Source organism: Fictibacillus barbaricus (genome assembly GCF_031457135.1).
In the GTDB taxonomy this organism is placed as follows: Bacteria; Bacillota; Bacilli; order Bacillales; family Fictibacillaceae; genus Fictibacillus; species Fictibacillus barbaricus_A.
The window spans coordinates 57,672-288,357 of the sequence record NZ_JAVDWA010000004.1; the positions used below are offsets into that span (position 1 = coordinate 57,672).

Below are 230,686 nucleotides of genomic sequence, written 5' to 3' on the forward strand. Positions count from 1 at the left end.
AAAAAAGAGCTCGGTCATTTTTGCAGGGTTTAATGCTGCTGCAATCGATTTTTCACCCGGTGAGGTTATAGGACCGATCGGGATTCCTTTATATCGATACGTATTATAAGGAGAATCGTATTGCAAATCTGTGTACAGAACTTTAACTTCAAAATCTTTTCTTGCATATTTCACGGTTGGATCTGAATCTAGTTTCATGTTTTGTGCAAGACGGTTATGAAATACACCAGAGATTTTTTTACGGTCCTGTTCCCTTTGTGACTCTTCTTCAATAAGAGAGGATAAGGTGATCACTTGAAATAAAGAGAAGCCGCTTTTATTTATTTCTTTTTCATGTTTTGAAATAACATGATTCGCTTGCTCCACCATTTTATCTATAATCTCTTTTACAGGTGGTTTCTTCTTATCGAATTCGTAGGTTGCAGGAAAAAGAAAACCTTCTAGCGGATAATATAATCCTTGTTTATTAATCTCATCAGGAAGAAAGCTGTATTTGTTTTGCAGTTCTTTTAAATAAGCTTTGTCAGACATCACTTTCAGAATATCAGCTTCTTTGTATCCTGTACTTACGCTGATTTCTTTGGCAGTCTGAGGAACATTAAAGCCTTCTGGGATGATAATGACAAGTTCCGGCTTCTTAAACAATTTTCCTTCTTTTAAAGCATTGATGATTTTATTCAGATTCATGGAAGGCGAAAGTTCATATATTCCGGCTTGAATATTGCTTTCTCCTTTAGCGCGTATGTAATATTTAAAAAACAATCCGCTATTGATGACACCTTTTTCTTCTAACTCTTTTCCGATTGCACCTGTAGATGCTCCAATCGGTATTTTTACCGTAACTTTACTGTTGTTACCGGCATCCATAGGCGCCGTATTCTTTTCATAGTAAAAATAAGCAGCTCCTGCAGCAAGAAGTATAATGACTAACAATATGGCCATTATGTTGAATAAGATTCGTTTACGTTTTCGTTTTTTATTTATGTATTCACCAGATGACTGGAGCTGAATCATTGTGGGTCCCCCTTCCATCTGCTTTATTATACTTTTGCTAACAGAAATTGTCGAGATTAGTAGTTAATTGGAATTAAAAAAAGGAACCATGACAAGTGCCCATACGAATAGCGACCGTCCTGGACGCAAGTCAAACCACATCTATTTGTGACAATGTTTACGAAAACAGCTCTTTCATTAACATTATTATAAAGCAATAAAAAACGGCTCAGAAGCGATGATTTATCACTTTTGAACCGTTTCGTTTTACTTTTGTTTATTCAGTTTCGAATTCATCATCTTGGAATGTATTTAACATTTCTTCAACGATGTCCCACTCTTCATCAGTTTCTAAAGGGAATAATGCTAAATCATCATCTTCTTCCCCTTTATCTTCATAACGGAATGGAAACACTTCAACTTCGTCATCATCTTCATCATCTTCAGAATCTGATACTGGAATAGTTACCATATAGGATTTTCCTGTTTGGTCCACATCAAATTTAAATAAAACTTCAAATAAATTTTCGTCACCGTTCTCATCTGGAATAATAATGCGTTCGCGTTCTTCTTTTGCCATGAGTGGCTCACCTCTTTAGTTTCGATTTTGCTGGCTGTCCATGTACCCTTGCAAAATGATCGATGCTGCCAGCTTATCGATCACTTGCTTACGCTTCTTCCTGCTCACATCAGCAGCTATCAGCGTACGTTCTGCTGCCATTGTTGTCAGTCTCTCATCCCATAGGATAACCGGAAGTCCCGTTTTACTTTCAATTTCTTTTGCGAAAGCTTGGCAAGCCTCCCCTGTCGGTCCGATTGAACCGTTCATGTTTTTCGGGAGACCAACAACAATCTTGCTGACTTCATAGTTTGAGATCAGTTCTTCTAGTCTTACAAAATCTTCTTCAGGACGGTTCGGACGTCTTCTGATCGTTTCAACGCCTTGTGCTGTCCATCCCAGACCATCAGAAACGGCAACACCTATCGTTTTTGAACCTACGTCCAATCCAAGTATTCTTGACATTAACGGCTTCCTTCTTTTTGATTTAACAGGTATGACTTAACCAGCTCTTCAATCAGCTCGTCCCGCTCGAGTTTTCGAATCATGCTTCTCGCATCATTATGGCGAGGAATATACGCCGGATCCCCTGAAAGTAAATAACCGACAATCTGATTAATCGGATTATATCCTTTATCCTGCAGGGCTTCATAAACAGAGAATAGGACTGTCTCTACATTCGTTTTATAAGCGTCATCCTCGTTGAAGTTAAACTTCATCGTTTTATCCATGGAACTCACTAGCGAACACCTCTTTCTGAAGATCTCCCATAAGGGACAAATTAGTTATTTACTCTATTGTACATGAAAGAGGAAAGCTTAGGAAACCGTTTTAATCAATTCAACTGCAGAATCTATCCCTTCCTGCAGTTTTTCAGGGTCTTTTCCGCCTGCTTGTGCCATGTCCGGACGGCCTCCGCCACCGCCGCCGCAGCGAACAGCAACTTCTTTAACTAGATTGCCCGCATGGTATCCTTTTGAAACTAAATCTTTTGTAACACCAGCAACAATATTCACTTTTCCTTGGCTTTCTGATCCTAAAATTACAATCCCGCTCTGAATTTTGTTCTTTAAGTCATCCACGATCGAACGCAGACCATTCATGTCAGATGCATTAATTTTCTTCGCAATCACAGATACCCCATTGATGAATTGGACTTCATCCACAAGACTTCCTGCTTCCATATTGCCAAGTTTTGAAGCAAGAGATTCTTTTTCTTTTTGAAGTTCTTTAATCTGATCATTTAATCCATCAATTCGTTGTGGAACATCTTTAATATTCGTTTTTAATTTTGAAGCTGTTTCTTTTAAAAGCTGAACTTGACCATTCATTAAACGATAAGCCGCTTCACCTGTTACTGCTTCAATACGGCGTGTTCCTGCACCAATTCCGGATTCGGACACTATCTTAAAGAGTCCAATCTCAGCTGTGTTGTTAACATGGCATCCGCCGCACAATTCAAGGCTATAATCACCGACTTTAACAACTCGAACCGTTTCTCCATATTTTTCGCCGAAAAGCGCCATTGCCCCCATTGCTTTTGCTTCTTGGAGATTTTTGACCATTTTTTCGACAGGGATATTTGCCCATACTTTTTCATTTACGATTTCTTCGATTCTCTCAAGTTCTTCTGAAGAGATGCTTCCGAAATGAGTAAAGTCAAAACGTAAGCGGCTGCCTTGTACAAGTGATCCCGCTTGGTTTACATGTGTTCCGAGTACATCTTTTAGCGCCTGATGAAGAAGGTGTGTAGCTGTATGGTTCTTAATTACTTTTGCACGGGTAGTTTCATTAACCTGAACTGTAACATTCATGTTATTTTCAAGGACACCGTGCTCTACAATTACAGTGTGCAAATTCTGCCCATTAGGAGCTTTTTGTACATCTTTCACCCGCAGTTGCAGCCCGCTTCCTGTAATCGTTCCTTCATCCGCAATTTGTCCGCCGCTCTCCGCATAAAATGGCGTTTGGTCTAAAATAATCTGTGCTTCCTCACCTGAAGGAACCATCGTGACTCTTTCTCCATTTTGCAGCACTTCAAGAATCTTTGCCTCGCCAGTAAGCTGGTCATATCCTGAAAACTCACTCTTAACGGTGATGTCAGAAAGAACTCCACCCTGAACTTGCATGCTGTCTACTTCTTGTCTTGCAGCACGAGCACGTTCACGCTGAGCTTTCATTTCGTTTTCAAAACCTCGCAGATCAACTTGCATACCATTCTCTTCTGCATATTCTTGTGTTAATTCAAATGGGAAACCAAATGTGTCATATAATTTGAACGCATCCTGTCCAGAAACAACAGTATTTCCTTGTGATTTTTCTTTAGAGATCACTTCTTCTAAAATAGCAAGACCTTCGTTAATCGTTTCATGAAATCTTTCTTCTTCCGTTTTAACGACTTTTTGAATAAAAGGGATTTTCTCTTTTACTTCTGGGTAAAAATCAACCATAATATCCGCAACCGTTGGAACTAATTCATACATAAACGGTTTGTTGATACCGATTTTTTTTGCAAAGCGGATTGCTCTTCGAATCAAACGTCTAAGAATATACCCTCGCCCTTCGTTTGAAGGAAGCGCACTGTCACCAATTGCAAAACTAACTGTGCGAATGTGGTCAGCAATTACCTTAAATGCAGTATCCGTTTCAGTACTCGTGCCATATGTTGAGTTCGCAATCTTTTCTGTTTCTTTAATGATCGGCAAAAATAGATCCGTCTCAAAATTCGTTTTTGTATCTTGGATAACGGAAACCATTCTTTCAAGACCCATTCCTGTATCAATATTTTTCTTAGGAAGCGGCGTATAAGTACCGTCCGGATTGTGATTAAATTGAGAAAATACAAGGTTCCATACTTCTAAATATCTGTCGTTCTCCCCGCCGGGATATAGTTCAGGGTCTGTTGGATCATTTCCATAAGTTTCTCCACGGTCATAGAAGATCTCCGTATTCGGGCCGCTTGGACCTTCGCCAATATCCCAGAAATTCCCCTCGAGGCGTATAATACGTTCTTCTGGCAGACCTACTTGCTTCGTCCAGATATCAAATGCTTCGTCATCTTCAGGATGAATGGTCACCGAAAGTTTGTCAGGATCAAATCCGATCCAGTCTTCGCTTGTTAAAAATTCCCAAGCCCAAATGATTGCTTCTACTTTAAAATAATCGCCGATTGAAAAGTTACCAAGCATTTCAAAAAACGTGTGGTGTCTAGCTGTTATTCCTACGTTCTCAATGTCATTTGTACGAATCGATTTTTGAGCATTCGTAATTCGGGGATTATCAGGAATTACTCGTCCGTCAAAATATTTTTTTAGCGTAGCTACACCGCTGTTTATCCAAAGTAAAGTTGGATCTTCATGAGGAACAAGTGATGCACTTGGCTCCACACGGTGTCCTTTTTCCTTAAAATAGTCTAAGAACATTTGTCTAACCTGAGCTGAAGTCAATGTTTTCATTTCATTGCATCTCCTTTAATTTTTTTCATTTTTTTGATAAATCAAAAGGCTGTTTTCGCATTCATTGTGGCTTTTGAAAGTGGTTGATTTCCGTTTCAGGTTGCTCGCTTTCCGCGGGGCAGGCGGTGAGCCCTGCAGGAGTCTCGCACCTTACACTCCAATCAGCCTGTCATCGAAGTAAACATTAGAAAAATCCAAACAAAAAACTCCCATCCCTAAATAAAACAGGGACGAGAGTTTGGCTTCACGCGGTACCACCCTGGTTACATGCAAATATACATGTCACCTCGAACGCCATAACGCGGCAGCACGACAGATTTTCCTTCTGCACTCCAGAGTAGCTTTCGGTTTTTCTTCTTCCTAAAACACCTTTCAGCCGGTGGGTGTTTCTCTCTTTCGGAAGGGCTAAAACGTACTGATCTCTATCAACGTTTTTAATCTTCTAGCGTTAGTATACGGTTTTTCAATCTGGCTTGTCAATCGGATCTCTTAAACGATGCTCGCGAATATGTACGATGATTACTTTTATGACCGCAAATACGGGAACCGCAAGTATCATCCCAGGAACACCAGCAAGCTCGCCGCCAAGAAGAAGCGAAAAAATAATAAATACAGGATGAATGTGAAGGTTTCTTCCTACGATGAATGGACCAAGTATATTTCCTTCAATAAATTGAAGTACAAGCATAATTCCAATTGTGATCCAAACCATTTTCCATGAAATCGTAAGCGCAATTAAAATAACAGGAATGGCTCCTAAAATCGGTCCAAAATATGGAATAATATCGGTTATCGCAATAACGATTCCTAATAGAATCGGATAAGGCATTCCAACGATCCAAAGCGCAATCATAGCCGCTGCACCTAGAATGGCTCCTACAAATAATTGTCCCCTTATGTATCCCCCTAAAGAACGATCGATATCCTCCACAAGATGCTTTCCTTCCATTCGAAACCTTCGGGGAGTTATATACCAGGCTGCCTTCTTAATTTTTTCAAAATCGTTTAAGAAATAAAAAACTAAAAAGGGTACAACAACGATAACCAATAAATAATCAAAAAGCTTTTTGATAGAAAAAATAGCATTTGTTAAGATGTTCTGAGCATTCATTTCCATTTTATCAATGTAGTGCTCAATTTTTAAATGGACGCCATATGGAAGAGCAGATGTCCCTTGATCTACTTTTGACAGCAGCGCTTTATAATCGGTCGCCAGTCCGGGTAAATTTGATAAGAGTTCTTTTAATTGTACGATAAAATACGGGAATCCCTTTATGATTCCGTACGCTAGTCCGCCAAAAAACAGAAAATAAATAACTAAAATAGCTACAAATCTAGGCATGCCCTTTTCATGAATGTACTCCACTACTGGATGAAGCAAATACGTTATGAGAGCCGCTAAAAAGAATGGCAAAAAAACTCCTTTAATTGCATTTAAAAAAGGGGTATAAAGAGGATTCAGTTTCATGAGCAGATACAAGCACAAAAAAAGCAAAACTAAGAATGTAAGCCTGTATACCCATTTCAGTCTTTTATCTTTTGTCAAACCATATCACCCTTTTCGAAAAAACCCCGTCTTTATATAGACGGGGAAGATATTAATATATGGCTTTAGCGATTCTTTTTCTGATTTTCTTCATTCTTCTAGATGTCCAAAGATCACCAAGATCCGAAAAATTCATGGACATTCTTTTATTTCCGTTGCTTCTCATCGCATATGTCGCTGCTCCAATACCAAGTGCGATCAAAGAACTCATCGTCCTGTTCATACTTTTCACCTCGACATCAGAGTATCGTGCTTACCATGTATTTTCCTTATAGGATAGATCCTGATCTTCAAACAAGTCATCGAGGGATGTTAATGAACCGTCTTCTTCCACTTGATGAAGGGACAGTCTTCCTTTAACAATGGAAAGTTCAATAAAACAATTCCAGCAATAATACTGGTTAACCCCGATTTTTCCAATATCTTTTCTGCTGCAGTTCGGACATTCCACTTGCTTTCTCTCCTTTAAATTTACTTTTACAAGGGTGTCCTAAAAGTGCTGGAAATATACGTACTATTGGATTGTTGAAGGTCATGCCTATAAAGAAAAAAAGAAATGTTCGATAAAGATGCGAATGTGCATCCTTCGAACATTTCTAGTTTGTTTCTTCAAACAAAGAATCATTCAATAAATCTTTTTCCAATAATGTTTCTTTTAAACGGTCCTGTAACCCAGAGTAACGTTCCGATTCATCCGAACGGCTGATTGCCCAGGAGAAGGCTTCTTGTTCTCCGCACAGTATTAAATATTCTTTGCTTCTTGTTATGGCCGTATAGATTAAATTACGCTTGAGCATCCGATAGTAGCTTTTCACAATAGGCAAAATGACAATGGGGTATTCACTTCCCTGTGATTTATGAATCGAACAGCAAAAAGCATGTGTAAAATGGTGAAATTCATTCCGTTTATACGTAACTTCAATTTCATCAAAGCTAATAACGATTAGATCTTCTTTATCTGTATTTTCTTTTGCGTAAATGATTGCTGCTATTTCACCTATGTCCCCATTAAAAACATGGTCTTCTGGCTGGTTAACAAGCTGAAGCACTTTATCACCTTTTCGGTAAAAAGCTTGTCCAACTTGTAATTGGCGCTGTTTCGCTTTTTCAGGGTTAAACAGTCGCTGCAGCTCCAAATTTAGCCTGTCAATCCCAAGCGGTCCCTTATACATAGGAGCCAGAACTTGTATATCGCGGGAAGTATAGCCTTTTTTTATGGCATTTTCACACACTTGCATAATGACTTGAAAAACGTTTTCTCCTGAGCATGGGAAAAAGCGTCTGTCAGCTTGCGGTTTCAACAGATCATCTGGCACGGTGCCTTTTTTCATGTCATGTGCCAAACGAACAATGGACGAACCCTCTGCTTGTCTATATATATCCGTCAATCTTGAATTTGGAATATGCGGAGAAGATAACAAGTCCTTTAAAACTTGCCCAGGTCCTACTGATGGAAGCTGGTCTTCGTCCCCCACAAAAATAATTTGAATATGTTCAGGGAGAGCTTTCCCTAAAGAAAATGCGAGCCATATATCCACCATCGACATTTCATCTACAATTAAAAGCTTTCCTTCAATAGGTTCCTCTTCATTTTTTTCAAAAGTTCCCGCACCTCTCCATCCTAATAAACGATGAATCGTATGAGCAGGTATACCTGTTGATTCCATCATCCGTTTAGCTGCTCTTCCTGTTGGAGCAACAAGCAAAACAGGGAATGGTTCTTTTTTTCCACGGTAATCATCCGGATTCAGACTTACACCATGAATTTCACCGTAAAGTTCCACGATCCCTTTAATTACGGTAGTCTTACCTGTTCCGGGTCCTCCAGTAAGAATCATTACCGAGGAGGTGAGTGCTTTTTTAATGGCCTCTTTTTGACTATTCGCATATGTAATATTGAGTCTTTTTTCTAAATTTATGATTTCAGCGTCAATTTGTTTTTCTGGAATGGCGTAATCTGTTTCTTGGGATTTGAGCAGATGAGTGATTTTCTCTGCAAACCCTTTTTCCGCATAAAAAAGTGAAGGTAAATACACAACATTTTCTTTTAATATCAGCCGTTTATCAATTTCCATATCTTGAATTTCTCTAAAAACACTCATCTCGTCTACGGTGTTTGTTCCGTCGGCTAATAGTGTTCTTACGCCAGAAAGCAATTCATCAACAGGCAAGTAGGAATGACCAAGATCGGTACCTTGCTCTTTTAAAATAAAATGACAAGCCGCTTGTATCCTCTCTGGATGGTTTACTTGCATGCCATTTCCTTTAGCGATTTCATCCGCTCTGTGAAACCCGATACCCGGAACATCTTCAATAAGCCGATATGGTTCGTTCTTAATTACAGTAACCGCTTCATCTTGATACGTTTGAAAAATCTTCATCGCAAGCTGCGGACCAATTCCATATGGCTGCACAGTCATCATGACCTGATCTAATCCTCTGTTTTCAAGCAATGCTTCATATAGATTCTTTGCCTGATCTTCTGTCAGTTTTGGTATCTCGCTAATATAATCGGGTGATTCAATCAGTTTTGTGATTGCATTATCCCCGAGGACATCAACGATATGTTCAGCTGTTTTTTTACCGATTCCTTTAAACAGATCACTCGATAAATATTGAATCATCGCTTCTTTAGATTGCGGCATCTCAATTTTGAAAAAATGGACTTCATACTGTTTACCGTATTTCGGATGATCTTTAAACTTCCCATATAGAACATACTGTTCATCTTCTCTTAGCGGAGGAAGAATACCTGTGATCATGACTTCTTTTTCATCATAATTTTCGTTCGTCTCTCTTACTCTAATCCTTGCAACCGTATATAAGCTTTCCGCCTGATGGTAGACAGTCGAAATCAACGTTCCTTTAATATATCCAGACGATTCATCCTGTAAGTGAAAGGAAGGCTGCTGTGCCATAACGCACCTCCTTTTTATTCATTTTTACCTTTATTTTCTATATTCCTTTTCCCATTCCCTGCTAGATAATGCTGTGGCTGAATAGTTAATGCTTTTTCAAATGCTTCTAAAGCATCATTGTCTTGATCAAAAAATCGATAAGAGACCCCTAGATTGTACCAGGCATCTGCATGATTTTGATTGAACTCAGTCACTTTCATAAATGTGTTTAGCGCTGCTTTTACATCACCCATTCTTCCTTGACACAGTCCAAATTGAAAAAGTGCCTCATCATCTTTTTCATTCAACTCAGTTGTCCGAAGCAAGTAAGGAAATGCCAGTCTGTTTTCTCCAAGTGAAACAAGGGACATACCTGCCATAAAATATGAATCAGCATCTCTTAAGCCGCCTTTAATTGCTTCTTGAAACAATTTTGCCGCTTTTGAAAATTGTTCGAGACGATAACATGCAATACCTGCACCATACAATGCGGCTGCAGCATTTTCATCGAGAGAAAGGGCTTTATCAAAAAAGAGGATCGCTTTCTCATGTTCATGTACAGCAGAAAGTAAATTACCGAAATTAATATAATGAACTGGATTTTGAGGATCTGCTTCTATCATGGCTTCAAGATTTTTAGCAGCCTCTTCAAATTTTCCTTTTTTTAAATATTCAAGACCCTTTGATGGCTCCATCTTCATTCCTCCATCCATATATCCAATCAAAGTATATCAAACCCCACTTAAAACCGCATAACGTTTTCTTTCGTTTGCATATATTCCGTATGGCGCGCATTCAGCGACTATAGATGTCGCTGAACACGCATGGCATAACTAATTATAATTACATTGTATTTTTGGAAAGGCTCTTTTCTAAAGGCTCTCTTCTAGAAGATTGTTGCTTTTAGGGCATTTTCGTAAAGAACCTTCATTGAAAAGTTAATTGAAGTGCAAGGTGCGAGACTCCTGGGGGATTAGTGGGACAAACGAAAAGCGGAAACGGTTTGTACAGACCCGACAAGCAAAAGGTGGATGGGCTAGGAAGGTGCTTTTTACCTTCAAGACCATTTAACTTTTGACCTCGAGGGGCTAACCGTTGTAGCTAGACAGGTGAGACTCCTGATAGTGCGAAGCGCTTAGGAGGCTCACCGCACACCCCCCCCGGAAAGCGAGTATCCTGGAGCGGAAATCAGCCACTTTCAAGAGCAACAAAGTTTGCAAAAACAGCCTTAGAAAAAACAAAAAACTGGCTACTTCAGACACTTTCACCTGAAAAAGCCAGTTTATGAATTGTACTTTTACAAATATGTGATCGCTTTGTCATCTTTATAGACGGTATCGATCGTCGCTCCACCTAAACATACATCACCATCATAAAACACTACCGCTTGTCCTGGTGTAATAGCTCTTTGCGGCTCATCAAAAACGACTTGCAGTGTTTGATCTTCCATCACATGTACTGTAACACCCATATCTGGCTGACGATAACGGAATTTTGCTGTGCATTTGAAAGTAGATGCTGGAGTTTGATTAGATATCCAGCTTGCTTTAACTGCAGTTAAACTTTCAGAATACAATTTTTCATGATGAAAGCCTTGTTCCACATATAATACATTGTCTTTTAAGTTTTTCCCGACAACAAACCAAGGATCTCCGCTTCCGCCGATGCCAAGACCATGACGCTGACCAATCGTGTAATACATCAAACCATCATGCTTTCCTTTAACTTCCCCTTGAAGAGTTTGCATTTGACCCGGTTTTGCTGGCAAATACTGACTCAGGAACGTTTTAAAGTCTTTTTCACCAATGAAACAAATACCCGTAGAATCCTTTTTCTTTGCAGTTGCGAGACCCGCTTTTTCAGCAATTTTCCGGATTTCTGGTTTTTTTAACTCTCCAATTGGGAACAAAACTCTTTTTAATTGCTCTTGTGAAAGCTGGTTAAGAAAATACGTTTGGTCTTTATTTTCATCGACACCGCGAAGCATTTTTACTTCGCCATCTATTTCAGCCACTCTTGCATAGTGGCCTGTTGCAACATAATCCGCACCTAGATTCATGGCATGATCCAAGAAGGCTTTGAACTTAATTTCCTTATTGCACATGACATCAGGATTAGGTGTTCTTCCTGCCTTATATTCATCCAAAAAGTACGTAAATACTTTATCCCAGTATTCTTTTTCAAAATTCACTGCGTAATATGGAATGCCAATTTGGTTGCAGACCGCAATGACATCATTATAATCTTCAGTTGCTGTACATACTCCGTTTTCATCGGTATCATCCCAGTTCTTCATAAAGATGCCGATTACGTCATAGCCTTGCTCTTTTAATAAAAGTGCGGCAACGGAAGAGTCAACTCCGCCACTCATTCCGATTACTACTCGTGTATCTTGAGGTGCCTTTTTGTTTAATTCTGTTTGCATAGCATTCACCTCATTTCTTTCATATGAAAATCATTTTAACTTATTTTGTTAAACGTTTCACTATTTTTGCTGTCTCTGTTGCTGCATACTCAATATCTTCAATCGTATTGCCTAATCCAAAGCTGAATCTGACGGATGATTTTGTTCGTTCATCTGTTCCGAACATAGCAGTCAGTACATGTGAAGGTTCAACTGATCCAGCCGTACATGCTGACCCGCTCGAAGCTGCAATTCCAGCAAGATCCAAGTTAACAAGCATCACTTCTGTACTGACTTCTGTAAAACTCACATTCAAAATATGAGGAAGAAAGAATTCCGCACTGCCGTTTTGAACATATGAGATTCCTTGTTCATCCCAGATTTGCTTCATCCTATTTCGATAATTTACATATTGATCATAGCGGTCTTTGCGTTCAGCCTGAGAAATCGTTACTGCTTTGTTCAGCGCAGCAATTCCAGCTACATTTTCTGTTCCTGCTCTGCGTTTCCGCTCTTGCTCTCCCCCAAATCCTTGAGGAAGAAATGGGACACTCTCTCTCACATATAGAAAGCCTGTTCCTTTAGGACTATTGATTTTATGGCCAGATGCACTAAGCAAATCTATTTTTAACTCGTCTACTTGAATGGGTATGAGACCGAAAGCTTGTACCGCATCCGTGTGGAAAAAAATATCCCTTTCATCCAGTACACTTCCGATTGTTTGAATATCCTGAAGGGTTCCTGTCTCGTTATTTCCGTACATGATTGAAACAAGAATCGTATCTTCTCTTAATTCGTTTTTCAACTGTTCAATCGAGATTCTGCCATATTGATCAACTGGCAGATACGTTACATCAAACCCTCTTTTCTCGAGCTCGTGAAACGTATGAAGTACAGCATGATGTTCAACTTGCGTCGTAATCACATGCTTTCCCTTCTCTTTTAAAGCAGATGCTGCACCTAATATCGCCATGTTATCGCTCTCGGTCCCCCCGCTCGTGAAAATGATGTCGTTGCGTGAGGCTCCGATTGATGAAGCAACTGTTTGGCGAGCGTCGTCTAGTACCTTTCTGGCACGTCTTCCATATTGATGGATACTTGAAGGATTACCAAAATGCTCCGTTAAATATGGAATCATCTCCTGCATTACTTCAGGATGTATGGGTGATGTTGCTGCATGATCCAAATAAACGTTTTTCATTATCAAATTCCTTCCTAAATATAAAACATGTAGGCATCCTGTGCGCCTTCGTCTTCATAATTTGCCAAGTCCTCTAGAGTCGTTGAGTCTAGTACATCTTTTACAGCATCTCGAATTTTTATCCAAAGATTCCGCTTTGCAGGCTCTTCATCATCCATCACTTCAACAGGCGATATCGGTCCCTCTAAGACACGAATAATATCTCCCGCTGTAATCGTTCCTGCTTCTTTTGCCAGAATGTATCCGCCGTATGCTCCTCTAATACTTTTTACTAATCCCGCATTTCGCAATGGAGCGATGAGCTGTTCCAAGTAATGTTCGGATAGGCTATGTTCTTTCGCTATCAATTTTAAGGCTATAGGACCTTCACCTGATTTCTTTGCTAACGCCATCATGATGGTTAATCCGTATCGGCCTTTTGTTGATATTTTCATATTGTTCACTCCGTTCTAAAACAATCTTAACTAGTTTTTGGCAATAAGGAAGTGTTCGACCTACTATACCGCCTATCGTTAAACAAAATAGAATCGTCCCAAAGGAGATCGGTCCTTTTAATACCCAGCCAAAAAACAAGACAAACAGTTCCATGTACAATCGGATCCTTGAAACCTTCATGCCTGATTTATCAGTTAAAGCTAACATTAAACTATCCCTCGGCCCTGCTCCACAGTTCGATGCGATATAAAGGCCAATACCAAAACCAAGAATTAAAATCCCTATTAAAAGATAAAGCCATTTCGTAAAGAGTGTGTCAGGATTATGAAAAAAGGGAAGCCATAAATAAAAATCTATAAACAAACCCATAAATAACATATTAAAAAAAGCACCTGGCTGCGGTAACTTTTTCGTCAACAATGCCGTTGTTAAAATAATAATAAAACCCATAATGATCGACCAAGTTCCAATCGTTAGACCGAACTGTTCGAAAAGACCAATATGAAGCACATCCCAAGGTGCACTTCCAAGCCTTGCCTTAATCATGAGGGCAATTCCGAAGGCCATGATGAATAGGCCGATAAAAAACACAGACCATTCAAACATAAATTTGTTCAATCGATAGTGTGTATGGTCTTTCACTGTGCAAAACCCTTCCCATATGAAATTGTCATTCCATCTTTAGTCTACAGATTATTATAGCATGAAATAGTTTCAACTTGCATGAACGACTATTGTATAGTATTGTCATATGACGATTAGAACAGGTGTACGGAAGGATGAAAAGAATGGATTTATTTTCTTTTAAGGAAGGCAGCTCAGATTCTTTGAGAAGACCGCTTGCCAACCGAATGAGACCGCGCAAAATTCAGGAATTTATCGGACAAGAACACATCGCTGGTGAAGGAAAGCTTCTCAGAAGAGCAATCGAAGCGGATCAACTGACACCGATGATTTTCTTTGGTCCGCCGGGAACAGGAAAAACAACCTTAGCAAGAATCATCGCAAACTCAACTTCAGCATGGTTTGAACAATTAAATGCCGTCACTTCAGGTGTTGCCGATCTAAAAGTTGTAATGGCCGCTGCTAAAGACCGTCTTCTATTAGAAGATAAAAAAACAGTCTTGTTTATCGATGAGATCCACCGCTTTAATAAGAACCAGCAAGATGCCCTCTTGCCCTATGTAGAAGACGGCACCGTTATTTTAATCGGGGCTACTACAGAAAGCCCCATGTTTGAAATCAATCCGGCACTTTTATCAAGATCCAGATTATTTCGATTCGAGCCACTAACTGACAAGCATGTTAAACAAGTTATCGAGCAGGCTTTAAAGGATCCAGAAAGAGGCTATGGCAAACATCCTATTCAGATGGATGAGGATGCACTTGCACACCTTGTTTCGATCTCGAACGGTGATGCACGGACAGCACTTAATGCCGTAGAGCTGGCAGTGCTCACAACGAAACCTGATAAGAACGGGAACATTGTTATCACACTCGAAATTGCCGAAGAATCCATTCAGCAGCGAGTTCTGCAATATGATAAAAAAGGAGATAACCATTATGATACGGTTTCTGCCTTTATAAAAAGCATTCGGGGATCCGATCCTGATGCTGCGCTATACTGGTTAGCCAAAATGATTTATGCCGGTGAAGAACCTAGATTTATCGCTAGACGATTAATGGTCCATGCTGCAGAAGATATTGGTCTTGCTGATCCGAATGCCCTTTTGGTAGCACATGCTGCCAGTTATGCGGCAGATTTTATCGGAATGCCAGAAGCCCGGATCCCGCTTGCCGAAGCTACCGTTTATTTGGCAACCGCCCCAAAAAGCAACAAAGTGATCATGGGAATTGATAAAGCGATGGACACTGTCAAAAAAGAAAAAACAGGTCTCGTACCAATCCATTTACGTGATGCGCATTATAAAGGTGCTAAAGAATTAAAGCATGGAGAGGATTACAAATACCCTCACAATTTTGAAGACGGATATATTCCACAAGAATACTTGCCAAAGCATTTACAAGGTAAAACATTCTATGAACCAACAGAGCGCGGCTATGAAAAAAATATTAAGCGAAGACTGGATTATTTTAATGAACGAAAGAAAAAAGGCATGTAAAACTATGAGACTTTTAACATCCTTCTTAATCTAGCAAAATTTTATTACGGCGTGTATAGAAATCTCTTTATTTGGTAAACATGAAAATATTAAATGAAAATTTTCAGTACCTTAAGGAGAGATTAACGTGTCAAAAATCAGACAGGACGCATGGTCAGAAGAAGATGATCTGTTGTTAGCCGAAACCGTTCTGCGCCATGTCCGTGAAGGAAGTACACAACTGCACGCCTTTGAAGAAGTTGGAGATAAATTAGAACGGACTAGTGCTGCTGTAGGGTTCAGATGGAATGCCATCGTCAGAAAAAAATATGAACAAGCTTTAAAGATTGCTAAAAAGCAAAGAAAAGAGCGTCAGCGTGCTTTGGCAAAAACGCAGCAGCAACAGCCGCAGCAGCCAAAGCCTGTATACCAGCAGCCTGTATCAAAACCTGCTGCAGCACCCCAGATACACGACGATGAAACCTATCATCCTGAAGAATTCTTTAAAACTTCTTACACATATGATAGACAAGAAACGAGAGCGGTAAATACCACCGAAAGTCAGCCTGCTGTCTCTTCAGCGGTTCCTGCAGCATCAGGAAATGCCGCATATCAGCAGCTGTCTCAAGCTAGTAAACAAGAAGACTTAACTATTGATGAAGTAATAGACTTCCTTAATGGTTTAAAAAGAAATGGAATGTCCAGCGGTAAATTAGTACAAGAAAATATGGAACTGCGCTTACAGATGAATGAGCTTCTTCAGCAAAACAAAGTAATGAAAGAACAGCTCGCTGTTTTAGAAAAAGAACATCAAACCGTTCAAGAAGATTACCAAGCTCTTATCCAAATCATGGATCGTGCTAGAAAAATGGTATTATTCCAAGATGATGCAAATAACCCAAATCAAAGCTTTCGAATGGATAAAAACGGAAATCTAGAGAAACTGGCCAAATAATAGTTAAAGACCGAGAAGATGATTTATCTTTTCGGTCTTTTTCTTTAGCTGTTTTTCGTATTCATTGTTGCTTTTGATGGTAGTTGATTTCCGTTTCAGGTTGCTTGCTTTCCGCGGGGCAGGCGGTGAGCCACATTCGGACGTTTCACTTTTAAGTGTCTCACCTGTCTAGCTGCAGCGGTTAGCCCCTCGAGGTCAAAAGTTTAATGGCCCCGAAGGCAAAAAGCGCCTTCTTAGCCCATTTCCCTTTTGCTTGTCGGGGCTGACCAAACCGCCTCCGCTTTTCGGACTGCCCGCCTGTACCGCAGGAGTCTCGCACCTTACACTCCAATCAACATGCCATTGGAGTCAAATAACAAAAATGCCCCAGAAGCGAAAATTTTTTAGAAAAAACACTAATAATTAGACTTAATTAAGGAATTCTTATAAAAAGATTCTTAGCTTTTTCTTTTTTTTTTTGATTTATTAAAGAATGATAGTTCAAAGGCAAGAATTCAGATATTTAGTTGAATTCTGCACACTGTAAGTCTCCTTAATCCAAGCAAAACTAGCGAATACAAACAAAAAACTGGATCAATCGTGTTATTCACACTTTTAATCCAGCTTCATTTATAAAAATATCATTTTATTAGCGTATTCTTTCAATCTTGATGTTGTTCGCTTCGATAATTTTATTAATCACAAACCCTGCCATGAAAAGACCTGAAACGGATGGAACAAAGGCATTGGATGATGGCGGCAATTTTGCTTTTCGAATGCCAGGTGCATTTTCAGGAACGATTTCTTTACGAATTTCTTCGCGAATTTGGATCGGTTTTTCATCTGAGAAGACAACTGGAATGCCTTTTGTGATTCCTTCTTTTCTCAAGCGCTGGCGAATCACTTTTGCGATCGGATCATAGCTTGTTTTCGAAATATCTGCAATCTGTAGTCTCGTTGGATCCAGTTTGTTTGCTACACCCATACTAGAGATGATTGGAATGTTACGATTTAAACATTCTTTCATTAAATGAATTTTATATGAAATCGTATCGGATGCATCCACCACGAAATCTAATCCATATTCAAAGATCTGCTCGTACGTCTCTTCCGTGTAGAACATTTTTAATGCGATTACTTCACATTCAGGATTAATGAGTGCTATTCTTTCTTTCATTAAATCTACTTTAGGTTGTCCAACAGTTGTTGTTAGTGCATGTATTTGGCGATTTACATTTGTAATATCAACGTCGTCTTTATCGATAAGAAGTAAGCGCCCTACACCAGAACGTGCAAGAGCTTCTGCAGAGAACGAACCAACCCCGCCGATTCCTAAAATCGCTACTGTCGTATTTTTAAGTACGTCTATTCCATCTTTGCCTATAGCTAGTTCATTTCTTGAAAATTGATAAAGCATAAATATTGAGATCTCCTTTCAAAGTGCTGCATGAATAAAGAAAATGTATCTTTAACAGCATATCCACTTTTTAATAGAAAATCAATATGCTTACTTGGTTTTATCATATCAATGTGAAAAAGTCTGTTTTCGCACATTAAACTTCTATCAACTTATCAATGATGAGATTGAAAAAAACAAGTTAAAAGCAACCCATCTTTAAGGAAAAGCCAAAAAAAAATGAGTCCCAAAGATGCCGTCTCGCCTTAGTTTTGAACCTGCTCTCGCAGGTGGGTGCCTTGTTCCCCATTTTATCCGTCCCCTAGCTTTCAGGGCGTGGATGCTGTGGGAAAACACAAGCTCCCGATAAAAAAATGTTGGCTCAAAACTTTCGGTTTATAACGGTCAACATAGGACTCATCGTTTAAATAAATACTATCATACGAAAATCTGAAATACAAGACAAAATGTGTCTTTGTAAAAAACAATTCAAATTTTTCTAAATTTTATATTATTTTGTTTCTTGTTTTATTTTTACAGCCAGATGCAGCTCATCCAACTGCTTTTCGTTTACAGGAGATGGTGCGTTCGTAAGCAAACACGATGCTGATGCTGTTTTAGGGAATGCAATCGTGTCTCTTAAGTTTGTTCTTCCAGCTAACAGCATGACAAGGCGGTCAAGCCCTAATGCAATTCCTCCGTGCGGCGGTGTACCGTATTCAAATGCATCTAGAAGGAAACCAAACTCCTCACGCGCTCCTTCTTCTGTAAAGCCTAATACTTTAAACATTTTTTCTTGAACATCTCGCTGATAAATACGCTGTGACCCTCCACCTAATTCATAACCGTTTAGCACTAAATCATACGCCTGTGCTCTAACTTCACTTGGGTTTGAATCCATTAAATGAAGATCTTCTGTCTTTGGCATAGTAAACGGATGGTGCAAGGCTACATATCGTCCTGCTTCTTCATCCTTTTCTACAAGCGGGAAGTCAACCACCCATAAGAAGTTAAACTTCGTTTGATCAATTAAATCAAGGTCTTTTCCTAATTTTTGACGAAGTGCTCCAAGACTGTCTGCTACAACAGAAGGTTTATCCGCCACAAATAATAAAAGATCGCCTTCTGCTGCCTGCAGTGTACTGATAAGTGCTGCTGACTCTTCTTCGTTAAAGAATTTGGATATCGGCCCTTTTAAACCTTCTGCCTCAACTTTCATCCATGCTAAACCTTTCGCACCATACACTGATGTAAATTCAGTCAGATTATCGATATCTTTTCTTGAGTAGTTTGCTGCTTGGCCTTTTACGTTGATCGCTTTTACTTCACCGCCGTTTGCAACAGCAGCTGCAAATACTTTAAATCCAGATTCCTTTACTAATTCAGAAACATTAATCAATTCAAGTCCAAAACGCGTATCTGGCTTATCTGAACCATAACGATCCATCGCTTCTTTATATGTCATTCTCGGGAAGGGTTTAGGAACTTCAACACCCTTCACTTTTTGAAGCAAGCCTGTCATCATTGTTTCCATCATGGAAAGAAGAGCTTCTTGACTCATAAAAGAAGTCTCGATATCCACTTGTGTAAATTCAGGCTGGCGGTCTGCACGCAAATCTTCATCACGGAAGCAGCGAACGATTTGATAATACTTTTCAAAACCTGAAACCATTAACAACTGTTTAAACAGCTGAGGTGATTGCGGAAGCGCATAAAACTCACCTGGGTGAACACGGCTAGGAACTAAGTAATCACGTGCTCCCTCTGGCGTACTTTTTGTAAGCATTGGTGTTTCCATTTCCATAAATTCATCATTTTCCAGGAAGTTGCGAATATAACGGGTTACTTCATGACGCATCTTCAGCGTTTGCTGCATCACAGGGCGGCGCAAATCTAAATAACGATATTTCAGGCGTGTATCTTCATTGATCTCATTATCTTCGCTGATTGAAAAAGGAGGTGTTTTGGCACTGTTGACAATTTTAAGGTCAGCACCAGAAATTTCGATTTTCCCTGTTTCCATTGCTGGATTTACTGTACTTGCGTCTCTTTCGATGACTGTTCCAGTTACAGTTAACACAAATTCACTGCGTACTTTTTCTGCTGTCTCAAGAGCAGATGAGGATGCTTCAGGTGAAAAGACAACCTGAACAATACCAGAGCGGTCTCTAAGATCGATAAAAATAAGCCCGCCTAAATCACGGCGTTTTTGAACCCAGCCCGTTAATGTAACTTTTTCCCCGATCTGTTTTTCTGTAATTTTTCCGCATTGATGTGTACGATATTCCATACGATGTGTCCTCCTTATAATCCTTGCTTAATAAAAGCGCTCAAATTCTCTATAGAAATTTCTTTTTGTTCACCGGTTTCCATATTTTTAACTGCTACGATTCCGTTTTGCAGTTCTTCTTCACCTAAAATAGCAACAAATTTTGATTTGAGGCGATCTGCTGCTTTAAATTGTGCTTTCATCTTTTTATCTAAATAGTCTTTATCGCTTCTAATCCCTGCACTCCGAAGCTGATTTAAAATTGAAACGGACTTTAGTTTTGCTTCGTCTCCCAAAGTAACTAGATAGCAGTCGAGGTCTTCTTCCGTATCTAACGAAATACCTTCTGCTTCGAGAGCAAGCAGCAGCCGTTCAAGGCTCATTGCAAACCCGATACTTGGTGTAGATGGTCCTCCAAGATCCTCGACAAGCCCGTTATATCTTCCGCCGCCGCTTAAAGTTGTAATTGCTCCAAATCCATCTGCCTCACTCATGATTTCGAATGCTGTGTGGTTGTAATAATCAAGCCCGCGTACTAAGGTTGGATCGATCACATACTCTATACCCATCTCTGTAAGTGAAGCTTTCACCTGTTCAAAGTATGCTTTTGATTCTTCGTTCAGGTGTTCTAAAATGGATGGTGCACTTTTCATAAGTTCGTGATTACGGTCTTTTTTACAATCCAGAATGCGTAATGGATTTTTCTTTAATCGATTTTGGCAATCTGAGCAAAACTCTTCAATTCTTGGTTCAAAGTGATTAATGAGCGCTTCTTTATGCGTTTTTCTGCTATCTGAGTCACCAAGTGTATTTAAAACAAGACGCAGTTTCTTTAAACCGAGTTCTTGATAAACAGTCATTGCCAGCCCCATTACCTCTGCATCAATCGTCGGATCAGAAGAACCCATTGCTTCTACACCAAATTGAACGAATTGACGGTATCGGCCAGCCTGCGGTCTTTCGTAACGGAACATCTGTCCGATGTAATATAGCTTTACAGGCTGCTGCGCAAAACCAAACATTTTATTTTCAACGTAAGAGCGTGCGACAGATGCTGTACCTTCAGGACGAAGAGTTAAGCTTCTGTCTCCTCTGTCTGTAAATGTGTACATTTCCTTTTGAACGATATCAGTAGAATCGCCTACACCTCTTTGGAACAAGTCAGTGTGTTCAAACATAGGTGTTCTGATTTCTTTATAGTTAAATCTTGCACAAACCTCTTTTGCTTTTTCTTCTATAATCTGCCACTTTTCAACTTCTCCTGGGAGAATGTCCTTCGTTCCCCTTGGAATATTGATATTCATACTTTTCATCCTCCCTTTAAAATATAAGGCTATTTTCGCTACTTTGTTGCTTTTGATAGTAGTTGATTTACGTTTCAGTTGCTCGCTTTCCGCGGGGCAGGCGGTGAGCCACATTCGTACGTGTCACTTATAAGTGTCTCACCTGTCTAGCTGCAGCGGTTAGCCCCTCGAGGTAAAAGTTTAATGGTCCCGAAGGCAAAAAGCGCCTTCTTAGCCCATTCCCTTTTGCTTGTCGGGGCTGACCAAACCGCTTCCGCTTTTCGGACTGCCCGCCTGTCCCGCAGGAGTCTCGCACCTTCTACTCCAATCAACTCTCAAAGAAGACAATAAAAAGATTAAAAAGTAACAATCTTTTAGAAAATAACATTTAGATAAGAGCCTTTAAATAACAGCAATTAGAAAACAGCTAAAATAAAAAAATCCCGTCCCTTATGAAATGTATACATTTCATAAGGGACGGGATTTCCCGCGGTGCCACCCTGCTTCGAAGCTTAAAAAGCTTCCTCGTTATAGCAAGTAACGTTTGCCCACGAATAACTCTACTGAGATTTATTCACCGTTCGAATTAAAAACCTGTGAAGTGTCTTTCGTTTTATCATCAGGCAGAAATGCTTCCAGCCAAGGCATTCCCTCTCTAATCCTGTGGGGTAAAACTACTTTTCTTCGTCATCGGTTATGTAATTATATAATTTGGATTGTAAATTATCATACTTTTGTTACCGCTATAATGTCAATAGTTTTCGCGTTTTATTTTTTTCTTTAAATGATTTACCTGGTAAAGATCCAGACCAAACTCTTCAGCCAGTTCCATATGGTTCGACGATTTCTCTAAGGAAAGAAAGTCATGAAAACTTAGGTTTTTCCAATGAGGAACGCCGTCAATTCCTTTTCGATTCTGTCTCATAAAAAAATCCTCCGCCTTTTTGGTTAGTCTATCAATTAAGACGAAGGTTTCATTCATTTAATAAGGTGTTTTTTGCATTGAGAAAGAAAGTTGGGTGGTTGATTTTCAAAAACCTATGAAAAATATTAACTTAAACTTTAGAATCCAAAATTAATGTTACCGGTCCGTCATTCGTAAAGGTAACATCCATCATAGCTCCGAAAACTCCCGTTTGTACGTTAACACCTAATGATTTAAGTTTATCGTTGAAGTAATCGTAAATTTCTTTTGCCTGTTCAGGCTTAGCTGCTTGCATAAAATTTGGTCTTCTGCCCTTTTTCGTATCACCATAAAGAGTGAATTGGGAAATAGACAAAATACTGCCTTCTGTATCTTTAAGCGATAAATTCAACTTTTGTTCTTCGTCTTCAAATATACGAAGATTGATAATTTTTTCTGCTAAATAATCAGCATCTTTTTCAGTATCATCATGGGTGACTCCGACAAGCAGCATCAGCCCTTTGTCAATCTCACCTGTAACTTCTGAATCAACCGTAACAGCTGCTCTTTTTGATCGTTGCAGGACTACTTTCATCTTCCAAATCACTTCCTAACACTTATTGCATAAGACGTCGAACAGCATAGATATCCGGAATCCGTTTGATCCGTTCTACTACTTTTTGCAAATGACTGACATTGTGAATGGAAATGGACATACTGATTGTTGCCATTTTGTTTTTGTCCGACTTGCCGCTTACGGCTGTAATGTTTGTTTTTGTTTCTGCAACTGCATGCAGTACTTCATTAAGAAGGCCACGTCTGTCAAATCCGTTGATTTCAATATCTACGTTGTAATTTTTAGGCTGTTCTAAATTGCCTTCCCATTCAACAGGCAGTAAACGCACTTGGGCATCTTCGTTGTGTACATTTACACAGTCCTCCCGGTGAACAGAAACACCGCGGCCTTTTGTGATATAACCCACAATGTCATCACCTGGTACAGGATTACAGCACTTCGATAAACGAATCAGCATGTTATCGATGCCTTTTACTACAATACCTGAATCTGTTCTCCGTTTTGCTGCGGGTTTTTCTGCAGAATCCCTTATTGCATCCAGCAGTTCTGAATTGTCTGGATCCTGCTCTTTTTTACGGCGTACTTTATCGGTTAAGCGAGTTGCGATTTGTGCCGCAGTGATGCCATTATAGCCCACAGCCGCATACATATCTTCTTCGCCCGCAAAGTTATATTTTTGAGCCACATATTGCAGATTTTCACTCGTGAAGATTTCTTTAAGTTCATATCCGCGATTTTTGATCTCTTTTTCAACGAGCTCTTTTCCTTTAGCCACATTCTCTTCTCTTCGCTCACGCTTAAACCATTGTCTGATCTTGTTCTTCGCATGAGAACTCTGCGTGATTTTCAGCCAATCCTGACTTGGACCATAAGAGTGTTTGCTCGTAAGAATCTCAATAATATCCCCTGTTTTAAGACGATAATCAAGTGTGACCATCTTTCCGTTCACTTTAGCTCCTATACAACGGTTCCCGATTTCAGTATGAATTCGGTAGGCAAAATCGATAGGAACCGATCCAGAAGGAAGTTCGTATACGTCTCCTTTTGGAGTGAAAACAAACACCATATCAGAGAACAAATCTACTTTTAAAGACTCCATAAATTCTTCAGCATCAGTAAGATCATTCTGCCATTCTAAAATCTCACGGAACCAGGTAAGTTTATTTTCAAATGTACTGACTGGAGCCTTTGTTGCGCCTTCTTTATACGCCCAGTGGGCAGCAATACCGTATTCAGCTACACGATGCATATCTGATGTACGTATTTGAACTTCTAAAGGATCTCCTTTTGGACCGATAACCGTTGTATGAAGTGACTGATACATATTTGCTTTAGGCATGGCGATATAGTCTTTGAATCGTCCTGGCATAGGCTTATAGCATGTGTGAATGATTCCTAGGGCTGCATAGCAGTCCTTAATATTCTGAACAATAATCCTAACCGCAAGCAAATCATAAATCTCATTAAATTGCTTGCCTTGTTTGGCCATTTTTCGATAAATACTATAAATATGTTTCGGTCTGCCTGAAATTTCTACTGTAATTTGAACTTCTTTTAATTTGTTTTTCATTTCGTCCATAACTTGCTGGACATATTCTTCCCGCTCTGCACGCTTTTGCTGCATCAAATTAACAATCCGATAATATTGCTGTGGATTTAGGTATCTCAAAGAAACATCTTCTAACTCCCACTTTATCGTCGAAATACCAAGACGATGGGCAAGTGGAGCAAAGATCTCTAATGTTTCGTTCGCTTTTTGAATCTGTTTTTCTTTTGGCATATGTTTTAGCGTACGCATGTTGTGAAGACGGTCTGCAAGCTTAATTAAGATACAGCGAATATCCTGTGCCATCGCAACAAACATTTTACGATGATTCTCAGCCTGCTGCTCTTCTTTAGACTTGAATTTAATCTTCTTAAGTTTCGTTACCCCATCCACCAGCATGGCAACTTCTTCGTTGAACTGCTGGGAGATATCTTTAAGAGTAATCGATGTGTCTTCAACAACATCATGAAGAAATCCTGCAGCTATTGTTACAGGATCCATTTGAAGGTTCACCAAAATAGCCGCCACCTCAACCGGGTGGTGGATATAGGGCTCTCCGGATTTACGGAACTGTCCTTCATGCGCATCTCTCGCATATTCATAAGCCTTTGTTATAAAAGCGATATCTTCCTTTGAAAGATAGCTTTCCGCTTTTTGCAACACTTGCTCAATCGTCATGGAATCACCTTACGTTGTCAAAAGTATATTGCTTCTATTATCGTTAAATTCACAGCTTATGTAAAGCAAAAAACGAAATTTGTCGAATGATTTGGCTAGTTTAATGATTGCAAATGAAAAAGAGCCCTGTTTAGAGCTCTTTTTTTCGATTCTTTTTAGTATTGGGTTAACGTGAAAATATCATAACCTGATAATTTTTTTCGTCCATCTAAGTATGTTAGTTCAATCATAAATGCAATTCCCACAATAACCCCGCCAAGTTCTTCTACGAGTTTTATTGTCGCTTCGATCGTGCCGCCAGTTGCGAGCAAATCATCAGTAATTAAAACTCTTTGACCAGGTTTAATCGCGTCTTTGTGCATCGTTAAAACATCTTTTCCGTATTCAAGACCATAATCTACTCGGATTACTTCACGCGGAAGCTTCCCTTCTTTACGGACAGGAACAAATCCAAGACCTAAAGAATAAGCAACAGGACAGCCTACGATAAATCCGCGAGCTTCGGGTCCGACAATAACATCGACTTGTTTTTCTTTTGCATAGACAGCAATATCGTCCATTGCTTGTTTGTATACAGCTCCATCAGACATAAGAGATGTAATATCTTTAAAACGTATCCCTTCAATCGGGAAGTTTTCTACTACTGAAATAAACGGCTTATAATCCATGAATCTTTGCCTCCTGAAAATTACAAACTCGCTTTTTGCCGAGTTTGCTGAGTAAACCAGCTTTTTAAAGCATGATAGGAAGAATAGACGAGCTGGTTTTCAATATCAACCTGCTCAAATTTCTTTTGATACGTTTTCGAGCTGTCTAAATCCCGTTTTCCTGGTTTACTATTAATTGTAATCACACCATCGTCTATTGTAACAAATTCGAGCTCAAAAAACACCTGTGACATAAAATCAATTGTGTCTTTTGACCACCCTTTCCATTTTGCTAGTTCATGACCATCTTTTTTCAAATTGAATGTTTTTCTTTTTGCGATAAATGCGTAAAACCATTTAAAGTGTTCCCTTGTTGGGAGTGTTGTAAAAAAATGATCCGAATTCTGATGGAAAACAGCATATATTCGATCGGGTTCCCCTTTCGTCTCTAGCCATACACTAAATTCAGAAAGAGAAGATGGTACATCTAAAAAAACGAGGAATTTATTTTCAAATGCTTGATCTGGCAGATTTTCCAGCTCGTCACCTGCTAATGTATGTGCTGAGAGAGACTCTAATCCGAGCTCTTTTAAAGTTTGCGTTTGAAACGTGATAAAGTGCGTTTTCGTATAAGGCAGATTTAAGAGCCTTTTCCCTGCATCCTTTATTCCACGGTAATCGAAGAGCTGAAAGGAAGGGACAGAAATGTCTTCCAGTAAAAGCTGGGGCTTTCTGTATCCGTTCCATTCATTTAATTGCAGCTGCCCAACGATTGATAATTGAGAATAAGGGGTCATTTCATCAATAAGGTCTCCCTTTTGAAAGCCGATACAATCCAAGACAGACAATGCACCACCGCCTACCTGCAGCTTGAGATGATTTGATTGGCTGCCGATGCGTTTCATTTCCTTAATCGGCACTTCCTCGATTAAAACTCTTGGTGATGGATTACCTACACCAAATGGCGCTATTGTGTTTAAAAGGTCAACCGTATCAAGCGATATTTCATCAAGCGTAGCTGTCAAATCGATTGTCGTTACCGGAACATAGTCTTCAGGCTTTAATAATCTTTTTGCTTGTGTAATCAGCCGCTTTCTTAGTTCATCTACATCATGAAGGTTAAGAGTCATACCTGCTGCCATCGGGTGTCCCCCAAAATGCGGAAGTATATCTCTAGATTCTGACAAATTCTCAAACATATCAAATCCCTCAATGCTGCGTGCAGATCCTTTTGCAGTACCTTTCTCAGGGTCCAGACACAGGCAAATCGTTGGACGATAATATTTTTCGACTAGCCGTGATGCAACAATTCCAATAACGCCCGGATTCCAGCCTTCCTTTGCGAGAACGAGAACTTCATTTTGTTCAGGTGGAAAAGATTCTTCCACCATCGCGATGGCTTCTTTCGTAATTTCGTTCACAATCGCTTGTCGTTCTTTGTTCACTGAATCTACTTCTTCCGCAAGGATCGCTGACTGTTCGCGGTCTGTTGATGTAAATAATTCAACGACAGGCATAGCTGACCCTAGCCTTCCTGCGGCATTTACCCGCGGTCCGACTGCGAAACCAACATCTTCAGCTGAAAGATCTTTATCACTGAGTCCTGCTACCTTTAATAATTCCTGAAGACCAATTTTATCTGTTTTGGATAAAGCTTCAATCCCAAGCTTGGCTATCATTCTATTTTCATCAACCAGCGGAACAAGGTCAGCTATCGTTCCAATAGCAGCATAATCCAGCAGATGGACGAGTGGTTTGCCATGAAGGGCATGTGCCACTTTAAATGCAACACCTACCCCTGCCAGACCTTTAAAAGGATACATACATCCAGGTTTTTTGGGATTGATGATGCTATAGGCATCAGGTAAAACCGGTGGAGCTTCGTGATGGTCCGTTATAATAAAATCCAGTCCGATTTCTTTAGCGACATTTGCTTCATGAACAGCTGAGATTCCGGTATCTACTGTTACTACGAGTGAATATCCATCTTCTTTCGCTTTTCTTAAAGCAGGCTCATTCGGCCCATAGCCCTCGGTAAAACGATTAGGAATATAATAATCAAAATCCGCGCCTAATTCTTTCAACGCATAATACATAACAGTTGTACTGCTCACACCATCTGCATCATAGTCACCGAATATCAGAATCTTTTCATTCGATTCAATCGCCTTATGTATACGGTCTGTGCTTTCCTTCATACCGTCCAATAAAAATGGATCATGAAATTCATTTTTATCTATGTTTAAGAACAGCTCAGCTTCTTCAACTGAGTCAATTCCTCTTACAAGTAAAAGATTCGCTATTAATAGCGGAAGATCGAGTTTATCAGCAAGCTGCTTCGCTTTTTCCTCTGAAGCGTCTTGTACCTTCCACCTTGTTCTGGATTCCAACATAAAAATCACCTCTTAACCTATTCATTATACAAAACAGGATAAGAGGTGACAATTTATCATTCGTATTTAAAAATTAAATTTGTGGTTCTGCTTCTGCAGTACGCGGTTTTTTCGTTTTTAATTGACGTGATTTTAAAATATACCAAAGCTGTGAAGCAATGAAAATCGAAGAATACGCACCAAAGATTAAACCTATTAATAAGGCAACTGAGAAATTGTGAATCGAATCAGCACCGAAAATCAATAGTGCTACAGCTCCAATGACTACAGTTAAAACCGTATTGATAGAACGGCTTAATGTTTCATGAATACTCCTGTTAACAATTTCAGCAAGCTTTTCTTTACTCTTAACTTTTTCAAGTCTCATATTTTCCCGTATGCGGTCAAAAGTAACGATCGTGTCGTTTATCGAATAACCTACAATCGTTAGTACAGCCGCAATAAACGGAAGATCTACTTCGATCTTAAACATGCTGAAAATAGCAACGATCATAAATGCATCGTGAAACAATGCTATAATCGCCGCGATTGACATTGACCATTCAAATCGAAAAGCGACGTAGATGATGATTCCAACCGAAGCAATCAATACGGCAATGATTGCATTTTTGGCAAGCTCGCGGCCAACGGTAGGAGTAACCGTACTCACACTAGGCGGTTCTCCGTATTTCTTATCAAAATGTGTGTTCAATTTTGCGATTTCGTCTTTAGACAATACACCTTTAAATGCCACATTGGCCTGCGTATTGTTTTTCCCTGCCAAAACAACAGATTCTGGATCAAATCCCAACGATTTGAATTCTGATTCCACTTTTTCATTTGTTAGAGGCTCATTGGCAGTAATGTTTACTCTTGATCCACTTTCAAAATCCACTCCGCGCGTCAAACCGATTGTCAATAAACAAACGATACCAGCAACCGTAAGAAGAGCAGAAATGATAAAGTAAAGGTTTCTGTTTTTTACAAAGTCGTATTTAAAGCTCACGGATGTCACGCTCCTTTACCCCAAACAATCCTGGCTTCTTATCCAATAAACGGGACTGTACTAATAATCCAAGGAACAGCCTTGTTCCGAATACAGCCGTAATAAAACTTGCCAGTACTGAAATAATTAACACTAACGCAAAACCCTTAACTGAGCTTGTTCCATAAGCGAACAATACAGCAGCAGCTAAAATGGTTGTAATATTTGCATCAAAAATCGTCGTAAATGATCGGCGGTTTCCTGCTTTAAAAGCACTTAAAACAGATTTCCCGCTTCTTAGTTCTTCTTTTATCCGCTCATACGTAATGATATTGGCATCTACCGCCATACCAACTCCTAATATGAGGGCAGCAATACCCGGAAGTGTCAGGACTCCGTTCATCAAGTAGAATATCGCTAAAATTAAGTAAATATAGATCGATAATGTTAATACTGCGACGATACCAGGTACACGATAGTATAAAAGCATAAATAAGAAGATTATCCCTACCGCGATGTATCCAGCTTTTACCGTCTGACTTAATGCTTTTTCACCAAACTTAGCACCTACAGATGTGGAATATACTTCTTTTAATTTAACAGGAAGTGCTCCAGCATTTAAGATCTTGGCAAGACTTTGGGCTTCTTCTACTTTAAAAGCACCTGAAATCATGACTTCCTTTTGAGATAAAACTTCGTTTACTGCAGGAGCAGAAATATACTTAGGCTTTTTCCCGGCTAATTCTTTTTGGCGCTCCTCTTTGTATGTATCACCTTTTTCGTGGTCCAGCCAAATAACTAAGTAGTTTTCTCCTTGAGGACGCTTCGCCAAAATTTCTTTTGTAACTTTCGCGAACTTGTCAGCATCCTTAAGTTTCAATGAAACGATCGGCTCGTTCGTTTGTGATTTAAAAGATTGTTTTGCACCATTGCCTTCTAAGTCAGAACCATCGAGCAAGACTTTATCATTTACATCCCGGAATGTCAGCTCGGCTTGAGTTGATAATAGTTCACGTGCTTTATTTTGATCTGTAACTCCTGCAAGCTGAACACGAATCCGATTGTTTCCTTCAATCGTAATCTCGGGTTCGGATACACCGAGAACGTTAATTCGGCTGTTTAACGCTTCAACAGCACTCTTAAGTGTTTCCTGTGTTATTTTTTGGCCTTTTTTAGCGGGCTTTACGTCATATAGCACTTCAAAACCGCCTTGGAGGTCCAGTCCAAGCTTCGTTCCTTTAACAATCTTTTCTGTCGTAGCTCCGATCAAAGCGGCGATCATGATAAGCACCACAAAAAAGATAACGATCTTACTTCTTTTTACCACTCAAGAAACCTCCCTCATGCTGTATAAAAAAACAACATAACTTGTATAAAACAACTGCAATCCTTCTCATTATAGCGATTGTTGTTTTTTTCTGTCAATTTGTCATTTCAATATTTCTAAAAACATTAAAATATAAACAAAGTGAATCAAATAATTGACTCGATTATTTCCTATCTTCTGTGTAAGCCTTTTTGGTGAGCCATGTCATGAAATCATTTAATGATAAAGACAAGATCATGTCAACTAAACTGTGCAAACGCGGCTCAATTTTCTTTTTTTTCATTTTCGCCAACACACATTCCCATATTTCCTCGTTTGTAACACTCTCATACCCCATAAAGTGAAACTCTTCTTTTTTGCTGTTTACTGCAGGCTGCACTTCCATTTTCCATTCGGTATGCTGTATATTTTCCACTTTTTATCTCTCCTCTCTATTCCTAATGAAACAAGCAGTCATGTCTGTTCACATATCTTGCATATAGTTAAAATATGAGATTGTCCCAGAAAGGACAGGTAAACATGACAAAACAAACACTTGTACAAGGTACATTACTTCTTATTTTGGCTGGACTTATTACCAGAATACTCGGCTTTGTAAACCGGATTGTGATGGCCAGGGTAATGGGACAAGAAGGCGTTGGTCTTTATATGATGGCAGTACCTACATTCTTGCTCGCTGTTACCTTAACTAGACTTGGTCTCCCGGTTGCCATATCAAAGCTCGTTGCTGAGGCAGATGCTTCCGGTGATCGTTCAAAGGTTAGAAAAATTTTAATCGTATCATTGGCGATCACAGGTGTACTAAGTTTAATTATAACAGTAGCTCTGTTTATTGCAGCTCCTCTATTATCACAGTATTTCTTTACAGATCACAGAACGGTATGGCCTTTATTAGCAATTGCGCCTGTAGTGCCTGTAATTGCAATCTCGTCTGTGCTGCGTGGATATTTTCAGGGCTTGCAGAACATGCGGCCATCTGCCTATTCACAAGTCATCGAACAAATTGTAAGAATTACACTTGTTGCTTTATTAACAGGTTTATTTTTGCCATACGGTGTTGAATTTGCTGCTGCAGGTGCTATGATTTCGGTCATACTTGGTGAACTGGCTTCCCTTTTATATATGTTGTCCATGTTCAAAATGAAGAAAAAAATGCGTATACGCAAAGGTTTTTTTAAACATCTTAAAGATGGACAAGAAACAGTGAAAAATTTATTGAATATTGCACTTCCTACAACAGGCAGTCAATTAATCGGCTCTGTTTCCTATTTTTTCGAACCGATTATTGTAGCGCGAAGCCTATTTATTGCTGGTGTTACTACGAGTGTTGCAACCGCTCAATACGGAGAGCTTGCTGGTTATGTAATCCCCTTGCTGTTTCTCCCAACGTTTATTACGTATTCGTTATCTGTTTCGTTGGTACCTGCCATTAGTGAAGCTAACGCACAAAAAAAATACCATCTTATCGAGCATAGGTTAAACCAAGCACTAAAGCTTGCAATGCTCTCTGGAGGTATTGCGGCGGTGATTACATTTGTTTTTGCAGTTCCTATCATGGAATTGATGTATAATTCTCCTGCTTCTGCTTCTTATGTAAAAATTATGACTCCATTTTTCTTTTTTCTTTATTTTCAAGGGCCGCTGCAAGCTGTGTTACAAGCCCTCGATTTAGCAAAAGCTGCGATGATCAACAGTTTAATCGGAGCTTTAGTAAAGTTAGCCGCTATATTCGCTCTCGCTACACGTCCTGAATTTGGAATAATGGGGGCGGCATTAGCTATCGTATTTGGTATAGTTGTTGTAACCATGCTCCATTTTGCTACTGTAATAAAAGCCATCAGCTATACGATCGTTGTGAAAGATTTTGTGAAATGCATGCTCTCGATTTTCATAACTGGAGCTGGAGCAATGTACCTTTTTCAATATATGATGCCCCAATTTACAAGTGTCAAAGGCCTTGTTATCTGTGTGACAGGAACTTGCGGATTGTATTTATTTACTTTGATCTTCTTCAGACTTTTAAATAAAGATGACCTCAAGCATCTCCCTTTCATAAAAAGATGGGTCTAATAACAGCCTTTTTCATCGGCTGTTTATTTTTTTTCGTTTTTTTGGTCGATATATAATGACCCATCTTTATTTAGTGTACAGAACGAAATGGCTTTTACATCTTTAAATCCCACTTCTTTCAGCTTCTGTCTAAGCCATAGTGGTGTTTTATCCATCTTTTCCAAATTATCTTCAAGTACTTTTCCATCCAAGATAAGCGGGAGAATTGTATGGATAGCAGATGGTTCGAGATCTTCGTCTTTTCTAATAACAGATAATTTGCCAGTCGTTTCTAATACTCCAAATTCTACCTCATTTAAATTCCGAATATTATTTTCGCGTAATTGCGTCAGTAAATCATCAAAATTGTATCGTTGCTTTTTCATTTCATATTCATCCACTTTACCTTCTTTAATAATCAAAGAAGGTTTCCCGTCAACAAATTCTCTCATTTTTCTGCTCTTCAAAGAAATAATCGCAAGAATAAGCTGAACCCCAAGCAAAACAAAAATAGACACAAGAGAGTTCAACATAGGAACTTCAGGATCTTCAATGGATATTACAGCCAGCTCAGCAATCATAATTGATACGACGAAATCAAGGACAGATAATTTTCCGATTTCCCTTTTACCCATCATTCTAAAAACGACAAGAATTAAAAAATAAATAAACAAAGTCCTAAAAACAATCGTATACAGTTCCATGTTTCCCCTCCTTTCAAATATTCTGCTTTGTTAGTGTTGCACGAGTTGGCAGAAATCATGAGACGAAGGTTTTGCCAATAAAATATTTTGAGCTGAAAATCCAATTGCTTGTACTTCTATTTCACATTCGGCATGAATACAGTATAAAGAAAGCTTGTATGGATAAAGGAGGGTCAAGATGGGATTAAAGCATATGTTCCATTCAATGGGACGGGGTCTGGCGGCCATTCTTCTTTTGATAATGGTAAGCAGTTTAGTATTATCTTTTCTTTTACGTTTCACTGAGGTAACAGAATCTTCCTTAAAATGGGTAACCATTGGATTATCTTTTTTGGCTTTATTTGTTGGGGGATTTATTTCTGGAAAAAAAGGCCAAAACAAAGGATGGATGCTTGGAGGCGGAACTAGTTTATTGTTTTCGTTCCTTGTTTTTCTAATTCAGTATTTAGGGTACCAAAGCACTTTTAATTCTACACAATACATGTATCATGGTATTTTTCTTGCTTTGTCTATGTTGGGCGGAATAATGGGAGTTAATTTAAGCAGCCATAATAACTATAAATAAGACCCGTCTATAGACGGGTCTTATCTGTTATTATGCTTCATTTCTAACTTCACGTATAGCGTTGCGATCAAATGTTAATTTAGCTCCATCATTCGAACGAATAACTACGATTAGATCATTAATGCTTTCAATCGTACCATGCAAACCGCCAATCGTAACTATTTTATCGCCTTTTTTCATGCTTGATTGCATTTCTCTTACTGATTTCTGTCTCTTTTGCTGTGGACGAATCAATAAAAAATAAAATATTGCAAACATTAACAAAATTGGGATTAAACTTTTTAGTCCTGCCATTTCTTCTTCACCCCTTTCTATAAAATAGGCTTTTTTCTCTGAAGTAGTTGATTTCCGCTCCAGGTTGCTCGCTTTCCGCAGGGCAGGCGGTGAGCCACATTCGTACGTTTCACTTTTAAGTGTCTCACCTGCCCGCCTGTCCCGCAGGAGTCTCGCACCTTGCTCTCCAATCAACAGTCAAAGCAGACAATAATAGAACTTTAAAAAGCAACAATCTTTTAGAAAATACCGTTTAGAAAAGATCTTCATTTAAATCTTTAAAGTATATACATTCTCGCATACTCCATAAATGTGTAAAATTAAAAATTACGGGCATTTGGTTTATTGAATCCGTACATTTCAAAAAACTCATTTCTAAAATCAAGCAGTCTGTCTTCTAGAATAGCTTGTCTCACCTGCTTCATTAAGTTTACCAAAAAATAAAGGTTATGGTAACTTGTCAGACGGAAACCAAACGTTTCATTCGCCTTTACAAGATGACGAATATACGCTCTCGAATAAGTTCGGCAAACATGACAATCACATTTTTCATCGATCGGACGGAAATCACGGGCATACTTAGCGTTGCGGACAACAAGTCTTCCTTCACTTGTCATGCATGTTCCATTTCTGGCAATTCGTGTTGGAAGTACGCAATCAAACATATCAATTCCACGGATAGCACCATCAATTAATGAATCCGGAGAACCGACACCCATTAAGTATCGAGGTTTGTTATCAGGCAGATGCGGTGTCGTGAAATCCAGTACTCTGTTCATGACATCTTTAGGTTCTCCAACCGATAAGCCTCCGACCGCATATCCAGGGAAATCTAAAGAAACGAGATCGCGGGCACTTTGTTTTCTCAGCTCTTCATATTCTCCCCCTTGAACGATACCGAATAACGCTTGATCTTCAGGACGGCCGTGCGCTTTCAAACAGCGTTCAGCCCAACGGCTTGTCCGTTCAACTGAAGCCTTCATATAATCGTATTCTGCTGGGTATGGCGGACATTCATCGAAAGCCATCATAATATCCGAACCGAGTGCATTTTGAATCTCCATCGCACCTTCTGGACTTAAGAATAGTTTTTCCCCGCTTAAATGGTTTCTAAAATGAACGCCTTCCTCTTCAATCTTTCTTAAGTCACTTAATGAAAATACTTGAAAGCCGCCAGAATCCGTAAGAATCGGCCGGTCCCAGTTCATAAATTTATGAAGACCGCCTGCCTCTTTTACGATATCGTGGCCGGGTCTTAACCATAAGTGATACGTGTTGCTTAAAATGATTTCAGCACCAAGTTCTTTTAATTCTTCAGGGCTCATCGTTTTAACTGTTGCTAATGTCCCGACTGGCATAAATATTGGGGTTTCAAACGACCCATGAGGTGTATGGACTTTCCCTAGTCTAGCACCAGACTGTTTACATGTTTTAATTAATTCATACGTTACTGCTGGCTTCATTTCTTTGTTGTCCCCCTTAAAGTATAAGCATCGCATCACCGAAACTGAAAAAACGATACTTTTCTTCAACGGCTTCGTTGTATGCTCTCATCACAAAATCTTTGTTGGCAAATGCACTAACCAGCATAATCAGTGTTGATTTTGGCAAATGAAAATTAGTTATTAAACCATCTATCCCTTTAAATTCATATCCAGGGTAGATAAAAATACTCGTCCAGCCTGAATCCTCTTGAAACGTTCCATCAAATTTAGTTGCAACCGTCTCCAGTGTACGTGTACTTGTCGTTCCCACTGTAATGATTCTTCCGCCCGAGTTTTTAACGTGGTTCAACAGGTCAGCCGTTCCTTTTGTGATTTGATAAAATTCCGAGTGCATATCATGTTCTAAAATATTATCAACACTTACAGGCCGAAATGTTCCAAGGCCAACATGCAAGGTAATAAACGTGACATGCACTCCGATCGCTTTAATTTCTTCCAGCATTTCAGGAGTAAAGTGTAAACCTGCAGTTGGTGCAGCTGCCGAACCTTGATGAACGGCATAAACAGTCTGGTAACGGTCTTTTTCTTGAAGCTGCTCTTTAATGTATGGAGGAAGAGGCATCTGGCCTAATTCATCAAGAAGCTCATAAAAAATACCTGAATACATAAATTTTAATTGTCTTCCGCCATGTTCGCTAATATTCGTGCAGACAGCTTTTAGTCTTCCGTCACCAAAACTAATTTCCGTCCCCGGTTTCACTCTTTTAGCCGGTTTAACAAGCGTTTCCCAAGTATCTTGTCCTTCTTCTTTTAAAAGCAAGATTTCAACTTTGGCACCCGTATCTGTTTTTTGTCCAAAAAGGCGTGCAGGAAGCACTCGCGTATCGTTTAAAACGAGACAGTCTCCCTCTTTTAAGTAATCCTTAAGATCATAAAAGTGATTATGTGATATTTCTTCTGTTTCTTTATTCATTACCATTAGCCTTGAAGATGATCGGTTCTCCAGCGGAGTTTGAGCAATCAGCTCTTCTGGCAAGTGGAAATCAAAATCATTTACATTCATTCCGATCCATTCCTGCTTTCTATTTAAATCGTCCAATAATCATGAAGATAAGGGAAAGTACGATGCTGATAACAATAGACGTCATCAATGGAAAATAAACGGTTGTATTTCCTTTTTTCCATATCATATCACCCGGCATCTTCCCGATAAACGTACCTACTAATCCTATAATAATCAGTACGATCCCTGCAATAATTAAAAGCCGGTTCATCTATTTGAAGCCTCCAGTCCGAAGTAATGATAGGCTTGCTCAGTTACCATCCGTCCTCTCGGTGTTCGCTGTAAAAAACCGATTTGAAGCAAGTATGGTTCATACACATCTTCAATCGTCATCGATTCTTCACCAATTGTTGCTGAAATGGTTTCCAGCCCAACAGGACCACCTTTGTAAGTATGGATGATCCCTAGTAATAATTTATGGTCAATATGGTCCAAACCTAAACGGTCTACTTGCAATAACTCAAGGGCTTGCTGGCAATTTGCTAATGAAATTGTATCTTTTCCTTCTACTTGTACAAAATCCCGTACCCTTCGTAATAAACGATTTGCAATACGCGGGGTTCCTCTTGATCTTCTTGCAATTTCTTCAGCAGAAAGATCATCAACTTTAATACCGAAAACATCCCCTGTTCTTTTCACAATTTCAGAGAGTTCTTCAGGCTTGTAATATTCCAGCCTGGCCATAACACCAAATCGGTCTCTTAAGGGAGCAGATAATGACCCTGCTCTCGTAGTAGCACCAATTAAAGTAAATGGCGGAAGGTCTAAACGGACAGACCTTGCTAATTCTCCTTTTCCAATTACAATATCTAAACAAAAGTCCTCCATTGCGGAGTATAGAATTTCTTCGATTGCCCGTGATAATCGATGCACTTCATCAATAAAAAGAACATCTCCAGGTTCTAGTGATGTAAGAATCGCGGCTAAATCTCCAGGTCGTTCGATCGCAGGACCGCTGGTCGTTCGTATATTAACTTCCATTTCGTTGGCAATTATCGATGCTAACGTGGTTTTCCCAAGCCCCGGTGGCCCATATAGGAGCACATGATCCAGTGGTTCATTTCTCATTTTTGCTGCTTTAATAAATATACGCAGGTTTTCTTTAACAGAGGATTGCCCAATGTATTCATTTAATGCTTCCGGCCGCAGACTTAATTCCATGGTTGTTTCATCTTTACTTTCTTCTGAAGAAACAATTCTTTCTTCCACGTATCCTCACGTCCTAACTATTCATTAACTTCTTTAAAGCCAACTTTATATACTCGTTTGCAGACATTTTTTCTTTCTTTAAATCCGGAAGAACTTTATTGATTTCTTTTCTTCCATATCCTAATACGGTAAGCGCTTCTATTGCCTCTTCCAATTCATCACCGCTTACGAGTTCTTCAGCAAACAATCCTTCCGTTATTTCAGCGTCCGCAAATAAAGCCAGCTTGCCCTTCAAATCTAAAATCATTTGTCTGGCTGTTTTTTTCCCGACACCAGGAAATTTCGTCAAAAACTTTTCATCTTCGTGTTCAACCGCTGCAATAACTTGTTCCGGCTGGCCAAAAGCGGTAATTGCCAATGCGCCTTTTGGACCGATTCCAGAGACATTTAAAAGTTTCAAAAATAAATCTCTTTCTTTTCTGTTTGAAAATCCATATAAGGCTAAAATATCTTCTCTCACGTGCTGGTATGTAAAAACTGTTCTCTCTTCATTTCTTTTATATATAAAAGGATTTGGACATAGAACTTTGTAGCCAATGCCGTTATTATTAAGAACGATATATTCTGCTGTTATATAATCAACCATTCCAGTTATACTTTCGATCAATGTTTTCTCCCCTATCCGATGAAAAACCGAGCGTATGTTTCTATCTCATTATTGTAACATAGGCAAGGCTTTAATTCCTTATAAAAAGTGAATTCGAATGTACGAATTAGGATTGAGAGCAGAAACCAAACGGATAAAAAAAGGCATAAAAAATGCCCAAAAGGATTCTTTTCCACCTTTTGGGTCATTTGTTTAACTGTTTTTTTCGAAAGGACGCTTAATATCATTACCAAGATTACTTCCTGTGGCGACAATGTCATTCATGATGCCCCTTACGTCAGTATCTACTTCTGAATAAGCTCGGCCATCACGCAAGTCATTTTCGACACTTTTAATTCGTGCATTCATTCGTTTATCTGCCGTTACTTTCACATTATGGTCTGGTGCGATCTTTTTTGCCGTATCGCTAACTTTATTTATAAGCTGATCTCTTTTTTTATCGCTGGTGTCTACACCGACAATGACGGTATTATCCTCAAGAATAACGTGAGCATCGTCAACACCTTTAATCTTATTTACTTTATTAGCAATACGTTCAGCTAGTGCCCCATTGTAATCTTCATGATAAGTGGCATTATGGTCTACAGTATTCCTGTCAGCCATATCCGTAATGGGACCTTTGCTTCTGTCAAGATCACCGCGATTGTCGCCTTCATTTGAATAATATCCAATTGGACGAGTATCGTTATCGTTCTTGTCTTGTGACTGATTTACACCATTACATGCTGCTAAGCCTGTACAGAGTAATGCGAAAGTAAATGTTTTCACGATTGTTTTCAATGGAAAAACCTCCTTTCACCTATTAGGTTGGCAAGAGGAGGCATGAATTAATCTGTTAAATGTAGGATTTTTTTTATTCATCTAGCTTCAATCTTCTTAATAATTCTATCCAAAAATTTTTTTCGATATGAATAGTCTCTGAGCGTAAATTTTGTCACTTGTTCAATCATTTCCGAATCATTATATCTCAATGCCCGATTCCATTCCCGATATAAATCGGTCGGGAAAACTAAACAAATAACAAACCATTTTTTATTAAACCACTTTAAAAAATCATCGTTGCCCATCTTTTCCATTTTTGAATAGGACCAATACCAAAAAGGAAGGATACGGTTCGCATACTGCAGCCAGTCGTAAGCTTGCGGCACTGCGGCAAATAAATCAAAGTCGATTAAATAAGCGGGGTGATTTGTTTCTCTATTTATTACAAAATTATGAGGAGCAACATCTCCGTGAGTAATTTCTCTGTTTTTACGAGCACTTCTTTCAAGTGAATCAATTGCATCATGATCAAAATGTTTTAAACTCCATTTTCCCCAAAACAGCATATCTGATAAAAGAGGCTGAATTTCTTTGCTCCATTTAGCCGTTTTGGCATAACTTTTAAATGTGTTATAACGCTCGTTCCATTTTTTATATAATGAATAAGATGAAAGATTCTCATAAATGGCTGATGGTATGCGGATTGAATGGTTATGAAAACGGCTAATTGCTTCAATTCCAGCAGACACATCTTTTTTATTGCCAAAATGCAGATCATCGCCTTCGTAAAAAGGCATGATCGCCCATTGGTTTTGCCCAAATTCAATATAAGGTTTCTTATTCGGGAACACTGTATACGTTCCCATAATCCGAGGGTTTAGCCCTTCATAAAGTTTAGATAGTTTCAACTGCTTTTCACACGTAGAATGCCTCTGAAATCCCTTTAATACAAAATCACCATCTGCTGTTTCGATCCAGATTACGTTGTCTCTAAAAAAACCATAATCGATTACATTAAGCCCGACTTCTTTCATTTTGTTTAAAAAAAGACGATCTCCAGAGAAACCGTCTCCCATTGTATTATTCATTTTCTTCTGATCCCTCTGTATCATCTGGCTGATATTCGCGTGATTGTGCTTCAGCATAGGGATTTGGAAGATTATCACTTTCTCGAGGCGGCATTCCTATCATTTGCGGCATCCCTGGCATTCCCATCATTCCTGGCATTCCTGGCATTCCTGGCATTCCTTGCATTCCCATCATTCCCGGCATTCCCATCTGGCCCATTTGAGGCATTCCCATCATTCCTGGCATTCCCATCTGGCCCATTTGAGGCATTCCCATCATTCCTGGCATACCCATCTGACCCATTTGAGGCATTCCCATCATTCCCGGCATTCCCATCTGACCCATTTGAGGCATTCCCATCATTCCTGGCATACCCATCTGGCCCATCTGCGGCATTCCGCCACCTTGCATTCCCATCTGGCCCATCTGCGGCATTCCGCCACCTTGCATTCCCATCTGGCCCATCTGCGGCATTCCGCCACCTTGCATTCCCATCTGACCCATATACGGCATTCCGCCACCTTGCATTCCCATCTGACCCATCTGCGGCATTCCGCCATCTTGCATACCCATCTGACCCATCTGCGGCATTCCTTGCCCTGCTTGCTGTCCTCCAGGTGTATATTCTCCAGCAGGCATTAAATCCATATCAGATTGAGGAAATTCACCGAACCCCATACCGCCTTGCTGTCCGCCCATACCCATTCCTTGAGGATAACCTCCCCCATACAACTGAGGCATACCACTAAACCCTTGTGGCGGCATCATACCTTGCCCTTGTGGCATTGGTGAATATGTTTGCGGTTTCGGAAACATAGGCGGCATCGAACCGTACATCGATTGCATCATCGCTGATGACTCTTCCATCAAAAATTGATGTTTTTGATTGGGATACATATCCTTACCCATTGGATTTAACCCTGGTTTTTTCATCATTTGAGGCTGATTTGCTATGTTTGGCTGATTTGCTATGTTCGGCTGATTCGCCATGTTTGGCATATTCGCCATGTTTGGCATATTTGCCATGTTCGGCTGATTTGCCATGTTCGGCTGATTTGCCATGTTCGGCTGATTTGCCATGTTCGGCTGATTTGCCATATTAGGCATATTCGCCACGTTAGGATTTCCCATTGGCATATATGGTCCGCCTAAATCGGAAGACTCCATCATCCCTGCAAAATCTTTGTCATGCATAGGAACCATTGGTTGTTTCATTGGTGCTTGATAGGAGTCCTTCTTCATCGGTACAACGTCTTTTTTCATTGGCATAACGTCTTTTTTCATTGGCATAATGTCTTTTTTCATTGGTACGACATCTTTTTTCATTGGTACTACGTCTTTCTTCATCGGTACATCTTTTTTCTCCATCTTTTGAGCAGGTTTCATTGGTGCAGGCTTCATCGGCGCTGGTTTCATCGGTGCCGGTTTCATCTGCGCAGGCTTCATCGGAGCCGGTTTCATTGGTGCAGGTTTAGGCTTTTCTTGGATCGGCGCTGCGGGTGTTTCTTGAATCGGTGCGATCGGCTGTTCTTTTTTAATCGGTGCTTCTTTTTTTACACTAGGCATTTTTATAGGGATTTTAATCTTTTCCCCCCGCTCAATTACATCTGAAGTTGAAAAACCAGGATTTGCTTTTCTCAGTTCCGTTACAGGTACATCATATTTTTGAGCTATTTTATCAAGTGTGTCCCCTTTTTGAACAATATGAATTCTCACGCTGCAAAACTCCCTCCTGCCAAATTTCCTTACAGTATATGAACATTTGGGCATATTGCTACATCTTATTCATATGACAATAATTCCTTTAACAATTTATGTCTTAGAAATGAAGGATATGACAGGAGCGGATGAACATTACATCATACGGTTTAAAGCAAGAACAGCATCCTTTTTCGTTACATCATCAACAGTAATAATATTTTGCGGAGTTCCTTTTACAATATTTTCGAGTGACCATAACAAGTGAGGCAGATCAATTCGGTTCATTGTTAAGCATGGGCACAAATTTGGGTTCAGTGAAACAATCTCTTTTTCAGGAAAAATTTTAGCTAACCTGTTTACCAAATTCATCTCTGTGCCAACCGCCCATTTTGAACCTTCTTTTGCGTTCTTAATGGTTTCAATAATGTAATGGGTTGAACCATTAAAATCACTTGCCCGCACAACTTCATGTGTGCATTCAGGATGTACAATAATCTGATAATCTGAATGATTTTTTCTTAAATCATCAATATGATTTACCGTAAATTTCTCATGGACTGAACAATGTCCTTTCCATAAAATTACTTTCACTTTATTTAAATCAGATCCCTCATAGCTCAATGTATTTTGGATAGGATCCCAAACTGCCATTTCATGAAGTGGTACACCTAAATCAAAAGCTGTATTTCTTCCCAAATGCTGATCTGGTAAAAAAAGCAGTCTTTCTTTTTGTTGGAAAGCCCATGCGACCATATTTTTCGCATTTGAAGAAGTTACTGTCGCTCCGCCATGCTTCCCGCAAAATGCTTTTATGGCAGCTGTCGAGTTTACATATGTTAATGGTAGAATCGAATCTCCAAAGAGCTGTGTAAGATGCTCCCATGCTCGTTCAGTTTGAAAGATATCGGCCATATCAGCCATCGAACAACCCGCTTTTAAATCTGGCAGTATAACTTTTTGATGTTCATTACTTAGCATATCTGCAGTTTCAGCCATGAAATGCACACCGCAAAATGCAATATATTCTGCTTTTTTATTTTCAGCAGATATTTTAGCTAATTGAAGGGAATCACCTGTAACATCCGCAAATTGAACAATTTCATCTTTTTGATAATGATGGGCTGGCAAAAATAGACGTTCCTTAAGTACATTTTTTATTTCCCAAATTCTGCTTTCCATTTCATGAACTGACATGAGTGAGTAATGTGCAGGCAGTGAAGTTTGTTTAACGAAGGTTTCTAGAATAGTCATGTTTGACTGCCCCTTTCAAAATCAAGCTAATATCCAAAGCTGTATAAGAGTGTGTTAAAAATCCTAGGGACAAAAATTGGACACCTGTATTGCTGTATACTTCTATCGATTCCATGCCGATTCCGCCGGAAGCTTCTGTAATAATATGAGGTGGTACAAATTGCAGGCGCTGCTTTATTTCTTCAGGTGTACAGTTATCAAACATGATAATATCTGCTCCTGCTTCAACTGCTTGAATGACTTGTGCTTCTGTTTCCGTTTCAACTTCTATTTTTACTGTATGTCCCAGCGTTTTACGGACAGCAGCGACCGCCTCTTGAATGGATGAAAATCCTGCTAAATGGTTATCTTTTAACATCACAGTGTCATACAAGCCCATTCTATGGTTGTATCCCCCGCCACATCGTACGGCGTATTTTTCAAGCATTCGTAAACCAGGAGTTGTTTTTCTCGTATCACTGATTTTGGCATTGCCTTTTGTCAATGAAACAGCTTTTGCTGTGATTGTAGCTAATCCGCAAAGCCTCTGTAATAGGTTTAAAATAACCCTTTCACCAGTTAGTAGACTCGCTCTTTTTCCTTTGATCTCAGCTAGAACCGTTCCCTCTTTAATGAAGTCGCCGTCTTTTACAAATATTTCGGTTTTCACTTCGGAATCAATGAGTCCATACCCGATTGAAAGCACATGGCAGCCTGCAAATACCCCATTCTGCTTTGCTATCATTGTTGCTGTCGTTATATCTTGTTCATTAAAAAGAGAAGATGATAAATCGCCGGTGCCAATATCTTCAATTAAAAAGTCCTGTAACTGCTTTTTTAACAAAAGTAGATTCATCGTTTTTCAAGCTCCTAACTATGTTTTTTTTACACCATTCATTTCGCGATATAGGAATGTCGGTTCGATAATGGCTTCCTCTGCTTTCAGTCCGGTTTAAACAACTCGAAACTGTTAACCATGCCATTGTTTGTATGTTCAATCTGCGAATATAGGATAATGGTTTACTGAAAAGGGATGGCTTAAGGTCGGAAAGCTGCAGGAGTTCTGCAGCACGCTCAAGCTCCACTTTATTTCGGCATATACCTGCTGATACATCCATTACCTTTTTAATCAGTATTTCTTCTAGAAGCTCATCCTCTAGATCTTCTTGAATTGAAAACCTTTTATCCTGCAAAATTGGCAGACTCCTTGATTTTTCGGCTTTAGAACTCAAAATATGTTCAGCAGATTGTTTTGCAAATACGGCTCCCTCCAATAAAGAGTTGCTTGCCAGTCGGTTTGCTCCATGTACCCCTGTATGTGCACATTCACCAATAGCATACAAACCCTTCAAAGTCGTTCTGCCGTGGATATCTGTCATAATTCCGCCCATCGTAAAATGAGCGCCTGGAGAAACTGGAATGAATCCTTTTTCTAAAGAAACACCAGCTTTTTTGCATAATGCTGTGACTCCCGGAAATTTTTGTTCGAAATCTAAAATTCCTGTTATATCTAAGTAAACGGTTTCACCATGCACATGAATTTCTTCAAATAATCTTCTGGAAACGATATCTCTCGGAGCAAGATCTTTCATCGGATGGACACTATCCATCACAGGTACTCCTCTCGAATTCACAAGAATACCGCCTTGTCCTCTCACCGCTTCGGTTATCAGTCCAGTGTATTTTTCATGTTTAAGTAATGTAGGATGAAACTGGATAAATTCTAGATCTGCTAAATCTGCACCTGCTCTGTAAGCCATGCAAACGGCACTGCCATCTGACCCATGAGAATTTGAAGAAACCGAGTAAATCCCGGCATATCCCCCTCCAGCTAAAATCGTATGAGGCGCATGGTACATCGTAATGTCGCCTTTTTTATCTTTGCAATAAACGCCATAACATTGATTCCCATCTACCATTAAATCAATGGCGTATTGTCCAGATACGATGTTTGCTTTCTTTTTAACGCGTTTTATTAACACTTCCATGATTTTCTTACCTGTTTGGTCACCACCTGCATGAACGATACGATTTAAATGGTGTCCTCCTTCTTTTCCAAGCAGATACCTGCCTTCTGCCGTTCTATCAAAAGGTACACCCCATTCAAAAAGCGTTTGAATAACTTTTCGGCTTTCTTTAACAAGATGTTCTGTCAATTCCGGATGATTTTGTTGATGCCCCGCCTGAAGGGTATCATCGTAATGATTTTTCCAATGATCCGTTTTACTGATTGCAGCAGAGATACCTCCCTGTGCCATAAATGAATTTGAGTGTTCAACTCCAGACTTTGTGATAACAATCACATTCTTATCCATACTCAAATATTCAGCTGCCATTAAACCTGCTATACCGCTACCGATAATTAAAACATCTGCTTCAACTATGTTCATGAAGCACACCTCGACTTTACATGTGTCTTGACACCTATATTTACACAGATTTAAACTAGATACAAGAATTTTTATTGAAAATGAGGTGAAAACCCTGATTTACCTTGATTACGCAGCGACTACACCGATGTCTAAACAAGTGCTGGAAGCTTATATTCATACAGCAAAAAACTATTTTCATAATACGGAAAGCCTGCATGACTGCGGACAAAATGCCAAGGATTTATTAGAACATGCAAGAACAAGGATGGCTGAACTACTCGGATTAGAAGCGAGAGGAATCTATTTTACAGGGGGAGGATCTGATGGGAATTTTCTAGCCCTTACCTCTTTAGTACTAGGTTCACAACATAAAGGGAAACACATCCTCTCATCTAACATCGAGCATCCTTCTGTTGATTACACACTAGACTACTTGGAAAGAAACGGATTTGAAATTACAAAGGTTCCTGTCAATCACTCAGGTGTTATTACGATTGAAGAAATAAAAAAACACATTCGGCCGGATACGATACTCGCTACAATACAGCATGTTAACAGCGAAACTGGTGCCCTGCAGGATATTGAACGTTTAGGAGATTTTCTAAACTATACCGGTGTTTTATTTCATAGTGACTGTGTTCAATCGTTCACTAAAATGGAAGTAAGCCACTTGAAATCTTCCAATTTAGATTCTTTCACCCTATCTGCTCACAAGATTTTCGGACCAAAAGGAACAGGTGCGGTATATATTTCACCAAAGCTGCACATCTCTCCTATTCTTTCAAACGTTACACACGAACAGGGTTTCCGGGCAGGAACAGTGGACCTGCCATCAGTAGTCGCATTTGTAACTGCCGCATCAGATGCCGTTAACGCACAACCCTCACATTATAAACATGTTAGCGGCATGCGAAATCTTTTCACTTCGCTTATACTTAAAAATAAGAATATTATCATTGAAGACACTTTGAAAAGTTCCCCTTATATCCTTCCAATCAGAATAAAGGGAATTGAAGGACAGATCATCATGCAGGAGCTCAATCGTTTGCAGATCAGCGTGTCAACAGGATCAGCGTGTCAAAATGGGCAACAGTCACCGTCTAAAGCGCTGCTTGCTCTCGGAAGGACTGATAGTGAAGCTCATGGCCTCGTACGCATTTCGTTCAGTCATTTAACAAAAGAGAAGGATATTTATGATTTATACGAAGCTTTAAATAAGATTACAAACAAACTATTATCAGTAAGAGGTGTTCCTAGTTAATGAGTAATGAAAAATTAAAAGGTGATGATCGTAGGGCAAAGCTGATAGAGTGGCTGAAAACGTCTTCCGAGCCGCTTAGCGGTTCAATCCTGGCTAACAAAACAAATGTCAGCAGACAAGTTATCGTTCAAGATATGTCACTACTAAAAGCAAGCGGAGAGCCGATAATGGCAACCGCACAAGGATATATTTATATAAATGCTGAAAAAGGGCATCCTTTTTCTCGTGTAATTGCAGCGAATCATACTGCAGAATCCACAATCGATGAGCTAAATACGATTGTGGATCACGGCGTAACAGTTGAAGATGTAACAGTCGAACATCCTGTATATGGAGATATCAAAGCCTCACTGAAATTATCAAGCCGTATCGATGTAGAAGAGTTTATGAAACGCTTAAACGATACAAATGCCGTCCTCTTAAGCGCACTGACGGATGGTGTGCATACGCATACCTTGACATCCGATTCTAAAGAAAAAATTGATAAAGCATGTCTGGCCTTAAGTGAAAAAGGATATTTGCTCTAAAATTCATGAATAGATCTAAATGCGAACCCGACAAATGGTGGTTCGCATTCTGTATGGCGCGCATATTTTTTGTATAGCGCGCATATTTCTCGTATGACGCGCATATTTTTCTGATTCCGCTCGTATTTTTCTGATTCCGCTCGTAATTTTCTGATTCCGCTCGTAATTTTCTGATTCCGCTCGTAATTTTCTGATTCCGCTCGTAATTTTCTGATTCCGCTCGTAAAAACAGCCCAGCTGAAAAATTTCAGCGGGCTGTTTTTACTTAAATCTATTTATGCTCCTGTACCGACGACTTCTACCTTTTCTACGGTTTCCATTCGGTTTAGCAATGCTAATAAATCTTTAAGGTCCCCTTGAAGCATATTTGTCTCGATCGTTAAAGTGATGTGTGCACGCCCTTGCAATGGGATCGTTTGATTAATTGTTAAAACATTGCAGCCTTGAGAAGCCACAACTGTCAATAGACTTGATAATGCACCTGACCGGTCTTCAAGATGCAGAGACAGTGTAATAATCTTTTCTTTTACCATCGTATGGAATGGAAATATTCCATCACGGTATTTATAAAAAGCGCTTCTGCTTAATCCTACTTGTTCAGCTGCTTCTGCGACGGTTTTCGCTTTTCCGCGATCCAATAATGATTTAGCTTCCAATGCTTTTTGCATCGATTCTGAAAGCACATCTTCTCTTACCATATAATATTGTTTATCATTTTTCATAACCTTTTCCTCCGGTATAAATCATAGACCTATTATAATAAATGTACAGGCCGATGTCTATTCCACATGGACATATGTAAAAAAAGCTAACTCAAATCGTTTGAGTCAGCTTCTTTCTTAGTCAATGAATTCAAATTCATATTTTAAGATTCTTACTACGTCTCCATGTTCAGCACCACGATCTCTTAGTGCTTGGTCAACACCGAGTGTACGCAGCTGTCTTGCAAAACGTTTGATCGTTTCTTCTCTTGAGAAGTCTGTCATCTTAAACAATTTCTCAATTTTCGGACCGTTAATAACAAATGTTCCTGCAGGATCGCGCGTAATATAGAATCCAGCATCTTCTTTTTCGTGTTTATAAAGCACACGCTGTTCTTCCGGCCCCTCATCATGAATGATTGGGAATTCCGGTGTCACTTCAAGAATATCTGCTGTAGTGAATAATACCTCACGAATCCCTTGCCGAGTGATTGCCGAAATAGGGAAAATTTTAACATCTTCGCCTACTTGTTCTTTGAATGCAATCAGATTTTCTTCTGCTCCTGGAATATCCATCTTATTCGCAATAACAATTTGCGGACGTTCCATTAACCTCATATTGTATTGGTTGAGTTCTTCGTTGATCTTAACATAATCTTCGTATGGATCGCGTCCCTCCATACCAGACATGTCAATAACATGAAGAATAACTCTTGTTCTTTCAATATGCCTTAAGAATTGATGTCCAAGTCCTACACCTTCGTGCGCTCCTTCAATCAACCCTGGCAAATCTGCCATAACGAAGCTTCTGCCATCTTCTACAGGAACAACACCTAAATTAGGCGTGATCGTTGTGAAATGATAAGCAGCAATCTTAGGTTTAGCAGCAGAAACGATTGATAGTAATGTTGATTTACCTACACTCGGAAACCCAACTAATCCTACATCTGCTAATACTTTTAATTCAAGTGTAACTTCTCTCTCTTCTCCAGGCTCACCATTTTCAGCGATTTCCGGCGCTGGGTTTGCAGGTGTTGCAAAACGAGTGTTTCCACGGCCGCCGCGTCCACCTTTAGCGATGACCGCTTGTTGTTTATGGTGCACGAGATCCGCAATCGTTTCTCCAGTATTCGCGTCTGAAACGACTGTACCAGGAGGAACCTTTACGATCATATCGTTGGCTTTCTTCCCATGCATTCCTTTAGACATGCCATGTTCGCCTCTATTGGCTTTAAAATGGCGATTAAAACGGAAATCCATTAATGTACGAAGTCCTTCTTCCACTTCAAAGATAACGCTAGCGCCTTTACCGCCATCGCCCCCTGCAGGACCGCCATCCGGAACATATTTTTCACGGCGAAACGCTACCATACCGTTTCCGCCGTCTCCGCCTTTAACATAAACTTTGACCTGATCGACAAACATTTATTCTCCTCCTTTCTTAAGAACTTAATCGAATTTCGAAATAACATTCATTGTCATGAATATAGCTTTCGATGACTTTCATGCTTTTATGTGTTGAAAAAATATTCTTCACCTTATTATGGACGAGCTCTTTTTCAGATAATTGTCCATGAAAGTCAAAGCATACATGAAGATTTTCAGGAACAAATGTCATCACAAGGGAGCATTCTTCATAACCCGATATCGAGTTGTTCAACAGCTCGCACAATTCATCCGTCAAATGCAGCAAGTCCTCTTCATATAAGCTAAAATCGCCGCTCTCGCCTTTAACCTTCCCGAATAATTTTACCGGGTGTTTCAACCAATTATATGTTAATAAGTACTCTGCTAGATTGGGGGTTTTCAGGTTGGAGATCCGCGATTCTTCCCGGGACAATTCAATTACTTCATTCATAATCTCTTTCGCCCTCTCTGTTCGATCAAGCGAGAGGTTTGCTTTAATAAGCTGAAGCTGGTTTAACCAGTCATGCCTTGCATGGCGTAAAAGATCAACCGTTGTCCAATTTTTTGGCATCATCTGCTCCCTAGCCTTTCAATTAGTATGGCATTCCTCAATCCGACAAATTAGCTTAACTTTAATTCGTAATGTGTATAAAAGCTTAATGATAAAGAAACTTGGCTGACGGCAAGCCTAAACCGTCAGCCTCTGTTCCGCTTATTAAATCCATTTGAACGCAATGCAAAGAAAAAACCCTAACCAATCTGGTTAGAGTTTTTATCTCCCTCTTACGCTTCTTGCGCGATTGGGTAAACACTTACCTTTTTGCGGTCACGGCCCAAACGCTCGAAACGAACGATACCGTCTACCTTTGCAAATAGTGTGTCATCTCCGCCTTTACCAACGTTAGTACCCGGATAAATCTTAGTACCGCGTTGACGGTAAAGAATAGAACCACCAGAAACGAATTGTCCGTCAGCACGCTTAGCGCCAAGACGCTTAGACTGTGAATCACGACCGTTCTTTGTGCTACCTACACCCTTTTTAGATGCAAAATATTGAAGGTTTAATTTAAGCATTTGTTCCACCTCCTTCATGTTGAGTCAGTTTAATATATTTTTTGTATCCTGCTTCAATCGATGCCAGGGATACAATCATACCTTCCAAAAGCAATTGTGTTTGTTGAAAAGAAGAATCATTTATATCATCCGGAATTTTAAACTTTAGATACCCACCATCATCAACAGTGGTCACTTCAGGCTCATAGCCGCAAAGCTTCTCTATCGCATTAATTGTACCAAACGAAACCGCTGTTGCCGCTGCACAGACCAAGTCTTGGCCATGCGGTGCAAAATCAGCATGTCCTTCCATCGTAAACGATAATATGTCTTGATTTTGGTTTCTGAGAATAGAAACGTGAATCATAAGTAATTACCCGTTAATTTTATCAATCACAACTTTTGTGTATGGTTGACGGTGTCCTTGCTTACGACGATAGTTTTTCTTCGCCTTAAACTTGTAAACGACCACTTTTTCGCCACGGCCGTGTTTTTCAACTTTTGCCGTAACTGTAGCGCCTTCAACTAAAGGAGCTCCTAATTTCAAGCTGTCTCCACCGATCATCAATACATCTTCAAATGTTACTGTTTCTCCAGCTTCGATATCTAGTTTTTCAACATAGATTGCTTGTCCTTCTTCAACACGAACTTGTTTACCACCAGTTTGAATAATTGCGTACATCAACGTGCACCTCCTCTTATACTCAGACTCGCCATCCTAGGTGTATACAAAGTATACTTAAAACCTAGTCTGTGCGGTTGGAGCGGGTGCTCCAAACACTAACGAAAAAAGGATACCATGTTTTTACCGTTTGTGTCAATGTGTATCTTTGCATATACGGGCTTTTATTTCATCAATCGTACCCGTTTTGCGCAATGTAATTTCCCTGTTTGAATCTCCCTTGCTTACAAACAACTTTTTACCGTATTTTTCTTCTATTTCAGTAAGCTTGTCCTGATGTTTATTTATCCAATCATAAAAATAGGCCGGTCCTTCAATCCAAAACGCTTCATCATCATGATACATATGTTCAATTGCTAATCTTTCAAGTTCATAAAAATGAGTTTCTGAACGAATTCGATGACCATCCATCACATCTCCATGCGGTTTTACCGTTAGCGTTTCTAAAAGAGTCGGCCGTTCTTTTTTTCTTGTCATTTCAAATAGACCCATTTTTGTAAAACCATGAAGCATCATGGTTGCTGCATCATTTCGCATTTCTTTTTGCAAAGCAGACATAATCATCTGTTTGTCATTATTTGATGACATCGTAATAAAATCGATAACAATCATCCCCGCTAAATTGCGTAACCTCAGCTGTTTCATTATTTCCTCAGCTGCAAGTAAATTTGTTTCAACAATTGTTTTAGCGCGATCTTTTTTTCCAGTAAACTTGCCAGTATTCACATCTATTACAGTCAAAGCTTCTGTAACATTTATATATAAAGATGAACCATTTTTTAGCCAGACATGAGGAGATAGACTTTTTCGAATTTCTGTATCGATGCCAAATTTATTAAATATGGGATCTCTTTCCTTATAAAGTTTAACCGAGTAAGGTTTATTAAGGACTGAAACATATTCTTTAATCTGGTGGTAGATTTCATGGTCGTCCACAATAATTTCTTCTACATGCTGATTCAGCCATTTTTCTAAATAGGTTTGATAAAATGCGGGTCGAATCAACAAGCTAGGAGCTTTCTTCTCATCAGCTTTCTTTTGCACATTTGATAATTGTTTTCTTAGCGCATTTAATTCTTTTTCCATCTCTATTTCCGGAAAATCTTCACACCCCGTTCGAATAATAAGCCCTTCCTGTCCTGAAGTATTCTCTTTTCCCCATTTATTTAAAGACTCTCGAGCGGATTCTTTAATTTTTTTAGAGACACCGATATGCGGTGTAAATGGAAAATAAACGAGCAGATGGCCAGTAAAAGAGAGAAGCGCTGTTAATTTAGCACCTTTTTCACCCGTTTCTTCTTTCACGATTTGAACCAGGATGGACTCTCCTTCTTTAACTAAATTCGAAATGGATATTTGTTTTTTTTCTTCATCAGATAATGGTTGAAAGCCCGGAAGATCATCTTTATGAAGAAAGCCATTTTTATCCGTACCAATATCAACAAATACTGCTTGCATCCCTGGAAGTACTTTCTGAACTCTTCCTTTATAAATACTGCCAGCTGAAGGTTTTTCGTCTGGGCGCTGATAGGCACATTCAATAAGCTTGCCATCTTTTAGCAGAGCTGTGCGTTTTTCAATTCCAGATGCGTTTATTACAACTTGTTGCATGTTTATTTTCACATCTCCCTGTTCGTTTACACTCTAAGTACATTCTAACGAAAAACCTTGCCGATTGCACATTCTGTTGATGACATTTGAAAATATGCGTTCAACAAGTCTTTTTCTTGAATAACGACAGGACGCCTTTGTTTAACAATAATTTCATGTGTGAACTCTTTCATGAACAGATGAGTTACTTTAGAAATTGGAACGGAGGGAGAAACGAGTAACGTGCTTTTTCTTTTTTGTAGAGAGTGTTTATTTCTGCTCAATAAGAAACGCAAGAAAACATAATGCTGTCTTTTCCACTCTAAGAAATGGGCGACGATTAAAAATAAACAAATGACCCACAAATTTAAATGGTTTGGCTGTATAAAAAGCTGCCAGGCAGCCCCTATTAAAAAAAAACAGGCGGACCCCATTAAGAATTTTTTTTGTGCGTATTTAAAAGGCATGTATTTCGTGCATATCGCAAAAACTAACTTCCCTCCATCCAATGGCCAAATAGGCAAAAGGTTAAATAAAAATAACGTCCAGTTTAATATAAAGAACCAATCAAAGGCTTCATCAGTTATCATATGAAATTGATAAAGAAGGAAGGAAATGCCGACAAGCCACACATGCTGCAAAGGTCCAAGAGCAGCCACCCATATTTCTTCTTTGAATGGCCTTGTTCCGTGCTCCTCTACAACAGCAGCTCCTCCAAATGGAAGCAAATCGATTCGGGAAATTCTCCATTTAAAAAGATGGGCACCGGCAAAATGTCCCATCTCATGAATAAGAACGACGAAGAACCAAATAATAATCTCCCTGAAGTGCCCCGTATATACTGCTCCCATAATGACGACCCAAAAGGCTGGATTAATCTTTATTTTCCGGAGAAATTCCATGAATAGGTTAATCAAATGGAACCACCTTGCTCGGATCTATAAAACTTTTGTCTTTTTTTAAGGCAAAATAAAATTTCCCTGCTTTTCCCCCTTCATAATCAGATACTTTCCCAAGCAATGTTCCGCTATCCACATAATTATAGAGTTTGATTGACTTATCGATTTCTTTTAAGTCTCCATACCATGATTCCTGTTCATCCGAGTGTTGAATGACAACCGTATAACCTAAGCCTTCTTTTTTACCGGCAAAAATAATATAGCCGTCCTTTGCGGTTTCAACCGCTTCGTCTTTCCCTGTTTTCACCCAGATTCCTTTTCCGTTTGCTTTAAACGTCTCATATACTTTTCCGTTAGCAGGAGAAGCGAATACTTCCCTGACCTCTTCTTTATCTGTTCCCTTTAATAATTTATCCTTTGGCAATAGTGCGAGCGGTTTTCCAAATTGCTTTTCATACCAATCTTTTGCAGCTGCAAAATGAAATTCATCTTCATAAACGTGGCGAATATAGCTTTGTGCCTTTGCAGTTTGTTCTCCGTTATTTTTGAAGATAATTCCTACAATTAAAAATAAAATAATAGAAAACATGACTTGCATAATGAGCGCATGACGGTTGAATAGAGGATGGGATTTTTCTGGCTGATCTCTGCTTACTAAAGGATTCTTTTCACTTCCATTTGGACTTTTCGATAAGTTGCCATATTTCTTTCGAATCTCATCAGCTCTATTTTTCATAACCGTTCCTCCATTTTTATCATATATGTACATCCTATGACTTGTCCGCTGAAGATATGATTGAAAATGAAAGTGACGAGATAGCTGGCTGAACGATCAAAAAATAAAAAAAGCAGTGGCAACAAACCACTGCTTTCTTACTTCATTCCTAATAAGGTTTTAATTTTGCCGAAAAATCCTTTTTCCTCTTCCAATGATAATAATGGAACGGATTCTCCTAAAATTCTTCTCGCAATGTTGCGATAAGCGATTGAAGCTTTTGAATCTGGCTGCATAGCAACCGGTTCACCTTTGTTTGCTGCTTTTATAACATTCTCATCATCTATAACCACACCTAAAAGCTCGATTGACAGTACGGAAACAATCTCATCAACCTCAAGCATATCACCGCTTTTAGCTAAATGATTGCGAAGTCTGTTCACGATTAGTTTAGGTGCTTCAACTTCCTCTTGCTCTAATAAACCAATGATACGATCGGCATCACGTACAGAAGAAATTTCCGGATTTGTTACGACGATTGCTTTATCAGCCCCAGCTACCGCATTTTTAAACCCTTGTTCGATTCCTGCTGGACAATCAATAATGACATAATCATAGTCTTGCTTTAATTCTTGAACAATTTTCTTAACTTGTTCTGGCTGAATAGAAGACTTGTCTTTTGTTTGAGCAGCAGGAAGCAGGTACAAACATTCAAAGCGCTTGTCCTTTATTAATGCTTGATTTAGCTTGCAGCGTTCTTCTGCAACATCAACTAAATCATAAATGATTCTGTTTTCAAGTCCCATAAGTACGTCTAGATTTCGCAAACCAATATCCGTATCTACTAGACATACTTTCTTACCAGAAAGAGCTAAGGCGGTGCCTAAATTAGCAGAAGTGGTCGTTTTACCGACTCCACCTTTCCCAGACGTTATGACAATTGCTTCTCCCATGCGTCATTCCCCTTTCTATACCAAACTGTTCAACTGAGGTTTAAGTCTATGAACAGCGCTGATTCGATCAATACGAATCTGTTCTTCTTCTGAAGATATGTATGCAAACTCCATCTCATTTCCAAAATCCGGATATGAGTCTGGAGCTCTGTTAATATGGTTAGCAATTCTTAGCTGTGACGGTTTCATTACTGATGCCGCTATAATCGTATCTTCGTTGCCACTACTCCCAGAATGAGCAATACCTTTTAAGATGCCAAGGACATAAATATTTCCAGTAGCCATCACGGTACCGCCAGGATTAACATCACCGATTAATAACAAATCACCTTTTATATCAAGCACTTGCCCAGATCTGACAATTTTTGAAACAGTTACAACTTGAGCGTCTTTTCTTAATTCCTCAGCTTCTGTTTTTGTGATGACATCAGATTCTATTCTTTCTATGATTAAGTTCTCTTTGTTTTTTAAAACTTCCCGTAATTTATGTTCTTGATCAGCTGTTATATATCGGTTTCCTGTTTTTACTTTTACAGAAATCACAGGTCCGTTAAGCAGCTGTCCACTATCAGCGGTTAATTTATCAAAGAGCTCCTCAATAATCTTTTCAAAGGAACATGTATCATCCAACAATAAGATGAGGCCGTCTTTTGTACCTTTTATTGTTACGTTGTGCTGCAGTTTTTGTGCCATTCCCATTGTTCACCTCAACGTACTAACATTCGACAGGCAGGTCTAATATCCTTTTTATAGAAGTTAGTTTTCTTTTATAGTTTCTTTAATGCGATTAAGATACTTTACATATGGATAATAAATCAGTATCGCAAACAAACCATTTAAGATGAGGGTAGGAAGCAATCTTTTATATAAGAAAAGATCGATGGACTGATTGCTGATTCCAATCAGACTATTTAAACCGTACACAAAAAATTCCAAAATGGATACTCCGATAATGGATAAAAATATAGTAACAATAAGGTTTCCAAATAGATATCTAGAGAAGACAGAAGTAATGTATGCTGTGGCAGCCATCGAAAATAAGTAGACACCTATAATATCAGTATAAAGAAGGTCAGTAAGCAAACCAAAACCTAGTCCGTAAAGAAGTCCATATGTTGTATTTAAATACATGGCAATAAACAAGATCATAACCATTGAAAAGCGCGGTATGATCTGCCAGTCCATACTAGCATCTTGGGGCAAGAAGGCTTGCACGAGTGAGCTTTCACTAATAAATGCTAAATAGATAAGAAAAGGAAGAAGGATTTTTTTCATCATTCTTCCTCCTTTTCTTTTAAACTCTCATCTACGCCTGGCATTTCTCTTTCAAGCACCATTACATGATCCAAATCATAAAGATTGGCAGATGGCTTTAAATAAGCTGTCTGTGTTAGTCCTACTTCATCGGGTTCTGTATCTATTACTTCTCCAATAAGTAAATTAGGAGGGAACACATCTCCTAGACCTGATGTAATAACCTTTTGTCCTTTTTTAATCTTCGCATCAACTTTAATTTTCTTAAACATCAATGCTTGACGCTTAGGATCATAACCCTCGATCGTACCGAAAATGTTTTGTTCGCCTTGAACGATAGCTGAAAAACGATTGGTACGATCATTGTCACTAATCAGCTGTACAGTTGATTGAAAAAGTGAAACATTCGTGATTTTCCCGATAAATCCTTGAGGAGATATCACTGCCATATTCGGCTTAATACCATCCTTTTCACCTTTGTTTATATAGATAAACTTATTCCACTGGTCTGGAGAACGGCCGATCACAGTTGCTTCGCGTACTTTATAGTCATTTAAATCTTCTTCTTTGTCTAACTGTGCTTTTAATGTATCATTCGTTTTTTTAACAGCCTCATACTGAACATATAGTTTTGCATATTCATCTAGCCTTGCTTTTAAAAGTTGATTCTCTTTATAAAGCTGTTTCATTTCTGATAAATTCTCAAAGAAACCCGCTATTGTATTAGCGGGTTTATAGAAAATCGTTTGTGCTAGACCTGCAGAATCTTTTAAAAATTGTTCAGGTAAGGTTAGGTTTTCTCTTTTTTTCATCGAAAAACCAATCAAAGCTACTAGAATAATAATACTTACCAGTAGAATGATAAGCCGTTTATTCGAAAAAAAATGTGGCATGAAAATTACACCTACTTACTTACTTGGATTTAGATCTAGAAGTAATACCAGCTTTTGATTTGAATAGGTGCAGGTTTTCAAGCGCACGGCCAGTTCCAACTGCTACACAATCCAACGCATTTTCCGCAACGATAACAGGCATCTTAGTTTCTTCACTGATGACTTTATCCAAGTTTCTTAATAAAGCCCCACCACCAGTAAGAACAATACCGCGATCCATAATATCAGCAGCTAGTTCTGGCGGAGTTTTCTCAAGAGTTACCTTAACAGCATCCATAATGCTGTTAACCGTATCACGCAGAGCACTGGAAACTTCTTCCGCGGTAATCGTAATTGTTTTTGGAAGACCTGTCAACAAATCTCTACCGCGAATATCCATGTCTTCGATTCCATCAGGTGTTCCTGCAGAGCCAATTTCTAATTTCAGAGTTTCAGCTGTACGCTCACCAATCATTAAATTGTAAGTCTTTTTAATATAAGCAATAATCGCATCGTCCATTTCGTCACCCGCAATACGGATTGACTGGCTTGTTACAATTCCGCCAAGAGAAATGATCGCGACTTCAGTAGTTCCTCCGCCAATATCGACAACCATACTTCCAGTTGGTTCCCAAACAGGCAGATCTGCACCGATTGCAGCTGCAAACGGCTCTTCAATCGTATAAGCTTCACGTGCTCCTGCTTGTTTTGTCGCATCCTCAACTGCACGTTTTTCAACTGCAGTAATTCCTGATGGAACACAAACCATTACGTAAGGCTTACGAGCAAATACAGAACGATTCTTCTGTGCTTGCTGAATAAAATATTTCATCATTGTTGCTGTTGTTTCAAAATCAGCAATAACTCCGTCTTTCATTGGTCTTACGGCAACAATATTACCAGGAGTACGACCAATCATATTTTTAGCAGCATTACCTACTGCTTCAATTGAACCTGTGTCAGTACGCAACGCAACAACGGAAGGTTCACGCACAACAACACCCTTGCCCTTCACGTAAACAAGTGTGTTTGCAGTTCCTAAATCAATTCCTAAATCTCTCGAAAATCCACCAAACATGTATGTAAACTCCTTTCATCAAGCAAAACTCATAAGTTTGATTATACGCTATAAAAGAATCAAAAGACAATGTTAAACATATCCTTTTTCCTTTAAACTTACGTATTTTTGATCACCAATAATAATATGGTCAAGCACTTCAATTCCAAGCATTTTTCCACACTCTACTAATCTCTTTGTCACTTCAATATCTTCCCTGCTTGGAGCCGGGTCTCCGCTCGGGTGGTTATGAAAACAAATAATCGATGCACTAGAACGTTTCAGGCTTTCCTTGAATACTTCTCTCGGATGAACAATTGAAGTATTCAGGCTTCCAATAAAAACTGTTTTTTTATGAAGCACCTGGTTTTTAGTGTTTAAATATAAACAGACAAAATGTTCTTGGTGCAAGAACCTCATCTCATCCATCAGGTACCTCGCACCATCTTCCGGCGATCTTATTGTGTATCTTTCTTCAAATTGCAAACGGCTTATGCGCTTGCCGATTTCAATAGCAGCAATTAATTCAACCGCTTTTGCAGGTCCAATCCCGCTGATTTCTTTAAGTTCCCCGATTGTCGCATCCTTTAATTGCCTTAACCCTTCAAAGTGCTGAATTATGTGATGTGATAATTGAATGGCTGACATTTGCTTTGTGCCCGTTCTTAACAGAATGGCTAATAATTCATAGTTGGAGAGAGAATCAGGACCATCTTGCAGCATCCTTTCTCTCGGTCTTTCCTGTACTGGATAGTCTTTAATCATAAGCGGTTTTGTTACCACTTACGTTCCTCCCTTATTTATCAGTCTTCGTGACTGACCCGGTGAAAGAAAATCCGAATTCCTGCAATACTCGTACTACTTTAGAAATCGGCAATCCTACAACATTAAAGTAATCTCCATCCAACTTTTCTACGAGCAAAGACCCTGAACCTTGAATGCCATAACTTCCCGCTTTATCAAACGGTTCATTTGTTCCGATATACCATGAGATGGTTTCCTCATCTAGCGTATAGAAAGTTACACTTGTTTTTACTGAAAATAACTGCTTTTTGTTTTCGTCCATAATACAAACACCTGTATAAACTTCATGTGTTTGCCCAGACAGCAAGTTTAGCATTTGAACTGCTTCTTCTCTATTCTTAGGTTTACCAAGGCGATTGTTTTGAAAAGACACAATCGTATCAGCACCCAGGATGACATGATCCGGGTGAGATTGGAAAACATCAGCCGCTTTTTGTTCAGCAAGTGATTCTACTAGCTGACTAGGAGAGAGAGTCAAATCCATTTTTTCTTCAAGTGTACTCGGATACGTTTCAAATGGAAGAAGCGTTAATGACAGAAGTTCAGATCTTCGAGGTGAAGAAGAGGCTAAAATGAGGTGTTTCATGTAATCACCTTTCAATTCGTTCGTTGAGTTTGTACGGATTCACAATAACAGACTTGTAAAAAATAGACAAACTGCGTCAAAAACTTACTTCTATTAGTTTTTCGCTATTATACTCATTTTTATGTGGGCAAATAAAAAGAAACATAGACTCATTTTGACAAATTTCCCGAAAATGCTTCAAATCCAAAAAGTGCAAAGAACGTATTTCTTCTCTGCACTTTCATTATCTTATTTCAGAGTAGTCAGCAGCTTTTGATAGGATTGAAAGCTGTCCATTGCTTTTTGCTGAAATGCCCAGCTTATTTCACCCTTCTTACTTTCTTTTATTGCTAAAAAAGCGCCTTCTAACTGTTTTTCATAATCAGAGGCTGCCTTTGCGGTATCTTTTTTCCAACGTTCTTTCTGGCTTTCCCCATGTTTTTTCCATTTATCAAATTCCTCTAAGGTTCGGTCCATCATCGATTGATTATTTTTGGGCAATTGAGAAAGTGTTAATACATTTTGAAGCAGGATGTTTCCGTTTGTAAAATAAGTAGCATCCACATCGACAGGAGATTTTAAATCATTGAAAGAAAAAGAGAGTGACTTATATAACGGTTTTTCTTCTATTTTCTTTTCATAATCTGCCTTAAACTCTTCTAATTGACTTTTTTTATTACCAATCCCGATCAAGACAGAATACTTGCCATCATCAAGTGGAAGAACACTTGCAGAAAAGCCTTTCTCTTCTATCGATTTAACTGCATCCTCAGCTGTTTTTGTTGAAGAAAACACCCCTGCTTGCAGTGCTGATAATTCTAGCTTTATTGCTGGCATTTTTGTCATTTTGTTTGTGGAATTAGCTTGTGCAGTCTCTTTTTGTACGGCTGCTGGTATTGTCTTACTAGTGCCTGCCTCTGTAACATCTGTAGAAAACACCATGAGCACAAGGATTCCTAATGCTGTTCCTGTAACGACTGCAGCCATTATCGCTGCCATTATTTGTTTTGAAAATGCCTTTCCGTTATTTTGAAATGTGAATCCTGTCTTCTTCCGTGCAATGAAGGAGATTTTTTTATTTTTAAAAAGGATTTCTTTTTTCTTTAAGGGTGCACTTAAAATTTTATAATCATCTATGCATGCTTCTTCTAACGCAGCAGCTACTTCTTCCTTTTCAAAATTTAGTATTGTTTTTTCGTCACTGCTATTTTGCTTATATGTTCTTTCCTTACCATTTATTAAAATTGATATCTCTTGTTTCATTACTATCCTCTCCTCTCTAGCATCTATTAAATTTTATGCTTTTCATTTTTTAATAGAACTAGAAAAAAAGATCTCTAGAAGAAAAGAGGAGCTTGATTTCCACTTCAGTATGTTCGCTTTCCTCGGAGCGTGCGGTGAGCCACCCTGGCGCGTTGCACATGCTGTGTCTCACCTGTCACGCTGATCCCGCAGGAGTCTCGCACCTTACATTCCAATCAACCTGTCATTGGAGTCAAATTACAAAAATACCCCAGAAGCAATAATCTTTAGGAAAGAGGCTTTGGAAAACAGCATAAAAAAGACCTCGATTTTTCAAAAAATCGAGGTCCTTCTTTTTTATCCTGTATAGGCCGCTACTTTATTTCGTCCTTGTTGTTTTGCACCAGTATACATAGCGCGGTCAGCATTTCTGATTAATGTCAACGGATCTTCTCCCTGATGAGGAGCCGTAGCAATTCCAATACTTGCAGTTATGTAAATATGATGTCTGAGTTTGTCGGTCAAGTCATTGTTAACCTCAAAGGCATTATCTGAAATAAAGAAACGAAGCTGTTCTGCTATGTCGTAACATTCAATTTCATCAGCTTCAGGCAGCAGTATAATAAATTCTTCACCGCCATACCTTGCAACAATTCCTTTATCACCCATAAATTCTTCCAGTCTTTTAGCAAGAAGAATAAGTACTTCATTCCCGCTTTGGTGACCATAAGAATCATTAACTGATTTGAAATGATCAATATCTAGCAATATCACTGAAAATGGCTTTTTAAAATATTCGCGGCGATCATACATACTTGTTAACAAATCTTCAAAAAAACGTGAATTATAAAGTCCTGTTAATGAACACTGTTCACTTTTCAATTTTGTAGATTCATAGTTTCTTGCATTATCAATCGCAACAGCCAAATAGTTTGCCAAGATCTCCAATATGATCAAGTGATGTTTTTGATAGGCACGCTTCTCTTTAGAAGCAAATGTAATAATCCCGACAATTCTTTGATTGCGTATCATTGGTACTGATACTACAGATTCAGCTTTTCCTTGAAAAAACAATTGAGAAATTTTCATCCATGCCTTCGCCTTATGATAGCAGATGCTTTTACCAGTTGACCAAACTCTGCCACTGATAGCTTCTTGTTTTTTAATTGGAACAGAAGTTAAAATTCCATCTTCACTTTCATATTTGCGAATAATTTCTAAATGTTCACCTGCATCTGCATCGTATATAAAAGCGAAATCAACTGGCATAAAGGCTATCAATTTCTCAATAAAAATATCCAGAATATCGTTCACTTTTAAATGTTCTGAAAGCTGCTGACCAATTTCACTTGCTTTCTGAAGTGAATCATTAATTTGTTTACTGGAATGATAGAGATTAATAATGATAGAAAGTGTAAGGAACGGGAGCCCCACATAGAAGATAGCTGGGCGGTCCATTTGGGAATATAATAAAAACAACATGAGTCCTACAGGTAACACGAGTGTTTCAGAAAGCAAATCCCACCATAAATCACGTCCTAAAAAAGAGCAATTATGTCCATAGACCTTTGTTCTAATATAGTAAAGAGTAATATGATTCAAACTGAAGTTGACGATAATAAATCCTATGATTGGTAATAAGTGAATGGATTCGTTTTGATGGTAAGGTCCTGTTTCTCCACCTAGAAAATAAAATACACATGCACTAATAATAGAAAGCCAAGCAAACATTAATATATTTAAAAAAACTCGATAATACTCTTTTATCCAATTTGTTTTCATTCCAATGAACGTTGCAATAACGGCTAGAAGTGTAACAACTAATTCGGCAACCAGTCCGTAGTATAGAAAAACAGCTAATGTAATACCCTGCATCAATGAAATTGTGGTGTCCAGAACTCTTAAAGGAAACAAGGAAACAATAAAAGCTAAAAAAGTAATTAAAGCAAGATCGACAAAATTTAAAGGCGTTTGATTAGCATCTAATTGAAATGCAGCCCAAAAGGCAAGCGGAAAAAACAAAATCCATGCCACTACTACGTATAATTTTTTTCTTGCTGTCATTTCCTCTTTGTCTCCTTTCTTTAAGAAGAGTTCATATCTTAATCGCAACTTTTATACTAGGACAAAACTATTATCTTTTTATTTTATCAAAAGTTCAAAAAATTACAATAAATGTTATTCAGATTTTTGAAAATGTTTTTCTAACTTCTGAAATAAAGTAGAGAGAACCTGTAATAACTAGAATATCTTCACCTTTTAATTGTTTCTTTGCTTCTGCAAGAGCTTCTTCCCAAGGTTCTATAGCTTTAGCATTTTGAAATGGACTTTCTGCTAAAAGCTGATTAGCAAAAGCCGCTCTCGGGAAATCAAACGTAGTGAAATAGACACCCTTTATTATATCTTTCAGTTCTTTCATCATCGTTTTGTATTCTTTGTCATGCAGGGCGGCAAATAGGAGATAGATGTTTTTACTTGGATAATGGTGCTCTAAAGTTTGTTTAAGAGCCTGTATACCTTGCAGATTGTGAGCACCGTCTAATATTATATCGGGTGAACTCGCTGCTTTTTCAAATCTTCCAGCCCAAAAAGCGCTTAAAATACCTTCTTTTATTTGACCGTGAGTGAAATGATAGATCTTTTCACTGTTTAAGTATTCGACTGCCGCTAAAGCGAGTGTCGCATTTTTTACTTGATGAAGACCTTTCATTGTAATTTCAAGCTCTAGATTGCTGCCCCTCATGCCTTGAAAAACAAACTTCTCACCATGCTCGGAACTTCCTAAGTGCATATATGAAAAATCGATTCCAGACAAGCTAGCCTCAGCACTCATCTCGTTTGCTTTTTTCTTTATTATATTTACAGCAGGTTCCTGATCGACTGTAGAAAAGACAGGAACATTCTCTTTAATTATGCCTGCTTTCTGAAAAGCGATCTCTTCAACTGTGTCACCTAAAATACCCATGTGATCAAAACCGATATTGGTGATAAGACTTACAATTGGTGTAATTACGTTCGTCGAATCAAAAAGACCTCCTAAACCAACTTCATAGATGATAATGTCCGGCTTCTTCTCTGCAAAATAGAGCAGGGATATTACAGTAATGACTTCAAATTCTGTTGGACTTCCTAATGAAGATTGAGAAACTTCTTCCACAAGCGGTTTTAAAAGTCTGGCAAAACGCAATAACTCATCTTCTTCAATCGGGTTTCCATCAATCGAGATCCTTTCATTAAATGAGATCAAGTATGGAGAGGTAAAAGTTCCTGCGCTATACCCGGCTGCGTTAAACATACTCCGTAAGTAAGCTACCGTTGATCCTTTTCCGTTTGTTCCTGCCACATGTATACATGTTATTTCCTTTTCCGGATGACCTGTTCTTTCTAAAAGCCATTCCACTCTTTTTAACCCTGGTTTAATGCCAAATTTTAATAAACTATGAATCCAAGTCAACGCTTCGTTATATGTGTTCAACATCTTCCCGCCTTTCCTTGTGTATAGGTGTTCCGCTTTAAAATTGTTCAATGAAGAACTTATAAAAAATAATTCTGCACCTACAATCTTCTAGAAGAGATCCTTTAATTAAAGCCATTAGAAAACAGCCTTGATGTAAAGCGTGCAAAAAGAAGCGAATCCTGCTAAAAAGGGATCCGCCTCCATATGATTTTATATTAGCTCTGAAGTTCTTTAATGCGTGCTAGAACGTTATCCATTTTTTCTTGGTAGTCATTTTCTTTTGCCCGTTCTTCAGCAATAACCTTTTCTGGTGCTTTTTTCATAAAGCCTTCATTGCTTAATTTTTTCTGTACACGTTCTACTTCTTTCCCATACTTTTCTGCTTCTTTTTCCAATCGCTTAATCTCTTCTTCAATATTTAATAAACCTTCAAGCGGAAGATACATTTCTAAACCAGTTAAAACAGTACTCATACTTTTTTCAGGAGCAGAAATATCATCAGAGATTACAAGTTCACTTGGGTTACAGAAACGGATTAAGTATTGACGATTTGTTTCTAACGCACTAAGAATTTCTTTATTTTTAGGCTTGATCTGCAGCTCAATCGGTTTACTTGGTGCTACGTTCATTTCAGCTCGGATATTACGAACAGATCGAATCACTTCGGTTACTAAAGCGAATTCTTTCGCTGCTGCCGGGAAATGCAGCTCCTCTTTTTTCACCGGCCATGATGCAATTGTGATCGATTGACCTTCATGAGGAAGGTGCTGCCAAATTTCCTCTGTAATAAACGGCATAAACGGATGAAGCAATCTTAAGGTTTGATCCAATACATATGCGAGTACAGAACGCGTCGTTTTCTTTGCTTCCTCATCTTCGCCGTACAAAGGAAGCTTCGCCATTTCTATATACCAGTCACATAGGTCATCCCAGATAAAGTTGTAAAGAAGGCGGCCTACTTCACCAAACTCATAAGCATCAATTAAACGGGTAATATCCTCAGCCGTTTCGTTCAGGCGGGTTAAAATCCATTGATCAGCCAGTGATTTTTTACTGTTTAAATCGATTTCTTCATATTTCATGCCATCCATGTTCATCAGTGCAAATCGAGAAGCATTCCAAATTTTATTGGCGAAGTTCCAAGTAGATTCAACCTTTTCCCAGTAAAAACGAAGATCGTTTCCTGGTGAACTTCCAGTAGATAAGAAGAAGCGCAGTGCGTCTGCTCCGTATTTATCGATAACATCCATCGGATCAACACCATTGCCAAGAGACTTACTCATCTTCCGTCCTTCAGAATCCCGCACAAGTCCGTGGATCAATACATCGTTAAACGGCTTCTGGTCAGTAAACTCAAGTGATTGGAAGATCATTCTTGAAACCCAGAATGTAATAATATCGTACCCTGTTACTAGTACACTTCCAGGGAAGTATCGTTTTAAGTCTTCTGATTTTTCTTCAGGCCATCCCATTGTAGAAAACGGCCAAAGAGCTGATGAGAACCAAGTGTCTAATACATCGATATCCTGTTCCCAATTTTCAGGGTCACTTGGTTCCGTCTTACCAACGTAAATTTCACCAGTTTCTTTATGATGCCAAGCCGGAATGCGATGTCCCCACCATAGCTGACGGGAAATACACCAGTCACGAATATTTTCGATCCAGCGCATATATGTGTTTTCAAATCGATCTGGTACAAAATTAACTTTATCTTCACCTTTTTGAAGTTTAATTGCTTCTTCCGCTAACGGTTTCATCTTAATAAACCACTGTGTAGAAAGATATGGTTCAACTACAGCACCGCTTCTTTCAGAGTGGCCAACAGAATGCATGTGCTCCTCTATCTTAAACAGTACGCCCTGCTCTTGAAGGTCTTTAACGATTTGTTTGCGGCATTCAAAACGGTCCATACCTTGATAGGCACCAGCATTTCCGTTCATCTTTCCGCCTTCATCCATAACGAGAATGCGTTCTAAGTTGTGTCTGTTTCCGATCTCAAAATCGTTAGGGTCGTGAGCAGGTGTAATTTTTACAGCACCTGAACCAAATTCCATATCAACATAATCATCACCAACGATTTCGATCTCGCGTCCAACGATTGGCAATATTGCTTTTTTACCGATTAGATGCTGATAGCGCTCATCTTTTGGATGAACAGCGATTGCAGTATCCCCAAGCATTGTTTCCGGACGGGTTGTCGCAACTTCAATCACACCTGACCCATCGGCAAGAGGATATTTCATATGATAGAAGGCACCTTGAACATCTTGATGGATAACCTCAATGTCAGAAAGAGCTGTTTTCGTTTGAGGATCCCAATTGATGATATACTCACCGCGGTAGATCAAACCTTTTTCATAAAGGGTTACAAACACCTCTTTTACAGCTTCAGATAGCCCTTCATCTAATGTAAAGCGTTCACGTGAGTAATCTAAGCCAAGACCGAGTTTTGACCACTGCTGACGAATAAAATCAGCGTACTCTTCTTTCCATTCCCATGATTTCTCCAGAAACTTTTCACGGCCAAGATCATAACGGGAAATCCCTTCTTCACGAAGCTTTCCTTCTACCTTTGCTTGAGTTGCGATACCTGCGTGATCCATTCCAGGAAGCCATAGAACATCATAGCCTTGCATTCTTTTTGTACGCGTTAAAATATCTTGAAGAGTCGTATCCCATGCATGGCCAAGATGCAGTTTCCCCGTTACGTTAGGTGGCGGGATAACAATCGTATACGGTTGCTTCTCTTTTTCCCCTTTCGCTTCAAAAAACTTTCCTTTTAGCCAAAAATCATATCGATTTTCTTCTGTTGCTTTTGGATCATATTTGGTCGGCATTGTTAATTCTTTTTGTTCGTTTGTCATTTCTTTCTCCTCCTTCAGTTATTCAAAAAGGCTGTTTTCGTAAACTTTGTTGCTTTTGAATGATGTTAATTTGCTCTGCAGTGGCTCGCTTTCCTCAGGGTGTGCGGTGAGCCAATTCGTCGCTTTGCGACATTGAATGGTCTCTCCTGTCCCACTCATCCTGTAGGACAAGGAAGGCTACGGCAGCGTATCATCGCACGAAGAAAATGTGATTTTCATTTTCGAGGAGTCTCGCCCTTCCGATCCAATTAACTTTTCAAAGAAGAACTGCATGAAAACCTCTTAATAGCAACAATCTTTTAGAAAAGAGCCTTTAGAATAGAGCTAAAAACAAAAAAACCCTCTCGTCTTAAAGGACGAAAGGGCTTTCCGCGGTACCACCTTAATTTACAAAAAACTCAAATAAGCTTTCTGTACACTTCATTTATAACGGATGGACCGTCTTCTTCTACTCATCGTTCAAAGAAGATGCTCAAGGGCGACTTCCAACCGATTTTCCTTAAGAAATCTTTCAGCAAATGATTTCTCTCTCTAAAAGGCATCGAAATTGTACTATTCCCTATCTACGCAACAATATGGATTCTGATTATATTTTATACAACATGTATATTTGTCGTCAATAGCATAACCGTTTCTTGTAAAAGTTATTCTATGCAAGTTAATTATACTTTGTGCAGCTCGTCTTTTCACGAACCCATTTTTTCCGCATAAACTAATAAAAATATTAAATGGGGGGGCTTCTTTTGTCACGTAGATACTTTCGGAAAGCCCGCTTTCCAGGTTGGTTTTTTACAATAAAAAATGCCATTTCTCAGCTCACTATACCTTTGATCATTTTTCAATCCATACGCACATTACTGTTTCCTTCTGGGATTGACTTTTTTATCCTTCTGGTTCTTATTGCCTTACATTTTTGTTTTGCTAATGAAATTTTATGATGAATAAGAAAGATCACATATAAGTTTCTATATGTGATCTTCGTCATTTATGTGAATTTTGGTTGGAGCATTTCCCATTTCCAAAGGCGGTGGAGGAGTTTGCATGATCAATTCGCAAAAGTCACGAATGTTTTTCATCGCTCTGATTCTTTTCTCCAGTCTGTGAACCAATTCGATTTGAGAAAGTTGGTTCCGTTTATGATAATAAAGATCGACGGCATTAAAAACCGGCTCAGGATAAGATAAATAACTAATGAATAATCCGCGTTCCTCGTTTAAAAGCGGAACATGCTTTTCATAAATATCCAATAATTGCTTTCCATGTTCCTTTGACCATTCACGCTGATGAACAGCTCTTCTGAAATAAACAGCTAAATCTCTAACCGGTGTATCAAGCACTGCTTTTTCAAAATTTAATAGGTGTCCTTCTCCAGTTGGATTAAAGATTAAGTGATTCCTCGAAACCTTTCCATGGCACAAAACACTTCGATATCTTTTTTCCCGCTGACAAGTATCATACCAATCTTTTAATCTTCTCTTTGCTTCTTCTGTCATCCTCATAATTTGATGAAAATGACTTAAATACGTTAATTCGAATGGTGACATATACGTCTTCTGCTCGGCTTCCTCAGTAAATCTCTCCATTTCAAATTGTCTGTTTTCCCATCTATTCATTAAGAATTGATAAGAATGCTCGACTACCTCATTAGAAAAGTCTTGTTCTTTTAGGGTTAATGCATGGATTCTTCCAATTTGGTCGAGAAGAATTTCCTCTTTCCCTTTTTCGTTCCGATCATCAGAAGCGAACCATGGCATTAAATAATACGTTTTGGATCCAAGCTGAACTGTATAATCTCCAAATTTAGTTGGATATAACGGTACTACTTGATGAAAACCGATTTCTGATAATCGTTGAATAACATGAGTAAACCAGTTTCGTTCGTCTTCGCTCATTTCAGCTTCTTTAAGTGCAAAAGTACCCCTTTTCGTTATGACCTTCATTACTCTCCCGTGCCGTTCCAGCTTCTCAGGAAACAGGTCATAATGAAAAAGGACGGGCCCGTAATTTAATGTCTCTCTTTCCGTTGTCATAGGGCCACCTTCCTTCTGTTATCTTCAAACCATTCCGTTACTGTTTTGAGTAATATTCGGTTATCTTCCCAAAGTCTTTCATACCTGTTCATTCCTTCAACCATTTTTTCTAAAGAACTGTTTTCTAACAAGTTAACGCAATCTTCCAGTTCCCAAGGCATCGTTATTTCCGCTAACAATAGCAAACCTTGCTTTTCACTTAACGAAAACAAGGAATGGATCTCATCCAGCAGCATTTTCAAAGATAATGGAGATGTTTGCAAAAGCCATTCTAACAAGAATTTACGAATGGGTCCGTAACCTCTAACAGGTTTTGAATCACCACCTTCATAGAATAAGAAGTGAAATATCCTTTTTCCATTTATGATACTTATTTCTTTTTCTAAAACTGGCATTGGCGTTTGTGCTGCCTTATTCTGAAGTACTTCAGCAAACTGTATACGCTTCCTAGCTTCAACGATACTAACGTTTAAATTATGGAAATTTCCTTCGCCATAAAGCTTTAACTTCTCCAAGCAGTTTTCAAAATCCAAAACCGGTTTAGCCTCAACTGGAAAAGGAATTTCTTGTTTGACTGATGCATTTAACAGATGTCCGATAAACTGTCCCCATTTGCCAACTTCCTCACATCCAAAGGGTGTGTCTGCACAATCGTGAAGAGTAACCCAATGTCTGCCATCAAATACAGCATATCCTCCGTCTCGTGTACGGATCATGCGGTCTGGAACGGCGCTAGAGCCTTTAAAAGACTCATCACGCCATTTAAGGTGCCATTTTAATAATTGTTCATCAGACCAATAACGCAGACGTTTCTCTCCAAAATCAGTGAAAAGCACATGAGGTTCTTCTTTCCACCTTGCCCCAAATATTTCATACTCATTTTCCAGGAGGTTAATAATCCCCATAGTTGCCCCCCATTTTTAACGTGAACTGACAGGGATATAAATAATTTGTCCTTCACATAATTCCTCTTGTTGAATTTGATTCATACGCATGAGTGTATTTAAGGAAATATCATATCTCTCACAAATATGCTCAAGAGAATCGCCTCGCTGCAAAATGTACATTTTCATTCTTGAGAAATTATCATCTTTTCCAGACAGCATTTTTGTTAAATATAACGCATTTTCATTTTTAGGCTCTTCGTCTCGATTAGGTTCTGCTACTTGTTCATATTGTGCGGTTACATATTGTTCTGACTCAACTTCATATTGTTCTGCTTCTTCTTCATAAGCGTATTGAGATTGATAGGTTTCTTCAGCCTGGTGGTAGGAATGATCTTCATAAGCAGATTCTTCCTGATATTCCTGTTCACCATAGGAATGTGCATCGTCAGGTCTCTGAACATAATCTTGCGGATTATAGCCTGAATAAGAGTTCGTTTGTGGATGATAAACTTGATTGTACTCGGGCTCTTGAGCTTGCTGATTCGAATAAGTCTCATATCCGTTTGATTGATACGGGTAAGGATTTTGATAGGATGGATAAGATTGATCAGGCTGTTCATTTGAATGTTCATAATTTTCATAATGATCGTGCTGTAAACTTTCTTCATCTTGCGGCTGATCCACATGTTCTTCCTCGAAATCTATTGCTGTGTCTTCCTCTAAGTCCGCGTTTCTTGCATCCTCATTAGAAAAGGCTATCGATTTTAAAGTATCAAATGTGGCATCCATCGAATTGTCATCAATTGCTTCATATTGCGGTTTGAATTCAAATGCCGTTTTCTTTTCAGCCCTTACTTCCATTAATTCTTTTTCGAAACTTGATTTCAACTCATTCTGATCTGAAGAATTCATAGGCGTCTTCCTCGCTTCAAATTGAAAAGGTGTAAAAATGTCTGCCTTTTCTTCTGGCTGCAAAGTCCTCATCTCTGCTTCTTCAGGCTGAAGAGGATTAGGATTAAACTCTTCATTGGACTGATTTTCTTGACGCTGTTTTTCATCTTTTATTCCATAAATACAAATAGAGGCAGAAAGCTCGATACACGTTGAATTGGGAAGCTCGTATTCAAAAGACTCCACTTCCACTTTTACCTGGCTAGAATCTTCTACTCGGTAAGATGGAATTGTAATGTCCACTGGGAAGCGATGTACGAGTTCAGTGACCCCGTCCCCTGATACATTTAGCTGTGTAAGCGAACGGTATGAAGCACCTTCTGAAAACGGTTGATCAGCTGTCTGATTATTTACATCCTTGTTTTCTGTACAATATTTCCCGCAAAGAATAAGAGCTCCCTTGATACAAACCTGATTGGCTTCTTCCGTTATACTAATCTCTGGATCTAGTGACATCGACAAAACTTCAGCTACTTCCTGTCCTTTCTTAAGCCAAACAGATTCCTCAATGGAGAAACGCAGCTTCGATTGACTCATGCCCTTCTCCTCCTTTCAAATGCATATAGTTATACAATATAGGTGTATGAGAGGAGAGGACGAAATATGTTTGAAAAGTAAAAGAAAACTAGGCTGAAGCATAGTCTTATCCATCAGCCTTGTCATTGGAGTCAACAAAATGCTCAAAAGCAATAATCTTTTAGAGAAATGCTGTTTTCTAAAAAAGAATGTTGCTATTGAGTGAATTTTTGTAATATTCTTCATAGAAAAGTTAATTGGAGCGGAATGGGTGAGACTCCTGCAGGATGAGTGGGACAGGTGAGACCACTCAATGTACGCAGTACAGAGGGGGCTCACCGCACACCCTGCGGAAAGCGAGCCCAAAGAGCGGAAATTAACCTCTTTCACAAACAAAGTAAACGAAGACAGCCTTTTGAAAAGAACTAAAAAAAGCGCACGCTCTAATAGCGTACGCCAAAACTCATCATTATTTTAATTGGGAAAATGCTTTTCTGAAGGCATTGACTGTTTTGTTAATATCCTCTTCAGTATGAGCTGTTGATAAAAACAATCCTTCAAACTGAGAAGGAGGAAGAGATACCCCTTCTAAAAGCATCGTCCGGAAACAAGCATTAAAATGTTCTAAGTTTGAAGATTTAGCTGTTTCATAATTAATAACATCCTGATCAGTAAAGAAGAACCCGATCATGCTGCCCGCACGGTTAATCGTATGTTTAATTCCATAGTGCTCTGCGGCTTCTTTAATTCCAGACGCTAATTGATCACCTAATTTTGTAAAATGTTCATAACTTTCTTTTGTCAATTGTAAGAGTGTAGCATATCCTGCTGCCATCGCCAAAGGATTTCCTGATAGTGTACCCGCTTGATAAATCGGTCCGCTTGGTGCGATTTGCTCCATTATTTCACGTTTACCGCCGTATGCTCCAACAGGCAGTCCGCCTCCGATTACTTTACCTAAACAAGTTATGTCAGGAGTTACTCCAAAATAACCTTGTGCACAATGATAATCTACACGGAAGCCTGTCATCACTTCGTCAAAGATTAATAATGAACCATATTGTGAAGTGATTTTTCGGATGCCTTCTAAAAAGCCTTTTTGTGGAGGAACCACTCCCATGTTTCCGGCAACAGGTTCAACGATTACACAAGCAATGTCCTCTCCAAACTCTTCAAATGCATATTGAAGGCTCACGAGGTCGTTATAGGGAACCGTAATTGTGTTTTGAGCAACACTCTCAGGAACACCTGGAGAATCAGGTAATCCCAATGTCGCAACGCCTGAACCTGCTTTAATTAATAATGAATCTCCGTGTCCATGGTAACAGCCTTCAAATTTAACGATCTTACTTCTTCCTGTATACCCTCTCGCTAAACGCAATGCGCTCATTGTTGCTTCTGTACCTGAATTCACCATACGTACGACTTCAATAGATGGTACACGGTCAATCACAAGCTTTGCAAGCTTTGTCTCCATTTCATTCGGAGCACCAAAGCTTGTACCTAGTTCTGCCGTTTCTTTTAGAGCACTTACCACTTGATCATCTGCATGTCCAAGAATTAATGGTCCCCAAGATAATACGTAGTCGATGTATTCATTCCCATCGATATCATAAATTTTAGAACCTTTTCCGCGTTCCATAAAAACAGGATCCATATTAACAGATTTAAAAGCCCGTACAGGACTGTTTACGCCCCCTGGCATATACTCCTTGGCTTCTTTAAAAGCGGCAACCGATTTATCAAAGCTTCTCATATGAACACCCTTTCTACTTTGTTTCATTAAGCCATCTTGCGGCATCTTTTGCGAAATAAGTAATAATTAAATCAGAACCTGCACGCTTCATTGATATTAATTTCTCAAGTACGATACCTTTTTCGTCTACCCAGCCGTTTTGTGCAGCTGCTTTAATCATGGAGTATTCTCCACTCACATTATAAGCTACTAAAGGCAGCGGGTATCTGTCTTTCAATTCTCTTAAAATATCCAAGTAAGCAAGGGCTGGTTTAACGATTAAGAAGTCTGCGCCTTCTGCGATGTCTGACTCAGCTTCTCTAATAGCTTCCAAACGATTTGCCGGATCCATCTGATACGTTTTGCGGTCACCAAATTGCGGAGTACTATGAGCTGCATCACGGAACGGTCCATAAAAGGATGAAGCATATTTCACTGCATAAGACATGATCGGAACATCATGATAGCCCGCTTCATCCAAACCTTGTCTGATTGCGGCAACGAATCCATCCATCATGTTAGATGGTGCGATAATATCAGCGCCTGCTTCTGCTTGTGATACAGCTGTTTTAGCTAAAAGTGCCAACGATTCATCATTGAGAACTTCTCCATTTTCAATCACACCGCAATGTCCATGATCTGTAAATTGGCAAAGACATGTATCGGCAATTACAGTCAATGAAGGTGCCACTTCCTTAATTTGCCGAATCGCTTTTTGAACGATACCATTGTGGTCGTACGCAGAGCTTCCACATTCATCTTTTTCATTTGGAACTCCAAAAACAATAATGGATTGAATGCCTAAGCTTTCAATTTCTTTTATTTCACCCTCAAGTAAATCAAGTGAATAATGATAAACACCAGGCATTGAAGGTACTTCTTTTTTTACATTTTCACCTTCAACAAAAAATAAAGGATAAATAAAATCTGATACATGCAAATGTGTTTCACGAACAAGTGAACGCATAGATTCTGTTTTTCTTAATCTGCGATGGCGCTGAAAGTTCATTTTAATTTCCTCCCTGAAAATAAGATGCTGCTGTTTTAACTAAGTCTTCTGCTGTATAGCGTTCAGGCATGAACACTTTATAAAACCCTAGTTCCAATGCAGCTTTTTTTGTAGTAGGGCCGATACAAAAAACAGGCTTATCTAAAATGTGATTTTTATCATTCAACGGGTGACTCATCATGAAAGTGACAGCGGAAGGACTGAGGAAAAAGAAACTGTCTGCTTCTTCAATAAGTGACCAATCCACGTCTTCATTTGACTTCGTTTCATATACGATTAATTCTTTGACCTCTGCCCATCCCATTAACTCATCCTTAATGTAAGAAGGAGCGAGGCTGCCTTTCGGAAATAATAGGCGATCTTCCTTTTTAACATGTTTCTTTAAAAGTTCGACCAATGTCATTGCATCAAATTTTGCCGGTACAATCACGTTAGATATTCCCCAATCATGAAGTGCCTCTCTTGTTTTCTCACCAACTGCAGCAACTTTCTGATCGATGATTGAAAAACCACTATTTCGCATTCCATTAAAAAAATAATCAACACCATTTTTACTTGTGAAAATAATCCAGTCACAATGGAGCAAATCGTCCGATATAGAAAGTGAATTAAAAGCATTCTCTATTTTGACAATAGGAAAGGATAGCGGTATTCCTCCTTCGCCCATAATCATTGAATGAAGCTGATCAGATTGTTCTTTAGGCCGGGTAACAAGTATTTTTTTACCTGCTAAAGCGCGCCTGTTTTCCATCAAGCATCAAGGTCCTTTTTAACATCATCAAGAATTTGTTTTGCTCCCTGCTCTTTTAATTCAGAAGCAAGTTCAACACCAACTTTGTAAGGATCTTGTCCTGATTTAGTTTGCTTTAAAACGGTTTTGCCTGTTGGATCTGCTACAAGTCCTGTTAATGTAATTTCATTATTCTCTAATACAGCAAAGGCAGCAATCGGTACTTGGCATCCTCCTTCGAGCGTGTTAAGAAAGGCACGCTCTGCTTCAACCGTTTGGAATGTATATTCATCATTCAAAGTCGCTAATAACTGTTTAACCTCTTCATCTTCACTTCGGCACTCAATCGCAAGTGAGCCTTGTCCGACTGCAGGCAGACAAAGATCTATGTCCAAAAACTCAGTAACCGTATCCTGAGACCAGCCCATTCTCTCTAACCCTGCTGCAGCTAGAATAATGGCATCAAATTCACCAGTCTTTAATTTTACTAACCTTGTATCAATATTACCACGAATCGATTTAATCGTTAGGTCAGGACGCTTATGTAAAAGCTGTGCTGCTCTTCTAAGAGAACTTGTACCAACTATAGCTCCAGCAGGCAGTTCGTTCAGTGAAGCATATTTTTCGGAAATAAAAGCATCTCTTGGATCTACACGTTTTGGTGTGCAGGAGATTTCAAGCCCTTTCGGAAGTGCAGCAGGCATATCTTTCATGCTGTGCACGGCGATATCAATCTCTTTGTTTAACATGGCTTGCTCGATTTCTTTTACAAATAATCCTTTTCCGCCTACTTTTGATAACGTAACATCCAGGATAACATCACCTTTGGTTACAATTTCTTTTACTTCAAAGTCAAACGGGAGCCCTGCTTTTTTCAGCTGATCAATTACCCAGTTTGTTTGAGTTAAAGCCAGTTTACTTCTTCTAGATCCTACAATTATTTTTCTCATTAATTTATCTCCTATCTCCTTACTTATACCACAGATGAAATTCAGTAAATGTTGTTGCTAAAAAATAGTTGATCAGTACGACCAGAAAAGCGGCTGTATTCCACAGCGCTAACGTTTTCCCTTGAACACCTCTTGCGACTTTCTGATAAAGATAGGTGCTGTATACGATTAGTACAATAAATGAAGAAATCACTTTTATATCGAGCAGTGTGAAATCTTTCACCTTCCAGAATGCCCATACAACACCTAATATTAAACTCAATAACAATAACGGAACACCAATCGTAGTTAGCCTGAATGATAGTTTTTCAAGCTGTGAGAGGCTTCCGAAACGCTGTAATCTCTTGTTCCACTTTTTCCTTTTTAACATGCTGTGCTGCAAAAGATACATGAATGAAAAAATAAAAGACAGTGAAAAGGCTCCGTAAGAAATAAAGGCCATCGTAACATGGATGATTAATAATTCAGAGATCATCTGTTTTTCGATCAATGGGCTGGCATGTCCTGTAGGTGCAAATAAATGGATGGAAACAAGAAGAAACCCTAAAATATTTGTAAAAAACACTAGAAAATCTACTCGAAAAAAGCGGCTCATTACTACCGAAAAAGTAACAAGTATCCATGCATAAAAAAACAAGCCTTCTGAAGGTGTCAAAATAGGAAAACGCTGATCTTTCAGCATCCTTAACACAAAAAAGACCGTTTGTAATATCCAGACAATAGAAAGCAACCAGAAAGCAAATCGGTTCGCTTTCCGGTTGTTTTGAAGAAAATCTATAAAATAGCCTGTGATGCTAAGTGCATATAAGACAATTGTCAGATCATATATCCATTTCATATTTGCTCACACTCCATGAGCTCGAGGGAAACTTTATTATGTTCTTGCTGTATACGGGTTCATTGCTTTATCCGTTAAAGAAATAGTTTCTTTTCTTTGATCAGCAAGTTCTGTTTCCAACTGCTTTTGTTTATCCACAAACTCTTCTAACCCAAATATTTCAGTAAATAATTGGAGCTGCTCTTCAGCATGCGGCTGGCCAGCCATTTCTTTTGCTTTCGTAACAGGCTCACGCAGCAGCTGATTCACAATACTTTTGGTATGTTTACTTAAAATCTTTCTTTCACGGTCCGTAAGATCCGGCATCTTCCGTTCAATACTCTGCATCGTTTCCGCTTGGATCGACAAGGCTTTATCACGAAGTGCTGAAATAAGCGGAACAACTCCAAGCATAGAGATCCATGACTGAAAAGAGACAATTTCAGCTTCAATCATCAACTCAATCTTCTCTGCTTCTTTTTTGCGTTCTGCAAGATTAGATTCTACAATGCCTTCTAGATCATCAATATCATATAAAAAGACGCTGTCTAAGTCATGCAAGGCTGGGTCTAAATCTCTAGGCACAGCAATATCTACCATAAATAACGGAAGACCTTTTCTCTTTTTCACTGCAGGGGCAGCCATTTCTTTTGTAATTACGAAATCACTTGCACCTGTTGAAGAGATAACAATATCTGCTCGAATAAGCAATCGATCTAAATGTTCAAAAGGATGTGCAGTACCATGGAACTTCTCTGCTACTTCTTTCGCTTTTTCAAATGTTCGGTTGATTACAAGCACTTCGTTTCCACCACTAGAGTGAAGATGCTTGGCAGTCAATTCGCCCATTTTACCAGCGCCGACAATTAAGATCGTTTTATTCTGGAGCCCGCCAAAAATCTTCTTAGCCAATTCAACCGCAGCATAGCTTACTGACACTGCATTTTCGCCGATATCCGTTTCAGAATGACATTTTTTCGCAAATGTGACCGCTTGCTTCATTAATTTATTAAATATCGTTCCTGTAGCTGAAAGTTTTTGAGCTTCTAAGAAACTGTCTTTCACTTGACCAAGGATTTGTGTTTCTCCGATTACCATAGAATCTAAACCTGATGAGACACGGAGGAGATGTTCAACGGCAGCTTCTCCGCTCTTTATTGTTAAAAATGGCGAAAGGTCAGCCACTTCTAACCCGAAGTAATCAGCTAAGAAAGACTTAATATAATATCTCCCCGTATGGATCTGATCAGCTACGGCATAAATTTCTGTACGGTTGCACGTTGAAACGATAACACATTCTAATATACTTTTTTGTTTTCGCAGACTAGAGATAGCTTCAGGCATATCAGCAGGCTGGAACGAAACCTTCTCGCGTATTTCTACAGGTGCCGTTTTAAAATTAAGTCCTACCATTAATATATGCATGAGCTCACCTCCCTTTTTCTATGTATAAATATGGTTCTATTATAACATGGACAAAAATACGTTCTGTTTGCATTTTGTGAACAGAATCCAAACGTTTATGCTATGATAGTGTTAATCATTTTATAGGTTTTGGCAGCTGTTTTAGGTTTTCCTAAATCCCAAAACTTAACACCATTATTAAAAATAACAAATTTCGACCAAATTAGCAAAGGGTTAAGCATTATTGGAGGAAATATGAAACAACAGAGCAAATTTAGCGGTATTATTTTACTGGGGATTGGTTTATTTTTTTTCGCCATCAGGATGAACATTGAACCGATTCAGCCCTATTTAACATGGCCCACTTTATTGATCATCATAGGAATCGCATTACTCGTTCAAGCAAATTCCGGAAAAGATTCAGCCAGCCTCTTCTCAGGCGTTTTTCTTACAGGGCTCGGCTTACATTTCCATGCAGCGCCAAAAATAGAAGCCTGGCCAGATCCTTTACAGATGATCACATTACTTACAGGGATTGCATTTTTAGTACAATATAAAAAAGCTAAGGAAGGTCTAATTCCCGGACTTCTTCTGACAGTGTTATCTTTATGGTTTATGTTCTTTAAAACCAATACCCCTTCCATGCAAAATATATTTGCAAATGTGGAGAACTTCTGGCCGATTGTCTTGATGGTACTTGGTGGGTATCTGATCTTTTTTAGAAAAAAATAAAAAGCTTCGTTAATCTTTACTGTTCTTGGAAGTTGTTGATCACCGTTTCAGGGTGCTCGCTTTCCGCGGGGCGTGCGGTGAGCCCACTCGTCGCATTGCGACATTGATTGGTCTCACCTGTCACACTGATCCCGCTGGAGTCTCTCACCTTACACTCCAATCAACCTGTCAATGAAGAGAATTATTAAAATGAACAAGCAATCTATTCGATAAGATCATTTAGAAACTAGTTAAATAAGAAAAAGGGACTGAACTCATTCAAAATCTTTGAATGGTCAGTCCCTTTTTCTTTTATTGAGTAAAGCCTTACTGGATCTGTATATAAAAAAGTACCCCATGTATTATTTATGGGATACCTCTTTGAAAATATTATTTTTCCTTGTTGAAGAGATAGGAGTCAATAACTCTCCACGCTTCTTCTTTTCCATGACCAGTTTCAGAGGAGAAAAGAAGAAGTTTATCGTTAGGATCCATGTTTAACGTTTCTTTGACTACTTTCTTATGTTTATCCCATTTCCCTTTAGGGATCTTATCGCATTTCGTTGCTACGATAATGACAGGAAGTTCATGATACTTAAGCCAGTCGTACATCAAGCAATCATCTTTTGAAGGTGCATGTCTTAGATCTACAAGCTGAACAACCGCTTTGAGCTGGTCCCGTTCAACGAGATATTCCTCGATCATTTTCCCCCATGCTTCTCTTTCCGATTTGGACACTTTTGCGAATCCATAGCCTGGTACATCCACAAAGTGAAACGTGTCATTCAAGATATAAAAATTCAGCGTTTGCGTTTTTCCTGGTTTAGAGGATGTTCTCGCTAAATTCTTACGATGAATCATTTTGTTGATAAAAGAAGATTTCCCGACATTAGACCGTCCTGCTAGGGCAATTTCCGGAAGATTTCCTTCTGGATATTGTTTAGGTCCCACTGCTGATATTACAATCTCAGCTGTATTTATTTTCACTTTTGATCACCTGCTAATGCAACTTTTAACACTTCATCTAAATGGGATACCAAGATAAACGAAAGGCCTTCCTGAACGGTTTCAGGAATTTCTTCAATGTCTTTCTCGTTTTCTTTTGGCAAGATTATTGTTTTTATCCCGGCACGATGAGCGCTTAATGATTTTTCTTTCAAACCGCCAATTGGCAATACGCGGCCTCTTAATGTAATCTCACCTGTCATTCCAACATCACGTCTTACCGGTCTTTTCGTTAAAGCGGAAACAAGCGCAGTCGCGATTGTGATACCGGCTGAAGGACCATCTTTTGGCGTAGCTCCTTCTGGAACGTGAATATGAATATCTGTTTTCTCGTAAAAGTCAGGACTAATGCCTAGGTCTTCTACTTTTGTACGCACATAACTCAATGCAGCTTGTGCAGATTCTTTCATAACGTCACCTAACTTACCTGTCAGGATCAGTTTTCCTTTACCTGGTGATAATGCCACTTCAATTGATAGTGTATCTCCGCCAGCTGTTGTATAAGCAAGACCTGTCGCTGCTCCGATTTGGTCTTCTAGCTCTGCCTGACCATAACGGAAACGAGGTTTGCCTATGAATTCTTCGAGATTTTTCGCTGTAAAGATTACTTTTTTCTTATCTGTTGAGACGATCTGTTTTGCAGCTTTTCTGCATAATCCTGCAATTTGGCGCTCCAGGTTTCGCACGCCAGCTTCCCGAGTATAATTACGAACAAGCTTTAATATGCAATCATCTTTAAACTGGATTTGGCTTTTCTTTAGACCGTGCTCTTTTAACTGCTTTGGAATTAAGTGATTACGTGAAATATGAAGTTTTTCAACCTCTGTATAACCCGCGATTGAAATCACTTCCATTCGATCTAAAAGCGGTCCCGGAATGGTCGAAAGAGAGTTAGCTGTGGTAACAAACATGACTTTGGATAAGTCATAAGGCTCTTCAATATAATGATCGCTAAAGTTGCTGTTTTGTTCAGGATCAAGTACTTCCAGCATGGCCGAGGAAGGATCTCCTCTAAAATCGCTGGACATCTTATCGATCTCATCCAGTAAGAATACAGGGTTCACAGTACCTGCCTTTTTCATCCCTTGAATGAGCCGCCCTGGCATAGCACCTACATAAGTTCTTCTATGGCCTCGAATTTCAGCTTCATCTCTTACTCCGCCTAATGATATTCGAACAAAATTCCTTCCAATTGCACGAGCGATTGAACGTGCAAGGGATGTTTTACCGACACCAGGAGGTCCAACTAAACAAAGAATTGGCCCTTTTAAAGAATTCGTTAATTTTTGAACGGCTAAGTATTCTAATACCCGATCCTTTACTTTCTCAAGTCCATAATGATCTTCATTCAGCACAGTCTCAGCATTCGAAATATCCAAATTATCTACCGTTTCCTGTTTCCACGGCAAATTAACTAACCATTCGATGTAGGTACGAATCACCGAACTTTCCGCAGATGAATTAGGCATCTTTTCATAGCGATCAAGTTCTTTGCGCGCTATCTCCAGGATATTGTCAGGCATATCCGATGCTTCAATCCGATCTTTTAAAGAACTTACTTCCCCTGTCTTTCCCTCTTTATCGCCTAGTTCTTTTTGAATCGCCTTCATTTGTTCACGCAAGTAATATTCTTTTTGCGTTTTTTCCATTGCTTTTTTTACACGCTGACCAATCTTCTTCTCTAGTCCAAGCACTTCTTTTTCATTATTTAAAATGGCAAGAAGATGTTCGAGTCTTTCCTTCACATCAAAGATTTCCAGTATTTCTTGTTTGTCTTTAATCTTTAAGGAAAGATGTGATGAGATCACATCTGCAAGACGGCCTGGTTCTGAGATATCCTGTACAGAAGCCAATGTTTCAGGCGTAACTTTTTTGGACAGATTTATGTATTGTTCAAATTGTGCTAAAACAGCCCGCATTAATGCTTCAGTTTCTGCTTCTTTCTTTTCAACATCATCTTTTAGTTCGATCTCCACTTCAACATGCGTTTTCTCATCTATAAAAGATGTAATTTCGCCGCGCTGAATTCCTTCTACTAAAACGCGTATCGTGCCGTTTGGTAATTTAAGCATTTGATTGACTTTTGACAAGGTCCCTACACTATAAATTTCCTCTTGACCCGGATCTTCAATAGATACCTCTTTTTGAGTCGATAAAAAAATCATTTGATCATCGAGCATTACTTTTTCTAATGCTTGAATTGATTTCTCTCTTCCAACATCCAAATGAAGCACCATTGTCGGATAAACTAATAATCCGCGTAGAGGGAGGAGCGGAAGAACTCTTTTTTCCCCCATTAAAAAACACCTCCGAAACTGCTATGTCATCATAAAATATATGCATAGTCTTTGTACAATTCTACCGATAATGCTAACGTTTGTCTAATGTTAGTTACTTACCCTAACTTTCTTGTTTTAAAAAGCGATAAACAAAAAGAAAACCCCTGCTTCTCCTTATACAGAAGAAGGAGGGGAGTTGATTGCTGCAGAGGCAGGTATTGACTTGTCCTCTACCTCATCTAAAAATACGTATTGAAACACTTCTACAAGCTTTTTCACAGGGATTACTTCAATGTCCGTAATTTCTTCAAAAATCTTTTGGTTGTTTTCAAATGGAATTAAAACGCGTTTTGCACCAGCATCTTTAGCTGCTAATACTTTCGCCATAACACCGCCAACCGGCTTTACTTTCCCGTGAATACTGATCTCACCAGTCATCGCAACTTCGTGATCAACCCGGATTTTATGAATAGCCGAGTAGATGGATGAAGCTATAGCGATTCCCGCTGAAGGTCCGTCTACAGGGCCGCCGCCAGGAAAATTTACATGTATATCATAATTGGATGCGTCAACACCCATATAACGAAGAACCGTTATTACATTTTCAACAGATCCTTTTGCCATACTTTTTCTGCGAATAGATTTAGCTTGGTTGCCGATACTTTCCTCTTCAGCGATTCCTGTTATTGTAATCGTTCCTTGTTTTTTCGCAGGTAGAACAGTTGTTTCAATTTCCAGCAGCGCTCCGCTGGTTGGTCCATAAACAGCTAAGCCGTTCACCAATCCTACTTTCGGCTTGCTGCCGATCTTTCTTTCGGGTCTCGGGGTCATGCGGCTAGAATAGGTAACCCATTCTACGTCTGCTTTTGTAATCGTTTTTCGATCTTCCGTTATTGCCGTCCCTGCTGCAATCTGAATCATATTTACAGCTTCACGGCCATTTTTGGCATATTGAGCCATATATTTTACAGATTCATCATCGATATTAAGCTGAATTTTATCCGCAGCTCTTTTGGCTATCATTTCAACCTCTGCTGGCTGCAATTCTCTAAAAAATACTTCTAGACAACGGGATCGGATAGCAGGAGGTATTTCTTCAGGCATTCTTGTAGTAGCACCAATCATACGAAAATCTGCAGGCAGCCCATTTTGAAAAATATCATGAATATGATGGGGAATATTTGCATTTTCTTCTGAATAATAAGCACTTTCAAGAAACACTTTGCGATCCTCTAACACTTTTAAAAGTTTGTTCATTTGGATAGGATGCAATTCCCCTATTTCGTCTATAAACAAGACGCCGCCATGTGCATTTGTTACTGCACCTTGTTTAGGCTGAGGAATTCCTGCCTGGCCCATCGCTCCTGCTCCTTGGTAAATTGGGTCATGGACTGATCCGATCAAAGGATCCGCGATTCCTCGCTCATCAAATCGTGCTGTTGTAGCATCCAGTTCAACAAAAATAGCTGTTGATCGAAAAGGCGAGGTTCGATTTCTTTTAGCTTCCTCTAAAACAAGCCGCGCTGCAGCTGTTTTACCGACTCCAGGAGGACCGTAAATAATGACATGCTGCGGGTTTGGTCCGCAAAGTGCTGCTTTCAATGCTTTAATGCCATCTTCTTGACCGATGATATCCTCAAATTTTCCGGGACGTACCCGTTCTGATAAAGGTTCTGATAGAGAAATAGAACGCAGTCTTCTTAACTGTTCCATCTCCTTTCTTGATTCTTTATCTACACTCACTTTTTGAGATCGCTGATTTCTAAGCAAGTTCCAAAAATACAACCCGATGACAATCCCAAAAAACAATTGGATGAGTAACGCGATTCCTGTCCAGTTCATGATTTTCCTCCCGGTACTTATGTAGTGATAACCATAGTATCTCCGGGGAGTGGATGACCTAAACGGTTTTTAAGGCGAAAATTCACCATTACTTGAGAAGTTAGCCATAAAAGTCTTTACTTGTATGCCCTAAATAAACGAAATTTTTACCGTTTGTTATTTTTTCCAGAATATATTTGAATGTTTCCATGATTGATGTAACTTTTCACGGGATTACTTTATGTTTTTCCAGGATTACTTTATATTTTTCCAGGATTAATTAAAGTTTTTACTGATTATGAAATGTATGGAATCATATGAAAATGACTTCATTAGTCCTCCAAAGACAAAAAAAGCTGATCCAAAGAGCACTTTACGTGTCTTTAGGATCAGCTCTTTTTAAATTAAGCACTTTCCTTTGGTGTTTCCTTATTTTCGATAACTGTTCCGTCTTCTAGTTCTAACTTTGGAGGAACTTTATCTGAGATTGTTTCTTTTGTGATGATACATTTTACAACATCATCCCGCGAAGGAAGCTCGAACATTACATCCAGCATAACACCTTCAATAATTGAGCGAAGTCCGCGCGCTCCTGTTTTACGTTCTATCGCTTGTGCAGAAATTTCACGAAGCGCTTCATCCGTAAATTCCAATTCAACGCCGTCAATATCTAAAAGCTTTTGATATTGCTTAACAAGAGCATTCTTTGGTTTTGTTAAAATTTCAATCAACGCATCTTCATCTAAAGGATTAAGATTAGAAATTACCGGCAATCGGCCAATAAATTCTGGAATCAATCCAAAACGAAGAAGATCTTCCGGAAGAACTTTTGACAAATATTCTCCAGCTTTCAATTCTGTCTGCTTAGAATCATTGCTGAATCCAATTACTTTTTTACCAAGACGGCGCTTGATAATTTGTTCGATACCATCGAAGGCTCCACCGCAAATAAACAAGATATTGGTTGTGTCGATTTGAATGAACTCTTGATGCGGATGTTTTCTGCCGCCTTGAGGAGGAACACTTGCAACTGTTCCTTCTAAAATTTTCAGAAGGGCTTGCTGCACACCTTCACCAGAAACATCTCTTGTAATGGATGGGTTTTCAGATTTACGTGCAATCTTATCGATCTCATCAATATAGATGATTCCTTTTTCTGCTTTTTCAACATCATAATCAGCAGACTGAATCAGTTTAAGTAAAATATTCTCTACATCTTCACCAACATAACCGGCTTCTGTTAATGAAGTAGCATCAGCAATAGCAAAAGGAACATTTAGTATACGAGCCAACGTCTGAGCAAGTAAAGTTTTACCGCTTCCTGTAGGTCCTATCATGGCAATATTACTTTTCGCCAGCTCTACTTCATCGGATTTTTGAGATGAGTTAATACGTTTGTAATGATTATATACCGCTACAGATAGAGATTTTTTAGCTTGTTCCTGACCGATTACATACTCATCAAGAATTTTACGAATCTCTACCGGTTTCGGTACTTCTTTAAGTTCTACATCCTCTTCCGTACCAAGCTCTTCTTCAACAATTTCCGTACAGAGCTCAATACACTCATCACAAATATATACACCTGGTCCGGCAACCAGTTTTCTTACTTGATCTTGTGTTTTACCACAGAACGAACATTTTAATTGCCCTTTTTCATCATTAAATTTAAACAATGATATCACCCCTAAAACAATAATATGGATGAAACGCTTGACCTGTTTTCAATTTTTAACAAAAATTGAGGTCTTCTATTTTATTTCTACTACTTAAGCATTCCGTTGATTATTATGGATTGTATCACACTTCCCTCATAAAACGGAAATAATAACGCTTATTAATATGTATGGTTTGGTTCTATATAAGTATGAACATTCCTGCCGGTTTTAAAACCTATTATTCAAATAGCAGTATAAATTACCTAGATATTTTTATTATTATGTATTGCAAAACAAGGCACGATAAATAGAAATCGCGCCTTGTCTCATTTATTGACATTCTGTTTGTAGATTAAGCTGTTTTGCTGTTATCAACAAGGAATTCAATCGCTTTACGAACTTTAAGATCTGATGCAACAGCACTATTTCCGCCTTGCATAGCAAGCATTTGCTTGATTTGCTCAACTTCCATTTGGTACATTTCAGCCATTTTGTTAAGTTCAGCATCAATTTCTTCTTCAGAAACTTCGATGTTTTCTGCTTCAACAATTGCTTCGAGCACAAGATTAGTGCGAACGCGCTTATTAGCATCTTCTTTCATTTGTTCACGAAGAGCTTCTTCACTTGTTCCAGAGAATTGGTAATAAAGATCAAGGTTCATACCTTGCATTTGAAGACGTTGGCCAAATTCTTGAATCATGCGGTCAAGCTCAGTGTTAACCATTGCTTCAGGAATTTCAATCTCAGCGTTTTCAGATGCTTTTTCAATTACCGTTTCGCGAGTTGCGTTTTCAGCATCTTGCTTTTTGCTTTCTTCAAGCTTCGTACGCAATTCTTTTTTCAAATCTTCAAGCGTTTCTGCATCGCCTTCAGCTTCTTTAGCGAACTCATCGTTAAGTTCAGGAAGCTGTTTAGATTTGATATCATGAATTGTTACTTTGAACACTGCAGGTTTACCAGCAAGCTCTTCAGCATGGTACTCTTCAGGGAAAGAAACGTTTACTTCTTTTTCCGCTCCAGCTTTTTCACCTACAAGCTGCTCTTCAAATCCAGGAATGAAAGATCCAGATCCGATTTCAAGAGAATAATTCTCAGCTTTTCCGCCTTCGAAAGGTTCTCCATCAACAAATCCTTCAAAATCGATGTTTACAGTGTCGCCGTTTTCAACAGCTCCATCTTCTTTAACAACTAATTCAGCTTGTTGTTCTTGTAAACGAGTAAGCTCGTTTTGAACATCTTCATCAGTTACTTCTGTTTCTACCTTTTCAACTTCAAGGCCTTTGTACTCGCCAAGTTTAACTTCTGGCTTAACGATTACTTTTGCTGTGAAAACAAGGTTGCTTCCTTGTTCCATTTTTTCTACATCAACTTCCGGACGGTCAACAGGCTCGATCCCTGTTTCTTCTATTGCATCTCCGTAAGCTTTTGGAAGAAGAATATCAAGAGCATCTTGATATAGTGACTCTACACCAAAACGTTGTTCAAAAAGTCTGCGCGGCATTTTCCCTTTACGGAATCCTGGTACGTTAACTTGTTTAACAACCTTTTTGAAAGCTTGATCTAGAGCTGTATCTACTTCAGCAGCCTCAACTTCAACAGTTAAGACGCCTTGATTACCTTCTAACTTTTCCCATTTTGCACTCATGAATGTTCCCTCCAACATCGGTATTTCCTATAACTATCATATAGATTACAACCATTCCATTATAGCATAGACATTGCGTATTTCAACAAGTTACATCACTTTCTCGCAATCACTGTAAATAAAAGCGTTCTAAATCAATTAGCAGGTTTACTGCTTTTTGCAGATCGGGGTCTCGCAAGTCATGATCTTCTTCCATACCAGATAATTCAGAAGCGGCTATAATTGAAGCTTCAGTCCAAAGCACTTTATTTTCAGGCTCTGGTAAGAATGGATATAAAGACAAGGTGTAATCTTTCCAAACAGCCAGTGCAATATCAAGTAAAGAAGGATTATCATGTTCCAATTCATCTTGAATGAGTTTCTTTACTTCTATATAAAAAGGCGCTTCGTTCCATTCATTCAGTTCAGAAATCATCACATCTTCAACTTGCCCATTTTTTTCGAGGCGAACAATTTTATCAATATGGTTTTCTTTTAAATATTGCAGAATTAGACTTTTCACAGCAGGATGCTTCGTTTCATCTATTAAAAATGCTTCAAATAACGGAACAGTCAGTTCCGTACCGAGTTTTTTCAGCTGCTGAACTGCCATCCATTGTAAATCAGCTCGATCGCTTGATAACATTTTTTTTAATGAAGAAAAGTCTGGGTTTTCGTAAGCACGATCCTCTTTAGGATATTTTTGAACTTCAGGAACACCCTCCTGCTCAATTACTTTTCTGCTGAACTGGAGAAGCTGAAAAAACGTTTCTGCCCGATCAGCGGGTATTTTCTGTTCTTCTAAAACGGCTTCGATTACTGAAACGACTGTTATGTATTCCGATAGCTGTACAAGTATGCTTAAATAGATCTGCAGAACATCGTAGTACTCTCCAATACCTTCTTTAAGCATTCTGTCACACCGATTTTTGGCTTCTTTTAATCTTCCTAGTTCGACTAAGCTTAAAACAAGACCAAGATTTCCTTGAGAATGCATGGGTTCATTTTGAAGCAATTGCTCAAAACAAGATAAAGCTTCTTCAAAATGTTTGTTTTTTAGTGAATCCATGCCCTTTTCTAGCAACCGACCTGATAGATTTGGAAACCGAATGATATTATTCTTCTTCTCATTTTCGTTTGTCATCACAGCGCTCCGTTTCCCTGTTCTGTTTGAATAAAGAATATCAGTTTCAACAGAGGAACACAAGAATCCTCAAGAGAGATAAAAAAAGACTCATAGAAGATTTCACACTCTCTTCTACAAGCCTTTCAAATCCTTAGCTAATCCTTTTCATCACATTTAATTTATCAGCCATTTCTTTATAAAGGGACCACTTTTGAGGATCAACATTGCCTCCGCTAATAATCAGTCCAACGGATTTACCGAGGGCAAGATGACGGTGAAATAACACAGCTGCCAAACTAGCTGCTCCAGCACCTTCTACTACCATTTTTTCCCGTTCAAGCATAAACATCATCGCAAAAGCAATTTGTTCTTCTGTAACGGTAACCATCTCATCTACATATTTTGAGATGATCGGCAAGGTGAGTTCGCCTGGTTTTACGACAGCAATTCCATCCGCAATCGTAGTACTTCTCGTTAACGATGATTTTGGATTTCCCGTGAACCGTTGAACAACCGCACTAACATTAGCTGATTGAACACCTATAACACGGATGTCTGGACGTATCATCTTAACCGCAAGTGAGATACCCGCCAATAGTCCGCCTCCTCCAACAGGAACGACAATGGATTTGAGTTCCGGATTTTGCTGAAGCATTTCAAGAGCTACCGTACTTTGTCCAGCAATGACATCAGGATCGTCGAACGCATGAACAAAAACTCCACCGTTTCTTTGCTCTTCTTTTCTTGCCGCTTCGTATGCAGACTGGTAGTTTTCTCCTTCTAAAACTACCTCCGCACCATAAGACTTAACGGCATCTATCTTAGGCAACGGGGCACTTTTCGGCATGAATATTTTCGACTTGATTCCGCTCAAACTGCAGGATAGCGCTAAACCTTGCGCATGGTTTCCTGCAGACGCGGCAATTACTTCCTTTTTTGCTTCGAGCATATTCAAATTGGAAACTTTGTAATAAGCACCCCTCAATTTAAACGATCCTGTTTTCTGAAGGTTTTCGAGCTTCATGAAAACTTTTCCGCCCGTCCACTTATTTAAAGTGGATGATTGTTTAAAAGGTGTTCGGTGTGCAATTTTAGAGACTCTTTCCATTGCATCAAATAATTTCTCGTGAGTGACTGTTAAATTCCCAAGTTACATCACTGCCTCTCTCATTTCATATTTTTTAATTTCTTCTTCATGCTGCAGCGTTACAGAAATTTCGTCCCAGCCGTTAACCAGCATCGTTTTCCAATAAGGATCAAAGTCAAAATGAAAAACTTCCCCTTCTTCGTTCAGGATTAGCTGTTGTTCGAGACTTACTTTAAGCTCATTAATAACAGTTGTTGTATTTTCGGAATAAAGTCTATCGATTTCTTCCTTTGAAAGACGAATTGGCAATATCCCGTTTTTTACGCAATTGTTAAAAAATATGTCTGCAAAGCTTTCGGCTATAATGATTTGAAAACCATAATCTTTTAATGCCCATGGTGCATGCTCTCTGGATGAACCACATCCGAAATTTTTACCTGTAATTAAGATGGAGGCATTTTTTGTTTCAGATTGGTTTAATTCAAAAGAGGGATCATCACTCCCATCCTCCCGATACCGCCAATCAAAGAATAAGAATTCTCCATAGCCTTCTTTATCAATCTTTTTAAGAAACTGCTTAGGGATGATCTGATCCGTGTCCACATGGTCTCTTGGAAGCGCCGCTGCTTTTCCCGCAAATGATTTAAGTCCCGGCATATTGATTAACCTCCGTGTTTTTTGTAAGCATAAATGACCGAACATCTGTAAATTTACCTTTAACAGCAGCTGCCGCTGCCATTACCGGGCTAACAAGGTGTGTTCTTGCTCCTTTTCCTTGTCTGCCTGCAAAATTCCGATTGGAAGTAGAAGCACATCGTTCTCCTTCCGGCACAATATCATCGTTCATTCCGAGACACATCGAACAACCTGAATCGCGCCATTCAAATCCAGCATCAAGGAAAATCCGGTCTAACCCTAATTGTTCAGCTTCTCTTTTCACCGTTTGCGACCCAGGCACAACGATTGCCCTCACGCCAGGATGCACCTTTTCACCTAACACAACTTTTGACGCCTCAACAAGGTCACTGATCCTTGAATTTGTACATGAACCTATAAAAACGTGCTGCACTTGAATATCTTTAATATTTTCTTTCCCTTTAAAGCCCATGTAATCCAGCGCATTTTTCAATGATTCTTCTGAAGCTGGAATCTGGCTATTAACCGGCAAACACATCGATGGTGTAGTTCCCCAAGTAACCATCGGCTCAATGTCAGAAGCGTTGATCTCAATGGTTTTGTCATATGAAGCATCGATATCTGAAATGAGCTCTTTCCATGCTGCACAGCGGGATTCAAATTCACTATCCTTTGGTGCAAACTCTTTTCCTTTTATATAGTTAAACGTTATTTCATCAGGCGCAATGACAGATGCTTTTGCACCTGCCTCAATGGACATGTTGCAGAGTGTCATGCGTTGCTCCATCGATAAGGAGCGAACCGTACTGCCGGAAAATTCAATAATATGCCCTGTTCCAACATTCGTTCCATACTGCCCGATGAACCACAAAATAACGTCTTTTGCTGTTACACCAAAACCGAGTTCTCCATCGATTCTCACATTCATTTGTTTCGGTTTATTTTGCCAAAGGGTCTGTGTTGCTAAAACGTGCTCCACTTCACTCGTCCCGATACCAAATGATAAGGCTCCAAATGCGCCGTGAGTTGAGGTATGGCTGTCTCCGCACACAATCGTCTTACCCGGATGTGTAAGTCCAAGTTCAGGACCGATAACATGAACGATTCCCTGATGTTCTGATTCAAGCCCTTCCAACCTGATCCCAAATTCAATACAGTTTTTCTCCAAGGTCTCAACTTGCATACGTGATGTTTCATCTTTAATGTTAAAACGATCTACAGTCGGGATGTTATGATCCATGGTGGCAAAGCAAAGATCGGGTCTCCTTACAGGACGATTCTTTTCTTTTAAACCAGCAAATGCTTGCGGCGAAGTTACTTCGTGAATCAAATGTAAATCAATATATAAGAGGTCTGGTTTATTTTCTTCACTAACTACTTGGTGGTTTTCCCAAATTTTATCTATAATTGTTTTTCCCATCTTCATCCCCCCTCTTACACATAAACCTCAAGAAGTGTTGCACTTGTTGAATCTTCAAGCATTCGTAAATGAATCTGGTTTACCATTTCTTTTGTAGATGTCAGATAACCAGTGCCGCTATATATGTCTCTTGTTCGATATCCCGCTTGAAGCGTTTCAAAAACCGCTCTTTCTACAGCTTCTGCTTCCTTTTCAAGCTGAAAAGAATGGCGCAGCATCATAGCAGCACTTAAGATCATGCCAACCGGGTTCGCTTCTCCTTTTCCTGCAATATCAGGAGCAGATCCATGAATAGGTTCATAGAGACCTGGCCCGTTTCCGCTTAGAGAAGCAGACGGCATCACGCCTAGGGAACCCGGAATAACAGCTGCTTCATCAGATAAAATGTCACCAAACATGTTTTCCGTTACAATAACGTCGAATTTAGACGGCTCACTGATTAAGCGCATAGCTGCATAATCTACAAGCATGTGTTCAACTTGCACATTTGGATATTTTTTTGCAGTAGAGTCAACGATCTCTCTCCACATTTTACTCGTCTCAAGCACATTCGCTTTATCGACAGATGTTACTTTTCCTTTTCTTACGCTTGCTAGCTCAAACGCTTTTTCAACAATTCTTTCAACTTCCTCACTAGAATAGAAGAGAGTATCTGTCGCATTCTTTCCTTCTTTATCTCTCGTTTTTGGCTGAGAAAAGTAAATCCCGCCTGTCAGTTCCCGTACAAAGATAAAATCTGCACCTTTTACTCTGTTAGATTTCAGAGGAGATAAGTTTTCAAGACCCGGAAAGACTTGAACTGGCCGAAGATTGGCAAAGACATTCAATTCTTTTCTTAAACGCAGAAGTCCGTGTTCAGGTCTGACAATGTTTCCGTCCCATTGTGGACCGCCAACTGCACCAAGAAGTACGGCATCACTTTGTTTACAAGCTAATAGCGTATCTTCAGGTAATGGAGAGCCTGAATGATCGATAGCAGCGCCTCCAAACTTTTTTACAGTCGTATGAAACGCATGGCCAAAACGTGTAGCAACACCATCGAGTATTTCTAGGGCTCCCTTCATCACTTCAGGACCGATTCCATCCCCGGGCAAAACCGTTATCTTCTTTTCCATCTAACATCCCTCCTGATATTTAAATGCTGACTTTTTCATAATTTACTTTTTCCGAGTGAAGCTGCAATTTATTAAATGCATGGACATAGGCTTTGGCAGAAGCTTCTAAAACATCTTGTGCCGTACCGCTTCCATTGATCTCATTACCATCACATACAATTTGTACGAAAACCTGTGCTAAAGCATCTCTGCCTGCACCAACTGATTGGATACGATAATCGATGAGCTTTAAAGTGGAAGGCAGCATTTTACCAAGTGTATTATAAATGGCTTCTACACTTCCTGATCCGGTTGCAGCATCCTGAATCAATTTTCCTTCTGGCGTTAGAAGTCTTAATGTCGCTGTTGGTATCTGATTTGTTCCATAATTCACTTGGATATCTTTCAAATGATACAGCGGTACTTCAGGCTGAATACGATGATCAATCAATAAAGCTAAAATATCTTCTTCCGTCATTTCTTTCTTTCGATCCGCCAATTTCTTAAATTCTTCAAAAACGTTGTTTACTTTATTTTCATCCGGATGAAAACCTAATTTTGATAAATAATTCTTAAATGCATGCCGTCCTGAATGCTTCCCGAGTACAAGTTGATTTGATGGAACTCCAACTAGTTCAGGAGTAATGATTTCATACGTCGATTTCTCTTTCAGGACACCATCCTGATGTATTCCTGACTCATGAGCAAATGCGTTTTTGCCCACTACCGCTTTATTAGGTGGAACCGCTATTCCTGTAAGCCTGCTCACCAGCTGACTCGTACGGCTGATTTCATTTAACTTTAAGTTCGTTTTTGCTTGATAAAAATCTTCTCGAATCGCGAGTGCTACTGCAATTTCTTCTAAGGAAGCATTTCCCGCTCTTTCTCCGATACCATTAATCGTGCATTCTACTTGGTCTGCACCATTTTCAATTGCTGAAAGGGAATTGGCTACCGCCATTCCCAAATCATCATGACAATGTGCTGAAAGAATGGCACGATCAATATTTGGTACATTTTCTCGTAAATAGGTGAATATTTTTCCGTACTCTTCCGGATTAATAAAACCAACTGTATCAGGAATATTAATTACTTTTGCTCCAGCATCAATTACTTTTTCCACGATCCGAGTCAGAAACAATAAATCTGAACGGCATGCGTCTTCAGCCGACCACTGCACAACCGAAAATTTCTTTCTCGCGTACCGAACTGACTGCACTGCAGCTTCCACTACTTGATCTGGTGTTTTCTTCAATTTGTATGTCATATGAATAGGCGAAGTTGCGATAAATACATGCAATCTCGGTTCTGCTGAGTTTTTTAGTGCTTCCCAAGCTGCATCAATATCTGATTTATTAGATCTGGCTAAAGCTGTTACAGATGAGTTTTTTACAATGGAAGCTACTTTTCTCACAGCCTCCAGATCACCTTTGGAGGCAGCTGGAAAACCCGCTTCCATAACATCAACACCGAGTTTTTCAAGGCGTTTAGCTATCTCAATTTTTTCTTCTGTATTTAAGTTCACACCTGCCGTTTGTTCACCGTCTCTTAAAGTTGTATCTAAGATGTCAACGGTTCGCACTAACAACCGCCTCCTTTTTTTGTTTTGCTTTTACAAAAGGCATCATTTCGCGCAGTTCTCTGCCTACTTTTTCGATTGGGTGATTTTTCTCTTTCTCATTTACTGAATGGAATACAGGGCGATTCGCTTGGTTTTCCAAGATCCAGTTTTTAGCAAAAACACCGTTTTGCACTTCGTTTAATACTTCCTTCATCGATTCTTTTACAGCACCATTGATAATACGAGGTCCTGATTGGAAATCACCCCATTGTGCAGTATCAGAAATTGAATATCTCATGCCTTCTAATCCGCCTTCATACATGAGGTCAACGATGAGCTTTAATTCGTGCAAACATTCAAAATAGGCTACTTCTGGCTGGTAACCTGCTTCAGTCAGCGTTTCAAATCCTGCCTTTACAAGAGATGTTAATCCACCGCACAGAACAGCCTGCTCACCAAACAAGTCGGTTTCGGTTTCTTCTTGAAAGCTCGTTTCCAAAACCCCTGCTCTCGCTGCTCCAATTCCTTCAGCATAAGCAAGTGCTGTTTCTCTTGCTGTCCCTGTCGCGTCTTGATACACCGCAAAAAGCGCTGGTACTCCTTCACCTGCTTCATATGTTCTTCTCACGAGATGACCAGGACCTTTAGGAGCAACTAAAAATACATCTACATTTTCAGGCGGAACCACTTGATGGTAATGGACATTGAATCCGTGAGCGAACACAAGGGCATTACCTGCAGTCAATTCTGGTAAAATCTCATTTTTATAAACTTCAGGCTGCCTTTCATCAGGAAGCAAGACCATTACAACGTCTGCAGCCCGAACAGCTTCTGAAACAGGATATACTTCAAAACCATCCTGTACTGCTTGATCAAATGACTTGCCTTCACGAATTCCGATTACAACATCATAACCAGAGTCTTTTAAGTTCAGTGCATGCGCATGTCCTTGTGATCCGTATCCTACTACTGCGATTTTTTTGTTTTGTAAAACCTCTTTTGAAATTTCGTTTTCGTAATAAACTTTAGCCATTTGTCATTTCTCCTTTACATAATAGAATAGGGATGTAATTCAAGTACTTTCTTTTGTGTGCCTCTTGGGATAGCAGTAATTCCTGTTCTCGAAATCTCTTTTATTCCGTAGGGACGAAGCAGTTCAATTAACGCATCTACTTTCTCGCTGTCCCCTGTTACTTCAAGCGTTACATTTTCTAAAGAAACATCGAGCACTGTTGCTCTAAAAGGCTCGATAAGCATTTTAATTTCACTTCGTGTGTCTGGCGTTGTTAAAACTTTAATAAGAGCTAACTCTCTAGAAACAAGAGCCATATTTGTCAGATCACGAACTTTAATAATATTGATCTGTTTGTGAAGCTGTTTAACGAGCTGTTCTGCTTTTCTGTCATCCTCCACCCATACAGTAAGCGTAACTTTAGAAATGGATGGATCTTCTGTATGCCCCACTGTAATATCTTCAATGTTAAACTGGCGCTTTGTTAAGAGCCCGGTCAGTCTGTTCAGTACTCCACTTTCATTCATAACTGTTGCAGAAATGATGCGTTTCATCCTCTCACTCCAATCATTTCATGAAGACCTTTTCCAGGAGCTATCATCGGATAGACATTCTCATCTGCGGATACAACACAATCCAAAACGAATGGTTTTTGGGAACGAAGAGCAGCAGTTAAGGCTTTTCTTAAGTCCTCTTCATTTTCAACACGCTGTCCATCAATACCATACGCAGAAGCCAATTTAATAAAATCAGGCTGAATATCCAGCAATGATTGTGAGTACCTTTTTTCATAAAAGATTTCTTGCCACTGGCGAACCATACCGAGAGATTTGTTATTCACAATCACCACAATGACTGGCAGCTCCCAATCTTGCAGAACGCCTAATTCTTGAAGCGTCATTTGGAACCCTCCGTCACCTACGACTGCAATCACAGGAAGATCCGGCCGACCGATTTTCGCCCCGATTGCTGCCGGGAAACCAAAGCCCATCGTTCCCAATCCTCCGGATGTAATCCATCTATTTGATGTTGAAAACTTATAATATTGAGCCGCCCACATCTGATGCTGGCCAACATCAGTAGATACGATCGCATTTCCTTCTGTAGCTTCATGCAGAATCTCCATTACATACTGTGGTTTTAGCTCGCTTTCATTTTTCTTATAAGTAAGCGGAAACTCCGTCTTATAATTTGTTAACGAATAGTGCCAATCCTTAATATTTAATTTGTCTCCTGCTGATTGATTTAGAGCTGAGAGAGTCTCTTTCGCACATCCTACAATTGGGATTTCAGCAGGTACATTTTTTCCGATTTCAGCAGGATCAACGTCAATGTGCGCGACAACAGCATCCTTTGCAAAATGATCTAAGTTTCCAGTTAGCCGATCATCAAATCTAGCTCCAATCCCGATTAAGAGATCACTTTCATAAAGTGCCATGTTCGCTGCATATGTGCCATGCATTCCACCCATTCCCAGTGATAAGGAATTTTCGGCAGGAAAGCCTCCTAATCCAAGCAGTGTTTGAACAACCGGTATGCCATAATACTCGGCAAATGTTAATAATTCGACTTCGGCTTGAGCGGCAAGCACACCTGCTCCGGCAAGGATTACAGGTTTTTTCGATTGCTGCAGCGCTTCATTTAATCGTTTGACCTGCAAAATATTCGGTTTTACAGTCGGCTGATAACCAGGCAATCGAATTTCAGAAGGAGCTTTTTGTTCAGCAGCTTTAACGGCAACATCTTTCGGAATATCAATTAAGACTGGTCCTTTCCTTCCTGTTGTTGCTATATGAAAAGCTTCTTGGATTATTCGCGGCAAATCCTCTGCTTTCTGTACCTGGTAGTTATGTTTAGTAATCGGCATCGTGATTCCTACGATGTCTGCCTCCTGAAAGGCATCTGTGCCAATTACTTGTGTGGCTACTTGACCGGTAAAAATAACAAGTGGAATTGAATCGATCATGCTGTCAGCGATACCCGTAACTAAATTCGTCGCTCCAGGCCCTGATGTTGCAAGTACTACCCCAGGTTTGCCAGTTACTCTTGCATAACCTTGAGCAGCGTGTATGGCACCTTGCTCATGGCGGGTTAAAACATGCTTCAATTCGGCTTTGTATAATGCATCGTAAATTGGAAGCACCGCTCCACCAGGATATCCAAAGATCACTTCGACTTGTTCGTTCTGCAAGCCTTGAATAAATAGTTCTGCACCCGATACTAGAGACGTTTCCACCGTTTTTTTCTCGGCCACCCAGCTGGCTTTCATTTTCATTCCTCCTTCGTCACTAACCGTTTTAATAAAACCAGAACTGTTTTCGTAGACTTTGTCGCTTTTGAAAGTGATTAATCTCCGTTTCAGGATGCTCGCTTTCCATGGGGCGTGCGGTAAGCCCACTCGTCGCTCTGCGACATTGAATGGTCTCACCTACCCCGCTGATCCCGTAGGAGTCTCGCACCTTACACTCCAATCAATCTTCCATTTGAGGCAGTTACAAAAATAACCTTGAAAAACATTTTTAGAAAAGAGTCAAAAAAAAAACTTCTCCACCCAAATGGACAGGCTTATGCCTGACCAAAGGGGTGAAAAAGTTCATTTTCACGGTACCACCCTTCTTCACGGAAACTCTATTTACAAATGAGTCACCGCCTCATGACGGACTTGCCGTCATTGATAACAAGCAGTAAAAATGGTATCAGCTGCTTGGCTCTTCCTACTTGATTATTCGTTCAAAAGAGCACTCAGGAGGGATGTCCTGGTATTAGGAATAACCGGTTCACAGCAACCCCGGCTCTCTGTGTATTCCACGCTACCAATGTTCTCCGTCATCGTTTTATTTATATTAAACTTTTAATATACCGCCCGTATTTGCTGATGTAACCAAAGCCGCATACCTGGCTAAATAACCTTTTGTAATTTTCGGTTCTGGCTGAATCCAATTATCTTTTCGAATCGCCATTTCTTCTTCCGTTAACAATACTTGAATGGTTCTGTTTTCCAAATCAATATAAATGTTATCTCCATTTTCAACAAAAGCGATCGGTCCGCCTTGTGCTGCTTCCGGCGAAATATGACCTATCGAGATTCCTCTTGAAGCACCAGAGAAGCGCCCATCCGTAATAAGTGCTACCTTTGTACTTAAACCTCTTCCTGCGATAGCTGAGGTAGGAGTTAGCATTTCCGGCATGCCTGGTCCGCCTTTAGGTCCCTCATAGCGGATTACAACAACATGCCCTTCTTTTACTTCACCGCTATTAATGCCGTTGATGGCTTCATCTTGTGACTCATATACAATGACCTCACCATGGAAAGTTTTAATAGAAGGGTCGACAGCACCTACTTTGATGACACCTCCATCGGGAGCAATGTTTCCATATAAAATGGATAATCCCCCCACAGGCGAGTACGCATTTTCTTTTCTGCGTATTACATCATCATCAATGATTTCACTATGTTGAACGCGTTCTTCCAATGTTTGACCAGATATTGTAATCCGGTCATTATGGATTGCTCCATCAATTTTGCAGAGTTCATTGATTATGGCACTTACTCCTCCTGCCCGATGGACATCCTGCATAGAATAATCAGAAGCAGGACTTATTTTAGATAAATAAGGGATTCTCTTGGCGATTTCATTAACCTCAGTAAGTTCGTAATCAATTTCAGCTTCGTTCGCGATAGCAAGCATGTGAAGAACTGTATTTGTCGATCCTCCCATCGCCATGTCCAGTGCAAATGCATCATCGATTGCTTCCTTCGTAATAATATCTCTCGGGCGAATATCATCTTTCACGAGCTGCATAAGAGAATGAGCAGCCTCTTTAATAAGTTTTTTTCTTTCATCTGATGTTGCAACAATCGTCCCATTTCCGGGTAGCGTTATACCGAGCATTTCCATAATGGAATTCATGCTGTTTGCCGTAAACATCCCGGAACAAGAGCCGCAGGTTGGACAAGCGCTCGTTTCAAGCTCTAACAGTTCTTCTCTTGACATCTTTCCAGCGAGATGTGAGCCGACCCCTTCAAACACTGACGCTAATGAAAGAGATTTGCCAGCCATCGATTTTCCCGCTTCCATAGGTCCCCCTGAAACAAATACAGCAGGGACGTTTGTACGAACAGCTGCCATCAGCATTCCGGGGGTAATCTTGTCACAGTTCGGAATATAAAACACGCCGTCAAACCAATGTGCATTAATAACCGTTTCCGCTGCATCCGCTATCACTTCTCTGCTTGGCAGCGAATACCTCATGCCTATATGTCCCATGGCAATTCCATCGTCTACACCGATCGTATTAAATTCAAATGGTATTCCGCCTGCTTCACGAATGGCTTCTTTAACCAATTCACCCACTTTATTTAAGTGCATATGGCCCGGAATAATATCAACATAGGAATTACATACACCGATAAAAGGTTTATCCATATCCTCTGGTGCAACACCCGCTGCATGAAGTAAACTTCTGTGCGGAGCTCTGTCGATTCCTTGCTTGATCATATTACTGCGCATGTTATTAAACACTCCTATATATCTGAATTATCCCGCTTGAACGGCTTGTTCTGAAAATACTTTTACTCCATCTTCTGAGACCTTTTTTCTAAAAGCTTTAAGCAGTTGCCCAGTATGTTCGCCTGGAGCACCATTTCCAATTACTCTTCCATCTACTTTTACAACTGCAATGACTTCTGCAGCAGTCCCTGTAAGAAAAACCTCATCTGCAACATACACATCATGACGCGTAAATGGTTCTTCAACCACCTTGTAGCCAAGATCATTTGCAATCTCGATAATCGCGTTCCTCGTAATGCCCTCTAAAGCGCCAAGGTAGCCTGGCGGTGTTTTAATGCAATTTCCTTTAATAATAAATACGTTATCCGCGGACCCTTCTGCTACATATCCTTGATCGTTCAGCATCAGCGCTTCACTTACACCTGCTAAATTGGCTTCGATTTTCACCAAAATGTTGTTTAAGTAATTTAGAGATTTCACTTTCGGACTTAGTACATCAGGCCGATTCCTTCTGCTGGCGACTGTAATAATCTCTAGGCCAGTCTCATAAAGTTTTTTCGGGAAAAGAGCCAGCGCTTCTGTTATGACGATTACTCCCGGCTGTCCGCAAGTAAATGGATCCAATCCTAAATTTCCTTTTCCTCGTGAAACGACTAATCGAATGTAAGCATCACGATATTTATTCTTTCGGAGCGTTTCAGCGATGATGTTCGTTAATTCTTCTTTCGTGTGTGGAATTTTCAGCATAATGGATTGAGCTGATTCGTATAAACGCTGAAGATGTTCATCAAGTCTATAGACATTTCCGTTATAGACTCGAATACCTTCAAACACCCCATCTCCATATAAAAAACCATGGTCATAGACCGAAACTTTTGCATCATCTTTTAATACGTGCTCACCATTTACATAAACCCATTGCTCCTGCATCGTGATCCTCCTTTTCTTAGCGATTAAGTTGTTAGAATATTTAAAAACATATGATAATTGTTGACAATGTTACGCCCATATCCCTTATGGGTCAACCATGAATTTTGTCTAAAATCTCCTTTATCAGACTTTTCTGATAGTTTGTACACGCTTACATTCCCATGGTTGAGGGAAAAAATAAATTAAAAACATAAAATGTAAACATTTTTAAAGCGCTTACATTATCCTTTAAAAAAGCACACAAAAAAACACGCTTTACGTTCTATAAAAGAGAACATAAAGCGTGTTAAGCTATGTAATATGAATAGTTATATGGCGTCCCAGGAGAGATTCGAACTCCCGACCGTACGCTTAGAAGGCGTATGCTCTATCCGGCTGAGCTACTGGGACATTATGTATTTGAGCCCATTTCGCATAGCAATGCGCTTTCCGCAATTACTATGCGCTGCGGGCACACAGTGATTTGTTCCACCTGTCGACCGTGGATACAAATATGTTTTTTATAACATGCTTTTTAAATGTAAGATCTGTTACTTTAGGATGTAAATTTTCATGTACCATTTGAACGTGAGAAAAACAAATGGAGCGGGTGATGAGAATCGAACTCACGACCAGAGCTTGGAAGGCTCTTGTTTTACCATTAAACTACACCCGCGGACAATAGATCTTGTCGCGACGACATAACTAAATATACATGATTTTTAATTATGCGTCAACCCATTTTTAATATTTTTTTAATTATTGTATATTAGACAGTGTAACGCTTTGTTAGATGATCAATTCGTTCTCCATCTAATGAATAAAAAATAACGGAAACTTCAGAGCCAACTGCCTCTAATATAGCGTATGTCTTCTCAAACGTTCCTCTCGGCAATCGAATACTCCCAGGATTAATAAAAATCATCCCTTCCCGTTCATAGGTTTCAGCTATATGGGAATGACCAAAGCAAACAATAGAAGCACCTGTTTCTTCCGCACGATAAGCTAATGATAAATGTGACATCTTTACGTCATATAAATGACCATGTGTAATGTATATACATTTTGTGCCAAGCATTTCGATCGCTTCTTTCGGAAATTCTTGGCCTAAATAGTCCATATTTCCTAACACAGTAACGAATCCTTCTAGCTCTTTCGAATTCGTTTGAAGTTCAGAATCACCACAGTGTATCATGAGTTCCACTTCATTTTCATAACGTTTCTTTAAAACTAACAGTTCTTCCCTTAATCCATGACTATCACTGACGATTAAGGCTTTTGCCATAGCATGTCCTCCTCGTTGAAAAAGTCTTGTAATTTAATTAAAGCGTTAGCTCTGTGGCTGATTTTATTTTTCTCTTCTTTTGTTAACTCGGCCATTGATCGGTTCAATTTCGGTAAAAAGAAAATCGGATCATAACCAAATCCTTCTGTTCCCCGTCTGTCATGTAATATCTCTCCTTCACACAGCCCTTTTACAACAAATGTATCTTTTCCGGGTCTGGCAAAAGCTAATGCACAAATAAATCGAGCAGTTCGTTTTTGATTAGGTATACCCTCTAGTTCATTTAATACTTTGTTCATATTATCTTCGTCATTTTTATGGCTTCCCGCATACCTTGCTGAATAAACGCCTGGTCTTCCATCTAAAGCATCTATTTCAAGTCCTGAATCATCTGAAATCACTGGAATGTTTAATTTATTACAGATGGTCTCCGCTTTTAATATCGCATTTTCCTCAAAAGTATCTCCTGTTTCTTCAACATCTGGAATGTTCTCCATGTCTAATAGTGAAATTACTTCGATTCCATATTGGTTAAACATCGATTGAAACTCAGAGACTTTTCCTTTGTTTTTTGTCGCAATCAGTATTTGCATATGTATACCTCACTTTAAAATTTCCAAACTACACAAAAAAGAGACGATTTCTCGTCTCTTTACTGTATCACAATCAGTTATCTTTTTAAAATTCACCTGTATTTACTTCTTTAGGGCGTGATACAGGCGCAGTCAGCTCTTTCCCTTTTTCATTAAAAATCTTTGACTTTCCATTTACTTGAATCGCTACTTTTTTCACTTCAGGAAGCTCTGTAAGAGAAAGAACGATCGAATTCAGCACTTCATCCGCAATTCTATTTTCTTCTTTATTATCTAATAAGGCACTATTAAAGTTTAAAGTTGCCACTCCATCCTTATTAACCACCGGTGTGCTTAATAACTTAACATCCGTTCTGAAATCTGTAAGCAGCTTGCTTTGAGCTGAAGGCCCAACGATTAAATTTTCAACCGTTGCTGTTACTTTATCTGTACCTTCTCTAGCAACACGGCGTGTAACAGGAACATAATAGGTCTGGTCGTTTGTTTGCGCTAAGAAATATAGCGTAACTAGGTTACTGTTTGTAATATCTGCTACATTACCGTTTTCAATATTGATCCCATCGACTCTGCTGACACCTTCACCTATCGGGGTGTTATTTACAGGCATAGAGTTTTGGTTCTTTCCGTCAATTTGTATTTTTACTTTTTTAATATTATCAAACTGTGTAAGTGTAAATGTGATTGCTTGTAAAATTTTTAATTCATCTTGTGGTTTATATTCTGTAAATTCTTTTGAGAAATTAGCCGTTGCTGTGCCTTTATTGATGTTTACAGATAATACTTCAGTATCTGCAGGCAATACGGCTTGGAATCCGTTAGGAATCATATTGCTTACAGGTCCATCCTTAACTAAATATTCCAGAACCTGTTTGGCCGTTTCATCATTCTTCGGAAGAGCGAGTACTTGAGGTACAACCATTCCGTTACTATCGAACAAAAAGAGCTGGCGTCTTTGTGTCTGTGCAGACTTTGCCGCCGTCTTATCTTTTTTATCCAATGACTTGCCTTCTTTCACGTAATTCACTTTTGGGGGATCGAGCTCCGACCCTGTTTTACTCCCCCCTAATCCACACCCAGATACCAGTAAAGATACTGATAACAAAAGTAATGGAGCCCCTGTTCTTAGTGTTTTGCGCATACTTTCCCTCCTCAAGTGGTTTGTACTAATATGTATACGAGCTATACTTCCTTTTAGACCACTTGTACAAAAATAAAAAAAGAAAAGGATATAAAGTGTGAAACCCTGCAATTCGATAAGCTACACTCTGCTAACGCTGTGCTTCATCAAGGACAGTCTTTAAAATAAAGGCTGTTTCCGCAAACTTTGTTGCTCTTGAAAGTGGCTGATTTCCGCTCCAGGATACTCGCTTTCCGGGGGGTGTGCGGTGAGCCTCCTAAGCGCTTCGCACTTTCAGGAGTCTCACCTGTCCCACCAATCCCCCAGGAGTCTCGCACCTTGCACTTCAATCATCTCTTCAATGAAGGCACTTTAAGACAATGTCCTAAAAGCAACAATCTTTTAGAAAGGTTGTTCTCGTATTCATTGTTGATTTTGGAAGCAGTTGATTTTCGTTCCAGGCTGCTCGCTTTCCGCGGGGCAGACGGTGAGCCACGGTGAAAGACATATGAAGGTACTTGCTCCTGCGTCTGCAGGCAAACGCTAACGAAACGGGCTTCCTCGTCGCATGCCTTGCAAGGAGAATACTCAGGTGGCAGGCACACACCTTGCACTTCAACATTGATGAAATAGCAACACTAAGCAAGAGCAACAATTCTTTTAGAAAAGAACCTTTAGAAAAAAGGCTAAATAAAAAAACTGCCCAAAATTGCTTTTTAGGCAGTTCCTCTACTACTAAAGTTTGATGCATTCCACCATGTCAATTTTTGTATCGAGCCAATGGTTTGCGATCTTTAAAAATTGTTTACTTTCAGCAGTAGTTAAAAATCGATGATTCGGTTTATTTCCGCTGGTATTCAATAAACTGCTGTGATCTAGGATGACTGAAACTTCACGGGCTGTTTCAGCACCAGAACAAATCAATTTGATATGCTCGCCCATTACTTGCTGAATAATCGGTCTTAGCAACGGATAATGTGTACAGCCTAATATAAGCGTATCAATAGATACATCTTTGAGAGGCTGTAATGTTTCAGAAACGGCTTGAATGGTTTCTTCTCCTGTTAGTTTTCCTTGCTCTACTAAAGGCACAAATAAAGGGCATGCAAGACTTTCAACGATTACATCAGATCTGATTTGCAGCAGAGCTTGTTTGTATGCATCACTATTAATTGTTCCTACAGTACCTATGACACCCACATGATTGTTTTTGGTTACCTTTAATGCTGAACGAGCTCCTGGATGAATAACACCTAATATCGGAATATCAAGCTTCATCTTAGCCTCTTCCAAAACGGCCGCGGTGGCAGTATTGCAAGCAATAACGAGCATTTTAATTTTATGTTCTAAAAGGAAATCAATCATTTCCCATGTGTATTGCCGTACCTCATCAAATGGTCTTGGTCCATATGGACATCTCTTTGTATCCCCCATATATATGATTTCTTCCTTTGGAAGCTGTCTCATAAGTTCTCTGGCAACCGTTAAACCGCCAACACCAGAATCTATAACTCCTATCGGTCTATTACTCAAAAAATCGCCTCATCTCTGTAAACATGCTGTAAACCTTGTAAAGGCATTTACCGTGATTTCTATTTTGCTAATATTTTTATGAAATTGCAATAAAAATCGTTCAATTTATACAGAAAAGGACTATGGAAAATTCCATAGTCCGTGTTTACTTTTGTTTAAAAATTTTCTTCAGCAAACTTAACGACATCATCCATCGTATCCATTTGCAGAATTTGTTCGATATGTGCACTGATTTTCTCTTTAGAAAGATTTAAAATCTGGCTGCGTGCAGGAAGGACTGAAGTGGCACTCATAGAGAATTCATCAAGCCCAAGTCCTAATAGAATAGGAATAGCGATTGGATCTCCAGCCATCTCGCCGCACATGCCAGTCCACTTGCCTTCCTTATGTGCCGCATCGATTACCATCTTAACAAGTCTTAAAATAGCCGGATTGTAAGGCTGATATAAATAAGAAACTTGTTCGTTCATTCTATCTGCAGCCATCGTATACTGAATCAAGTCATTCGTACCAATGCTGAAGAAGTCTACTTCTTTAGCAAAAGTATCTGCCATGACAGCAGTAGATGGAATTTCTACCATGATTCCTACTTCGATATCATCCGAAACTTTTGTTCCTTCATTTACAAGCTTCTCTTTTTCTTCCATTAAAATACTTTTCGCAGAACGGAATTCTCCAAGAGTCGCAATCATCGGGAACATAATTTTCAAGTTGCCATACGTACTGGCACGAAGCAGCGCACGAAGCTGTGTTCTGAAAATATCTTGTTCTTCTAAACAAAGACGGATTGCACGGAATCCTAAGAATGGATTAAGTTCTTTTGGCAGATTCAAGTAAGGCAGTTCTTTATCACCGCCAATATCCAATGTACGGATTACGACAGGTTTGCCTTCCATTTTGTCCAATACTTCTTTATAGGCTTTAAATTGCTCATCCTCTGTCGGAAGCTGATCACGGCCCATGTATAAAAACTCTGTTCTGTATAAGCCAACGCCTTCTGCACCGTTCTCTAAAACACCTTTTACATCTGCAGGTGTACCGATATTAGCAGCCAATTCAACTTGAACACCATCGGATGACAATGTTTTTTCGTTTACTAATTTTGCCCATTCTTCTTTTTGCTGCTGATATTTTTTTTGTTTTTCCTTATAAACAGCAATTTCATCTTCAGTAGGATCAATAATTACTTGTCCATCTAGTCCATCAATAATTACCATTACATCATTCTTAACTTTTTCAGTAATAATCTTAGTACCCACTACTGCAGGGATTTCCATCGAACGGGACATGATCGCCGAATGCGATGTTCTTCCTCCAATATCTGTAGCGAAACCTTTTACAAATTGACGATTTAGCTGAGCAGTATCGGAAGGAGTAAGATCTTCTGCCAAGATGATAACTTCTTCAGCAATGCTTGCTGGTGTAGTAAATTTAACATCCAGCAGATGAGCCAATACACGTTTTGAAACGTCACGGATATCCGCTGCACGTTCTTTCATGTACTCATTATCCATTTGCTCGAACATATTGATGAACATAGAAGAAATGTCGTTCATTGCCACTTCTGCATTTATCTTTTCATTCTCTATTTTTTGTTTTACAGCATCAACGAGCTCAGGGTCACTTAGAACAAGAAGATGGGCAGCAAATATCGCTGCCTTATCTTCACCTAGTTCTTTATTCGCTTTATCTTTAATTACTGAGAGTTCTTCTTTTGACACATTGATCGCAGCTTGGAAACGTTCGATTTCTTCAGCAATATTAGCAACTGGTTTCTTCTCAATCGTCAATTCTGGATTTTGAAGAATAAATGCTTTAGCGATCGCTATGCCGGCTGATGCTGCAATACCTGAAATTTTTTCAGACATTACTCACCAAGCCCTTCTTTTTTCATTACATCTTCGATTGCTGCTAATGCTTCATCCGCATCAGATCCTTCAGCTTTAACAGTGATTTCTGCACCAGATTGAATACCAAGGCTCATAACACCCATAATTGATTTTAAGTTAACGCTCTTGCCATTGTAGTCAAGAGTGATATCTGAACTGAACTGCCCAGCTTGGTTTACTAAAGTTGTTGCTGGACGTGCATGAATTCCTGATTCGCTAGTTACTTTAAATGTTTTTTCTGCCATTGTTATTTACCCCTTTATTTTTTAAATTTAATAATGTTTTCTTCTTCAATACCTACTGTTCCTGTTTTTTCTACCGAAACAGTTTCGCCCGATAAGTTTGTAAATACAATCGGAGTAATTACAGAAGGTGCATTTTCTTTAACAAAGTTTAAGTCAACCTTCAATAGTTTCTGACCAGCTTCAACTTTGTCTCCTTCAGAAACAAATGTTTCAAAACCTTCACCTTTTAGCTTAACAGTGTCGATTCCAAAATGAATTAATATTTCTTTTCCGCTGTCAGACTCAATTCCGATTGCATGCTTTGTAGGGAAGACATTAATAATTTTACCATTGACCGGTGAAACCACCAAACCATCTGCTGGTTCAATTGCAAAACCATCACCCATCATTTTGCCAGAGAATACTTGATCCGGAACTTCAGTTATCGGAAGTAATTTCCCTTTAATCGGAGATACGAAACGTTCTGCATCAGTAGATATGGAAGAAACAGGTGTTGCTTTTGTATCCGCCAGTTCACCTTGTTCAGCAACTTTTTCGCTGTTTTTAGGCTTGGCAACTGTTTTTCCGTCCATAATATCCTTGATTTCGCTCTTGATTGTGTCAGAGCGTGTCCCAAAGATCGCTTGAATGCTATTACCCATTTCAAGCACTCCAGATGCGCCTAGCTTTTTCAGACGGTTCTTGTCCACTTCTTTTGGATCACGGACAGCAACGCGAAGGCGAGTAATACATGCATCTAAGTCTGCAATATTGGATTTACCGCCAAGTCCTTCTAAAATATTCGCAGCTAACGAGTCATTATTAGATGGTCCAACGTTAGTTTCTACTTCATCGTCTACAAGTTCTCGTCCTGGCGTTTTAAGATCCCATTTGCGGATCGCAAAACGGAAACCAAAATAATAAATAACAGAGAACACTAGTCCTACTGGTATAACAAGCCACCAGTCTGTACGGTTAGGCAAGACACCAAATAGTAAGTAATCAATAACACCGCCTGAGAATGTCATACCAATTTTAACATTTAGCAACTGCATCGTCATAAAGGAAAGACCTGCAAAAATAGCATGAATTCCAAAAAGAACGGGTGCTACAAAAAGGAATGTAAACTCGATTGGTTCAGTAATACCTGTTAAGAAAGAAGTTAAGGCAGCTGAAGCCATAATACCTGCAACCACTTTTTTATGCTCAGGACGTGCTTCGTGATACATAGCAAGTGCTGCTGCTGGAAGACCAAACATCATGAAAGGGAATTTACCAGTCATGAACGTACCTGCTGTTAAGTCCACTTTATCTTTCAACTGTGCAAAGAATATGGCTTGGTCACCACGTACAAGACCTTCTGAAGCAGACTTGTAAGACCCAAACTCAAACCAGAATGGAGAATAGAAAATATGATGAAGACCAAATGGAATTAGTGATCTTTCAATTACTCCGAAAACAAATGCAGCTAAAGTAAGATTTGAATTAATCATACTTTCTGAAAACGCATTAAGACCATTTTGAACAGGCGGCCATATAACTGTCATCAGAATTCCTAGCACTAAAGCTGATACTGCTGTAATAATGGGAACAAATCGCTTTCCTGCAAAGAAACCAAGATATTGTGGAAGTTCGATATTGTAATATTTCTTATATAAATAAGAAGCGAGAATACCAACGATAATACCGCCAAAAACCCCTGTTTGCAGCGTTGGAATCCCAAGCACCATCGCGTAGGACGGATCTTTATCAATCATTTCAGGCTTTACACCTTCAATGACACTCATTGTTACGTTCATAATTAAATAACCGATAATTGCTGCAAGACCTGCAACACCTTCACCGCCAGCAAGACCAACGGCAACACCTACTGCAAATAGTAATGACAGGTTTCCAAATACAATACCGCCTGATTGTTCCATTACATCTGCTATAAGCTGGAACCAATGTGCATCTAATGCAGGTATGACCTTGATTAACGCTTCATTTTGAAATGCGTTACCAAAAGCAAGCAATAAACCGGCTGCTGGCAAAATAGCAACAGGAAGCATTAAAGCTTTACCTACTCGTTGAAGTACACCAAACAACTTTTTAAACATAGGAAGTCCTCCTTTTTTTGTTATGATAACCCTTCCATTTACTTTCGCTAAAAACAAAAAAGACATAAATAAAGAACATTAGCAATTAACTTAATCAGATATTAATATATCCTAATTAAGTGTTTGCTACACTTTGTTCTCTACTTATGCCTGATCGAATCAGTAACACGTAAAAACGAATGTATTTTTTTATTGCGTTCTATTCATTGTCATATCGCGAAAGCCTTTGCAAATGCATCGTTAAATATACAGCTTCTGCATGCGGCACGGGTTTGTTCAAGGCATTTTGCATGACCTTGATTAGCTTCCAAGCCAAATTGTAGCACACCGGATATTCTTCTTTCAAGACTTTTGCTAACCTTTCTTGATCTTCCATCTTTTCTCCCATTGAAATTCTTTCAATCGCATGTCTAAGATGTCTGACTAATCGCAAATAATTTATACTTTTTGTATCTATTGAGAGACCTAAAGATTGCTGTGTCATATTGATAAGAGTATTAATTAGTTCTGAATGTTTCTTGATATCTGTAACACTTTTGTTCGTAATACCACTATGGATATGAAGAGCAACGAATCCAATTTCACCTTCTGGCAAATGAATATTTAATTTACGGTTAACAACCTCTATTACTTCTTCAGCAACTGTAAATTCTTTCGGGTAAAGCGTCTGTGTTTCTGTTAAAAAAGGATTTTTAATGTCCATTCCTTGCTGATACCTCTTAACAGCAAACGCAATATGATCCGTAAGTGCAACATGGATGTGCTCGTTTAGTTTGTTTTCGAACCTATTGCCGATATGTAAAATAATATCGTTTATAAGCTCTGCCGTTTTTTCATCAATATAGGTTAAAAGTGTTCGGTATTGTTTTTGTTCATTTTCATCTTTTAGAACAAATAGCTTATCCACTTGATCATCAAAAATAAAATCACCTTGCTTTTTGGCAAAGCCGATTCCTTTCCCAATGACAATAATCTCCTTGTTTAAGGAGTCGGACACAATTACCACATTATTATTTAACACTTTTTTAACTTGCAGGTTATTTTTCATTTCATTCACCTATTTCATAAACTATGCCGAAAAGGATATACAACTTTCATCATATATGAAAAAGAGAATAAAAATCAATTACACTTTTTCCCTGCCGTCTTGGCTGCAGGCTCAGCCAGACTTATTTATCCCTAAAAAAAGTCCCTGCGATTTTACAATTTAATGAGAAAAGACAATCCGAAAACGGCTTTCACCTGAAAGCCGCTTCCTGACTAAATCTCTAGTTCTCCAAGCCTCAATAACTCTACAACGGCTTGAGATCGTCCTTTTACCCCAAGCTTTTGCATGGTATTCGAAATATGGTTTCGAACTGTTTTCTCACTAATAAATAATTGTTCCGCAATTTCTTTTGTAGTCTTGTCTTGGACTAGTAGTTCGAAAACTTCTCTCTCTCTTTTTGTAAGTAGAGGCTTCGGTCGGTAGTGTTTATCCTTCAATGAATTCACCCCTCCTTGCTAGGGTTTAGGAACCGCCAACGAATATTGGAAGTATTTAGTCAACATATAGTATGTAGCACGTGTGATGTGAGTGACTTGGTTCACTTAAATATGCATAAAAAAAAGCCCATTTTTACTCATGGGCTTTTTGGGAAAATTGATTAAATAGTGATCTTTGTTCTTCAGTCCAATTCGAGGGCTTTCCGCTGTTTCTTGAGATCTGAACGATTGATCCTCTTCCTGTAAAAACAGGCTGTTCTTTTTCATTTAATCCCATATAATGCAGATCAATAGAAGAGGAACCAACATGATTGATTTTTACAAACACTTTTAATCGCTCGTCATACAGAATCTGTGCCAGGTAATCACATTGCAGGTCTGCAACTACTGGTATTTCTGCCGAATTTGGAGTTCCCCAAGATTTCATTAGACCTAATTCTTTAAAAAGAGAGATTCTTGCTTCTTCCATATAAATAAATACATTTGTATTGTTAACATGTCCGAAACCATCAATTTCGCCAAACCTCACACATAATTCATGACTGTAATGAAAGTCTTTTTTCCACTCATCAAAAGTTGTGATGTAATCTTGTCTAGCCAATGTATTCCCGCCTTTTATAGAAAAGGCTCCTCCCATATTCAGGAGAAGCCTTGCTCTTTATTTATCTGTCACTGCCAAAGAAGTTTTTAAATGCTTGGAAAGATGTATCTCGGTTAAGTGCTGCAATTGAAGTTGTTAACGGAATACCTTTAGGACAAGATTGTACACAGTTTTGGGAGTTACCGCACTCAGCAAGTCCTCCGTCATCCATAATTGCATTTAGACGTTCTTCTTTATTCATTGCACCTGTTGGATGTGCATTAAATAGACGAACTTGTGAAAGTGGTGCAGGTCCTATGAAATCAGATTTACTGTTAACGTTCGGACATGCTTCTAAACACACTCCGCAAGTCATACACTTTGAAAGCTCATATGCCCATTGGCGCTTAGTTTCCGGCATACGCGGTCCAGGACCTAAATCATAAGTTCCATCGATTGGAATCCATGCTTTTACTCGTTTTAATGCATCGAACATTCTGCTTCGATCGATTGCCAAGTCACGCACCACTGGAAAAGTTTTCATTGGCTCAAGGCGAATCGGCTGTTCTAATTGATCAACCAATGCTGTACACGATTGTCTTGGTTTCCCGTTGATCACCATTGAACATGCGCCACAGACTTCTTCCAAACAGTTCATTTCCCATGTAATAGGAGTAGTTGCTTCTCCTTTTGCATTAACTGGATTTCTTCTTATTTCCATAAGAGCTGAAATAACGTTCATGTTCGGACGATGCGCAATCTCAAACTCCTCTATATATGGGGCAGAATCAGGGCTATCTTGTCTCGTGACGGTGAATTTGACCATTTTTGTGCTCATGCTTACACCCCTTACTTGTTTTTAGAATAGTCACGTTTACGTGGTTGAATCAACGAAACGTCAACTTCTTCATACTCAAATTCAGGTCCGTTGACAGCAGGATTGAATTTCGCTTTCGTCGTTTTCAGCCATTGTTCATCATTACGGTCTGGATAATCAGGCTTGTAATGCGCTCCGCGGCTTTCATTACGATTTAATGCCCCTAATGTGATAACACGTGCTAGCTGAAGCATATGCCAAAGCTGACGTGTAAAGGATGCACCTTGATTACTCCATTTAGAAGTATCGTTGATATTGATTTTTTTATAGCGCTGCATCAATTCTTGGATCTTCTCATCTGTTTGTTTTAATTTATCGTTGTATCTTACAACTGTAACATTATCAGTCATCCATTCACCAAGTTCTTTATGGATCACATAAGCATTTTCAGTTCCGTCCATGGAAAGAATGTTGTTATAAACTTCTTGGTCTTTTCTAACTTGATTTTCAAAGACAGATGCAGATACATCTTCAACCGTTTTTTCCAAGCCTTTAATGTACTTAACTGCTGAAGGACCTGCCATCATTCCACCGTAAATTGCAGAAAGAAGAGAGTTTGCTCCAAGTCGGTTAGCACCATGATATTGATACTCACACTCACCTGCCGCAAACAGACCAGGTATATTAGTCATTTGATCATAATCTACCCACATTCCACCCATAGAATAGTGAACAGCAGGGAAGATTTTCATAGGAACTTTACGAGGATCATCTCCCATGAACTTCTCATAAATCTCAATTATTCCACCAAGCTTAATATCAAGCTCTTTTGGATCTTTGTGAGAAAGATCAAGATAAACCATGTTTTCACCATTGATTCCAAGCTTTAAATCTACGCAAACATGGAAAATTTCACGAGTTGCGATATCACGAGGAACAAGGTTTCCGTAAGCCGGATATTTTTCTTCAAGGAAATACCAAGGTTTTCCGTCTTTATAAGTCCAAACACGTCCGCCTTCACCACGCGCAGATTCACTCATTAAACGAAGCTTATCATCCCCTGGAATCGCAGTCGGATGAATTTGAATGAACTCGCCATTCGCATAATAAACACCTTGCTGATAAAGAGCAGATGCTGCTCCACCTGTATTGATTACAGAGTTTGTTGATTTTCCGAAAATAATTCCAGGTCCTCCAGTTGCCATTATTACAGCATCGGCAGAGAAACTAGAAATCTCCATCGTCTTTAAATTTTGTGCTGTAATTCCGCGGCATTGCCCTTCTTCATCGATAACAGCAGACAAGAATTCCCAGCCTTCGTATTTCGTAACAAGACCAGCTACTTCATGACGACGCACTTGCTCATCCAAAGCATATAAAAGCTGCTGTCCAGTTGTCGCACCAGCAAATGCCGTACGGTGATGCTGAGTTCCACCGAAACGTCGGAAATCAAGCAAACCTTCTGGTGTTCTATTAAACATAACTCCCATACGGTCCATTAAATGAATGATGCCAGGTGCTGCATCACACATTGCTTTTACAGGTGGCTGGTTTGCTAAGAAGTCACCGCCATAAACAGAATCATCAAAGTGTTCCCAAGGTGAATCTCCTTCACCTTTTGTATTTACCGCACCGTTTATACCGCCTTGGGCACAAACAGAATGTGATCGTTTTACAGGTACAACTGAAAAGAGGTCAACATTCACTCCAGCTTCCGCAGCTTTGATTGTAGCCATTAAACCGGCGAGACCTCCGCCAACAATAATAATTTTCTGATTACTCAATTTGTCTCACCCCTTTAAATGAATGCAAAAATAGAACGTACGCTAACAATGGCTAAAAGAACAAATACGCCCAATGTTACGTATGTAGAAATCTTTTGTGAACGAGGGGAAACTGTAAGGCCCCAGCTTACAAAGAAAGACCATAATCCATTAGCGAAATGGAAGACTGCTGATAGAACTCCCACTAAATAAAAAGCAACCATCAATGGAGAACTTAAAATATCCTGCATCATATTGAAGTCAACTTCAGCTCCCATAGCTGCTTGTATGCGTGTTTCCCAAACATGCCACGCAAGAAAAATAAGAGTAATGATACCCGTTACACGCTGAACGAGAAACATCGCATTACGGAAGTAGCCATAACGGCTAACGTTGTTTTTCGCTTGAAACGTAATATAAAGTCCATACACCGCATGAAACAGAAGCGGTAAGTAGATCACAAACGTTTCTAGTACAATACGAAATGGTAAACTTTCCATAAAATGTGCTGCGGCATTAAAATCTTCTGCACCTCTTGTTGCAAAGTGGTTTACAACTAGATGCTGAACGAGAAAAAGCCCGATAGGAATAACTCCTAATAGTGAATGAATCCTTCTGTTGACAAAATCTTTATTGCCAGCCATTTTCTTGCCCCCTTCATATTTAGCCTCTTTTGGCTGCTAATCTGTTGTTTCTCTCCATCTTTCGTGTAAGCGTTTTTAGTTTCCTCTTTAAAAAGGATGAATCTTAAACAATACGTTTACTCAACTAGCAACATGTCCATTTTACTCCCATCGTTTGACACCGTCAAGAAAACGCTAACAAGTAAATTTGGATATTTTCTTGATAAATCAACGTTCTTTCTTATTAAGATTTTCGACAAATTCCGATTGTGCTGTAGAGTTTGGCTCGTATACCCGTTATAATAAAAATTAGAAAGAAGGGATGCAGAATGTTTAAGCAAAAAACAAACGAAGAGACCGCACCTGTCGAAAAGGCTTCCGTATCGCAATTTGCCTATGAATTACTTCGCAGCGATTTGTTACCTGAACTTCTTGGTAAGGAAGAAAGAAATATTCTATATTGGGCTGGCAGACATTTGGCCAGAAAATACCCTTTACATACAATGGAAGAAGTACAATCTTTTTTCAATGAAGCCGCCTGGGGCACTCTAGAAATGATAGAGGCATCGAGCAGCGAAATGAACTTTTCTTTACATTCTTCACTCATTGACGAGCGGTTACAGAATTTTCATAATCATACCTTTAGCTTAGAAGCTGGTTTCCTTGCTGAACAAATTCAGCTGCAAAAGAAATGTACGACAGAAGCACTTGAATCTATTAAACGAAATAAAATTACGATTACAGTGCAGTGGGATAAAAAGGATACGATTGATTGATTAGGGGCTGACCCAAAAGTATAATTGCTTTTGCGGTCATGCCTCTTTTTTTTGATATAATGGTTTGACTTTTTTACGGGTCATTATGTCGATTCGGGAGTATTTGAATATCACTCGTTGGATTACTTGCTAATCTCGTAGAATTATCCAGGATTAGTCTATCATTCATTGGTAAACCGCAAATAGGTAAGCGTAATAATGTCCTAACCTAGGATAAAAAAAATGAAACAAAGAAAAAAGACCCTGAAAAGCACTATTATGCGCCTTTTTCGGATCTATCTTTTCATTTTTTAGCTCATGAATTTTGAACGGGTACACGTGCATCCAATTCAAAGATGTCATGCAAGGTTTCGATTGATTTAACCATATCTTCCTGCTTTACTACTGTAGAAACTTTAATTTCAGAAGTGCTGACCATTTTTATTAAGATGTTTTGGTCAGACAGCGCTTTGAACATTTTTGCAGCTACCCCATGGTTCGAAATCATCCCCGAACCGACGATTGACACTTTTGCCAGCCCACTCTCGTAGCTGATTGATTCGAAACCTAACTTATCTTGAAACCCCGCCAATACTTCTTGTGTTTCTGACAAATGGCTCGTTTCAATAGAGAACGAAATATTTGTTTTCTCTTCATTCATAACATTTTGAATGATAATATCTACGTTAATTCCATTGCTTGCTAAAATCGTAAATAGATCGGAAAGAGCATTAATATTATTTGGCATATTCGAAACGGTGATTTTCGTAATGTTTCCTTCAAACGCCAATCCTCTTACCATTAAGTTTTGTTCCATCGATGATTCCTCCTCAACTAATGTTCCCCGTTCATCACTCATACTGGATCTTACCTCTAACGAAATTTGATAATTTTTGGCGAATTCTACAGCTCTCGGATGCAGTACACCCGCCCCTAAGTTAGCCATTTCAAGCATTTCATCATAAGAAATAGATGGAATTTTTCTGGCTGTCTTTACGACTCGCGGGTCTGTTGTAAATACGCCCGTTACATCTGTATAAATATCACAGCGATCAGCTTTGAGTGCAGCAGCCAAAGCCACAGCAGTAGTATCTGATCCGCCTCTGCCTAATGTTGCAATATCATTCGTTTCAGTGATAACCCCTTGAAAACCAGCTACAACAGCAATGTGCCCGCTTTTTAGTAAATCCTCTATCCGTGTTGAGTCAATATCCAAAATTCTCGCATTGGAGAATGCATTTTCAGTCTGTATACCTGCTTGCCAGCCAGTTAATGATTGGGCTTTGTACCCTTGCTGGTGGAGAGCCATCGTTAACAAAGCGATTGTAATCTGTTCTCCTGTAGTCAGCAGCATATCCATTTCTCTTTTCGAAGGATTAGCACTGATTTCTCCTGCTAATCTCACAAGTTCATCAGTTGTTTTTCCCATTGCCGAAACTACAACAACCACTTCATTACCGTTTTCTACTTCCTTAATAACACGTCTGGCGGCATTCTGAATCCGTTCAACCGATCCAACACTCGTACCGCCAAATTTTTGTACGATTCTCCCCATTTCTCCCAATCCTTTCTTGATGTAAAATTCTATCTCCAAATTTAGAAACAAAAAAAGCAACAATAAGGAAAAAACCCTATTGTTGCTGTATCCGTAGCAAGCCAAGTTTGTTTCCCCTCGTGAGATAGTTCTCCACACAAATCCTGGGGGGACTTGTGTGACAGCCCTGGATTTATTCAATACAGGTCCAGCATAAATGGCAAGAAGTCCATTTACACTTCGGCAAAAATCCCCTTTCCTCCATCATCATAAGAGCTTCTTCTCTTCTGATGGGCTACTATTGGTTTTTGCTCCTCTACCATCACTTCAATTGAAGCATGGCATTTTTATAAAGTTGGGTTTATTTTAACAAAATTGCCGCAGTCCTGCAACTACTCATCTGTTTGAAGTGACCTTAAAATTTCTTCAGCAACCGCTCTTGGAATTCCAGCTTCCTGAATTTCTTCAACAGAAGCCTCTTTCATTTTCTTAAATGATCCAAAATGACGAAGAAGTAATTTTTTTCGTTTGTCACCAATACCAGCAATACGATCTAAAGAGGACTCGAACATGCTTTTCGATCGCACTTTTCGATGAAATGTGATTGCAAATCGGTGCACTTCATCTTGAATTCTCTGAAGTAAGTAAAACTCCTGGCTGTTTCTTTCCAGATGAATCATTTGAGGAGGATCACCTAGCCATAACTGTGAGGTTCGATGTTTCTCATCTTTTGAAAGACCTGCTACCGGAATGAACAAATTCAATTCGTTCTCCAATACATCTTGAGCTGCGGCGATTTGTCCTTTTCCTCCATCAATAAGTATTAAACTCGGGAACTCCCCTTCTTCTTTTAGAAGTCTTGAATATCTACGTCTGACTACTTCTTTCATAGACGCATAGTCATCAGGACCTTCGACCGTCTTGATTTTATACTTTCGATACTCTTTTTTATAGGGTTTTCCATCAATAAACACAACCATCGCTGAAACAGGATCAGTTCCGTGAATATTCGAGTTATCAAATGCTTCAATACGATAGGGTGGTTCAATCCCCATTTTCTCTCCAAGATTTTCGACAGCTTTAACCGTTCTAGCCTCGTCATGCTCAATTAATGCAAACTTTTCATTAAGTGCCAGCATTGCATTTTTTGTTGCTAGTTCAACGAGTTCTTTCTTCTGTCCCTTTTTAGGCTGAAGCACTTTAACGTCTAACAGCTGTTGAACCAGACTGGCATCTACTTGATTCGGTAAAAGAATTTCTTTTGGCAGAAGATGATTTTTTTGCAAATAAAACTGGCCGATAAATGTGAGTAGATCTTCATGTGCTTCTCCATAAAAAGGAAAAACAGAAATATCTCTTGCTATTACCTTTCCTTGACGGATAAAAAATACTTGAACACACATCCAGCCTTTATCAAAATGATATCCAAATACATCTCGATCTACGAGATCTGCGGTCATCATTTTTTGTTTTTCCATCACCGCTTCTATATGATGAATTTGATCGCGCAGCTCTTTAGCCCTTTCAAAGTTAAGCGCTTCTGAAGCCTCAAGCATTTTTTCAGAAAGCTCATTCTTTACTTCTTGATAGCCTCCGCTTAAAAACTTTACGATTTCGTTAACCATCTCTCTATTTTGTGCATCTGTAATATCGTAAACACATGGGCCTAAACATTGCCCGATATGATAATATAAGCAAACTCTTTTTGGCATCGTATCACATTTCCGAAGAGGAAAAATTCGATCGAGCAGCTTTTTCGTTTCTTGTGCAGCGTAAGCATTTACGAAAGGACCAAAATATTTACCGCCGTCTTTCTTAACTTTACGTGTATATAATAATCGGGGCTGTTTCTCAGAGGTTACTTTTAGATACGGATAGCTTTTATCATCTTTAAGCATCACGTTATACCGAGGATCATGCTTCTTGATCAGATTCATCTCTAATACGAGTGCTTCCATTTCTGTCGAAGTAACAATGTATTCGAAATCTTTTATTTCACTGACTAATCGCTGCGTTTTTCCGTCATGAGATCCAGAGAAATAAGACTTCACCCTATTTTTTAATACTTTAGCTTTACCAACATATATTACTTTTCCGAATTCATTTTTCATCAAATAACAACCTGGCTGATCTGGTAGCAGCATCAGCTTTTGCTTGATGGAGGCCATATTACATTCCCCTCTGCTAAAAATACTTTTGTATATCATATCACGTTGGCAGTATGAATGAACACTATGCAAGCTTTATATAAATGCTGAGTGATGGATGACTCAACCATTTTTCTATTAAATATGTATAGTGGAACGAGCAGCCTAAAACGGAGATCATCTAAAACAAAAATGAGAACTATAACGGTCTTTGAAAATAACATAAAAAAGCCCGGAATATCCGGGCTTTTTGTTTTACTTATTTATGTTTGTTAAGCAATTCAACTAAAGCTTCTTTTGGCTGGAAACCAACAACTTGGTCAACTACTTGCCCGTCTTTGAAAACTAATAATGTTGGAATACTCATAACTCCATATTTACCAGCTGTTTCTTGGTTTTCATCAACATCAAGTTTTACTACTTTCACTTCTTCAACTTCTTGATCAAGTTCTTCAAGAACTGGAGCAATCATTTTACAAGGTCCGCACCATGGTGCCCAAAAGTCAGCAAGTACTAAACCTTCATTTGTTTCTGTATTAAATGTTTGATCTGATGCATTTACAATAGCCATTTATTTGGCCCTCCTTTGATATTAACAAGTGTAAACAAAGTATATCACCATAAATTACACTGTTGCCAATAATTTGCTCACCCATATAGTACCCAAGTTTGAATTGGAACAAACGTTATGTGGCAAGTATTCCATTTAAGTGTCTATTACAATTAAATAATTCACATGACCACTTTTCCCCTTGGAGTGTGAAAACTGAAAATGAAGTATTGTTTAAACCATACCATTTGTCTGTCTTATCCTTCAGTAAATGTTTATAGATCCTTACGAGCAAAGCACCATGGGAAACAATGAGTACTTTTTGACGAGGATGTTTTTGAACAATGTCCTGCAATGCGGCTTTCCACCGTATATCTGCTTCTTCATCTTTTTCTCTTCCTAACTCAAGTGTTTTCCACTCTCTACCCCATTTTTCTAATCGTTCATCTTCGGTTGTGCCTTCTGTTTCACCAAATGAAATCTCACGCAATCTCTCGTCTGTTATTACAGTTAATCCTGTTTGTTCCGCTATCGCATTTGCAGTATGGAAAGCGCGCGATAATGGACTTGTATAAATAAAATCCCATTTTTCATTCCCGCATCTTTCTGCAACAGCTTTTGCCTGTTTTTTCCCTGAAAGATTAAGTGGAATATCTATACATCCTTGAGCTCTTTTTTCAATATTCCAATCTGTTTCCCCGTGCCGAATAAAGCCGATTGTGGTCAAAACTATCTCCCCTTTTTCCTGCATCTAGTATCTATAATAATATTATGTTAACACCATTTAGTTAAGCGATAAGCTTATAAAGATAATTAAAGAAGACGCCCAAGTTCAAGGACGTCTTCTTTTCTTTGGGCTGTTTCCCAAAAAAATGACTTATTTTATTAAACTAAAACTTTCTTAAATTCTTCAGTAAGCAATGGAACAACCTCGAACAAATCTCCTACAATGCCGTAGTCAGCTACAGAGAAAATACTTGCTTCAGGGTCTTTGTTAATTGCCACAATAACTTTAGAGTTAGACATACCAGCTAAATGCTGAATCGCCCCAGAAATACCGCAGGCAATGTACAAATCAGGCGTTACAACCTTACCTGTTTGGCCGATTTGCAATGAATAATCACAATAATCCGCATCACAAGCTCCACGGGAAGCACCGACTGCTGCTCCTAGAAGATCTGCCAATTCTTGAAGAGGTTTAAAACCATCTGTTGATTTTACTCCACGTCCGCCAGCAACAATAATTTTTGCCTCTGAAAGATCTACCCCTGTAGATGCTTTACGAACAACTTCTTTAACAATTGTACGCAAGTCTTTAATATCTACAGAAACCGATTGAATCTCACCAGTACGGGATTCGTCTTTTTCTAATGGAGCAATATTATTCGGACGAATCGTAACGAACACAAGACCATCCGTAATCACCTTTTTCTCGAAAGCTTTACCAGAATATACCGGTCGTGTGAATACTGTATTTTCACCAGCCTGCTCAAGACCTGTTACATCTGAAATCAACCCAGATTCTAGACGAGCAGCAAGTCTAGGTGAAAGATCTTTTCCTAATGAAGTATGTCCGAACACGATCGCTTCAGGTTTTTCTTCATCGATAATTTGTTTTAAAACCTGGAAATAACCATCTGGTGTATAGTTTGCCAGTTTTTCATTTTCCGCAACCAGTACGCGGTCGGCTCCATAATGAATAAGTTCATTTCCTAATGATTGAACGGAGTCACCACACAATACAGCGAACACTTCTCCTCCGCCAGAAATTTCTTTTCCTGCGGCAATCGCTTCATAGGATACATTACGAAGTGCGCCTTCACGTGATTCAGCGAGTACTAATACTTTTTTTGCCATGATGTCTCCTCCTTATATTACCTTAGCTTCAGTTCTTAATAGAGATACTAGTTCTTTTACTTGGTCAGCAGTATCACCAGATAAAATTTTGCCAGCTTCCTTCTTTGGAGGAAGATAGATTTCTACTGTTTTTGTTTTTGCTTCTACATCGTCTTCATCAAGATCCAGATCATCAAGATCCAATGACTCGAGCGGCTTTTTCTTTGCTTTCATAATCCCTGGAAGAGATGGATAGCGAGGCTCGTTCAATCCTTGTTGAGCAGTAACTAATAATGGAAGCGTTGTTTCTATTTTCTCAAGATCTCCCTCAACATCACGTTCAATATTAACTGTTGTACCATTAATCTCAATTTTTGTGATCGTTGTTACATGCGGGATATCTAACAGTTCTGCCAGACGAGGTCCTACTTGTCCTGTTCCGTTATCAATTGCAACATTACCTCCTAAGATAATATCGTATTCTTTGTCCTTGAAGTAAGTTGCAAGAATTGTAGAAGTTGTATATTGATCTTGGGAATCAAGATCCTCGTTAGAAATAAGGACTGCTTGATCTGCACCCATAGCTAAAGCTGTGCGCAATTCTTTTTCAGAATCCTCATCCCCTACAGTTACAACAGTTACTGTTCCGCCATGTGCGTCCTTTAAAGTGATTGCTTCTTCAATCGCATATTCATCATATGGATTGATAATAAATTCAGCACTTTCTTCTGAAATCTTGTTGTTTGAAACAGAAATCTTTTCTTCAGTATCAAACGTACGTTTTAAAATAACATAAATATTCATGGTTACCCCTCCTAGTATTATCTATCCTGAAATTCAGGTTTTCTTTTTTCAATAAAAGCTTGGATGCCTTCTTGTCCATCGTGGCTCTTAAAAGCTTTGCCGAACAGTTCTTGTTCTTTTACAGATCCTTTTTCATATAGACCTGCTCGTGCGTAATGAAGCAATTCGAGTGTATATTTAATAGATACTGCACTTTTTTCTGAAAAACTTTCCGCCATCTTGTAAGCCCTTTCAAAAAGGTCTTCAGCTGGCATGGATTCGTTTGCCAATCCTAATTCTGCAGCCTCTTTACCAGTAACAGGCTTACTTGAAAGCAGCATCTCACAAGCTTTTGGCACACCTACAAGCTGCGGCAGCCTTTGGGTACCTGCAAATCCAGGTACTAATCCTAATGTCAGCTCAGGAAGTCCAAGCTTCGCATCATCAGCTACAAGTCTAATATGACAGCTCATTGCAAGTTCGAGTCCGCCGCCTAATGCAGCTCCGTGAATTGCAGCAATGACCGGTTTTGAAAATTGCTCGATTCGGTTAAAAACATCTTGCCCCTTCTTCCCCAATTGAGCAAATCCTTCTTCGTCTTGAACTTCTGTAAATTCCTTTATATCAGCACCAGCTGAAAAGAAACGGCCTTCACCCAGGATAACTACTGCTTTAACTTCACGATCTTGTTCAATCTGATCCAGGGCTTGGTCTAATTCCTGAATCACACCTGTTGAAAGAGCGTTTGCTGGTGCACGATTTAATTTGATCGTCGCTATTTTCCCTTGTTTGTCCACTTGCAAAAATTCCACTTTTACCTAGCCTCCTCTAATTAAATCTTAATTTGAATGCGGCATCTTTACTGATAATCCATTGACTAGCATTTGGTGTATAGCATCAGCAAGAGCAGGTAAATCATATCGGTGATCATTCATCACCCAGTTTGTCGCCGTTTCATCGATTGTTCCAAAAATCATCTGCCTCGCCAATCGAATATCAATTTCTGGAACAAATACACCTTCTTTCATGCCATCCTGTAGGATCGTATCAATTAGGTTTAAATACCTTTTCAAAACTTCACCTATTTTTGCACGAAGCTGTCTATTTGTTTGACGCAATTCCAATTGAGTCACGATTGACAGCTCATAATCAGCAGTTAACTGCTTAAAATGCATTTCAACTAGTGTTCTAAGCTTTTCAATCGCCGTATCTTTTCCTTTTAGCTCATTTTCTGTTTTTTCAATAAAGGTCCCCATCTTCTCATTAAAAACAGAAACAAGCAGATCTTCCTTATTTTTAAAATACAGATAAATGGTGCCGTCAGCGACACCTGCTTCTTTTGCAATCTTTGATACTTGGGATTGATGATAGCCATGTTCTGCAATGACATTAACGGCAGCATCAATAATTTTTTCATATTTTGGACCTTTACGTTTCATAACTATCGCCTCATTTGTGTATAGCACAATCACACATACAGAAAATGAATGATTGTTCATTCATAATTGTAAAACAAATCTTTCTTTTCTGTCAATTTCATTATGTCATTATTTTATCGCAATTGACAAGTTAAATGTAGATTGAATTACATTTACAATAAAAAAACCGCTCAATGGCGGCTTTTTTAAGGAATTATTCAGGCATTCTGTTCAGCCTTTTGTTTCTCCTCTTCCAGCAAGACCCGGCGAAGTATTTTTCCTACTATCGTTTTAGGCAAATCATCGCGGAACTCATACAATCTAGGAACTTTAAAGGACGCAAGATGCTCACGGCAATATTTGTTTAATTCTTCTTCGGAGCACTCTGCACCTTCTTTAAGCACGATAAAAGCTTTTACCGTTTCACCGCGATAGGGATCTGGAACACCTACGACAACGGCTTCTTTCACTTTTTCATGTTCATAAAGCACTTCTTCCACTTCACGCGGATAGATATTAAAACCGCCTGCAATAATCAGGTCTTTTTTACGGTCAACAATGAAAAAGTAGCCTCTTTCATCCATGTAACCAACGTCACCAGTTATAAGCCAATCATCACGGAACACAGCAGCCGTTTCATCTGGCTGGTTCCAATAGCCTTTCATCACTTGCGGACCCCTGACAGCTAATTCGCCGACTTCACCAGGCTCAGCCCATTCTCCGGTCTCCTGTGAAATGATTCCCGCTTCAGTATTCGGCCACGGCATTCCAATACTGCCTTTAATCTGTTCACCATAAATTAAATTGGCATGTGTAACAGGTGAAGCTTCGGTAAGACCATACCCTTCTACAAGCGTACCTGAAATAATAGCCTGAAATTTTTGTTGAACTTCCGACGGCAAGGCTGCTGATCCACTGATGCACGCTTGAATGGAAGATAAATCATATTTTTTTAGATCTGGGTCGTTCAATAGAGCGATATACATGGTTGGTGCACCCGGAAATAAAGTTGGCCGTTCTTTATGAATCGTCTTTAAAACTTGTTTTGGTTCGAACCTCGGTAAAATAATCATTTCTGCTTTCGTAATAATTCCGAGGTTCATTACACATGTCATGCCATAAACATGGAAAAACGGAAGTGCACCGAGAATTTTTTCTTTCCCATCGCGGTTTTTGTACATCCATGCATTACACTGCAATGCATTTACGACTAAATTTTGATGCGTCAGCATTACCCCTTTTGCAGGCCCTGTCGTCCCCCCTGTATATTGCAATAATGCAAGATCTTCAACAGGATCGACATCCACATTAGGGTTGTTTGGAGATGCCTGTTTCAGCAGTTCAGTAAAGGAATGTACTTCATGGTTGTACGTGATATCAACGACAACCTTAGGATTTTGTTTTTTCTGTACGAAAGGGTATAAAAGATTTTTCGGAAAAGGCAAATAATCCTTTACTGAAGTCATAATAACGTGTTCTAACGCCGTTTCGCCTCGAACTGCAGAAATTCTTCCAAAAAGCAGATCCAGCCCGACAATTACTTTAGCCCCGCTGTCTGCAAGCTGATGGTGAAGCTCCCTTTCAGTGTACAAAGGGTTGGTCTGAACAACGATGCCACCTAATAATAATGTGCCATAGTATGCAATCACACCTTGAGGGCAATTGGGCAGCATAATTGCAACTCGATCACCTTTTTTCACTCCCATTTTTAAGAGTGCATCAGCAAACCGTAAACTGCTGTCATACAGTTCGCCAAAGGTTAACTTCTTACCTAAAAAATGCACAGCAATGTTATTTTTTTTCTCTACTGCTGCTTCTTCTAAATACGCGAATAAAGGTTTGCTGTCATAATCAAGATGTCCTGGAATTTCGTCAGGGTAACTGTTAAGCCACCTTCTTTCCACTTGCATCTCCTCCTCATTCACGCCTACCTTCAAAAAATTCTATATCTACTCCTATTATATTGAAAACGTATACATAATTATATACTTTTTGAAAAATTTAAAATAATCCGTAAAATTTATTCCTAAAAAAACCAGGAATCTAAAGAAGATACCTGGTTTCTTTTATTTCTAAAGGATTGTTGCTAAGGGTAGATTTTGAAGTTCTTCATTGAAAGTTAATTGAAGAGGAAGGTCGAGACTCCTGCAGGATGAGTGGGACAGGTGAGACCATTTAAAGTCGCAAAGCGACAAATGGGCTCACCTCACACCCTGCGGAAAGCGAGTCCTGCAACGGAAATTAACCATATTCAAAAGCAACTAAGTGAAAAAACCCTTAAGAAAAAAACAATAAATAAATCATACCCGCAGCAATAAACACACCGCTTAAAACAAATAAAACTTTAAATAACGTATCCATATTTATATCCCTTCACCTATTCGATGCCTTCTCCAATGACAAAAGAAAGACCAATTGAAATAATCATTGAAATAAAACCAACTGCTCTATTATCGTTTTCTATCTCTTTATCAATCTGAAATTTTGGTGTTAAAAATTCAAAGATAAAATAACCGATAAGCAGCAATACAAAACCAAAAATTCCCCATGTAATCATCGTGACTATAGAGTCATTCTGTCCGATTGAATAACGGAAAATGTTTGCTATACCAAAAATTTTCCCGCCTGTTGCCATCGCTACAGAAAAGTTCCCGTTTTTGATTTCCACCCAATTTTTATAGCGCGTCACAAGTTCGAAAACGGCTAAGAACACGACCAAGCAAAGCACGACCACACTGTAATTTGCTGCTGTTTTTAAAAAGGCATTTCCCATAAAATCCATTGTTTGTGCAGCTCCTTTTTCTCCATTCAAGTAAGCATGATTATTTTAGCACGGCCACCGTAACTCCGCCTCCGCCTTCACCGGCTTCTCCCATCCTGGTCGACTTTACATTCCGATGGGATTTCAATAGTTCTTGTACACCTTTTCTTAGTGCACCTGTCCCTTTACCGTGAATGATATAGACTTGATTAAATCCAGCTAAAAGGGCTTCATCTAAGTAGCGGTCTACTTCTAACATGGCGTCTTCATACCTTTTTCCCCTTAAATCAAGCTCAGGGCGGAAATTGTCGTTTGAACCTGTAACTTTAACGAAAGATCGGGGCTCCGCTTTTTGTTTCGTTTGTTTGATCCATTCCAAATCTCTTTCTTTTACGTTCATTTTTAAGATGCCGATCTGTACCTGGTATTCATTGTTGCTTACTTTTTCAACAATATGGCCTTTTTGACCGACAGTAAGTACCCTTACTTCATCGCCAGGCATATACTCGTCTTTTGTGGAAGCTGCCTTTTGCTGTTTTTTCTTTGTCTGTGATTGAGGCACTGCCTCTTCTAATCTTTTCTTCGCTTCAATTAGTTTGTGTTCTTTAATTTGTCCGCCTGATTTTTGGAGCTCACGAATTTCATGGATGATTTCTTCAGCTGTGTCACGGGCCTTCAGAACTGCTTCTTCTGCCTCTTCTTTTGCTTTTAAGTACAAACGCTCTTTTTCTTTTTGGTAAAGCTCAAGTTCCCTTTCAAGATCTGCTTTAATCGATTCCGCTTCTTTTCTCATCAGATTAGCCTGTTCCATTTCTTTTTCGGCTTTCTTACGATTGTCTTCAAGCGAACGAATCATATTATCGATCTTGTTTTCGTCTTCGCTGATTTGTGCGCGTGCGGAATCAATAATATCCTGGCGAAGTCCTAATCGCTTTGAGATTTCAAATGCATTACTTCGCCCTGGGACTCCGACTAACAATCGATAAGTCGGACGCAATGTCTGCACGTCAAATTCCACAGAAGCATTCATTACCCCTTCACGATTATAGGCATATGCCTTTAATTCGCTATAATGAGTTGTCGCTACAACTCGAGCCCCTCTTGCAAAAACAAAATCAAGAATGGAAATTGCGAGTGCTGCACCTTCTTGTGGATCAGTACCAGCACCAAGTTCATCAAACAATACGAGCGAGTCACGATCCATCTTGTTTAAAATGTCAACAATGTTCACCATATGTGAAGAAAAGGTACTTAAAGACTGCTCTATCGATTGTTCATCTCCAATATCCGCGAAAATAGTTTGGAATACAGCCATTTCAGATTCTTCTTGCGCTGGTATTTGCAAGCCGCATTGAGCCATTAATGTCAGGAGACCGATCGTTTTTAATGTAACCGTCTTCCCCCCTGTATTAGGACCCGTTATGACTAATGACTGATATTCCCCGCCTAGCATTACACTGATTGGTACGACTGCTTCTTGATCTAATAATGGATGTCTTGCCTCTTTTAATGAAATAAAGCCTTGATCATTCATGATTGGCCGAGTAGCTTTTAATTCATTTGCAAATCTTGCTTTGGCCAATATGAAATCAACTTCTGCAAGTTCATCAACGTTCACAAGGATGTCATCTGCATTTTCAGCAACTTGCATTGTTAATTCTCTTAAAATTTTCTCGATTTCACGTGCTTCTTTTGCTTTAGCATCTTTCACTTGATTATTAATCGTAACGACAGATTGAGGCTCGATAAACAGAGTAGCTCCACTCGCAGACTGATCGTGGATCATGCCTCCAAAATTCCCTCTGTATTCTTGTTTAACTGGAATAACAAACCTGTCATTACGAATGGTAATAATCGTATCAGATAACATTTTTTGATAACTTGAAGAACGAACGATCGATTCAAGCTTTTCTCTTACTCTCGCTTCAAATGTCCTGAGCTGCTGACGTATCATTCTTAATTCATTGCTCGCACTATCCATCATATGTCCGTGGTCATCAATACAGCTTTTGATGGATTGCTCTAAGTCTATTAAAGGAATGATCTGATCTGCGGTACGTTTTAAAATCGTCAGTTCGATACCATCTTCTACAAGTCCCTCTATAAATCTTTTAAAACGTCTTCCTCCATAAATGGTTGAGGCGATATCCAGAAGATCTTCTTCGTTAAGCAGACTACCAATCTGCGAACGTTTTACATTCGATCGAACATCGAAAATACCTCCAAATGGGACCTGTCCCTTAAGACGCAATACTTTCACACCTTCATCTGTCGCTTCATGAGCAAGGTTTACTTCGTCCAATGAGACTAACGGTGTAAGATTATTAATTTTATTTGTACCTAGTGAACTGCTTGCGTGCTTTTTAAGTCTTTCAATGATTTTTTTCAATTCCAACACACGTAACAATTTATCTTGCATGTCTCATTCCTCCTGATTCGGGGAATTAGGCTATTTTTTACGGTTTAAGTAGGTTTCCAATTCCTCTAAAGTCATCGTATTCAGTACGGACTCCTTTTTAATTAACCCTTTTCGTGCAACCGCTGCCCCAATTTCCATATGTTTCATTGTTTCTTTATAATGCGCATCTGTGTTGATCACAATTTTCACACCATTTTCCTGAGCCTTTCGCAGCCATTCTGCAGATAGGTCCAGCCGATTTGGATTGGCATTCAGCTCAACGGCTGTTCCTGTTTCTTTTGCTAATTTTAATAATAAATCAAGGTCTACGTCATATCCTTCTCGGCGCCCGATTAAGCGTCCAGTAGGGTGTGCAATCAATGCTACCTTCTTATGTTTAAGAGCGGTTGTTAATCGCTTCATAATTTTATTCTGATCTTGAGAAAAAGCAGAATGGATGCTTGCAATAACAAAATCCAGTTCTTCCAGCAGTTCATCATCATAATCAAGTGTTCCATCTGGCAAAATATCCATTTCAATCCCTGCTAGGATCTTAAAATCATTGTACTGTTTATTTAATCGGTCAATTTCTTTTCGCTGCATACGTATTCTCTCTGGTGTTAAGCCATTTGCGACTCTTAAATACTGCGAATGATCCGTGATTGCCATATATTGATACCCTCGGCCACGAGCCTCTTCAGCCATTTCCTCAATTGAGAAAGCACCGTCGCTCCATGTGGAATGCATGTGAAGATCGCCTTTAATATCTGATAGTTCAATAAAATCGTACTTTTCTTTCAAAAGCTCGATTTCCTCACCTGTTTCCCTTGCTTCAGGAGGTATCCAATTCAAATCGAAATACTGATAAAAACTTTCCTCAGATTCAAAGGTTTTCACTTCACCTGTTTCTACATTCTCTACACCATATTCGCTTATTTTTTCCCCTCTAACTTTTGCGAGCTGACGCATTTTAACATTGTGATCCATGGAACCTGTAAAGTGATGAAGTGTCGTTGCAAAATGCTTTGGTTCTACTATTCTAAAATCAACAGAGACTTCTACTTCGCCGATTACAAGTGAAACCTTCGTATCACCACTTGCAATTATATCTGTAATTCCTTCTAAATTTAATAATTGTTCCTTTACTTTTGCAGGATTTTTTGTGGAAATGATAAAATCAAGATCTTTTATCGTTTCTCTATATCTCCTAAGGCTTCCAGCTCTTGAATACTTTTCAACATGACTCATCTTTTCAATCTGATTTTCAATTTTTTCCGCGATCGGTATCATATAAGCAATCGGTAATCTTTCCGGACGTTTTCCCAAGTCTTCAAGTGAGGCTAGAATCTTCTCTTCCGTTTTTGCTCCAAAACCGGCAAGTCCTCTGACTTTACCTGATACGCAAGCTTCTTTTAATGACATAACATTGGTTACGCCTAACTCTTGATAAAGTTTCGCAATCTTTTTGCCGCCAAGGTTTGGAACTTTTAATAAAGTTATCAGTTCAGAAGGTACTTTTTCCTGAAGTTCGTTCAATAGATCAGACTTTCCTTTATCTATCATTTCTAAGATAACGGCTGCTGTCCCCTTGCCGATTCCTTTGAGTTTGGAAACATCGTCAATTTCATCCATCGTCCGTTCATCACTTTCCAATGCATTTGCGGCTTTTCGATAAGCCGAAACTTTAAAGGAATTTTCTCCAAGTATTTCAAGATAAAGAGCGATTTGTTCAAGAGTACGGACAATCTCTTTTTTATTCGTCATAGTGACCTTCCTCTCCTCGTCAGCCTTAGTTCCACTTAAATGATTGACTTTAACTTATTGCTGCACCGTCTATCGGCTATTTCTGATCGTGCAAAAAAACTTCTCCAGAAATGGAGAAGTTTTTACGCCATATGTTTCATCCACATTTCCTTTACAGCCTCAGAAAATACCGGTGTATTCTTAACCATTCCCTGTGCAATCCATGAATTTTCATAGTAAGCTTGGAAATTATCTATTGGCACTAGTGTAGCAACATAAAGCAATATAAATACGATGAGATAGACTTCAACAAACCCTAATAAACCTCCAAGCCATCTATTAACAGTATGAAGAAGCGGGAGATGTGCTAAGAAATCCAGCATTGATCCAATGGTCTGCAGAATAATTTTTGTTGCGAAAAACAAAATTGCAAATGCAATGGCATTATAGTAAGCTTGCTCGAGCGAAATGCTGTTTAATAAAAACGACATAGAGTCATTGTTCGAAGCTGGATATGGAATCCAAAGCTCTAGTTTTGGTGCTAGATCATCGTAATAGACATAAGCTACGATATACGCAGCAACAAACCCGATTAAATGTACAAGCTGCATAATAAAACCGCGTTTTAAACCTATTAAAAATCCAAATAATAAAATAATGAATAAAATAAAATCAAGCATATTATTCTTCCTCTTTTCCAATCTTTTGTTGCAATTTTTTTAGCTCTTCTTTAATCTTTAAATATTCACTCATTGTATTCACTGCTGTTAGAACAGCAAGCTGTTTTGTATCAAGAAACCGATTATGAGCTTGTATCTCTCTCATTTTCAAATCTACCTTATCAGCTACTAAATGAATGTGGCTGGAAGTTTCGGTCCCTGCAATTATATATCTCTGTCCATAGATCTCGACCGTTGTACGGTTTTTATTTTTGTCTTCCGCCACGAAACAACCTCCTTATCAAAAGGATCTATGCATTGCTGATGATTATTCTAATCTTTATCTTAACAAATATATGACATACTTGAAAACGTTTCTGTCTAAACTCATCGATTTTTTTGATAATATTGGAAAAAATCGGATTAAGGGGATGAATAAATGGCTCATGTAGTAAAAAAAATGACGAATAGTGAGATTTTAGCCATGAAAAATGAGCTAGCCTCTGCTATTACAGATAAGACGCCTCCAGGTGCCATTTTTACAGCGAAATTAAAAGAATGTACAATTACTGCCTATCAATCGGGAAAAGTATTATTCCAAGGAAAGCGCGCGGAGGAAGCCTCCCAAAATTACGCTGGGAAGATTTCACCATCGAAGGAAAAAAAGGCAACCTCTAAACCGCAGCACGGGTTTGCACCACCGCCAAATATAGCAGAATTATCGATTATCGGAAGTGATGAAGTAGGAACTGGCGATTATTTTGGACCAATGACCGTAGTGGCGGCATATGTATCTTCCGATCGGCTGGAACTTGTAAAAGAACTTGGAGTTAAGGATTCTAAAAACCTCAATGACAAACAGATTGTACAAATCGCGAAAGAACTTATCCATACCATTCCGTATAGTTTACTTGTACTGCCAAACGAGAAATATAATGCACTACAACAAAAAGGAATGACGCAAGGAAAAATCAAAGCACTCCTGCATAATCGTGCACTTCAAAATGTAAAGTTGAAAATTGAAGGCGAGAAGCTCGATGGTGTACTAATTGATCAGTTTTGCGAACCATGTGTTTATTTTAATTATTTGAAGAGTGAACAAAACTTGTTAAGAGAAGGCTTATATTTTTCCACTAAAGGAGAATCAATTCATCTATCTGTCGCTGCAGCCTCCATATTAGCCAGATATAGTTTTATTAAAGAAATGGATAAACTTGGATCTAAGTTTCATACAGTTCTTCCTAAAGGTGCTGGTCCGCATGTTGACGTTAAAGCTGCAGAATTAATCGAAAAACATGGTGAGTCTGTTTTAAACACCCTTACCAAAAAGCATTTTGCAAATACACAAAAAGCGATGAATCTTTTAAAGAAAAAGAAACTTTAATTTTTTTGTGAGAAGCATTGATCTAATAGGCTTATATAACGCCTTTGGATTGTGCTTCTTTTTTGTACCCCTATTATCCTCATTTAAGCTTTGACCCACTACAACGTTTAAATTTCAAATGAAAGGGAATTCCCTAGTTACACTAACATACTCAAATAGAGGAGGATAATCATGATTGAAAATTCAACTAGCCAAACCGGTTATCAAAATGAACAAAACAGCATGCTTTTAAAAGGAGTTGTAATTGGAGGTCTTATCGGCGGAGCTTTGGCTTTAATTGATCGAAACACGCGATCCAAAGTAAAAAATACTGCTGTTGGATTCAAGGATACTTCAAGTAAAATGTTAACAGAAGTAAGAGAGAACCCAAACGAAATTAAAGACCAGATGATCAGCCAATTCAAAAATGCTTCTCATACATTAAAAGAAGCAATTGAAGAAGCGCAGGAGCTTTATCAACGCGTAAATAGCACCTTTGGCAATATAAATGTATTAAAGGAAGTCTCAAGTGAGGCACTTTCAACTTTTAAGGAAGCGAAAAGTGACATCAGCAATATCAGTTCAAAAGTAATTGAAGCAGGAAGCGAGCTTGCAGGCAATCCTATTGAAACAGGCAGTTCAGAACATGCTGCTGATGACCGTTTGAACAAATATAATACGGACACTTCTTTGAAAAGTGACAAAGAAGCAGTAACTTCCGGCTACACTTCTCCAAGTAATTACGGCAGCCACAACTGATTTTAAACACACTTTTAGAGTCAAAATACAAAATACCCAAAGTAACATTCTTTTAGAATATGGAGTTGTTACTTTCCGCTCTTTGAATGCTTACTTTCCACAGGACGTTTTTACTTTTACAATATCTACTTACGCAACACCATCTTTTAAAATTGCCTATAAAGAAAAGTTGCCTGCTTCAATCCGTTCCTGTCAGCCTTAGTTATGCTTATTCTATGGACTTTTACTTGCTGCTTCACAAAAATCACTGTGCTTACAAGTGTAAAAAAAGAACTGCTCCTCAAGGTTAATTTACACCCTGACGGAACAGTTCTTTTTTTATTATTTTCTTAACTGCGCTCCAAATCGTTCTTCTAAACTTTTAAGAACACGATCATGTGCTGCAACAACTTCTTCATCAGTTAACGTGCGTTCTGGATCAAAGTATTTTAAAGAGAAAGCAAGCGATTTTTTTCCTTCTTCCATTCGTTCCCCTTCATATAAATCAAAAAGGTTTACTTCTTTTAGCAATTCCCCGCCAGCAGCTTGAATAACTGTGAAGAGATCACCAGATGGCAATTCTTTATCCACAACTAAGGCGATATCTCGTGTAATAGAAGGATAGCGCGGCAAGGTATTGTATACCGTTTGATTTGTTTCTGCTTCAATTAAGCTCGATGCGTTCAACTCAAACACAAACGTATCTTTCATATCTAATTCTTTTTGAATGGCAGGGTGAAGCTGTCCTACGAATCCGACTGGGATGCCATCAAGTTTTACGACAGCTGTACGGCCAGGATGCATATTTTCAATCTGACCTGCTTCATACGTGATTCGTTCTGAAAGGTTTAATTCACTCATTAACCCTTCAAGAATTCCTTTAAGTAAAAAGAAATCAGATCCTTTTTTCTCTCCTTGCCATAAATGTTCATTAAACAGACCTGTAATGGCGCCAGAAACAAACACATACTCTTCTGGTAAATCAGTTAATGTTTCCTGACGATTGACGAATACTGAACCCATTTCATAAACTGCAATATCTTCCATTGAACGATTGCGGTTATATTGAACAACCTCAAGGAGCTGCGGCAGCAAACTCATGCGCAGCGTACTGCGTTCTTCACTCATCGGATGTGCAACAGTAATCGGGTAGACCTTTTGTCCGTTAAACGAAAACTGTTTTGATTTGTCAGGTGTCGTCAACGCATATGTTACTGCCTGGAACAGACCAGCACCTTCAAAATATTTACGGATATTGCGTCTCTTAGACTGACTCAAAGATAATCCGCCTGGACGGGCTTCTGTTAATAGAAAGGTTGTTGGAATCCGGTCATAACCATAGATTCTTCCCACTTCTTCGATTAAGTCTGCTTCGATTGTAATATCGGGTCTTCTTGATGGAACAGTTACTTCAAATTCATCGTCATTTGCTTTATAAGCAAATCCTAATCGATCAAAAATGACCGCTGTTTGTTCTGCTGTAATGGATGTACCAAGCAAATTATTCATTCTTGAAACAGACATTTTTACAGAGTACGTATTTACTTCACGTTTTCCAGCTTCCACGATTCCATCTGCTACTTTTCCGCCAGCAATTTCAGAAATTAAGCTTGCTGCTCTCATCGCAGCTGCAAACACACGGTTTCGGTCAATGCCTTTTTCATATCTAGAGCTCGCCTCACTTCTTAACCCTAGATCTTTTGAAGCGGTTCTTACACGTCCTGAAGCAAAATAGGCTGCTTCTAAAAGAATGTTTGTTGTATCAGCTTGAACCTCACTCGTTGCTCCACCCATAACTCCAGCAACCGCAATCGGCTCTTTACCATTTGTAATAACAAGATGTGTGTCTTGCAGAGTTCGATTTTGATCATCAAGTGTTTGAATCACTTCTCCTGAATTTGCACGGCGCACAACGATTTCTTTTGAACCTAGGCGGTTGTAATCAAAAGCATGCAGCGGCTGTCCATATTCTAAAAGAACATAGTTTGTAATGTCTACAACGTTATTGATAGGACGGATGCCTGAAGCCATCAGTCGATTTTGCAGCCATAACGGAGAAGGAGCGATTTTTACATCACGAATGATCATTGCACCATAGTAAGGATTATCTTCAATTGACTCAATACTTACTGAGATAAAATCTTCTGCTTTTTCTTCAGAAGCTGTTATTGATTGACTAGGTATTTTCACTTCTTGATTTAGAATGGCTGCCACTTCGTAGGCAACACCCAGCATATTCAAACAATCCGCACGGTTAGGTGTAAGACCAAGTTCAAGAACATGGTCATGAAGATTTAAGTATTCTAATGCATCACTTCCCGTTACGGCCTCTGACGGCATTACAAAGATTCCGCTTGAATATTCTTTAGCTACAAGCTTCGTATCGATGCCCAGTTCCTGCAGTGAGCAGATCATACCTAAAGACTCTTCACCGCGAAGTTTTGCTTTTTTAATTTTAAAGTTTCCTGGAAGAACAGCTCCCGGAGCCGCAACAGCAACTTTTTGTCCCTCTGCAACGTTTGGTGCACCACAAACGATCTGGGACGCTTCTTCTTGTCCGATATCTACTTTACATACTCTGAGTTTATCCGCATTTGGATGCTGGACACATTCAAGAACATGCCCTACAACTACACCACTGATTCCTTTATTCAATGCTTCAACAACTTCAACTTCGATACCGCTTTTCGTTATTTTATCTGCTAAATCAGCAGGACTGATTCCTACATTTACATATTCTCTAAGCCAGTTATAAGATACTAACACGTTAAATCCTCCCCCGTTTACACATTTTTGAATTGTTTTAAGAACCGGATATCATTTGCATAAAAGTGACGGATATCATCAATACCATACTTAAGCATCGCGATACGTTCTGGTCCCATTCCAAATGCAAACCCTGTATATTCCTTAGAGTCAAATCCAGCCATCTCTAGAACATTCGGATGTACCATACCCGCTCCTAAAATTTCAATCCACCCCGTTTGTTTACAAATCGAGCACCCTTTTCCGCTGCACTTAAAGCAGGAAATATCCATTTCAACTGACGGCTCTGTAAAAGGGAAAAAGCTTGGGCGTAATCTGATTTTGCGGTCTTCCCCAAACATTTTCTTAGCAAACGTTTCAAGAACTCCTTTTAAATCACTTAGGCGAACGTTACGATCAACGACTAGACCTTCAATTTGCATGAACTGATGAGAATGTGTCGCATCATCATTATCACGGCGATATACTTTACCAGGAGAGATAATTTTCACTGGACCCGTTCCTTCGTGCTTTTCCATTGTTCTCGCCTGTACAGGAGATGTTTGTGTACGAAGCAAGATATCTTCTGTAATAAAGAATGAGTCTTGCATGTCACGAGCAGGATGGTTTTTCGGCAAGTTAAGTGCTTCAAAATTATAATAATCCGTTTCTACTTCTGGACCTTCAGCGATCGTAAAACCCATACTTAAAAATAGATCTTCAATTTCCGTAACAACTGAAGTAAGCGGATGTGCATTACCATGTTTTACGGGTCTTCCCGGTAAAGTTACATCCAATGTTTCTTTTGCCAGTTTTTCTGAAATGGCTGCTTCTTCTAAAATGGCTTGTTTTTTATCGATTTCAAGCTGAATACTGTCTCTCACTTCATTTGCATAAGCCCCGATAACAGGTCTTTCTTCAGCAGATAATTTTCCCATGCCCTTTAACACTTCTGTTATAGGACCTTTTTTTCCTAAGTAAGATACTTTTACAGCTTGCAGATCTTTAAGATCATGGCTTTCGCTGATTTTTCCGATTGCTTCCAATTTCAAGGCTTCTAAACGTTCCTTCACCTTACAATCCCTCCTTAAAATATAAAAAACTCCTCATCCAATAAGGGACGAGGAGTTCGCGGTACCACCCAATTTAACAATGATTAAACACTGTTCACTTCATTTAGATAACGGCTCTTCACCGGTCAGCCCTACTCGATCATTCAGGTGACAACTCAAGAGTGAATTCAATAATCCCTACCAAAGAAATGCTTGCAGTCCAGGACATTTCCTCCCTAATTGGCGGTTTTGATTATTTACTATTCTCCATCAATGTTATTTTTTCATTTTCATTTAGTCTTGTTCCATTATATATGATAAAAATCAGAAATTGCAACGTATGTCAGGTACATTGACCGAAAAAAGGTTATCTTTTACGTTGAAGCTCATAAAGAAGAATACCTGTCGCTACTGAGACATTCAAAGATTCAGCCTTACCGAAGATCGGTATTTTCACATTCATTGTTGACTCATTCTGAAGTGCCGGCTGAACACCAGAGCCTTCATTTCCTACAATTAAAGCAAATCCTTTCGTTTCCGGCACTTCCCTCATATCAACGGCATCAGATAGAGATGTGGAATACACAGGAATATTCAATGATTGGCAATCAGATAATGCCTTTTGAAGATCTTTTTTTACGATTGGAAGATGAAAGATGGATCCTTGAGTAGAACGAACCGTTTTCCCATTGAAAAGATCGGCTGTTCCCTCTCCTAAAAAAACACCATCCAGACCAGCACTGTCTGCGGTCCGAATAATGGTTCCAAGATTTCCTGGATCCTGAACTCCATCAACAAATAAGTACCGGCCGTTTTCCTTTAAAATTTCCTCAGGTTCAGCAGGCATTTCACAAACAGCAATAATCCCTTGAGGTTTTTCTGTTTCAGATAAAATTTTCATTATTTTTGCAGGAACTGTCCAGAGCGTAAATTTTTCTTTTAGCCATTCGTCTTTCATTTCAAAATTCTCTTCAACAATAACATGAACTAATGCAGCCCCAGAAGCTATGGCTTCTTCTATAAGATGAGGTCCTTCCAATAAAAAAGTACCCGTTTTTTCTCTCTCTTTTTTTGTATGTAATTTTTTCCACTGCTTAATGGATGCATTTGATTCTGATTCAATGTACTTCATACTCATTAAACTCCTTTAAAACATAAAATATTTATTTTGATTCATAAAACATCTCCAATACGTACACAATAAAAAAAGAAAAAAATAATAGAGGTGCTTATCTAATGAATCTTGATTTAAGAAAAGCGGTTTTGCATAACGTTACTGGAAATAATAAAGAGCAGCTGCAGGATACAATTGTAGATGCAATCGAAAGCGGAGAAGAAAAAATGCTTCCTGGTCTTGGTGTTCTTTTTGAAGTGATCTGGAAAAATTCAGACGAGCAAAAAAAAGAAGAGATCTTAACAACTTTATCTAATGGTTTAAAATAAAACCCGGTACTCCGGGTTTTATTTGTTAATAACCCGTATTTTGACGTTCATGATTCACAAGATTTTTTTCTAAGTATGCGGCCTCGATTTCCTCATAACTAAACCCAAGTTTCGTTCCAAGCCTCATAAAATCTTCAAAAAATGAAACAAACTCATTTTTAGAAAGCTTGCTGGATCCCGCTTGATACAAAGATAAAAAAACATCCGTTAATTCTATTTTGTCCAATTTTGATTGCATTTTAACCTGATCAGGCAGCTGAACATCAGTGATCTCCAAATCAAGCCCTATCGATAAAACGAAATGCAGCCCATCAACATATTCTTCTAATACCGTCTCTTTTGAAGAAGACGATTTTTTGCTCCAATACTTAAAACATCTTGTCTCATTTGCAAGCTCTCCAAGTTCAACGAGAAACGCTAAACGTCTTTTATCATATAATTCTTCATTTTTTAATTGATGTTCTTTAACAATGCGGCTGTTTAGTTCTTTTTGCATTGAAAACAGTCTTTGAATGTTCACTGTTATTCCCCTGCCTTTCATTCCTAAGCTATTATAACGTATTTTAGAAAATTAGGGTGTTGTAACTTCGGTGCTTTTGTAAGTGGTTGATTTCCGCTCCCGGATGCTCGCTTTCCGCGGGGCAGGCGGTGAGCCACATTCGTACGTTTCACTTATATAAGTGTCTCACCTGCCCGCCTGTCCCGCAGGAGTCTCGCACCTTGCACTCCAATCAACTTACCAAAGAAGAAAAAAGAATAATTCGAACCAAAAGCAACAAGCTTTTAGTAAGGGGAGCAAAAATAAAAAAGCATGCCTTAAGCAGACATGCTCTTGGTTTCTGATTTATTTCCTTCCTCGAAAAAATCACTCCATTTGATAATCAGTTCTTTTCTTCTTAATAGATAAAACAGAATGGATAAACCAATTAAGAGCGAGATTGAAGTGATCAGCGAAAGTGAAAGGATGACAGATCCGAAAGAAGAATAAATGACCGCAAGTGGAATATTAGAAATAATGCTTGCTTTCGTATATTCCTTAAAATTTGAAGAGATATCTATTAAACAAAGACTCAACAGATGAAAGTGCATAAAAGGAACCATTTTTAATATCGCAATCTGTCCTACAGAAAAGGGCATTCTTTTACCGATCCATTTCTTTTGAAGTTTTTTTATTTTCCCCATCAGCTTCGGCATACCCTTCATGCCCCAATAAAATAGAACACTAGATAACGTTATACCGATGACAGAATAAAGAGTACCCGCCACCGCTCCGAATAATAGCCCTCCCGTTAAACAGATTAAACCTACCGGCAAAAATAAGAACTGCCTGAAAGCTTGCAGCATAATAAAAACACAAGGGGCGAATATTCCACTAAACTTTAAAACTTCTATGAACATGCTCGTATCTTTTAACACTTTACACCCCCCTTTTAAGTCAGCATATGACAGCAGACGAGCCGTATATGACAATTTAATACCCGAATAAGAACTGCAATTTTATGACATCATAAACATAGATTGATACTTTTCGTGTTTCGGCTTAAGGGAGGATTACATATGAATACGGTTATACTTGCTAGAGCTTTTTTCGGCACATCACTAGGTTTTCATATCATTTTTGCAACTCTCGGTGTAGGGATCCCATTAATGATCGTGATCGCTGAAATTATCCATCAAGTAAAAGGGGATAAAGATTATGCGATTATGGCAAAGCGATGGACGAAAGCATTTGCCGTGTTATTAGGAGTTGCTATACCATCAGGAACCATCGTTGGGGTTCAGTTATCCCTTTTGTGGCCAGGCTTTATGGAGATTGTCGGAAAAGTAATTTCTCTTCCTTTTCAGATTGAAATTTTTGCTTTTTTCCTGGAAGCACTTTTCATGTCCATTTATGTTTATGCAGCAGACAGACTACCGCCTTATTTTAGATTGATCTCTGTATTTTTCGTAGCATTTGGTGCTGTTGCATCAGCTATATTAATCACTGCAGTTAATACTTGGATGAACACACCGGATGGCTTTAAGATCAAACCTGACGGAACGATTTATGATGTCCAGCCATGGGATGCATTCTTTAATCCCAGCTTTTTATCAGCCGCTTTCCATGTAGCCATAACAGCCTATATGACAGGGGCATTTGCAGTCGCTTCGGTAGCCGCTTTTAAACTATTAAAAAAACGTTCCGAAAAAGAAAAAGCCTATCACTTAAAAGGTTTATTCATGTCTTTAATAGTCGCGTTCGTTATGAGCTTCGTTTCAGCTCTTTCGGGACATCATTCAGCTCAAATTCTTCATGAACATTCTCCAGAAAAATTAGCAGCGGCAGAAGGACTTTTTGATACACAGCGATATGCACCCCTTGCAATCGGAGGATACACAGATCCCAAAACAGAAGAAGTGAAATATGGCATCGAAATTCCATGGGCACTCAGCTGGTTGGCTGGAGGAACATTTGATACTGAAGTAAAAGGACTTTATGAATTCCCCCGTGAAACGTGGCCGCCGTTTTATGTTCATACTTTATTTAACCTGATGGTTGGGATTGGAACCTTATTACTCGGACTTGCTGGTGTGGTATTGCTCTACTGGTGGTTCTTAGTGAAAAAAAAGAACAAGACATTTCCAAAGTGGCTATTATGGAGCTTGGTCTTATCTGGGCCATTATCAATGCTCGGAATTGAATTCGGGTGGGTTTTCAGCTGCAGCGGCAGACAGCCATGGACCATATACAGGGTTCAAACGACAGCAGAAGCAGCTACTAAAAATGAAAATCTTGGAATGCTTTTCCTGCTCTTTTTGCTTCTATATGCAGTTTTAAGTGTGCTAACAATTTTAATATTAACGGCTTATTTTAAACGAAATCCGGTATCAAAAGATATGGATAAAGTGTACGGGTAGAGTGGAGGTATGAAGAATGAGTGAAGAGGTAATCGCGATATTAATCATGTGGACCTTTATTTTTGTCTATAGTATTTTTGGTTCTATTGATTTTGGTTCAGGTTTTTGGGCAATGGTATACAACAATCACAAAACAATGGCCGGCAAAATAGCAAATCGATTTCTATCCCCTACATGGGAATTAACAAATACTTTTCTCGTTCTTTTGGTCGTTGCATTCGTCGGTTTTTTTCCGAAAGGTGCTTATACGCTCGGCACGGTTATGCTTGTGCCCGTATCACTGATTCTGTTTTTCTTAGCGATACGAAGTGCATTTATGGTATTCTCCTACTCTGTTCAAGGTTATCGTAGAGCGATGTTCACGATTTCAGGTATTTCAGGGGTTTTAATCCCCTCTTTACTGATTGCTGTTCTGCCGATCTCTCAAGGAGGATTTATCGCAGGAGATCTGTCCAATCAGACATTACTGCTCGGAAAATTATTTTCAAGCCCAACGCTTTACCTGTATGTATTATTTGGTCTAACTTCTGAACTATACTTGTCTTCGCTTTTTTTAGCTGATTATTCACGGGTGTCCAATAATGAAGAAGCGTACAAGCTTTATAGAGGAAATGCTATTTTGCTCGGACCACTAACATTAATTGCTGCCTTGTTTACCCTTATGTTTATACCACCCGAATCAGCATGGCTGATCGATAATCTTAGAGAACAAAAAATATGGTTTATTTTATCCCTAGCAGCTTTTCTGATCGCATACGCTGCCCTTTGGTGGCCAAAACAAAACCGCCCAGGTATTGGACGGCCGCGATTTACTTTGCTATTCACCGTATCACAATACGGCCTTGCTAGTTATGGTTATGGAATGGCACATCTCCCATATATCGTTTATCCCGACTTAACCATTTATCAGGCATTTACTGCAAAAAGCACCTTCTACTCTTTAATGGTTATGTATATAGTCGGTCTTGCCATCCTAACTCCAGGTTTTTATATTTTCTGGAGACTCTTTTTAAAAGACAAACGATATTTACAGCAAGATTAACGCGTATTATGAAAACCAGCCTGCAAAGATTGTTATCACAAGACTCAAAAATGGCAGTCCATATTTAAAAGTCAGATGCTTCGTTTTATGTCTGTACTTTTTCATCGCAAGCCACATTCCTGGTGCCCCGCCTAAGAAGGCAAGTAACCAAAGACGTCCTTCAGGAGTTCGCCATTCTCCTTTTTGTGCAGAGCGTTTATCTTTTTTCATCACAAAATAGGCAGTAATATTTAAAACGATTAAATAAAAGATTAACAACTTATTTCCCTTTTCCTTTCAGAATGAAAAAAGATCATCTCCGTCAAATGAGGAAATGATCTTTTCTTTTCGTAATTTAAGCTTTTAGGCTGTCTTTTGCTTTAGAAGCTAATTCAGCGAAAGCTTTTTCATCTGTAATTGCGATCTCAGAAAGCATTTTACGGTTAATATCGATCCCTGCTAATTTAAGACCGTGCATTAAACGGCTGTAAGAAAGACCGTTTGTACGAGCAGCAGCATTGATACGAGTGATCCAAAGCTTACGGAAATCACGCTTCTTTTGACGACGGTCACGGTAAGCGTACATTAAAGATTTGAATACTTGTTGTTGTGCTACTTTAAATAATTTATGTTTAGAACCGAAATAGCCTTTAGCCAGCTTAAGAACTTTTTTACGACGACGACGTGTTACATAGCCACCTTTTACTCTTGGCATATTAAAAACCTCCTATTTTTAAATCACTTATAAATGATTAGCGTTTTTTGTAAGTTAACAACGTGCGGATACGTTTGTAATCACCGCTGTGGACAAGTTTCGCTTTGCGAAGTTTACGCTTAGCTTTAGTAGACTTGTTAGCGAACAAGTGACTAGTATAAGCGCGCCCACGCTTTAATTTACCTGATCCAGTTTTTCTAAAGCGCTTTGCAGCACCTTTATGAGTTTTCATTTTAGGCATAATGGTTTCCTCCCTGGTAAAAATTATTTTTCGGCTTTAGGTGCTAGGATAAGAAACATGCTTCGTCCTTCCATTTTCGGTGAAGTTTCCACCGTAGAAAGATCTTCACATTCTTTCGCTAATTTCTCCAATACCGTTTTTCCGATTTGAGAATGAGTAATTGCACGTCCACGGAAACGAATACTTGCCTTTACTTTGTCGCCTTTTTCAAGGAACTTGCGGGCATTTCTAAGCTTTGTATTAAAATCGTTTTCCTCGATTGTTGGACTAAGACGAATTTCTTTCGTCGTAATAACCTTTTGGTTTTTTCGTGCTTCACGATCTTTACGTTGCTGCTCGTATTTAAACTTGCCATAATCCATAATTTTGCATACTGGCGGTTTAGCGGCAGGAGCAACGAGAACAAGATCAAGGTTTGCATTTGTCGCAAGGTCTAAAGCTTCCTGTCTTGATTTAATGCCTAGCTGGCTTCCATCTGGACCGATTAAGCGAACCTCACGAGCTCGAATGCCATCATTGACAGACACGTCCTTACTAATAGTAAGTCACCTCCGAATTTTTTCAGTGAGTGTTAAAACACTGCACATGTTATTTCTGCAAATAAAAAAAGCGTCGGCGCATATATCACCCACACACAAATCGGCTATGTACTACTGACATGCCAGAATTCATCCTACCTATCAACAATCCCATGATGGACGTCAAAATTAGGTGAGAAGCGGGTGCTTCTGCTTGTTTGATGCTTATGCTTATTTTATTAACCTAACATACTATAACATATTGGTGTGAATTGTGTCAATTAACGAAATAAATAACAACGAGATTAATTTTACTTCGTTTCTCGAGTTATTGCAAGAGTTTTTTTAGGAATATCTTTTAAAAGGCAGTTTTCACAATCCTTGTTGTTTTTGAGTGCAGTTGATCTCCGTTTCAGGATCCTCACTTTCCGCGGGGCGTGCGGTGAGCCCCCTCATCGCACTGCAACATTGAATGGTCTCACCTGTCTAGCTACAGCGGCTAGCCCCTCGAGGATAAAAATTAAATGGTCTCGAAGGTAAAAAGCACCTTCCTTTTTGTCAGATAACGTCTCATTTTGTCAGCTCGGGACTTTATGTAAAAAACTCGGTGGAATATTAGAAAAACTTGTTGAATTATCCTTTAAACTCGGTGGATTATTTCGTTTAATTTTTCAATATACGGATAAGTACAGAAAAAAGACCCAAAAATCGCAGCAAAATGCAATTTTTAGGTCGGATTTTTTAAAATTTATCTTTTTTCGTTTATTTTAGCTAAAATCATATCTCTGAAATCTTCATAAGAAACAGTTTCTGATTTTTGTTCGCCATACTTTCGAACGTTAACAGCATGGTCTTCGATCTCTTTGTCACCAAGAACAAGCATGTAAGGAATCTTTTTCATTTGGGCTTCTCTGATCTTATAGCCCATTTTCTCGTTTCTTGTATCAATGTCCACTCTAACCGCATATTTCTTTAGATCTTCTTGAAGTTTATAAGCATACTCATTATGAACATCAGAAACTGGAATCAGCTTAACTTGTACCGGTGCTAACCATGTTGGGAAAGCTCCTGCAAAATGTTCAACAAGAATTCCTAAGAAACGGTCGATTGAGCCATAGATTGCACGGTGGATAACAACAGGACGTACTTTTTGGTTATTTTCATCCACATATGTTAAATCGAACTTCTCCGGCATTTGGAAATCCAGCTGGATTGTCGCACATTGGTGGCTTCTCTTAAGAGCATCTTTAATGTGGAAATCGATCTTCGGACCATAGAATGCTCCATCGCCTTCGTTTAAGTGGTAATCCATACCTAAATCTTCTAGCACGTTTTTCAATGCGCCTTCCGCTTGTTCCCAAAGGCGATCATCACCCATAGAATCTTCAGGACGAGTAGATAGTTCTACTGAATACTCAAAACCGAAAGTACTGTAGATCTTATCTACAAGTTTAAATACGTTTTTAATTTCACTTTCGATCTGCTGAGGAGTCACAAAAATGTGAGCATCATCTTGGCAGAAAGTACGTACACGAATCATACCATTTAGTGCACCGCTGTATTCGTGACGGTGAACTTGGCCAAACTCAGCCATTCGAACAGGGAGATCTCTGTATGAGTGAAGCTTGTTTTTAAAGATCAGCATGTGACCCGGACAGTTCATCGGCTTCATCGCAAACTTTGTATCGTCTACTTCTGAGAAATACATGTTTTCATGGTAGTGATCCCAGTGCCCAGATTGTTCCCAAAGACGCTGGTTCATCATGAACGGTGTGCGGACTTCATCATAATCTACTTGACGCTGAAGCTCACGAGAGAAATTCTCAAGCTCTGTTCTAATAATTTGGCCATTTGGAAGATAGAACGGCATACCAGGCGCTTCTTCTGAGAACATGAATAGCTCTAATTCTTTTCCAAGTTTACGGTGATCACGCTTTTGAGCTTCCTCAATAAAGTGCAAGTATTCGTCTAATTCTTTTTGATTTAAGAAAGCTGCTCCATAAATACGCTGAAGCATTTGGTTGTCGCTGTTACCGCGCCAGTAAGCACCTGAAATGCTCATAAGCTTATAGGCTTTGATTTTTCCTGTAGAAGGAACATGCGGCCCGCGGCATAGGTCAAAAAATTCACCTTGCTCATAAATCGTAATCTTTTCCCCTTCAGGAAGATCGCGGATCAATTCTAGCTTTAAATGATCGTTAAGTTCTTCATAGATAGATAATGCTTCTTCACGTGTTACTTCTTTACGTACGATTGGAAGGTTTTCATTTACGATCTTTTTCATTTCTTTTTCAATAGAAGGAAGATCTTCTGGAGTCAGGACATGTGACATATCCACATCATAGTAAAATCCATTATCGATAACAGGACCGATTCCTAATTTCACATCCGGGTATAGGCGTTTTAATGCTTGTGCCAGCAAATGTGCATTTGAGTGACGTGTCATTTCCAGACCGTCTTTTGAATCTTGCATTACGATCTCAATTGAGGCATCTTCTTCAATTGGACGTGAAAAATCAAATAATTGGCCGTTCACTTTTCCTGCAACTGCTTTTTTCTTTAAACTGGGGCTAATGCTTTCTGCAACTTGTTCAGAAGTTACCCCTTTCGGAAATTCCTTAACTGAACCGTCAGGGAATGAAATCGAAATTGACATTAAAAACATCTCCTTTTAATAAAAAATGAAAACAAAAAACACCCGTCCCTAAAGAAGGGACGAGTGATAATCTCGTGGTTCCACCCTTGTTCCGCAATTATGTAAAAAAATGCGGCACTCGGACAGTATAACGGACTGCTGCCGTCAGCGATTACTGTATGTTTCACCGCTGAAGTTCCAAGGTGGTAAAGCAAATTTCCGTGTTAGGAAGCTTTCAGCCAAGACTTCCCTCTCTATAAACCGTAAAATTTTGCTTCTTGTCCTTATCAATACTGATCAATTGATAAAATTATAACCATATTATATGCAGTTCTATTTTAAAAAGCAAGAGCGTGAGATGAATATTACTGCTTTTTATGAAATATTTTCTTGTTCCGGTAAGACATCTTTTCAATTGACGAAATAGTGATGGTTTCTTGAAAAATATTTTTAACGGTGTGAAGGAGCGGATGATCAAGATCGTACGAGTAAATATGAGCAGAAGCAGGTGCTAAACCAATGAGCGGACCTAACAAGCGAGCATCTAAGCTTGTGACTTTCGATAATTTAACGGCTTGTTCATGTAACCTCTCCAGTTCGTTACCGGATAAAGGATTTTGATTTTCATCAAGAATAACAACCTTTTCTTTATCAAAAATAATCACGATATTCCGTTTGGAAAATGACTTCTGTTTCGTTACACATGACCTCAATTGCTCTACAAACATTTGATACTCCAATTCTAATTTATACTCGTCTATTGCACATTCAACAAGTTTCAAAAGGATGGCTAAATACTCCTTTAAACGAAACTTTAAAAACGATTCAAACTCTAAATACGGAAGCGATGACTGAAAAAGCGACTGCCACTGCTTCCGGATCAAGCCATTTAAACTTGGAAGATTTTTAGTCTCGGGGATTCCTTCAATTTCACCTGAAATAATACTTTTCGTTATTGAGAAGATTTCCTTTTGTTCTGATGAATCTGTATAAAAAAATAAGTGCTCTATCATATCCTTTAAACAAATATCCTCTACCTTATTTCTTGTGAATTCTGTTAACACATCCAAAATAATGTCTTGGTCTTTCTCTATGTGCAACTCTATAATTTTAGATGAAGTTTCAGATAATTTGGCAAAGGAAGGGGTTATTTTATATTTTACTGCTGCTCTTATCATATTTTTAAGAACGGTGGTTCCGTCGGATGGGTGTAAAAAAGCAATCGCGATCAAACAAGTCCCTCCCATATAAAATTCTCAATAATACACTATATGGGACCAGGTCTTAAAACATGTTAGAAAAAGTATTAATTTAGAGATTTAGGAATGAGCCATACTTGCAGACCTGCGGCGAGTTAGTGCGGCAGAAAGGTTAAGGAATTGTAGATTAGAAGAAAGAAGCTTTTTTACACGTGATTCTGGCATAAATGAAAATGCTGAAAAGAAATCGCAATTAATCAATCATATAGAAAAAAACAGCCCGGATAATCCGAGCTGTCAACTGCTTAATCATAAACAAATTTCCGTTCGATTTTTGAAAGTATAAAAGCCATTCCAAGAGTAAGGATGAGATACATTAATGCAGCAGTCATATATGGTTCCCACGGGCGGTAATATTCACCCATCATCGCTCTTGCATAATACATCAGCTCTGGTGTAGCAATAATCGAAACGAGTGACGAATCTTTGATTAATACGATAAATTCATTCCCTAGAGGCGGGATCATTCTTCTGGATGCCTGAGGAAGAATAACGTGTTTCATAGCTTGTACATGATTCATTCCTAATGACTTGGCCGCCTCCATCTGACCTTTATCAATGGATTGTATTCCTGCTCGAAATATTTCCGCTATATATGCGGCGGCATTAAGCGATAAGGCGAGAACACTTGATACAAAAACATTAGGCGGTTTCATAATAAGCGGCATAAAAGCTGAATGAATCAATAAAATTTGAACAAGAAGCGGGGTTCCTCGAAAGAAACTGATATACCACAAACAGGGCAAGCTGATTAGACGCTTTTTCGTCATTTTGCCTAATCCGATAAATAACCCTAGAATGGTCCCAAATAAAATACTTAAAAGTGACAGCTGTATAGTGGTTACTGTTCCTTTTAGAAACAGCGGCATGTACTCTCTAATGATTTGTAATGAATAGTCCATGTAGTCCTCCAGCTAGAATTATTGTTTTAATGCGTCTACATTCGGTTCTTCACCAAACCACTTTTTATAAATCTCAGCATATTTTCCACTGTCGATCACTTTTTTCATCGCTTTGTTGATTTCATCCTGGTGGTCGCCATCTTTAGGAAAAATAATACCGTAAAATTCACTATCAAAATTTTCTTTATCACTGATCGTAACTAACTTTTTATCTGGATTGTTTTTTTCATATTCCTTTAATACACCATTATCAGCAACAACTGCTTCAACTTCTCCATTTAATAAAGCTTGTATGGCTAGAACATTGCTATCAAACTTTTTAATATTTTCATTTTTACCGAACATTTTCTCAAGTGCTTCCTGTCCTGTTGTACCATTTTGAACACTTACTTTTTTACCTTCTAAATCTTTTGCACTTTTTATTGGCGAACCTTCTTTCGTTAAAATCATGTTGATTGATTCAAAATATGGAGAAGAGAAATCATACGTTTTCTTTCTTTTGTCATTGATCGTTATCGCAGAGATACCTGCATCCACCTCTTCATTTTGAAGAGCAATGAATAAAGGGTCCCAGCCAGTGTTCTTTAATTTGTAATCTAAATCTGCTTCTTTCATGACGGCATCTAGAACATCCACATCAAAGCCGACAATTTTGTCTCCATTTAAAGACTCAAAAGGGGCATATGCGGCATCCGTTCCTATTGTTAATTTTTTGTCATCTGAACCAGTACTTCCACAAGCTGCAAGCAGAGCTGCAGATAGGCCAATGATTCCTACTTTAATGGTTTGCTTCAAATTCATTCCATAAATCCCCCTTTATGCTAAATATTCTTTTATTATACACAATATTTTTAATTTAAGGAAAATTCAATTTATTTTTTTGTCAAAACAAGTCTGATTTCGTAATCTTTGTTGCCATGAGTATTGTTTTCAAGTGCTCCTTTTCCACGTGGATGTACAGTCAATTACCGCGGCGCTAAGCAAATGCAATAAAAAAAAGAGCCTTATATCAAGACCCTTTTTCACACCCCTGTTAAATTCTGCAAATTTCGATTGGACAATCTTCACAGCTGCATGCTTCTTTCAGTTTATTAAGCTTTATTATTTTTAATTTACCTTCACTTTCTAATGAAACGACACCGTCTTTTTTTAGGGTACTCAGCATTCTATTTACCGTTTCTCGAGTTGTTCCAATTAATTCTGCCAAATCATTATTCGTGAACGTTTGGGAGATTACGATTCCAGTAGGAGTCATGATTCCATACGAATTAGCCAGCCTGATTAAAGTGGAACAAAGCGCACCTTTTTTCCCGTATAACATCAAATCTCTAAATTTAGATCGTGTAATCGCATGCATATTACTCATCCATCTCATGAATTCAACTGCAACATCTCCATGCTGCCAAATGATTGTTTCAAGATCCTGCTGCTGAATAATTCCTATTTCACAATGTGCTGTAGCCTTTGCACTATAATTGTACCGGGAATCAGCTGTGATCCCTAACTCTCCGATTAAGTCACCTTCTTGAAAAATATATAAAACTAACTCTTTTCCGTCCTCGGCAAGTTTAGTAATTTTTATCTGTCCTTTTTTCATATAATACAATTGGTCGGCTCTATCTGAATCAAGAAATAAATATTGATCTTTTTCTATTACCCTTGGATACATGATACTTTCTAAATATTGAAAGGATTGTTTAGAAAAAATATCAGTATTTTGGTAGGAACAGAAATTTTGTTGCTGAACGCAGGCACTCATCTTACTACCTCCCCGCTTCTATTGTTTCCATTATAATCCACAAACTCTAAATTCGTTGTGATTTAAATCACACTATTTATGAACAATGTGTGATTTTTGATACATCTTTTCAATCCCCTTTCGTTTATTCTACAATTGGAAAGGAGGATTTAAACGAATGACTGCTGCTGTAATATTAACGATTCCCATTCAAGATGCTCAGATTCATATGTTCAACAAAACGAAAATAATAGAATTAATTTCTGAAATCAAGCCCTTTTTTAGTGAAATTATAGTAATTAGTGACCATCCTTCCAGCTATCTCCCTTATGTAAAAGACAGGGCACGTATTCTTACTCCGTATCAAAAAAGAAATGGCTTATTATCATCACTTTATACTGCTTTATCTTTAACAAAATCAGAAGACGTGTGGATCCTTCATGAAGCAATGAAATTTCCGGGGATACACTTATTCTCGGAATTAAAAGCGCTGAAAGATAAAAAAAACTCTCCGGCCGTTATCTTTGATGAGAAATATAAAAATAGTTTTTTATATAGTATGTTTGATAAACGTGTATTAAAGCATTTAAATAATATAGTAGCAAATAGCAAAACTCATGTTGATCTGTTTCTCAATCAAATTAACTATACACAGGCTGCCATTTCTGATCACCTCTAAAAAAAGCTGGTTCCAATGCGCTCATGATGCATTGGAGCCAGCTTATATTTTTTATTTACCAATACTTAAACCCTCGAGATCCTGGCGGAGCGTGTTCAATCATGTGCCAGAATGGAATCGTGTACGCAAACAATATGAGAACCGCACATATCCCTACCCAAACCTTCCAATTTTCTAATAAAGCTGGGGTCTTTGCAGCTCCCTCCTCCACTTCTCCTACTGGAAATTCCATTACACCTTTAGGAGCTTTGAAAGCCAAATAACCAATAATGTAAATCAAAAGCAATATGGCAGCAAAGAGGATGGTTCCCCCAATTGCCATTGAAACTTGATAAGGAATCCAATCCGTCGCAATTGGACTGTCATTATATGTTGTATATGCCGTTCTTCGCGGGGCTCCGAACAAACCAACTAGATGCATCGCACCTGACATAAAGAACATGCCTGCCGCCCACATGATTGTTTGAATGATGCCTAATCGATTCATTAACGGCGTCAGCGTTCGCCCTGTCAAGTAAGGAACAAGCCAATAGCTGATTCCAAAAAAGGTTAAAGCGACAGTAGACGCTACCGTTAAATGAAAATGCCCTGTAACCCACAATGTATTGTGTATAACCTGATTCAATTGGTGACTTGCGTTAATGATTCCCCCCGCACCTGCAGGAATAAAGATGAGCATCCCAACCATTGGTGCAAAAAAACGCACGTCATTCCATGGTAAAACTTTAAACCAGCCAAAAATTCCTTTTGCTCCTTTTTTTCTGCCAGCTGTTTCAAAACAAGCAAACATGGAAAAAGCAGTCATCAATGAAGGTACAATAACCATAAACGTCAATACCACTTGGAGGAACTTCCAATTGTGAGAGATACCCGGTTCTAACAGCTGGTGATGAAAACCGACCGGTATACTGAACAAAAGAAATAAAACAAATGCAAGCCGTGCTAATGCATCACTGAAAATTTTCCCGCCGATAATTTTAGGGATAACAACATACCAGCACATATAGGCCGGCAGCAGCCAAAAATAAACGAGCGGATGGCCAAAATACCAAAAAAGTGTTCGGCTTATCAAAATATCAATCTTATCAACCCAGCCTATTGACCAAGGAATGAACTGCAAGATTACAGTTGCAGCAACCCCAAGTGTAGCGATAAACCATAAAGCCATGGTCATTACAGCCATATAACTAAAAAGAGGAGAAAGGTTGCTTTTTGTTCTGCGTTTCCAAATATAATATTGGTTCCACATAGAAAATGCGCAAAGCCAACTTCCGACTATAACATGGACAAGTGCAACATAAAACCAAGGTGAAGCTTGTAATGGAGCGTAAAATGTATATAACACCGTAGCTTTATTTAAGAGAATAAAAACAGTGGCGAGACCCGTTCCAAACGTCATCATTACAAAACCTAACCAGCCTGATCTTCGGGGAACGTCATATAATTTTCCCATAGTCCTACTGATCCCCGCATATAAAAAACCGATAATAAAAAAAGTAGTAAAGATAAGTGCCAATAAAACGCCATGAGCTGTTAATAATTGATAATAGCCAATAGACAGCGGAAGTGTAATGACACCTCCTCTAACGAGAGATTGCAAGAGACCTGCTATCGCCCCTATAAAAAGCGCGATAAAACTAACTGTCAAAAATGCTAAACTTAATTGTGCATCTTTCTTGTTGATCATAATGTCACCTCCAATGTGACAGCCATCAACTGGTGTCCTGCTCCACAATACTCATTGCACAAAATTAAATACTTGCCGGGCTTATCGAAGGTATGTGTAATTTCACTGACATAGCCAGGTGTGATCATCATATTTACATTTGTTGATGGAATCTCAAACCCATGAACAACATCAGTACTAGTCACTTTAAAATGTACTGTGGATCCTAATGGAACTTTCATTTTTGAAGGGGTATAAGTAAAAGCTTGTGCCAGCATCACAGCTTCATATTCTTTGTCTCCGATTTTGTTCAAGCCGGGCTTGTCAAAAGGAGCAGTGACAGCAGCTTTTTCAGGGTCGATTGTCTCCATATGACTTGGAGGCTGATTCCCCATCGCAAAAGCAGATACGCCAACAATTAATAAAAAGATCGTCAAACATACAGCTCCCGACCACAGCCAAATCTTTTCGTATTTATGAATATGCATATCCCTAACCTCCTAACGTGATAGATACAGCAAATATACAGCTGCCCAAGATAAAACAATAAACAGACCTACTCCGAAAACGGCGTACAAAGTTCCCATTAACTCTTTTTCCTTTTTTACTGGTGCTACAGGCTTCTTGGACTTTTCCAGCTGCGGCATCTTCACTCCCCCTTTACGTTTCACACTTACAGAATAATCGCAATAAAAAAATACCGCAGTGACAAATGTCATACGGTATAAATAAAAGGCAGATTTCTAAAAGATTGTTGCATTTATCTTATTTTATTGTCTTCAGTGACAGTTGATTAAAGTGCAAGGTGCGAGACTCCTGCGGGACAGGCGGGCAGTCCGAAAAGCGGAAGCGGTTTGGTCAGCCCCGACAAGCAAAAGAGAAATGGGCTAAGAAGGCGCTTTTTGCCTTCGGGACCATTAAAATTTTGACCTCGAGGGGCTAAGCACTGCAGCCAGACAGGTGAGACACTTATACGTGAAACGTACGAATGTGGCTCACCGTCTGCCCCGCGGAAAGCGAGCAGCCTGGAACGGAAATCACCTACTTTCAAAAGCAACAATGATTGCGAAAAGTTCCAAATAAAAAAAGCACCTGCAGCACTTATCGTGCAGTCAGGTGCTTAGATTTAGTTTTGCATGACAAAGTCTTTTTCTGCTTGTTCTTCGTCATGGAAGACGCGAAGTGTTTCATATTTCGTATTTCGCTGTGCAGGGATCTTGCCAGCTTCACGAATTAAACGCAAAGTTAAGTTCGTGTTTACTTTATGTGTTGTACCTGCTGCCGACACAACATTTTCTTCCATCATTGTGCTTCCAAAATCATTACATCCATAATGGAGCGATTTTTTTCCGACTTCAGGTCCCATTGTAACCCATGAAGATTGGAAGTTTGGAATGTTATCTAAGAAGATACGAGAGATCGCAACATTTTTTAAATATTCTCGAGGCGTTGTTTTTTCAGCTTTCATATTTGTATTGTCTGGTTGGAATGTCCATGAAATAAAAGCTAAGAAACAATTTGTCTCATCTTGTGCATCACGTACGCGCTTTAGATGCATGGCTCGTTCTTCAAACGTTTCACCAAATCCGATAACCATCGTAGCGGTTGAATGGAGACCAACCTTTTTGGCAGTTTTCATACATTCAATCCACTCAGTCCATGAACCTTTAAGACGACTGATTTTCTTTCTAGTACGGTCATCTAAAATCTCCGCTCCGCCTCCTGGCAATGAATCAAGACCAGCAGATTTTAACTCACGAAGAACTTCTTCAAGAGATAATCCTGAAACTTCAACCATTTTCCAAATTTCTGCAGGTGAAAAAGAATGCATCGTAATAGAAAAACGCTTCTTAATCTCACGCAGTAAATCTGTATAATAACTAAAAGGCAGATTCGGGTTCGTTCCGCCTTGCATTAATATTTCAGTTCCGCCAACATCAATCGTTTCTTGGATCTTTTGGAAAATAACATCGTCATCTAAGACATATCCTTCATCACTGCCTGGTGCTCTGTAGAAGGCACAAAATCTGCAATATGTATCGCAAAAGTTCGTATAGTTTACATTACGGCCAATTACAAAAGTAGTGATAGGTTCAGGATGCCACTTCTTCATAATCTGATCGGCTACTTCCCCCATACGTTCTACTTCATCACTTTCATAAAGTTTAACGGCATCTTCTACCGATAAACGTTCTCCGTCTAATGCTTTTTGTAAAATAGATTCAATACTCATCGGTAACCTCCGAATCCTAATTCTTATAGACCTATCCTATCATATTTTTCATTTATAGACAGCTTTCAAGGTTAGTAATTAGAAAAAACGCACAAAAAAAACCCTCCTGTCACAAATGAGACAGGAGATCTATTAAAAATCTTCTCTGAAATTTTTACTGCCGCCCATAAACACAGCATGACTTGAATGCTTGATTCGTTCCATAATACGTAATGCTTTCACTTCATCCAATCCGCCTTTTTGCGAGAAAGATAAATGCTGCTGCAGCATGTCATAATCACAATTGGATGTATAAAGGGTTGGAAGCCTCTCCATCATCCTATATTGGAGGATTACGCCTAAAATTTCGTCACGCACCCAATTTGTCATGTTTTCTGCACCGATATCATCCAGCATGAGAACAGGTACTGTTTTTAACAATTTCATTTTCGAATCAAAGCTTCCATCTGATAAGGATTGCTTCATTTCTCTTAAAAACTCAGGCGTGTGAATCATAAGTGAGTGGATGCCTTTTTCGGCTAGGCCGTTCGCAATTGCGCCCAGCAGATATGTTTTACCAACACCGAACTTTCCGTAAAAATAAATTCCTTTACTCTTTTGTCCAGCACCTGCTGTTTGAACAAATTCATAGGCTTTCTGAATGGCGATACTCCGCGCTTCATCCATATTAGGGTTGTAAAGCCGCTCAAACCTCGCATCGAGAATTTCTTTAGGAATAAAGTAACTCTTTATTAAGGATGACATCGATTTTTTTTGATCATCTATCATTTTCAGTTCGCAGGGCTTGTACCGAAGTTCAACAGTCTGACGGACTTTTGTCAGCTCAGACCGATACCCTTTCATTAAATTAGGGCAGTTTTCCAGGCCAGGACAATTACTGCAAGCCAGCTGTTCATTTCTATACGTGTAAAAGTTCGATAATAGCTTTTCCGCTTGCACATCAGAAATATCAGGGTTCTCTCTTAAAAAACGCATCACGTTTGGATCTGTAAGGACTTGCTGCTTCATAAGTTCATATTTTTCTTGAAACTTATTAAATCCCGGCATATTCTTGACAGACTCTTTAATTGATTCCATGTTTATCCCCCCTTACTTCGATTTGTTCGCTAAACTTTCAAGCCATTTGCGATTTTCTTCTTCATCATAATACAAAGTGTCAGATTCTGTGTTATTTTTAGAAACGCTATTTTCAGATGAATCTTGTTTCAGCCAATCCGGAAGTTGAACACTCGGCTTTTGCTGTTTTCCATTGTAATAGCCAGTTGTTTTAGTTTTCTTGTCTTGCCAATCTTTATATTTTCTTTTCTCCTCACGAGCCAAAGCCATTGCTTCTGGCACCGTTTGAATTCTTTTTCGTGCCCAATGCGAAGAAATGCGTTCTATTAGTCCTTTTGCAAGTTTCATATCATTTCCTGATAAAACATAATCCAAGAGAACATTCGTTACACCCGGTGTTAAGTTTTGATCCAGCATACAATAAGCGACCAGCTTTAAATCGACTTCTGCAGGTGTTGTACCACTATAGTCTTCCAATAGACGATACGGCGAAACTTCCTCAAAATACTTAATCAGTTCTTCTTCTTTTGTTTTCGGTTCCATACCTTGCATCGCCTTAAGAGGAATTGGCTGTGTTCTAAGAGCTAACACCGGCAGCCCTTCTTCATGTTCAAAACGGTACCACTTCTGAACCTCACGCCTGAGATTTTCAACACTGATCTCTCCAGTTGAATAATAAACATTTTGAATCTGCCTGCTCATATCAATGGGCTCAAGCTGATAAATATAGGCTAGCTTATAGATTGCTTCCTTAAGCTGAGAGTTTAATACTTCTTTTGGGACAATAAAAGTAGAGATTTGGTTAACCATTGCTTCAAAATCAAACGTGTCTTCTATTAGAGAAAGCTTGCCTCTCGTTCCCTTTCCGAAAAGTGTCCGGTCTCTTGTCTCTGCATTCTCTGTAATTTCGGAAAAATTTTTAGATGCCATCTCTGAAGGATGCAGTGAAGTAAACACCTCACTAAATGATGCTGTGACATCTGTATAACTAGATGAATCTGTAAAAGGCACCTGGAATGAATCCCTTACTTCTATAAATCTGTTCTGACCGAGACGGTTATATAAATAGATACTTAAAAACCCATCCGTAAAAAATTCTTTTGGCGATAACGGCATCTGCAATTCGTACAAATATTCCCTTGTCTGTTCATTATCTTGTGTGAATGTTTTTAATAAACCGATCGCTTCCAGCTTTTTTCTTCCAGATAAAATATCCTTTAAAGAAAATTGAGTAATGTTCATTAGATGCTGATGTTTCTTTTTTTGTTGATTCATAGTTGCTTCACACCATAGAGTCATATACAGACTATAAGCAAAAGCACCTACTAACGGCTGATATAACATCGTCAGTACTTTTTGATCGATTTCATGCAAAAAGCCTTTACTTTGGACGGAATACGCATCAACGGGCACCACTTCTTGAAAATGTACCGTCATCGTTTTCACCCTTTATTATCTATAATTTGTTTAATTGGAACAAAAAGAGCGCTATAGACGTACACCAGACGCTTTAACGCTCATCTTTTTTGATCAGTTCTTTTAATTCCTGAATAAAAACGTTAATATCCTTAAATTGACGGTAAACAGACGCAAACCGAACATAGGCCACCTCATCTGTTTGTGACAGATGTTCCATGACTTGTTCACCAACAGCAGTACTCGAAATTTCGGATGTTCCACTGTTTCTCAATTCTTTCTCTATATTATCTACTATGTTTTCAAGAGTCTCTAATGGGACGGGTCTTTTTTCACAAGCTTTAATAAGACCTCTTAGAATTTTTTCACGGCTGAATTCTTCTCGTTCACCGTGTTTTTTAACAATGATAAGCGGTGTTTGTTCTACCGTTTCAAAAGTTGTAAATCGATAATTGCATAATTCGCATTCACGTCTGCGACGAATAGACCGTCCACTATGTACCGGTCTAGAATCAAGCACTTTTGTTCCATTGTGCTGGCAAGAAGGACACCTCATTGTAATCATCCCCAAAAAGTTTTCTGTACTAGTTCTATCTTAAAGAAAAGAAAAGAGTGTGACAAGCTATTCCTATAATTTTTCCGCCATAGATGTACCCGAAAATGGAAGCTGATTTTTTATTTCATTATAAATTTTAATAATAAGGCGTTTATTTTTGCCGAAGTTAAAAGCCGATTCAGTTGATGCGGTAATATCTACCGCCGTTCTGTTTGGCTGAACAGTGATCACGCTCATGACAACAAAAGCATTCTTTGGCTCCTGGGCTTCGAATGTTACTTCTCCTCGATCTTCGGAGAAACCAAGTTCACGAAAATTACTATCATTCTCAATAATCTTTTTTATCTCACGAAGAACTTCCTTCTTATTAGCTTTAAAATAATGGGTTCTTAATGATTCATCAACATGCGTTTCACTCGTTTCGGCATGGCTGTCCAATAGATTTTGAAGTTTTTTAAACATACAACACCTCCAAAACATGATAATTTATATCGTATTATTCCGTATTCTTATTAAAAGACTGTTTTTTGAAATCTTTGGTGTTTTTGGAAGTAGCTGATTTACATTCCAGGATACTCGCTTTCCGGGGGGCGTGCGGTGAGCCACATTGGTGCTTTGCACCTGCTGTGTCTCACCTGTCACGCTCATCCCCAAGGAGTCTCGCACCTTTCACTCCAATCAACTTATCAATGAAGTCGCTTTAAAAAAATGAACAAAAACAGTAATCTTTTAGAAAACAGATTTATAAAGAGCAAAAAATAAAAAAGAGGTGTGATTAGCCCACACCTCGTTTACATTCTGTTTTTAATTATTGTGCTGTAACTTTGGATTTGGCTACGGAAATTGGACCCATTCCACGAGGAACTTCCAAATTTTCACGTTTTTTAGCGCCTAATGCTTCTGAAATATAATCAGCAGCTACGTTAGGATCGATTCGATCTCCACACGTATAAACATCAATACTTGCATAACCATGCTCAGGAAAGCTGTGAATTGTTAGATGAGATTCAGAAATAATAACAACACCACTCACACCATGTGGAGCAAATTTATGAAATGCAACCTCACGAATTTCTGCACCAGCTTTCAATGCAGCATCTACGAAAGTCTCTTCAATAAATTTCATGTCGTTTAATTTTTCAGAATCACAACCCCATAACTCAGCAATTACGTGTCTTCCCATTGTATCCATTAGCATAGTCCCCCTTTAAAAATAATCATGCCTTCAAGCATGCGGTATCGAACATCTACCACGGGGGCAAGTTAGTCCAAAGAGGTCCTAACCCTTTAAGTAGCATTCAATGCCTTTAATTGCTTTAATTGAAGTTCACGAAAAATAGTATACTTCTTTTAAATTCGATTTGCAATAACTATGGGCAAAATTTTTAAATTCATTTTTTTAGCATGCTAAAAAAGAACGGCTAATAAGAAAAAGCCGGTAAATTTCCCCGGCTAATGTCTTATTTTAATATCATTTTTATTTAGGAAACAGATACGTTCTTCTCTACGGAGACTGAACTCTCAAGCGCGATTGCTACATGTTTTGCAAGATCCACAACCCGGCAGGAATAGCCCCATTCATTATCATACCAAGCAAGCACTTTTACTTTATTCCCATCCATCACCATTGTAGAAAGTCCATCAACAATGGATGAGTTTTCATTTCCATTATAGTCAATTGAAACTAATGGGAGGTCACTGTAGCCTAAAACACCTCTCATAGAACCTTCTGATGCGGATTTCATCGCATGATTCACTTGATCTCTTGAAACCGGAGTTTTTAATTCAACAACAACATCCACTAAAGATACATTCGGTGTAGGTACTCTTAGTGCCATACCATTTAATTTTCCTTCAAGATGAGGAAGTACTTTTGCGATTGCCTTCGCTGCACCTGTAGATGTAGGAATAATGGATTGTCCGCAAGCACGTGCACGGCGAAGATCTTTGTGCGGATTGTCTATATTCTTCTGGTCGTTTGTATAGGCATGAACCGTTGTCATCATTCCAGAATGCACGCCAAACTGATCATCGAGTACTTTAATTACCGGTGCTAAGCAGTTTGTCGTACATGATGCATTCGAAATGATATGATGCTCAGCCGGAATGTAATCGCTGTCATTTACACCCATAACAATTGTAATATCCTCGTTTTTACCTGGAGCAGTGATGATTACCTTTTTTGCTCCTGCTTCAATGTGCAGTCCCGCCGTTTCCTGGGAAACGAATTTTCCGGTTGCCTCAATAACAATATCAATTTCTAAAGCAGCCCAAGGCAGTTCACGCGGATCACGAGAATTAACTAAAATGATTTTTTTTCCGTTTATAAAAAGGGCATCCTCTGCAGCTACTACGTCTCCAGGAAAAGTGCCATGAATAGAATCATATTTAATCATGTGAGCAAGAGTTTCTGATGGGTAGCTGGCATTAACAGCTACAACCTCAAATTCATCATTCTCCATCATTTTGCGGAAGACCATTCTTCCTATTCTCCCCAAGCCATTAATTGCAATTTTTGCTTTCATGTAGCTGCTCCTTCCAATGTGTTATACTTTATATCGTCTCTTTCTGTAAATAGTATATCATAATGCCCCCTTAAAAGAACATACTTTTATTAAAAATAGGCAAAAAAGAGGCTTGTCTACTTTTTAAACAAAAAACAGGTCCTGCTATACACAGAACCTGCAACCTAAAGTCTTTTTATTTGATTGATAAGTTTTTCTTCTAATTCAATTTTCGTACCATTATTCGAAATAACAACATCCGCTAACGCCTTTTTATCATCAATCGGCATTTGTGAATGTATCCTGGACAATGCTTGTTCTTCCGTATATCCATTCCGTTCCATGAGCCTTTTAAGCTGGATTTCCGGTGAAGCATAAATCAACCATGTTTCCTCTACCATATGAGTAAGCTTACTTTCAAACAAAAGTGGAATATCCATGATCACTATCTTACTGCCCGTATTCAGATGATGTTCTGCCTGATTTTTCATTTCTTCTCGAACTGCTGGGTGAACAATTTCGTTTAATCTTAGTCTCTTTTCAGCATTGTTAAAGATAATTTCACCTAATTTTGTTCGGTTTAAAGTGTTATCCTCTTGTAATATTTTTTCTCCAAAAAAAGCCACTATTTTTTGATAAGCTTCTTTTCCAGGCATGACAACTTCTCTTGCAATAAGATCAGCATCTATGATTGGAATCCCTTGTTCGCTCAAAATGTGGCTAGCTGTACTTTTTCCAGTAGCAATACCGCCAGTTAATCCGATAATCAATGAATGATTTACCTCCTGTTAGATTTTTAATAAGCCCATCACAATCAATAATATCCCAGGCAGAATAGTTATACGTTTTACCCATGAGCCTTTATGGTAGAAAAATAAACCTAAAGCCATGCCTCCCCATAAAAATAAAGCACTCATAATCGCGATTGTTATTGCAGTCAATGAAGGCGATAAATCAATAAGCGCTGCACCAATTCCAGCTCCAAAAGCATCAAGTGATAAAGCGATGCCAAGCAGGACCGCTTCCCAGCCCGTGATCGATCCTGATTTATCGATATCTGCAATGACCGGCTTCTTTAAAATGTGAATGACAATCCCCAACGATTTAATTTCTAATTTAACAAGATCTTTCGGCTCGTTTTCAATCGTTTCTTTTTCTGGTAAGAGAACCTGACATAAAGAGTAAATTCCTATACCTAAAAGAATAACTCCCCCCAGCACTTCACCTGTCTTTTGCGATACAAAATGTTCTAATACTGAACCGAGCAGCATTGAGAACAAAAAAGTGATTGCTGAACAAATTCCAATTATAGAGATCGAACGAAAAGGAATTTTAATGGATTTTAATCCATACGTTAATCCGGCTCCAAAACTGTCCAGGCTGACGGCTAGTGCCAGTAGTACAAAAGAATAAGCCACCATGTTCCTGTACTCCTTTCAGTTAACGGTAAAGTAGTATATGAAAGGAGTGTTAAATTGGTTTATGATTGGCAGTGATTACATATGTGAGTTCCTCTTCCCGCTACAACGATCCGTTCAATCTCATGTCCGCAAACTCTGCATGCTTCATTTTTTCTGCCGTACACAAATAATTTCAGCTGAAAGCCTCCGGATTGTCCCATAGAATTTGTATATGACCGAATGGTACTTCCGCCGTGTTTTACTGATTCTGATAAAATATCTGTGATCGCTATTTTTAATTTTTTCAAACGATGCAATGAGAGCTCATTTGCAGGTGTCTCTGGATGAATTTTCGCTTGAAAAAGTACCTCATCGACATAAATATTTCCTAAACCTGCAATCATTGTTTGATCTAAAAGGACTGCTTTAATATTTCGTTTCGTTTTTGCAAATATTCTTTTCAAAAGACCGGCAGTTAAAGAATCGGACAAAGGCTCGACTCCCAGTGTATTCAAGGGCAGATGGCTTTCTTCTGTTCCTTTAGGATAGACATGCATCGTTCCGAACTTACGTACATCACGATACCGAAGTTCTGTTCCATCAGTAAAACGGAAGATGACATGCGTATGTTTATCAGCTGAGTCATCAGAAGGATATAAACCATACTTTCCTTCCATTCGTAAATGGGAAACTAAAGAATCCTCTTCAAGGTGGAAAATTAAAAATTTACCTCTCCGATAAACGTGTTGGAACGTTTGTCCCTGAAGTCTTAAGATGAACTCTTCAAGTTGAGGATGTTTAATGATATTTTCCCAATAAACTTTAACCTCTTCAATCACTTTTCCCGGAAGAAATTGATTTAACGTATTTTTGACATTTTCTACTTCAGGTAATTCAGGCACATGATCACATCCTTTCGATAAAACAGCACCACCAATAACGGTGATGCTGTTAGCGATTATTTTGCTTCAAACCAGGAATTTCCCCAGCTGACATCTACTTTCAATGGAACGTCTAGCTTCACTGTGTTCTCCATAACATCACAAACAATTCTTTCGAGTTTTTCAATTTCGTGTTCAGGAACTTCAAAAATTAGTTCATCATGTACGGATAATAACATTTTGGCTTCAAATCCTTCATCTGCTAACCGCTTATCCATATCAACCATTGCTTTTTTGATAATATCAGCAGCCGTTCCCTGAATTGGAGTATTCATTGCTGTTCTTTCTGCAAAGCTTCTTAGATTAAAGTTTCTGCTGTTGATCTCCGGCAAATATCTTCGTCTGTGCAGCAAAGTAGAAACGTATCCCTTTTGTTTCGCTTCTGCCACACTATCACTCATATAATTTTGTACACCTGGAAAGCTGTCTAAGTATGTCTTAATAAATTCCCCAGCTTCTTTTCTAGTAATACCAAGACTTTGAGAAAGTCCGTAATCACTAATTCCGTAAACAATACCGAAATTAACGGCTTTAGCATGTCTTCTCATCTCGGAAGTCACTTCATCCTCGTTAACATGAAAAACATCCATCGCGGTTTTTGTATGAACATCCATTTCCTTTTGGAAAGCTTCTATTAAGTTTTCATCTTGCGAAATGTGAGCAAGTACTCTCAATTCGATTTGCGAATAATCAGCAGCTAATATCTTCCAATCCGGATTAGAAGCAACAAAAGCATGTCTGATTTTTCTGCCTGCCTCAAGGCGAATTGGTATGTTTTGCAAATTAGGATCGATCGAACTTAAACGGCCTGTTTGAGCAAGTACTTGGTTGAATCGAGTATGAATTTTCCCAGTATCTTCATGTACAACTTTTAACAAGCCTTCAATATAAGTAGATCTCAGTTTACCTAGCTGGCGATACGTTAAAATTTTGCTGATGATTTCATGCTTACCTTCTAATTTTTCTAATACATCAACAGAGGTTGAATAGCCTGTTTTTGTTTTTTTAACAGCCGGTAAATTTAATTTTTCAAATAAAATTTCACCAAGTTGTTTTGGCGAATTAATATTAAATGTTACGCCTGCGAGTTCATGAATATCTTTTTCAAGAACCGAAAGCTGTCCTTCTAACTCAGCACCCATTTTCTTTAAAGTTTCAGCCTTTACACGAACACCGGTTTCTTCCATTTTAGAAAGTACGATAGAAAGAGGAAGTTCTAACTGATAAAAAAGATGACTCTGCTCGTTTTCCTCTAACTTTTCAGAAAGCATTGCTTTTAAATGATAAATAGCGTTCGCTTTCCTGCTTAAATGCTCAGCTAAAATATCTTTTTCAGCTATTTTCTTTTTAGCACCTTTACCATATATACTTTCATCGGCATCTACATTTTGCTGGCCAAACTGTTTTGCTACTGACGCTACATCGTCCGTAGATTCAGCTGGATTAAGTAGATAGGAAGCAAGCTGAATATCAAAATCTATGCCATTTAGCGCAATCCCTTTGCCATGAAGAGCAACATGCGCTCGTTTTGCGTCAAATAAGTATTTCTTTTCTTCTTCGTTTTCAAGCCATTTTTTAAATACATCTGATTTTTCAGCATCATCAGCGGAAATAAAATATGTACCGCTTTCGTTGCTTAATCCTATGCCATGTATAGGTGCTCCATGATAATCTTCAGCAAGCGTTTCAACTACAAGTGCTGAAGGATTTAAAAGCATGTCTGATTCAATTGATGTTACCGTTTGAAAACGGAGCTCCTCTTTCTCTGTTTCAGGAAGGATTTCTTCATCACCGCCTAAACGGTCAAGCAATGATTGAAAACCAAGTTCTTTAAAAAGAGGAAAGACAGAAGATGTGCTATATCCCTCGTATGTTGTATCATGAATGCCTAATTCAATAGGAGCTTCAGTTGTGATGGTAGCCAGTTCTTTACTCATTAGAGCCTGTTCCTTGTTTTCGGTAAGACGTTCTTTTAACTTGGCTCCTGATATCTCATCTATGGAATCGAGCACTTTTTCCACCGATCCATATTGTTTGATTAATTTAATGGCTGTCTTTTCACCGACACCTGGTACACCTGGAATGTTATCAGAAGGGTCTCCCATCAACCCTTTCATATCGATGATTTGCAGAGGTGTAATTCCGTAACGCTCATTTACTTGTTCGACGGTATATGCTTCGACTTCAGTAATCCCTTTTCGCGTAAGAACTACTTGAATATCCGGTGTTACAAGCTGGAGTAAATCTTTATCTCCCGTAAATACTTTGACATCCCACTCCCCTTCAACAGCTTGGGAAGCAAGCGTACCGATAATATCATCTGCTTCATAATTTTCAAGTTCATATCTCTTAATTTGGAATGCATCTAAAAGCTGTCTAATAAACGGGAATTGTTCTGACAGCTCTGGTGGTGTTTTTTGACGTCCACCTTTATATTCTCCAAAAGTTTTGTGGCGGAACGTTGTTTTACCCGCATCAAACGCTACGAGAATATGTGTTGGTTTTTCATCTTCTAATATTTTCAAAAGCATTTGTGTAAATCCGTAAACGGCATTTGTGTATACGCCTTTATCGTTATTTAACAGCGGTAATGCAAAAAAAGCTCTGTATGCAATACTGTTTCCATCAATTAATACTAGTTTTTTCGTTTTATCTCCCAAGTCCGTTACCTCCCAAGGGTATTCTCTGTTTCTATTGTATCATGACCACTTGCAGATACAAAAAAGTAGGCTGTTTTTGTGATCTTAGCTGCTATTGAATGGGTTAATTACCGCTCTTTGGACTCGCTTTCTGCAGGGTGTGCGGTGAGCCCATTTGTTGCATTGCGACTTTAAATGGTCTCACCTGTCTAGCTGCAGCGGCTAGCCTTTCGAGGTCAAAAGTTTAATTGTCACGAAGGCAAAAAGCGGCTTCTTAGTCCATTTCTCTTTAGCTTATCGGGGCTGTCCCGTAGGAGTATCACACCTTCACTTCAATCAACTTTAAAATGAAGGACTTCAAAAAACCTCTCTGTAGTGACAATCTTTTAGAAAAGCTTTTTCAGCAAACTTTGTTGGTCTTGTAAGTGGTTGACCTCCGCTACAGGTTGCTCGCTTTCCGCGGGGCACGCGGTGAGCCACATTCGTACGTTTCACTTATAAGTGTCTCACCTGCCCACCTGCCCACCTGTCCCGCAGGAGTCTCGCACCTTGCACTCCAATCAACTTGTCACTGAAGAAAATAAACATTACAAGCTAAAAGCAACAATTTTTTAGTAAAGAGACTTAATAAACGAAGCTGTTGATTTCCTCTAAAATTTTCAAAGAAGGTACTTTACAAATCTTTTAGAAAGGCTGTTTTCGTATACTTTGTTGCTTTTGGAAGCAGTTGATTTTCGTTTCAGGTTGCTCGCTTTCCGCGGAGCAGGCGGTGAGCCACATTCGTACGTTTCACTTTTAAGTGTCTCACCTCCACCTTCAATCAACTACACAATGAAGAACTTAAAAAACTCTCTGTAGCAACATATTTTAGAAAAGAGCCAACCAAAAAGAAAGAGATTTGAGGCTTATAATCCAACCATTTGCAGATTTAGAAGCAATAAGGTCGAGGAAGTGAATTTTTAGATGCGCGGAGTAACGAGCATTGATTGCACGAAGACAGCCAGTTGCGACGAGTAACCGCAGAAGCAGAGTAAACCTAAATGAGCACTGAGAAAATGAAGCTGACGATGAGATTCACCGCTTATCAAGCCAACCATTTGCTAATTTAGAAGCAAGAAGGTGGAGGAAGTGAATTTTTAGATGCGCGGAGTTACGAGCATTGATTGCACGAAGACAGCGAGTTGCGACGAGTAACCGCAGGAGCAGAGTACGCATAAATGAGCACCGAGAAAATGAAGCTGACGATGAGATTCACCGCTTATCAATCAGCAAAAAATAAAAAAAGGCGAGAGTCATAGGAACGACTCTCGCGTAAGGGGGTACTGAAAAAGGATAATTTAATCATAGATCAACACTGTTAATGAATGAAAACAAAGGTGTAAAGGAATTGTAAATCTTACGTTCCTTTTATTTCTTTAGGGAACAAGATCGTAAATTCGGATCCTTCACCTAGTTTGCTTCTCACGTTTATTGAACCATGGTGTGCTTCTACAAGATGTTTAACAATTGCTAGTCCAAGACCAGTACCGCCTGAGTTCCTGCTCCGAGCCTTATCAACTCTATAAAACCGCTCAAATATTCTTGGTATCTCACTTTCTTTTATCCCAATTCCGGTATCTTTCACAGAGAATTTGATTTGGCCTTCAAGTTCTTCTACTTTGACTTTGACTGTGCCATCAACTGGTGTATAGGTAAGACTGTTTGAAACGAGATTAATAATTATTTGTTTGAGTCGAAGTGAATCTCCGTCCATCATAGGGTCTCCAGAGACAGAGACAGATAGTTTAATGTTCTTCTTTTCAGCTTTAGGATGCAGAATTTCAATTGTTTCGTTTACTAACGCGTGCAAGTTTACTTTTTGAACATCTAGATTAAACCCTTGCTCACTTTTAGAGAGATCGAGCAAATCTTGAATTAATGCTTGCAGTCGATCACTTTCATTTAAAATGATGGTCAGAAACTTATTTCGGAATTCTTCATTTTCACCTGCTCCATCTAATAAAGTTTCTGCAAAACCTTTTAAAGAGGTAACAGGGGTCTTCAATTCATGGGAGACATTTGCAACAAAATCTTTTCGGACTTGCTCAAGTTTCTTCAATTCCGTAATATCATGAAATACGAGTACAATCCCACGCAGCTTTCCTTTTATATCAAGAACAGGAGCACTGTAGACATCAAAATGCTTACGTTCAATATGAATGGGTAGTACTACATTTTTTCTTACATTTTTTTCTGTTAAATATGTTTCTTGAACAATCTCTTTAATCGGAGAATGCGGAAACACTTCATAAAATAAATGTCCTGTCCAAAATTCCGTGTGCTCTTCAAAAATTTCTTTAAAGGCTTTATTAACGAGATTGATATAGCCATTCGAATCAATCAAGATCAATCCGCTTCCCATGTTTTCAATCAATGTTGTCAATCGGTCATGCTGCGATTCTTGAGATTTCGTCATTTTTTCAAGATTTCTTGCTAACACATTAAGTGAATAGTTAAGTTCGCCTATATCTTCTCCGGAATATTCAAATGTTCTTGCCTTGTAATTTCCTTTTGTTAGTTCTTTTGCCGTTTTTGTTGCCTCTTCAACAGGCCGTACAATTTTACGGATGACCCGAATAGAAACATATAAAATAATAACAAAACAAATGAAAAAACCAACCGACATCATCACCCAGATCGATCTTTCCTGTGATTCGGCAAACCCTTCTGGTACAACTAACTGAATGAATCCTGGAGCATCCGTTTTGTCCCTTTTTAATGCATAGTAGGTTTTTCCGTTTTCATTCATCATAACTAGTTCTTCTCGTGAGGGAGCATTGCGTTTTCCATTTAAAAAATAGGATAACATGTTTTTCGAATTTTGGTGGTCTGAAGAATATATGACTTTCCAATCAGAATTTAATACAAAAATATCACCGTTTAAATCCTTCGATACATATTTTAAAAGCTGGTTTATATGAGATGGCTCTTTATCGTTTTGTATGACTTGTTCAATTAACCGCATCTCTTTCACATAAAACTCTAATCTTTTATCTTTAACAGAGTGATGAACAATGTTTCCCATAATAAGTGCCAATAGAACAAATACGAGCAAAATCCCGAGCAGGAAAAATGTAAGTACCCGGTTTTTAAATTCCGTCATTAGATTTGAGGCTCCTCTAATTTGTAGCCTAACCCTCTAATCGTTTTGATATAAATTGGTTTACGTGTATTTATTTCGATTTTGTCGCGCAGATGGCTAATATGAACATCAACAATTCTTGTGTCACCAACAAAATCATAGTTCCATACGGCCGATAGCAGCTGCTCTCTAGAGAGAACACGCCCTTTATTCCTGGCAAGATATACTAGCAATTCGAATTCCTTTGGTGTTAACTCTAGTGCTTTTCCTTTAAAATAGGCTTCATAATTTTCAGGATAAATATCCACTTCTCCTATTTTAAGATGTTCTGAATGATTCTTGTTTTCTTCCGTTTCATTGCTTATGACCGTCCTGCGGAGAATGGCTTTCACTCTAGCAACTACTTCTCTTGGACTGAAAGGCTTTGTCATATAATCATCAGCACCTAATTCCAATCCAAGCACTTTATCAAATTCATCATCTTTAGCCGTCAGCATGAGAATAGGAAAGTTTAATTTTCTTAAGCGGAGTTCTTTGCATACTTCCAACCCATCCATCTCAGGAAGCATCAAATCAAGAATAATGAGGTCTGGGTTTTCGTTTTCAGCTTTTTCTAATCCACTTTTTCCATCCATTGCCGTTATTACCTGAAATCCTGCTTGCTCCAGGTTAAATTGCAACAATGTTGATATTGAGAGTTCATCTTCTACAACGAGTAACTTTTGGCTCAATGCTATTCCCACCCTTATTAACGACTTGTACAAAATTATCATACTATTTTTTTATTAGTGTGTACAAAAATCGAGAATATTTCACACTTGCTTAATATTACTTTTACATAGCCTTTACAATAATCCTCCTTTTTTTAAGGCTTTTTTCGTATTCATTGTAGATTTTGAACGCAGTTGATTTCCGTTCCAGGCTGCCCGCTTTCCTCAGGGCAGGAGTCTCACACCCTTTTCCCTCAAGTCTTTAGGATAAAAAACAAAAAGATCCTTAAAACACAAATTCGCGTCTTAAGGATCGGATCTATCTCTTTAAAAATTTTCCATTGTTTGAGAAGTAATTGGTTTTGGCGGATATGGCGGACAAACTTGTAATTGAGCTTGAAGAACTGTTGCTCCATCTTCATTTATTGCGTTTGCTTTCATATCCACTACATGTTTTTCACGGTCTACCTTCGTCACTTCAAAGTAGAACGTTAGTTTTGAATAATGATAAACAGGCTTTATAAATTGAAAGTGCGACTGTGTAATCGAACTTCCCGGACCAGGCAAATACTTCGATACAGCTGATGTAATCATTCCCATCAGCATAATTTGAGGTGCAACCGGTTTTTTAAACGGAGTCAGTGTTGCATAATCATGTTGTATATAAAGAGGATTATTATCATTTGTCAGCCCTAAATATAATAATAAGTCTTTATCTTCTATCGTTTCTTGAAGCTCCAATTTTTCTCCAGCTTGAATCTCATTAATTTTTCTACCAAGCTTTCTCTTTTTGCCAATCAGCATTTTAATCCCCCTCTTTATGATAACGCTTACATTTTAAATAGGAGAAAAGATTCGGGGATGAACCCCCGAATCTTCCTTATGCCAATACCTTCATTACAGCTTTTACTGATTCAGCAGATTGGTCAAGAGCAGACTTCTCTTCGCCAGTCAGCTCTAATTCGATAATCTCCTCTAGTCCGTTCCCCCCGATGATTGTCGGAACTCCCAGACAGATTCCATCATACCCATACTCACCTTCAAGGAAGGCAATGGACGGTAGAACTCTGCGTTGATCTTTTACGATCGCCTCAACCATTTCAACAAGTGAAGCAGCAGGTGCATAATATGCCGAACCATTTCCTAGCAGGTTAACGATCTCACCGCCGCCTTTACGTGTACGTTCCACGATAGCATCTAGACGATCTTTTGAGATAAGTTTCTCTAGAGGAATTCCTCCAGCGTAGGAATAACGAACAAGTGGTACCATATCATCACCATGTCCACCAAGAACGAATCCTGTTACGTCTTTAACTGAAAGGTTCAATTCCATAGCAACAAAAGTGCGGAAACGAGCAGTATCAAGGATTCCTGATTGACCGATTACACGCTGTTTAGGGAAACCAGACTCCTTCAGCACTGTGTAAGTCATTGCATCAACCGGATTTGTCAGTACGATAATAGTACACTCAGGAGAATACTTTACAATCTCCTTCGTTACACTTTTCATGATCCCAGCGTTTGTATTAACGAGGTCATCACGGCTCATACCTGGTTTGCGTGCAATACCAGCGGTAATTACAACAACATCAGAGTCGGCTGTATCTTCATAGTTGCTTGTTCCAGTGATCTTAGCATCAAAGCCTTGAACAGGACTAGCTTCCATCATATCTAGCGCTTTACCTTTTGTAGGATTTTCCATTTGAGGAATATCAACTAATACAACATCCCCAATTTCTTTTTGTCCTAAAATAAAAGCAGTAGTTGCTCCGGTAAATCCTCCACCAATTACTGAAACCTTTTTACGCTTGTTTGCCATGTTTTCCCCTCCAGGAACAATATAGGAACGTTATCAAATATTAACTTTAGTTAAGCCCCTGAAGTAAGGGGCTTAATTATTAATTACATATTTTTAATAAGTTCGTCTGCAAACTCAGAACATTTTACTTCAGTTGCACCATCCATCAAACGTGCAAAGTCGTAAGTTACCACTTTACTTGCAATAGTGTTTTCCATTGATGTAAGTACAAGTTTAGCTGCTTCACCCCAGCCCAAGTGTTCAAGCATTAATACACCTGAAAGAATAACAGATGAAGGGTTTACTTTATCAAGACCTGCATATTTTGGTGCAGTACCATGTGTCGCTTCGAAAATGGCATGTCCTGTTTCGTAGTTGATGTTTGCTCCAGGAGCAATTCCGATTCCGCCTACTTGTGCAGCAAGTGCATCAGAAATGTAGTCACCATTAAGGTTCATTGTAGCTACTACATCAAATTCAGCTGGACGAGTAAGAATTTGCTGAAGGAAGATATCAGCGATTGAATCTTTAACGATAATCTTGCCAGCAGCTTCAGCATCAGCTTGCGCTTTGTTTGCTGCGTCTTTACCGCTTTCTTCAACGATACGGTCATATTGAGCCCAAGTGAATACTTTATCTCCGAATTCAGCTTCTGCTAACTCATAACCCCAGTTTTTGAAAGCTCCTTCAGTGTATTTCATGATGTTTCCTTTATGAACGAGTGTTACACTCTTGCGTCCTTCAGTGATTGCATATTGGATCGCAGCACGCACTAAACGCTTCGTACCTTCAGATGAAACAGGCTTGATACCGATTCCAGAAGTTTCAGGGAAACGAATTTTTTTAACTCCCATTTCGTCTTGAAGGAATTGGATTAATTTTTTCACTTCGTCAGAACCACTTGCATATTCAATACCTGCATAGATATCTTCAGTATTTTCACGGAAAATAACCATGTTCGTATCTTCAGGGCGTTTTACTGGAGATGGAACACCTTTAAAATACTGAACAGGACGAAGACAAGTAAACAAATCCAATTCTTGTCTAAGTGCAACGTTTAAAGAACGAATTCCTCCGCCAACTGGAGTTGTTAATGGTCCTTTAATCGCGATAATATACTCGCGGATCACATCTAAAGTTTCTGCAGGAAGCCACTCACCAGTTTGGTTGAATGCTTTTTCTCCGGCAAGAACTTCTTTCCAAACGATTTTCTTTTCACCGTTATATGCTTTTTCAACAGCTGCTTCTAATACACGTGAAGCTGCAGCCCAAATATCTGGTCCAGTTCCGTCACCTTCAATAAAAGGGATAATTGCTTCATTTGGTACCTTCAACACTCCGTTGTCAACTGTAATACGCTCTCCGTTAGACATAATCAATTCCTCCTATTTCTACAAATACAATTACTATACTAGTCTACTAAAAAACATAGTGAAAAGAGAAGAAGAAACCCTTCTCTTTTTTGAAGTCGTACTTATTAGCTTTAATTTATCTTTGATCTAAAGGAACATACATTTGTTTATCAGGCCCGATATAATCAGCACGCGGGCGGATTAGGCGATTATCTTCATATTGTTCTAAAATATGTGCGTTCCAGCCGGAAATACGGCTTACTGCAAAGATAGGAGTAAACAAATCATGGTCAATTCCTAAACTGTGATAAACACTGGCAGAGTAAAAATCTACGTTCGGAAGCAGACCTTTTTTCTGCTTAAGCGTTTCTTCAATTTTCACACTCATTGTGTACCATTTTTCTTCGCCAGTAATCGTAGTAAGCTGCTTGGACATTTCGCGCAGGTGCTTTGCACGAGGATCGCCATTTTTATAAACACGGTGTCCGAAGCCCATAATTTTTTGTTTGTTTTCAATTGCTTTATCTAAGTATGAATCGACATTATTTTCTTCGCCGATCTCAGAAAGCATTTTCATAACTTGTTCGTTTGCACCGCCGTGCAGTGGTCCTTTTAGTGCTCCGATGGCAGCTGTTACACCTGAATAAATGTCAGAAAGTGTAGCTACACAAACCCGTGCAGTAAAGGTAGAAGCATTTAACTCATGGTCAGCATGTAATACTAATGCTTTGTTAATTGCAGTTTCAGAAATCTCATCAGGCTCATTGCCTGTTAACATATATAAGAAATTACCTGCAAAACTAAGTTCTTTTTTAGGAGATACAGGATCCTTGCCTTCTCTGATGCGTGAGAAAGCTGTTACGATTGATGCGATTTGTGCCTGAAGACGAATTGCTTTTTTGTAATTGCCTTCTGTAGACATATCCTCTGCATCTTTATCGTACATCGCCAACATAGAAATTAAGGTACGTAAAACTGTCATTGGATGAGCATTTTTCAAAGGAAGCGATTTCATTTGTTCTAGCAATTCAGCTGGAAGTTCACTCGCTTCTGAAAGTTCTGCCTTAAACTGTTCTAACTCAGATTGGTTAGGAAGTTTTTTATTCCATAACAAGTATACAACTTCTTCAAAAGTTGCATGTTCAGCCAAGTCATCAATGCTATATCCTCTATAGGTTAATACATCGTCAATGATAGAACTGACAGAAGAAGTTGTTGCAACAATTCCCTCTAATCCTCTTGTAGCTGTCATGGCTATCTCTCCTTTTTTTCTGTTTTTCTCTCTTCTCCTTTAATTGTTTCACTTTTTAAAAAATAGAAAGAGCTTACATTTTTCATTCTTTAAAAAGCCGGATTTAATCGTTGGGTCTCCGACTTCTAAATGTTTAGTAACACGTTAGAAAAATGAAAGACTATTTAAAGGAAATGGGACATACATATCAATTATAAACAATAATCTGATTTTTGTGAACGGATATGCTATAATTCATACGTTTTGATTGTACTACGTTGTAAAGAAATCCACAATTCTCATCGCTAAATAAGCGATGCCAGCACCAATTAACGGGCCAACCGCCACCCCTTTAAAAAGGGCTACTGCAAGAATCGTGCCAAATACTAAAGCTGCCGTTATATGCGGGTCGTCTTGCAAAAGGTGGAGACCTTTACTTGCAATCACAGCAACAAATATTCCCGAAAGCAAAGCAATCCATGCATAATACGATTTTAAGGATTCCTGAAGCTGCTTAAATCCAATATCGCCTGTAGCTATAGGGATCAGAACAGCTATCGTAATAACGGTAACCCCCCAGTTAATTCCTTTTTGCTGAATAAAAGAAAACCATTTTCCGCCTAATCCTGTTAATTTCAATAGAATTAAAAAACCTGCTGCTATCATAAGTGATTGATTTTTTGCAATCACTCCAATTAACAGAAGACCAACTAAAAAAATAATAGATTCCATGCTCGTGTCCTTTCTATTTTCATTTTGAAAGCAGGTGATGAAATGCTTCCAGAAATTACACATCGGATACTTCGTTTAACCAGTATATTTTTGATTATTATCGGATTTATCGTTATAGGATATTACATTTCCGGGATTCTTTATCCTTTTATAGCAGGTGCAATTATTGCTCTTATTATTAATCCGATCGTGAGTTTTTTAGTAAAAAGATTCAAGATCAACCGGGCACTTGCCGTTATTATATCCTTATTAGCTCTGCTTGGCTTCGTTGTATTACTTATTATTTTGCTTATCCAGGAAATGATGACCGGATTTGCGTATATTGCTCATGAAATACCGGGATATATCGAAGAACTGGTTTATTATTTTGAAAACTATTTTAAAACAAACGTACTTCCGCTATATCATGACTTATTATCGATCTATAGTAAATTAGGTTCTAACCAGCAGGAAACAGTCATGGACAATATTGAAAAAGTGGGTACTAATATCACAACAAATGCTACAGACATAACGCAAGGTGTAATAAACGGCGTTTCTCTTATGATCGTAAGCCTACCTACCATATTAACCGTTTTTACTTTCTCTCTTTTGGCAGCATTTTTTATAAGTAAGGATTGGTACCGTTTAACAGGGTATGTAACAAGCGTTTTTCCTGACAAGCTAACCCATACTGTAGAAGCCGTTTATATAGAACTTCGGAAAGCTTTAATTGGTTTTTTAAAAGCCCAGCTCACATTAATATCAATTACAGCTTTTATTGTTCTAACAGGACTGCTTATTTTGCGTATTGATTATGCGGTAACGATCTCCATTTTAATAGGGGCAATCGACCTTCTTCCGTATCTAGGAACAGGGGCTGTTTTCCTCCCGTGGATCGCCTACTGCTTTTTAACGGGCAACTTCCCATTAACCATTGGTCTTTCGATTTTATATGGAATTGTCGTCATTCAAAGACAAGTGATGGAACCAAAATTATTGTCCTCTACGATTGGTTTAGACCCTCTTGCTACTCTTATATCTTTATTTGCTGGTTTTCAGTTATTCGGATTTATTGGATTAATAATAGGTCCAGTTTTTCTCGTTATACTTCGTGCTTTATACGAAGCAAAGTTTTTTCAAGAAATTTATCAGTTTATCATGAGACCCATCAAATAAAGGCTGTTTTCGTAAACTTTGTTGCTTTTGAAAGTAGTTGATTTCCGTTCCAGGTTGCTCGCTTTCCGCGGGGCAGGCGGTGAGCCACATTCGTACGTTTCTCTTTTAAGTGTCTCACCTGCCCGCCTGTCCCGCAGGAGTCTCACACCCTTCACTCCAATCAACTGTCAAAGAAGAAAATAAAAAAGGATTAAAAAGCAACATTCTTTTAGAAAAGATAAGAGCGTATATAAAAGAGTTAACATTAAAAAGCAATCTCTTTGAAAACAGCCAATAAAAAAAGAACGCCTGCTTACTTGATAAAAGCGGGCGTTCTTCCTTGTTGATCAGCGTCTTCTAATGAAATAAAATTGACCGTTTTTAACTTTATTAAATAAAAAGGCTTTTATCCATAACTTTGGCACTTTTCTAAACGGCGGGAAAAGTAATGAAAACCCCATAATATCCGTTAAAAAACCAGGTGCTAAAAGAAGTGCTCCACCAATTAAAATACAGGCACCATCCAAAACGGCGTCGGCAGGCATCTGTCCGTTTTGAATTTGGGACTGAACTTTTTTAATCGTTTCAAGTCCTTCTCGTTTTGCAAGGTATGCCCCGATTATTCCCGTTAAAAAAATAATCAAAATCGTTACCGGAAATCCGATATACTTTCCAGCGGCAATAAACAAGCCGACTTCAATAGCAGGGACTAGGATAAAGAGGAACAATAATTTTCGGAACATTTCATTCACCGCTTTCTAATTACTTATACGTATCCAGTTTTACGTATAAGAAAAGAGAAGGTTTCGTGCCTTCTCTTTCATTTTATTATTAGATTAGATAACGTTCTTTCTTCCATCATAAATGTAACCGACAGAAGCATCAATTGTAATTTCTTGTCCATCTTTAAAGATCTCAGTAGCATTTTGAAGACCGACAATTACCGGTATGCTTAATGAAACACCGCAAACTGCTGCATGGCTCGTTAATCCGCCTTCTTCAGTGATGACTGCTGCTGCTTTTTCAAATGCTGAAATCATATCGCGATCCGTTCCTACTGTTACGAGGATTGCACCTTCAGTCATTTTCTCCATTGCTTCTTGCGCATTTTTAGCTACAACTACTTTTCCTGATGCAGAAGATTGACCGATTCCTTGTGCTTTCGCTAAAACATCTCCAATAATATGGACCTTCATTAGATTTGTTGAACCAGATTCGCCTACTGGTACACCTGCAGTGATGACAACTAAATTGCCATGCTGTACGGCATCTGCTTTTATAGCTGAATCGATCGCTACTTGGAACATTTCATCTGTTGTATTCGCTTTGTGCCCTTTAACAGGAGTTACTCCCCAAACAAGTGCAAGCTTTCGGCAAACATCCTCATTGCTTGTTACTGCAATAATAGGTGCCTTAGGACGATACTTTGAAATCATTCGTGCTGTCTGGCCTTTTTCAGTTGCTGTAATAACTGCATCAGCATCTAAGTTCAGAGCGGTAAAGGAAACAGATTGCGAAATGGCATCTGTAATCGTTGTTTTACTTTCTTTGCTTCGGGATGACAATAGATTCTTAAAGTTTAAAGAACTCTCTGCACGGCTGGCAATTTTATGCATCGTTTGAACAGCTTCAACAGGGTATGTCCCTGCAGCGGTTTCCCCAGATAACATAATAGCATCTGTACCATCAAAAATAGCGTTAGCTACGTCACTTGCTTCAGCACGTGTCGGACGAGGGTTGCGCTGCATTGAATCAAGCATTTGAGTTGCCGTGATTACAGGTTTTCCTAATTCGTTGCACTTCTTAATCAGCATTTTTTGTACAAGAGGTACTTCTTCTGCTGGTATTTCTACACCTAAATCTCCACGAGCTACCATCAATCCGTCAGAAACGGCAAGAATCTCGTCAATGTTATCTACACCTTCTTGGTTCTCGATCTTAGGGATAATCTGAATATGGTTCGCTTGATTTCTATCTAAAATTTCACGAATCTCTAATACGTCAGTTGCACGGCGAACAAAAGAAGCCGCGATAAAATCAACGTCTTGTTTAATACCAAATTCGATATCCATTGCATCCTTTTCTGTAATACCAGGAAGCTTCACACTAACATTTGGTACGTTTACACCTTTTTTATTTTTCAAAGTTCCAGAGTTAAGAATTTTTGCAGTTAGCTCTTTTGCTTTGATTTCCGTTACTTCAAGTTCAATCAAGCCATCATCAAGCAAAATACGAGAACCAACATGAACATCATCTACAAGTCCAGGGTAAGTTACAGAAATTTTCTTTTCGTTCCCGACAACTTCTTCCATAGAAACGACAATTTCATTGCCTGCTGTCAGTTCTGCTACTCCGCCTTCAAGTGTTTGTGTGCGGATTTCCGGACCTTTCGTATCCAATAGAATCGCTACAGTCTTCCCTAATTCAGCTGAAGCTTCACGGATATTTTTGATTCGTTGTCCGTGTTCTTCAAAGTCTCCATGTGAAAAATTAAGTCGTGCTACGTTCATTCCAGCGTCCATCAACGCTTTCAGTTTTTCAATACTTTCGCTTGCAGGACCTATCGTACAAACAATCTTTGTTTTGCGCATCATAAAAATGGCCTCCTGATTTTCTTTTTTCGCAAGAAGGCATCGTACAGACTTCTGTCAGCAGAAGCCATACGATGCAATATCGGAATTTTTATATAGACAACTCTTGAGATAACCGGTACATATCTTTATCTATTGTGTGCTTTCGTGATAAAACTTCTGTAATGTCATAATCGACAAGTGTATTGTTTTCAATCCCTACTGTTCGACCGCCTTTTCCTTCTAAAAGGATTTCTACAGCTCTAGCACCAAGGCGGCTCGCTAACACCCGGTCAAAACCTGATGGAGATCCGCCGCGCTGAATATGGCCAAGAACAGTAACTCTCGTTTCAAAACCGGTAAGAGTTTCAATCTGGTTTGCAACATCAACACCGCTTCCGCAGCCTTCAGCAACGATAATAATACTATGTTTTTTACCGCGATCGTGACCTCTTTGTAGCTTCTGCACGATTTGCTCTACTTTATGTTCTTCTTCTGGAATAATAATAGATTCAGCACCATCTGCAAGGCCGGCCCATAAAGCCAAATCTCCTGCGTCACGTCCCATCACTTCAATGATATACGTACGTTCATGTGATGTAGCAGTATCTCTTATTTTATCAATTGCATCAATAACTGTATTCAAAGCCGTATCGAATCCGATTGTGAAATCAGTTCCAGGAATATCATTATCAATTGTACCCGGAACACCAATCGTAGGAAATCCTTGTTCAGTTAATTTCTTTGCACCTTGGAAAGATCCGTCGCCACCGATAACGACTAAGCCTTCTATTCCAAATTTCTTTAACTGTTCGATCCCCTTTTGCTGTCCTTCTAGTGTTTTAAATTCTAAACAGCGGGCAGAATGAAGCATGGTACCGCCACGGTGGATGATATCCCCAACAGATCCAAGCTCTAGTTTTTTAATGTTCCCTGAAATTAATCCTGCATAACCATTGTATATCCCAAAAACTTCCAAATCATGAAATATCCCTTTACGAACAACTGCACGAATGGCAGCATTCATACCGGGAGCATCGCCTCCGCTGGTTAAAACCCCTATCCGTTTCATGAAACTTTCACCTCTCTAGTTCTCTCGTCTTACTAAAATATCATGTTCAAATGTTGAACACAATAGACAACTAAAACCAAAAAAATGCGCCCTTCCCTAGATGGAAAGGCACATTCCCTATTTAACAACAATGGAATCGCTTACAGACCCAAATTGTCCGATTTTTTTATATTTTTCATAACGCTGTTCGATTAACGCTTCAGAAGACATGGATAGAAGTGTGTTTAAAGATAGTTCCAGAACTTCATCAATTTTTTCCGATTGAAGTTTTGCATCTTTATGCGCTCCGCCTTTTACTTCTTCAATAATTTCATCGATGACACCTAATTCTTTTAAATCAGGAGCCGTAATTTTCATGGATTCAGCTGCTCTTCTTGCCTGAGAAGCATCCTTCCAAAGAATAGCAGCAGCACCTTCAGGTGAGATAACAGAATACGTGGAATTCTCGAGCATGTGAACATAGTTGCCCACACCTAAAGCAAGAGCTCCACCGCTTCCGCCTTCTCCTATGACAATACAAATAACAGGTACTGTTAACCCTGCCATTTCAACAAGGTTCCGTGCGATTGCTTCGCTCTGGCCTCTTTCTTCTGCCGCTTTTCCCGGGTAAGCCCCTTTTGTATCAATAAAACAGATAATCGGCCGGTTGAATTTCTCAGCCTGCTTCATGAGACGCAATGCTTTACGGTAACCTTCTGGATGAGGCATTCCAAAATTACGGCGCAAGTTTTCTTTTGTATCTTTACCTCTTTGATGACCAATTACAGTAACGGGAAGCTCTTTATAAAATGCAACGCCGCCAACAATGGCTTCATCATCTCCAAAAAGACGGTCACCATGAAGCTCAATGAAGTCCGTAAATAAATACTTAATATAATCAAGGGTAGTTGGACGTTCAGCATGTCTGGCAATTTGAACTCGGTCCCATGGTTTCATCTCTGAATACGTACTTTGCTCCAGATTCGTGAGCTTTTCTTCGAGTCTTTTAATCTCATCCGTTAAATCGATTCCTTTTTCGTCCATAAAAGCTCTTAATTCAGCTATTTTCTTTTGAAGTTCGTGGATCGGTCTTTCAAATTCTAGCTCTGCCATACTTAACGCCTCCCTTCATTATGGATTTTTAATAATGTCCCTAACGTTTTTTTCATTTCGCTTCGATGGATTACATCATCTAATTGACCATGTTTTAATAAAAACTCTGACGTTTGAAAATCATCCGGAAGTTCTTGGCGGATCGTTTGCTCGATGATCCTTCTCCCCGCAAACCCAATTAATGCACGAGGTTCTGCAAAATTATAATCACCTACAGAAGCAAAACTTGCTGACACTCCCCCAGTGGTTGGGTGGGTCATAACAGAAATAAATAGTAATCCTCTATTACTTAATTTATTTAAAGCAACACTCGTTTTTGCCATTTGCATGAGACTAAGCACACCTTCTTGCATACGCGCTCCGCCTGAAGCAGTAAATATAACAAACGGGTATTCCTTTTCAATGGCATTCTCGATGGCACGGGTAATTTTTTCTCCAACGACTGAACCCATACTGCCCATTCTAAAACGAGAATCCATTATAGCTATTGCTGTATTTATGCCATTGATTTGACCTTCACCAGTAACAACCGCTTCGTTAATTTTTGTTTTTTTACGGTCACTTTCAAGTTTTTCAACATAATCCGGAAAATCTAGCGGATTACTTGAAATCATATCAGAATCATATTCAACGAAAGTTCCTTCATCAATTAAACTTGCGATTCTTTCCTGCGAAGACATCGGATAATGATATTGGCATCCTGGACATACCATCAGGTTTTTTCTTAATTCTTTTGAAACCATGATGTGTTTACATTCAGGGCACTTACTCATAATCCCTTCAGGTACATCTTGCTTTGCTCGATCGGTTGGTATTGTGGCATATTTTTTCTTTTTTACGAACAAACCTTTAATCATAAATGAATAACACCACCTAGTTATATACGATGAACTGCATCGTTTTGTTTTGATAACAAATCCGTTAACTCCTTAGCCTTTTTTTGCTGAAAAAGTTCCATGACTTCCACACACATCTCTGGAGGCCAATGTGAATTTGTTCTAAGTAAGGATGAACCGTAACCTGTAAGCTCGACATATAAACGATAAAGAAGATGGTTATTGCAAGATTGAATGATTACTTTTTCAAATTGTTTACAGGCTAGATTGATTTTATCCACAGAAGCATCTTTCATTCTATCGATCAATTCTTCCAGCTTGTTTTTTTCTGCTGATGTACATCTCATGATGGCCAATTCTACACAATCTTTAATAACAATGTGACGTGTTTCCTGTAAATCGGTACGTGCTTTTTCATCATTTAATATGAAAGAAGCTAACACTTCTACAAGACGATGTCCTGTCGCTTCACGAATGAATGTGCCCTCTCCCCGCCGAGTTTCAATTAAACCTAGCAGTTCAAGGGCCCTTAATGCTTCACGTACTGAGGATCTGCCCACCGACAGACGGTCAGTAAGCTCACGTTCAGAAGGAAGTTTGTCACCCGCTTGCAGTTCATCTTCTACAATAATTGATCTTAATTTTTTTAAAATCTCAATATATACTTTTTCGGTAGGTTGGACAGACATTCCTCTCTCCTTTACCGGTTTCATTCATCTTTACCGATGATAGCCAGCCTTCTTGTTTTTTCTGCAATATCATCTGGGTTTACTTTAATTCTTGCCACTCCTGTTTCCATAGCTGCTGTAGCAACTGCTGCTGCAACATTCGGTGCTACTCTCGGATCGAATGGAGCCGGAATAACATATTCTGCATTCAATTCAGTCGGGTTAACAAGATTTGCGATAGCATGTACAGCTGCAATTTTCATTTCTTCGTTAATATGTGTTGCTCTAACGTCTAACGCCCCTCGGAAAATACCTGGGAAAGCCAATACGTTGTTTACTTGATTAGGAAAGTCTGAACGGCCAGTACCAATAACCATAGCACCTGCTTCACGTGCGATATGAGGCATAATCTCTGGATTTGGATTTGCCATTGCAAAGATAATTGGATCTGGGTTCATGGATTCGATCATTGCCTTTGTGAGTGCTCCTTCAACAGAGACACCAATAAATACATCGGTACCGTTAATCACATCAGAAAGAGTACCCTCTAATTTTGTGCGGTTTGTAAATCTTGCAACTTCTGTTTTCACACTGTTCATACCAAAAGGACGTCCTTCATAAATTGCACCTTTTGTGTCACACATAATAATGTCTTTAACACCAAAGCGATCCAGCAATTTAATAATGGCAATTCCGGCAGCTCCAGCACCGTTTACGACGACTCTGATTTTGGACATTTCTCTGCCAGTCAGTTTTAAAGCATTTACTAATCCCGCAAGTGTAACAATAGCTGTTCCATGCTGATCATCATGGAAAATCGGAATGTTCGTTTCTTTTTTTAGACGTTCTTCGATAACGAAGCAATTAGGTGCTGCAATATCCTCTAGGTTTACTCCGCCAAATGTGGGCTCAAGCAGTTTTACCGTTTCAACAATTTTATCCACATCTGTCGTATTTAAACAAATAGGGAATGCATCTACACCAGCAAAACTTTTGAACAGAACTGCTTTTCCTTCCATTACGGGCAATGCAGCTTCTGGTCCAATATTTCCAAGTCCTAAAACAGCTGTACCATCAGATACTACAGCTACCGTGTTCCCCTTCATCGTATAATCATAGACTTTAGATTTGTCATCATAAATATCTTTACAAGGTTCGGCAACACCAGGTGAATAAGCGAGGCTTAAATCCTTGGCATTACGCACAGGTACCTTTGATTTCGATTCCAGTTTTCCTTGATGTATTCTGTGCATGTGCAAAGCTTCTTCGCGTAACATAGACATTTCGTCATCTCCTAAAGTTTGTAAGATTTTTGGGTCGGAGAGTTCAATCCCAAGGTGGTCAGACCACTATAATTGACTCATCCATTATATCAAATGTAATCAAGCTGTAAAGATTTTTAATTTCTTCTATACACGACATTTCCCTCACCAGCAACAGATAGTAATTCTAATATGAGTTCTTCTGTAGCATGAATGCGTTGTGAGACTTGTACTTTTTCTCTTGTTTCTTCATAGATTAATACAACCGGCACATTTCCTTTGGACTGATCAAGTATCTTTTTTATTGCATTTAAATATTCGGAGGAATTGTGTTCTTTATCAATTTTAATAAAAACAGCTGGCTTGTTTTTTGGTTTGAGTTCCCGTAATGGTTTACATTTGTTAATTAATACTTGTAAAACATTATTTCGTTCTTCCACACTGCCTTCCAAAAACAATTGCTCTCCTTTTTGCAGAAGTCCGTGATATTCCTCATAGTTCATTGGAAAAATAACTGCCTCCACTTCGCCGCTTTCGTCACTTATGGAAAGAAAGGCCATCAGTTCTCCTTTTTTCGTTTTAATCACACGTACTTTGTCTACAAGAACACCGAGCCGAATGGAAGATTTCTTTTCATTTATATCGCCAATACTCGTTGCTGTCCAGTTCTTCAGGACAGACCTGAACCTTTCCAGAGGGTGGGAAGAAAAGAAAAAGCCTAATGCTTCCTTTTCGAATTTAAGCTTTTCACTATCTTGAAAAGGCTGAACCGTAATATAAGACGGTTTTGGAAGATTAATATCATCATCGAAAAGATACATTTGGTTTTTTCTCGATATTTCCTGTACTTCTTCACCGTATTCAACGGCTGTTTCAAGAGAAGCTAATAAAACGGCTCTGTCTTGACCAAAATCATCCATGGCTCCAGCAAAAATCAACGACTCTATCGTTCGTTTATTAATGATTTTTTGAGGGCAGCGGGCACATATTTCAAAAAGATCCTGAAAAGACTCCTTTTTATTTTCTTCGCTTATATAACGAATCGCATTTATACCGACGTTTTTAATCGCTAAAAGTCCGAATCGTATACCATCACCTTCAGGCACAAATAATGATTGACTCTTTTTTATAGATGGCGGAAAAATAGGAATCTCTTTTTGCCTGGATTCTTTAATATACTGACTTACTTTATCATGATTGCCAATAACACTTGAAAGTAATGCTGCCATAAAGTGTGTTGGGAAATTTGCCTTTAAATAAGCTAGCTGATAAGCAATTACACTATAGGCGACAGCGTGACTTCTCGGGAAACCATAATCTGCAAATCGGACAATGAGATCATATAAGGCATCTGCAGACTTTTCATCATACCCTTGTTTCAAACAGCCCGCAACAAAATGTTCACGCTCTTTTAATAAGATCTCTCTCTTCTTCTTACCGACAGCACGCCTTAACAGATCTGCCTCTCCAAGTGTAAAACCTGCTGCCTTTGTTGCTATCTGCATGATCTGTTCTTGATAAACGATAACCCCATATGTGCTTTTCAATATTTGTTCGAGATCAGGGTGAAGATATGTAACAGTCTTTTCACCATGCTTACCAGCGATATAATCTGGGATGTTCTGCATGGGACCGGGTCTGTAAAGCGCATTGACAGCAACGATATCTTCAAATTCTGTCGGTTTTAACTGCTGCAGGACTTTTCTCATCCCATCAGACTCCAGCTGGAATACGCCAGTCGTATCTCCCTCAGATAATAGCTGAAATGTTTTCTGATCTGTAAAAGGAATATCACTCAAATTAAGTGAGATACCTTCTCTTTCTTCTATAGAAAGGAGTATATTTTCAATCAAAGACAAATTACGAAGACCCAAGAAGTCCATTTTTAACAAACCTGCTGATTCCAGCCACTCCATGCTGTATTGTGTCAAAGGAATCTCATCATGCCCCGTTTGCAGCGGAACAGTTTGAACAAGCGGGTTTCGGGAAAGAACAACGCCTGCAGCATGTGTAGATGCATGCCTTGGAAGTCCTTCTAATTCACTGGCAATATCAATTAGCTTCCTTACACTTTCATCCGTTGAATAAGCTTGCTGCAGTCCATGTGATTCTTGCAGAGCTTTTTCTAAACTAATACCAGGGCGGGAAGGAATATTTTTAGCTGTCAAATCGATTAGGGAAGGCGGGTAATCCATAACTCGTCCAGCATCCCGAATGGCTGCTTTTGCAGCAAGCGTACCAAAGGTTATGATCTGAGCCACATAGTCAGTTCCATATTTCGATGCTACATATCTTAATACTTCATCTCGCCGATTATCAGGAAAATCAATATCGATATCCGGCATTGTGATTCTTTCAGGATTTAAAAAACGTTCAAAGATAAGATTATGATGAATCGGATCGACATTCGTTATATTCAGCACATAGGCGACTAAAGAACCTGCTGCTGATCCTCGTCCTGGTCCGGTTATCATATTTTGATCATGAGCAAACTTCATAAAATCCCAGACGATTAAAAAATAATCTTCAAACTTCATACTTTGAATAATGCCCAATTCGTATTCAAGCCTGTTTTCAATCAGTGGAGTTATTGTTCCATATCTGTTTTCTGTGCCCTTTTTGCACAGATACTTTAAATATTCAAAGCTATCTTTATTGCCTGGAACAGGATATTTAGGAAGAGCTATCTCACCAAGGTTTAGCTCTAAGTTACAGCGTTCTGCAAATTTGAGCGTCTCTGCCAGCAGCTCTTCATTATGAGAAAAAAGTGCTTGCATTTCTTTTTCAGACTTAAAATAATATTCTCCTGTTGCTAATTTATATCGATCCTGATTGTTCAATTTTTCCCCATGCTTAATACATAAAAGGATATCGTGTGCATGTGCATCTTCCTTATTCAGGTAATACGTTTCATGCGCACAAAGAATGGGAATATGCTGTTCTCTCGCTAAAGACTGCACCTGAAGATTTAAGGTTTTCTCGAATCCTGTACCGTGGTCCTCAATGCCTAAATAAAACCGATCGGGAAAAGTCTGCTTGTAATAAGAAAGCACCTCTTCTAAATGGATTCCTCCTGTTTTTTCAGCAGCAAGCAGCTGCTGTATTTCTCCTTCACGTCCAGATGAAAGAGCGATTAATCCTCTTGAATGCTCAGAGAGAACGGTATGAGAGATGGGTTTATATACGCCATCCTGTTTTGTCTGTATCATCGTAGAAAGCTTAAGCAGATTTTGATAGCCTTCTTTTTCCATGGCATATAAAAGAATGTTCTTAGAGGCTGCTCCTGTCTGATCTTTCTGCAGTGGCTCGTCACCGATTTCAGCCTCTAATCCTATGATTGGTTTTATTCCTGCCTTCAAACAAGCGGTGTAAAACTTTAAAGCTCCGTACATACTCCCCTTATCTGTTAAGGCTAGTGCCGAACAACCCGATTCTTCCGCTTTTTTAACGAGTTCATCTATGCGGCAAGAGCTTTCGAGGAGAGAATATTCACTATGTATATGTAAAGGAACAAATCCCATACCTTCACTTCCTTTTCCCACCTATTTGCAACTTCATTATAGTACATCCGTCAATTTGTTTAAAAGAAAGGCTGTTTTCGTAAATCTTGTTGCTTTTGAAAGCTGTTAGCAGTTGATTTCCGTTTCAGGATGCTCGCTTTCCGCGGGGTGTGCGGAGAGCTCACTTATCGCCTTGCAATATTAAGTGGTCTCTCCTGTCTAGCTGCAGCGGTTAGCCCCTCGAGGTCAAAAGTTTAATGGTCATGAAGGCAAAAAGCGCCTTCTTAGCCCATTCACCTTTTGCTTGTCGGGGCTGATCAAACCGCATCCGCTTTTCGGACTGACACACTGATATCCCGCAGGAGTCTCACACATTGCACTCCTATCAACCTGCCATAGGAGTCAAATTATATAAATGCCCTGAAGCAACAATCTTTTAGAAAAGAGCATTTTGAAAGCAGTTGATCTCCCTTTCAGGTTGCTCGCTTTCCATCGAATTATTTTTATAATAACGATAAACAAAAACAACGAACACTTAAAATAAGAATCTAATGAATATTAAGCTTTTATCTATTGTAACAATTTCTTATGTCAACTTGTTCATAAAATCGGTTATTTTATCGATAAAACAAGCATACTTTGAAGTTTTGTCCATACATTGAGTACGAGAGGAGGATTCGCATGGTACGCGATTTCTTTGGAAACATTATTTTAGATTTTGCAATAGCGTTTGGAGTTATTTTAGGCGGTGCATTGATCGGCGGTCTTGCTGCTTTTCTAATTGGAAAAGCCCCTATTCTCGAAATGATGGATCTTGCCAAAAAACTTAAGATCTGGGCAATCGTTGCGGCAATCGGAGGTACGTTCGACACGATCAATAATTTTGAAAGAAGTTTTGTAAATGGTGCAACCATCGAGATTTTTAAACAATTAACTTACATCTTTGTAGCGATATCAGGCGCAAATACTGCTATGCTAATCATTCACTGGCTTACACAGGAGAACTTAAACTAATGAGAATCCCTCCGCTGTATTTGAGAAAAGGTTACCAGCGCTTTTTCGCAGGTATTGCGATCGGCTGTATCATCGGCTGGGCTTTTTTCTTATTCCAATTTGGTTTGGCACATGAGCGCCTGATCAATAAAATAAATCAACAAAGAATGAAAATAGAAGATCTCGAGAAAAAAAATGAAATTCTTACTTCAGACGACGAGAGAGCAAACGAAGAATTAGCAAAAAAATTCAAGCTGCATGAAGTTAATGCCCGTATTTCTAACAATTCTCAAAAACTATCGAATCTGACAAAGATTCAACTTGTTAAATTGATTGAAGATGACCTCGAACACCTAATAGGTGAAGATACTGAAACGATCGCAAAGAGCCACACATTACTCGTACAGGCTATCGAAAATAAAGATTATATGGTTGATGAACAGAAGTTTAAAGTCAAAATCGATCATCTCTATCTATATACAGGAATACTCAGAATGTATGTTTCTGTTCATCCTATAAAATAAATTTCTAAAAATTCCGAACGAAATATTACGTTTTCATGAATCTTTAAGCAGTTCAATAGCATTTGCCCGGTAATTTGTATAAAATACTACTATAAAGAGTGAATACTGGGGGAATCTGCATGATTATTAATCGAAAAGAACTTGCCCGTGAAAAGGTAAAAGAAATTCAAAATGGTTTCTCTGCGTTCGCAGAAACGAAAGAAGTGGCAGAATTAATTAAAAAAGAACTTTTAAAGCTTGACTTAAAAGTTCATGAAGATGTTACAGATGTCGGTTCCTGGTTCATCCCAGAAAAAAGCAATTGACCAAAGTAAAAAGGCCCCCCCGATGAGGCCTTTTTTATTTTGAACTAAATGCTGTACACGCTTCTCTCAGTGCATTTAATACAGCAAGTGTTTCTTCCTTCGTGTAAACAGTGGCACCAGAAGCTCTTGGATGTCCGCCTCCATTAAACTGTGCAGCAATTTGATTTACAATGGGTCCTTTTGAACGCAGCCGAACTCGAATTTGGTCAGGCTCATCCACAAAGAACACCCATGCTAACAATCCTTCTACCTGTGAAAATGAATTCACGAGTAATGAAGCTTCACTCGCATTGACATGAAATTCATCCAGCGTCTCTTTACTGAGGTGAATGTACCCTACACGACCGTCAAAAATGGTAAAATGCTGAAGTACATAACCATTTAGCCTTACTAGTTTTTCAGGTGATTTATATAAGTTTTCATGTATTTCTGAAGGGCTAAAACCCGTTTCTAAAAGAAGTGCTGCATATCGATGTGTCTTCTCACTTGTAGACGGATATAGAAAACGTCCAGTATCTCCTACAATACCCGCATACAAAAGTCTTGCTGCCTGATCATTTAATCGTAACCCCTTCTCTTTTCCAAAAAGGTAAAATTCCATAATCATCTCACTGACAGAGCTTGCAGAAGTATCTACCCAAATCAAGTCCCCGTATGGATCTTCATTAGGGTGATGATCAATTTTAATCGTCATATCTCCTAATGAATAGCGGGATTCACTGATTCTGGGTGCGTTAGCTGTATCACAAATAATTACTAAAGCCCCTTCATATAAATGGTCTTCAATACTATCCATCTTGTTCAAAAAAGTAAGACTCGGGTCTTCTTCACCTACAACATAGATTTCCTTATTCGGAAAACTAGCTTTTAAGATATTCGCTAATCCTCCCTGTGAACCTAGAGCATCTGGATCAGGTCTAACATGACGATGAATAATAATGCGGTCATATTGTTGAATTTCATCTAATATTTGATCTTTCATATCAGGCTCCTTTTTGACCTCGTTGTGGCAATTCTGTTGTTAAACGTTTACAATGTAATGGAGTAAATTCATGGGGGAATCGTTAATGCCGATTTTTATTATTCTTATTATACTTTCTTTTGCTCTTTATGTGTTTTATAAGGTTCGGGAAGTTCGTACAAAGGAACTTTTTTATAAACGCTGGACAGGTTCAAAAGCAAAGATGGCTCTAGGAACTTTTATCGCTTCATTCGGATTAAATGAATTAACATCTGTAGAAGGCCGGTTACAACTCTGGATCGCTATTGTTTTCTTAGTTTACGGAGTGGTTCTATTATTTTTTGGATGGAAGATGTACAAGCATTACTTAACGCTTGCAAAAAAAGAGTCTCAAAGTACAAATCAAAATATGAATGGATAAAAAGTCCCTCAAAAAGGGACTTTTTTGTTGTTTTTTTAAGGGCTGTTATGTTCTTGGAAGTGGTTGTTTTCCGTTTCAGGATGCTCGCTTTCCGCGGGGCGTGGCGTGCGGTGAGCCCTCTCTTCGCCTTGTGAAATGAGTGGTCTCACCTGTCCCACTGATCCCGCAGGAGTCTCACACCTTACACTCCAATCAACTTGCTAATGATGAGAAAGAATAATACGGTCCAAAAGCATCTATCTTTAAAAAGAGAGCAAATCTAAAACATAGTCCTTTTGGGTTCATCCTGTTCGTCCTCTTTTACTGACAAGTCATACGGTTCAGCAAACCATACCTGAGTATTCTTCTCGCAAGGTCATGGTACGAGTATGCATGTTTTACATTGGTTTCCTTGCAAACGCAAACCATATCCAGTAGAAGGCAGGCATCTTTCTGGCAAAACAGCCTTTTATTTTATGACCGGTGATCAATCAGCTGGGCCATCATCATTGCCTTTCCAACAATTTTCCCTTCATGAAAAATCTCGACTTCAATCTTCCCAAACTTCCTGCTCACTTCTAATACTCGTGGAATAAACTCAATCTCACTCTCGATCTGAACAGGCTTAATATAATAAAAGGTTACATTTTCAACAACAAGGTCCCCTTTTTTAATTCTGCGCAGAGTCTTACGGGCAACTTCTGTTACGAGCGTCATTAATACACCATAGGAAACCGTACCAAGATGATTGGTCATCTGTGGAGTGATCAGGCAAGAAAAGGACATTTGGTTATCGTATTTATGTTCTTTAAGCTCAGTGGAAATCAAATCATCTATCGTTGCTCCAACTTGCGGCTGTTTTTGCATCATCTGCATCGCTTTCAATACATCTTGCCTCGTTAAAATTCCGATCAATTTATGGGAAGCCCCTGTAACAGGCAGAAGTTCAATACCTTCCCAGATCATCATATGTGCACAAGCGGCGACTGACGTTTTTTCCGTTACAGTTAGAGGTGAACGGGTCATTACTTTTTCGACTTGGGTAGTTTCCGGAATCCCAATGATGTCTTTAGAAGTAACGATACCTGTGACTCGATTCGTTTGATCTACCACTGGATAGCGGCTATGATTTGTTTCTTGATTTAATTCGTGCCATCTTTTTACTTCATCCGTCTGAAATAAATAGTGTGTATCCTCTATTGGTATCAAAATATCAGACGCAAGAACAATCTCTTTTTTTATTAAACGATCATGTATGGCTTTATTGATCATGGTAGCAACCGTAAATGTATCATAGCTGGTCGAAATGACAGGAAGCTGCAATTCGTCTGCTAGTCTTTTTACCTCTTCTTCTGTATCGAAACCACCTGTGATGAGGATAGCACTTCCCGCTTTTAATCCTAGTTCGTGTGCATTTACCCGGTTACCGACAATTAATAAACTTCCTGCATCCACATAACGCATCATTGCTTCAAGTTTCATGGCACCGATTACAAATTTATGCAATGTTTTGTGAAGTCCTGCTCGTCCGCCGAGCACTTGTCCTTCAACAATATTGACGACTTCGGCAAAAGTGAGTTTTTCAATATTGCTCTTAGCTTGTCTTTCAATTCGAATGGTACCTACCCGTTCGATCGTACTTACAATTCCTTGATTTTCCGCTTCTTTTATCGCTCGATAGGCAGTACCTTCACTTACATTTAAATCCTTTGCGACTTGCCGGACTGAAATCTTAGACCCAACATCAAGCCCCAAAATGTGCTGCAAAATTTGTTCATGCTTTGTTAGCAATACTCTCACCGTTCCTTTTACCTGTATCTATCTGTTTCAGTTAATTGACTAATACAGATTATACAGTCAATGGAACAGAAACTCAACTTTCCATGTGCACTCTTTTTTGTGAATGGTGAATAGTGTGAGATGTTTTCTTTTTTACAGATACCATTCTGACAGGTTCCTTTTTAACAAGAAGGCCCAGCAGCAAAATACAAGCAAACGCTGTCCATGTAATGGAGAATACCGTATGCATGAGCGGACCATGAAAAGACAATACCGGTAATGCCGAATAAAATAACACGACCAGTAAGAGGAACTTCACAATTTTCTCTTGATTCATAAATACAACCTCCCTTACTACCATTGGTATGCATAGAAAGAGAGGTTAGAATCATTTATATGTTTAAGGTTTCACCGCTTTGAAGCAATTTTCCTTTATCCCCTAGTTTCGAAACAAATGATTCTTCTGCATCTTGTTCTATGACAGGAAATGTATTGAAATGTATGGGTACAGTGATTGGAGCATCGATCCATTTGGCTGCAATTAGTGCATCTTCTGGTCCCATTGTAAAGTTATCTCCAATTGGCAAAAACGCAACATCAGGTTTCGCTAACTCTCCAATTAACTTCATATCTGAAAACAGAGCCGTATCTCCTGCATGATAGATTGTTTTGTCATCTGCTGAAAATAAAATTCCTGATGGCATTCCCGTATATACAATTGTTCCATCTTCTTCTTCAAAACTTGAACCATGAAAGGCCTGAGTAAATTTAACTTTACCCCAAGTAAACTGACGGCTTCCTCCAATGTGCATAGGGTGAACCTCTACACCTTTTGTACCTAAATAATTAGCAAGTTCAAATGGCGCCACTATTAAACTGTTGTTCCTTTTGGCAATTTCTACGGTATCACCAACATGATCTCCATGACCATGCGTTAATAAGATAACATCCGCTTTTACGTCATCAGCGCTAATTTTACATTGTCCATTTCCGCTAATAAAAGGGTCAATCCAAATCGAATATTCCCCATTTTGAATTTCCAGTACTGAATGTCCATGATACGTAATTTTCATAAAAAAACTCTCCTTTCGTTCAATAAATCTGTTTCGTTATATATTAGCTATAATTCTTTATATACCCTTTATTTCAAACAAAAAAAAGTCCGAATACGGACTTTTTAAGTTCGGCTGTTTTTTAAACTTTGTTGCTATTTAACCAATCAGAGGAGTAGGTGATACCCGCTTTTAGATCCTCGTTTTCTGTAAAAAGGGGCTTTTCTAAAAGTTTGTTGCTTTTATGTCATTTCATTAAGATTAAGAGTCTTCATTGACAAGGTGATCGGAGAGTAAGGTGCGAGACTCCTGCGGGATCAGTGGGACAGGAGAGACCTCTCATTTCGCAAAGCGAAGAGGGGGCTCACCGCACACCCCGCGGAAAGCGAGCATCCTGAAACGGAGATCAGCTACTTCTAAGAGCAATTTTATTAAATTACTGCATTTGCGCTAATAAAGAACCCGCTTCTTTATAATCAAGCTGATGAGCTTCCGCAACTGCTTTGTATGTTACAAATCCATCTAATGTATTTATGCCTTTTAACAGGGCTTCGTTATCCAGACATGCTCTTACATAACCCTTATTGGCAATTTGCAGGGCATATGGAACGGTTACATTTGTTAGTCCTATCGTTGAAGTACGTGGAACTGCTCCTGGCATATTCGCTACTGCATAGTGAAGCACACCATGTTTCTCATATGTTGGATTGTCGTGTGTCGTAATTTTATCAACTGTTTCAAAAATACCGCCTTGATCGATCGCAACATCAACAATGACAGAACCGGGCAGCATCCCTTTGATCATTTCTTCCGTAACAAGCTTCGGTGCTCTTGCTCCAGGAATTAATACTGCCCCGATGACTAGAGCAGACTCTGCCACGGCATTTGCAATATTTAAAGGATTTGAAATTAGTGTATTGATTTCATTGCCGAAAATATCATCCAATTGACGTAGCCGCTCAGGACTCAAGTCAATAATCGTAACATCTGCACCTAGACCCATTGCAATCTTGGCAGCGTTTGTACCGACTACACCGCCTCCGATAATCGTTACTTTTCCTCTTTTCACACCAGGAATTCCGCTTAAAAGAACTCCCATTCCGCCTTTTGGTTTTTCTAAAAACTGAGCACCGATTTGGGCAGCCATTCTCCCTGCTACTTCACTCATCGGAGTGAGGAGCGGCAATGAATTATTAGGTAATTGAACAGTTTCGTATGCGATGCCAACCACTTTACTATCGGTTAAAGCTTTTGTAAGTTCAGGTTCAGGCGCTAAATGTAAATACGTAAACAGAATTAATCCTTCATGAAAGAAGCAATATTCCTCCGGCAGTGGTTCTTTTACTTTCATTACCATATCCATTGACCATGCTTGTGCTGGTGTTTCTACGATTACTCCACCTGCATTTTCATATTCTTCATCCGTAAAACCTGAACCCTCACCTGCACCTTTTTGTATAAATACTTCATGACCAGAAGCGACAAGGTTTAAAACACCAGCAGGAGTCATTGCAACTCGATTTTCATTATTTTTAATCTCTGTCGGAACACCTATTTTCATTTTGTTTCCCTCCCTGATATGTAATTGGAATTTTTTTCATCTTATTTATAGTTACCATACCATCAAAAAAGTTAAATAAAAAGAAACAAATAGAACAATGTTAAACTTCTATTAATAAATTAAATCAGCACTTAAGTTTCCCTTTTTGCTGCGATTCCATACATAATAAAGAAAACAATCCAGACTTTATTATTCACGCCCTTAAGCTACAGAAAAAAGCCCAAAAGGAATGTTTCACAAACCTTTTGGGCCTTCTGTTAGCTTAAACTTTCTTCTTCATCTAATTTAGTGCGCTGCTGGCCTTGATCGACCTTATCGATAACACCACTCTGATATGCTTCCGTAATTTGCTGATGAACAGTAAGCTCACCTTCTGAGTCGAATTGAGCTTGCTGATCTTGTGGCTTATTTTTATCCATGTCTATTCCTCCTTATGCTCAAACTATTTATTAGTTTCTGTTAAGAAGGAAAAGTTATCTCGGCTAATTTTTGGCAGCGATAAGAATAGATGTTGCAGCTTCGAGCTGTTGACGAACCGCCTGGAAACCAGTACCGCCTTCAGAATTTCTTCTTTCTACAGCATGTTTGGGTGAAAGAACCTCAAAGATATCCTCTTCAACAATCGGACACCACTCTTTATATTCATCCAGACTGACATCTAATAAATAGCATCCTTTTTGAATGCATAAAAGAACCATCTTTCCTACAAGTTCATGTGCTTCACGGAAAGGAATGCCTTTCTTAGCTAAATAATCAGCAAGTTCTGTAGCATTGGAGAAATCCTGATGAACAGCATTATTCATACGCTCTTCATTGACCTTTAATTCATTGATCATACCAGTCATGATACTTAGACAGCCTTTTACTGTTTTGATCGTATCAAAAACCGGTTCTTTGTCTTCTTGCATATCTTTGTTATAAGCAAGCGGCAAACCTTTCATTAAAGTCAGCAATGAGACTAGCGAGCCGTACACTCTTCCGCTTTTTCCCCGGATTAATTCAGCCATATCCGGATTTTTCTTTTGCGGCATCATGCTGCTTCCAGTAGTAAAACTGTCACTGATCTCAACAAATCCAAATTCTTCAGAAGACCAAATAATAAGTTCTTCACAAAAACGTGAAAGATGCATCATAACAAGTGATGCGTTACTGCAGGATTCAATTGCAAAATCTCTGTCACTTACAGCATCAAGACTATTCAAATATTTTTTTGCAAAACCGAGTTCATTCATTGTAATGCTGCGGTCGATTGGAAAAGTTGTTCCCGCAAGCGCACCTGCACCGAGCGGCATAATATCCGTTCTTTTTAAGCTGTCCTGCAGCCTTTCTTTATCTCGTTCAAGCATCCAAAAATAAGCAAGCAAGTGATGTGCAAATGATACAGGCTGTGCACGCTGTAAATGTGTATAGCCAGGGATCATCGTTTCAACATGCTCTCCTGCAAGATTCAACAGAGCTTTTTGCAGTTCATCAATATGATCCATGATCAATACCGTTTCTTCTTTGACGAAAAGATGAAGATCTGTCGCAACTTGATCATTACGGCTTCTAGCCGTATGCAGTTTGCCTCCATCCGCTCCGATTTTGTCAGTTAAGAGCTTTTCTAGATTCAGGTGAATATCTTCATATTGAACAGCATATTGAAGATCACCTTTTTCTTCCTCTTTTTTAAGACTCAATAAGCCTTGTTTTATATTTTCATATGCCTCTTTTTCAATAATGCCGCATTCAAAAAGCATCTTAGCATGTGCCAAACTGCCTGTAAGATCCTGACTGGCTAATTGCTGATCAAAAGAAATCGAAGCTCCAAATTCATCTACCCATTCTTCTGGCTGTTTGGAGAAACGGCCTCCCCATAATTTTTTCACACTTTCACCTCATTTTTTTGAACCATGCTGCTTACTTTTGTCGGAAGTCCCCAAAGTGATATGAATCCTTTAGCAGCACCATGATCAAACATATCTTCAGAAGTATAAGTTGCTAATTTTTCATCATATAAAGAGAACGGTGATTTTCTCCCTTCAACAATTGCATGACCTTTAAATAGCTTAACGCGGACAGAACCCGTTACATACGATTGTGTCTCGTTTAAGAATGCTTTTAATGAAGCAGTTAAAGGCGAAAACCAAAGTCCTTCATAAATTAATTCCGTCATTTTCTTCTCAATGATCGGTTTGAAATGAGCAACTTCTTTTACTAGCGTAAGATCCTCAAGTTCTTTGTGTGCCTTAATTAAAGTTGTTGCAGCAGGGCATTCGTATACTTCACGTGATTTAATACCAACAAGACGATTTTCCACATGGTCGATGCGTCCTACACCATGTGCTCCGCCGATTGCATTTAATTGATGGATGAGTTTGTCGAGAGTAAGCCTCTCACCATTTAATGAAACGGGTATACCTTTTTCGAATCCAATCTCAACAAATTCTGGTTTGTCAGGTGTATTTTCTAATGGTGTTGTCATTTCGTAAGCATCTTCAGGAGGAGTTGCCCAAGGATCTTCTAGAATTCCGCATTCGTTGCTTCTTCCCCATAAGTTTTGATCAATTGAAAAAGGACTTTCTTTCTTGATTGGTACTGGAATATCATGCTGTTTAGCATATTGGATTTCTTCTTCACGAGACCAGCTCCACTCACGAACAGGTGCCAATACTTCCAAATCAGGTGCAAGAGCAGCAATAGAAACCTCAAAACGAACTTGGTCATTTCCTTTTCCAGTACAGCCATGTGCAACAGCAGAAGCATCATATTTTCTCGCGACTTCAACTAATTTTTTTGCAATAAGCGGTCTGCTTAGCGCTGAGATTAATGGGTATTTCCCTTCATATAAAGCATGTGACTGCAAAGCTACTAATGCATAATCATCTGCGTATTCTTTTTGAACATCTAATACGATTGATTCTGATGCCCCGATTGAAAGTGCTTTAGATTGTACAAACGGAAGATCTTTTCCTTCTCCAACGTCCAAACATAAAGCGATAACGTCATAGCCCTTTTCAGTGAGCCATGGAATTGCCACCGATGTATCTAAACCGCCTGAATATGCTAATACTACTTTTTTCTTCATATATATCTCTCCTCCTGAATAGTAAAAACTGAATAAGTATTTATTTTTATGCAAAACAATTTATAAAAATACTATTTATGATAGTAAATACTATAACAAAAAATGAGAAATAAATGCAAGGTTATTCTTGAAAATGAATAAAAAATCACAAAGTCGTAACACCTAGCCTGTTAGCGCCTTGTTTTGTACAATAGAAAAAGAGGTGATCTACCATGCATGATAACTTTGTTTGGGATGAAAGACTTGGGATTTCAATTCCACGCTTAACGAAACAATGGGATGAATATAAAAACAATGAACAATCTTTAATTCTTTTGCAGTGGGAAAAAATTAGAGGAGGTATACCTGATCGCATCGGTGCAATAGAACAGGAGATTAATGGACTGCAAGATCGTTTATCACTAGAGGAAAACTTCGAAGTTTCTTGCCAGTTAAATCATAAAATATCTGCACTTGCTTCTGTTATCAATGATTTATGGCTGTGGTACCGGCTCAATCAGCACGTATCGTCTAAAATACATGGTTAAATCCACATAAAAAGCTGGCTCACATTATCATGAGCCAGCTCTTCTATTTTCGCAGCTGCTGAACAACGTGCGTAATTTCAGGCAATATTAATTTTTCCATCCCAAGCTTAACGGCTCCTGAAGAACCAGGCAATGCAAAAACGGCTGTCTTTTTAATCGTACCTGCCACAGCACGGCTAAGCAAAGCACCTGATCCGATATCTTCTGTGTAACTCAACATACGAAAAAGTTCTCCAAAGCCTGGTATTTCTTTTTCAAATAAGGGCTGCAGTGCTTCAATCGTCACATCTCTTGGAGCAATTCCAGTCCCACCATTAAAAATGATGATATCTATATTATCATTTGATGCCGCATACATTGTTGCTTCTTTTATCCATGCTTGGTCATCGTGAACAATCCGGTATTCATAGACAGTATGTTTATGCATCTTGAGAAGTGATTTTATTAGATTGCCGCTCTTGTCTGATTCTTCGTTCCTCGTATCACTCACTGTTACGACCATGCAGCTTGCATAATCGGGAGCTTCCTTTTTATGCTCTTGAACACTCATGTATAGGCTCCTAGTTATTATATTTCTCTAACAGATAACGTTTTTGATAAAATTTATGGGCAATTTCTGTAATTTTTCTGGATTGCTGATAGTTCATGACAGCACCAACTGCCATTCCGAAAATCGGCAGTCCTTGCGTCAGCTTTTTTCTTAAAAGTAGAATGGCCATCATTTTTACAATTTGCTGAATCGGGTGCGACATCCAGGAAATATCCGCAACCACATCATTACCTGCATAAAAGATTGGATCTTCTTCTTGGTGGATTTCTTCCATCAATTCATCCCATTTTTCTTGCTGATATCGTTTTGGCATTGTTGCGGCATGATACACTTTTAAAGAACGCATCATCTCAGAAGGTCTTTGAATATCATAGCCGTAATGCATAGCAATGGATTGAACGGATCTGATCCCTAGCGTGATCATCGCAGGAAAATCCGTACCTAAAAATAAAATCCCGCCAGTTCCTGCAAGACCACCCTGTGTAAAAGACAAAAGACGGTTACGTGCAATTTGCTGATCAGCCATATAAGACAATTGATCGACTGTACATTTTTTTAAATCTACAATTTCAAAAATATCATCCCGGAACACACGTGCTTCGGATAAAAGTCTTTGTTTCATATCAAGCTGAAATTGAGAGTTCTGTATTAGCGCATGTATATGAAATAATACTGTATCAACATATTCACCGATTTTCCCTTGCATATCCTCAGATAAAAGGTCCATCTGTCCTGTAGCCCATTTTTCGTAAGTACGTCCAAAATCCGTTGGTTCATATGTAAAAAAGTCTTGTTCCCAATTCTGGATTTCTTGCCAGATCTGTTCTTCACGATCGGTGAAATGCATATTATCCCTCCAATGATCTTTTTTATAGTTTACTTTAAAAAAAGCGTGAAGTAAAAAATTCGCAGGTAGCAAGACAATCTTATTTAAATGGATTTTTCCACTCCATTAAAAGAGCATTGTTTTGTGATTCTGCATCCTCTATATAATTTGATACAACTGCAACAGGAGTCCTTCCTGATCGCAGTAAAAAAGAAATGACTGGATCGTATAAATCACCAGCCATCACTGATTGAACGTATTCTTGAGGAGACATTTTTTCAGCATGCCTTTGATAGCCTGGCATCCTTCCTCCGCCAATCAGCCGATCTACTCCTAAATGAATAACAACTTCATACATGGATTGCATAAGAAGTTTTCCAAGATTGAACTTCCGGTAAGATGGCCGGACACATATATCTACTACATATAGAGTATTGCCGCTGTTTTCATGGTTTCGAATATATCCACTATCCGTAACTTCTTCCCATGTGTGCTCAGGATGTGCTGGATCAAAGCTAATTAACAGTCCTGTCATTGATCCGGCAATCACACCGTCAATCTCTACACATAATGCACCATTTTGAAAAAGTGCAACGTGGTTCTTTAACTGTTCTTCGTTCCACCAAAGATCTGATGGAAACGGGGGAGGAAAACTTTCTTTTTGAATTTCAATAAGCGCTTTAAAATCATTGGTCTTATAATTTCGAACAACAGCTTTAACGGGTCGATCACCTATATATAGGTACAGTTCTTTTTTGTACATATGCAGTTTCTCCTCTTTTTATAAAAATGCTGTTTTCGTAATCATTGTTGTTCTTGAGTGCAGTTGATCTCCGTTTCAGGATGCTCACTTTCCGCGGGGCAGGCGGTGAGCCACATTCGTACGTTTCACATATAAGTGTCTCACCTGTCTAGCTGCAGCGCTTAGCCCCTCGAGGTCAAAAGTTTAATGGTCCCGAAGGCAAAAAGCGCCTTCTTAGCCCATTTCTCTTTTGCTTGTCGGGGCTGACCAAACCGCTTCCGCTTTTCATACTGCCCGCCTGTCCCGCAGGAGTCTCGCACCTTCCACTCCAACCAAATTTACAATGAAGAACTTCAAAACCTCTTTTTAGCAACAATCTTTTAGAAAAAAGCCTTTAGAAGAAAAACTTTTTAAAAATGCACTATGTTTTAATCACTTAAACACATTACTCTATGGGTCCCCCTTATTCCTTCTTTTAAAAAGGCTGTTTTCGCATACACTGTTGCTTTTGAAAGTTGTTGATTTCCGTTCCATGACACTCGCTTTCCGCGGTGCTGACGGTGAGCCACATTCGTACGTTTCACTTTTAAGTGTCTCACCTGTCTAGCTGCAGCAGTTAGCCTCTCGAGGTCAAAAGTTTAATGGTCCCGAAGTCAAAAAGCGCCTTCTTAACCCATTTCCCTTTTGCTTGTCGGGGCTGACCAAACCGCTTCCGCTTTTCGGACTGTCTAGCTGCAGCAGTTAGCTCCTCGAGGTCAAAAGTTTAATGGTCCAGAAGGCAAAAAGCGCCTTCTTAACCCATTTCCCTTTTGCTTGTCGGGGCTGACCAAACCGCTTCCGCTTTTCGGACTGCCCGCCTGTCCCGCAGGAGTCTCGCACCTTCTACTCCAATCAGCTATTAAAGAAGACAATAAAATAAGAATAAAAAGCAACAATCTTTTAAAAAAGAGCATTTAAAAAAGAAAAAGCAACCCTTTCTCATGTTAGGAACATGGAAAAGATTGCTTAAAAATAGTATTACATCGCATGGCGCATTGTATCTCTAGCGATCATAACTTCTTCATTTGTCGGAATCACGATAACTTTTACAGGAGAATGTGGGTAGCTGATAAACGCCTCTTTCCCTCGAACTTGGTTAAGAGCTGGATCCCAATAAACTCCCATAAATTCAAGTCCGCGAAGTACACGTTCACGAACTGCCGTACTATTTTCACCAATACCTGCTGTGAAAATAATCGCATCAATCCCAGCCATTCTTGCTGCATAAGACCCGATGTATTTATGAATACGGCTAGCGAATACTTCTAGTGCAAGTTCAGCACGTTCATTTCCCTTTTCTGCTTCACTTTCAATATCACGAAGGTCAGAAGAGAAACCTGAAACGCCTAACATACCGCTTTTATTGTTAAGAACATTCAATACTTCTTCAGCGCTTTGACCTGTTTTTTGCATAATATACGGAATAAGGGCAGGGTCAATATTACCTGAGCGCGTTCCCATTGTAACACCTGCAAGCGGAGTGAATCCCATAGATGTATCAATCGATTTTCCGCCTTCAATCGCGGCAATACTCGCACCGTTTCCTAAATGACATGAAAGAAGACGAAGTTGTTCAACAGGACGTCCTAACAATTCTGACGCTCTTTCAGTTACATACTTATGGCTTGTACCATGAAAACCGTATTTTCTGATGCCATACTCTTCGTAATATTCATAAGGCAAACTGTATAAGAAAGATTTCTCAGGCATCGATTGGTGAAAGGCTGTATCAAATACTGCAACCGCCGGAACGTTCGGAAGCACTTTTTTGAAGGCTTTAATTCCAACAACGTTTGCAGGATTGTGAAGTGGAGCAAGATAAGAAATTTCTTCAATTTCTTTTAAGATCTCATCCGTGATTAAGACAGAATCATTAAACTTTTCTCCGCCATGAACGACACGGTGTCCAATTCCTTCGATTTCATCAAGTGAAGAAATGACTTGATGTTTAATCAATTTATCTAAAAGCATAGAAACTGCTTCAGAATGGTCTTGTATATCTTTTATTTCTTTAATTTTTTCATCAATCACTTCAATCGTGAAAACAGAATCATTTAATCCAATACGTTCAACAAGCCCTTTTGTTAATACTTCTTCTTCTGGCATTTGAAGAAGTTGAAACTTTAAGGACGAGCTCCCGGCATTAATTGCAATAATTTTAGCCAAAATAGCCATCTCCTTCTTATTAAATGAAAAAGAAGGGCGCAAATCGCACACTTCTATCTCACTTGTTACTATAATCCTTCCTTATTTAAACATTGCCCATCGTTATTATCAAGGCTGTAAAACGCTTACACCTTATATTCATGCAATTCAGACTTGAATACGTTTCCAAACACATAAAAAAAAACAGCATAGGTAGTTATCCCACGCTGTTATTTTTCACGTTCCCATTCTGTTTTAAACCACTCATTTATTTGTCCCATAACATTAGCTAATCCCGTTTTGTTCGAAAACGAAGGAAGATCAGCAAGCATCGCCTGTTTCGGCTTTCTCACATCTTCTCCTTGCTTTTGCAGAATCAAGATACTCTTAGCATGTGTTTTAGACTTAAAAAGATTTTCCGGCAGCTGCAGTAAACCTAAAATATTTACACTTTCTTTCATCCAAGCCTGCAGCAATTCAGATTGCTCACTTTCAAACAAGCCATTTGGAACGATAAATATTCCGATACCTGCATCCTTCAAGTAATGAATAGATTGCTCCATGATTAAATGGTGGGCATACGTATGACCTTCTTTTTGAAACACTTTGTACTCTTTTGCTCCATCATCATCTGGATAGTACCCGACTGGAAGATCTGCAAGAACAAGATCTACTGGTTCAACATATAAAGGTTTAACTACATCTTGATGAAAGAGCTCAACTTTATGCTTTTGAATGTTGGCATTCACCCAAGCCAGACGAAGCAATGTTTCATCAACCTCAACAGCAAATGCTTCACACTCTTCTTGCTTTAGCTGATTAAGCACCGCAGTTAACAAATTACCCGAACCAACAACCGGATCTAATAAGGTGACCCGCTCATTCTGATTAGTGAATTTTTGTACGAGGTATCCAACAAAAAGAGCAACTGCATCAGGTGTCATAGCATGATGGGGCTGAAGGGCTTCTTGCATGCCTTTTAATACAGTAAGCTGGAACGCTTTTCTCAGCTCTTCTTTCCCAAACTCTGCAACATTGATTTTTTTATACTCTTCTGTCAGAACATTGATCAGTTCTTTATCATATTCTTTAGGAATCTCTTGAAAAAACAAATTCTCCCCTGTTTCCACAAGAGCATCTAAATAAGGCAAATCAAGCTTATCCTTGATCGCCATGGTGGAATTATCCATGCTTACAAAAAGTTTTTCTACTTCATTAAAAGAGCTCATATTCGCTTCCTCCTACATTTACACAGAGAACATTTTAACAAATACATTGGGGTATACACAACGATTTCGTATATTTCTCTTAACACAAAAAAATCCCCGGTAAACGATTGCTACCGGAGATGATTGTTTCTTACTTTGCGGCTTTAGCAGCTTCAATAGCAGCTTCATAATTCGGATGGCTAGTTACTTCATCAACATATTCAACATATGTGATTTTGTCTGAGCTATCGATTACAAATACAGAACGAGCTAATAAACGAAGCTCTTCAATCGCAACACCGTATGCTTTACCGAAAGAAAGATCTTTGTGATCAGAAAGAGTTTGTACATTCTCAACGCCTGCTGCACCACACCATCTTTTTTGGGCAAATGGAAGATCAACAGAGATCGTCAGTACTTTCACGTTTTCTAATTTGGATGCTTCCTCATTGAAACGGCGTACTTCAGCATCACATACCCCTGTATCAACAGAAGGAACAGCTGCGATTAATCTTACGCTGCCTTTAGTATCTGCTAAAGTAACTTCTGACATATCGTTTGCCAATACTTTGAAATCCGGAGCCTGATCTCCTACTTTTACTTGGCTGCCAAGCAGTGTAACCGGTTTTTCTTTAAATGTTACGCTCATGATATAAACTCCTCCTCAGGATCAATTATGTACTTACCCTATCATCTTAAAACAACACAGAAGAAAAAGCTAACGTGAGAGTTAGCTTTAAAAATCTGTTGAATGTGTATTTGACTGTTGAGCATTTGCTGAACCATTGTTTTTATTTTTGTTCATAAGATGCTGAAGTTTATCGATTACACCAGGAGCAAGATCTAATATACGTTCATATAGATGTGTACTGTTATCTAAGTGAATGGTTTTGATGCCTGTGTTGCTTACAACTAGAAATGCGATGGGTGTAATCGAAACTCCTCCACCGCTTCCCCCTCCAAATGGAGAATTTTTAGAATCACCTGAGGAACCTTGATTGCCTTGAGATTGTTGCTGAGATGATGAATCCTGTTGATTTCCAAAATCACTTCCACCTGCAGCAAATCCGAAACCAACTTTTGAAACTGTCAAAATCACACTTCCGTCAGGAGTTTCAACAGGGTCACCAATTATCGTATTTACATCGATCATTTCTTTTAAATTTTCCATAGCGGTTTTCATTAAACCCTGGATTGGATGTTCACCCATTTTTTACATGCCTCCAGTCATATATTCGTTATTTACTCGAGATGAATTCTTGGATCCACGCCAAGCTTTCATTATTTTTAGCATAACGACAATAGCATGCCCGATTTTAAAGGAAACCATACAAGAAAACCTTGTTTCACTGTGCATCCCCTGAAAAACAGGAATTACAGAAACAGAGGGGTTGCCTTTTAAAATAAAAAACGTATTAATCAGCTGCAGTACAACACCTTTAACTCCCCACAAGCTTCCTGCAGCAATAGCAGAGGCAGAAGCTTCACCGAGACCGATCGCACTGTGCCAAGAAATATTTTCAACTTTAATTTTGCTAAGAAAATGGCGAATGATATGATAAAAATTTCGAACATGAACCAGCATGCTTCTAAATGATTTATATTGATTTTTAAACTGACGAAAGGTTATTCTCTTCTTCTTTTTTTTCTTGTTTCCCATACTTGCTTGTTTTTCTTCTTTTACTTTTATTGCACGATCCTTTGCGTCAAATTGTATGAGTGGAATCTTTAACGTATACCGTAAAAAACGATACATACGCAATTTAATTTGAACATCACTATTGTCATTTCGATGGACAAATTGCAGTTCAATATGTAACGTAGAAAACATTAAGAGAATAGTAAAAAACAGCAATACAGCGATAATAAGCAAAATCCATTCCATGCTCGTTCTTCCCTTCTATTCGTTCATTATAGGCACTATGCTTTTAATCTAAACGTGAAACCAAATACATAAGAATTCATAGAAGGTGAAAAGAACAGAATAAAAAGATGAGATCAATAGGAGGTATCATTCAATGCGGGAACGCAACAATATTTTTTTCTTCTACAAAAAGGACGAGGCTATACACGAAAAAGCAGAGAAACTAAAACAGCTTGCTGCACAATCAGGTTTTCGTATTGTTGAAGATCAAAAAGAGGCAAATATTATCGCCAGTATTGGTGGAGACGGTTCTTTTTTACAAGCAGTCCGTAAAACGGGATTCCGTGAAGACTGTTTATACGTTGGCATAAATGCATCCGTTGACACAGGTTTTTATTGTGATTTTCATATAGATGATCATTCAGGTATGATAGACGCGATGAAAAATGAACAAATTGAAGTTAGAAAATACCCTGCACTATCCGTAAACATTGATGGACAAGGATCGTTTTATTGTTTAAACGAATGTTCCATAAGGTCATCAGTCATAACTACACTTGAAATTGATGTTTTCATTGATGATTTTTATTTTGAAACATTCCGCGGAGATGGCATGATCATTTCCACTCCTACAGGAAGCAGCGCTTATAATAAGTCAGTGAACGGAGCAGTTGTTGATCCCATGCTTGCTTGTTACCAGATCAGTGAGCTCGCTTCGCTCAATAACAATCAATACCGTACACTTGGATCGTCATTTATACTTAGCAATAATCGTAAAATGACATTCAAGATCAAACAGGAAAACAGCCAGACTTATCCGATAATCGGTATGGATAATGAAGCAATGAGTATTAAACATTGCAAAAGTATGAGCTTTGAAATTACGGATAAGCGAATAAAAACAGTAAAACTAAAAGATAATTCCTTCTGGCATAAAGTGAAAAGAAGCTTTTTGTAAAAAGCTGTTTTCGCATTCAACGTTGCTTTTGAGAAGTAGTTGATTTCCGTTCCAGGTTGCTCGCTTTCCGCGGGGCAGACGGTGAGCCACATTCGTACGTTTCACGTATAAGTGTCTCACCTGCCCGCCTGTCCCGCAGGAGTCTCGCACCTTTCACTACAATCAACCTATAATTTTAGTCAAATTACAAAACTGCCCCAGAAGCAACAATCTTTTAGAATAGAGCCTTTAGAAAAGAGCAAAAAAATACTGATTCGATTACGAGTCAGTATTTTTTGTTATGATCATATTTTCTATATAGAGCTCGTATTTTCTTTATTCCGCTCGTATTTCTCCTGTGACTCCAATAATTCCAGCAAATTTCATAAAGTGGCAAAAAAAAACAGCCTATAAGATGTTATTCACATCTAATAGGCCGTCATTCTGTCTATTAATTTTGAGTAACGCTATTATTTGTTTGTTGAAAGGCAATTTCTCCGTCTACGATTGTATAAAGAACTTTAGCTTCTAAAATTTCGTCAATTGGCACTTGAAATATGTCTCGGTCAAATACGGTAAAGTCAGCCATATAGCCTTCTTTAATATATCCTCTTACATTTTCTTGTCCGATAGCTGCAGCACTTCCAAATGTGTAAAGACCGACAGCTTCATATCTTGAAAGTTTTTGTTCAGGTACGTAACCTTCATGGGATTCACCCGGTTTTCTCCGGGCCGCAGCTGCATAGATCCCTAATAAAGGATTAACGGGTTCAATAGGAGCGTCTGAACCGCCTGCACAAATAATACCTTCATCCAGCAATGTTCTGAATGCAAACGCATATGGAATTCTCTCAGTTCCAAGACGTTCAATGAGCCAAGGGAAATCTGAAGCTACGAAACCTGGCTGAATATCTAAAATAACAGGCAGCTGCTTTAAGTCTTTGATAATTTGCTCCGAAACCAAGCCCGCATGAATAATTCTATCTCTTCCGGATTTCGCAGGGCATTCCTTAATCGTGTTCAGCACCTGAATAAGCGCCATGTCACCGATTGTATGCACTGCAATATTTTTATCATAACTTCTTGCTTTTTGTACTAAGTTCAATAACGCCTCATCGCCGTGAGTGGAAACACCTGAAGTTTCAGGAGCATCATTATAGGGCAATGACAGCCATGCAGTCCGGCCTCCAAATGCACCATCTGCAAAAATTTTCATTGCACCATACTCGACATAGGGCATTTGATAATCGTGCTCGATTTTCAGAAAATCATCTAACGCTTCGTGATGAACAAGCAAATGGGCTTTAAATTTATTTATTTCTTGATCTAACACCTTTTTAAAAGCTTTTAATGGACGTTCAACAAAGCCATAATAGCTCAGATCCTCTGAATGACCTCCTGTGAGCCCTAAGGAAAGAAGGTTTTTTACAGAAGTCTCTAGTGCCTGATTCAAATATTCTTGTGAAACTTCTGGCACGACTTTTTTTACGATATCAGCGGCACTGTCATGCAAAAGTCCTGTGGGTTCACCTTCCGCATCTCTTTTGATTATTCCACCGGGGGGGTCAGGTGTTTCGCTTGTAATACCTGCTAGTTCAAGTGCTTTGGAACTGGCCAAAAAGGCATGTCTGCAAACTCTAGATAATAAGACAGGTCTTCCTTCTGCGATTATATCCAGTTCTACTTTATGAAAAATTTTACGATCAATAAAATTATTTTCGTTCCAGCCCTCACCTAAAAGCCAGTCATCTTTTTTTAAGGTTTTTGCTTTTTCTTTTAATGCAGATTCCATTTCTTCTGCTGACGTCATTTCAGACAGGTCCAACCTGATCAGTTTTTCACCATGGCCGATTAGGTGCAGATGGCTATCCACCAAACCAGGGTACATAACCCCTCCGTCTAAATCCACAGAATCCGTAATTTCATCACCAAATTGGACGATGAGTTCTTTTTCCGATCCTGCTTTTACGATTTTACCATTTTCAACATATACCGCATTGCAATAGCTCTTTTCATTAACCATCGTGTAAATGGTTCCATTTCGAAACAAAGTCCCCACTTTTACAACCACCTTTATATATGCATTCTTCTTTGTATTATAACGGTTCGCAAAATAAAAAGCAGACATCAGCCTGCTTTTTACACTCCATTATCTTATTTTCGAAGCTTCTAGCTGACGAAGCTCGATTCGGCGGATCTTCCCGGAAGTTGTTTTAGGAAGATCTTCGACATATTCAATCCTGCGTGGATATTTATAAGGTGCCGTCAGTTTTTTTACATGTTCTTGCAATTCGGAAGTCAGCATCTCTTTATTGACTGCTGAATCGTCCCGAAGAACAACAAAAGCCTTTACGATATGGCCGCGAATCTCATCAGGACTGGCTACAACAGCGCATTCTTTAACGGCTGGGTGCTTAACAAGGGCATCCTCGACTTCAAAAGGTCCGATTGTATACCCCGAACTAATGATAATGTCATCTCCTCTACCTTCAAACCAGAAATAACCATCTTCATCTTTTTTGGCTTTATCACCTGTTATATAATAATCTCCTCTAAAAGCCATCAATGTTCGATCCTGATCTTTGTAATACTCCTTAAATAAAGCCGGGGAATTTTTGTGTACCGCAATATCTCCAACTTCTCCTGCTTTGACAGGCTGACCATGTTCATTTACGACTTCCACATCATTTCCAGGTGTAGGTTTACCCATCGAGCCAGGCTTGATTTTCATTCCTTCCATAGTCCCTACTAAAAGTGTATTTTCTGTTTGTCCATATCCGTCACGAACTTTCACATGAAAATACTTTTCAAAGGTATCGATCACTTCTCTGTTTAACGGTTCCCCTGCTGAGACTGCACTTCTTAAATGAGTCAGCTTGTACTGATCTAAATGATCAACCTTTGCCATTAATCGATACTCTGTAGGTGTACAGCATAATACAGATACTTTTTGGTCTTCTAAAAGACCTAAATACTTTTGCGGATCGAATTTCCCTTGGTAAACAAATCCCGTTGCTCCAGTTCCTAATGTAGAAAGAAACGGGCTCCAAATCCATTTTTGCCAGCCTGGACCGGCAGTCGCCCAAACGGTATCTTCTTCAGATATATTTAACCAGTTCTTTGACGCCGTACGTATATGTGCATATGCCCAGCCATGTGTGTGAACAACACCTTTTGGCTGTCCAGTTGTTCCTGATGTGTAAGACAAAAATGCCATATCATCCTTTTTAGTTTCTGCACCTTTATAGGAAGCGCTTTCATTTTCAGTTAGTACACGAAGGCTTAGCCAGTCTTTTGTTTCTCCATTAGCACTGATTTTATATTTTAACGTTGGTAAAAGATCTTTTATTTCGTTAACTTGGTCAGTAAATTGATAATCTGCAATAATGGCTTTTGCTTCACTATGCTGAACACGATAGCTTAAATCCTTTGCCCGCAGCATCTCAGAGCATGGAATGACAACAATCCCTGCTTTTAAGCAGGCGAGATACACAGCATACGTTTCAATAAGTCGAGGCATGATGACAAGCACGCGGTCACCTTTTTCTAATCCTAACCCTTCAAGCGCGTTTCCAATTTGGTTTGTTCTTTCCATTAACTTCTTATACGTAATGGTTTCTGTTTCGTGCGTTTCGTTCATCCATATTAAAGCTTTTTTCTCAGGGTTTTTCGCGTACGATTCTATTTCTGAAGTTAAGTTGTAAAGAGCTGGAGCAATTAAATTCATCTGTGTGGTACACCCTTCCCTTTTTTAAATTGACTATGTATTCATTATAATATATTTTAGAATTTTTTTAAAATTTAGTCATTCGTTCTCAAATCTTTTGATAGTAGTTGATTTCCTTTCCAGGCTGCTCGCTTTCCGTGGGGAGGGCGGTGAGCCTCCTTGACCCTTTGGGTTATTAGGAGTCTCACCTGTCCCACTGATCCCACAGGAGTCTCGCACCTTGCTTTTCAATCAACTTTTTAATGAATTTCCTTTACGAAAATGCCCCAGAAGCAATTACTTTTTAAAAAAGAACCAAGAAAAAAACCAAATAAAAAGGAGCGGGGATTACCCGCTCCGTTAGCCATGTTTTATTTATTTTTGGTATCCACCTAGAGCTTGAGCAACTAGACGCTTAGTGATTTCTCCACCTACAGATCCGTTAGCACGTGAAGTTGAATCTGGTCCAAGGTTTACTCCGAATTCAGAAGCGATTTCGTATTTCATTTGGTCAACAGCTTGTTGAGCACCTGGTACTACTAATTGGTTGTTTTGGTTTGCCATTTTGTTTCACCTCCTTTGTACTAATAATGTGTGACGTTTTGCCCATTTCAATTCTTGGAAATTGTTGTGAGTACTGCCAATTTGCAAATTCCTTGTAAATAATAAAGAAAAAACCCGCAATTCTGCGGGTTTAAAACAATTCCTCAAACGTTGTTTCTGTTGATCTGCCCTCTTCCAAGATAATGGTTTCTACACCTTGAACAGCTTCTTCAATCAGTTCTTCTAAGTTTTCAATATTTTGTTCGAACCTTATCGCTTTTTCACGTTTTGGTTTTGTCTTTGGAGCTGATGGTAAAAATATCGTACAGCAATCCTCATATGGGCGGATTGAAATCTCATACGTTCCGATTTTTTGGGATATGTCCATGATTTCTAATTTATCCATCGTTATAACCGGTCTAAGAATAGGTAAGTTTGTAACTTCATTAATAGCATACATGCTTTGCATTGTCTGACTGGCAACCTGCCCGAGATTTTCACCGTTTGCAATAGCTAGCGCATTATTTTTTTCTGCAAGCTTCTCTGTAATCTTAAGCATCACACGTCTCATTATTGTCATGCTGTAGCTAGCTGGTATTTTATCCTTTATGATCTGTTGAATCTTCGTAAACGGCACGACATGAAGCTTAATTTTCCCTCCACTAAAACGTGTAAGCTCTTGTGTTAAGTCCACAACCTTTTGTTTAGCACGTTCACTAGTAAAAGGAGGACTATGGAAATGAACACCCTCTATTCGAACGCCGCGTTTCATCGTTAAATAACCTGCAACAGGACTGTCAATTCCGCCAGAAAGCATCAGCATGGCTTTTCCGCCTACACCAATCGGCAAGCCTCCTGCTCCCTTAAAAGTTTGGCAGCTGATATATGTGCCTGTATCTTTTACTTCCACTTTTACTTCAACGTCTGGATTATGGACATCTACTGTAATATTCTCTGTATTTCGTAATAAGTATCCACCCACTTCACTGTTAAGCTGCATGGAATTTACAGGGAAGGTTTTTAAAGAACGTTTACCCGTAACTTTAAACGTTCTTTTGTCTGTGTTTTCCATTGCATCTTTCAATGCAATCAAAGCGGTTTTATTAATTTCATCTAGATTATTTTCAGTACGAAGCGCTGGACTGATAGAATGGATCCCAAATATATCCTGAAGGGAACCGACAACAGGCTCATGAGGCTGGCCATTTAATTCTATTACTAAGCGGTCAAATAACTTCGAAATCTTTAAATTGTCAAAACGACGCAGCTTGCGCTTAACTGTTTCATGCAGCTGATTTTCAAAATGTCTTCTATTTTTTCCTTTTAATGATAATTCTCCATAACGGACGACTAAATGGTCATACAGCATATTTATTACCTCATTACCTTTTTTAAATTTGTTATTTCTTTTTGCAGCACTTGCAAGACAAGTTCGATCTCTTCCTTTGTATTGTCATAAGAAGTGCTTAAACGAAGAGCAGTAGAAGCACGTTGTTCTCCAAGACCCATTTGCAGAAGTATTCTGCTTGCTCCTCCTTGTTTAGAAGAACAGGCAGACCTTGTTGACACATAGATGTCTTTTTCATCAAGAGCATGAATCAATACCTCTGGCTTCACATTTTTCACGGAAAAATTGATGATATGAGGCGCAGATCCATCTTCTGGAGTATTGATTTCAATATCTTCAATATTTTTCAGGCCATTTAACAGCTGTTTCTTGATTGTAATTAAATGATCCTTTTTAGCGTTCATTTCTTGAAGTATGATTCTTAAGGCTTTTGCCATAGAAACGATGCCTGCAACATTTTCCGTACCCGCTCTTTTACGGAACTCTTGCTCACCGCCTGTAAATAAAGGAGACAGCGTTACACCGTTCTTTACGTACAAAACGCCTGTCCCTTTAAGACCATGGATCTTATGCGCAGAAATGGTACACAGATCAACTCCATATTCTTTTATTGGCAAGTGAACCTTTCCCATTCCTTGAACGTTATCAACATGAAAAAAAACTTTAGGATGTTCTTTTAACACTTCTCCCATTTCCTTAATGGGCTGTAAGGTTCCTGTTTCGTTGTTAACATGCAGCATGGATACTAAAATCGTCTCTGGCCGAATTGACTTCTTTAAATCCTCTATTGAAACGCTGCCCGTTTCATCAACAGGCAGATAAGTTACTTCAAACCCTTGACTCTCTAATAATTGAAAGGATTCATAAGATGAAGCATGCTCGACTCCTGTCGTGATGAGATGTTTACCTCTGTTTTGATGCTGAAATGCGATTCCCTTAATGGCCATGTTGTTTCCTTCTGTTCCTCCAGAAGTAAATACGATCTCAGATGGAGTTACATGTAAGAGCTGCGCAATGGATCGCCGCGCCTGCCCTAGTAAATTTTCTGCCTCTCCGCCTTTGGAATGAAGTGATGATGGATTGGCAAAATATTTTTCAGAAACGGTAACAAAGGTATCAAGCACTTCTTTATATGGCTTAGTCGTTGCACTATTATCTAGATAAATCATCAATTGAATCCTCCAATTAAACAAAACGTTCAAAATTACACATTTCATTATAATACCATAATATAAATAAGGTGGCATCCAAACCATTTTCTAATTAGTGTTTGTTTGCATTACTCTTTTTATTGCGCAGTAAAAAAACTGCAGGAAAAATCCTGACAGTTTTTATACATGTGATTTTAAATTAATTTCCATCTCTTTAAGTATACCTGGCTGTACTCTTTCGATCGCATCTGCTGCAATTTGAAGGGCATCTTCGTATTGGTAATTTCTAAAAGCAATCTCAGCTTCAATTAACCGAATCGAAACCGTTTGATTCGAGCTTCTGAATCTATTCCCGTATTGGATAAGCTTCTCAGCTAATATTGCATTTTCAATCATGGCAGACGTTTCTTCATAGCCTTCATCAACAGCTTCATGTGCTTTGTTCAAAACATATGAAACATCAGACATTTCTAAAGGCTTTTCATCCAGCTTTTTCGATACTTCAATGATATATTCTTCTGCTTTTCCAATGGTAATCAAGTAATGTTCAGGAAGACCAGGAAGATTGCTTTTTTGTACCATACGCCTTGCTTCTAGAAGCTTTTTTCGTAAAGCTTTTAAGCTTTGTTTTGTATCTAACTCGTCTTTTCTAAGATTATGAAGCATTTCTTCATATACCTTTTGAGATCTTTCAAGTTCTTCCATCTGTTTTTGCATTTCTTCCATCATCTCTCGAATGACAGAGAATGATTCTCTCTTTTCATCGATTGATTCTTGAATGATCATGAATCTGCCTTCAAGCTTGTGGAAGAGTTTCTCGATCTTCTTTTGCATCTCTGCTTCATTTTGTTCAATGAAGTAGGTATTGGAAACAACTTCCGTTTCTTGTTTAAGCTTCTCGATTCTAATCTGTAAATTTTCGATGGTAGATGAGAACGCTGCACGTTGTTTAATAACAAATTGCTTAGAATGCACTTCACTTTCAAGCATTTCATAGAGCTGGTCTATTTTGTTTGTTAATTCATCGAGATCTTTTTGGGCAGAATCCAAATCAAGTTCAAGCACTTTTTCTAATGCTTTTTCGTTTAAATCTTTTAAAGATTCCAATTCTTTTTCGATCCCAATATGATGCAGCACATATCCTTGTTGCTCCATTTCATCAAAACCAGTTCCCAAATCTTTCAAATTACCTGGTATATCCGACTGTAAAATAACAAGGAGCTCAGGAACGCTTTCCATTTGTGTTTTACATACAGTAATGCGGTTTAAACTTTCCACAAGCTTCTGTCTAGCTTCTAAATGACTTCCCTGAACCGTTAATTCCTCAAACGTTTCAAAAAGTACTTTGATCTCATCCAATTCTTTATCAAAAATAGTTGCTGTCTGGCCAAGAGCACGAATATGAGTAAGGTAATATTTCTTCGTTTCCTGCAGCTTTTCTTTCGCTTCGACAATCTCTTCTCTGTTAAGCTCTTCACTTGTCACTAATTCATTTATTTCAGATGTGATTTCCTTCATTCGGACGTCCATTCGCTCTAAAGCATGGTTCACATCATTAAGGACAGTTCTAGCTTTCTTGAATCTGTATTTATCCGTGTACTCTTCAGAATCAAATAGATCTTCTTCCAAATTTGGCAGACGTGTAGTAACAATCTCATCCCACTCTTGGCGCCACAGTTCGAATTTTTCTTCCGTTTCACCAATCATCGCCATTCCTTTAACTTTCGAAATTTCATCCGTTAATGGACGGTTCATAATTTGCATTTTCCATGCTTCAAGTCGGTCTATCTCTTTATAAATTTTTCGCCGTGACATGGCCCCGTACAAGATCAATGCAAGGAATGTAACTATGGCAATGACTACGTATATCATTAGAGGCACCCTTTCTGCTGTTCTATTTCTTAAGGTCATTTTTTTATGTATTTTGATATTTACTTCAATACGATCGGGAAAATAGGTTATTCTGCATATAAAATTGCAGTTTAATGCTTTTATGATAACATGTAAACACACATTTGACGCAAAAAAGTTGCATAATTTGATAAATTTTTTCCAAATTAATGAAAATTTTGTCGAACAGAGGAGGAAAAAGGATGTATTATGACGGACATGTGCATACTCCCTTTTGCCCACACGGCTCACCAGACACGTTTGAAACATATATAGAAAGGGCTATATCTCTAGGTCTAAAAGGTATCACTTTCACAGAACATGCTCCTTTGCCTAAAACTTTTCACGATCCTGCTCCTGACAAAGATAGTGCCATGGCCTATCAAGATTTAAATGCTTATTTTCAGAAACTGCATGAAATGAAAAATAAATATAAAGAGCGAATTGAAATCAGAAGCGGATTGGAAATTGATTTTATAGAGGGTTATGAAGAGGATACACATCAGCTGCTTCGCGAAGTTTGGCCAGAGCTTGACGACGCTATTCTTTCTGTTCATTTTCTAAAAATAGATGAAACTTTCTATTGCATGGATTTTGACGAAATCGTATTTGGCGGCATGGTTGAAAGATCCGGAAGCCTGGCTGCTGTTTATCAAAATTATCTAGCTGCTGTAAAAAAATCAGTCGATCATTCTTTTAATCAATTTCAGCCATTAAGAGTTGGACACATCACACTTGCAAAAAAGTTTCAAAAGCTGTTCCCAGTAGACTTTGATTATTCTAAGGAAATCCTTCAAATATTAGAGGCGGTTTCAAATAGAGGCATGTCATTGGACTACAATGGTGCAGGGCTTGTAAAACCATTCTGCCAAGAAGCATATCCGCCGCTATGGGTAATTAATGAAGCACAAAAAAGAAAAATCCCTCTCATATACGGGTCAGATGCCCATACTGTTAAGGGACTCGGTCAAGGTTTCGATACAATAAATGCATCAGCAAAATTAACTACCCCACTTCTCTTGAATAGAACCAAATAATGGAGTATGAACAGCAGAGAGGAGAGAATTTTTTCTCTCTGTTTGACATACACATTTGTCAAACCAATTTATCAACCACTTTTGATAGGATTTAATGAATTGTTCATTCTCTGTTGAAAGGTGAAAAACCTCATTTAAATATAATGGATGCAAAAACGGCATCATCATCATCTCTTTAAATTGAAGCGTTAAAAAATCCACTGGCTGTTTTTTAAACTCTTTCTTTTTCATACCCTTTTCAAACAGTGTTTGAAAAAAATACTTTTCTTTTAATAAATAAGTGGACATTAATTCTCTGACTAACGTTGAATCCAGTGTCATTTCACGATAAACGAATCGGGCAAGCGGAAGATTCATTTGTTGAAAGTAAAGCAGTTCTTCTACTAGCTCTATAAAGCTTCCTTTAACGGTAGAAGAATTAGACGTATGATAGACGATTTCAACCTTTCGAATGTAACCTTCAAAAAATGAAGTGATTAACTTTTCCAAAAGGCCTTTTTTTCCGCCGTAATGATAAGAAATGAGCGCGGCGTTTACATTTGCCTTTTTCGCAATTTGTCTTACTGTCGTTCCTTTGAATCCTTGACTTGTAAATAATGATATGGCGGCTTCAGCAATTTTCATTTTTGTTTCAACCGGATCTGCCTTCATTTTTTTCACCATCCTTCTTATATGTATAAATTTCTTGGGCGACAGACATAAACCTTTAATAATCGCTCGACAAATAAGGGTTTTAGGGTGTACAGTTCAGCATTATTTGATAAGATAAAGGGTACATTTTATCAGGTTTGGAGGAATTGTGATGTTTACAGCAGAAAAATACAGCACTGACAGAAACGATGCTTACTCTCTTTTAAATAAACAATTACAGGCATTGCTCGAAGGAGAAACAAATAGCACTGCAAATTTAGCAAACGCATCGGCATTATTGAATCAATTTTTGGATCGGGTAAATTGGGTAGGATTTTACACATTTGACGAACAAGCGAACCAGCTCGTTTTAGGACCCTTCCAAGGACTGCCCGCATGTGTAAGAATTCCGTTAGGCCGAGGTGTGTGTGGAACTGCAGCTCAAAAGCAGGAAACACTTGTCGTGAAGGATGTACACGAGTTTCCTGGTCATATTGCCTGCGATGCTGCATCACAATCAGAGATCGTTGTTCCATTAGTGAAGAACGGTAATTTACTAGGAGTTCTGGACATCGATAGTCCAGAAAAAGAACGCTTTGACGAAGTGGATCGTGAGAATTTAGAGAAATTTGCTGCTATTCTCCTTCAATTTATTTAAAAGGTTGTCTCACCATCTGCCCCGCGGAAAGCGAGCAACATGGAACGGAAATCAACTACTTCCATAAGCAACAATGAATACGAAAACGGCTATATAAAAACACAAAAAAACGGCACTGTGCTGTTGGCACAGTGCCGTTTTTTTATAATTGGTTTAGTGCTTTTTCTAAATCAGCCCAAATGTCTTCCCACGCTTCTAAGCCGACGGATAATCGCAATAGACGATCGCTGATTCCCATCTGCATTCTGTTCTCTTCCGGTACAACAGCATGTGTCATTGTACTTGGATGCTGTATAAGCGTTTCAGCATCTCCCAAACTAACAGCAATTTTTATTAATTCCAATGAATTCATGAACTTCTGAGCCATCGCTTTGTTTCCTTTGATTTCAAAGCTGATTAATCCCCCAGCATTACTCATCTGCTTCTTTGCAAGTTCGTATTGAGGAAAATCTTCGTCGCCTGGGAACAATACGTTTTCAACTGCTGGATGTTCTTTTAATAAGGCTGCAAGTTTTTTTGCATTATCACAATGCCGGTCCATTCTTACAGGCAATGTTTTCATTCCTCGTAATAATAGCCAAGCATCAAAAGGTGACATAACTCCGCCAATATCCTTTTGAGTTGTCATTGCCAGATGGCTCAACAGCTCTTTTTTTCCGACTGCCAAACCGCCGATTACATCACCATGGCCGCATAAATACTTGGTTGCACTATGAATGACAACATCACAGCCTATATCAAGAGGCCGCTGCAGGTATGGAGAACAAAATGTATTATCAACAACAACTGGAATTCCGTATTCTTTTGCTACACGGCTTACCATCTCTATATCAACGAGCTTCATCGTAGGATTGATGGGTGATTCCACATAGATGACAGTTGTATAATCTGTGATCGCAGATCGTAATGAATCTTCATCACTCATGGAATGGAAATTATGAGTAATATGATATTTTTCTTCCATAAGAGTTAGAAGACCGAATGTACAGCCATAAACTCCCTCAGAACAAAGAATGTGGTCACCTGTTTTCGTTAGTCCCAGCAATATAGCCGAAACAGCAGCCATCCCTGAACCAAAAGCTAATCCTTTTTCTCCATTTTCCATCGATGCGATTCGTTCTTCGAGCATAGCTACGGTTGGATTACTGAGTCTTGAATAAATAAAACCTTCTTCCTCACCTGCAAATCGTTTTGCCCCAGATTCTGCTGTATCAAAAACAAATGTGGATGTTTGAAAAATTGGGGGTGATAAGCTTCCATGATGCTGAAGAGCATGATAGCCCTTGTGAATAACTTCTGTTTCAAAGCGTTTTGTATCCATTTTGACTGCTCCTTTTAGGACGATTTAAAATGTAAGCGCTTTCTTTACTATTATCATATATGATTCGTATGGGTTTTACAAATTGTCCCTTAAAAAATCAAGAATAACTAAGGCATAGTTGACACAATGGCCCAAAAAAGTTTATACTGTTCTTTGTGTAAAATAAGCGGCACTGTGCCCATCATAAGTTGATATTTTGTACCTTAATCATTATGATTTCGGAATATCTCGTAGCTTCATGGCTGCTGAAGTGAAGGTATTTTTTATACAAAATATGCTTTTGAAAAGGTCATAGTCACTGGATTGTTTTAACACAAAACAAACAGATGAAGGAGGAGTCTATAATGGCTCGATATACAGGTTCTACATGGAAAGTATCACGTCGTCTTGGAATCTCTCTAAGCGGTACTGGTAAAGAACTTTCTAAGCGTCCATACGCTCCAGGACAACATGGTCCTACTCAACGTAAAAAAATCTCTGAATACGGTTTACAACTACAAGAGAAGCAAAAGCTTCGTTTCATGTACGGTGTAAACGAGCGTCAATTCCGCCGCATTTTCAACGATGCTGGTAAAATGCCTGGTATCCATGGTGAAAACTTCATGGCTCTATTAGAAGCTCGTTTAGACAACGTAGTTTACCGTCTTGGTCTTGCTCGCACTCGTCGTGCTTCTCGCCAATTGGTAAACCACGGTCACATCACAGTTAACGGAAAGCGTGTTGATATCGCTTCTTACCGTCTATCTGCTGGAGATGTAATCGGTGTTCGTGAAAAATCACGCAACCTTGATGTTCTTAAAGAAGCAATCGAAGTAAACAACTTCGTACCTGATTTCTTAACATTTGACGAAAACAAATTGGAAGGTACTTTCACTCGCTTACCAGAGCGTTCTGAACTTCCTGCTGAGATTACTGAACAGCTTATCGTTGAGTACTACTCTCGTTAATCGTCATAATCAAAAGGAAGATCCAAACCGGATCTTCCTTTTTTTCGTTTCAAAGTAAAGGCTTCGGCAGCGTAACCTCGCACGAAGAAAATGTGATTTTCATTTTCGAGGAGTCTCGCACCTTGCACTCCAGTCAACTTGTCAATGAATAGAATAAAAATACTAGCCTAAAGCTCCTAAAATCTTTTTTGTTTCTGACCTTTTGAACCTATCATTTTCATTTTATTCCACGGTAATGCCCAATTTATCGACGTTATTTCCGATAATTCCACGGTACGTGAAATTAACCGTTTCCCGACAAAAAAAGACCCAAAGATTAAAAAACATCTTTGAGTCATCCTTTTACCTAGTATCTAATTAGTGTGTACTTCTTCTTCCCTCTTCTAATGATTACGAATCGGTTTTCAATACGATCCTTTTCATCAATTACATATGCAAGATCCTGTACCTTTTCCCCATTAACGGAAACAGCACCATTTGATAGATCTTCTCTCGCCTGTCGTTTTGAAGGAGATACCTTTGCATCTACTAATAGGTCTACAATATTTAAATCAGCTTGATTTTCCACTGTGAATGATGGAACATCTTTGAAACCTTGTTCAATTTCATCCGCAGTTAAATCCGATAGGTTCCCGCTGAATAAAGCTTCTGTAATTTTTACCGCTTGAAGGTATGCTTCTTCTCCATGCACTAGAGTTGTTACTTCACGACCTAAAGCTTTTTGTGCTTCACGTTTTTCAGGAGCCTCGTTGAGTGAGTTCTCTAGGTGAGAGATTTCTTCTTGTGATAAGAAAGTAAAGTACTTCAGCCAGTTAATAACATCAGCATCCGCAGCATTTACCCAGAATTGGTAGAACTCGTAAGGAGTGGTCTTTTCTGCATCCAGCCAAATAGTGCCTCCTGCGGTTTTCCCGAATTTGGTTCCATCAGCTTTTGTAATCAATGGTATTGTTAATCCAAACGCTTTTTCTTCTTCACCTGAACGGCGAATCAATTCCATCCCGGCAGTAATGTTCCCCCACTGGTCACTTCCGCCGATCTGCAATTTTACATTTTCTTTTTGAAACAAGTTCAAAAAGTCATAGGATTGCAAGATCATGTATGAGAACTCAGTAAAAGAAATTCCGCCCTCTAATCTTGAATCAACAGAGTCTTTAGCAAGCATGTAATTAATCGAGAAGTTTTTTCCAACATCACGAAGAAATTCAATCATTGTGAGCTGGCTTAGCCAATCATAATTGTTAACCGGTCTGGCAGGATTGCCTTTTCGATCAAAATCAAGAAGTCTGGACAGCTGATTTTTAATTTTATCTGTCCATTGCTCAACCACTTGTGCTTCATTCAATGTACGCTCTGTCTGTCTTCCGCTTGGATCTCCAATCAAACCTGTTCCTCCGCCAACTAGCGCGAAAGGCTGGTGCCCTGCTTCCTGAAATCTTCTTAATGTCATAATCGGCAATAAATTTCCGATATGAAGACTGTCAGCTGTCGGATCAAATCCGCAATATAGTTTTACCATTCCACTTTCAAGTTCTTTTTCGAGCCCTTCGCGGTCTGTAACTTGGTTAAGCAGTCCTCTGAATTCCAAGTCTTGTAAAATGTTCATCGCAATCTTTCCTCTCTGTTTTTTGGCAATAAAAAAAGTCCCTTTCACATGGAAAGGGACGTGATTACAATCTCGCGGTACCACCCTAATTAAAAGCTAATATACAATAAAAGCTTTTCACTTCATCTCATAACGGTTTATCCGTTCCTTGCTAATCTAGATTCGTTCACAAGGACAGCTCCAGGAGGTAATTCACAATATGTCTTTGTACTGGTTTGCATCAACCACCAGCTTTCTGAAACAGGGAGACACCTGCTACTTATTCCTATCTTTGCTTTCACTTTATTATATTCTCTTATTTTTACCACAAGGACGAAATTCATGTCAATATTCAGTTTGAATAAACACTTATTTCAAAATCTGACCTTATGTTATACTAATAAACGGGGGGGATACCAAATGATGTCTCATTTTGATGGACTTAGACAAAAATGGGAGAATTTTGTCCACTTTTTGCGGAAAAAGAAGATTATTAAAACAGCACGAATTACATATAACGTTAGTTGGAACATGTTTTTAGTTATCGCTTCACTCGTTATTTTATGCGGTGTGTTTGCAGCAGGTGTCGGAGCAGGCTTTTTTGCTTCACTTGTAAAAGATGAGCCAGTACGAGCTTTCGCATCAATGAAAGATGACATTTACAACTATGAAGAAACAAGCACCGTTTTTTTTGACAATGATCAATTAATGGGGAAGCTTCAAGCTGACCTCGATCGACAGGAAATCAAATTAAAAGATGTATCACCTTATGTGACAAAAGCCGTTATTTCAACAGAAGACCGTTACTTTTACGAACATGACGGAGTAGTACCAAAAGCCATATTGCGTGCGATGTATCAAGAATTTTCAGGTGCGCAAGTCGTAACAGGCGGCAGTACACTGACACAGCAATTAATCAAAAATCAAATTTTAACGAATGAAGTTTCGTTCGACAGAAAAGCAAAAGAAATCTTGCTTGCCATGCGCCTTGAAAAATTCTTTAAAAAAGATGAAATACTAGAAGCTTATTTAAACATCGTTCCTTATGGCCGTAATTCCTCAGGCCGAAATATCGCAGGTATTCAAGCAGCTTCTGAAGGTCTTTTCGGTGTGAGTGCAAAGGATTTAAATTTAGCACAGGCAGCATACATAGCTGGACTTCCAAAGAACCCATTCGTTTATACACCTTTTACGAATGAGGGGACGAAAAAGAAAGATATGTCAGCCGGTTTAAAACGTATGAAGACTGTATTAAACAGAATGCTGTCAGCTCATGCGATTACACAAGCTGAATATGATGATGCTATAAAATATGATGTCGCTAAAAATTTAACAACTAGAAAACAATCCTCTTTTGAAAAATATCCGTACATAACAGTTGAGGTTCAACGCAGAACGACTGATATCTTAACAGAGCTTTTAGCGAAAAAAGACGGTAAAAAATTGAGTGAACTAAGTAAAGAAGAATTACAAGAATATCAAGATAACGCACGAACTCAAATCAGACAAAAAGGGTTAAAGATTCATACAACGATCAATCAAAAGATCTATGATGACATGCAAGTAGTTGTGAAGAACAATAATTTGTTCGGTCCACAAAATCAATATGTATATGACTCTCATGGGAAAAAAATCAAACTTAGTAAACCACAGCCTGAAGAAGTCGGTGCAACGTTAATTGAAAATTCAACAGGAAAGATCATCAGTTTTGTGGGCGGTAGAGATTTCAACCGTGAACAAACGAACCATGCGATGAGAGCTCCTAGACAGAACGGTTCAACGATGAAGCCGCTTCTTGCTTACTCGTATGCTACTGAAATGGGGAAAATACAGCCTGGTACTATTATCGCTGATACTCCTATTCACATGGGAGATTGGAATCCAAACAACTTCGACGGTAAATTTAAAGGCTTTATTTCTGTAAGAGATGCACTTAAACAGTCAAGAAATATCCCGGCAATTAAATCCTATCAGCGAGTAGATCATGTAAAAGCTACAGAAAAGCTAATTCAAATGGGCTTTAGTAACCTTACCCAAGATGACCGCACAAATACATCGATAGCTATTGGCGGTATGCAAGTTGGTGTAACAGTAGAGGAAAACGTGAATGCCTTTGCTACGTTTGCGAATGGCGGTAATTTTGTAGACGCCTATATGATTGACCGAATTGAAACAAAGGACGGAGAACTGCTTTACCAGCATAAAGCAGCACCTGTTTCTGTTTATAGTCCACAAACGTCTTATCTTCTTCTGGATATGATGAGAGGGGTGTTAGGTCCGGGTGGTACAGGAGCTGGTGTTCCTAGAAAACTATCTTTTCAAACGGATTGGGCTGGTAAGTCAGGAACTACAAATGAAGATAAGGATTCATGGTTTGTTGCTACAAACCCGAATGTTTCGTTTGGTGTTTGGATCGGTTATGATACTCCGGCAGACCTCTATGGAAACACCGGGCAGCGCAACCAAACCATTTGGGCTCAGTTAATTAACGCAGCTTATAAAAATAATCCACAGTTAATTGACCCGGAGAAAAGATTTGCTATGCCATCTGGTATTGTTCGTCGAGAAATCTGCGGAATATCTGGCAAGCTGCCTTCCGATCTTTGCCGCAGTGCAGGGTTAGTAACTTCTGATTTGTTTAACGCGAAGTTCACTCCTAGAGAAGTGGATGATACATTAACAAAAGGTCGTTACGTCATTGTAGGGGATACGAAATATAAAGCACTGCCGACTACACCAGAAGAGTTTACAAAAGAAGGTGTACTCATTAAAGAAGAGTTCTTGAAGGAACTCGGCGTCGAAAGCTTAAACAAGTTAACGAAGGATTCAAATTTATTTAACAATATCGTTCCTGAAAAAGAATTAAAAGATAACGGCAAAGCCCCTTCACCTGTCGCTGGAGTTAAAATGTCTGATGGCATTCTGTCATGGTCGGCACATGGTGAAAACGATGTAATCGGTTATCGAATCTATCATTCTGCAGACGGAAAAACGTTTAAGAAGATTGGTTCTGTAACCTCTGATAAAACATCTGCCAAAGTTCCAAACGGTGTTGTATATGTGACAGCGGTTGATATTGCAGGAAAAGAATCTGCACCGCAAACAAAGGTTCAGGTTGGTCAGCCTAAGCCGGCTGATCCGCCTGCTCCGCCAGTACCGCCAACACCACCAACGGATGGAGGAGGAGATAAACCAAAAGATCCTCCGCCTCCGCCAACGGATCCTGGAACAACCAATCCGCCTCCAACAATGCCGGGAGATAAAAAGGATGACAAAAAACCCTCGAATTAATTCGAGGGTTTTTGTTTTGCTCATTATTTTTAATCTTCCATTGTAGAAAGATCACCAGTCGGAAGATCAAGCTCCCAAGCTTTTAGTACACGTCTCATTATTTTTCCGCTTCTCGTTTTCGGAAGTTTGTCCTTAAATTCAATCTCACGAGGTGCAGCATGTGCAGCAAGCCCTGATTTAACAAAGCTGCGGATTTCTTCAATAAGTTCATCACTTGCTTCATAGCCAGATCGGAGCGCAATGAATGCTTTAATGATTTCACCGCGAACAGGATCCGGTTTCCCAATAACCCCTGCTTCAGCTACAGCGGGATGTTCAACAAGCTTGCTTTCCACTTCAAAAGGTCCTACTCGTTCACCAGAAGTCATGATTACATCATCAATTCTTCCTTGGAACCAGAAGTAGCCGTCTTCATCCATATAAGCGGAGTCTCCTGATACATACCAGCCTCCTGGAGTAAAATAAGAATCATATTTCTCAGGGTTGTTCCAGATTTTCCGCATCATGGACGGCCAGCCTTTTTTGATCGCCAAGTTACCCATTCGGTAAGGCGGGAGAACATTATCCTGATCATCAATAATCGCCGCTTCTACTCCAGGGAAAGGTTTGCCCATCGATCCAGGCTTGATTTCCATGGCTGGATAATTGCTGATCAATTGTCCGCCAGTTTCAGTCATCCACCAGTTATCATGAATACGCAAGTTGAATACCTTCATTCCCCATTTTACGACCTCAGGGTTTAACGGTTCACCTACACTCAATACGTGGCGAAGTGAAGACAAATCATATTGTTTCACGACTTCATCCCCAGCACCCATTAGCATTCTGAACGCTGTTGGTGCACTGTACCAAACGGTTACTCCATATTTTGCAATCGTGCCATACCAATCCTCAGGGGAAAAGCGTCCTCCGCGGATCACACTTGATGCTCCGTTCAGCCATGGACCAAATATGCCATAAGAAGTCCCTGTTACCCAGCCAGGATCTGCTGTACACCAATAAACATCATCTTCTTTTAGATCAAGCACCCACTTGGATGTTTGATAATGCTGCAGCATTGCATTATGAACGTGCAGTACGCCTTTTGGCTTTCCTGTTGAACCAGATGTGTAGTGCAGAATAAGTCCGTCTTCACGATCCACCCACTCTATGTCCAATTCTTTGGATGCCTTGTCCATACGGCTGTAGTAATCTGCATAAAGTCCTTCTTCTTTTACATCTTCCCCAACTAGGATTACCTTTTTTAAGTTCGGCAGCTCATCGACAGGAACACGGTCCAATAATGCAGGTGTCGTTATCAGGACTTTTGCTTCACTGTCTTCCAGTCTGTCTTTTACTGCCCCTTGCATAAACGCTTCAAAAAGAGGACCTACGATTGCCCCTAATTTTACGGCACCTATGAAAGCAAAATACAATTCAGGAGAACGAGGCATGAATATAAAAACCCTGTCTCCTTTTTCTACACCAATTTGACGAAGCATGTTTCCTGCTTTATTAGACATTTCTTTCATATCTTTAAATGTGTATTTTTCATCTCTTTTTTGATCTGAAAAATAAAGTGCTACTTTGTTTTTTCTGTGGGATACAGCATGACGGTCAATTGCCTCATATGCCATATTGACTCGTCCGGTTTTATGCCAGGAGAATTCTTTTTCAATGTCTTTCCAATCAAATGCTCCATATGCTGCCTCATAGTCTTGTAAATTGAAATCACCTTTAATTATCGGAAGCGCTTCCAGTTTCATTGCAAAAATCTCCTTCCCTATTCAATATCCCTTTCAGTATATCATATTTTCTAAATCTTTTAAGTTATTAGAACTATCAATAAAAACAAGATGAAAACCCTTACAACCTCTCGATATCATGTATAATAGAGATGGAAACAATTCAAGGCGGTGAAACATGGAACACATAAAAACATACAACTGTTTAGCTTTAAAAACCTCTCATGGAACATTAACTATTGAAGGTCCCGTATCTGCTGAAACACTCGAAAGCCTTCATTTCCATGAACACCTCCAAGCATTCAGGCCTGCACAGGAACAAAAAAAAGCTATAGTAGAAATAGCAGGACTGCCTGAAGGAAGAATAATCATTGCTAGAAATAAAGAAACGGTTATCGGCTATGTAACATACGTATATCCTGACCCGCTCGAGCGTTGGTCTGAAGGTAAGATGGAAAACTTATTAGAGCTTGGAGCGATAGAAGTCATTCCGGAATACCGAAACTTTAAAGTGGGTAAAAACCTATTAAAAGTCTCGATGATGGATGATGCAATGGAGGACTATATCATCATCACTACTGAATATTACTGGCATTGGGATTTAAAAGGAACGAAGCTTTCCGTTTGGGATTATCGTAAAGTAATGGAAAAAATGATGAATGCCGGAGATCTTGAATACATGGCAACAGATGATCCAGAAATCAGTTCACACCCTGCAAATTGCTTAATGGTTCGGATAGGGAAACGGATAGACTTGGATTCAGTTCAAAGGTTTGATCAAATTCGATTTAAAAACCGATTTATGTATTAACGAAAGAGATAAAAATAGGAGTGGTTCGTTGTGATCGTTCAAGATATGATGTTAAAGAACGTAAAAACGGTGGGTTCCGATACAACAATCGGAACAGCACTTCAACTAATGATTAATGAAGATATTCGTTACCTTCCAGTTATAGATACTGAGGGAAAGTTAGCAGGTCTTGTTTCTGATCGGGAAATGAAAGATGCCAGCCCGTCTATCTTTCATCAAAATGAACATCCGGAAGATTTTGAACAGCCTGTTTCAACAATCATGAAAGAGGCAGTCTTTACTGCACATCCTTTTGATATTGCAGAAGAACTTTCTACTATTTTTTATGACCAGCATGTAGGCTGTATCCCTGTTTTAGAGGATCATAAGCTTGTAGGCCTTATCACAGAGCGAGAGATGCTATATGCCTTTATACAGCTTACAGGAACCCATCAGCCAGGTTCACATTTAGAAGTGGCTGTTAAAAATGAAGCCGGCCAGCTTGCTAAAGTAGCAAGTGTTTTAAAAGATTTTCATTTGAATATCAGCAGCGTTCTTGTCTATCCTTCAAAAGATGAAAAAGAAAAGATCGTTGTTTTCCGAGTAGGGACAATGAACCCTCTCCCTGTCATCGAACATTTAGTGAAAAACGGCTATGAAATAAAATGGCCCCCAGTTCCAGGTGAAAGTAATGAAGAATGAGAGCATTTTCGTTTATTCACCAGATTTACTAGGCTATAAATTCAATGACAGCCATCCTTTTAACCAACTCAGAGTGCAGCTATCTTATGAGCTTTTAAAAGATTCCGGGTTCTTGAGTGCTAATGAAATCATCCCCCCTCGGCAAGCAACTGATGAGGAAATCATGCTCATTCATGATAAAGGCTATGTGAATGCTGTAAAGAATGCTGGAAGCGGTAATTTAAGTAAGGAAACTGCTCTGAATTATGGACTTGGGACAGAAGATACGCCTATTTTCACCAACATGCATGAGGCCAGCAGCTGGATCGTCGGTGCTACATTAACCGCAGCGGAATGGGTAATGGAAGGCAAAGCGAAACATGCTCTAAGTCTAAGCGGTGGTCTTCATCATGGATTCAGAGGAAAAGCTTCGGGCTTCTGTATCTATAATGACAGTTCGATCGCCATTGAATATATGAAGCAAAAATATAAGGCACGTGTCTTATATATTGATACAGATGCCCATCATGGTGATGGTGTTCAGTGGGCATTTTATGACGATCCAGATGTTTGCACATTATCCATTCACGAAACAGGAAGGTACTTATTTCCTGGCACAGGATCCATTCATGAAAAAGGTGCCGGAAAAGGATATGGCTATTCTTTCAATGTACCTGTTGATGCATTCACAGAGGATGATTCATTTCTAGAGTGCTATAAAAAAAGCATTTGGGAAGTAGCTGACTTTTTCAAACCGGATGTAATCATTACACAAAATGGGGCAGATGCTCATTATTACGACCCTTTAACGCACTTGTCCGTAACGATGAAAACATATGCTGAAATTCCAAGGATTGCAAAAGAAGTAGCTGAAAAGTATTGTGGCGGCCGCTGGATCGCGACTGGCGGCGGCGGTTATGATATTTGGCGGGTTGTTCCTAGAGCTTGGTCCCATTTATGGTGTGCAATGAACAATATCGAGCCATCCGGCAGAATTGCAGAAGAATGGATTTCGCGCTGGGAGAAAGAAGCGAAACATCCACTGCCAAAAACGTGGGAAGATGAAACAGGCATCTATAAGCCCATTCCAAGAAAAGATGAGATTACATCTAAAAACAGAGCAACTCTCGAAAAAAGTATGTATTCGATTCGGAAAAGCTCATAAAATGAAAGAGGACCCTAAACGGAGTCCTCTTTTTCATGTATTTACAAAGATTCAATGATTGTTTCTACCATATCAGACGAGCGTTTTGCCGCAAGTGCAGTAAACTCGGCAAAGCTTGCCGGGGCTTCACCATTCGCTTTATCTGAAATCGATCGGATGATAACAAATGGAATTTCGTTTAAAAACGCAGCTTGCGCAACTGCTGAACCTTCCATTTCAATACACGTTCCTTTGAATAGCTCACTGTAGCTTTCCACAAGATCACGATCAGCAATAAACTGATCTCCGCTCAACACCTTACCTACTTTAACTTTTGGTCCAGAAAGCTTCTCAGCAGCATTTTCAGCTAATCTGACGAGTTTTTCATCTGCCCTAAACTCTGAATCAAAAGCAAACATAGGAATCGTTCCTTTTGGAAAATCAGGACTTAATGCAGATGCGTCCATATCATGCTGCATTGCACTTGAAGAAATCACGATATCTCCCACTTCTAATGAAGGATCCAATGCACCCGCTACACCTGTAAAAAGAATATGGGTCACTTTAAATCGTTCAATTAAAATTTGTGTTGTGATTGCCGCATTTACTTTTCCAACACCCGATTTACAAAGAACGACTTCCTTATTGTGATGCGTTCCTTCATAAAACGTATTACGTGCATAAACACTTTCCCCATAAATATCAAGCGACTTTTTCATATAGACGATTTCTTCATCCATCGCTCCGATAATACCGATTTTCACTTCTTCCACCCCAAACACTTCTCTATTTCGTAGAATCTCTAAATTGAATACGGTGTGGCAGCACAACAGTGTGTTCTTCCACCGTTTCTTTGTTCATTAGTTTTGTTAATAATCTCATGGCTACTGCTCCGATATCATACATCGGCTGAACAACAGTCGAAAGTGTAGGACGAACCATTGTAGCGAGTCGCGTGTTGTCAAAACCAATCACTTCAATGTCTTCCGGTACTTTCAATCCGCGGTCTTGCGCACCATGAATGACACCAAGTGCCATTTCATCTGTTCCTACAAAAATGGCAGTCGGCTTTTTATCGCTATCCAGGAAAGTTTCTACCGCTTCAATTCCGGTATCATATGTGTAGTCTCCAACGAACACTTGACTGTCATCGACTTTTAGCCCTTGTTCTTCTAACGCTTTTCTATAACCATTAAATTTATAATAACCATTGATAGGATCTTCCAGTGGTCCTGTAACATAAGCTACAGAAGAATGTCCATTCTGAAGTAAATGGCTTACAGCTTCATATACGGCATTTTGATAGTCGATATTTACAGATGGCACTTCCTCGTTCATATCCACTGTTGCTGCCATAACAATCGGCACAGAAGCACGCTTAAATTCTTCTACGTGTTCTTCTGTAATTTTGCCGCCCATAAATACGATACCGTCCACTTGTTTACCTAATAGTGTGTTAAGTAGATGAATTTCTTTTTCTTTATTTTGATCAGAATTACAAAGGATAATGTTATATTTATACATCGTTGCAATATCCTCGATCCCTCTCGCCAGTTCAGCAAAAAAGATGCTGGAGATATCAGGGATAATTACACCTACTGTAGTCGTCTTTTTGCTTGCTAAGCCCCTTGCAACAGCATTCGGGCGATAACCTAGTCTTTCAATGGCTTCTAAAACTTTTTTTCGGGTCGATGGCTTAACGTTAGGGTTGCCGTTCACAACGCGTGAAACCGTTGCCATTGAAACGCCTGCCTCACGAGCCACGTCATAGATTGTTGTATTCAA

Annotated in this window: 208 protein-coding genes, 2 tRNA genes, 1 other RNA gene, 1 pseudogene, 1 riboswitch and 7 other annotated features (1 of these 220 running past the window's edge); of the genes and pseudogenes, 28 read left to right on the forward strand and 184 right to left on the reverse strand. The window is 38.9% G+C overall.

The window, feature by feature from the left end; translation table 11 throughout:
- The 14 genes from mltG to J2X07_RS12770 form a co-directional block, all read right to left on the reverse strand.
- Positions 1-1,014: the 5' portion of an endolytic transglycosylase MltG gene (gene mltG, locus J2X07_RS12705; RefSeq protein WP_310259158.1), read on the reverse strand. 114 nt of this gene lie to the left of the window's left edge; only the first 1,014 of its 1,128 coding nucleotides appear in the window; it begins with the start codon at positions 1,012-1,014; its stop codon lies beyond the left edge, outside the window.
- A gap of 256 nt (positions 1,015-1,270) precedes the next feature.
- Positions 1,271-1,573 (reverse strand): DUF1292 domain-containing protein, encoded by a 303-nt coding sequence (locus J2X07_RS12710; RefSeq protein ID WP_310259161.1) that lies wholly within the window; start codon positions 1,571-1,573, stop codon positions 1,271-1,273.
- A 15-nt stretch (positions 1,574-1,588) separates the two neighbouring features.
- The gene (gene ruvX / locus J2X07_RS12715; protein ID WP_310259163.1) at positions 1,589-2,017 is read right to left on the reverse strand and encodes a Holliday junction resolvase RuvX; all 429 of its coding nucleotides are present in this window, start codon (positions 2,015-2,017) and stop codon (positions 1,589-1,591) included.
- On the reverse strand, positions 2,017-2,292 hold the full coding sequence (locus J2X07_RS12720) for an IreB family regulatory phosphoprotein (protein WP_310259165.1): 276 nt from the start codon (positions 2,290-2,292) through the stop codon (positions 2,017-2,019). Before J2X07_RS12720 ends, ruvX begins: the two co-directional genes overlap by 1 nt.
- A gap of 78 nt (positions 2,293-2,370) precedes the next feature.
- Positions 2,371-5,007, reverse strand: a complete 2,637-nt coding sequence (gene alaS, locus J2X07_RS12725; RefSeq protein WP_310259166.1) for an alanine--tRNA ligase — start codon at positions 5,005-5,007, stop codon at positions 2,371-2,373.
- A 223-nt stretch (positions 5,008-5,230) separates the two neighbouring features.
- Positions 5,231-5,445 (reverse strand) — a binding site (T-box leader).
- Between the two features lie 25 nt (positions 5,446-5,470).
- Entirely contained in the window at positions 5,471-6,553 is a 1,083-nt protein-coding gene (locus tag J2X07_RS12730) for an AI-2E family transporter (RefSeq protein ID WP_310259168.1), read from the reverse strand.
- 52 nt (positions 6,554-6,605) lie between these two features.
- On the reverse strand, positions 6,606-6,776 hold the full coding sequence (locus tag J2X07_RS12735) for a YrzQ family protein (RefSeq protein WP_310259170.1): 171 nt from the start codon (positions 6,774-6,776) through the stop codon (positions 6,606-6,608).
- A gap of 30 nt (positions 6,777-6,806) precedes the next feature.
- Positions 6,807-7,004: a hypothetical protein gene (locus J2X07_RS12740; RefSeq protein WP_310259172.1), complete on the reverse strand. Its 198-nt coding sequence runs from the start codon at positions 7,002-7,004 to the stop codon at positions 6,807-6,809.
- 145 nt (positions 7,005-7,149) lie between these two features.
- Entirely contained in the window at positions 7,150-9,471 is a 2,322-nt protein-coding gene (gene recD2 / locus J2X07_RS12745) for an SF1B family DNA helicase RecD2 (RefSeq protein ID WP_310259174.1), read from the reverse strand.
- Between the two features lie 14 nt (positions 9,472-9,485).
- Positions 9,486-10,145 carry a tetratricopeptide repeat protein gene (locus J2X07_RS12750; RefSeq protein ID WP_310259177.1) on the reverse strand — a complete coding sequence of 220 codons (660 nt, stop codon included), beginning with the start codon at positions 10,143-10,145 and terminating at the stop codon, positions 9,486-9,488.
- 602 nt (positions 10,146-10,747) lie between these two features.
- Complete coding sequence (mnmA, locus tag J2X07_RS12755) at positions 10,748-11,875, reverse strand: tRNA 2-thiouridine(34) synthase MnmA (protein ID WP_310259179.1); 1,128 nt, start codon at positions 11,873-11,875, stop codon at positions 10,748-10,750.
- Between the two features lie 40 nt (positions 11,876-11,915).
- Positions 11,916-13,055 carry a cysteine desulfurase family protein gene (locus J2X07_RS12760; RefSeq protein ID WP_310259182.1) on the reverse strand — a complete coding sequence of 380 codons (1,140 nt, stop codon included), beginning with the start codon at positions 13,053-13,055 and terminating at the stop codon, positions 11,916-11,918.
- 14 nt (positions 13,056-13,069) lie between these two features.
- On the reverse strand, positions 13,070-13,489 hold the full coding sequence (cymR, locus tag J2X07_RS12765; protein ID WP_310259184.1) for a cysteine metabolism transcriptional regulator CymR: 420 nt from the start codon (positions 13,487-13,489) through the stop codon (positions 13,070-13,072).
- Positions 13,422-14,132, reverse strand: coding sequence for a YitT family protein (locus J2X07_RS12770; RefSeq protein WP_396194170.1), 711 nt, complete (start codon positions 14,130-14,132; stop codon positions 13,422-13,424). Before J2X07_RS12770 ends, cymR begins: the two co-directional genes overlap by 68 nt.
- A gap of 146 nt (positions 14,133-14,278) precedes the next feature.
- On the opposite strand from J2X07_RS12770, the gene J2X07_RS12775 reads away from it, so the two are divergent.
- Together J2X07_RS12775 and J2X07_RS12780 are read left to right on the forward strand one after the other, a co-directional pair.
- Complete coding sequence (locus J2X07_RS12775; RefSeq protein ID WP_310259830.1) at positions 14,279-15,613, forward strand: AAA family ATPase; 1,335 nt, start codon at positions 14,279-14,281, stop codon at positions 15,611-15,613.
- Between the two features lie 127 nt (positions 15,614-15,740).
- Positions 15,741-16,547 (forward strand): RsfA family transcriptional regulator, encoded by an 807-nt coding sequence (locus tag J2X07_RS12780; protein WP_310259186.1) that lies wholly within the window; start codon positions 15,741-15,743, stop codon positions 16,545-16,547.
- Positions 16,548-17,175: 628 nt separating this feature from the next.
- On the opposite strand, the gene J2X07_RS12785 is transcribed toward J2X07_RS12780, so the two are convergent.
- From J2X07_RS12785 to J2X07_RS12835, 11 genes and pseudogenes are all read right to left on the reverse strand, one after another.
- The gene (locus J2X07_RS12785) at positions 17,176-17,943 is read right to left on the reverse strand and encodes a tRNA threonylcarbamoyladenosine dehydratase (RefSeq protein WP_310259188.1); all 768 of its coding nucleotides are present in this window, start codon (positions 17,941-17,943) and stop codon (positions 17,176-17,178) included.
- 219 nt (positions 17,944-18,162) lie between these two features.
- Positions 18,163-18,342, reverse strand: a non-coding RNA gene (gene ssrS / locus J2X07_RS12790) — 6S RNA.
- Between the two features lie 91 nt (positions 18,343-18,433).
- A complete protein-coding gene (gene aspS / locus J2X07_RS12795) occupies positions 18,434-20,212 on the reverse strand; it encodes an aspartate--tRNA ligase (protein WP_310259190.1) in 1,779 nt (592 codons plus the stop codon).
- Positions 20,213-20,226: 14 nt separating this feature from the next.
- Positions 20,227-21,495, reverse strand: coding sequence for a histidine--tRNA ligase (gene hisS / locus J2X07_RS12800; RefSeq protein ID WP_310259192.1), 1,269 nt, complete (start codon positions 21,493-21,495; stop codon positions 20,227-20,229).
- A gap of 449 nt (positions 21,496-21,944) precedes the next feature.
- Positions 21,945-22,174 (reverse strand) — a binding site (T-box leader).
- A gap of 51 nt (positions 22,175-22,225) precedes the next feature.
- Complete coding sequence (locus tag J2X07_RS12805) at positions 22,226-22,399, reverse strand: hypothetical protein (protein ID WP_310259195.1); 174 nt, start codon at positions 22,397-22,399, stop codon at positions 22,226-22,228.
- 130 nt (positions 22,400-22,529) lie between these two features.
- Positions 22,530-22,973 carry a D-aminoacyl-tRNA deacylase gene (dtd, locus tag J2X07_RS12810; RefSeq protein ID WP_310259197.1) on the reverse strand — a complete coding sequence of 148 codons (444 nt, stop codon included), beginning with the start codon at positions 22,971-22,973 and terminating at the stop codon, positions 22,530-22,532.
- Positions 22,974-22,995: 22 nt separating this feature from the next.
- Positions 22,996-25,179, reverse strand: a complete 2,184-nt coding sequence (locus J2X07_RS12815) for a RelA/SpoT family protein (protein WP_310259198.1) — start codon at positions 25,177-25,179, stop codon at positions 22,996-22,998.
- Between the two features lie 155 nt (positions 25,180-25,334).
- Positions 25,335-25,847 (reverse strand): adenine phosphoribosyltransferase, encoded by a 513-nt coding sequence (locus tag J2X07_RS12820; protein WP_310259201.1) that lies wholly within the window; start codon positions 25,845-25,847, stop codon positions 25,335-25,337.
- A 20-nt stretch (positions 25,848-25,867) separates the two neighbouring features.
- A complete protein-coding gene (gene recJ, locus J2X07_RS12825; RefSeq protein ID WP_310259204.1) occupies positions 25,868-28,219 on the reverse strand; it encodes a single-stranded-DNA-specific exonuclease RecJ in 2,352 nt (783 codons plus the stop codon).
- A gap of 73 nt (positions 28,220-28,292) precedes the next feature.
- Positions 28,293-30,510: pseudogene (secDF, locus tag J2X07_RS12830) on the reverse strand (protein translocase subunit SecDF).
- Between the two features lie 163 nt (positions 30,511-30,673).
- A complete protein-coding gene (locus tag J2X07_RS12835) occupies positions 30,674-30,925 on the reverse strand; it encodes a post-transcriptional regulator (RefSeq protein WP_310259206.1) in 252 nt (83 codons plus the stop codon).
- Between the two features lie 104 nt (positions 30,926-31,029).
- Between J2X07_RS12835 and spoVB the strand changes: the two genes are divergently transcribed.
- Positions 31,030-32,580 (forward strand): stage V sporulation protein B, encoded by a 1,551-nt coding sequence (gene spoVB / locus J2X07_RS12840; protein WP_310259208.1) that lies wholly within the window; start codon positions 31,030-31,032, stop codon positions 32,578-32,580.
- 23 nt (positions 32,581-32,603) lie between these two features.
- Here the strand turns inward: spoVB and J2X07_RS12845 are convergent, their stop codons facing one another.
- Positions 32,604-33,263, reverse strand: coding sequence for a DUF421 domain-containing protein (locus tag J2X07_RS12845; RefSeq protein ID WP_310259212.1), 660 nt, complete (start codon positions 33,261-33,263; stop codon positions 32,604-32,606).
- A 178-nt stretch (positions 33,264-33,441) separates the two neighbouring features.
- On the opposite strand from J2X07_RS12845, the gene J2X07_RS12850 reads away from it, so the two are divergent.
- A complete protein-coding gene (locus J2X07_RS12850; protein WP_310259214.1) occupies positions 33,442-33,828 on the forward strand; it encodes a TIGR04086 family membrane protein in 387 nt (128 codons plus the stop codon).
- Positions 33,829-33,858: 30 nt separating this feature from the next.
- Here the strand turns inward: J2X07_RS12850 and yajC are convergent, their stop codons facing one another.
- The 12 genes from yajC to nadB form a co-directional block, all read right to left on the reverse strand.
- Positions 33,859-34,122, reverse strand: a complete 264-nt coding sequence (gene yajC / locus J2X07_RS12855; protein ID WP_310259215.1) for a preprotein translocase subunit YajC — start codon at positions 34,120-34,122, stop codon at positions 33,859-33,861.
- A gap of 299 nt (positions 34,123-34,421) precedes the next feature.
- Entirely contained in the window at positions 34,422-35,564 is a 1,143-nt protein-coding gene (gene tgt, locus J2X07_RS12860) for a tRNA guanosine(34) transglycosylase Tgt (RefSeq protein ID WP_310259218.1), read from the reverse strand.
- Between the two features lie 16 nt (positions 35,565-35,580).
- Positions 35,581-36,609, reverse strand: a complete 1,029-nt coding sequence (gene queA, locus J2X07_RS12865) for a tRNA preQ1(34) S-adenosylmethionine ribosyltransferase-isomerase QueA (protein WP_310259220.1) — start codon at positions 36,607-36,609, stop codon at positions 35,581-35,583.
- Positions 36,610-36,628: 19 nt separating this feature from the next.
- Positions 36,629-36,820: a DUF2905 domain-containing protein gene (locus J2X07_RS12870; RefSeq protein ID WP_310259223.1), complete on the reverse strand. Its 192-nt coding sequence runs from the start codon at positions 36,818-36,820 to the stop codon at positions 36,629-36,631.
- Positions 36,817-37,818 (reverse strand): Holliday junction branch migration DNA helicase RuvB, encoded by a 1,002-nt coding sequence (ruvB, locus tag J2X07_RS12875; RefSeq protein WP_310259226.1) that lies wholly within the window; start codon positions 37,816-37,818, stop codon positions 36,817-36,819. Before ruvB ends, J2X07_RS12870 begins: the two co-directional genes overlap by 4 nt.
- Positions 37,819-37,831: 13 nt before the next feature.
- The gene (ruvA, locus tag J2X07_RS12880) at positions 37,832-38,425 is read right to left on the reverse strand and encodes a Holliday junction branch migration protein RuvA (RefSeq protein WP_310259229.1); all 594 of its coding nucleotides are present in this window, start codon (positions 38,423-38,425) and stop codon (positions 37,832-37,834) included.
- A gap of 192 nt (positions 38,426-38,617) precedes the next feature.
- The gene (locus tag J2X07_RS12885) at positions 38,618-39,205 is read right to left on the reverse strand and encodes a YhcN/YlaJ family sporulation lipoprotein (protein WP_310259232.1); all 588 of its coding nucleotides are present in this window, start codon (positions 39,203-39,205) and stop codon (positions 38,618-38,620) included.
- A gap of 77 nt (positions 39,206-39,282) precedes the next feature.
- Positions 39,283-40,275, reverse strand: a complete 993-nt coding sequence (locus tag J2X07_RS12890; RefSeq protein WP_310259235.1) for a phosphotransferase — start codon at positions 40,273-40,275, stop codon at positions 39,283-39,285.
- Complete coding sequence (locus J2X07_RS12895; protein WP_310259238.1) at positions 40,268-41,971, reverse strand: LysM peptidoglycan-binding domain-containing protein; 1,704 nt, start codon at positions 41,969-41,971, stop codon at positions 40,268-40,270. The genes J2X07_RS12890 and J2X07_RS12895 overlap by 8 nt, the downstream gene beginning before the upstream one ends.
- A gap of 138 nt (positions 41,972-42,109) precedes the next feature.
- Positions 42,110-43,207 carry a quinolinate synthase NadA gene (nadA, locus tag J2X07_RS12900; protein WP_310259241.1) on the reverse strand — a complete coding sequence of 366 codons (1,098 nt, stop codon included), beginning with the start codon at positions 43,205-43,207 and terminating at the stop codon, positions 42,110-42,112.
- Positions 43,182-44,042, reverse strand: a complete 861-nt coding sequence (gene nadC / locus J2X07_RS12905; protein WP_310259244.1) for a carboxylating nicotinate-nucleotide diphosphorylase — start codon at positions 44,040-44,042, stop codon at positions 43,182-43,184. The genes nadA and nadC overlap by 26 nt, the downstream gene beginning before the upstream one ends.
- Complete coding sequence (gene nadB, locus J2X07_RS12910) at positions 43,996-45,576, reverse strand: L-aspartate oxidase (RefSeq protein ID WP_310259246.1); 1,581 nt, start codon at positions 45,574-45,576, stop codon at positions 43,996-43,998. The genes nadC and nadB overlap by 47 nt, the downstream gene beginning before the upstream one ends.
- An 85-nt stretch (positions 45,577-45,661) precedes the next feature.
- Between nadB and J2X07_RS12915 the strand changes: the two genes are divergently transcribed.
- Positions 45,662-46,819 carry an IscS subfamily cysteine desulfurase gene (locus J2X07_RS12915; RefSeq protein ID WP_310259248.1) on the forward strand — a complete coding sequence of 386 codons (1,158 nt, stop codon included), beginning with the start codon at positions 45,662-45,664 and terminating at the stop codon, positions 46,817-46,819.
- Positions 46,819-47,346 carry a transcription repressor NadR gene (locus J2X07_RS12920; protein ID WP_310259251.1) on the forward strand — a complete coding sequence of 176 codons (528 nt, stop codon included), beginning with the start codon at positions 46,819-46,821 and terminating at the stop codon, positions 47,344-47,346. The genes J2X07_RS12915 and J2X07_RS12920 overlap by 1 nt, the downstream gene beginning before the upstream one ends.
- Before the next feature lie 275 nt (positions 47,347-47,621).
- Here J2X07_RS12920 and J2X07_RS12925 read toward each other — a convergent pair whose 3' ends face one another.
- From J2X07_RS12925 to hemA, 29 genes are all read right to left on the reverse strand, one after another.
- Positions 47,622-48,068 (reverse strand): ACT domain-containing protein, encoded by a 447-nt coding sequence (locus J2X07_RS12925; RefSeq protein WP_310259254.1) that lies wholly within the window; start codon positions 48,066-48,068, stop codon positions 47,622-47,624.
- Between the two features lie 117 nt (positions 48,069-48,185).
- The gene (gene obgE, locus J2X07_RS12930; protein ID WP_310259255.1) at positions 48,186-49,472 is read right to left on the reverse strand and encodes a GTPase ObgE; all 1,287 of its coding nucleotides are present in this window, start codon (positions 49,470-49,472) and stop codon (positions 48,186-48,188) included.
- Positions 49,473-49,488: 16 nt separating this feature from the next.
- Positions 49,489-50,025 carry a Spo0B C-terminal domain-containing protein gene (locus J2X07_RS12935; protein ID WP_310259257.1) on the reverse strand — a complete coding sequence of 179 codons (537 nt, stop codon included), beginning with the start codon at positions 50,023-50,025 and terminating at the stop codon, positions 49,489-49,491.
- Between the two features lie 212 nt (positions 50,026-50,237).
- Positions 50,238-50,528 (reverse strand): 50S ribosomal protein L27, encoded by a 291-nt coding sequence (gene rpmA / locus J2X07_RS12940; RefSeq protein WP_310259259.1) that lies wholly within the window; start codon positions 50,526-50,528, stop codon positions 50,238-50,240.
- Positions 50,521-50,874, reverse strand: a complete 354-nt coding sequence (locus J2X07_RS12945) for a ribosomal-processing cysteine protease Prp (protein WP_310259261.1) — start codon at positions 50,872-50,874, stop codon at positions 50,521-50,523. The genes rpmA and J2X07_RS12945 overlap by 8 nt, the downstream gene beginning before the upstream one ends.
- 6 nt (positions 50,875-50,880) lie before the next feature.
- Complete coding sequence (rplU, locus tag J2X07_RS12950) at positions 50,881-51,189, reverse strand: 50S ribosomal protein L21 (RefSeq protein ID WP_310259263.1); 309 nt, start codon at positions 51,187-51,189, stop codon at positions 50,881-50,883.
- 14 nt (positions 51,190-51,203) lie between these two features.
- Positions 51,204-51,278: a sequence feature (ribosomal protein L21 leader region), on the reverse strand.
- Positions 51,279-51,324: 46 nt separating this feature from the next.
- Positions 51,325-52,800, reverse strand: a complete 1,476-nt coding sequence (locus J2X07_RS12955; protein ID WP_310259266.1) for an Rne/Rng family ribonuclease — start codon at positions 52,798-52,800, stop codon at positions 51,325-51,327.
- 44 nt (positions 52,801-52,844) lie between these two features.
- Entirely contained in the window at positions 52,845-53,696 is an 852-nt protein-coding gene (locus J2X07_RS12960) for a M50 family metallopeptidase (protein WP_310259268.1), read from the reverse strand.
- On the reverse strand, positions 53,689-54,414 hold the full coding sequence (locus J2X07_RS12965) for a M23 family metallopeptidase (RefSeq protein WP_310259270.1): 726 nt from the start codon (positions 54,412-54,414) through the stop codon (positions 53,689-53,691). Before J2X07_RS12965 ends, J2X07_RS12960 begins: the two co-directional genes overlap by 8 nt.
- 137 nt (positions 54,415-54,551) lie before the next feature.
- Positions 54,552-55,346: a septum site-determining protein MinD gene (minD, locus tag J2X07_RS12970; protein WP_310259273.1), complete on the reverse strand. Its 795-nt coding sequence runs from the start codon at positions 55,344-55,346 to the stop codon at positions 54,552-54,554.
- A 15-nt stretch (positions 55,347-55,361) separates the two neighbouring features.
- Positions 55,362-56,039 (reverse strand): septum site-determining protein MinC, encoded by a 678-nt coding sequence (gene minC / locus J2X07_RS12975; RefSeq protein WP_310259276.1) that lies wholly within the window; start codon positions 56,037-56,039, stop codon positions 55,362-55,364.
- Between the two features lie 63 nt (positions 56,040-56,102).
- A complete protein-coding gene (gene mreD / locus J2X07_RS12980; RefSeq protein WP_310259280.1) occupies positions 56,103-56,624 on the reverse strand; it encodes a rod shape-determining protein MreD in 522 nt (173 codons plus the stop codon).
- Positions 56,621-57,493, reverse strand: coding sequence for a rod shape-determining protein MreC (gene mreC / locus J2X07_RS12985; protein WP_310259282.1), 873 nt, complete (start codon positions 57,491-57,493; stop codon positions 56,621-56,623). The genes mreD and mreC overlap by 4 nt, the downstream gene beginning before the upstream one ends.
- A gap of 19 nt (positions 57,494-57,512) precedes the next feature.
- Positions 57,513-58,550, reverse strand: coding sequence for a rod shape-determining protein (locus J2X07_RS12990; protein WP_310259285.1), 1,038 nt, complete (start codon positions 58,548-58,550; stop codon positions 57,513-57,515).
- Between the two features lie 72 nt (positions 58,551-58,622).
- Positions 58,623-59,294 (reverse strand): RadC family protein, encoded by a 672-nt coding sequence (radC, locus tag J2X07_RS12995; RefSeq protein WP_310259832.1) that lies wholly within the window; start codon positions 59,292-59,294, stop codon positions 58,623-58,625.
- Positions 59,295-59,325: 31 nt separating this feature from the next.
- On the reverse strand, positions 59,326-59,919 hold the full coding sequence (locus J2X07_RS13000; RefSeq protein ID WP_310259288.1) for a Maf family protein: 594 nt from the start codon (positions 59,917-59,919) through the stop codon (positions 59,326-59,328).
- A gap of 228 nt (positions 59,920-60,147) precedes the next feature.
- Entirely contained in the window at positions 60,148-61,161 is a 1,014-nt protein-coding gene (locus tag J2X07_RS13005; protein ID WP_310259290.1) for a hypothetical protein, read from the reverse strand.
- Between the two features lie 336 nt (positions 61,162-61,497).
- The gene (locus J2X07_RS13010; protein ID WP_310259293.1) at positions 61,498-63,204 is read right to left on the reverse strand and encodes a sensor domain-containing diguanylate cyclase; all 1,707 of its coding nucleotides are present in this window, start codon (positions 63,202-63,204) and stop codon (positions 61,498-61,500) included.
- Between the two features lie 118 nt (positions 63,205-63,322).
- The gene (locus J2X07_RS13015) at positions 63,323-64,618 is read right to left on the reverse strand and encodes a bifunctional folylpolyglutamate synthase/dihydrofolate synthase (protein WP_310259296.1); all 1,296 of its coding nucleotides are present in this window, start codon (positions 64,616-64,618) and stop codon (positions 63,323-63,325) included.
- Positions 64,619-64,812: 194 nt separating this feature from the next.
- A complete protein-coding gene (locus J2X07_RS13020) occupies positions 64,813-67,461 on the reverse strand; it encodes a valine--tRNA ligase (protein ID WP_310259299.1) in 2,649 nt (882 codons plus the stop codon).
- Between the two features lie 349 nt (positions 67,462-67,810).
- Positions 67,811-68,036 (reverse strand) — a binding site (T-box leader).
- A gap of 390 nt (positions 68,037-68,426) precedes the next feature.
- Positions 68,427-69,491, reverse strand: a complete 1,065-nt coding sequence (ysxE, locus tag J2X07_RS13025) for a spore coat protein YsxE (protein ID WP_310259301.1) — start codon at positions 69,489-69,491, stop codon at positions 68,427-68,429.
- Entirely contained in the window at positions 69,488-70,396 is a 909-nt protein-coding gene (locus tag J2X07_RS13030; protein WP_310259304.1) for a hypothetical protein, read from the reverse strand. Before J2X07_RS13030 ends, ysxE begins: the two co-directional genes overlap by 4 nt.
- Positions 70,397-70,411: 15 nt before the next feature.
- Complete coding sequence (locus J2X07_RS13035) at positions 70,412-71,866, reverse strand: LysM peptidoglycan-binding domain-containing protein (RefSeq protein WP_310259307.1); 1,455 nt, start codon at positions 71,864-71,866, stop codon at positions 70,412-70,414.
- Positions 71,867-72,314: 448 nt separating this feature from the next.
- Positions 72,315-73,601 carry a glutamate-1-semialdehyde 2,1-aminomutase gene (gene hemL / locus J2X07_RS13040; RefSeq protein ID WP_310259834.1) on the reverse strand — a complete coding sequence of 429 codons (1,287 nt, stop codon included), beginning with the start codon at positions 73,599-73,601 and terminating at the stop codon, positions 72,315-72,317.
- A 13-nt stretch (positions 73,602-73,614) separates the two neighbouring features.
- Complete coding sequence (gene hemB, locus J2X07_RS13045) at positions 73,615-74,589, reverse strand: porphobilinogen synthase (RefSeq protein ID WP_310259310.1); 975 nt, start codon at positions 74,587-74,589, stop codon at positions 73,615-73,617.
- A gap of 1 nt (position 74,590) precedes the next feature.
- Positions 74,591-75,340, reverse strand: a complete 750-nt coding sequence (locus J2X07_RS13050) for a uroporphyrinogen-III synthase (protein ID WP_310259313.1) — start codon at positions 75,338-75,340, stop codon at positions 74,591-74,593.
- On the reverse strand, positions 75,340-76,269 hold the full coding sequence (gene hemC / locus J2X07_RS13055; RefSeq protein WP_310259316.1) for a hydroxymethylbilane synthase: 930 nt from the start codon (positions 76,267-76,269) through the stop codon (positions 75,340-75,342). The genes J2X07_RS13050 and hemC overlap by 1 nt, the downstream gene beginning before the upstream one ends.
- Before the next feature lie 19 nt (positions 76,270-76,288).
- Positions 76,289-77,107, reverse strand: a complete 819-nt coding sequence (locus J2X07_RS13060) for a cytochrome c biogenesis protein (RefSeq protein WP_310259319.1) — start codon at positions 77,105-77,107, stop codon at positions 76,289-76,291.
- Between the two features lie 36 nt (positions 77,108-77,143).
- The gene (gene hemA / locus J2X07_RS13065) at positions 77,144-78,511 is read right to left on the reverse strand and encodes a glutamyl-tRNA reductase (protein WP_310259321.1); all 1,368 of its coding nucleotides are present in this window, start codon (positions 78,509-78,511) and stop codon (positions 77,144-77,146) included.
- Between the two features lie 129 nt (positions 78,512-78,640).
- Here hemA and J2X07_RS13070 point away from each other — a divergent pair, with 129 nt between their 5' ends.
- Positions 78,641-79,222, forward strand: a complete 582-nt coding sequence (locus J2X07_RS13070) for a LiaI-LiaF-like domain-containing protein (RefSeq protein WP_310259325.1) — start codon at positions 78,641-78,643, stop codon at positions 79,220-79,222.
- Between the two features lie 369 nt (positions 79,223-79,591).
- Here J2X07_RS13070 and yihA read toward each other — a convergent pair whose 3' ends face one another.
- The 31 genes from yihA to J2X07_RS13225 form a co-directional block, all read right to left on the reverse strand.
- Positions 79,592-80,188 (reverse strand): ribosome biogenesis GTP-binding protein YihA/YsxC, encoded by a 597-nt coding sequence (gene yihA, locus J2X07_RS13075; protein WP_310259329.1) that lies wholly within the window; start codon positions 80,186-80,188, stop codon positions 79,592-79,594.
- Entirely contained in the window at positions 80,185-82,503 is a 2,319-nt protein-coding gene (gene lon, locus J2X07_RS13080) for an endopeptidase La (RefSeq protein ID WP_310259332.1), read from the reverse strand. The genes yihA and lon overlap by 4 nt, the downstream gene beginning before the upstream one ends.
- A gap of 156 nt (positions 82,504-82,659) precedes the next feature.
- Positions 82,660-84,327 (reverse strand): ATP-dependent protease LonB, encoded by a 1,668-nt coding sequence (lonB, locus tag J2X07_RS13085; protein ID WP_310259335.1) that lies wholly within the window; start codon positions 84,325-84,327, stop codon positions 82,660-82,662.
- A gap of 383 nt (positions 84,328-84,710) precedes the next feature.
- A complete protein-coding gene (gene clpX / locus J2X07_RS13090) occupies positions 84,711-85,982 on the reverse strand; it encodes an ATP-dependent protease ATP-binding subunit ClpX (protein WP_310259339.1) in 1,272 nt (423 codons plus the stop codon).
- Positions 85,983-86,316: 334 nt separating this feature from the next.
- Positions 86,317-87,609 (reverse strand): trigger factor, encoded by a 1,293-nt coding sequence (tig, locus tag J2X07_RS13095; RefSeq protein WP_310259342.1) that lies wholly within the window; start codon positions 87,607-87,609, stop codon positions 86,317-86,319.
- Positions 87,610-87,718: 109 nt separating this feature from the next.
- A complete protein-coding gene (locus J2X07_RS13100) occupies positions 87,719-88,732 on the reverse strand; it encodes a hypothetical protein (protein WP_310259345.1) in 1,014 nt (337 codons plus the stop codon).
- Positions 88,733-88,865: 133 nt separating this feature from the next.
- A complete protein-coding gene (gene ilvA / locus J2X07_RS13105) occupies positions 88,866-89,822 on the reverse strand; it encodes a threonine ammonia-lyase (RefSeq protein WP_310259348.1) in 957 nt (318 codons plus the stop codon).
- A 42-nt stretch (positions 89,823-89,864) separates the two neighbouring features.
- Positions 89,865-90,458 (reverse strand): 3-isopropylmalate dehydratase small subunit, encoded by a 594-nt coding sequence (leuD, locus tag J2X07_RS13110; protein WP_310259351.1) that lies wholly within the window; start codon positions 90,456-90,458, stop codon positions 89,865-89,867.
- Positions 90,445-91,857: a 3-isopropylmalate dehydratase large subunit gene (gene leuC / locus J2X07_RS13115; protein WP_396194194.1), complete on the reverse strand. Its 1,413-nt coding sequence runs from the start codon at positions 91,855-91,857 to the stop codon at positions 90,445-90,447. Before leuC ends, leuD begins: the two co-directional genes overlap by 14 nt.
- 14 nt (positions 91,858-91,871) lie before the next feature.
- Positions 91,872-92,972, reverse strand: a complete 1,101-nt coding sequence (gene leuB / locus J2X07_RS13120; protein ID WP_310259356.1) for a 3-isopropylmalate dehydrogenase — start codon at positions 92,970-92,972, stop codon at positions 91,872-91,874.
- Positions 92,973-92,991: 19 nt separating this feature from the next.
- Positions 92,992-94,533 carry a 2-isopropylmalate synthase gene (locus J2X07_RS13125; protein WP_310259359.1) on the reverse strand — a complete coding sequence of 514 codons (1,542 nt, stop codon included), beginning with the start codon at positions 94,531-94,533 and terminating at the stop codon, positions 92,992-92,994.
- Positions 94,520-95,545 carry a ketol-acid reductoisomerase gene (gene ilvC, locus J2X07_RS13130; RefSeq protein ID WP_310259362.1) on the reverse strand — a complete coding sequence of 342 codons (1,026 nt, stop codon included), beginning with the start codon at positions 95,543-95,545 and terminating at the stop codon, positions 94,520-94,522. Before ilvC ends, J2X07_RS13125 begins: the two co-directional genes overlap by 14 nt.
- Positions 95,546-95,559: 14 nt before the next feature.
- Positions 95,560-96,078 carry an acetolactate synthase small subunit gene (ilvN, locus tag J2X07_RS13135; RefSeq protein WP_310259365.1) on the reverse strand — a complete coding sequence of 173 codons (519 nt, stop codon included), beginning with the start codon at positions 96,076-96,078 and terminating at the stop codon, positions 95,560-95,562.
- A complete protein-coding gene (ilvB, locus tag J2X07_RS13140) occupies positions 96,075-97,793 on the reverse strand; it encodes an acetolactate synthase large subunit (RefSeq protein WP_310259369.1) in 1,719 nt (572 codons plus the stop codon). Before ilvB ends, ilvN begins: the two co-directional genes overlap by 4 nt.
- Positions 97,794-98,367: 574 nt before the next feature.
- Positions 98,368-100,035, reverse strand: coding sequence for a dihydroxy-acid dehydratase (ilvD, locus tag J2X07_RS13145; protein ID WP_310259371.1), 1,668 nt, complete (start codon positions 100,033-100,035; stop codon positions 98,368-98,370).
- A 27-nt stretch (positions 100,036-100,062) separates the two neighbouring features.
- A complete protein-coding gene (gene ilvE / locus J2X07_RS13150) occupies positions 100,063-100,965 on the reverse strand; it encodes a branched-chain-amino-acid transaminase (RefSeq protein ID WP_310259375.1) in 903 nt (300 codons plus the stop codon).
- Positions 100,966-101,278: 313 nt separating this feature from the next.
- Positions 101,279-101,355: transfer RNA gene (locus J2X07_RS13155), tRNA-Arg, on the reverse strand.
- Positions 101,356-101,546: 191 nt separating this feature from the next.
- Positions 101,547-101,620: transfer RNA gene (locus J2X07_RS13160), tRNA-Gly, on the reverse strand.
- Positions 101,621-101,713: 93 nt separating this feature from the next.
- Complete coding sequence (locus tag J2X07_RS13165) at positions 101,714-102,229, reverse strand: metallophosphoesterase (protein WP_310259378.1); 516 nt, start codon at positions 102,227-102,229, stop codon at positions 101,714-101,716.
- Positions 102,214-102,822, reverse strand: coding sequence for an XTP/dITP diphosphatase (locus J2X07_RS13170; protein ID WP_310259382.1), 609 nt, complete (start codon positions 102,820-102,822; stop codon positions 102,214-102,216). The genes J2X07_RS13165 and J2X07_RS13170 overlap by 16 nt, the downstream gene beginning before the upstream one ends.
- An 85-nt stretch (positions 102,823-102,907) precedes the next feature.
- Entirely contained in the window at positions 102,908-103,960 is a 1,053-nt protein-coding gene (locus J2X07_RS13175; RefSeq protein ID WP_310259384.1) for a GerMN domain-containing protein, read from the reverse strand.
- A gap of 714 nt (positions 103,961-104,674) precedes the next feature.
- Entirely contained in the window at positions 104,675-105,472 is a 798-nt protein-coding gene (racE, locus tag J2X07_RS13180; RefSeq protein WP_310259387.1) for a glutamate racemase, read from the reverse strand.
- Positions 105,473-105,627: 155 nt separating this feature from the next.
- Positions 105,628-107,340, reverse strand: a complete 1,713-nt coding sequence (ptsP, locus tag J2X07_RS13185; RefSeq protein WP_310259390.1) for a phosphoenolpyruvate--protein phosphotransferase — start codon at positions 107,338-107,340, stop codon at positions 105,628-105,630.
- Positions 107,340-107,606 (reverse strand): phosphocarrier protein HPr, encoded by a 267-nt coding sequence (locus J2X07_RS13190; RefSeq protein ID WP_310259394.1) that lies wholly within the window; start codon positions 107,604-107,606, stop codon positions 107,340-107,342. The genes ptsP and J2X07_RS13190 overlap by 1 nt, the downstream gene beginning before the upstream one ends.
- Positions 107,607-107,620: 14 nt before the next feature.
- Positions 107,621-109,684 (reverse strand): glucose-specific PTS transporter subunit IIBC, encoded by a 2,064-nt coding sequence (ptsG, locus tag J2X07_RS13195; protein ID WP_310259396.1) that lies wholly within the window; start codon positions 109,682-109,684, stop codon positions 107,621-107,623.
- Positions 109,685-109,883: 199 nt separating this feature from the next.
- On the reverse strand, positions 109,884-110,732 hold the full coding sequence (gene glcT, locus J2X07_RS13200; RefSeq protein ID WP_310259398.1) for a glucose PTS transporter transcription antiterminator GlcT: 849 nt from the start codon (positions 110,730-110,732) through the stop codon (positions 109,884-109,886).
- A 212-nt stretch (positions 110,733-110,944) separates the two neighbouring features.
- Entirely contained in the window at positions 110,945-111,169 is a 225-nt protein-coding gene (locus tag J2X07_RS13205; RefSeq protein WP_066243534.1) for a helix-turn-helix domain-containing protein, read from the reverse strand.
- A gap of 133 nt (positions 111,170-111,302) precedes the next feature.
- On the reverse strand, positions 111,303-111,770 hold the full coding sequence (locus J2X07_RS13210; protein ID WP_310259400.1) for an acyl-CoA thioesterase: 468 nt from the start codon (positions 111,768-111,770) through the stop codon (positions 111,303-111,305).
- 61 nt (positions 111,771-111,831) lie between these two features.
- On the reverse strand, positions 111,832-112,587 hold the full coding sequence (gene sdhB, locus J2X07_RS13215) for a succinate dehydrogenase iron-sulfur subunit (protein WP_310259402.1): 756 nt from the start codon (positions 112,585-112,587) through the stop codon (positions 111,832-111,834).
- 11 nt (positions 112,588-112,598) lie between these two features.
- Positions 112,599-114,350, reverse strand: coding sequence for a succinate dehydrogenase flavoprotein subunit (gene sdhA, locus J2X07_RS13220; protein WP_310259405.1), 1,752 nt, complete (start codon positions 114,348-114,350; stop codon positions 112,599-112,601).
- Positions 114,351-114,364: 14 nt separating this feature from the next.
- Positions 114,365-114,973 carry a succinate dehydrogenase cytochrome b558 subunit gene (locus J2X07_RS13225; protein WP_310259408.1) on the reverse strand — a complete coding sequence of 203 codons (609 nt, stop codon included), beginning with the start codon at positions 114,971-114,973 and terminating at the stop codon, positions 114,365-114,367.
- Between the two features lie 308 nt (positions 114,974-115,281).
- On the opposite strand from J2X07_RS13225, the gene J2X07_RS13230 reads away from it, so the two are divergent.
- Positions 115,282-115,728, forward strand: coding sequence for a YslB family protein (locus tag J2X07_RS13230; RefSeq protein WP_310259410.1), 447 nt, complete (start codon positions 115,282-115,284; stop codon positions 115,726-115,728).
- A 295-nt stretch (positions 115,729-116,023) separates the two neighbouring features.
- Here J2X07_RS13230 and J2X07_RS13235 read toward each other — a convergent pair whose 3' ends face one another.
- The 14 genes from J2X07_RS13235 to zapA form a co-directional block, all read right to left on the reverse strand.
- Positions 116,024-117,262 carry an aspartate kinase gene (locus J2X07_RS13235; RefSeq protein WP_310259414.1) on the reverse strand — a complete coding sequence of 413 codons (1,239 nt, stop codon included), beginning with the start codon at positions 117,260-117,262 and terminating at the stop codon, positions 116,024-116,026.
- 117 nt (positions 117,263-117,379) lie between these two features.
- Positions 117,380-117,568, reverse strand: a riboswitch (Lysine riboswitch).
- A gap of 65 nt (positions 117,569-117,633) precedes the next feature.
- On the reverse strand, positions 117,634-119,409 hold the full coding sequence (gene uvrC, locus J2X07_RS13240; RefSeq protein WP_310259417.1) for an excinuclease ABC subunit UvrC: 1,776 nt from the start codon (positions 119,407-119,409) through the stop codon (positions 117,634-117,636).
- 238 nt (positions 119,410-119,647) lie between these two features.
- On the reverse strand, positions 119,648-119,959 hold the full coding sequence (trxA, locus tag J2X07_RS13245; RefSeq protein WP_251311340.1) for a thioredoxin: 312 nt from the start codon (positions 119,957-119,959) through the stop codon (positions 119,648-119,650).
- A 115-nt stretch (positions 119,960-120,074) separates the two neighbouring features.
- The gene (locus J2X07_RS13250; RefSeq protein WP_310259421.1) at positions 120,075-120,665 is read right to left on the reverse strand and encodes a histidine phosphatase family protein; all 591 of its coding nucleotides are present in this window, start codon (positions 120,663-120,665) and stop codon (positions 120,075-120,077) included.
- Between the two features lie 158 nt (positions 120,666-120,823).
- Complete coding sequence (locus tag J2X07_RS13255; protein WP_310259424.1) at positions 120,824-121,795, reverse strand: electron transfer flavoprotein subunit alpha/FixB family protein; 972 nt, start codon at positions 121,793-121,795, stop codon at positions 120,824-120,826.
- A 12-nt stretch (positions 121,796-121,807) separates the two neighbouring features.
- Positions 121,808-122,578: an electron transfer flavoprotein subunit beta/FixA family protein gene (locus J2X07_RS13260; RefSeq protein WP_310259427.1), complete on the reverse strand. Its 771-nt coding sequence runs from the start codon at positions 122,576-122,578 to the stop codon at positions 121,808-121,810.
- A 17-nt stretch (positions 122,579-122,595) separates the two neighbouring features.
- A complete protein-coding gene (locus tag J2X07_RS13265) occupies positions 122,596-123,369 on the reverse strand; it encodes an enoyl-CoA hydratase (protein WP_310259430.1) in 774 nt (257 codons plus the stop codon).
- 27 nt (positions 123,370-123,396) lie between these two features.
- A complete protein-coding gene (locus J2X07_RS13270) occupies positions 123,397-123,996 on the reverse strand; it encodes a TetR/AcrR family transcriptional regulator (protein WP_425590185.1) in 600 nt (199 codons plus the stop codon).
- 197 nt (positions 123,997-124,193) lie between these two features.
- The gene (locus J2X07_RS13275; RefSeq protein ID WP_310259436.1) at positions 124,194-125,885 is read right to left on the reverse strand and encodes an AMP-binding protein; all 1,692 of its coding nucleotides are present in this window, start codon (positions 125,883-125,885) and stop codon (positions 124,194-124,196) included.
- A gap of 467 nt (positions 125,886-126,352) precedes the next feature.
- On the reverse strand, positions 126,353-126,757 hold the full coding sequence (locus J2X07_RS13280) for a DUF350 domain-containing protein (protein WP_310259440.1): 405 nt from the start codon (positions 126,755-126,757) through the stop codon (positions 126,353-126,355).
- 40 nt (positions 126,758-126,797) lie between these two features.
- The gene (locus J2X07_RS13285; RefSeq protein ID WP_310259442.1) at positions 126,798-129,155 is read right to left on the reverse strand and encodes an endonuclease MutS2; all 2,358 of its coding nucleotides are present in this window, start codon (positions 129,153-129,155) and stop codon (positions 126,798-126,800) included.
- A gap of 30 nt (positions 129,156-129,185) precedes the next feature.
- The gene (gene polX, locus J2X07_RS13290) at positions 129,186-130,898 is read right to left on the reverse strand and encodes a DNA polymerase/3'-5' exonuclease PolX (RefSeq protein ID WP_310259444.1); all 1,713 of its coding nucleotides are present in this window, start codon (positions 130,896-130,898) and stop codon (positions 129,186-129,188) included.
- A 122-nt stretch (positions 130,899-131,020) separates the two neighbouring features.
- Positions 131,021-131,557: a CvpA family protein gene (locus J2X07_RS13295; protein ID WP_310259447.1), complete on the reverse strand. Its 537-nt coding sequence runs from the start codon at positions 131,555-131,557 to the stop codon at positions 131,021-131,023.
- Between the two features lies 1 nt (position 131,558).
- Complete coding sequence (gene zapA, locus J2X07_RS13300) at positions 131,559-131,822, reverse strand: cell division protein ZapA (protein WP_310259451.1); 264 nt, start codon at positions 131,820-131,822, stop codon at positions 131,559-131,561.
- Positions 131,823-131,975: 153 nt separating this feature from the next.
- Here zapA and rnhC point away from each other — a divergent pair, with 153 nt between their 5' ends.
- Together rnhC and J2X07_RS13310 are read left to right on the forward strand one after the other, a co-directional pair.
- Positions 131,976-132,920, forward strand: coding sequence for a ribonuclease HIII (rnhC, locus tag J2X07_RS13305; protein ID WP_310259454.1), 945 nt, complete (start codon positions 131,976-131,978; stop codon positions 132,918-132,920).
- Positions 132,921-133,091: 171 nt separating this feature from the next.
- Complete coding sequence (locus J2X07_RS13310) at positions 133,092-133,658, forward strand: hypothetical protein (RefSeq protein ID WP_310259457.1); 567 nt, start codon at positions 133,092-133,094, stop codon at positions 133,656-133,658.
- A gap of 321 nt (positions 133,659-133,979) precedes the next feature.
- Here J2X07_RS13310 and pheT read toward each other — a convergent pair whose 3' ends face one another.
- The 3 genes from pheT to J2X07_RS13325 form a co-directional block, all read right to left on the reverse strand.
- Complete coding sequence (pheT, locus tag J2X07_RS13315) at positions 133,980-136,403, reverse strand: phenylalanine--tRNA ligase subunit beta (RefSeq protein WP_310259460.1); 2,424 nt, start codon at positions 136,401-136,403, stop codon at positions 133,980-133,982.
- Between the two features lie 17 nt (positions 136,404-136,420).
- Positions 136,421-137,455 carry a phenylalanine--tRNA ligase subunit alpha gene (gene pheS, locus J2X07_RS13320; RefSeq protein WP_310259463.1) on the reverse strand — a complete coding sequence of 345 codons (1,035 nt, stop codon included), beginning with the start codon at positions 137,453-137,455 and terminating at the stop codon, positions 136,421-136,423.
- 40 nt (positions 137,456-137,495) lie between these two features.
- Positions 137,496-137,717: a binding site (T-box leader), on the reverse strand.
- 84 nt (positions 137,718-137,801) lie between these two features.
- Complete coding sequence (locus J2X07_RS13325) at positions 137,802-138,566, reverse strand: TrmH family RNA methyltransferase (RefSeq protein WP_310259465.1); 765 nt, start codon at positions 138,564-138,566, stop codon at positions 137,802-137,804.
- Positions 138,567-138,670: 104 nt separating this feature from the next.
- On the opposite strand from J2X07_RS13325, the gene sspI reads away from it, so the two are divergent.
- Positions 138,671-138,877 (forward strand): small acid-soluble spore protein SspI, encoded by a 207-nt coding sequence (gene sspI, locus J2X07_RS13330; RefSeq protein WP_066291537.1) that lies wholly within the window; start codon positions 138,671-138,673, stop codon positions 138,875-138,877.
- Between the two features lie 25 nt (positions 138,878-138,902).
- Here the strand turns inward: sspI and J2X07_RS13335 are convergent, their stop codons facing one another.
- Together J2X07_RS13335 and J2X07_RS13340 are read right to left on the reverse strand one after the other, a co-directional pair.
- Positions 138,903-139,397, reverse strand: coding sequence for a dUTP diphosphatase (locus tag J2X07_RS13335; RefSeq protein WP_310259471.1), 495 nt, complete (start codon positions 139,395-139,397; stop codon positions 138,903-138,905).
- Between the two features lie 296 nt (positions 139,398-139,693).
- On the reverse strand, positions 139,694-140,293 hold the full coding sequence (locus tag J2X07_RS13340; protein ID WP_310259474.1) for a TVP38/TMEM64 family protein: 600 nt from the start codon (positions 140,291-140,293) through the stop codon (positions 139,694-139,696).
- A 141-nt stretch (positions 140,294-140,434) separates the two neighbouring features.
- On the opposite strand from J2X07_RS13340, the gene J2X07_RS13345 reads away from it, so the two are divergent.
- Positions 140,435-141,775 (forward strand): cytochrome ubiquinol oxidase subunit I, encoded by a 1,341-nt coding sequence (locus J2X07_RS13345; protein ID WP_310259476.1) that lies wholly within the window; start codon positions 140,435-140,437, stop codon positions 141,773-141,775.
- Positions 141,776-141,791: 16 nt separating this feature from the next.
- Positions 141,792-142,817, forward strand: coding sequence for a cytochrome d ubiquinol oxidase subunit II (locus J2X07_RS13350; protein WP_310259479.1), 1,026 nt, complete (start codon positions 141,792-141,794; stop codon positions 142,815-142,817).
- 6 nt (positions 142,818-142,823) lie between these two features.
- On the opposite strand, the gene J2X07_RS13355 is transcribed toward J2X07_RS13350, so the two are convergent.
- From J2X07_RS13355 to J2X07_RS13395, 9 genes are all read right to left on the reverse strand, one after another.
- Complete coding sequence (locus J2X07_RS13355; protein WP_310259481.1) at positions 142,824-143,075, reverse strand: DUF1294 domain-containing protein; 252 nt, start codon at positions 143,073-143,075, stop codon at positions 142,824-142,826.
- Positions 143,076-143,151: 76 nt separating this feature from the next.
- Positions 143,152-143,511: a 50S ribosomal protein L20 gene (rplT, locus tag J2X07_RS13360; protein ID WP_066291543.1), complete on the reverse strand. Its 360-nt coding sequence runs from the start codon at positions 143,509-143,511 to the stop codon at positions 143,152-143,154.
- Between the two features lie 37 nt (positions 143,512-143,548).
- Positions 143,549-143,752 carry a 50S ribosomal protein L35 gene (gene rpmI / locus J2X07_RS13365; RefSeq protein WP_310259485.1) on the reverse strand — a complete coding sequence of 68 codons (204 nt, stop codon included), beginning with the start codon at positions 143,750-143,752 and terminating at the stop codon, positions 143,549-143,551.
- 23 nt (positions 143,753-143,775) lie between these two features.
- On the reverse strand, positions 143,776-144,279 hold the full coding sequence (gene infC, locus J2X07_RS13370; RefSeq protein ID WP_310259488.1) for a translation initiation factor IF-3: 504 nt from the start codon (positions 144,277-144,279) through the stop codon (positions 143,776-143,778).
- A 739-nt stretch (positions 144,280-145,018) separates the two neighbouring features.
- Positions 145,019-146,926 carry a threonine--tRNA ligase gene (gene thrS, locus J2X07_RS13375; RefSeq protein WP_396194214.1) on the reverse strand — a complete coding sequence of 636 codons (1,908 nt, stop codon included), beginning with the start codon at positions 146,924-146,926 and terminating at the stop codon, positions 145,019-145,021.
- Positions 146,927-146,978: 52 nt separating this feature from the next.
- Positions 146,979-147,205, reverse strand: a binding site (T-box leader).
- A 65-nt stretch (positions 147,206-147,270) separates the two neighbouring features.
- Entirely contained in the window at positions 147,271-148,137 is an 867-nt protein-coding gene (ytxC, locus tag J2X07_RS13380) for a sporulation protein YtxC (RefSeq protein WP_310259494.1), read from the reverse strand.
- Positions 148,138-148,409: 272 nt separating this feature from the next.
- The gene (locus J2X07_RS13385) at positions 148,410-149,066 is read right to left on the reverse strand and encodes an amino acid ABC transporter permease (RefSeq protein WP_310259497.1); all 657 of its coding nucleotides are present in this window, start codon (positions 149,064-149,066) and stop codon (positions 148,410-148,412) included.
- An 18-nt stretch (positions 149,067-149,084) separates the two neighbouring features.
- Positions 149,085-149,867 carry a basic amino acid ABC transporter substrate-binding protein gene (locus J2X07_RS13390; protein WP_310259500.1) on the reverse strand — a complete coding sequence of 261 codons (783 nt, stop codon included), beginning with the start codon at positions 149,865-149,867 and terminating at the stop codon, positions 149,085-149,087.
- Positions 149,868-150,099: 232 nt separating this feature from the next.
- Positions 150,100-150,825, reverse strand: a complete 726-nt coding sequence (locus J2X07_RS13395) for a Crp/Fnr family transcriptional regulator (RefSeq protein ID WP_310259503.1) — start codon at positions 150,823-150,825, stop codon at positions 150,100-150,102.
- 157 nt (positions 150,826-150,982) lie between these two features.
- Between J2X07_RS13395 and J2X07_RS13400 the strand changes: the two genes are divergently transcribed.
- Positions 150,983-151,483, forward strand: coding sequence for a hypothetical protein (locus J2X07_RS13400; protein ID WP_310259506.1), 501 nt, complete (start codon positions 150,983-150,985; stop codon positions 151,481-151,483).
- A gap of 55 nt (positions 151,484-151,538) precedes the next feature.
- Here J2X07_RS13400 and J2X07_RS13405 read toward each other — a convergent pair whose 3' ends face one another.
- The 21 genes from J2X07_RS13405 to J2X07_RS13505 form a co-directional block, all read right to left on the reverse strand.
- Positions 151,539-153,170 (reverse strand): b(o/a)3-type cytochrome-c oxidase subunit 1, encoded by a 1,632-nt coding sequence (locus J2X07_RS13405; RefSeq protein ID WP_310259508.1) that lies wholly within the window; start codon positions 153,168-153,170, stop codon positions 151,539-151,541.
- Positions 153,167-153,637: a cytochrome c oxidase subunit II gene (locus J2X07_RS13410; protein WP_310259510.1), complete on the reverse strand. Its 471-nt coding sequence runs from the start codon at positions 153,635-153,637 to the stop codon at positions 153,167-153,169. Before J2X07_RS13410 ends, J2X07_RS13405 begins: the two co-directional genes overlap by 4 nt.
- A 12-nt stretch (positions 153,638-153,649) precedes the next feature.
- A complete protein-coding gene (locus J2X07_RS13415) occupies positions 153,650-153,796 on the reverse strand; it encodes a cytochrome c oxidase subunit 2A (protein ID WP_310259512.1) in 147 nt (48 codons plus the stop codon).
- Between the two features lie 479 nt (positions 153,797-154,275).
- Positions 154,276-155,382, reverse strand: a complete 1,107-nt coding sequence (mqnC, locus tag J2X07_RS13420; protein WP_310259516.1) for a cyclic dehypoxanthinyl futalosine synthase — start codon at positions 155,380-155,382, stop codon at positions 154,276-154,278.
- 132 nt (positions 155,383-155,514) lie between these two features.
- Entirely contained in the window at positions 155,515-156,459 is a 945-nt protein-coding gene (dnaI, locus tag J2X07_RS13425; protein ID WP_310259518.1) for a primosomal protein DnaI, read from the reverse strand.
- 12 nt (positions 156,460-156,471) lie between these two features.
- Complete coding sequence (locus J2X07_RS13430) at positions 156,472-157,875, reverse strand: replication initiation and membrane attachment family protein (protein ID WP_310259520.1); 1,404 nt, start codon at positions 157,873-157,875, stop codon at positions 156,472-156,474.
- A gap of 73 nt (positions 157,876-157,948) precedes the next feature.
- On the reverse strand, positions 157,949-158,410 hold the full coding sequence (nrdR, locus tag J2X07_RS13435; RefSeq protein WP_310259521.1) for a transcriptional regulator NrdR: 462 nt from the start codon (positions 158,408-158,410) through the stop codon (positions 157,949-157,951).
- Positions 158,411-158,482: 72 nt separating this feature from the next.
- On the reverse strand, positions 158,483-158,872 hold the full coding sequence (locus tag J2X07_RS13440) for a cytosolic protein (RefSeq protein ID WP_310259524.1): 390 nt from the start codon (positions 158,870-158,872) through the stop codon (positions 158,483-158,485).
- 346 nt (positions 158,873-159,218) lie between these two features.
- Complete coding sequence (speD, locus tag J2X07_RS13445; RefSeq protein WP_066396744.1) at positions 159,219-159,602, reverse strand: adenosylmethionine decarboxylase; 384 nt, start codon at positions 159,600-159,602, stop codon at positions 159,219-159,221.
- A 289-nt stretch (positions 159,603-159,891) separates the two neighbouring features.
- The gene (locus J2X07_RS13450; RefSeq protein ID WP_310259529.1) at positions 159,892-160,935 is read right to left on the reverse strand and encodes a glyceraldehyde-3-phosphate dehydrogenase; all 1,044 of its coding nucleotides are present in this window, start codon (positions 160,933-160,935) and stop codon (positions 159,892-159,894) included.
- Positions 160,936-161,099: 164 nt separating this feature from the next.
- Positions 161,100-161,684 carry a dephospho-CoA kinase gene (gene coaE, locus J2X07_RS13455; RefSeq protein ID WP_310259533.1) on the reverse strand — a complete coding sequence of 195 codons (585 nt, stop codon included), beginning with the start codon at positions 161,682-161,684 and terminating at the stop codon, positions 161,100-161,102.
- A gap of 18 nt (positions 161,685-161,702) precedes the next feature.
- Positions 161,703-162,335, reverse strand: coding sequence for a sporulation membrane protein YtaF (ytaF, locus tag J2X07_RS13460; protein WP_310259536.1), 633 nt, complete (start codon positions 162,333-162,335; stop codon positions 161,703-161,705).
- A gap of 59 nt (positions 162,336-162,394) precedes the next feature.
- Positions 162,395-163,216 carry a DNA-formamidopyrimidine glycosylase gene (gene mutM, locus J2X07_RS13465; protein ID WP_310259539.1) on the reverse strand — a complete coding sequence of 274 codons (822 nt, stop codon included), beginning with the start codon at positions 163,214-163,216 and terminating at the stop codon, positions 162,395-162,397.
- A 56-nt stretch (positions 163,217-163,272) separates the two neighbouring features.
- A complete protein-coding gene (gene polA / locus J2X07_RS13470) occupies positions 163,273-165,915 on the reverse strand; it encodes a DNA polymerase I (protein WP_310259542.1) in 2,643 nt (880 codons plus the stop codon).
- A 1,375-nt stretch (positions 165,916-167,290) separates the two neighbouring features.
- Entirely contained in the window at positions 167,291-169,036 is a 1,746-nt protein-coding gene (gene pnpS / locus J2X07_RS13475; RefSeq protein ID WP_310259545.1) for a two-component system histidine kinase PnpS, read from the reverse strand.
- Positions 169,036-169,746: a response regulator transcription factor gene (locus J2X07_RS13480; RefSeq protein WP_310259547.1), complete on the reverse strand. Its 711-nt coding sequence runs from the start codon at positions 169,744-169,746 to the stop codon at positions 169,036-169,038. Before J2X07_RS13480 ends, pnpS begins: the two co-directional genes overlap by 1 nt.
- Before the next feature lie 306 nt (positions 169,747-170,052).
- A complete protein-coding gene (locus J2X07_RS13485) occupies positions 170,053-170,529 on the reverse strand; it encodes a MaoC family dehydratase (RefSeq protein ID WP_310259549.1) in 477 nt (158 codons plus the stop codon).
- A gap of 76 nt (positions 170,530-170,605) precedes the next feature.
- Positions 170,606-171,544 carry a malate dehydrogenase gene (gene mdh, locus J2X07_RS13490; protein WP_310259552.1) on the reverse strand — a complete coding sequence of 313 codons (939 nt, stop codon included), beginning with the start codon at positions 171,542-171,544 and terminating at the stop codon, positions 170,606-170,608.
- Positions 171,545-171,627: 83 nt separating this feature from the next.
- Complete coding sequence (gene icd, locus J2X07_RS13495; protein WP_310259555.1) at positions 171,628-172,896, reverse strand: NADP-dependent isocitrate dehydrogenase; 1,269 nt, start codon at positions 172,894-172,896, stop codon at positions 171,628-171,630.
- A gap of 115 nt (positions 172,897-173,011) precedes the next feature.
- Positions 173,012-174,127, reverse strand: coding sequence for a citrate synthase (gene citZ / locus J2X07_RS13500; protein WP_310259557.1), 1,116 nt, complete (start codon positions 174,125-174,127; stop codon positions 173,012-173,014).
- Between the two features lie 252 nt (positions 174,128-174,379).
- Positions 174,380-174,838, reverse strand: a complete 459-nt coding sequence (locus J2X07_RS13505) for a DUF441 domain-containing protein (protein ID WP_310259560.1) — start codon at positions 174,836-174,838, stop codon at positions 174,380-174,382.
- A 42-nt stretch (positions 174,839-174,880) separates the two neighbouring features.
- Between J2X07_RS13505 and ytvI the strand changes: the two genes are divergently transcribed.
- Positions 174,881-175,996 carry a sporulation integral membrane protein YtvI gene (ytvI, locus tag J2X07_RS13510; protein WP_310259563.1) on the forward strand — a complete coding sequence of 372 codons (1,116 nt, stop codon included), beginning with the start codon at positions 174,881-174,883 and terminating at the stop codon, positions 175,994-175,996.
- 326 nt (positions 175,997-176,322) lie between these two features.
- On the opposite strand, the gene J2X07_RS13515 is transcribed toward ytvI, so the two are convergent.
- From J2X07_RS13515 to dnaE, 8 genes are all read right to left on the reverse strand, one after another.
- Complete coding sequence (locus tag J2X07_RS13515; protein WP_310259566.1) at positions 176,323-176,718, reverse strand: FxsA family protein; 396 nt, start codon at positions 176,716-176,718, stop codon at positions 176,323-176,325.
- Between the two features lie 93 nt (positions 176,719-176,811).
- Positions 176,812-178,566, reverse strand: a complete 1,755-nt coding sequence (gene pyk, locus J2X07_RS13520) for a pyruvate kinase (RefSeq protein ID WP_310259836.1) — start codon at positions 178,564-178,566, stop codon at positions 176,812-176,814.
- A gap of 91 nt (positions 178,567-178,657) precedes the next feature.
- Positions 178,658-179,617, reverse strand: coding sequence for a 6-phosphofructokinase (gene pfkA, locus J2X07_RS13525; protein WP_310259569.1), 960 nt, complete (start codon positions 179,615-179,617; stop codon positions 178,658-178,660).
- Between the two features lie 117 nt (positions 179,618-179,734).
- On the reverse strand, positions 179,735-180,709 hold the full coding sequence (gene accA, locus J2X07_RS13530; protein WP_310259572.1) for an acetyl-CoA carboxylase carboxyl transferase subunit alpha: 975 nt from the start codon (positions 180,707-180,709) through the stop codon (positions 179,735-179,737).
- 2 nt (positions 180,710-180,711) lie between these two features.
- Positions 180,712-181,566, reverse strand: coding sequence for an acetyl-CoA carboxylase, carboxyltransferase subunit beta (gene accD, locus J2X07_RS13535; protein ID WP_310259575.1), 855 nt, complete (start codon positions 181,564-181,566; stop codon positions 180,712-180,714).
- Between the two features lie 20 nt (positions 181,567-181,586).
- A complete protein-coding gene (locus J2X07_RS13540) occupies positions 181,587-182,234 on the reverse strand; it encodes a FadR/GntR family transcriptional regulator (RefSeq protein ID WP_310259578.1) in 648 nt (215 codons plus the stop codon).
- Positions 182,235-182,254: 20 nt separating this feature from the next.
- On the reverse strand, positions 182,255-183,496 hold the full coding sequence (locus tag J2X07_RS13545) for an NAD(P)-dependent malic enzyme (protein ID WP_310259581.1): 1,242 nt from the start codon (positions 183,494-183,496) through the stop codon (positions 182,255-182,257).
- A 116-nt stretch (positions 183,497-183,612) separates the two neighbouring features.
- Complete coding sequence (gene dnaE, locus J2X07_RS13550; RefSeq protein ID WP_310259584.1) at positions 183,613-186,996, reverse strand: DNA polymerase III subunit alpha; 3,384 nt, start codon at positions 186,994-186,996, stop codon at positions 183,613-183,615.
- 660 nt (positions 186,997-187,656) lie between these two features.
- On the opposite strand from dnaE, the gene J2X07_RS13555 reads away from it, so the two are divergent.
- From J2X07_RS13555 to J2X07_RS13565, 3 genes are all read left to right on the forward strand, one after another.
- Positions 187,657-187,989 carry a YtrH family sporulation protein gene (locus J2X07_RS13555; protein WP_310259587.1) on the forward strand — a complete coding sequence of 111 codons (333 nt, stop codon included), beginning with the start codon at positions 187,657-187,659 and terminating at the stop codon, positions 187,987-187,989.
- The gene (ytrI, locus tag J2X07_RS13560) at positions 187,989-188,492 is read left to right on the forward strand and encodes a sporulation membrane protein YtrI (RefSeq protein WP_310259589.1); all 504 of its coding nucleotides are present in this window, start codon (positions 187,989-187,991) and stop codon (positions 188,490-188,492) included. Before J2X07_RS13555 ends, ytrI begins: the two co-directional genes overlap by 1 nt.
- Positions 188,493-188,611: 119 nt before the next feature.
- Positions 188,612-188,797 (forward strand): hypothetical protein, encoded by a 186-nt coding sequence (locus tag J2X07_RS13565; RefSeq protein ID WP_310259592.1) that lies wholly within the window; start codon positions 188,612-188,614, stop codon positions 188,795-188,797.
- A gap of 34 nt (positions 188,798-188,831) precedes the next feature.
- Here the strand turns inward: J2X07_RS13565 and J2X07_RS13570 are convergent, their stop codons facing one another.
- Positions 188,832-189,779, reverse strand: coding sequence for a DHH family phosphoesterase (locus tag J2X07_RS13570; protein WP_310259595.1), 948 nt, complete (start codon positions 189,777-189,779; stop codon positions 188,832-188,834).
- A gap of 70 nt (positions 189,780-189,849) precedes the next feature.
- On the opposite strand from J2X07_RS13570, the gene J2X07_RS13575 reads away from it, so the two are divergent.
- Positions 189,850-190,179 carry a YtpI family protein gene (locus J2X07_RS13575; protein ID WP_310259598.1) on the forward strand — a complete coding sequence of 110 codons (330 nt, stop codon included), beginning with the start codon at positions 189,850-189,852 and terminating at the stop codon, positions 190,177-190,179.
- A 453-nt stretch (positions 190,180-190,632) separates the two neighbouring features.
- On the opposite strand, the gene J2X07_RS13580 is transcribed toward J2X07_RS13575, so the two are convergent.
- From J2X07_RS13580 to J2X07_RS13610, 7 genes are all read right to left on the reverse strand, one after another.
- Positions 190,633-191,949 carry a DRTGG domain-containing protein gene (locus J2X07_RS13580; protein WP_310259839.1) on the reverse strand — a complete coding sequence of 439 codons (1,317 nt, stop codon included), beginning with the start codon at positions 191,947-191,949 and terminating at the stop codon, positions 190,633-190,635.
- Between the two features lie 82 nt (positions 191,950-192,031).
- Positions 192,032-192,274, reverse strand: a complete 243-nt coding sequence (locus J2X07_RS13585) for a hypothetical protein (RefSeq protein ID WP_310259601.1) — start codon at positions 192,272-192,274, stop codon at positions 192,032-192,034.
- Between the two features lie 55 nt (positions 192,275-192,329).
- Positions 192,330-193,010, reverse strand: coding sequence for a metal-dependent hydrolase (locus J2X07_RS13590; RefSeq protein ID WP_310259604.1), 681 nt, complete (start codon positions 193,008-193,010; stop codon positions 192,330-192,332).
- Between the two features lie 415 nt (positions 193,011-193,425).
- On the reverse strand, positions 193,426-194,550 hold the full coding sequence (gene ald, locus J2X07_RS13595; RefSeq protein ID WP_310259606.1) for an alanine dehydrogenase: 1,125 nt from the start codon (positions 194,548-194,550) through the stop codon (positions 193,426-193,428).
- 257 nt (positions 194,551-194,807) lie between these two features.
- Positions 194,808-194,969: a hypothetical protein gene (locus J2X07_RS13600; protein ID WP_310259608.1), complete on the reverse strand. Its 162-nt coding sequence runs from the start codon at positions 194,967-194,969 to the stop codon at positions 194,808-194,810.
- 63 nt (positions 194,970-195,032) lie between these two features.
- Positions 195,033-196,418 carry an argininosuccinate lyase gene (gene argH, locus J2X07_RS13605; protein ID WP_310259612.1) on the reverse strand — a complete coding sequence of 462 codons (1,386 nt, stop codon included), beginning with the start codon at positions 196,416-196,418 and terminating at the stop codon, positions 195,033-195,035.
- On the reverse strand, positions 196,415-197,617 hold the full coding sequence (locus J2X07_RS13610) for an argininosuccinate synthase (RefSeq protein ID WP_310259613.1): 1,203 nt from the start codon (positions 197,615-197,617) through the stop codon (positions 196,415-196,417). The genes argH and J2X07_RS13610 overlap by 4 nt, the downstream gene beginning before the upstream one ends.
- A 212-nt stretch (positions 197,618-197,829) precedes the next feature.
- Between J2X07_RS13610 and J2X07_RS13615 the strand changes: the two genes are divergently transcribed.
- Complete coding sequence (locus J2X07_RS13615) at positions 197,830-198,144, forward strand: hypothetical protein (protein ID WP_310259616.1); 315 nt, start codon at positions 197,830-197,832, stop codon at positions 198,142-198,144.
- A 43-nt stretch (positions 198,145-198,187) separates the two neighbouring features.
- Here J2X07_RS13615 and J2X07_RS13620 read toward each other — a convergent pair whose 3' ends face one another.
- The 9 genes from J2X07_RS13620 to J2X07_RS13660 form a co-directional block, all read right to left on the reverse strand.
- On the reverse strand, positions 198,188-198,694 hold the full coding sequence (locus J2X07_RS13620) for a MogA/MoaB family molybdenum cofactor biosynthesis protein (protein WP_310259619.1): 507 nt from the start codon (positions 198,692-198,694) through the stop codon (positions 198,188-198,190).
- Positions 198,695-198,704: 10 nt separating this feature from the next.
- Positions 198,705-199,541 carry an EcsC family protein gene (locus J2X07_RS13625; protein ID WP_310259621.1) on the reverse strand — a complete coding sequence of 279 codons (837 nt, stop codon included), beginning with the start codon at positions 199,539-199,541 and terminating at the stop codon, positions 198,705-198,707.
- Between the two features lie 79 nt (positions 199,542-199,620).
- Positions 199,621-200,283, reverse strand: coding sequence for a GNAT family N-acetyltransferase (locus tag J2X07_RS13630; protein WP_310259624.1), 663 nt, complete (start codon positions 200,281-200,283; stop codon positions 199,621-199,623).
- A 407-nt stretch (positions 200,284-200,690) separates the two neighbouring features.
- Positions 200,691-200,846, reverse strand: a complete 156-nt coding sequence (locus J2X07_RS13635) for a hypothetical protein (protein ID WP_310259626.1) — start codon at positions 200,844-200,846, stop codon at positions 200,691-200,693.
- A gap of 433 nt (positions 200,847-201,279) precedes the next feature.
- Positions 201,280-202,467, reverse strand: coding sequence for an acetate kinase (locus tag J2X07_RS13640; protein WP_310259628.1), 1,188 nt, complete (start codon positions 202,465-202,467; stop codon positions 201,280-201,282).
- Positions 202,468-202,676: 209 nt separating this feature from the next.
- Positions 202,677-203,675, reverse strand: coding sequence for a class I SAM-dependent methyltransferase (locus J2X07_RS13645; protein ID WP_310259630.1), 999 nt, complete (start codon positions 203,673-203,675; stop codon positions 202,677-202,679).
- Positions 203,676-203,805: 130 nt separating this feature from the next.
- Entirely contained in the window at positions 203,806-204,306 is a 501-nt protein-coding gene (tpx, locus tag J2X07_RS13650; RefSeq protein WP_310259842.1) for a thiol peroxidase, read from the reverse strand.
- Between the two features lie 84 nt (positions 204,307-204,390).
- Positions 204,391-204,864 carry a GerW family sporulation protein gene (gene ytfJ / locus J2X07_RS13655; RefSeq protein WP_310259632.1) on the reverse strand — a complete coding sequence of 158 codons (474 nt, stop codon included), beginning with the start codon at positions 204,862-204,864 and terminating at the stop codon, positions 204,391-204,393.
- Between the two features lie 3 nt (positions 204,865-204,867).
- A complete protein-coding gene (locus tag J2X07_RS13660) occupies positions 204,868-205,539 on the reverse strand; it encodes a DUF2953 domain-containing protein (RefSeq protein ID WP_310259633.1) in 672 nt (223 codons plus the stop codon).
- A 133-nt stretch (positions 205,540-205,672) separates the two neighbouring features.
- Here J2X07_RS13660 and J2X07_RS13665 point away from each other — a divergent pair, with 133 nt between their 5' ends.
- A complete protein-coding gene (locus tag J2X07_RS13665) occupies positions 205,673-206,476 on the forward strand; it encodes an NAD kinase (RefSeq protein WP_310259635.1) in 804 nt (267 codons plus the stop codon).
- Between the two features lie 430 nt (positions 206,477-206,906).
- Here J2X07_RS13665 and J2X07_RS13670 read toward each other — a convergent pair whose 3' ends face one another.
- From J2X07_RS13670 to ezrA, 6 genes are all read right to left on the reverse strand, one after another.
- On the reverse strand, positions 206,907-208,514 hold the full coding sequence (locus J2X07_RS13670; RefSeq protein ID WP_310259637.1) for an amidohydrolase: 1,608 nt from the start codon (positions 208,512-208,514) through the stop codon (positions 206,907-206,909).
- A 90-nt stretch (positions 208,515-208,604) separates the two neighbouring features.
- On the reverse strand, positions 208,605-210,182 hold the full coding sequence (mbcS, locus tag J2X07_RS13675) for an acyl-CoA synthetase MbcS (protein WP_310259640.1): 1,578 nt from the start codon (positions 210,180-210,182) through the stop codon (positions 208,605-208,607).
- Positions 210,183-210,536: 354 nt separating this feature from the next.
- Positions 210,537-210,725 (reverse strand): alpha/beta-type small acid-soluble spore protein, encoded by a 189-nt coding sequence (locus tag J2X07_RS13680; protein ID WP_310259643.1) that lies wholly within the window; start codon positions 210,723-210,725, stop codon positions 210,537-210,539.
- Positions 210,726-210,855: 130 nt separating this feature from the next.
- Positions 210,856-212,073, reverse strand: coding sequence for a tRNA uracil 4-sulfurtransferase ThiI (gene thiI / locus J2X07_RS13685; protein ID WP_310259646.1), 1,218 nt, complete (start codon positions 212,071-212,073; stop codon positions 210,856-210,858).
- Between the two features lie 5 nt (positions 212,074-212,078).
- On the reverse strand, positions 212,079-213,221 hold the full coding sequence (locus J2X07_RS13690; protein WP_310259650.1) for a cysteine desulfurase family protein: 1,143 nt from the start codon (positions 213,219-213,221) through the stop codon (positions 212,079-212,081).
- A 162-nt stretch (positions 213,222-213,383) separates the two neighbouring features.
- Positions 213,384-215,075, reverse strand: a complete 1,692-nt coding sequence (gene ezrA / locus J2X07_RS13695) for a septation ring formation regulator EzrA (protein ID WP_310259653.1) — start codon at positions 215,073-215,075, stop codon at positions 213,384-213,386.
- A 221-nt stretch (positions 215,076-215,296) separates the two neighbouring features.
- Here ezrA and hisJ point away from each other — a divergent pair, with 221 nt between their 5' ends.
- Entirely contained in the window at positions 215,297-216,130 is an 834-nt protein-coding gene (hisJ, locus tag J2X07_RS13700; protein WP_310259655.1) for a histidinol-phosphatase HisJ, read from the forward strand.
- Here hisJ and refZ read toward each other — a convergent pair.
- Entirely contained in the window at positions 216,095-216,781 is a 687-nt protein-coding gene (refZ, locus tag J2X07_RS13705) for a forespore capture DNA-binding protein RefZ (protein ID WP_310259658.1), read from the reverse strand. The two genes, hisJ and refZ, sit on opposite strands and share 36 nt — an antisense overlap.
- Positions 216,782-216,932: 151 nt before the next feature.
- On the opposite strand from refZ, the gene J2X07_RS13710 reads away from it, so the two are divergent.
- Entirely contained in the window at positions 216,933-217,418 is a 486-nt protein-coding gene (locus J2X07_RS13710) for a GAF domain-containing protein (RefSeq protein WP_310259662.1), read from the forward strand.
- A 142-nt stretch (positions 217,419-217,560) separates the two neighbouring features.
- Here the strand turns inward: J2X07_RS13710 and megL are convergent, their stop codons facing one another.
- The gene (megL, locus tag J2X07_RS13715) at positions 217,561-218,739 is read right to left on the reverse strand and encodes a methionine gamma-lyase (RefSeq protein ID WP_310259665.1); all 1,179 of its coding nucleotides are present in this window, start codon (positions 218,737-218,739) and stop codon (positions 217,561-217,563) included.
- 344 nt (positions 218,740-219,083) lie between these two features.
- Here megL and rpsD point away from each other — a divergent pair, with 344 nt between their 5' ends.
- Positions 219,084-219,686 carry a 30S ribosomal protein S4 gene (rpsD, locus tag J2X07_RS13720; RefSeq protein ID WP_310259669.1) on the forward strand — a complete coding sequence of 201 codons (603 nt, stop codon included), beginning with the start codon at positions 219,084-219,086 and terminating at the stop codon, positions 219,684-219,686.
- A 346-nt stretch (positions 219,687-220,032) separates the two neighbouring features.
- Here the strand turns inward: rpsD and tyrS are convergent, their stop codons facing one another.
- A complete protein-coding gene (gene tyrS / locus J2X07_RS13725; protein WP_310259673.1) occupies positions 220,033-221,292 on the reverse strand; it encodes a tyrosine--tRNA ligase in 1,260 nt (419 codons plus the stop codon).
- A gap of 51 nt (positions 221,293-221,343) precedes the next feature.
- Positions 221,344-221,573: a binding site (T-box leader), on the reverse strand.
- A gap of 121 nt (positions 221,574-221,694) precedes the next feature.
- On the opposite strand from tyrS, the gene J2X07_RS13730 reads away from it, so the two are divergent.
- The gene (locus J2X07_RS13730) at positions 221,695-224,562 is read left to right on the forward strand and encodes a transglycosylase domain-containing protein (RefSeq protein ID WP_396194266.1); all 2,868 of its coding nucleotides are present in this window, start codon (positions 221,695-221,697) and stop codon (positions 224,560-224,562) included.
- A gap of 29 nt (positions 224,563-224,591) precedes the next feature.
- Here J2X07_RS13730 and acsA read toward each other — a convergent pair whose 3' ends face one another.
- Positions 224,592-226,307, reverse strand: coding sequence for an acetate--CoA ligase (gene acsA, locus J2X07_RS13735; protein ID WP_310259678.1), 1,716 nt, complete (start codon positions 226,305-226,307; stop codon positions 224,592-224,594).
- A gap of 157 nt (positions 226,308-226,464) precedes the next feature.
- On the opposite strand from acsA, the gene J2X07_RS13740 reads away from it, so the two are divergent.
- Genes J2X07_RS13740 through J2X07_RS13750 form a run of 3 tightly spaced genes read left to right on the forward strand, consistent with a single transcriptional unit; the run spans position 226,465 to position 228,922 of the window.
- A complete protein-coding gene (locus tag J2X07_RS13740) occupies positions 226,465-227,097 on the forward strand; it encodes a GNAT family N-acetyltransferase (protein WP_310259681.1) in 633 nt (210 codons plus the stop codon).
- Positions 227,098-227,127: 30 nt separating this feature from the next.
- Positions 227,128-227,778, forward strand: coding sequence for an acetoin utilization AcuB family protein (locus J2X07_RS13745; RefSeq protein WP_310259684.1), 651 nt, complete (start codon positions 227,128-227,130; stop codon positions 227,776-227,778).
- Positions 227,768-228,922, forward strand: a complete 1,155-nt coding sequence (locus tag J2X07_RS13750; protein WP_310259687.1) for an acetoin utilization protein AcuC — start codon at positions 227,768-227,770, stop codon at positions 228,920-228,922. Before J2X07_RS13745 ends, J2X07_RS13750 begins: the two co-directional genes overlap by 11 nt.
- 41 nt (positions 228,923-228,963) lie before the next feature.
- Here the strand turns inward: J2X07_RS13750 and J2X07_RS13755 are convergent, their stop codons facing one another.
- Both J2X07_RS13755 and ccpA read right to left on the reverse strand, forming a co-directional pair.
- Positions 228,964-229,665 (reverse strand): 5'-methylthioadenosine/adenosylhomocysteine nucleosidase, encoded by a 702-nt coding sequence (locus tag J2X07_RS13755; RefSeq protein WP_310259845.1) that lies wholly within the window; start codon positions 229,663-229,665, stop codon positions 228,964-228,966.
- A 22-nt stretch (positions 229,666-229,687) separates the two neighbouring features.
- On the reverse strand, positions 229,688-230,686 hold the full coding sequence (ccpA, locus tag J2X07_RS13760) for a catabolite control protein A (protein ID WP_310259690.1): 999 nt from the start codon (positions 230,684-230,686) through the stop codon (positions 229,688-229,690).

What these genes read in the sequence shown, in the direction of transcription:
- J2X07_RS12710 (WP_310259161.1), bottom strand. Translation starts at nt 1,573, where the DNA reads ATGGCAAAAGAAGAACGCGAACGCATTATTATTCCAGATGAGAACGGT.
- ruvX (WP_310259163.1), bottom strand. Translation starts at nt 2,017, where the DNA reads ATGTCAAGAATACTTGGATTGGACGTAGGTTCAAAAACGATAGGTGTT.
- alaS (WP_310259166.1), bottom strand. Translation starts at nt 5,007, where the DNA reads ATGAAAACATTGACTTCAGCTCAGGTTAGACAAATGTTCTTAGACTAT.
- J2X07_RS12735 (WP_310259170.1), bottom strand. Translation starts at nt 6,776, where the DNA reads ATGAACAGGACGATGAGTTCTTTGATCGCACTTGGTATTGGAGCAGCG.
- recD2 (WP_310259174.1), bottom strand. Translation starts at nt 9,471, where the DNA reads ATGGCACAGCAGCCTTCCTTTCACTTACAGGATGAATCGTCTGGATAT.
- J2X07_RS12750 (WP_310259177.1), bottom strand. Translation starts at nt 10,145, where the DNA reads ATGGAGCCATCAAAGGGTCTTGAATATTTAAAAAAAGGAAAATTTGAA.
- mnmA (WP_310259179.1), bottom strand. Translation starts at nt 11,875, where the DNA reads ATGCAAACAGAATTAAACAAAAAGGCACCTCAAGATACACGAGTAGTA.
- J2X07_RS12760 (WP_310259182.1), bottom strand. Translation starts at nt 13,055, where the DNA reads ATGAAAAACGTTTATTTGGATCATGCAGCAACATCACCCATACATCCT.
- cymR (WP_310259184.1), bottom strand. Translation starts at nt 13,489, where the DNA reads ATGAAAATATCAACAAAAGGCCGATACGGATTAACCATCATGATGGCG.
- J2X07_RS12775 (WP_310259830.1), top strand. Translation starts at nt 14,279, where the DNA reads ATGGATTTATTTTCTTTTAAGGAAGGCAGCTCAGATTCTTTGAGAAGA.
- J2X07_RS12785 (WP_310259188.1), bottom strand. Translation starts at nt 17,943, where the DNA reads ATGCTTTATCAATTTTCAAGAAATGAACTAGCTATAGGCAAAGATGGA.
- aspS (WP_310259190.1), bottom strand. Translation starts at nt 20,212, where the DNA reads ATGGAATATCGTACACATCAATGCGGAAAAATTACAGAAAAACAGATC.
- hisS (WP_310259192.1), bottom strand. Translation starts at nt 21,495, where the DNA reads ATGAATATCAATATTCCAAGGGGAACGAAGGACATTCTCCCAGGAGAA.
- J2X07_RS12805 (WP_310259195.1), bottom strand. Translation starts at nt 22,399, where the DNA reads ATGAGACAGAATCGAAAAGGAATTGACGGCGTTCCTCATTGGAAAAAC.
- dtd (WP_310259197.1), bottom strand. Translation starts at nt 22,973, where the DNA reads ATGAAAGTAGTCCTGCAACGATCAAAAAGAGCAGCTGTTACGGTTGAT.
- J2X07_RS12815 (WP_310259198.1), bottom strand. Translation starts at nt 25,179, where the DNA reads ATGACGATTGAGCAAGTGTTGCAAAAAGCGGAAAGCTATCTTTCAAAG.
- J2X07_RS12820 (WP_310259201.1), bottom strand. Translation starts at nt 25,847, where the DNA reads ATGGATTATAAGCCGTTTATTTCAGTAGTAGAAAACTTCCCGATTGAA.
- recJ (WP_310259204.1), bottom strand. Translation starts at nt 28,219, where the DNA reads ATGTTGGAATCCAGAACAAGGTGGAAGGTACAAGACGCTTCAGAGGAA.
- spoVB (WP_310259208.1), top strand. Translation starts at nt 31,030, where the DNA reads ATGACAAAACAAACACTTGTACAAGGTACATTACTTCTTATTTTGGCT.
- J2X07_RS12845 (WP_310259212.1), bottom strand. Translation starts at nt 33,263, where the DNA reads ATGGAACTGTATACGATTGTTTTTAGGACTTTGTTTATTTATTTTTTA.
- J2X07_RS12850 (WP_310259214.1), top strand. Translation starts at nt 33,442, where the DNA reads ATGGGATTAAAGCATATGTTCCATTCAATGGGACGGGGTCTGGCGGCC.
- yajC (WP_310259215.1), bottom strand. Translation starts at nt 34,122, where the DNA reads ATGGCAGGACTAAAAAGTTTAATCCCAATTTTGTTAATGTTTGCAATA.
- tgt (WP_310259218.1), bottom strand. Translation starts at nt 35,564, where the DNA reads ATGAAGCCAGCAGTAACGTATGAATTAATTAAAACATGTAAACAGTCT.
- queA (WP_310259220.1), bottom strand. Translation starts at nt 36,609, where the DNA reads ATGAATGTAAATGATTTTGATTTCCACTTGCCAGAAGAGCTGATTGCT.
- J2X07_RS12870 (WP_310259223.1), bottom strand. Translation starts at nt 36,820, where the DNA reads ATGAACCGGCTTTTAATTATTGCAGGGATCGTACTGATTATTATAGGA.
- J2X07_RS12890 (WP_310259235.1), bottom strand. Translation starts at nt 40,275, where the DNA reads ATGAATAATACAATGGGAGACGGTTTCTCTGGAGATCGTCTTTTTTTA.
- nadA (WP_310259241.1), bottom strand. Translation starts at nt 43,207, where the DNA reads ATGACTATTCTAGAAACCTTCGTTAAACAAACTTCACTGCCTGCACAT.
- nadC (WP_310259244.1), bottom strand. Translation starts at nt 44,042, where the DNA reads ATGAATCTACTTTTGTTAAAAAAGCAGTTACAGGACTTTTTAATTGAA.
- nadB (WP_310259246.1), bottom strand. Translation starts at nt 45,576, where the DNA reads ATGAACATAGTTGAAGCAGATGTTTTAATTATCGGTAGCGGTATAGCA.
- J2X07_RS12920 (WP_310259251.1), top strand. Translation starts at nt 46,819, where the DNA reads ATGAGTAATGAAAAATTAAAAGGTGATGATCGTAGGGCAAAGCTGATA.
- J2X07_RS12925 (WP_310259254.1), bottom strand. Translation starts at nt 48,068, where the DNA reads ATGAAAAATGATAAACAATATTATATGGTAAGAGAAGATGTGCTTTCA.
- obgE (WP_310259255.1), bottom strand. Translation starts at nt 49,472, where the DNA reads ATGTTTGTCGATCAGGTCAAAGTTTATGTTAAAGGCGGAGACGGCGGA.
- J2X07_RS12935 (WP_310259257.1), bottom strand. Translation starts at nt 50,025, where the DNA reads ATGCCAAAAAATTGGACAACGGTTGATCTTTTACGCCATGCAAGGCAT.
- rpmA (WP_310259259.1), bottom strand. Translation starts at nt 50,528, where the DNA reads ATGCTTAAATTAAACCTTCAATATTTTGCATCTAAAAAGGGTGTAGGT.
- J2X07_RS12945 (WP_310259261.1), bottom strand. Translation starts at nt 50,874, where the DNA reads ATGATTCACGTTTCTATTCTCAGAAACCAAAATCAAGACATATTATCG.
- rplU (WP_310259263.1), bottom strand. Translation starts at nt 51,189, where the DNA reads ATGTACGCAATTATTCAAACTGGTGGTAAACAAGTTCGTGTTGAAGAA.
- J2X07_RS12955 (WP_310259266.1), bottom strand. Translation starts at nt 52,800, where the DNA reads ATGCAACAAGTTGTAATAAACGCATCTGGAATTGAAAAACGCACAGCT.
- J2X07_RS12965 (WP_310259270.1), bottom strand. Translation starts at nt 54,414, where the DNA reads ATGAAAAATAGAGCTGATGAGATTCGAAAGAAATATGGCAACTTATCG.
- minD (WP_310259273.1), bottom strand. Translation starts at nt 55,346, where the DNA reads ATGGGAGAAGCAATTGTCATAACGTCTGGGAAAGGTGGAGTCGGTAAA.
- minC (WP_310259276.1), bottom strand. Translation starts at nt 56,039, where the DNA reads ATGGCACAAAAACTGCAGCACAACGTAACAATAAAAGGTACAAAAGAC.
- mreD (WP_310259280.1), bottom strand. Translation starts at nt 56,624, where the DNA reads ATGATGAAAAAAATCCTTCTTCCTTTTCTTATCTATTTAGCATTTATT.
- mreC (WP_310259282.1), bottom strand. Translation starts at nt 57,493, where the DNA reads ATGCCACATTTTTTTTCGAATAAACGGCTTATCATTCTACTGGTAAGT.
- J2X07_RS12990 (WP_310259285.1), bottom strand. Translation starts at nt 58,550, where the DNA reads ATGTTTGGTGGATTTTCGAGAGATTTAGGAATTGATTTAGGAACTGCA.
- radC (WP_310259832.1), bottom strand. Translation starts at nt 59,294, where the DNA reads ATGATTAAAGACTATCCAGTACAGGAAAGACCGAGAGAAAGGATGCTG.
- J2X07_RS13000 (WP_310259288.1), bottom strand. Translation starts at nt 59,919, where the DNA reads ATGAAACACCTCATTTTAGCCTCTTCTTCACCTCGAAGATCTGAACTT.
- J2X07_RS13005 (WP_310259290.1), bottom strand. Translation starts at nt 61,161, where the DNA reads ATGAAACAAGAGATATCAATTTTAATAAATGGTAAGGAAAGAACATAT.
- J2X07_RS13010 (WP_310259293.1), bottom strand. Translation starts at nt 63,204, where the DNA reads ATGACAGCAAGAAAAAAATTATACGTAGTAGTGGCATGGATTTTGTTT.
- J2X07_RS13015 (WP_310259296.1), bottom strand. Translation starts at nt 64,618, where the DNA reads ATGTTGAACACATATAACGAAGCGTTGACTTGGATTCATAGTTTATTA.
- J2X07_RS13020 (WP_310259299.1), bottom strand. Translation starts at nt 67,461, where the DNA reads ATGACAAACGAACAAAAAGAATTAACAATGCCGACCAAATATGATCCA.
- ysxE (WP_310259301.1), bottom strand. Translation starts at nt 69,491, where the DNA reads ATGACAACGGAAAGAGAGACATTAAATTACGGGCCCGTCCTTTTTCAT.
- J2X07_RS13030 (WP_310259304.1), bottom strand. Translation starts at nt 70,396, where the DNA reads ATGGGGATTATTAACCTCCTGGAAAATGAGTATGAAATATTTGGGGCA.
- J2X07_RS13035 (WP_310259307.1), bottom strand. Translation starts at nt 71,866, where the DNA reads ATGAGTCAATCGAAGCTGCGTTTCTCCATTGAGGAATCTGTTTGGCTT.
- hemL (WP_310259834.1), bottom strand. Translation starts at nt 73,601, where the DNA reads ATGAGAAGCTTTGATAAATCGGTTGCCGCTTTTAAAGAAGCCAAGGAG.
- hemB (WP_310259310.1), bottom strand. Translation starts at nt 74,589, where the DNA reads ATGAACTTTCAGCGCCATCGCAGATTAAGAAAAACAGAATCTATGCGT.
- J2X07_RS13050 (WP_310259313.1), bottom strand. Translation starts at nt 75,340, where the DNA reads ATGGAAAACAGGCGCGCTTTAGCAGGTAAAAAAATACTTGTTACCCGG.
- hemC (WP_310259316.1), bottom strand. Translation starts at nt 76,269, where the DNA reads ATGAGAAAAATAATTGTAGGATCTAGAAGAAGTAAACTGGCTTTAACT.
- J2X07_RS13060 (WP_310259319.1), bottom strand. Translation starts at nt 77,107, where the DNA reads ATGAAATGGATATATGATCTGACAATTGTCTTATATGCACTTAGCATC.
- hemA (WP_310259321.1), bottom strand. Translation starts at nt 78,511, where the DNA reads ATGCATATATTAATGGTAGGACTTAATTTTAAAACGGCACCTGTAGAA.
- lon (WP_310259332.1), bottom strand. Translation starts at nt 82,503, where the DNA reads ATGGGGGAAAAAAGAGTTCTTCCGCTCCTCCCTCTACGCGGATTATTA.
- lonB (WP_310259335.1), bottom strand. Translation starts at nt 84,327, where the DNA reads ATGAACTGGACAGGAATCGCGTTACTCATCCAATTGTTTTTTGGGATT.
- tig (WP_310259342.1), bottom strand. Translation starts at nt 87,609, where the DNA reads ATGAGTGCAAAATGGGAAAAGTTAGAAGGTAATCAAGGCGTCTTAACT.
- J2X07_RS13100 (WP_310259345.1), bottom strand. Translation starts at nt 88,732, where the DNA reads ATGACAAACGAAAATGAGAAGAAGAATAATATCATTCGGTTTCCAAAT.
- ilvA (WP_310259348.1), bottom strand. Translation starts at nt 89,822, where the DNA reads ATGGAAAGAGTCTCTAAAATTGCACACCGAACACCTTTTAAACAATCA.
- leuD (WP_310259351.1), bottom strand. Translation starts at nt 90,458, where the DNA reads ATGCCGGGACTTAAATCATTTGCGGGAAAAGCAGCGGCGCTTCCAAGA.
- leuC (WP_396194194.1), bottom strand. Translation starts at nt 91,857, where the DNA reads ATGGGAAAAACAATTATAGATAAAATTTGGGAAAACCACCAAGTAGTT.
- leuB (WP_310259356.1), bottom strand. Translation starts at nt 92,972, where the DNA reads ATGGAAAAGAAGATAACGGTTTTGCCCGGGGATGGAATCGGTCCTGAA.
- ilvC (WP_310259362.1), bottom strand. Translation starts at nt 95,545, where the DNA reads ATGGCTAAAGTTTATTACGAAAACGAAATTTCAAAAGAGGTTTTACAA.
- ilvN (WP_310259365.1), bottom strand. Translation starts at nt 96,078, where the DNA reads ATGAAACGCATCATTTCTGCAACAGTTATGAATGAAAGTGGAGTACTG.
- ilvB (WP_310259369.1), bottom strand. Translation starts at nt 97,793, where the DNA reads ATGAAAGCCAGCTGGGTGGCCGAGAAAAAAACGGTGGAAACGTCTCTA.
- ilvD (WP_310259371.1), bottom strand. Translation starts at nt 100,035, where the DNA reads ATGCGCAGTAATATGATCAAGCAAGGAATCGACAGAGCTCCGCACAGA.
- ilvE (WP_310259375.1), bottom strand. Translation starts at nt 100,965, where the DNA reads ATGCAGGAGCAATGGGTTTATGTAAATGGTGAGCACGTATTAAAAGAT.
- J2X07_RS13165 (WP_310259378.1), bottom strand. Translation starts at nt 102,229, where the DNA reads ATGGCAAAAGCCTTAATCGTCAGTGATAGTCATGGATTAAGGGAAGAA.
- J2X07_RS13170 (WP_310259382.1), bottom strand. Translation starts at nt 102,822, where the DNA reads ATGCAAATACTGATTGCGACAAAAAACAAAGGAAAAGTCTCTGAGTTT.
- J2X07_RS13175 (WP_310259384.1), bottom strand. Translation starts at nt 103,960, where the DNA reads ATGCGCAAAACACTAAGAACAGGGGCTCCATTACTTTTGTTATCAGTA.
- ptsP (WP_310259390.1), bottom strand. Translation starts at nt 107,340, where the DNA reads ATGTCTGAAAAAATTTCAGGTATTGCAGCATCAGCCGGCATAGCGATC.
- J2X07_RS13190 (WP_310259394.1), bottom strand. Translation starts at nt 107,606, where the DNA reads ATGGCAGAAAAAACATTTAAAGTAACTAGCGAATCAGGAATTCATGCA.
- ptsG (WP_310259396.1), bottom strand. Translation starts at nt 109,684, where the DNA reads ATGTTTAAAAAGTTGTTTGGTGTACTTCAACGAGTAGGTAAAGCTTTA.
- glcT (WP_310259398.1), bottom strand. Translation starts at nt 110,732, where the DNA reads ATGAAAAATAACCTGCAAGTTAAAAAAGTGTTAAATAATAATGTGGTA.
- sdhB (WP_310259402.1), bottom strand. Translation starts at nt 112,587, where the DNA reads ATGAGCACAAAAATGGTCAAATTCACCGTCACGAGACAAGATAGCCCT.
- J2X07_RS13225 (WP_310259408.1), bottom strand. Translation starts at nt 114,973, where the DNA reads ATGGCTGGCAATAAAGATTTTGTCAACAGAAGGATTCATTCACTATTA.
- J2X07_RS13230 (WP_310259410.1), top strand. Translation starts at nt 115,282, where the DNA reads ATGTTTAAGCAAAAAACAAACGAAGAGACCGCACCTGTCGAAAAGGCT.
- J2X07_RS13235 (WP_310259414.1), bottom strand. Translation starts at nt 117,262, where the DNA reads ATGGGGAGAATCGTACAAAAATTTGGCGGTACGAGTGTTGGATCGGTT.
- uvrC (WP_310259417.1), bottom strand. Translation starts at nt 119,409, where the DNA reads ATGGCCTCCATCAAGCAAAAGCTGATGCTGCTACCAGATCAGCCAGGT.
- trxA (WP_251311340.1), bottom strand. Translation starts at nt 119,959, where the DNA reads ATGGCTATTGTAAATGCATCAGATCAAACATTTAATACAGAAACAAAT.
- J2X07_RS13255 (WP_310259424.1), bottom strand. Translation starts at nt 121,795, where the DNA reads ATGGCAAAAAAAGTATTAGTACTCGCTGAATCACGTGAAGGCGCACTT.
- J2X07_RS13260 (WP_310259427.1), bottom strand. Translation starts at nt 122,578, where the DNA reads ATGAATATTTATGTTATTTTAAAACGTACGTTTGATACTGAAGAAAAG.
- J2X07_RS13270 (WP_425590185.1), bottom strand. Translation starts at nt 123,996, where the DNA reads ATGAAACGTAAAGGTCCAAAATATGAAAAAATTATTGATGCTGCCGTT.
- J2X07_RS13275 (WP_310259436.1), bottom strand. Translation starts at nt 125,885, where the DNA reads ATGCAAGTGGAAAGAAGGTGGCTTAACAGTTACCCTGACGAAATTCCA.
- J2X07_RS13280 (WP_310259440.1), bottom strand. Translation starts at nt 126,757, where the DNA reads ATGGATTTTATGGGAAATGCCTTTTTAAAAACAGCAGCAAATTACAGT.
- J2X07_RS13285 (WP_310259442.1), bottom strand. Translation starts at nt 129,155, where the DNA reads ATGCAAGATAAATTGTTACGTGTGTTGGAATTGAAAAAAATCATTGAA.
- polX (WP_310259444.1), bottom strand. Translation starts at nt 130,898, where the DNA reads ATGACGAATAAAAAAGAGATTGTCCGTACTCTTGAACAAATCGCTCTT.
- J2X07_RS13295 (WP_310259447.1), bottom strand. Translation starts at nt 131,557, where the DNA reads ATGCTTGATTTTATTTTATTCATTATTTTATTATTTGGATTTTTAATA.
- rnhC (WP_310259454.1), top strand. Translation starts at nt 131,976, where the DNA reads ATGGCTCATGTAGTAAAAAAAATGACGAATAGTGAGATTTTAGCCATG.
- J2X07_RS13310 (WP_310259457.1), top strand. Translation starts at nt 133,092, where the DNA reads ATGATTGAAAATTCAACTAGCCAAACCGGTTATCAAAATGAACAAAAC.
- J2X07_RS13325 (WP_310259465.1), bottom strand. Translation starts at nt 138,566, where the DNA reads ATGAAGTACATTGAATCAGAATCAAATGCATCCATTAAGCAGTGGAAA.
- sspI (WP_066291537.1), top strand. Translation starts at nt 138,671, where the DNA reads ATGAATCTTGATTTAAGAAAAGCGGTTTTGCATAACGTTACTGGAAAT.
- J2X07_RS13345 (WP_310259476.1), top strand. Translation starts at nt 140,435, where the DNA reads ATGAATACGGTTATACTTGCTAGAGCTTTTTTCGGCACATCACTAGGT.
- J2X07_RS13350 (WP_310259479.1), top strand. Translation starts at nt 141,792, where the DNA reads ATGAGTGAAGAGGTAATCGCGATATTAATCATGTGGACCTTTATTTTT.
- rplT (WP_066291543.1), bottom strand. Translation starts at nt 143,511, where the DNA reads ATGCCAAGAGTAAAAGGTGGCTATGTAACACGTCGTCGTCGTAAAAAA.
- rpmI (WP_310259485.1), bottom strand. Translation starts at nt 143,752, where the DNA reads ATGCCTAAAATGAAAACTCATAAAGGTGCTGCAAAGCGCTTTAGAAAA.
- thrS (WP_396194214.1), bottom strand. Translation starts at nt 146,926, where the DNA reads ATGTCAATTTCGATTTCATTCCCTGACGGTTCAGTTAAGGAATTTCCG.
- J2X07_RS13385 (WP_310259497.1), bottom strand. Translation starts at nt 149,066, where the DNA reads ATGGACTATTCATTACAAATCATTAGAGAGTACATGCCGCTGTTTCTA.
- J2X07_RS13390 (WP_310259500.1), bottom strand. Translation starts at nt 149,867, where the DNA reads ATGAATTTGAAGCAAACCATTAAAGTAGGAATCATTGGCCTATCTGCA.
- J2X07_RS13395 (WP_310259503.1), bottom strand. Translation starts at nt 150,825, where the DNA reads ATGAGTGCCTGCGTTCAGCAACAAAATTTCTGTTCCTACCAAAATACT.
- J2X07_RS13400 (WP_310259506.1), top strand. Translation starts at nt 150,983, where the DNA reads ATGACTGCTGCTGTAATATTAACGATTCCCATTCAAGATGCTCAGATT.
- J2X07_RS13405 (WP_310259508.1), bottom strand. Translation starts at nt 153,170, where the DNA reads ATGATCAACAAGAAAGATGCACAATTAAGTTTAGCATTTTTGACAGTT.
- J2X07_RS13410 (WP_310259510.1), bottom strand. Translation starts at nt 153,637, where the DNA reads ATGCATATTCATAAATACGAAAAGATTTGGCTGTGGTCGGGAGCTGTA.
- J2X07_RS13415 (WP_310259512.1), bottom strand. Translation starts at nt 153,796, where the DNA reads ATGCCGCAGCTGGAAAAGTCCAAGAAGCCTGTAGCACCAGTAAAAAAG.
- mqnC (WP_310259516.1), bottom strand. Translation starts at nt 155,382, where the DNA reads ATGAGTATTGAATCTATTTTACAAAAAGCATTAGACGGAGAACGTTTA.
- dnaI (WP_310259518.1), bottom strand. Translation starts at nt 156,459, where the DNA reads ATGGAATCAATTAAAGAGTCTGTCAAGAATATGCCGGGATTTAATAAG.
- J2X07_RS13430 (WP_310259520.1), bottom strand. Translation starts at nt 157,875, where the DNA reads ATGACGGTACATTTTCAAGAAGTGGTGCCCGTTGATGCGTATTCCGTC.
- nrdR (WP_310259521.1), bottom strand. Translation starts at nt 158,410, where the DNA reads ATGAGGTGTCCTTCTTGCCAGCACAATGGAACAAAAGTGCTTGATTCT.
- J2X07_RS13440 (WP_310259524.1), bottom strand. Translation starts at nt 158,872, where the DNA reads ATGTTTAAAAAACTTCAAAATCTATTGGACAGCCATGCCGAAACGAGT.
- speD (WP_066396744.1), bottom strand. Translation starts at nt 159,602, where the DNA reads ATGGATACAATGGGAAGACACGTAATTGCTGAGTTATGGGGTTGTGAT.
- J2X07_RS13450 (WP_310259529.1), bottom strand. Translation starts at nt 160,935, where the DNA reads ATGAAAGCAAAAATTGCAATTAATGGCTTGGGGAGAATAGGAAGAATG.
- ytaF (WP_310259536.1), bottom strand. Translation starts at nt 162,335, where the DNA reads ATGGTGGCTTATTCTTTTGTACTACTGGCACTAGCCGTCAGCCTGGAC.
- pnpS (WP_310259545.1), bottom strand. Translation starts at nt 169,036, where the DNA reads ATGACGGAATTTAAAAACCGGGTACTTACATTTTTCCTGCTCGGGATT.
- J2X07_RS13485 (WP_310259549.1), bottom strand. Translation starts at nt 170,529, where the DNA reads ATGCTGATTGGCAAAAAGAGAAAGCTTGGTAGAAAAATTAATGAGATT.
- mdh (WP_310259552.1), bottom strand. Translation starts at nt 171,544, where the DNA reads ATGGCAAACAAGCGTAAAAAGGTTTCAGTAATTGGTGGAGGATTTACC.
- icd (WP_310259555.1), bottom strand. Translation starts at nt 172,896, where the DNA reads ATGTCTAACGGAGAGCGTATTACAGTTGACAACGGAGTGTTGAAGGTA.
- citZ (WP_310259557.1), bottom strand. Translation starts at nt 174,127, where the DNA reads ATGACAGCTACAAGAGGATTAGAGGGAATTGTTGCAACAACTTCTTCT.
- J2X07_RS13505 (WP_310259560.1), bottom strand. Translation starts at nt 174,838, where the DNA reads ATGGAATCTATTATTTTTTTAGTTGGTCTTCTGTTAATTGGAGTGATT.
- ytvI (WP_310259563.1), top strand. Translation starts at nt 174,881, where the DNA reads ATGCTTCCAGAAATTACACATCGGATACTTCGTTTAACCAGTATATTT.
- J2X07_RS13515 (WP_310259566.1), bottom strand. Translation starts at nt 176,718, where the DNA reads ATGTTCCGAAAATTATTGTTCCTCTTTATCCTAGTCCCTGCTATTGAA.
- pyk (WP_310259836.1), bottom strand. Translation starts at nt 178,566, where the DNA reads ATGCGCAAAACAAAGATTGTTTGTACGATAGGTCCTGCAAGCGAAAGT.
- pfkA (WP_310259569.1), bottom strand. Translation starts at nt 179,617, where the DNA reads ATGAAACGGATAGGGGTTTTAACCAGCGGAGGCGATGCTCCCGGTATG.
- accA (WP_310259572.1), bottom strand. Translation starts at nt 180,709, where the DNA reads ATGGCAGAGCTAGAATTTGAAAGACCGATCCACGAACTTCAAAAGAAA.
- accD (WP_310259575.1), bottom strand. Translation starts at nt 181,566, where the DNA reads ATGATTAAAGGTTTGTTCGTAAAAAAGAAAAAATATGCCACAATACCA.
- J2X07_RS13540 (WP_310259578.1), bottom strand. Translation starts at nt 182,234, where the DNA reads ATGTCTGTCCAACCTACCGAAAAAGTATATATTGAGATTTTAAAAAAA.
- J2X07_RS13545 (WP_310259581.1), bottom strand. Translation starts at nt 183,496, where the DNA reads ATGTCTATGTTACGCGAAGAAGCTTTGCACATGCACAGAATACATCAA.
- dnaE (WP_310259584.1), bottom strand. Translation starts at nt 186,996, where the DNA reads ATGGGATTTGTTCCTTTACATATACATAGTGAATATTCTCTCCTCGAA.
- J2X07_RS13555 (WP_310259587.1), top strand. Translation starts at nt 187,657, where the DNA reads ATGGTACGCGATTTCTTTGGAAACATTATTTTAGATTTTGCAATAGCG.
- ytrI (WP_310259589.1), top strand. Translation starts at nt 187,989, where the DNA reads ATGAGAATCCCTCCGCTGTATTTGAGAAAAGGTTACCAGCGCTTTTTC.
- J2X07_RS13565 (WP_310259592.1), top strand. Translation starts at nt 188,612, where the DNA reads ATGATTATTAATCGAAAAGAACTTGCCCGTGAAAAGGTAAAAGAAATT.
- J2X07_RS13570 (WP_310259595.1), bottom strand. Translation starts at nt 189,779, where the DNA reads ATGAAAGATCAAATATTAGATGAAATTCAACAATATGACCGCATTATT.
- J2X07_RS13575 (WP_310259598.1), top strand. Translation starts at nt 189,850, where the DNA reads ATGGGGGAATCGTTAATGCCGATTTTTATTATTCTTATTATACTTTCT.
- J2X07_RS13585 (WP_310259601.1), bottom strand. Translation starts at nt 192,274, where the DNA reads ATGAATCAAGAGAAAATTGTGAAGTTCCTCTTACTGGTCGTGTTATTT.
- J2X07_RS13590 (WP_310259604.1), bottom strand. Translation starts at nt 193,010, where the DNA reads ATGAAAATTACGTATCATGGACATTCAGTACTGGAAATTCAAAATGGG.
- ald (WP_310259606.1), bottom strand. Translation starts at nt 194,550, where the DNA reads ATGAAAATAGGTGTTCCGACAGAGATTAAAAATAATGAAAATCGAGTT.
- J2X07_RS13600 (WP_310259608.1), bottom strand. Translation starts at nt 194,969, where the DNA reads ATGGATAAAAATAAGCCACAAGATCAGCAAGCTCAATTCGACTCAGAA.
- J2X07_RS13610 (WP_310259613.1), bottom strand. Translation starts at nt 197,617, where the DNA reads ATGAAGAAAAAAGTAGTATTAGCATATTCAGGCGGTTTAGATACATCG.
- J2X07_RS13615 (WP_310259616.1), top strand. Translation starts at nt 197,830, where the DNA reads ATGCATGATAACTTTGTTTGGGATGAAAGACTTGGGATTTCAATTCCA.
- J2X07_RS13620 (WP_310259619.1), bottom strand. Translation starts at nt 198,694, where the DNA reads ATGAGTGTTCAAGAGCATAAAAAGGAAGCTCCCGATTATGCAAGCTGC.
- J2X07_RS13625 (WP_310259621.1), bottom strand. Translation starts at nt 199,541, where the DNA reads ATGCATTTCACCGATCGTGAAGAACAGATCTGGCAAGAAATCCAGAAT.
- J2X07_RS13630 (WP_310259624.1), bottom strand. Translation starts at nt 200,283, where the DNA reads ATGTACAAAAAAGAACTGTACCTATATATAGGTGATCGACCCGTTAAA.
- J2X07_RS13645 (WP_310259630.1), bottom strand. Translation starts at nt 203,675, where the DNA reads ATGAGCTCTTTTAATGAAGTAGAAAAACTTTTTGTAAGCATGGATAAT.
- ytfJ (WP_310259632.1), bottom strand. Translation starts at nt 204,864, where the DNA reads ATGGGTGAACATCCAATCCAGGGTTTAATGAAAACCGCTATGGAAAAT.
- J2X07_RS13660 (WP_310259633.1), bottom strand. Translation starts at nt 205,539, where the DNA reads ATGGAATGGATTTTGCTTATTATCGCTGTATTGCTGTTTTTTACTATT.
- J2X07_RS13665 (WP_310259635.1), top strand. Translation starts at nt 205,673, where the DNA reads ATGCGGGAACGCAACAATATTTTTTTCTTCTACAAAAAGGACGAGGCT.
- mbcS (WP_310259640.1), bottom strand. Translation starts at nt 210,182, where the DNA reads ATGAATTTAATTGCTCCAGCTCTTTACAACTTAACTTCAGAAATAGAA.
- J2X07_RS13680 (WP_310259643.1), bottom strand. Translation starts at nt 210,725, where the DNA reads ATGGCAAACCAAAACAACCAATTAGTAGTACCAGGTGCTCAACAAGCT.
- thiI (WP_310259646.1), bottom strand. Translation starts at nt 212,073, where the DNA reads ATGCTGTATGACCATTTAGTCGTCCGTTATGGAGAATTATCATTAAAA.
- J2X07_RS13690 (WP_310259650.1), bottom strand. Translation starts at nt 213,221, where the DNA reads ATGATTTATCTAGATAATAGTGCAACGACTAAGCCATATAAAGAAGTG.
- ezrA (WP_310259653.1), bottom strand. Translation starts at nt 215,075, where the DNA reads ATGATATACGTAGTCATTGCCATAGTTACATTCCTTGCATTGATCTTG.
- hisJ (WP_310259655.1), top strand. Translation starts at nt 215,297, where the DNA reads ATGTATTATGACGGACATGTGCATACTCCCTTTTGCCCACACGGCTCA.
- refZ (WP_310259658.1), bottom strand. Translation starts at nt 216,781, where the DNA reads ATGAAGGCAGATCCGGTTGAAACAAAAATGAAAATTGCTGAAGCCGCC.
- J2X07_RS13710 (WP_310259662.1), top strand. Translation starts at nt 216,933, where the DNA reads ATGTTTACAGCAGAAAAATACAGCACTGACAGAAACGATGCTTACTCT.
- megL (WP_310259665.1), bottom strand. Translation starts at nt 218,739, where the DNA reads ATGGATACAAAACGCTTTGAAACAGAAGTTATTCACAAGGGCTATCAT.
- rpsD (WP_310259669.1), top strand. Translation starts at nt 219,084, where the DNA reads ATGGCTCGATATACAGGTTCTACATGGAAAGTATCACGTCGTCTTGGA.
- tyrS (WP_310259673.1), bottom strand. Translation starts at nt 221,292, where the DNA reads ATGAACATTTTACAAGACTTGGAATTCAGAGGACTGCTTAACCAAGTT.
- J2X07_RS13730 (WP_396194266.1), top strand. Translation starts at nt 221,695, where the DNA reads ATGTCTCATTTTGATGGACTTAGACAAAAATGGGAGAATTTTGTCCAC.
- acsA (WP_310259678.1), bottom strand. Translation starts at nt 226,307, where the DNA reads ATGAAACTGGAAGCGCTTCCGATAATTAAAGGTGATTTCAATTTACAA.
- J2X07_RS13740 (WP_310259681.1), top strand. Translation starts at nt 226,465, where the DNA reads ATGGAACACATAAAAACATACAACTGTTTAGCTTTAAAAACCTCTCAT.
- J2X07_RS13750 (WP_310259687.1), top strand. Translation starts at nt 227,768, where the DNA reads ATGAAGAATGAGAGCATTTTCGTTTATTCACCAGATTTACTAGGCTAT.